192 protein-coding genes and 3 tRNA genes are annotated in these 225,405 nt (G+C 39.6%); 104 read left to right on the plus strand and 91 right to left on the minus strand.

Features of this window, described 5'->3' with window-relative positions; translation table 11 throughout:
- Positions 1-168 precede the first annotated feature (168 nt).
- The 5 genes from JYB62_RS18515 to JYB62_RS18535 all read left to right on the plus strand — a co-directional run bounded on the left by JYB62_RS18515 (position 169) and on the right by JYB62_RS18535 (position 5,317).
- Positions 169-1,203, plus strand: a complete 1,035-nt coding sequence (locus tag JYB62_RS18515; RefSeq protein WP_205646894.1) for a GntR family transcriptional regulator — start codon at positions 169-171, stop codon at positions 1,201-1,203.
- Between the two features lie 32 nt (positions 1,204-1,235).
- Positions 1,236-2,576, plus strand: coding sequence for an FGGY-family carbohydrate kinase (locus tag JYB62_RS18520; protein WP_205646895.1), 1,341 nt, complete (start codon positions 1,236-1,238; stop codon positions 2,574-2,576).
- 85 nt (positions 2,577-2,661) lie between these two features.
- On the plus strand, positions 2,662-3,405 hold the full coding sequence (locus JYB62_RS18525; protein ID WP_205646896.1) for a (Fe-S)-binding protein: 744 nt from the start codon (positions 2,662-2,664) through the stop codon (positions 3,403-3,405).
- Positions 3,402-4,760: a lactate utilization protein B gene (locus tag JYB62_RS18530; RefSeq protein ID WP_205646897.1), complete on the plus strand. Its 1,359-nt coding sequence runs from the start codon at positions 3,402-3,404 to the stop codon at positions 4,758-4,760. Before JYB62_RS18525 ends, JYB62_RS18530 begins: the two co-directional genes overlap by 4 nt.
- Complete coding sequence (locus JYB62_RS18535) at positions 4,757-5,317, plus strand: LutC/YkgG family protein (RefSeq protein WP_205646898.1); 561 nt, start codon at positions 4,757-4,759, stop codon at positions 5,315-5,317. Before JYB62_RS18530 ends, JYB62_RS18535 begins: the two co-directional genes overlap by 4 nt.
- 1 nt (position 5,318) lies before the next feature.
- On the opposite strand, the gene JYB62_RS18540 is transcribed toward JYB62_RS18535, so the two are convergent.
- From JYB62_RS18540 to JYB62_RS18550, 3 genes are all read right to left on the minus strand, one after another.
- A complete protein-coding gene (locus JYB62_RS18540; RefSeq protein WP_205646899.1) occupies positions 5,319-5,933 on the minus strand; it encodes an alpha-ketoglutarate-dependent dioxygenase AlkB family protein in 615 nt (204 codons plus the stop codon).
- An 82-nt stretch (positions 5,934-6,015) separates the two neighbouring features.
- Complete coding sequence (locus JYB62_RS18545) at positions 6,016-6,396, minus strand: VOC family protein (RefSeq protein WP_205646900.1); 381 nt, start codon at positions 6,394-6,396, stop codon at positions 6,016-6,018.
- 28 nt (positions 6,397-6,424) lie between these two features.
- On the minus strand, positions 6,425-7,468 hold the full coding sequence (locus JYB62_RS18550; RefSeq protein ID WP_205646901.1) for a twin-arginine translocation signal domain-containing protein: 1,044 nt from the start codon (positions 7,466-7,468) through the stop codon (positions 6,425-6,427).
- A gap of 85 nt (positions 7,469-7,553) precedes the next feature.
- On the opposite strand from JYB62_RS18550, the gene JYB62_RS18555 reads away from it, so the two are divergent.
- The 5 genes from JYB62_RS18555 (at position 7,554) to JYB62_RS18575 (ending at position 14,894) form a co-directional block, all read left to right on the plus strand.
- Positions 7,554-8,396 carry a sugar phosphate isomerase/epimerase family protein gene (locus JYB62_RS18555; RefSeq protein WP_205646902.1) on the plus strand — a complete coding sequence of 281 codons (843 nt, stop codon included), beginning with the start codon at positions 7,554-7,556 and terminating at the stop codon, positions 8,394-8,396.
- 117 nt (positions 8,397-8,513) lie between these two features.
- Entirely contained in the window at positions 8,514-9,116 is a 603-nt protein-coding gene (locus JYB62_RS18560; RefSeq protein ID WP_205646903.1) for a DUF2911 domain-containing protein, read from the plus strand.
- 366 nt (positions 9,117-9,482) lie between these two features.
- Positions 9,483-12,635 carry a PVC-type heme-binding CxxCH protein gene (locus JYB62_RS18565; protein WP_205646904.1) on the plus strand — a complete coding sequence of 1,051 codons (3,153 nt, stop codon included), beginning with the start codon at positions 9,483-9,485 and terminating at the stop codon, positions 12,633-12,635.
- A 260-nt stretch (positions 12,636-12,895) separates the two neighbouring features.
- Positions 12,896-14,029, plus strand: a complete 1,134-nt coding sequence (locus tag JYB62_RS18570) for an FG-GAP repeat domain-containing protein (protein ID WP_205646905.1) — start codon at positions 12,896-12,898, stop codon at positions 14,027-14,029.
- Between the two features lie 199 nt (positions 14,030-14,228).
- Positions 14,229-14,894 (plus strand): hypothetical protein, encoded by a 666-nt coding sequence (locus JYB62_RS18575; RefSeq protein WP_205646906.1) that lies wholly within the window; start codon positions 14,229-14,231, stop codon positions 14,892-14,894.
- 568 nt (positions 14,895-15,462) lie between these two features.
- On the opposite strand, the gene JYB62_RS18580 is transcribed toward JYB62_RS18575, so the two are convergent.
- Positions 15,463-16,179: a 3-ketoacyl-ACP reductase gene (locus JYB62_RS18580; protein WP_205646907.1), complete on the minus strand. Its 717-nt coding sequence runs from the start codon at positions 16,177-16,179 to the stop codon at positions 15,463-15,465.
- Between the two features lie 251 nt (positions 16,180-16,430).
- Between JYB62_RS18580 and JYB62_RS18585 the strand changes: the two genes are divergently transcribed.
- Together JYB62_RS18585 and JYB62_RS18590 are read left to right on the plus strand one after the other, a co-directional pair.
- Positions 16,431-16,991 (plus strand): YdeI/OmpD-associated family protein, encoded by a 561-nt coding sequence (locus JYB62_RS18585; RefSeq protein WP_205646908.1) that lies wholly within the window; start codon positions 16,431-16,433, stop codon positions 16,989-16,991.
- 82 nt (positions 16,992-17,073) lie between these two features.
- Entirely contained in the window at positions 17,074-18,387 is a 1,314-nt protein-coding gene (locus JYB62_RS18590; protein ID WP_205646909.1) for a sulfatase-like hydrolase/transferase, read from the plus strand.
- 27 nt (positions 18,388-18,414) lie between these two features.
- On the opposite strand, the gene JYB62_RS18595 is transcribed toward JYB62_RS18590, so the two are convergent.
- Positions 18,415-19,785, minus strand: a complete 1,371-nt coding sequence (locus JYB62_RS18595; protein ID WP_205646910.1) for a sulfatase family protein — start codon at positions 19,783-19,785, stop codon at positions 18,415-18,417.
- 161 nt (positions 19,786-19,946) lie between these two features.
- Between JYB62_RS18595 and JYB62_RS18600 the strand changes: the two genes are divergently transcribed.
- From JYB62_RS18600 to JYB62_RS18620, 5 genes are all read left to right on the plus strand, one after another.
- Positions 19,947-20,870: a toll/interleukin-1 receptor domain-containing protein gene (locus JYB62_RS18600; protein WP_205646911.1), complete on the plus strand. Its 924-nt coding sequence runs from the start codon at positions 19,947-19,949 to the stop codon at positions 20,868-20,870.
- Positions 20,871-21,061: 191 nt separating this feature from the next.
- Positions 21,062-24,268 (plus strand): DUF1553 domain-containing protein, encoded by a 3,207-nt coding sequence (locus tag JYB62_RS18605; protein ID WP_205646912.1) that lies wholly within the window; start codon positions 21,062-21,064, stop codon positions 24,266-24,268.
- A gap of 2 nt (positions 24,269-24,270) precedes the next feature.
- On the plus strand, positions 24,271-25,782 hold the full coding sequence (locus JYB62_RS18610; RefSeq protein WP_205646913.1) for a DUF1501 domain-containing protein: 1,512 nt from the start codon (positions 24,271-24,273) through the stop codon (positions 25,780-25,782).
- A gap of 142 nt (positions 25,783-25,924) precedes the next feature.
- Positions 25,925-27,088: a TIR domain-containing protein gene (locus tag JYB62_RS18615; RefSeq protein WP_205646914.1), complete on the plus strand. Its 1,164-nt coding sequence runs from the start codon at positions 25,925-25,927 to the stop codon at positions 27,086-27,088.
- Positions 27,089-27,962: 874 nt separating this feature from the next.
- Positions 27,963-28,340 carry a glyoxalase gene (locus JYB62_RS18620; protein ID WP_205646915.1) on the plus strand — a complete coding sequence of 126 codons (378 nt, stop codon included), beginning with the start codon at positions 27,963-27,965 and terminating at the stop codon, positions 28,338-28,340.
- A gap of 311 nt (positions 28,341-28,651) precedes the next feature.
- On the opposite strand, the gene JYB62_RS18625 is transcribed toward JYB62_RS18620, so the two are convergent.
- Positions 28,652-30,364, minus strand: a complete 1,713-nt coding sequence (locus tag JYB62_RS18625; RefSeq protein WP_205646916.1) for a hypothetical protein — start codon at positions 30,362-30,364, stop codon at positions 28,652-28,654.
- A gap of 295 nt (positions 30,365-30,659) precedes the next feature.
- Positions 30,660-32,723 carry a M28 family peptidase gene (locus JYB62_RS18630; RefSeq protein ID WP_205646917.1) on the minus strand — a complete coding sequence of 688 codons (2,064 nt, stop codon included), beginning with the start codon at positions 32,721-32,723 and terminating at the stop codon, positions 30,660-30,662.
- Between the two features lie 337 nt (positions 32,724-33,060).
- Between JYB62_RS18630 and JYB62_RS18635 the strand changes: the two genes are divergently transcribed.
- From JYB62_RS18635 to JYB62_RS18770, 28 genes are all read left to right on the plus strand, one after another.
- Positions 33,061-33,894, plus strand: a complete 834-nt coding sequence (locus JYB62_RS18635; protein WP_205646918.1) for a sugar phosphate isomerase/epimerase family protein — start codon at positions 33,061-33,063, stop codon at positions 33,892-33,894.
- Positions 33,895-34,090: 196 nt separating this feature from the next.
- Positions 34,091-34,942 carry an MBL fold metallo-hydrolase gene (locus JYB62_RS18640; protein ID WP_205646919.1) on the plus strand — a complete coding sequence of 284 codons (852 nt, stop codon included), beginning with the start codon at positions 34,091-34,093 and terminating at the stop codon, positions 34,940-34,942.
- 294 nt (positions 34,943-35,236) lie between these two features.
- Positions 35,237-35,956 carry a hypothetical protein gene (locus JYB62_RS18645; RefSeq protein ID WP_205646920.1) on the plus strand — a complete coding sequence of 240 codons (720 nt, stop codon included), beginning with the start codon at positions 35,237-35,239 and terminating at the stop codon, positions 35,954-35,956.
- 530 nt (positions 35,957-36,486) lie between these two features.
- Positions 36,487-37,203, plus strand: a complete 717-nt coding sequence (locus JYB62_RS18650; RefSeq protein WP_205646921.1) for a hypothetical protein — start codon at positions 36,487-36,489, stop codon at positions 37,201-37,203.
- 803 nt (positions 37,204-38,006) lie between these two features.
- Positions 38,007-38,771, plus strand: a complete 765-nt coding sequence (locus JYB62_RS18655) for a DUF6090 family protein (RefSeq protein WP_205646922.1) — start codon at positions 38,007-38,009, stop codon at positions 38,769-38,771.
- An 11-nt stretch (positions 38,772-38,782) separates the two neighbouring features.
- Positions 38,783-39,553 (plus strand): hypothetical protein, encoded by a 771-nt coding sequence (locus tag JYB62_RS18660; RefSeq protein ID WP_205646923.1) that lies wholly within the window; start codon positions 38,783-38,785, stop codon positions 39,551-39,553.
- Positions 39,554-40,077: 524 nt separating this feature from the next.
- On the plus strand, positions 40,078-41,802 hold the full coding sequence (locus JYB62_RS18665; RefSeq protein WP_205646924.1) for an amidohydrolase family protein: 1,725 nt from the start codon (positions 40,078-40,080) through the stop codon (positions 41,800-41,802).
- A gap of 15 nt (positions 41,803-41,817) precedes the next feature.
- Positions 41,818-43,470 (plus strand): amidohydrolase family protein, encoded by a 1,653-nt coding sequence (locus tag JYB62_RS18670; protein ID WP_205646925.1) that lies wholly within the window; start codon positions 41,818-41,820, stop codon positions 43,468-43,470.
- Between the two features lie 13 nt (positions 43,471-43,483).
- Positions 43,484-45,121, plus strand: coding sequence for an amidohydrolase family protein (locus tag JYB62_RS18675; RefSeq protein ID WP_205646926.1), 1,638 nt, complete (start codon positions 43,484-43,486; stop codon positions 45,119-45,121).
- 436 nt (positions 45,122-45,557) lie between these two features.
- Positions 45,558-48,170, plus strand: coding sequence for a LuxR C-terminal-related transcriptional regulator (locus tag JYB62_RS18680; protein WP_205646927.1), 2,613 nt, complete (start codon positions 45,558-45,560; stop codon positions 48,168-48,170).
- 572 nt (positions 48,171-48,742) lie between these two features.
- Positions 48,743-49,000 (plus strand): hypothetical protein, encoded by a 258-nt coding sequence (locus tag JYB62_RS18685; protein ID WP_205646928.1) that lies wholly within the window; start codon positions 48,743-48,745, stop codon positions 48,998-49,000.
- Between the two features lie 176 nt (positions 49,001-49,176).
- Complete coding sequence (locus JYB62_RS18690; RefSeq protein ID WP_205646929.1) at positions 49,177-50,541, plus strand: metal-dependent hydrolase family protein; 1,365 nt, start codon at positions 49,177-49,179, stop codon at positions 50,539-50,541.
- A 111-nt stretch (positions 50,542-50,652) separates the two neighbouring features.
- Complete coding sequence (locus tag JYB62_RS18695) at positions 50,653-52,197, plus strand: amidohydrolase family protein (protein ID WP_205646930.1); 1,545 nt, start codon at positions 50,653-50,655, stop codon at positions 52,195-52,197.
- Positions 52,198-52,227: 30 nt separating this feature from the next.
- Positions 52,228-53,187 carry a CobW family GTP-binding protein gene (locus JYB62_RS18700; RefSeq protein ID WP_205646931.1) on the plus strand — a complete coding sequence of 320 codons (960 nt, stop codon included), beginning with the start codon at positions 52,228-52,230 and terminating at the stop codon, positions 53,185-53,187.
- A gap of 13 nt (positions 53,188-53,200) precedes the next feature.
- Positions 53,201-54,472 (plus strand): serine hydrolase domain-containing protein, encoded by a 1,272-nt coding sequence (locus tag JYB62_RS18705; RefSeq protein WP_205646932.1) that lies wholly within the window; start codon positions 53,201-53,203, stop codon positions 54,470-54,472.
- Between the two features lie 13 nt (positions 54,473-54,485).
- Complete coding sequence (locus JYB62_RS18710; RefSeq protein ID WP_205646933.1) at positions 54,486-55,817, plus strand: serine hydrolase domain-containing protein; 1,332 nt, start codon at positions 54,486-54,488, stop codon at positions 55,815-55,817.
- Positions 55,818-55,996: 179 nt separating this feature from the next.
- On the plus strand, positions 55,997-57,157 hold the full coding sequence (locus tag JYB62_RS18715) for a serine hydrolase domain-containing protein (RefSeq protein ID WP_205646934.1): 1,161 nt from the start codon (positions 55,997-55,999) through the stop codon (positions 57,155-57,157).
- Between the two features lie 63 nt (positions 57,158-57,220).
- Positions 57,221-58,153 (plus strand): class A beta-lactamase, encoded by a 933-nt coding sequence (bla, locus tag JYB62_RS18720; protein WP_205646935.1) that lies wholly within the window; start codon positions 57,221-57,223, stop codon positions 58,151-58,153.
- 58 nt (positions 58,154-58,211) lie between these two features.
- Positions 58,212-59,645, plus strand: a complete 1,434-nt coding sequence (locus JYB62_RS18725) for a serine hydrolase domain-containing protein (RefSeq protein WP_205646936.1) — start codon at positions 58,212-58,214, stop codon at positions 59,643-59,645.
- A gap of 147 nt (positions 59,646-59,792) precedes the next feature.
- Entirely contained in the window at positions 59,793-61,301 is a 1,509-nt protein-coding gene (locus JYB62_RS18730) for a serine hydrolase domain-containing protein (protein WP_205646937.1), read from the plus strand.
- 222 nt (positions 61,302-61,523) lie between these two features.
- On the plus strand, positions 61,524-62,825 hold the full coding sequence (locus JYB62_RS18735) for a metal-dependent hydrolase family protein (RefSeq protein WP_205646938.1): 1,302 nt from the start codon (positions 61,524-61,526) through the stop codon (positions 62,823-62,825).
- Positions 62,826-62,853: 28 nt separating this feature from the next.
- Positions 62,854-64,518 carry a M81 family metallopeptidase gene (locus JYB62_RS18740; RefSeq protein WP_205646939.1) on the plus strand — a complete coding sequence of 555 codons (1,665 nt, stop codon included), beginning with the start codon at positions 62,854-62,856 and terminating at the stop codon, positions 64,516-64,518.
- Positions 64,519-64,564: 46 nt separating this feature from the next.
- Complete coding sequence (gene bla, locus JYB62_RS18745) at positions 64,565-65,551, plus strand: class A beta-lactamase (protein WP_205646940.1); 987 nt, start codon at positions 64,565-64,567, stop codon at positions 65,549-65,551.
- 971 nt (positions 65,552-66,522) lie between these two features.
- Entirely contained in the window at positions 66,523-67,770 is a 1,248-nt protein-coding gene (locus JYB62_RS18750; RefSeq protein ID WP_205646941.1) for a threonine/serine exporter family protein, read from the plus strand.
- Positions 67,771-67,944: 174 nt separating this feature from the next.
- Positions 67,945-68,847, plus strand: coding sequence for a hypothetical protein (locus tag JYB62_RS18755; RefSeq protein ID WP_205646942.1), 903 nt, complete (start codon positions 67,945-67,947; stop codon positions 68,845-68,847).
- A gap of 49 nt (positions 68,848-68,896) precedes the next feature.
- Positions 68,897-70,174, plus strand: coding sequence for a DcaP family trimeric outer membrane transporter (locus tag JYB62_RS18760; protein ID WP_205646943.1), 1,278 nt, complete (start codon positions 68,897-68,899; stop codon positions 70,172-70,174).
- Between the two features lie 84 nt (positions 70,175-70,258).
- Entirely contained in the window at positions 70,259-71,377 is a 1,119-nt protein-coding gene (locus JYB62_RS18765) for a BamA/TamA family outer membrane protein (RefSeq protein WP_205646944.1), read from the plus strand.
- A gap of 403 nt (positions 71,378-71,780) precedes the next feature.
- Positions 71,781-72,728, plus strand: a complete 948-nt coding sequence (locus JYB62_RS18770) for an ornithine cyclodeaminase family protein (protein ID WP_205646945.1) — start codon at positions 71,781-71,783, stop codon at positions 72,726-72,728.
- Positions 72,729-72,813: 85 nt separating this feature from the next.
- Here the strand turns inward: JYB62_RS18770 and JYB62_RS18775 are convergent, their stop codons facing one another.
- Together JYB62_RS18775 and JYB62_RS18780 are read right to left on the minus strand one after the other, a co-directional pair.
- Positions 72,814-73,560: a molybdopterin-dependent oxidoreductase gene (locus JYB62_RS18775; RefSeq protein WP_205646946.1), complete on the minus strand. Its 747-nt coding sequence runs from the start codon at positions 73,558-73,560 to the stop codon at positions 72,814-72,816.
- Positions 73,561-73,562: 2 nt separating this feature from the next.
- On the minus strand, positions 73,563-74,327 hold the full coding sequence (locus JYB62_RS18780) for a cytochrome b/b6 domain-containing protein (protein ID WP_205646947.1): 765 nt from the start codon (positions 74,325-74,327) through the stop codon (positions 73,563-73,565).
- Positions 74,328-74,551: 224 nt separating this feature from the next.
- Here JYB62_RS18780 and JYB62_RS18785 point away from each other — a divergent pair, with 224 nt between their 5' ends.
- A complete protein-coding gene (locus JYB62_RS18785; protein WP_205646948.1) occupies positions 74,552-75,559 on the plus strand; it encodes a metallophosphoesterase family protein in 1,008 nt (335 codons plus the stop codon).
- 19 nt (positions 75,560-75,578) lie between these two features.
- Here JYB62_RS18785 and JYB62_RS18790 read toward each other — a convergent pair whose 3' ends face one another.
- Positions 75,579-76,973 (minus strand): peptide MFS transporter, encoded by a 1,395-nt coding sequence (locus JYB62_RS18790; protein ID WP_205646949.1) that lies wholly within the window; start codon positions 76,971-76,973, stop codon positions 75,579-75,581.
- Positions 76,974-77,285: 312 nt separating this feature from the next.
- Here JYB62_RS18790 and JYB62_RS18795 point away from each other — a divergent pair, with 312 nt between their 5' ends.
- The 9 genes from JYB62_RS18795 to JYB62_RS18835 all read left to right on the plus strand — a co-directional run bounded on the left by JYB62_RS18795 (position 77,286) and on the right by JYB62_RS18835 (position 88,395).
- A complete protein-coding gene (locus JYB62_RS18795; RefSeq protein ID WP_205646950.1) occupies positions 77,286-78,620 on the plus strand; it encodes a toll/interleukin-1 receptor domain-containing protein in 1,335 nt (444 codons plus the stop codon).
- 4 nt (positions 78,621-78,624) lie between these two features.
- Complete coding sequence (locus JYB62_RS18800) at positions 78,625-80,733, plus strand: nSTAND1 domain-containing NTPase (RefSeq protein ID WP_205646951.1); 2,109 nt, start codon at positions 78,625-78,627, stop codon at positions 80,731-80,733.
- Between the two features lie 61 nt (positions 80,734-80,794).
- Positions 80,795-81,745, plus strand: a complete 951-nt coding sequence (locus JYB62_RS18805; RefSeq protein ID WP_205646952.1) for an FAD-dependent oxidoreductase — start codon at positions 80,795-80,797, stop codon at positions 81,743-81,745.
- A gap of 53 nt (positions 81,746-81,798) precedes the next feature.
- Entirely contained in the window at positions 81,799-83,478 is a 1,680-nt protein-coding gene (locus JYB62_RS18810) for an N-acyl-D-amino-acid deacylase family protein (protein WP_205646953.1), read from the plus strand.
- A gap of 105 nt (positions 83,479-83,583) precedes the next feature.
- Complete coding sequence (locus JYB62_RS18815; protein ID WP_205646954.1) at positions 83,584-83,913, plus strand: ArsR/SmtB family transcription factor; 330 nt, start codon at positions 83,584-83,586, stop codon at positions 83,911-83,913.
- 23 nt (positions 83,914-83,936) lie between these two features.
- Entirely contained in the window at positions 83,937-84,824 is an 888-nt protein-coding gene (locus JYB62_RS18820; protein ID WP_205646955.1) for an arsenite methyltransferase, read from the plus strand.
- A 24-nt stretch (positions 84,825-84,848) separates the two neighbouring features.
- Positions 84,849-86,153, plus strand: coding sequence for an MFS transporter (locus JYB62_RS18825; protein ID WP_205646956.1), 1,305 nt, complete (start codon positions 84,849-84,851; stop codon positions 86,151-86,153).
- Positions 86,154-86,349: 196 nt separating this feature from the next.
- Positions 86,350-87,660, plus strand: coding sequence for an alpha/beta hydrolase family protein (locus JYB62_RS18830; RefSeq protein ID WP_205646957.1), 1,311 nt, complete (start codon positions 86,350-86,352; stop codon positions 87,658-87,660).
- 72 nt (positions 87,661-87,732) lie between these two features.
- Positions 87,733-88,395, plus strand: a complete 663-nt coding sequence (locus JYB62_RS18835) for a DUF2461 domain-containing protein (protein WP_207758655.1) — start codon at positions 87,733-87,735, stop codon at positions 88,393-88,395.
- Between the two features lie 155 nt (positions 88,396-88,550).
- On the opposite strand, the gene JYB62_RS18840 is transcribed toward JYB62_RS18835, so the two are convergent.
- The 5 genes from JYB62_RS18840 to JYB62_RS18860 all read right to left on the minus strand — a co-directional run bounded on the left by JYB62_RS18840 (position 88,551) and on the right by JYB62_RS18860 (position 96,320).
- Positions 88,551-89,402, minus strand: coding sequence for a sugar phosphate isomerase/epimerase family protein (locus JYB62_RS18840; RefSeq protein WP_205646958.1), 852 nt, complete (start codon positions 89,400-89,402; stop codon positions 88,551-88,553).
- Positions 89,403-89,486: 84 nt separating this feature from the next.
- Positions 89,487-90,509, minus strand: a complete 1,023-nt coding sequence (locus tag JYB62_RS18845; protein ID WP_205646959.1) for a ThuA domain-containing protein — start codon at positions 90,507-90,509, stop codon at positions 89,487-89,489.
- A gap of 69 nt (positions 90,510-90,578) precedes the next feature.
- Positions 90,579-91,451, minus strand: a complete 873-nt coding sequence (locus JYB62_RS18850) for a phytanoyl-CoA dioxygenase family protein (protein WP_205647067.1) — start codon at positions 91,449-91,451, stop codon at positions 90,579-90,581.
- A gap of 249 nt (positions 91,452-91,700) precedes the next feature.
- Positions 91,701-93,203 (minus strand): RagB/SusD family nutrient uptake outer membrane protein, encoded by a 1,503-nt coding sequence (locus JYB62_RS18855; protein WP_205646960.1) that lies wholly within the window; start codon positions 93,201-93,203, stop codon positions 91,701-91,703.
- 18 nt (positions 93,204-93,221) lie between these two features.
- Positions 93,222-96,320, minus strand: coding sequence for a SusC/RagA family TonB-linked outer membrane protein (locus JYB62_RS18860; RefSeq protein WP_205646961.1), 3,099 nt, complete (start codon positions 96,318-96,320; stop codon positions 93,222-93,224).
- 476 nt (positions 96,321-96,796) lie between these two features.
- On the opposite strand from JYB62_RS18860, the gene JYB62_RS18865 reads away from it, so the two are divergent.
- Positions 96,797-98,209 (plus strand): Gfo/Idh/MocA family oxidoreductase, encoded by a 1,413-nt coding sequence (locus JYB62_RS18865; protein ID WP_205646962.1) that lies wholly within the window; start codon positions 96,797-96,799, stop codon positions 98,207-98,209.
- Between the two features lie 75 nt (positions 98,210-98,284).
- On the opposite strand, the gene JYB62_RS18870 is transcribed toward JYB62_RS18865, so the two are convergent.
- Positions 98,285-99,331 carry a PorP/SprF family type IX secretion system membrane protein gene (locus JYB62_RS18870; protein ID WP_394369702.1) on the minus strand — a complete coding sequence of 349 codons (1,047 nt, stop codon included), beginning with the start codon at positions 99,329-99,331 and terminating at the stop codon, positions 98,285-98,287.
- An 82-nt stretch (positions 99,332-99,413) separates the two neighbouring features.
- Here JYB62_RS18870 and JYB62_RS18875 point away from each other — a divergent pair, with 82 nt between their 5' ends.
- From JYB62_RS18875 to JYB62_RS18895, 5 genes are all read left to right on the plus strand, one after another.
- Complete coding sequence (locus tag JYB62_RS18875) at positions 99,414-104,921, plus strand: T9SS type B sorting domain-containing protein (RefSeq protein WP_205646963.1); 5,508 nt, start codon at positions 99,414-99,416, stop codon at positions 104,919-104,921.
- A 1-nt stretch (position 104,922) separates the two neighbouring features.
- The gene (gene yaaA, locus JYB62_RS18880) at positions 104,923-105,675 is read left to right on the plus strand and encodes a peroxide stress protein YaaA (protein ID WP_205646964.1); all 753 of its coding nucleotides are present in this window, start codon (positions 104,923-104,925) and stop codon (positions 105,673-105,675) included.
- A 107-nt stretch (positions 105,676-105,782) separates the two neighbouring features.
- Positions 105,783-109,283, plus strand: a complete 3,501-nt coding sequence (locus tag JYB62_RS18885; protein ID WP_205646965.1) for a gliding motility-associated C-terminal domain-containing protein — start codon at positions 105,783-105,785, stop codon at positions 109,281-109,283.
- Between the two features lie 121 nt (positions 109,284-109,404).
- A complete protein-coding gene (locus JYB62_RS18890) occupies positions 109,405-112,149 on the plus strand; it encodes a hypothetical protein (protein ID WP_205646966.1) in 2,745 nt (914 codons plus the stop codon).
- A 121-nt stretch (positions 112,150-112,270) separates the two neighbouring features.
- Positions 112,271-113,497, plus strand: a complete 1,227-nt coding sequence (locus JYB62_RS18895; protein WP_205646967.1) for an MFS transporter — start codon at positions 112,271-112,273, stop codon at positions 113,495-113,497.
- Between the two features lie 35 nt (positions 113,498-113,532).
- Here JYB62_RS18895 and JYB62_RS18900 read toward each other — a convergent pair whose 3' ends face one another.
- Both JYB62_RS18900 and JYB62_RS18905 read right to left on the minus strand, forming a co-directional pair.
- Entirely contained in the window at positions 113,533-113,781 is a 249-nt protein-coding gene (locus tag JYB62_RS18900) for a YgdI/YgdR family lipoprotein (protein ID WP_205646968.1), read from the minus strand.
- Between the two features lie 226 nt (positions 113,782-114,007).
- Positions 114,008-114,081, minus strand: a tRNA-Arg gene (locus tag JYB62_RS18905).
- A gap of 181 nt (positions 114,082-114,262) precedes the next feature.
- Here JYB62_RS18905 and JYB62_RS18910 point away from each other — a divergent pair.
- On the plus strand, positions 114,263-115,000 hold the full coding sequence (locus tag JYB62_RS18910; RefSeq protein WP_205646969.1) for a porin family protein: 738 nt from the start codon (positions 114,263-114,265) through the stop codon (positions 114,998-115,000).
- 83 nt (positions 115,001-115,083) lie between these two features.
- Here JYB62_RS18910 and JYB62_RS18915 read toward each other — a convergent pair whose 3' ends face one another.
- Together JYB62_RS18915 and rpoN are read right to left on the minus strand one after the other, a co-directional pair.
- Entirely contained in the window at positions 115,084-115,704 is a 621-nt protein-coding gene (locus tag JYB62_RS18915) for a PA-phosphatase (protein WP_205646970.1), read from the minus strand.
- Entirely contained in the window at positions 115,704-117,158 is a 1,455-nt protein-coding gene (gene rpoN / locus JYB62_RS18920) for an RNA polymerase factor sigma-54 (RefSeq protein WP_205646971.1), read from the minus strand. Before rpoN ends, JYB62_RS18915 begins: the two co-directional genes overlap by 1 nt.
- 177 nt (positions 117,159-117,335) lie before the next feature.
- Here rpoN and asnS point away from each other — a divergent pair, with 177 nt between their 5' ends.
- Positions 117,336-118,787, plus strand: a complete 1,452-nt coding sequence (asnS, locus tag JYB62_RS18925; protein WP_205646972.1) for an asparagine--tRNA ligase — start codon at positions 117,336-117,338, stop codon at positions 118,785-118,787.
- A 266-nt stretch (positions 118,788-119,053) separates the two neighbouring features.
- Here the strand turns inward: asnS and JYB62_RS18930 are convergent, their stop codons facing one another.
- From JYB62_RS18930 to JYB62_RS18960, 7 genes are all read right to left on the minus strand, one after another.
- Positions 119,054-120,241, minus strand: coding sequence for an MFS transporter (locus tag JYB62_RS18930; protein WP_205646973.1), 1,188 nt, complete (start codon positions 120,239-120,241; stop codon positions 119,054-119,056).
- 48 nt (positions 120,242-120,289) lie between these two features.
- Positions 120,290-121,759, minus strand: coding sequence for an NAD(P)H-hydrate dehydratase (locus JYB62_RS18935; RefSeq protein WP_205646974.1), 1,470 nt, complete (start codon positions 121,757-121,759; stop codon positions 120,290-120,292).
- Positions 121,760-121,770: 11 nt separating this feature from the next.
- Complete coding sequence (locus tag JYB62_RS18940) at positions 121,771-123,078, minus strand: MFS transporter (protein WP_205646975.1); 1,308 nt, start codon at positions 123,076-123,078, stop codon at positions 121,771-121,773.
- A gap of 63 nt (positions 123,079-123,141) precedes the next feature.
- Complete coding sequence (locus JYB62_RS18945; RefSeq protein ID WP_074226283.1) at positions 123,142-123,606, minus strand: ExbD/TolR family protein; 465 nt, start codon at positions 123,604-123,606, stop codon at positions 123,142-123,144.
- A gap of 1 nt (position 123,607) precedes the next feature.
- Entirely contained in the window at positions 123,608-124,243 is a 636-nt protein-coding gene (locus tag JYB62_RS18950) for an ExbD/TolR family protein (RefSeq protein ID WP_074226282.1), read from the minus strand.
- A 1-nt stretch (position 124,244) separates the two neighbouring features.
- On the minus strand, positions 124,245-124,574 hold the full coding sequence (locus JYB62_RS18955) for a hypothetical protein (protein WP_205646976.1): 330 nt from the start codon (positions 124,572-124,574) through the stop codon (positions 124,245-124,247).
- Between the two features lie 54 nt (positions 124,575-124,628).
- Entirely contained in the window at positions 124,629-125,438 is an 810-nt protein-coding gene (locus tag JYB62_RS18960; RefSeq protein WP_205646977.1) for a MotA/TolQ/ExbB proton channel family protein, read from the minus strand.
- 746 nt (positions 125,439-126,184) lie between these two features.
- On the opposite strand from JYB62_RS18960, the gene JYB62_RS18965 reads away from it, so the two are divergent.
- A complete protein-coding gene (locus tag JYB62_RS18965; protein WP_205646978.1) occupies positions 126,185-126,793 on the plus strand; it encodes a hypothetical protein in 609 nt (202 codons plus the stop codon).
- Here the strand turns inward: JYB62_RS18965 and JYB62_RS18970 are convergent.
- From JYB62_RS18970 to JYB62_RS19005, 8 genes are all read right to left on the minus strand, one after another.
- Positions 126,757-126,844, minus strand: a tRNA-Ser gene (locus tag JYB62_RS18970). The two genes, JYB62_RS18965 and JYB62_RS18970, sit on opposite strands and share 37 nt — an antisense overlap.
- 95 nt (positions 126,845-126,939) lie before the next feature.
- Positions 126,940-128,007, minus strand: coding sequence for an asparaginase (locus tag JYB62_RS18975; RefSeq protein WP_205646979.1), 1,068 nt, complete (start codon positions 128,005-128,007; stop codon positions 126,940-126,942).
- On the minus strand, positions 128,004-128,780 hold the full coding sequence (locus tag JYB62_RS18980; protein WP_205646980.1) for a TatD family hydrolase: 777 nt from the start codon (positions 128,778-128,780) through the stop codon (positions 128,004-128,006). Before JYB62_RS18980 ends, JYB62_RS18975 begins: the two co-directional genes overlap by 4 nt.
- Positions 128,777-129,763, minus strand: coding sequence for a glycosyltransferase (locus tag JYB62_RS18985; protein WP_205646981.1), 987 nt, complete (start codon positions 129,761-129,763; stop codon positions 128,777-128,779). The genes JYB62_RS18980 and JYB62_RS18985 overlap by 4 nt, the downstream gene beginning before the upstream one ends.
- 119 nt (positions 129,764-129,882) lie before the next feature.
- Positions 129,883-130,509 (minus strand): polysaccharide deacetylase family protein, encoded by a 627-nt coding sequence (locus tag JYB62_RS18990; protein WP_205646982.1) that lies wholly within the window; start codon positions 130,507-130,509, stop codon positions 129,883-129,885.
- A gap of 2 nt (positions 130,510-130,511) precedes the next feature.
- Complete coding sequence (locus JYB62_RS18995) at positions 130,512-131,723, minus strand: PP2C family protein-serine/threonine phosphatase (RefSeq protein WP_205646983.1); 1,212 nt, start codon at positions 131,721-131,723, stop codon at positions 130,512-130,514.
- Positions 131,724-131,725: 2 nt separating this feature from the next.
- Positions 131,726-131,977 carry a hypothetical protein gene (locus JYB62_RS19000; RefSeq protein WP_205646984.1) on the minus strand — a complete coding sequence of 84 codons (252 nt, stop codon included), beginning with the start codon at positions 131,975-131,977 and terminating at the stop codon, positions 131,726-131,728.
- Between the two features lie 19 nt (positions 131,978-131,996).
- Positions 131,997-133,109: a glycosyltransferase gene (locus JYB62_RS19005; protein ID WP_205646985.1), complete on the minus strand. Its 1,113-nt coding sequence runs from the start codon at positions 133,107-133,109 to the stop codon at positions 131,997-131,999.
- A 21-nt stretch (positions 133,110-133,130) separates the two neighbouring features.
- Here JYB62_RS19005 and ruvC point away from each other — a divergent pair, with 21 nt between their 5' ends.
- Entirely contained in the window at positions 133,131-133,706 is a 576-nt protein-coding gene (gene ruvC, locus JYB62_RS19010; protein ID WP_205646986.1) for a crossover junction endodeoxyribonuclease RuvC, read from the plus strand.
- A 30-nt stretch (positions 133,707-133,736) separates the two neighbouring features.
- Here the strand turns inward: ruvC and JYB62_RS19015 are convergent, their stop codons facing one another.
- Entirely contained in the window at positions 133,737-134,285 is a 549-nt protein-coding gene (locus JYB62_RS19015; RefSeq protein WP_205646987.1) for a porin family protein, read from the minus strand.
- Positions 134,286-134,398: 113 nt separating this feature from the next.
- On the minus strand, positions 134,399-134,950 hold the full coding sequence (locus tag JYB62_RS19020; protein ID WP_205646988.1) for an outer membrane beta-barrel protein: 552 nt from the start codon (positions 134,948-134,950) through the stop codon (positions 134,399-134,401).
- Between the two features lie 173 nt (positions 134,951-135,123).
- Between JYB62_RS19020 and JYB62_RS19025 the strand changes: the two genes are divergently transcribed.
- From JYB62_RS19025 to JYB62_RS19035, 3 genes are all read left to right on the plus strand, one after another.
- Complete coding sequence (locus JYB62_RS19025) at positions 135,124-135,687, plus strand: Crp/Fnr family transcriptional regulator (protein WP_205646989.1); 564 nt, start codon at positions 135,124-135,126, stop codon at positions 135,685-135,687.
- A gap of 79 nt (positions 135,688-135,766) precedes the next feature.
- Positions 135,767-137,059, plus strand: coding sequence for a parallel beta-helix domain-containing protein (locus JYB62_RS19030; RefSeq protein ID WP_205646990.1), 1,293 nt, complete (start codon positions 135,767-135,769; stop codon positions 137,057-137,059).
- Between the two features lie 2 nt (positions 137,060-137,061).
- Positions 137,062-138,150, plus strand: coding sequence for an SO2930 family diheme c-type cytochrome (locus JYB62_RS19035; protein ID WP_205646991.1), 1,089 nt, complete (start codon positions 137,062-137,064; stop codon positions 138,148-138,150).
- A gap of 46 nt (positions 138,151-138,196) precedes the next feature.
- Here JYB62_RS19035 and JYB62_RS19040 read toward each other — a convergent pair whose 3' ends face one another.
- From JYB62_RS19040 to JYB62_RS19080, 9 genes are all read right to left on the minus strand, one after another.
- Positions 138,197-138,787: a porin family protein gene (locus JYB62_RS19040; RefSeq protein ID WP_205646992.1), complete on the minus strand. Its 591-nt coding sequence runs from the start codon at positions 138,785-138,787 to the stop codon at positions 138,197-138,199.
- Positions 138,788-138,858: 71 nt separating this feature from the next.
- Positions 138,859-139,932: an alanine racemase gene (locus JYB62_RS19045; protein ID WP_205646993.1), complete on the minus strand. Its 1,074-nt coding sequence runs from the start codon at positions 139,930-139,932 to the stop codon at positions 138,859-138,861.
- On the minus strand, positions 139,933-140,373 hold the full coding sequence (locus tag JYB62_RS19050) for a GNAT family N-acetyltransferase (protein WP_205646994.1): 441 nt from the start codon (positions 140,371-140,373) through the stop codon (positions 139,933-139,935).
- A complete protein-coding gene (locus JYB62_RS19055) occupies positions 140,370-141,806 on the minus strand; it encodes a sodium:solute symporter family protein (protein ID WP_205646995.1) in 1,437 nt (478 codons plus the stop codon). Before JYB62_RS19055 ends, JYB62_RS19050 begins: the two co-directional genes overlap by 4 nt.
- A gap of 379 nt (positions 141,807-142,185) precedes the next feature.
- Positions 142,186-143,058: a DUF5694 domain-containing protein gene (locus JYB62_RS19060; protein WP_243431645.1), complete on the minus strand. Its 873-nt coding sequence runs from the start codon at positions 143,056-143,058 to the stop codon at positions 142,186-142,188.
- 174 nt (positions 143,059-143,232) lie between these two features.
- Complete coding sequence (locus tag JYB62_RS19065) at positions 143,233-144,006, minus strand: CPBP family intramembrane glutamic endopeptidase (protein WP_205646996.1); 774 nt, start codon at positions 144,004-144,006, stop codon at positions 143,233-143,235.
- Between the two features lie 316 nt (positions 144,007-144,322).
- A complete protein-coding gene (locus JYB62_RS19070) occupies positions 144,323-145,072 on the minus strand; it encodes a succinate dehydrogenase/fumarate reductase iron-sulfur subunit (protein ID WP_205646997.1) in 750 nt (249 codons plus the stop codon).
- Positions 145,073-145,097: 25 nt separating this feature from the next.
- On the minus strand, positions 145,098-147,032 hold the full coding sequence (locus tag JYB62_RS19075; protein ID WP_205646998.1) for a fumarate reductase/succinate dehydrogenase flavoprotein subunit: 1,935 nt from the start codon (positions 147,030-147,032) through the stop codon (positions 145,098-145,100).
- A gap of 13 nt (positions 147,033-147,045) precedes the next feature.
- On the minus strand, positions 147,046-147,729 hold the full coding sequence (locus JYB62_RS19080) for a succinate dehydrogenase cytochrome b subunit (RefSeq protein ID WP_205646999.1): 684 nt from the start codon (positions 147,727-147,729) through the stop codon (positions 147,046-147,048).
- A 316-nt stretch (positions 147,730-148,045) separates the two neighbouring features.
- Here JYB62_RS19080 and JYB62_RS19085 point away from each other — a divergent pair, with 316 nt between their 5' ends.
- Genes JYB62_RS19085 through fabD form a run of 3 tightly spaced genes read left to right on the plus strand, consistent with a single transcriptional unit; the run spans position 148,046 to position 152,192 of the window.
- Complete coding sequence (locus tag JYB62_RS19085; RefSeq protein ID WP_205647000.1) at positions 148,046-150,826, plus strand: T9SS type B sorting domain-containing protein; 2,781 nt, start codon at positions 148,046-148,048, stop codon at positions 150,824-150,826.
- The gene (locus tag JYB62_RS19090; RefSeq protein ID WP_205647001.1) at positions 150,823-151,263 is read left to right on the plus strand and encodes a thiol-disulfide oxidoreductase DCC family protein; all 441 of its coding nucleotides are present in this window, start codon (positions 150,823-150,825) and stop codon (positions 151,261-151,263) included. The genes JYB62_RS19085 and JYB62_RS19090 overlap by 4 nt, the downstream gene beginning before the upstream one ends.
- Before the next feature lie 53 nt (positions 151,264-151,316).
- Entirely contained in the window at positions 151,317-152,192 is an 876-nt protein-coding gene (gene fabD, locus JYB62_RS19095; RefSeq protein WP_205647002.1) for an ACP S-malonyltransferase, read from the plus strand.
- Between the two features lie 23 nt (positions 152,193-152,215).
- Here the strand turns inward: fabD and folK are convergent, their stop codons facing one another.
- Entirely contained in the window at positions 152,216-152,701 is a 486-nt protein-coding gene (folK, locus tag JYB62_RS19100; protein ID WP_205647003.1) for a 2-amino-4-hydroxy-6-hydroxymethyldihydropteridine diphosphokinase, read from the minus strand.
- Between the two features lie 71 nt (positions 152,702-152,772).
- Here folK and sppA point away from each other — a divergent pair, with 71 nt between their 5' ends.
- Positions 152,773-154,539, plus strand: a complete 1,767-nt coding sequence (gene sppA / locus JYB62_RS19105; RefSeq protein ID WP_205647004.1) for a signal peptide peptidase SppA — start codon at positions 152,773-152,775, stop codon at positions 154,537-154,539.
- 28 nt (positions 154,540-154,567) lie between these two features.
- On the opposite strand, the gene JYB62_RS19110 is transcribed toward sppA, so the two are convergent.
- A complete protein-coding gene (locus JYB62_RS19110) occupies positions 154,568-155,461 on the minus strand; it encodes a flavin reductase family protein (RefSeq protein WP_205647005.1) in 894 nt (297 codons plus the stop codon).
- A 63-nt stretch (positions 155,462-155,524) separates the two neighbouring features.
- On the opposite strand from JYB62_RS19110, the gene JYB62_RS19115 reads away from it, so the two are divergent.
- Positions 155,525-156,382, plus strand: coding sequence for an endonuclease/exonuclease/phosphatase family protein (locus JYB62_RS19115; RefSeq protein WP_205647006.1), 858 nt, complete (start codon positions 155,525-155,527; stop codon positions 156,380-156,382).
- Between the two features lie 77 nt (positions 156,383-156,459).
- Here the strand turns inward: JYB62_RS19115 and JYB62_RS19120 are convergent, their stop codons facing one another.
- From JYB62_RS19120 to JYB62_RS19175, 12 genes are all read right to left on the minus strand, one after another.
- The gene (locus JYB62_RS19120; RefSeq protein ID WP_205647007.1) at positions 156,460-157,659 is read right to left on the minus strand and encodes a phosphoglycerate kinase; all 1,200 of its coding nucleotides are present in this window, start codon (positions 157,657-157,659) and stop codon (positions 156,460-156,462) included.
- A gap of 132 nt (positions 157,660-157,791) precedes the next feature.
- On the minus strand, positions 157,792-158,757 hold the full coding sequence (locus tag JYB62_RS19125; protein ID WP_205647070.1) for an L-threonylcarbamoyladenylate synthase: 966 nt from the start codon (positions 158,755-158,757) through the stop codon (positions 157,792-157,794).
- A 1-nt stretch (position 158,758) separates the two neighbouring features.
- On the minus strand, positions 158,759-159,466 hold the full coding sequence (locus JYB62_RS19130) for a tetratricopeptide repeat protein (protein WP_317194687.1): 708 nt from the start codon (positions 159,464-159,466) through the stop codon (positions 158,759-158,761).
- A 47-nt stretch (positions 159,467-159,513) separates the two neighbouring features.
- Positions 159,514-159,945 (minus strand): acyl-CoA thioesterase, encoded by a 432-nt coding sequence (locus JYB62_RS19135; protein ID WP_205647008.1) that lies wholly within the window; start codon positions 159,943-159,945, stop codon positions 159,514-159,516.
- Entirely contained in the window at positions 159,945-160,496 is a 552-nt protein-coding gene (locus JYB62_RS19140) for an NUDIX hydrolase (protein ID WP_074226240.1), read from the minus strand. Before JYB62_RS19140 ends, JYB62_RS19135 begins: the two co-directional genes overlap by 1 nt.
- Positions 160,489-161,091 carry a hypothetical protein gene (locus tag JYB62_RS19145; protein ID WP_205647009.1) on the minus strand — a complete coding sequence of 201 codons (603 nt, stop codon included), beginning with the start codon at positions 161,089-161,091 and terminating at the stop codon, positions 160,489-160,491. Before JYB62_RS19145 ends, JYB62_RS19140 begins: the two co-directional genes overlap by 8 nt.
- Positions 161,084-163,006 (minus strand): RecQ family ATP-dependent DNA helicase, encoded by a 1,923-nt coding sequence (locus tag JYB62_RS19150; RefSeq protein WP_205647010.1) that lies wholly within the window; start codon positions 163,004-163,006, stop codon positions 161,084-161,086. Before JYB62_RS19150 ends, JYB62_RS19145 begins: the two co-directional genes overlap by 8 nt.
- Positions 163,007-163,783 carry an enoyl-CoA hydratase/isomerase family protein gene (locus tag JYB62_RS19155; protein WP_205647011.1) on the minus strand — a complete coding sequence of 259 codons (777 nt, stop codon included), beginning with the start codon at positions 163,781-163,783 and terminating at the stop codon, positions 163,007-163,009. It abuts the gene before it with no gap.
- A 63-nt stretch (positions 163,784-163,846) separates the two neighbouring features.
- The gene (locus JYB62_RS19160) at positions 163,847-165,778 is read right to left on the minus strand and encodes a ComEC/Rec2 family competence protein (protein WP_205647012.1); all 1,932 of its coding nucleotides are present in this window, start codon (positions 165,776-165,778) and stop codon (positions 163,847-163,849) included.
- Positions 165,779-165,866: 88 nt separating this feature from the next.
- The gene (locus JYB62_RS19165; protein WP_205647013.1) at positions 165,867-166,439 is read right to left on the minus strand and encodes a DUF3575 domain-containing protein; all 573 of its coding nucleotides are present in this window, start codon (positions 166,437-166,439) and stop codon (positions 165,867-165,869) included.
- A 30-nt stretch (positions 166,440-166,469) separates the two neighbouring features.
- Positions 166,470-166,910, minus strand: a complete 441-nt coding sequence (locus JYB62_RS19170; protein ID WP_205647014.1) for a GNAT family N-acetyltransferase — start codon at positions 166,908-166,910, stop codon at positions 166,470-166,472.
- A complete protein-coding gene (locus JYB62_RS19175; protein WP_205647015.1) occupies positions 166,879-167,868 on the minus strand; it encodes a PhoH family protein in 990 nt (329 codons plus the stop codon). Before JYB62_RS19175 ends, JYB62_RS19170 begins: the two co-directional genes overlap by 32 nt.
- Positions 167,869-167,970: 102 nt before the next feature.
- Between JYB62_RS19175 and JYB62_RS19180 the strand changes: the two genes are divergently transcribed.
- The 3 genes from JYB62_RS19180 (at position 167,971) to JYB62_RS19190 (ending at position 169,215) form a co-directional block, all read left to right on the plus strand.
- Positions 167,971-168,741, plus strand: a complete 771-nt coding sequence (locus tag JYB62_RS19180; RefSeq protein WP_205647016.1) for an SAM hydrolase/SAM-dependent halogenase family protein — start codon at positions 167,971-167,973, stop codon at positions 168,739-168,741.
- A gap of 4 nt (positions 168,742-168,745) precedes the next feature.
- Positions 168,746-169,045 carry a putative quinol monooxygenase gene (locus tag JYB62_RS19185; protein WP_205647017.1) on the plus strand — a complete coding sequence of 100 codons (300 nt, stop codon included), beginning with the start codon at positions 168,746-168,748 and terminating at the stop codon, positions 169,043-169,045.
- Between the two features lie 88 nt (positions 169,046-169,133).
- Positions 169,134-169,215, plus strand: a tRNA-Leu gene (locus JYB62_RS19190).
- Between the two features lie 112 nt (positions 169,216-169,327).
- Here JYB62_RS19190 and JYB62_RS19195 read toward each other — a convergent pair.
- Both JYB62_RS19195 and JYB62_RS19200 read right to left on the minus strand, forming a co-directional pair.
- Positions 169,328-171,850, minus strand: coding sequence for an ABC transporter permease (locus tag JYB62_RS19195; protein WP_205647018.1), 2,523 nt, complete (start codon positions 171,848-171,850; stop codon positions 169,328-169,330).
- The gene (locus JYB62_RS19200; RefSeq protein ID WP_074226230.1) at positions 171,843-172,520 is read right to left on the minus strand and encodes an ABC transporter ATP-binding protein; all 678 of its coding nucleotides are present in this window, start codon (positions 172,518-172,520) and stop codon (positions 171,843-171,845) included. Before JYB62_RS19200 ends, JYB62_RS19195 begins: the two co-directional genes overlap by 8 nt.
- Before the next feature lie 239 nt (positions 172,521-172,759).
- Here JYB62_RS19200 and JYB62_RS19205 point away from each other — a divergent pair, with 239 nt between their 5' ends.
- The 5 genes from JYB62_RS19205 to JYB62_RS19225 all read left to right on the plus strand — a co-directional run bounded on the left by JYB62_RS19205 (position 172,760) and on the right by JYB62_RS19225 (position 178,469).
- Positions 172,760-173,446, plus strand: a complete 687-nt coding sequence (locus JYB62_RS19205) for an arylesterase (RefSeq protein ID WP_205647019.1) — start codon at positions 172,760-172,762, stop codon at positions 173,444-173,446.
- Positions 173,447-173,574: 128 nt separating this feature from the next.
- Positions 173,575-175,317 (plus strand): GMC family oxidoreductase, encoded by a 1,743-nt coding sequence (locus tag JYB62_RS19210; RefSeq protein ID WP_205647020.1) that lies wholly within the window; start codon positions 173,575-173,577, stop codon positions 175,315-175,317.
- Between the two features lie 3 nt (positions 175,318-175,320).
- Positions 175,321-176,028 carry a gluconate 2-dehydrogenase subunit 3 family protein gene (locus tag JYB62_RS19215; protein ID WP_205647021.1) on the plus strand — a complete coding sequence of 236 codons (708 nt, stop codon included), beginning with the start codon at positions 175,321-175,323 and terminating at the stop codon, positions 176,026-176,028.
- 102 nt (positions 176,029-176,130) lie between these two features.
- Complete coding sequence (locus JYB62_RS19220; RefSeq protein ID WP_205647022.1) at positions 176,131-177,318, plus strand: hypothetical protein; 1,188 nt, start codon at positions 176,131-176,133, stop codon at positions 177,316-177,318.
- Positions 177,315-178,469 (plus strand): hypothetical protein, encoded by a 1,155-nt coding sequence (locus JYB62_RS19225; RefSeq protein ID WP_205647023.1) that lies wholly within the window; start codon positions 177,315-177,317, stop codon positions 178,467-178,469. Before JYB62_RS19220 ends, JYB62_RS19225 begins: the two co-directional genes overlap by 4 nt.
- A gap of 51 nt (positions 178,470-178,520) precedes the next feature.
- Here JYB62_RS19225 and JYB62_RS19230 read toward each other — a convergent pair whose 3' ends face one another.
- From JYB62_RS19230 to JYB62_RS19280, 11 genes are all read right to left on the minus strand, one after another.
- Complete coding sequence (locus JYB62_RS19230) at positions 178,521-179,114, minus strand: porin family protein (protein ID WP_205647024.1); 594 nt, start codon at positions 179,112-179,114, stop codon at positions 178,521-178,523.
- Positions 179,115-179,191: 77 nt separating this feature from the next.
- Positions 179,192-179,563 (minus strand): response regulator, encoded by a 372-nt coding sequence (locus tag JYB62_RS19235; RefSeq protein WP_205647025.1) that lies wholly within the window; start codon positions 179,561-179,563, stop codon positions 179,192-179,194.
- Positions 179,564-179,705: 142 nt separating this feature from the next.
- On the minus strand, positions 179,706-181,091 hold the full coding sequence (locus JYB62_RS19240) for a sodium-dependent transporter (protein ID WP_205647026.1): 1,386 nt from the start codon (positions 181,089-181,091) through the stop codon (positions 179,706-179,708).
- A 62-nt stretch (positions 181,092-181,153) separates the two neighbouring features.
- Positions 181,154-182,089: an SDR family oxidoreductase gene (locus JYB62_RS19245; RefSeq protein ID WP_205647027.1), complete on the minus strand. Its 936-nt coding sequence runs from the start codon at positions 182,087-182,089 to the stop codon at positions 181,154-181,156.
- Positions 182,061-182,909: a peptidylprolyl isomerase gene (locus tag JYB62_RS19250; protein ID WP_317194688.1), complete on the minus strand. Its 849-nt coding sequence runs from the start codon at positions 182,907-182,909 to the stop codon at positions 182,061-182,063. The genes JYB62_RS19245 and JYB62_RS19250 overlap by 29 nt, the downstream gene beginning before the upstream one ends.
- Positions 182,906-183,844, minus strand: a complete 939-nt coding sequence (gene hemC / locus JYB62_RS19255; RefSeq protein WP_205647028.1) for a hydroxymethylbilane synthase — start codon at positions 183,842-183,844, stop codon at positions 182,906-182,908. Before hemC ends, JYB62_RS19250 begins: the two co-directional genes overlap by 4 nt.
- Positions 183,841-184,752 (minus strand): 30S ribosomal protein S6--L-glutamate ligase, encoded by a 912-nt coding sequence (rimK, locus tag JYB62_RS19260; protein WP_205647029.1) that lies wholly within the window; start codon positions 184,750-184,752, stop codon positions 183,841-183,843. Before rimK ends, hemC begins: the two co-directional genes overlap by 4 nt.
- Positions 184,753-184,789: 37 nt before the next feature.
- Entirely contained in the window at positions 184,790-185,239 is a 450-nt protein-coding gene (locus JYB62_RS19265) for an ATP-dependent zinc protease family protein (RefSeq protein WP_205647030.1), read from the minus strand.
- A gap of 1 nt (position 185,240) precedes the next feature.
- The gene (locus tag JYB62_RS19270; protein WP_205647031.1) at positions 185,241-186,371 is read right to left on the minus strand and encodes a DNA polymerase III subunit; all 1,131 of its coding nucleotides are present in this window, start codon (positions 186,369-186,371) and stop codon (positions 185,241-185,243) included.
- A 12-nt stretch (positions 186,372-186,383) separates the two neighbouring features.
- The gene (locus tag JYB62_RS19275; protein WP_205647032.1) at positions 186,384-187,580 is read right to left on the minus strand and encodes a GlmU family protein; all 1,197 of its coding nucleotides are present in this window, start codon (positions 187,578-187,580) and stop codon (positions 186,384-186,386) included.
- A gap of 69 nt (positions 187,581-187,649) precedes the next feature.
- Positions 187,650-187,898, minus strand: a complete 249-nt coding sequence (locus tag JYB62_RS19280) for a type B 50S ribosomal protein L31 (RefSeq protein WP_074226215.1) — start codon at positions 187,896-187,898, stop codon at positions 187,650-187,652.
- Between the two features lie 181 nt (positions 187,899-188,079).
- Here JYB62_RS19280 and JYB62_RS19285 point away from each other — a divergent pair, with 181 nt between their 5' ends.
- The 4 genes from JYB62_RS19285 to JYB62_RS19300 all read left to right on the plus strand — a co-directional run bounded on the left by JYB62_RS19285 (position 188,080) and on the right by JYB62_RS19300 (position 194,004).
- Positions 188,080-189,780, plus strand: coding sequence for a hypothetical protein (locus tag JYB62_RS19285; protein ID WP_243431646.1), 1,701 nt, complete (start codon positions 188,080-188,082; stop codon positions 189,778-189,780).
- A 54-nt stretch (positions 189,781-189,834) separates the two neighbouring features.
- Entirely contained in the window at positions 189,835-191,667 is a 1,833-nt protein-coding gene (locus JYB62_RS19290) for an ABC transporter ATP-binding protein (RefSeq protein WP_205647033.1), read from the plus strand.
- Between the two features lie 26 nt (positions 191,668-191,693).
- Positions 191,694-192,059: a hypothetical protein gene (locus JYB62_RS19295; RefSeq protein WP_205647034.1), complete on the plus strand. Its 366-nt coding sequence runs from the start codon at positions 191,694-191,696 to the stop codon at positions 192,057-192,059.
- Positions 192,060-192,465: 406 nt separating this feature from the next.
- Positions 192,466-194,004 carry a YifB family Mg chelatase-like AAA ATPase gene (locus JYB62_RS19300; RefSeq protein ID WP_205647035.1) on the plus strand — a complete coding sequence of 513 codons (1,539 nt, stop codon included), beginning with the start codon at positions 192,466-192,468 and terminating at the stop codon, positions 194,002-194,004.
- A 1-nt stretch (position 194,005) separates the two neighbouring features.
- Here JYB62_RS19300 and JYB62_RS19305 read toward each other — a convergent pair whose 3' ends face one another.
- Entirely contained in the window at positions 194,006-194,851 is an 846-nt protein-coding gene (locus tag JYB62_RS19305) for an MBL fold metallo-hydrolase (RefSeq protein WP_205647036.1), read from the minus strand.
- Complete coding sequence (locus JYB62_RS19310) at positions 194,848-195,237, minus strand: PAS domain-containing protein (protein WP_317194689.1); 390 nt, start codon at positions 195,235-195,237, stop codon at positions 194,848-194,850. The genes JYB62_RS19305 and JYB62_RS19310 overlap by 4 nt, the downstream gene beginning before the upstream one ends.
- Positions 195,238-195,469: 232 nt before the next feature.
- Here JYB62_RS19310 and JYB62_RS19315 point away from each other — a divergent pair, with 232 nt between their 5' ends.
- Complete coding sequence (locus JYB62_RS19315; protein ID WP_205647037.1) at positions 195,470-196,210, plus strand: MBL fold metallo-hydrolase; 741 nt, start codon at positions 195,470-195,472, stop codon at positions 196,208-196,210.
- Positions 196,211-196,315: 105 nt separating this feature from the next.
- Positions 196,316-196,681, plus strand: a complete 366-nt coding sequence (locus tag JYB62_RS19320; protein ID WP_205647038.1) for a cupin domain-containing protein — start codon at positions 196,316-196,318, stop codon at positions 196,679-196,681.
- Between the two features lie 291 nt (positions 196,682-196,972).
- On the opposite strand, the gene JYB62_RS19325 is transcribed toward JYB62_RS19320, so the two are convergent.
- Both JYB62_RS19325 and JYB62_RS19330 read right to left on the minus strand, forming a co-directional pair.
- Positions 196,973-198,073 carry a trans-sulfuration enzyme family protein gene (locus JYB62_RS19325; RefSeq protein WP_205647039.1) on the minus strand — a complete coding sequence of 367 codons (1,101 nt, stop codon included), beginning with the start codon at positions 198,071-198,073 and terminating at the stop codon, positions 196,973-196,975.
- A 404-nt stretch (positions 198,074-198,477) separates the two neighbouring features.
- Positions 198,478-198,954, minus strand: a complete 477-nt coding sequence (locus JYB62_RS19330) for a DUF4293 domain-containing protein (protein WP_205647040.1) — start codon at positions 198,952-198,954, stop codon at positions 198,478-198,480.
- Between the two features lie 101 nt (positions 198,955-199,055).
- Here JYB62_RS19330 and truA point away from each other — a divergent pair, with 101 nt between their 5' ends.
- The 6 genes from truA (at position 199,056) to hemE (ending at position 204,505) form a co-directional block, all read left to right on the plus strand.
- Entirely contained in the window at positions 199,056-199,814 is a 759-nt protein-coding gene (truA, locus tag JYB62_RS19335; protein ID WP_205647041.1) for a tRNA pseudouridine(38-40) synthase TruA, read from the plus strand.
- 6 nt (positions 199,815-199,820) lie between these two features.
- Positions 199,821-201,593, plus strand: coding sequence for an ABC transporter ATP-binding protein (locus tag JYB62_RS19340; RefSeq protein ID WP_205647042.1), 1,773 nt, complete (start codon positions 199,821-199,823; stop codon positions 201,591-201,593).
- Between the two features lie 32 nt (positions 201,594-201,625).
- Positions 201,626-202,210 (plus strand): hypothetical protein, encoded by a 585-nt coding sequence (locus JYB62_RS19345; protein WP_205647043.1) that lies wholly within the window; start codon positions 201,626-201,628, stop codon positions 202,208-202,210.
- Positions 202,211-202,212: 2 nt separating this feature from the next.
- Complete coding sequence (locus JYB62_RS19350; RefSeq protein WP_205647044.1) at positions 202,213-202,737, plus strand: hypothetical protein; 525 nt, start codon at positions 202,213-202,215, stop codon at positions 202,735-202,737.
- Positions 202,738-202,832: 95 nt separating this feature from the next.
- Entirely contained in the window at positions 202,833-203,366 is a 534-nt protein-coding gene (locus JYB62_RS19355) for a hypothetical protein (RefSeq protein WP_205647045.1), read from the plus strand.
- Between the two features lie 113 nt (positions 203,367-203,479).
- Positions 203,480-204,505 (plus strand): uroporphyrinogen decarboxylase, encoded by a 1,026-nt coding sequence (hemE, locus tag JYB62_RS19360; protein ID WP_205647046.1) that lies wholly within the window; start codon positions 203,480-203,482, stop codon positions 204,503-204,505.
- Between the two features lie 53 nt (positions 204,506-204,558).
- Here the strand turns inward: hemE and JYB62_RS19365 are convergent, their stop codons facing one another.
- Positions 204,559-205,368 carry an MOSC domain-containing protein gene (locus tag JYB62_RS19365; RefSeq protein ID WP_205647047.1) on the minus strand — a complete coding sequence of 270 codons (810 nt, stop codon included), beginning with the start codon at positions 205,366-205,368 and terminating at the stop codon, positions 204,559-204,561.
- A gap of 36 nt (positions 205,369-205,404) precedes the next feature.
- Entirely contained in the window at positions 205,405-205,572 is a 168-nt protein-coding gene (locus tag JYB62_RS19370) for a hypothetical protein (protein ID WP_205647048.1), read from the minus strand.
- A 235-nt stretch (positions 205,573-205,807) separates the two neighbouring features.
- On the opposite strand from JYB62_RS19370, the gene dnaK reads away from it, so the two are divergent.
- Both dnaK and JYB62_RS19380 read left to right on the plus strand, forming a co-directional pair.
- On the plus strand, positions 205,808-207,727 hold the full coding sequence (dnaK, locus tag JYB62_RS19375) for a molecular chaperone DnaK (RefSeq protein WP_205647049.1): 1,920 nt from the start codon (positions 205,808-205,810) through the stop codon (positions 207,725-207,727).
- A 78-nt stretch (positions 207,728-207,805) separates the two neighbouring features.
- The gene (locus tag JYB62_RS19380; protein WP_074226194.1) at positions 207,806-208,180 is read left to right on the plus strand and encodes a co-chaperone GroES; all 375 of its coding nucleotides are present in this window, start codon (positions 207,806-207,808) and stop codon (positions 208,178-208,180) included.
- A 33-nt stretch (positions 208,181-208,213) separates the two neighbouring features.
- Here the strand turns inward: JYB62_RS19380 and JYB62_RS19385 are convergent, their stop codons facing one another.
- From JYB62_RS19385 to rocD, 6 genes are all read right to left on the minus strand, one after another.
- On the minus strand, positions 208,214-208,573 hold the full coding sequence (locus tag JYB62_RS19385; protein WP_205647050.1) for a hypothetical protein: 360 nt from the start codon (positions 208,571-208,573) through the stop codon (positions 208,214-208,216).
- A 300-nt stretch (positions 208,574-208,873) separates the two neighbouring features.
- A complete protein-coding gene (locus JYB62_RS19390; protein WP_205647051.1) occupies positions 208,874-210,061 on the minus strand; it encodes a porin in 1,188 nt (395 codons plus the stop codon).
- Between the two features lie 97 nt (positions 210,062-210,158).
- Positions 210,159-211,454 (minus strand): ammonium transporter, encoded by a 1,296-nt coding sequence (locus tag JYB62_RS19395; protein WP_205647075.1) that lies wholly within the window; start codon positions 211,452-211,454, stop codon positions 210,159-210,161.
- 524 nt (positions 211,455-211,978) lie between these two features.
- Positions 211,979-212,947 carry a porphobilinogen synthase gene (gene hemB / locus JYB62_RS19400; RefSeq protein WP_205647052.1) on the minus strand — a complete coding sequence of 323 codons (969 nt, stop codon included), beginning with the start codon at positions 212,945-212,947 and terminating at the stop codon, positions 211,979-211,981.
- A gap of 1 nt (position 212,948) precedes the next feature.
- The gene (locus JYB62_RS19405; protein ID WP_205647053.1) at positions 212,949-213,602 is read right to left on the minus strand and encodes an HAD family hydrolase; all 654 of its coding nucleotides are present in this window, start codon (positions 213,600-213,602) and stop codon (positions 212,949-212,951) included.
- A gap of 2 nt (positions 213,603-213,604) precedes the next feature.
- A complete protein-coding gene (gene rocD / locus JYB62_RS19410; RefSeq protein ID WP_205647054.1) occupies positions 213,605-214,840 on the minus strand; it encodes an ornithine--oxo-acid transaminase in 1,236 nt (411 codons plus the stop codon).
- 74 nt (positions 214,841-214,914) lie between these two features.
- Here rocD and JYB62_RS19415 point away from each other — a divergent pair, with 74 nt between their 5' ends.
- The 8 genes from JYB62_RS19415 (at position 214,915) to JYB62_RS19450 (ending at position 218,489) form a co-directional block, all read left to right on the plus strand.
- Complete coding sequence (locus tag JYB62_RS19415; protein WP_205647055.1) at positions 214,915-215,073, plus strand: DUF5522 domain-containing protein; 159 nt, start codon at positions 214,915-214,917, stop codon at positions 215,071-215,073.
- A gap of 102 nt (positions 215,074-215,175) precedes the next feature.
- Positions 215,176-215,418 (plus strand): 50S ribosomal protein L28, encoded by a 243-nt coding sequence (gene rpmB / locus JYB62_RS19420; protein ID WP_074226189.1) that lies wholly within the window; start codon positions 215,176-215,178, stop codon positions 215,416-215,418.
- Positions 215,419-215,449: 31 nt separating this feature from the next.
- Positions 215,450-215,632 carry a 50S ribosomal protein L33 gene (gene rpmG, locus JYB62_RS19425; RefSeq protein ID WP_014020702.1) on the plus strand — a complete coding sequence of 61 codons (183 nt, stop codon included), beginning with the start codon at positions 215,450-215,452 and terminating at the stop codon, positions 215,630-215,632.
- 36 nt (positions 215,633-215,668) lie between these two features.
- Positions 215,669-215,821 (plus strand): DUF4295 domain-containing protein, encoded by a 153-nt coding sequence (locus tag JYB62_RS19430; protein WP_074226188.1) that lies wholly within the window; start codon positions 215,669-215,671, stop codon positions 215,819-215,821.
- 89 nt (positions 215,822-215,910) lie between these two features.
- Positions 215,911-216,867, plus strand: a complete 957-nt coding sequence (gene ftsY / locus JYB62_RS19435; protein ID WP_207758656.1) for a signal recognition particle-docking protein FtsY — start codon at positions 215,911-215,913, stop codon at positions 216,865-216,867.
- 119 nt (positions 216,868-216,986) lie between these two features.
- A complete protein-coding gene (locus JYB62_RS19440; protein WP_205647056.1) occupies positions 216,987-217,835 on the plus strand; it encodes an SPFH domain-containing protein in 849 nt (282 codons plus the stop codon).
- A gap of 2 nt (positions 217,836-217,837) precedes the next feature.
- Positions 217,838-218,335: a hypothetical protein gene (locus JYB62_RS19445; RefSeq protein ID WP_205647057.1), complete on the plus strand. Its 498-nt coding sequence runs from the start codon at positions 217,838-217,840 to the stop codon at positions 218,333-218,335.
- The gene (locus JYB62_RS19450; RefSeq protein ID WP_205647058.1) at positions 218,328-218,489 is read left to right on the plus strand and encodes an Arc family DNA-binding protein; all 162 of its coding nucleotides are present in this window, start codon (positions 218,328-218,330) and stop codon (positions 218,487-218,489) included. Before JYB62_RS19445 ends, JYB62_RS19450 begins: the two co-directional genes overlap by 8 nt.
- A 1-nt stretch (position 218,490) precedes the next feature.
- Here the strand turns inward: JYB62_RS19450 and JYB62_RS19455 are convergent, their stop codons facing one another.
- The gene (locus JYB62_RS19455) at positions 218,491-219,981 is read right to left on the minus strand and encodes a TolC family protein (RefSeq protein ID WP_205647059.1); all 1,491 of its coding nucleotides are present in this window, start codon (positions 219,979-219,981) and stop codon (positions 218,491-218,493) included.
- A gap of 175 nt (positions 219,982-220,156) precedes the next feature.
- Here JYB62_RS19455 and JYB62_RS19460 point away from each other — a divergent pair, with 175 nt between their 5' ends.
- Positions 220,157-220,921, plus strand: coding sequence for a class I SAM-dependent methyltransferase (locus tag JYB62_RS19460; RefSeq protein ID WP_205647060.1), 765 nt, complete (start codon positions 220,157-220,159; stop codon positions 220,919-220,921).
- On the opposite strand, the gene JYB62_RS19465 is transcribed toward JYB62_RS19460, so the two are convergent.
- From JYB62_RS19465 to JYB62_RS19485, 5 genes are read right to left on the minus strand one after another with little or no spacing between them, the layout of a single operon-like run.
- Positions 220,918-221,880 carry a glycosyltransferase gene (locus tag JYB62_RS19465; RefSeq protein ID WP_205647061.1) on the minus strand — a complete coding sequence of 321 codons (963 nt, stop codon included), beginning with the start codon at positions 221,878-221,880 and terminating at the stop codon, positions 220,918-220,920. The two genes, JYB62_RS19460 and JYB62_RS19465, sit on opposite strands and share 4 nt — an antisense overlap.
- Positions 221,880-222,842 (minus strand): glycosyltransferase family 2 protein, encoded by a 963-nt coding sequence (locus tag JYB62_RS19470; protein WP_205647062.1) that lies wholly within the window; start codon positions 222,840-222,842, stop codon positions 221,880-221,882. Before JYB62_RS19470 ends, JYB62_RS19465 begins: the two co-directional genes overlap by 1 nt.
- A gap of 3 nt (positions 222,843-222,845) precedes the next feature.
- The gene (locus JYB62_RS19475) at positions 222,846-223,394 is read right to left on the minus strand and encodes a DUF4199 domain-containing protein (protein ID WP_205647063.1); all 549 of its coding nucleotides are present in this window, start codon (positions 223,392-223,394) and stop codon (positions 222,846-222,848) included.
- Positions 223,395-223,400: 6 nt separating this feature from the next.
- Complete coding sequence (locus JYB62_RS19480; protein WP_205647064.1) at positions 223,401-223,913, minus strand: DUF4199 domain-containing protein; 513 nt, start codon at positions 223,911-223,913, stop codon at positions 223,401-223,403.
- Positions 223,906-225,147 carry a dihydroorotase gene (locus JYB62_RS19485; protein WP_205647065.1) on the minus strand — a complete coding sequence of 414 codons (1,242 nt, stop codon included), beginning with the start codon at positions 225,145-225,147 and terminating at the stop codon, positions 223,906-223,908. Before JYB62_RS19485 ends, JYB62_RS19480 begins: the two co-directional genes overlap by 8 nt.
- Positions 225,148-225,405 lie beyond the last annotated feature (258 nt).

Raw genomic sequence — 225,405 nt, forward strand, 5'->3', positions numbered from 1 at the left:
TAAAAGAAGCCGTAAAAACCTCAGACATCGCGGATGCAGCTTTTGCTTTCGTTTCCGGAATGCTCAATAAATCAACTGGAAACATGATCAATGTGGACGGTGGATTGGCTCCAGCTTTCCCTAGATAGAGAACAATGAGTACCCAAACCCAACATAACCCAGAACACTATGCTTGTCGACAAATCGGAAAGAATCCTTACGGATTCAAGGACCCCTAAGTATTTACAAGTAGTGAATTTGATCCTCGATGAAATTGAAAAAGGAAAACTAAACATCGGGGATCGAATTCCTTCTATTAATGAAACTAGTTTTGACTTCTTACTCTCCCGAGATACTGTAGAGAAAGCTTATAATGAGCTAAAGGACCGCGGTATCATCACATCGGTGAGAGGCAAGGGCTTCTATGTCAGTTCAACGAATGTTGAGAACAAACTAAAAGTGCTCCTTTTGTTCAACAAATTAAGCTCTTACAAGAAAATCATCTACTATTCCATCATAGAGACTCTAGGAGATAATGCTACGGTTGATATGCATATTCACCATTATAATGTGAACCTGCTGGAAGATTTGCTGCATCAAAGCATGGGGAAATACAATTATTATGTTGTAGCCCCCCATTTCTTTGACAAAGAAACACACCCTGTGACTGGATACGAGCTTTTAAAGAAAATCCCAAAGGATAAGATGTTGATCATGGATAGAGCTGTAAAAGGTCATGAAAACGAATTCCCAGGGATTTTTCAGGATTTTGCAAAAGACATTTTCGCTGCACTAGAATCTGGGCTAAGCCATTTAAGGAAGTATAAAAGAATGATCTTGGTGTTTCCAAAAGGGGATATGTATCCAGTAGAAATTGTGGATGGCTTTAAGCGTTTTTGCTTCTTCCATGATTTTGAAAACCTGATCTTGGACGGGATTGATGATGAGCCACTTTATGAGGGTGATCTATTCTTGGTTTTGGCAGAGTCAGATTTGGTGAATATAATCAAGAAGTCCAGAGAACAAGGTTTGAATCTGGGACAGGATGTTGGTTTGATTTCATACAACGAAACTCCTTTGAAAGAAATTTTAGACAAAGGAATATCAACGATATCTACTGATTTCATCCATATGGGAAGGTCTATCGCCAACCAAATTTTAGGTACAGAAGATCGAATACCTATCAAAAATCCTTTTAGACTTATCGTCAGAAAATCACTCTAACAATTATTCAATTTAATGGGTCTTGAACATTCATGAATAAAATTTTAGTAACCGCTATTTTCGATATTGGGAAAACCAATAAAAAATTCTTTCTATTTGATCAAGACTTAGAAGTAGTTTATCAAACTTACCACCGACTGGAGCCAGGGGTAGACGAAGATGGTTTCCAGTCTGAACCATTAGACGAGCTGAAAAGCTGGATGATTGATACATTCAACAAAGCTCGACAAATGGAAGATTTTGAAATTACACGAATTAATTTCACAAGTTATGGAGCTACCCTAGTTCATACGAATGAAAATGGGCAGCCTGTAACTCCTTTATATGATTATTTAAAACCATTCCCCGAGGAACTACTAGATCGGTTTTACAGAGAACAAGGAGGCAAAATGGAATTTTGTACTACCACCGCCTCCCCTCCTTTGGCCATGCTGAATTCAGGTCTCCAGCTTTATTTCCTCAAGAATGAAAAGCCTGAACAATTCAAAAAAATCAAACATACGTTTCATTTACCTCAGTACCTGAGCTCCATCTTTACAGGGAAATTTGTTTCAGATTTTACCAGCATTGGATGTCATACGGGTCTTTGGGATTTTAAAAAACAAGCGTATCATAAATGGTTGACAGAAAATGGGGTTTTGGATTTGTTGCTACCTGCAATGAATAGCTCCTCTATTTTCAAAACATTACCAGAATTTGGAGAAATTCCCTCTGGCATAGGAGTTCATGATTCTTCCTCAGCACTTCTACCCTATTTGAAAAGGGAAAATGAGCCATTTATGCTTTTATCTACAGGAACTTGGGCGATTAGCATTAACCCATTCAACAAAAGCCCATTGACTGAATCGGAATTATTGAAAGATTGTCTTCAGTTCATTGGGATTACAGGTGATCCTATCAAAATCAGTCGATTATTTATCGGTGAAGAGCATAAATACCAGGTCGAAAAGATGTATGAGTTCTTTCAAAAACCAATGGGAACGTATAAAAAATTGCCTTTTGAAGAAGAACGATTTAATCAGGTTAAACTTAAACCCAATCGGGTTCGGTTTCACTACTTAAAGCCAGAGACCTATGGATTAACTCAGGCCGAATCCATGAATTTTGAGGAATTCGAGGATTTTGAAGACGCTTATTATAGCTTTATTCACGAGTTGACGGACCTCCAGATTGCAGCACTTAAATTAGTATGGGCTAATTCATCTGTCTCAAGAATGTTTATAGATGGAGGATTTAATGCCAATGAAATATTCGTAGGAATGTTAAGAAAAAAATTACCTGAATTGGAAATCCTGACCAGTGACTTTGCACTTGGCACCGCCTTAGGAGCAGCTTTACTTGTTCAGCCAGATTTCAAACCACCGGTAATTTAATTCTTCCCAAACCTTAAAAATACTCCTAACTTCATTCTTTACGATTCTTAAATTCCAAAATTGTTTGAATCTATTAATAAAATCCATGGAAGTTGCCCTTTTTATACCTTGTTACATTGACCAGTTTTATCCCCATGTAGGAAAGGCTACTTTAGAGCTATTGGAGAAATTAGGATGCAATGTCACCTACCCTATGGATCAAACTTGTTGCGGGCAGCCTATGGCCAACTCTGGATTTGAGAGGGATACCGAAGGTACAACGAGGCAGTTTTTAGAGACCTTTAAAGGATTTGATTACATCGTGGCCCCTTCTGGAAGCTGTGTGCTACATATCAAAGAACACCAACCAAAAATGGATGACTTAAGTGAAGTTCAAAAGGAGGTTCAATCCAAAATTTTTGAATTAAGTGAGTTTCTCACGGATGTATTGAAAGTTGGTACCATCAAAGGATCTTTCCCCCACCGAATAGGTTTTCATTCCTCTTGCCATGGGCAAAGAGGATTAAGGTTAAGTTCCTCCTCAGAATTGAATGAAACTCCATTTAGCAAAGCAATGGACCTATTTGCAGGAATTGAAGATCTGGAAGTAGTCAATCTTACCAGAAAAGATGAATGCTGTGGTTTTGGAGGAACTTTTGCCGTCTCCGAAGAAGCATTGTCCGTTCAAATGGGAAAAGACAGGCTTTCGGATCATTTGGAGCATCAAGTAGAAATCATCTGCGGAGGAGACACTTCTTGTTTGATGCATTTACAAGGAATCGCAGAAAGAACCAATAAACCTGTCAAGTTTATGCACTTGGCAGAAATTTTAAATCAAGCCATCTCATGAGCCATCCAAGTCAAGCCGCAAATTTCTTGAAGGACGAAAAAAGAGCCCATTGGCATGATGAAACTCTTTGGTTTGTCCGTGAGAAAAGAGATCTCGCAAGCAAAAATATCCCTGAATGGGAGGAGCTTAGAAACCTTGCTTCCGGGATCAAAAACCATGTTTTGTCCAAGTTAGATGTCTATTTGGAAGAACTGGAAGAAAAAGCTACTGCCAATGGCATCAAAGTTCATTGGGCTAAAGACGCTAAAGAACACAATGAGATTGTTTTGAGCATTTTGAAGGAAAAAAAATGCAAGGCAATCGTCAAAAGTAAATCCATATTAACCGAGGAATGCCACCTCAACCCCTTCTTGGAACAGCATGGAGTAGAAGTGGTGGATACCGACCTTGGAGAACGGATTGTTCAGTTTTTAAATCAACCTCCAAGCCATATTGTACTCCCGGCCATTCACTTAAAAAAGGGGGATATCTCTGAAATTTTCCATGAAAAACTCCATACACAGAAAGGAAATGAGGATCCTGTATATTTAACTCATGCAGCCAGGCAACATTTAAGAGACAAGTTTATGGCCGCTAAAGTGGCTGTCACCGGAGTTAATTTTGCCATTCCTGAAACTGGCGAGTTTGTAGTCTGTACCAATGAAGGAAATGCAGACATGGGAGTGCATTTAGCAGATGTGCATATTGCCTGTATGGGCATCGAAAAAATCATTCCACGAAGGGCCGATTTAGGTATTTTCTTGAGATTATTAGCCAGATCTGCTACTGGACAATCGATCACCAATTATAATTCTCACTTTAGAAGCCCGGCCCCAGGCAAGGAAATCCATTTGATCTTAGTGGATAATGGTAGAACCAATCAATTAGCCAGAGAGAAATTTAAAAACTCCTTAAAATGCATCCGTTGCGGTGCCTGTATGAATACCTGCCCTATTTATAGAAGAAGTGGGGGGTATAGTTACGGCAGTACTGTACCCGGTCCGATAGGTTCCATTCTTTCACCGGGAATTGATGTGAAAAAATACAGTACATTACCCTTTGCCTCCACCTTATGTGGTAGCTGTTCGGATGTCTGCCCAGTGAAAATCAACATTCATGAGCAATTGTATGAATGGAGGCAAGAGATCACCAAAGCACAGGGTTGGACTGCCAAAGGGATGTCCATGAAGATGGCCAATGGCATATTCAAAAGCCCATTGGCTTATAAAATATCAGGAAAACTCCTTCGATCAACTTTGAAAACACTTCCAAATTCGGTGATTTATAATCCCCTGAATACTTGGGGTAAAAACAGGGATTTACCTGCAGTCCCAAAGGAATCTTTTAAAGAATGGTATCAAAAAAACAGATCATGAGCAGCAAAGAATTGATACTATCCAGCATTAAAAAACTTTCGCAAGAAGAGCAGCCACTTCCTGCTGTCCCTTCATTTGATGAATCAGAAAATACGTTAGAGACTTTTCAGCAATCCGTAAAAAACAACAAAGGGACCATCATCTCCGAGTTGGAATTGGTGGATTTAGTTAATTCAGGAGCCTATCCAAAAGTCTATTCAGGCTCTAGATTAATACCTGATTTAAAAACTTTTGAGCTACCTGAAAAAGGTACAGATTTAAATGATTTGGATCTTGCAATTATTGATGGCCAACTGGGCGTTGCTGAAAATGCAGCAATTTGGCTGGAAGATGAAAACTTAGGATTGAGAGCGGTTCCATTTATCACCCAGCACTTAGTCATCGTATTGGAAAAATCTAAATTGGTGGGAAACATGCATGAGGCCTACTCTCTCATTGGATCACACTACTCAGGTTTCGGAGTATTTATCGCGGGGCCTTCCAAAACTGCTGATATTGAACAATCGCTGGTAATCGGTGCACATGGAGCAAAAAGCCTAAGGGTCGTTTTGGTCTAGATTAGGAGTTTTCTACAATGGTTCGAAAAGTCAGATTTATTCTTGCTTGAGATATCTTTTTGGTAGGTGGCAAACGATGAAGCCAATTGCTCTGCGTTTCACCTTTCATCACCAATAGGCTGCCATGCTCCAGCATCATCTCTACCTTTTGCTTGGTATCTTTGTGTTTGAAGGCAAACTTTCTTTCTGCCCCCAAACTCAGTGAACCGATCGCTCCATTTCTTTTTAAATCCTTTTCTCCATCACTGTGCCAAGCCATTCCTTCTGCTCCGTTATGATAGAGATTTAACAGACAGGAATTGAAAGTCTCTCCTGTTTCCTCCTCCACTTTATTTTTCAATTCCAATAATTCTTTTGTCCAAGGCAAAGCGGTCTTGGTACTATTGGAGTAGGTGTATTCGAATGGATTTTCTGCATACCAGGCTACTTTTCTTTTTGTAATGATCTTCTTACCAAAGATGATAGCCTCGTCATTCCTCCATTCAATCTCATTTAGTAAAGTCTGAAAACACCGATCTGCCTCTTGTTTATTCAATAACTTCCCATAATAATTGACCGTACCTCCTTCTGGAAGAAGATTCTTAGTTGGATCAAAATCTAAATCAAACAAACTCATTATTCTATCAATTGAACTTACCTTATTTTCTTACGGGCAAAATAAAACCCCTGACTTTAAAAAATCAGGGGTTTTTCAATTTTTAATTTCTAGAATGTATTGCAATCCTATTACCTTCAGAATCACTAAATACTCCCATGTAGCCAATGTCTGGAGCGATCATTCTTTTTGGTATCTGAACCTTTCCTCCAGCTGCCTCTACTTTTCCTAATTCGATATCACAATCCTCTGAGGAAAAATAAATCAGTGGACCAGCTAAATCGCTAATGGCGTAAAACTCCTTATGAAACACCAAACTGCCACCAGCTCCTTTTTCCATATCCTCCCATGGAAACCAGGCCATTTGAAAATCGCCCATGACTTGCTTATTCAACTTACAATCAAAAACTTTTTCATAAAATGAAATGGCTCTATCCATATCTGCAACAGGTATTTCAAACCAACCAACAGTTACATTTTTCATAGGAATTGGATCTAGAATTAAAGATATCTTACACTCTTGTCAATTTAATAGGATAGGTCTTACCAGCATTCCATTGGCATACATAGATATTTTCATCCTGATCAATGCATACATCATGACAATGCTTGAAAATGGGTTGAGACTGAACCATCAATTGTAATTTACCATCCCGGTATTCAGGTGCGGTACCTCCTGGATTTGAAACAACCTGATTATTTTTATTGAGAATGGTCACAAAACCTGAATCTGGAGTTTGCTCCAAATACCTCAACCTTGACCAACACACACCAGCATAGAGATTATCGCCATGTATCACAGGTCTACAAACAAAGGCCCCAGGCAAAAAAATAGTCTCTAGGTATTCTCCATCTAGACTGAATCTCTTAAATGAATTATGACCTCTTGAAGTACAAAGAAGTGTAGGCGTCTTCCCTCCGCGTTGGTCAACTGTTATTCCGTGGGCAGTACTGAACTGAGAATCTCCAGAACCTGGGCCACCAAATTTTCTTTTAAAAATCCCATCCTTATCGTATTGAAGAAAATATTGGGAGCCATAGCCATCTGCAATGTACAGATCTCCATTGGGGCCGATGGTCGTTTCCGTAGGCACCCAAGACATCTTTTCGGTATAAATCTCTTCTTTCACTGGGGAGACAATCTCACTGACCACCGTTCCATCCAAAGTGGTTTTGACCACTCTCCCTCCATTGTCACAAATCCATAAATATTCTGCATCTCCCTCATCCACTAAAGTCAATCCATGAGCCCGATCTAAGCCCAAGGTCCAAGTTTTTAAAAGCTTGCCGGTTTGATCATAAATGATCACATTATTTTTTGCTTCATCAGTCAACATGATCATTCTACCTTTTCGGTCCATGACCATCTCGTGGCAATTCACCACAGGCACTTTAGAGGGGTCTAACATGCCCCATTTTGCATCTACTTTATATTGAAAATCACCATGTCCGATAATTTCATCTGTATTGAATCCGAAAGAAAATGAAGGGGCAATACCCATGGCCAGTCCCGCAAGGGAGGTTTGTTTGACAAAGTCTCTTCGACTTGTTTTCATAGTTTTAGATTATTGTTTATTAATTAGAATCCGCATAAAGCCGAACATTCTTCGTAATTTACGAGAATCAATACATTAAACCCATATGAAAAAGCTTATTTACTCTATTGCCTTGATATTTTTTGGTTTCTTACCGCTTTCATCAAGCTATTCTCAGGAAATAGCCATTCAACTCTACTCCCTTCGAAACGAGATGAAGGAAGACCCGGTCAAATACCATCAATTAATCTCTGAATGGGGGATTGAAAACCTTGAAGGTGGTGGCAATTATGGAATGACAGACTTGGAATATGAGAAATTATTGGAGGACAATAATTTAAAGTTCATTGGGGTAGGTGCAGACTATAACCAACTAACTAAATCTTTAACACCAATTATACAGGAAGCTAAAAGATTTGGAGCAAAATACGTGACTTGCTACTGGATCCCTCATGCAGAAGGACCGATCACCTTGGACGAAATTAAAGTGGCTACTGCACTTTTTAACCAGACGGGTAAAGAATTGAAAAAAGAAGGACTGGTATTTTTATACCACCCACATGGTTATGAATTTGTGCCCAACCCAGAAGGAAAAGGAGTCATAATGGATTATATGTTGAAAAATGCGAAAAATTTTGACTTCAACATGGATGTTTATTGGGTGAAAATGGGAGGAGGAGATCCATTGAAAATCATGAAAAATTACAAAGGAAAATTCCCCATGCTACATTTGAAAGACCGTAAAATAGGAACTCCTGGATCTAATGATGGTCATGGAGATGTAGAAACCAATGTGGTGCTTGGAACAGGGGATGTAGATATAGCCGGAATCATTAAAGAGGCCAAGAAACAGGGCACCGAATATCTGACGATCGAGGATGAAAGCAGCAGGTCGGTGAGTCAGATCCCTTTGAGTATTGCTTTTATTAAATCACAATTAGAAAAATAAACAGATGGGATGTCCAAACCAGAAATACTTAAAAAACGAAGATTGAAACAATCCATCAAAAGCAAGGTTAATTTTCATCATTAATTATACATCAATTTTAAATCCAAAATCAATAACATGAACAACAAGTCCTATTTCTTAGCAATGATCTTATTTCTTTGCCTAGCATTTACCACCCAGTCTTTCGCTCAATTACAAGCCCCGGCTCCAAGTCCTGCAGCCCATGTTTCCCAAGTTGTAGGGTTTACAAAGATCAGTATTGAATACTCCTCCCCTGCAGTCAAAGGGAGAAAAGTTTTTGGAGACTTAGAAAAATTCGGAGTTACCTGGAGAGCTGGTGCCAATGGCCCTACCATTATCGAGTTTAGCACTCCGGTCAGTGTGGGAGGAAAAACCCTAAACGCTGGAAAATATTCATTATTTATTACTCCTATGGAATCTGGAGAATGGACAGTTCATTTGAATCCAAAAGCAAATGCGGTGTTCGCCTATATGAAGGATGGCAAAATTGATGAAGCGGCAGTAGCTGCTGATGATGCAGTTGCTTTAAAGGTTAAAACCATGACTACTCCTATGCCTCATGAAAGAATGATGTTTATGATTTCTGCGGAGGACAATAAAGTAGCAAGCATTCATTTTGTTTGGGATCAAACCATGTTTGCCTTCCCTGTAGACACCCAAGTAGACCAAAAAATAGAGGGCTTTAAAGGGGTTTTTTAATTTCAAAAAGCTTTCTTGACCTTTGAGGCTTAAGCCTCAAAGGTCTTTTCTTTTTTAATTAGTGATCGCTTGGGAACGATGCCCCAATTTTTCATTCTGACCTTGATCTGCCCCAAGAAGCTCCGAAGATTAAATTTCTATTTCCTAGTAGCCTTAATTGCTACTTTTTTTTGTCCTATTGAATTTTCACCACTGAAATTCAAGGTATATTTGAAATAGATACCCCCTAGTACAGGACAGGATTTCTCGTAGATTAACTACCTAGCAATACAATTTCCTTTAAAACCTAAAAAGTACCCAATTGACATTTTTAGCTTGTTTAACCTCTGAATTCTGGCTAAACTTATAATGGATGAATACACAATAATGAGAAAAATTAATTCTTTAGCTCCAGTGCTGGCAACAGCAATTGGACTTTTAGCTTTTAGCTGTACACCTGATCAAAAAATTGAAGTAAAAAAGGATAGTCACATCATGATGGTCGGAAATAACCTCGGCTCTAGAATGATGAATTTTGGCTATTTCGAAACAGAACTTTATAAAAGGTTCCCTGACAATCAACTCATCATTCGGAATATGTCAGACCCAGGCGATACCCCTGGATTCAGACCCAGATCCGCCACTAATGATCCTTGGGCTTTCCCAGGAGCTGAAGATTTTCAAGATGAATATGCCACGCCATCAGGAAGTATAGGCTTTTTTGAGAAACCTGATGAATGGCTGACCCGACTAAAAGCAGATGTAATCATCGGTTTTTTTGGTTACAATGAAAGCTTCCATGGAGAGGCTGGCTTAGAGAATTACAAAGCAGAACTGGACGCTTTTATTCGCCATACCCTTGCACAAACATATAATGACAGTACGGCTCCACAATTGGCGATCGTCTCCCCAATTGCTTTCGAGGACTTATCTGACCAATTAGATGTCCCTGATGGAAAAGAAGAAAATAAAAATTTATCGCTTTATTCCGAAGCCATGGAAGAAGTGGTAGCAAAGCATGAAAACGTGATATTCGTGGATGCTTTTGGACCCAGTGAGAAGTGGTATGCCTTGGAAAATGACCCTCTGACTATTGATGGCTCTCAATTGAACGACAAAGGTTACCGCTTGTTTTCTGAATTTTTAGCCGATGAAATTTTCGGTGGAAACCCAAAAGTTCCGGAGCATGAAGAGTTGATCCATGAAGCTGTCATGGAGAAAAATTGGATCTGGCACAATGATTATAAAATTCCAAACGGAGTACATGTTTTCGGTCGTAGATATGATCCATTCGGACCTGACAATTACCCATTTGAATTGGAAAAAATCCGTCAAATGACAGCAATTCGGGATACAGCCATTTGGATGGCTACCAAAGGGGAAAAGAAAGATTTGGCAGCAGCGGATGCATTGACCAGATCACTTCCAGAGGTGAAAACAAATTACAACCCTGATGCTAATGGAGACTTGGAATACAAATACGGAGAAGATGCGCTAAAAACGATTTCAGTTCCTAATGGGTATAAAATCGAATTATTTGCCTCAGAAGAAGAATTCCCTGAATTGGCCAATCCCGTGCAAATGTCTTTTGACAATAAGGGAAGACTTTGGGTAGCCGTAATGCCAAGTTACCCTCATTACAAGCCAGGTGACTCTAAACCAAATGATAAACTGCTGATATTTGAAGATACGGACAAAGACGGTAAAGCAGATGAAGTGAAAGTTTTTGCAGACGGATTATCTATTCCTGTTGGTTTTGAAATAGCACCTGAAGGAGTATATGTTTCTCAAGCACCAAATTTGGTTTTATTGAAAGATACAGATGGAGACGATAAAGCAGATGCAAAGGAAATCCTTCTAAGCGGATTTGATGACCACGATACCCACCATGCGATCTCTGCATTTACAACCGACGAAAGTGGGGCCATTCATATGGCAGAAGGTGTATTCTTACATACCAACGTAGAAACTTCCTATGGGCCTGTAAGAGGAACGAATGGAGGATTTTATCGGTATGAGCCCAAACGACATAAGTTGGAGCGAGTAAACCAAGTGAGTATTCCAAACCCTTGGGGGATTGCTTTTGATGAATGGGGACAGAACTTCTACGCGGAAACCTCAGGACCAAATGTTAACTGGATGCTTCCTGGCTCCGTGTATCCACGTTATGGAAACGCCAATTTCAAAGGCCCAAATTTGATTGAGCAGAAACACATGGTTCGTCCTACTTCAGGATTGGAGTTCATTTATAGCCGACATTTCCCAGAAGAAATGCAAGGAGACTTGATTATCAATAACACCATTGGTTTCTTGGGGACCAAGCAACATAAAGTACATGAAGACACGGTAGGGTTTACTACCAATTGGGCACAGGATTTAATCACCTCTACAGACGGAAACTTTAGGCCTGTAGATATGGAAATTGCACCTGATGGCTCATTGTATGTGGTAGATTGGCACAATATCCTAATTGGTCATATGCAGCACAATGCAAGGGATCCATTCCGTGACCATGTACATGGAAGAGTTTACAGAGTAACCTACCCTTCCCGACCTTTAGTAGAACCAGCAAAAATCGATGGAGCTAGCATTCCTGAATTATTAGAAAATTTAAAGCTTCCAGAATACAGGACTCGATATAGAACCAGAAGAGAGTTGAGAGGAAGAGATGTGGATGAAGTATATGAAGCAGTAAGTAAGTGGCTTGCTGAACTGGACCCTTCCGATCCAAGATATGAACACCATAGACTAGAAGCACTTTGGGTAACCTGGGGAATTAATAAAATCAACCAAGACTTATTAAGACAACTCTTAAAATCTGATGATTACCGAGTAAGGGCTGCCTCGGTAAGAGCATTAAGATATACAGGACACCAGGTAAAAGACCAGCCGGAATTATTAATGGCCGCAGTCAAAGATCCCCATGGTAGAGTAAGAATGGAAGCCATCGCGGCTGCTTCCTGGCTACCAAAAGAAATTGGTGTTCCGGTTTTAGCCGAGGCAGAGAAACAAGAAAAAGATAATACTTGGATTCCTAGAACCTTGGAAACTGCCATCGCACATATAAATGGGCTATCAGTATCTGAGAAAAAAGAAGAGGACATCAAATCATCTCTTACCGGATCTGACAGGGAATTATTCGTCTTGGGTAAAGAAATATATGCAAGGGAAGGATTCTGTCAAACTTGTCACCAAGAAAACGGCAGGGGTTTATCCGCATCCCAATTCCCTCCTTTGGCAGGAACGCCATGGGTTACTGGAAATGAGGAAAGATTAATCAAAATTGTCTTAAAAGGACTGCTGGGTCCAATCACCGTACTGGGTAAAGATTATCCTGGACAGGTTCCGATGACCCCTTTTGAAGGCATGTTGGATGATTCAGAAGTGGCTGCAGTTCTGACCTATGTAAGAAATTCCTTTGGCAACCAAGCTTCTCCCATATCTCCTGAATTAGTCAAAAAGGTAAGAGAAGAAATCAAGGATTATGAAGGTTTCTATAAGCCTTCAGAATTATTGCAAATGCATCCTTTGGAAAAGTAATCCAGAAGTCAGTGTTCAGTCCCGAAAGTTTTCGGGAACAGTGATCAGTTGAGTTTTAAATGATATCTGTCGCCCTGAGCTCCTGCCTGATGGTAGGCAGGGAGTGGAAAGGTACTTCGCCCCACTCGGACTGATACTTGTAGCAAAAAAATAAGTCGTCAAAGCGAAGTTAGGAAGGAAGCCGCGGCAATCTCGATATTTATACTAGTTCCCGGTCGGCTGTTATCGGTCGTCTGTGGACTTTACTAACCCCATAACTAATGAACCCAATCAAACATACGCTTTTCATGCTGTTAGCAACAATTCCAATGACTGTTGGGGCTCAAGAAATGACAGTCAAATTTCAAAAGCAGGTAATTGCCTTTGAAAGCACGGAATCGGTGGGTGTATTTGATGTAAATAATGATGGGGTTTTGGATTTAGTATCAGGTAGCTTTTGGTACAAAGGCCCTGAATTTATCGATCGATCCCTGATCGGGCAGGTGAAACGCTACGGGGAATATTATGAGGATTTTTCCACGATTCCCATGGATGTCAATGAGGATGGGAAAATGGATTTTGTAACGGGAGGATGGTTTGAAGGAACTTTGATCTGGAAAGAAAATCCTGGAAATGGGTCTGAATGGCCTGTTCATGAAATTGCCAAAACCGGTAATATCGAAACCACAAGGGGTTGGGATATCGATGGAGATGGTGTGTTGGAAATCTTCCCAAATACGCCCAGAAAACCGCTCGCTTTTTTTAAGAAAACCGGTCCTGATCAATTTGAAAAATATCCTGTTACGGACATGCACGGTCATGGATTGGGCCTAGGAGACATCAATGGAGATGGAAGGAAAGATTTGGTGATTTCAGAAGGATGGTTGGAAGCCCCAAGGGATCTCAAATCTGGAGAATGGATTTTACATGAAGACTTCAATTTAGGAGATGCAAGTATTCCTATGATCATTGCTGATGTGAATGGAGATGGATTACAAGATATCATCGTAGGACAAGCGCATACCTTTGGCTTGTTTTGGTTGGAGCAACAAAATACAGGAAATACCCTCAATTTTGTCAAGCATCAAATCGATCCATTTCAGTCCCAATACCATACCATGGAATGGGTAGACATAGATAATGATGGACAAAATGAACTAGTCACAGGAAAACGTCATCGAGCACATAATGGCAAAGACCCAGGAGGCAAGGATTATGTGGGATTATACTATTTCAAATGGAACGGAGAGTCTTTCAGCAAAACCATCATAAGCTATGGACCAGCAGGTGAAGGCAAAGGAAGTGGCCTGTATTTTTCAGTAGCAGACCTCAATAAGGATGGCTGGAAGGATATTGCTGTGGCGGGAAAAGATGGATTGGTGGTATTCCATAATTTGGGAAATGGGAAAAATTAAGGAGAAAATTCAAACCCAGTCATTCAATAAAGTCTCAATTAACCTCGCCTTCAAACTAATTTAAAATATTATAAAACTAATATTAAACATCATAAAAAATCATAGTTAATCTAGATTAATAAATACAATAACTTAAAATATTTAAATTTATTTTTGTTATATTGATATTTATTCTTTTAACACTTAAACATTTTTAACTATGAAAAATTTTTCAATAATTTTCTCTTGCTTATTTCTTTTAATCGTTTCAGGGTGTGAAATGTCCAATGAGGAAGGCCTTACGTCTGACCCTACGATGATGAAGAGTACCAACATTTTAAACACCGTTGATTTTGATGGAAACATCAAACAGGTTCCGATTCAACCTACCTCTCAAAGTAAAAAAGCATCTGGCATACAATCCAGAAGAGCTGAGGTGATGGTCAATGGACATATGGAGTATTTTGCAAATGATTCAGAAAACACCTGGAAAAAATCATTAAATGCCTCTGGTAACGCCACTTCCGGAAAAGGCCAGGTAGAAATCAAATCCAATTTCTGGGGTGATGTCCATGGTACAGTGTTATGCACCTATGCTGAAGGCAACGAAGTAGTAGTGGCTATGTTCATAACTGACTCAAAAGAAGACTTAAATGCATGGTACCAAGATAACACGGTCGTATGGTTCCGTCTTACCGATAATGGAGAAGGAAACGGTGCTACTCCAGACCAACATTACAACACCATTTGGTATTATCCAGGAGCTTTTGACACCATTGAAGATGCCCAGGATGTTATTGCAAATAACTTTACCTGCCAAGATCTATTTGGCTATGGCTGGGGAACTCCAGTAGATATTAAAGAAGGTAATTTCCAAATCAAATAAACTGATCCATTTCAATTGGAAGTAATTAAAAAAAGGTGCAGACTTTTCTGTACCTTTTTTTATACCCTAACCAAAGGACACTTTTTTGATCAGATGATTACATATTCAAACTTTTCAGCATTCTTAAGATGATCCATATAAGCCTACTTTCTATTATTTACCTTTTCTCTGTCCAGCTCCTTGGCCAAACTACTTCTGTTTCAAAACCACAAGTATTAACCAGTACCGACGTTGGTGACACCGAACCAGATGACAATCAGAGCTTGACACATCTCCTGATGTATTCAGATCTTTTTACCTGAAAGGATTGGACTCTTCTCCTTCTTAAAGAAATGGGAGTACTAAAGAAATCATTAGGATGATCAATCGTGATCAAAGAGACTTACCTCAATTGAAAAAACATAAACAAGGGTTTGCAGAACCAGCGTATCTAAGATCTATTATTATGCCGGGGATACAATATTTAAAGGAAGAAATGAAGTTCTTTCCGATTGGGCGGAGCGGTGGAGTTGGTTGAAATAAAATAGCAAGCGCAATTGTAAATAAATTGCACTTGCTATCTGTTGAATCAAGGGTTGGTAGAGAAAATCGAACCGTTGGCAATTAAAGCACGACGGTTCATTTTTAGAATATCTCTTACCCACTCCGCAAAATCTTCCGGCTGAAGTACTTTATCCGGATTCCCATCGGTCAATCCAGCTTGAATACTCATATCCGAAGCAATAGTACTTGGAGTCAATGTAATTACTCGGATATTTTGTTTTCTCCACTCAGCCATCATGGATTGCGAAAGAGAAATCACAGCCGCTTTTGAAGCCGCATAAGCAGACATATGCGCTCCACCTTTCAGCCCTGCAGTAGAGGCAACATTGACAATATCCCCCTCCTCTTTTTCTTTTAGGTATGGATATACGGCCATTGCTGCATAATATACTCCAAACAAATTTGTCTGGATTACCTGTTGCCAGTCCTCTGAGGACATTTCTTCCAAGGTTCCGATTTTACCGATCCCGGCATTGTTGATCAAAATATCCACCCCACCTAGCTCAGTTACCAAGGCATCGATTCCTTTCTTTACTTCAGCTTCACTGGACACATCAAAAGCAGCAAAAGCAGCTTTAACTCCAAAAGCCTTCACCTCTTCTGCAACAGTTTTTAATTTCCCCTCATTTCGGCCAGTAATGCCAATATTTACTCCTTCCTGTGCCAATTGCAAGGCTATGGCTTTACCTAGTCCACGACTTCCTCCCGTGATGATGGCTGTTTTACCTTTTAATGAAATCATATCTCTAAAATTTATACAAAATGAAAAATCAAAATTGATCTATAAAACCCTAAGTTTTCAAAGTCAGTTTCATCAGTTGAGTTTTTTTCCCAAAGACACAAAAAATCCATTTAGGTAAACTGTGTCTAGTATTAGGATATAGTTTTCTTCAGGATAGGCTTTGAACAAATTTTAGGCGCTATACTCACCCCTACTAATTCTTTGTAATCAGAAGGGGTATTTTTTAACTTAGCTCTTAAAAGGATTTCCCTATGACTAAAAATAATCAATGGAAAGAAGCCTTTAGCTTACTCAATGAAATAATTGCCAAGACTGAGTTGTTAGAAACCGTCAAATGGGGTATGCCTGTATTTACTATCAATGGTAAAAATGTGGTTGGTTATACTGGTTTTAAAACTCACTTTGGACTTTGGTTTTATAATGGTGTTTTTCTTTCAGATCCCTATCAAGTTTTGATCAATGCCCAGGAAGGTAAAACCAAAGCCATGCGTCAATGGCGGTTTGAATCCATAGAAGAAATTGATGAACCTAAAATCCTGGAATACCTGCAGGAGGCGATTCAAAATGAAAAAGAAGGAACGTCTTGGAAAGCCGAAAAAGGTGATGAAGTAGAGATCCCTGTACTTTTGAAAGAAAAACTTCAGTCTAATGTGGACTTAAAAGCATCATTTGAAAGGCTGACTCCCTTTAAACAAAAAGAGTATATCGAGTATATCACGGAAGCTAAAAGGGAAGCTACAAAAATGAATCGTTTGGAAAAGATCATCCCTATGATCATGGAAGGCAAAGGCTTAAATGACAAGTATCGATAGAATCCAATCAAATTTTGGTTTAGATTTTACACAGCCATCAAAAATAATGGCGGGATCAACCTATTTTTCATAGTTTTATTCCATGAATTCATCAACTCTTATTTCAAGGATTTCTATTTTCTTTTTTTGTTATATTTTAGTCATTCTATCGGCCTTTTCGCAAGACAAAAAGCCAAATATCATCCTGATCATGGCAGATGATCTGGGAGTAGAAACCATTAATTCTTACGGAGGAACCTCCTACTCCACTCCCTTTATCGATGCCATGGCGGCGCAAGGAGCAAAATTCGAATATGCCTTTGCCCAGCCATTATGCACTCCTTCTAGAGTCCAATTGATGACTGGTCAATACAATGTCAGAAACTATACAGTCTTTGGTCAACTCGACCGAAGTCAGACCACTTTTGCCAATTTGTTGAAAGAAGCAGGATATAAAACTGCGATCGCAGGAAAATGGCAGTTGGGAAAAGAGCAGGATTCTCCTCAGCATTTTGGTTTTGACGAATCATGTCTTTGGCAGCATATGCTGGGAGCAACCAACAAGGACGGGTATGACACGCGTTACTCCAACCCTGTTTTGGAAATCAATGGAGTACCCAAACACTTTGATGGAGGTCAATTTTCCACAGACATCACTAGTGACTTCCTGATTGACTTTATCGAAAAGAATCAGGATCAGCCCTTTTTCGCTTATTATCCCATGATCATTACCCATTGTCCTTTTGTGCCTACTCCAGATTCCAAAGATTGGGACCCTACTAGTCCCGGCTCTCCAACTTATAAAGGAGATCCTCAATATTTTGGAGACATGGTGGCATATATGGATAAAATCGTAGGTAAAATCATTACCAAAGTAGATGAATTGGGACTTAGTGAAGACACCATCATCATTTTCACAGGAGACAACGGAACGGACCAACCCGTAGTTTCCATGTATAGAGGAAAGGAATATCCTGGTGGCAAAAAATACACCACCGAAAATGGGACTCATGTTCCTTTAGTTGTCAAATGGAACAATCATATCAAACCGGGAACCCAAAGTGATGACTTAATCGACTTTAGTGATTTTCTTCCAACCCTAATGGAGGTTGCTGGAATCAAGATTCCAAAAGAAATTCCAGTAGACGGTGTCAGCTTCTTACCTCAATTATTGGGGAAAAAGGGTAAATCGAGAGATTGGGTTTATAGTTGGTATAGCCGAAATGGAGATATAGAAAACCTCAAAGAATTTGCCTTCGACAAAGAATTCAAACTTTACGGAACAGGGGAGTTTTACAACCTCCAAGAGGATTGGCTAGAAGAGACTCCGCTGATCTATAAAGATCTGGACAAAGAAGGAAAGAAAGCATTTAAAACACTCAACAAAGCTTTGGATAAATACGAGAACATTCGATAAACCCTTAGGCTCTGTTGACTTTCGAAACTAATCTATTTTGGCTTTGACATAAGCACTTGATTTCTTTTCCAATTGTTTCCTCATTTTCTTCAGAGTTCGCTGATGAACAGGGTCGGCGGCGAGATTATTTATCTCCATCGGGTCCACCGAAAGATCATATAATTCTTCGTGCGCTGGATCATTGAGATATCGGAAATATTTCCAACGGTCGGTACGGATCGCTTCACTCGGAGCGATGATGGCCACTTGCCATAGATGCTCAAAAAGGAAGTCTTTTCTTCCTTTCAATTGTGTAGATCTCAGGCTTACCCCTTGCCATAATTTAGGAGCTTTAATTCCGGCATAATCCAAAATTGTCGCGGGAACATCAATATTCAACGCATATTCAGATTTCCGAATACCCCCTTCTTCTCTTGGGTCAAATACAATCAATGGTACCCGAAGAGAATTATCATACATAAGCCATTTACCTGCAAGCTGCCTTTCTCCTAGAAAATAACCATTGTCTCCCATCAGGATAATCACAGTATTTTCAGCCAATCCTTTTTCCTCCAGCGTTTTTCTGATTTTTCCGATTTCCGAATCGACCTGAGAGATCATACGAAAATACCCTTTGACCGAATGTTGGTATTTTTCCGGTGTATCATATCTCCAATACCAGCGAGTTCGGTTTTCGCCACTTCGAACATATTCTGGTTGCTCAAGAAAATACTTATCACCACCAAGTTCAGGATCTGGAATTGTGATGTTTTGGTACATGGTATCGAATTCTTCAGACCAGAAATATTGCAATGGAGCGGGATCATGAGCATGGGGAGCAGAGAAGCTCAAAGAAAGCATAAAGGGCTGATCAGCAGGAGCTTCCTGAATAAAATCAATGGCTTGCTGACTGGTGTATCGAGTCAAGTGAACCGTATCCTGTCCGATGGTTTTATAAAAATAGCCTCTTCGATCTTTGAAATTCCCATTTCGATCATAACTTTCTCCTTTGTCAAATAAGGTTGAAAAACCAGGGTAACTCACACCAAACTTTCCATAAAAACCAGTGTGATATCCAGCTTCTCTTAATTTGACAGGATAAGATTGGTCCATGTACGGCTGCTTGATATCTCCTTGCCCAAAGGTATACCCATGAGTTCTTTCATAAAGCCCTGTCAAGAGGCTTGCCCGACTTGCCGCACAAATCGGGGTAGTGACAAATGCATTTTCAAAATATACTCCCTCCGCTGCCAGTCGATCCATTTCCGGAGTTTGGATAATTTCATTTCCGGCAAACCCCAAGGCATCCCATCGCTGATCATCCGTGAGAATGAAAATGATGTTAGGTTTGTCTTGTTGGGCAAAGAGTGGCAAAGCAAAAAGCAAAACAATAAAGAGAAGTGAAAAGTACTTTTTCATAGAAAGAATTTGATGGGTTTATCTGCAAGAAAAGGACATTTTATTTTTAACTATCCTGCTCGAACCTATTCCTGGAGACAAATAAATATCTCTCTTGTTCGCAATCATCCAATTGGCTAACTTAATTCAACACAAATTGACCTATAAAGTAAATCCAGCAAATGAAGGACTTTTTTATTAGCTATACTCGAAAAGATGCCGATTGGGCCATTTGGATCAGTAAAATCCTGGAGGAGGCAAACTATAGTACTGTTTTGCAAGCCAAAGACTTTCGTCCAGGATCTAACTTTGTGTTTGAAATGCTCAAAGCTGCTGAGGCCAATAAAACTATTGCTGTTTATTCTACTAACTATTTCGCTTCCATTTTTACAATACCTGAGTGGGCCGCAGCCTTCCAATCTGATCCAACTGGCGAAAAGCGCATTTTCATTCCTATCAAAGTAAAGCCATGTGAGCCCCCTAAATTAGTAAAGGCACTAGTTTTTGTGGATTTGGTAGGAAAGGATCGAGAAACCTGCAAACAATTGATTTTGGATGCAGTGGCAAAAGAAAACCCTTTTGATTTAAGCAAAGCTGCTTTTCCGGGAAGTTCCTCTTACCAAGAGGAATTACTTTCTCCCAGTCTTTCAAATAAAGATACTGCTGAAAGATTACTTGAAATCCTGGATACCGCTTGGACTACATTTCAAGCCCAGGCAAAAATTCGAAATAAGCTAGCCCAAAAAATCAAGGATAGGATTCCTAGCAGCAAGCGCCTTCAATACGAGGAATTTTTTCATGAATACTTTGATGAGATGACAAAAGATGAATTGATTCTTCATCAAACTATCCGTTCCTATACCAAAAATGTACTCAAAGAATACAACCAATCCGCCTTAGACCTGATCAAAAAGCATCGTGAACTCATTAAGGAAATTCCGAGACTGAAAGAGCTAAAATCACATCTTGAATTATGGTTGGCAAAGTTTGACGGGATTTTTGAGCATACACCTTCCAGTTGCTTGATCTATGTGGGCGTAGAAGAGAAAAAGGGATTCCCTATCGGGATAGAGGATGAGTTAAGGGACTATTTGGGGGATAAATAAGAAGTTTGAAATAAGAAGGACGATTGACGAAGTGCGAGAACCGACAACCACTACAACGTTTCTAACTTAATAAAACGAGATTGCCACTCCGCCTGTGTCGGATCGCAATGACGGACTATAGTTCAATTCATAAAAAACCATTTCCTATAATCCCCAAATTCCAGTAGTTTAAGAGATAGATTATTCCAGTAATGAATTCAAAGTTTCTTAATCTTTTATCTATTCTACTAATTTTTTATTCCTGCACTCCTGATCTACCAGAGGAGGTGCAAACAGCTTATGAGGAATTGCCGGAAGCGTTAGATTTTAATATCCACGTAAAACCCATCTTATCTGATAAATGCTTTGCCTGTCATGGCCCGGATCTAGCCGCTCAAAAAGCTGGTTTAAGTCTTCATTCCCCAGAAATGGCTTTTGTAGACTTGCCCAATTCTCCGGGGAAAAAGGCGATTACTCCCGGAAGTCTCCGAAAGAGCGAACTCTTTCACCGGATTATTTCTGAGGAAGATGACTTTAAAATGCCATCGCTGGAATCCAATCTAACTTTGTCTGCAAAGGAAAAAGCAATCCTGATCAAGTGGATCGAAGATGGCGCAGAATACAAGGAACATTGGGCATTTATCAAACCTGAAAAATACGCCCCTCCAACAGTCAAAAATGAATCCTGGGCCAAAAATCCCATTGACTTATTTGTGCTGAGCAAACTGGAAGAGGAAGTACTCACTCCTTCCCAGGAAGCCGACAAGGAAACTCTGCTTCGAAGACTAAGTCTGGACCTAATTGGATTGCCTCCAAGTAGCAAGGAAATAGCATCCTTCCTCGCTGACAAGTCTGAAAATGCCTACGAAAAGCAGGTGGATCGTCTGCTCAACTCCGATCATTACGGGGAGAAAATGGCCATGCATTGGATGGACATCGCCCGATTTGCAGATACGCATGGCTACACGGTGGATCGCTATCGAGATGCTTCCCCTTACCGGGATTGGGTGATCAATGCTTTCAATTCCAACCTTCCCTACGATCAATTTATCACCGATCAACTGGCGGGGGACCTGCTGCCCAATCCTACCAAGGACCAATTGATTGCTACGGCTTTCAACCGCATTCATCCCCAAAATATGGAGGGAGGAATCGTCGAGGAGGAATTTCGGGTGGAATATGTAGTAGATCGAACCAGCACCATGGCAACCGCTTTTCTGGCTTTGACTGTGGGTTGCGCAAGATGTCATGATCATAAATACGATCCCATCACTCAGAAAAACTTCTACGAACTCAGCAGCTTTTTCAACCGGGTTGAAGAAGCAGGTCAGATTTCCTGGGACAATGCCATGCCTGTTCCCACCATGCTGCTGACGGATGACAAAAAAGATCAGATGCTGGATTACCTACTTTCCCTGCAAAACAAAGAAGAAGAATCGCTTGAGAAAGTAATTGAAGCCGAGGAAAAAGCCTTCACAGATTGGTTGAATTCCAAAGCTTATCAGCGAGACGCAAATCTGGAATTTCCAGCCAGTCAAATCGCTTATTATACCTTTGAATCATCGATTCAAAATAAGCTCAACCCTGCCCAGAAAGGCTCTATGGAGAGCAGTGAGGTAAAAAACCAACCTCCCAACTATGTGGATGGAGTTCGGGGAAAAGGAGTTAAACTGAATGGGGATATGTGGCTGGAACTCGGAGGTCCCGGCGCATTTTCGAAATCAGAACCTTATTCTGTCAGTATCTGGGTGAATATTCCCAAAACTCTGACCACAGGGGCGATTTTTCATAGCGGTTCGGGAGCGGTGCTTTACAACTGGCGGGGATATCATCTCAGCCTAAAAGACAACAAACTGGAAGTCTTGATGGCGCACTCTGCTCCTTACAATGCCATCACTAAGCTCAGCGAAAGCGATATTCCCAGAGATCAATGGATCAATCTGACCCTCACATACGATGGTTCGGCCAAGGCAAAAGGCCTGAATGTTTTCCTGAATGGAAAACCTTTCTCTACCATCACTACACACGACAATCTCTACAAGGATATTCTTCTTGCAGGAAACCAGCCGGGTTTGCAAGTAGGAGCCGTATGGAGAGGGAAAGGCATTAAAGGGGCGATTGCAGATGAAGTCAGTATTTATGATCAGGAACTTTCCCAACCTGAAATTCTTCAGATCTACAATCAAGATCAATACAAAGCTTTGCTTAGTAAGGCTCCGGAAAATTTGAGTTCCGATGAAAAGGTTCAACTCAAATCCTTTTATCTCAACAACCATTCTATTCCCTATCAGAAAAAGCTGAAATCCTTGATTGCTTCCAGAAAAGCCTATGCAGATTCGGTAGAAAACATTCCTGAAATGATGATCATGCAGGATATGGAAGAGCCAAGACCTACCTACATTTTGACTCGAGGAGAATACAATAATCATGGGGAGGAGGTTTTTCCAAATACCCCGGAAAGCGTTCTTCCTATGCCGGAGAACTTGCCCAAAAACAGATTGGGTTTGGCGCAATGGACCACTTCGCCAGAGAATCCGCTTACGGCTCGGGTGGCAGTGAATCGCTTTTGGCAGAATTACTTCGGAAGGGGGCTAGTTGCCACCTCAGCGGATTTTGGGAATCAGGGACAATTGCCCTCGCATCCGGAATTGTTGGATTGGCTGGCAAATAAGTTTCTGGAATCGGGATGGGATGTGAAAGCCATGCAACGCCTGATCGTCACTTCTGCTACCTACCGTCAAGCCTCCCTAATGAGCAAGGAATTGGAGGAGAAAGATCCAGACAATGTCTTATTGGCGAGAGGTCCTGCAGTTCGACTGCCCGGCGAATTGATCCGTGACAATGCACTTTTTGCCTCGGGTTTATTAAATCCAAAAATCGGAGGAAAAAGCGTCTTTCCATATCAGCCAGAGGGATTGTGGCGAGTAAATTCTGCCACTTACGTGCAGGACAAAGGAGAAAACCTCTACCGCAGAAGTTTGTATACCATCTGGAAGCGATCGGTGCACAACCCTACCCTATCCATGTTTGATGCACCGGATCATAGCGAGTCCATCAGCAAACGACAGGAAACCAATACGCCCCTGCAAGCACTGGCTTTGCTCAATGACCCAACATTTCTGGAGGCCTCAAAAGTCTTAGGAGAACAGATGGCCGAGTATTCAGGGATTTCAGAAGCCATTCAGGAAACTTTTCAAAAGCTCACCGGAAGAAAACCCCTGCCTGCTGAACTGGAAATCCTGCTGGAATTACGGGAAAGCGAGTTTCAAAAATTCACCGAAGACAACCAAAAACTAAAAGGCTGGCTGAGTGCCGGAGAATATGAAATCAACCCCAAACTGGATCCAACACAGGTCGCTGCCAACGCAGTGGTCGCCTCGGTAATTATCAATTCAGATGCTGCTATAACCAAACGATAACCATGAGTCTACACCACCACGACGCGCCTTTACGATCGACCAATGCAGATCTTCAGGAAATAGAAAAGAAGATGGACAGAAGGAGATTTCTGACGAAGACTTCTTTGGGAATAGGCTCCATGGCTTTGGGTTCCCTGATGGGAATGGAGAAAATCTTCGGGCAAAACACCCCTCCTATTCCGCTAGCAACCAATCCTTCCATGGGACTGGGACATTTACCGCATTTTGTACCCAAAGCCAAGCGGGTGATTTATCTCTTTCAAGCCGGCGGCCCCTCGCAACTGGATTTATACGATTACAAACCAAAACTTCGGGACCTGCATGGTCAGGAACTTCCCGATTCGGTGCGTGATGGTCAGCGCCTCACAGGCATGAGTGCCGATCAAAGTTCCTTTCCCATGACTTCCTCCGCATTTAATTTTAAGCAATACGGAGAAAGCCGGGCTTGGGTGAGTGAGCTGATGCCACACACGGCCGAGGTGGTGGATGAGCTTTGCTTTATCAAAAGCATGCAAACCAGCCAGATCAATCACGATCCTGCCATTACTTTTTTCCAGACGGGGCACCAACTTCCCGGCAGGCCTTCCATGGGTTCCTGGCTGAGCTATGGCTTGGGTTCGGATAATCAAAACCTCCCCGCATTTATCGTGATGATTTCCAAAGATGCCGTGCGGGATCAACCCCTGTATGCCAAGCTTTGGGGCAATGGTTTTCTTCCTTCCCAGCACCAGGGAATTCAGTTCCGCTCCGGGAAAGACCCCGTGCTCTATCTGGGAAATCCTGAAAACTACGATGGAAACGACCGCAGGGAAATGCTCGATTACCTCAAATCCCTCAATGAAGTACAGCTTGACACCTATGGAGATCCGGAAATCAATGCCCGCATCGCACAGTATGAGATGGCTTTCCGCATGCAAACTTCCGTGCCCGAGGTGACCGATCTATCCAAGGAACCGGACTGGGTGTATGAGCTATACGGAGAAGAAAGCCGAGATCCGGGCACTTATGCGGCCAACTGTCTGATGGCTAGAAAACTGATCGAGAACGATGTGAAATTCGTGCAACTCTATCATCAGGGATGGGATCATCATGGCAGCCTGCCGAATGGAATCAGAAACCAATGCCAAAAAACAGATCAGGCCACCGCTGCTTTGATCAAAGACCTCAAACAACGAGGCTTGCTCGAAGATACCTTGGTGATATGGGGCGGAGAATTCGGCAGAACCGTGTACTCTCAGGGCACCCTCTCACCGGATAATTATGGTCGGGACCATCATCCGAGATGCTTTACCAAATGGATGGCAGGAGCTGGAGTCAAACCTGGTTTTAGTTATGGGGAAACCGATGATTTCGGCTATAATGTGGTCAAAGACCCGGTAAGCGTGCACGATTTACAAGCCACTATGCTACACCTTTTCGGGATCGACCACGAGCGACTCACCTTCAAGCACCTGGGTAGAAGATACCGACTGACGGATGTGGAAGGGGAAGTGGTAAAAGGGATTTTGAGTTGATTAGATAGATTTTTCAGAAAATATACCCAGTAGTGGGTATTGTTGACTGATGATTTTTACTGAAATTGAGTATATTAAATATATGATCAGTTAATTTTTAGTTTCTGTTTTTTTAAGGAAGTCTATTCAGAAGGAGGCTTACATGTTTAATGCATTTATTTCTTACTCCCATTCCTCAGACGACAAGTTTGCACCAGCACTTCAAGATGCATTGCATAAATTTGCAAAGCCTTGGTACAAAAAGCGTAACCTTGAAATTTTTAGAGATGAATCCAGTCTTTCTGCCTCCCCACATCTTTGGGAAAATATCAAAAAAGCCTTAGACCAATCTGAATACTTTATTCTCTTAGCATCCCCACTATCTGAAAACTCAAAGTGGGTGAATAAAGAGGTCAGTTATTGGATAGAGCATAAAAGTATTGACACTATTTTAATTGCACTTACTGGTGGAGAAATGTTGTGGGACAACCATAAAAATAGTTTTTCAGATCCTGATAATAATTCCCTTCCACCTGTCCTAGATGATAAATTTGAAAATGAGCCCTTTTATATAGATCTACGGCAGTCAAAAACTGAAAAAGACCTTTCTCTGGATAACCCTATTTTTCAAAAAGAAATTTTAAAACTTGCTGCAAAACTTCATGGGAAAGCTCCTAATGACCTTGCAAGTGAAGAGGTAAGTTTGCATAGAAAATGGATTTTGGTTAGAAACAGTTTCTTGAGCTTTCTTGGAATAATACTTATTACAGCAGTCGGACTTGCAATATTTGCAAATGAAAAACGGAAAGAAGCAGAAAAACAAACCGAAATAGCGAAACTAAAAACTCTAGAAGCAGAAAAAGAAAAGAACGAAAAAGAAAAATCGCTCGAAGAACTTAAAGAATTTGTAAGTAAAGGTATCGGAAAGGAATTTGAAGGAGGAATAATATTCAGCGTAGATGCAGAAAGAAAGAATGGATATATCGCAGCAAAGGAAGATTTGGAGGGTGAATTTGATTGGAAAAGTGCAGTTGAAGCATGTGAAAAATATTCTATTACAATTGATGGCAAGACGTATGATGACTGGTTTCTCCCTTCAAAAGAAATTTTAGAAGAGCTCTACACAAAAAAAGAAGAGGTCGGTAACTTTCATGAATCTTCAGACTGGTCAGATGAGTTTTATTGGAGCTCTACGCTGGAAAAAGGATATGAGGGGAATGCATGGGTTACTTATTTAGCAATGACTAAAATAAGAACAAGTACATATGGAATCAATTATCGTAGAGGCTTTGTTCGCCCCGTTCGGAAATTCTCCTCAACTAATTAAAATATGGTTCTGATAATATGTTTTAGAATTTAGAAATTGAGACTTTAATACAGAGGACTCCTACTTCTAAAATCCAGTCGTATTCTCTATTTTATCCAAAATTTCAACTCCTTCACTAGTTTATTTGGATAGATTTTTTTTTGGAATAGTCTTCGTTTTAGTATAATCATAAAGTTCATGCAACCCAGCTACTTATGCAGCTAGAGAATCAAGCAAACACAGAAAACTTGAAACAATAAATAGAACAGCGGAATTAGAACTTGCTTCTATTAATCCATTTATTGAAATTTTAGCTGAGGATAAAAAGCAGATTATTAAAGAAAAACTTGTCGATAAATATTTTGGAAACAACCATATAAACAACGGTACTGATTGTAAGGAAGAAGAAGTTTCTATTGTTGGATTTGAAAAAATTCTTAGGGCTATTTTGCCGCTATTAAAAAAGTAATGCCCCCTCTGGGTGTAGTCAGATCGTTTTCTAAGCGTAGTTTGCCTGCCCTACTCCCGACAATTGTCGTGGACTGGCCCAATGCTAAAACAATTCACTGAATTGTTTTTTAACGCCTTGTCCTGCTTTAATATCCTTACCATCCCGTACAGCTGTCGGGATGCAATTGGTTTATCAGAGCTAACTACCAATAGTCTACATCAATCAAACCTTTCATTCCTGAGTACCTGCCCGCCGTGGCGGGATTCCTAGCATTGGAATATAGAAAGTCTTCCGGCTTTTCTATAATTCCAGACCTAACAGGAGCTCATCTACAAAGGCCTTCAGGATACTTTCTTTAACATTTAAGGCGCATCAGGTGTTTGGTCTGTGGTTTAGTTCTTCAGCCAACACATAAACCGTTTTACTCAAGCAAAAAAGCAACCCATGACAAGTAGATTAGATTTAAGACCAATTATTAAAACAAAAGAGTTCGAGAAAAGCACAGATGAAGAAAAATTTCAGACTATCACCCTGCGCCCTATTCTAAAACTTCAAAATGACCTTTTTCTTGGGCTTTTCAAAAATCACATTACTGAATCTAAGGTCATGTATTATTCTTTATCACCTGAAAACAAGGTTCTCTTTATAGAAAACAGTTTACAGAAAAACATCGTGTTAAAGAACAAATTGATCGGAGTTACCCTTGGCATGCTCACTATTGAAGAATTAGCCGTCTACAGCGCAGATACCAACCTGTACAATAAAAGAATCATGAGCCTTTTAATAGAGCGAATCAGAAGCCAAATCAGCCTACTCGTCTGAGTGTAGTCATATAGTTCGTCTAAGGGTTTGCTCCCCGTCTGGGTGTAGTCAGATCGGTCTTGGGACTGGGTGTAGTTTGTAACTACACCCAAATATCCCTACCATCCCGTACAGCTGTCGGGATGCCATTGGTTTAACAGAGCCAATCACAAATAATTAACCCCCATTTGGGTGTAGTCAGATCGCCAATTAAGTTTTTTGCCCTACTCCCAACAATTGTCGTGTACAGGCTCAAGGAAAAAAATATCACTGGATTGTTTTCGGCTTGTCCTGAATTAATATTGTTAAGGATTTGTAATTCCAACTACCCCTCAAGAAATCCTGATCGTATGCTTAAAAGGCGTGAAACCCGTCAGGTAAACCGTAGGCGCAGACATCCGAGGCAAGCCTCCACGTAGTTGGACACCTTTGTGTTCTGCCAGTCCTGGGCCGAAGGTCAGCGTGTCGCCTTTTTGCGTATAAGTTCCTACTTCGTCTGTGTTAAGGAGATAGGAGTCATTTTCAGCATTTAAAATCACCACATTTTTGAATTCCCCTCCTTCTCGGAAAATAAGTTCTATCGAAACCGGAACGTTATCGGTACCCACGATTTCGATGTCACATTCTACTCCGTCGTTGTTTTCCCGAATTCGAGCTGTCGAGGTGAGGTACTGTATTTCACTTTGTTCTCGATTACTTTGGGGCATTTTTTCCCAATCGCCACCAGGGTCGATGGAGTCTTTGGGGTAGGGTTGATAATAGGATCCAGCAAGTTTCTGTTCCATGACATAATCCTTGCCTTCTTGCCGGATCTCGCCACCTTGAAATTGTCCTTTTCCAAAAAAGGAAGCTGAAAAGCGAATACCCTGCAACACAGCATTACCGGAATGAAAAGTCAGGAAAGTTGGATTTTGGGAAATAACAGTGGCATCCCAATTACCCCTCCGGATGCGAACCAGACCCGAGTACGGAAATGCTTTGGCGTAGCTCGTCGGCAAAGAATTGGGCTTGGGTAATTCCCGCCATAGGGATATATCTTCCAGAAAATAAGATAATTGGGAGACGGATTTCTCTAGTACTGTAGCCTCGATTTCTTTGCAGATTGCCGAAAAAATGCCATTCTGATCCTTTAAGGCCATAAAACGGTAGGGATAGTAATAGCCCTCCATCGTACCTACGGCGGCCTTATCCTGTCGGCCCGAAGCATCAGTGGCTATCTCCCCGTTGGGATGGATATAGTAGGTAGTCATCATCAGATTTCTACGCACAAACTCGTACAGTTCCGGCTTTTTTGCGCCCTTGGCGATGGTAATAAGTACTCGATCAGTAAGGGGCGAATAGATGAGGGTACTTTTCTCGTTGTACTGCCCGTCGGGATCCATGTCGATATGCTCGCCCAGCCATTCCTCGATGCGAGCTACGTAGCGCGGATTGGGCCACACCTCATTCAGCTTAGTCAATGCACCCGATACCACCCAGCGGTGATTGGGCGTATGAATACCCCCAACGATCAGGCATTCACCAGCCCTTTGCAAAAAGGTTTTTAGGAGTTCCAACTGAGTGGCGTATCTACTGTCGTCTTCCCTCAAGACAATGTTGTACACTGGGACCAGCCATTTGACTATAAATCCCGTGTCGGGCGTAGAGTGAAAATTGGTAGAAAGTAGGTCGATGGTACCATCGGAATGCTGAATTTTGAGAAGATAGTTTATTGCCTCTTCAAGTTCTTTGGCTACGGTTTCGGAGCGATAGTATCTGCTCTCAGAACTCGCTAGAGCGCAGCCCGCCGTTCGGATATATGCTACCGTAGAATGCGCATTGGGGATTTCCGCGCCGTCTAGGAAGCCTCCGTAAGCCGAACTTTTACTATCAGAAACACGGTATCCGCGTTGCCGATCAAGCTGATTATCATTGGCTTTGATTAATCTTTGCAGCCAGTCAGGCTTGGTTTCATTTTTTGTACGGGAGCGAAAAACCATCGAAGTTAACATCGGAGCGGCACAAAAAGCTACCGAACCATATTGGACAAACTCTCTTCGTTTCATAGATCGTAAAGCAAAAATGGTTTTGGGCTATTTCTTACCTAAACTTATGGATTAAAACGCCGGATATCAAAAGTCAAGATTGGTCTTTTTTCCACTGATTGAGTGTATTCAGATCATTCGTCTAAGCGTAGTTTGCCTGCCTTTTCCCTTTATCCAAAGCATCAAGCATATTGCCTGTCATAAGAAAATTGGAACTCAGAAAAATCTGAATGAAATTATTGCTTGATTTCCAGCCTTCAATAAGAAGGTCCTTTTTTACAAGTACTTCGGAATTTTGGGGTATAGGATTTCTACTTTATTTTTTCTCGATTTTGACAGGATTCTTGAAAATAACTTTGATGCTTTCCAAAGCTTCCAAATAAGATTGAACCAGAGAAAGTGGAACTGGACCAAATTCTGCTGAAAGAATGTTTCGGATGTCTGAGATGCTGTTTTTACCATTGACCAGATTCAAAGTTTCATAGGTGTATTCACTGCCAGTTCCCCGGATTCCTTTGTAAGTAAATAATTGAGGCCTTGGTTTTTCCTTGCCAAAATTATCCGTAAAATAATCGTATCCAAAGGCAAACATTCCACCCTTGATTTCTGGATTTCGATAATAAATCAAACTAGCGTTTGGTTCTGTAGTTTCAACTGGAGTGCCTGCTCCAACTACTCCTTTTAGCTGTTCTAAATAGCTTCGATAATCTTCCATCTGGCTTTCACTCAAAGAAACATAAGGTTCTAGGGATTGAAAAGCCTCCATTTCCTGTAGCCAGAAATAATATTTAACATTTTCCGCCTCTTCCACTGGAAGAGCATCTGCAAACTGCAACATCTGATAGGACCTGCTTAAGACCTGTTTCTTCATTAAGGAAGTAAGGAATTCGAGGTTTTCCGAACCGAAATCTGCCAAATAAACACCTGAAACCGCACCGATAAAACTTGATCTTTTTAATACTGTAGGGTCAATAAAAGCAGGGAGATCATAATTGGTGTGAATGTATCTGTCAGGATATTGATGCAAGTAAATGGAAGGAATCCGATAGGTGCCCTCTGTGAAAACTTCAAAATCGCTTCCCATATGGAAGTTCCCCAAAATGGCATGAAAGGGCTCTTTTCCACCTTCTTGGGAAACCATAGGATAATTGACAGCATCTCCACTGGTATAAGCAATACTGCTTTGGTTTAAAAACTCTCCAAATGCTTCTCCGATATCGTTGATGAAACTCGGCAAACTTTTAGGCCCTCTTGAAATCTGATAGATTCCTTTTGTTTCCAGTCCACCGCCAACCATATCCATGTGGATATTGAATTTTGTCTTTGCTGCAAGTTCAGGCTTGAAGCCTAATAGGGAATTGGTGCCTTCGATTTCTGGAGACCATAAAAAGCGAAGAGTACGTTTTGGACGCTCCAGCTTTCCTTCATCGATTAATTTTTTGATCGTTCGGGCAACTTCCAAGATAGCCACACAACCACTCGCATTGTCATTCGCACCTGGCCTCGGGTGATCTAAATGGCAGGTATATAGGATTTCTTCTCCCGAGAGACTAGGATCACTTCCTTCGATCACAGCTGTGAGTAACTGCCAATCTGTGGCCTCGGTATCTGCAATTACTTTTGCGTAAAGCTGAATCTTTTCTCCGGCTGCGAGTCTTTTTTGGAATGCTCGCGCTTGTTTCAGCGATACCATAAATCCAAAGGAATTGGTGTTATCGAAATATTCAAAATGCCCCCAGCGGATTAAATTTTCATTCTCTCCATGCCAAGCTGAAGGTTGATTTTGGGCATAACTGATTACTCCTGCTGCTCCGTATTTTTCTATAGCTAATGGAGCAACAGCCCCTGGTTGGGAGGAGGTAAGGACTAATTTGCCTTTTACATCTTTGTATTGATAAACAGATTCCGAAGTTCCAGCTCCAATATCCACTAATTCTGTCGATACTTCACCGCTTTTACTATCCTGTGCGAGAACCATTGGGATGGACTCCCAATCAGCTATTTTTTCATGATTAACCCACTGTCCGTTTTCGGGTTTTTGCTCCCATAACTCTGCAAATGACGCATTCCAGGCAGGCCTTGATTTTTCTGTCCCATACATCAATTGTCCATTAGCAGGGATTTTGATGATTTCGATCCCTTCTAGATTATACTCAGATAGTTTGGATAAAATAAAAGCAATCGCTTTGTTATAGTCATCCGAGCCTCTCATTCGATGCAATCTGCTGATGTATTCCAGGTTTCGTTTGGCAGATTCGCCAGATAATTCCTGATCTAGTAGAGCGACAAGTTTTTCCTGACCAAGAGGAACATGCTGTGAATAGGAAGTCGTTGTAGAAATGAAAAAGAAGACAATAGAATAACGCAAAATGTTTTTCATAAAAAAGGAATTAAGGTCTGCGATTCAAATTGTTTGGCAAATTGAACCTGATGAAGATACAGTAAAAATCTATTAATTGTCCGAGATACTTTCCTTGGAATGAAGATACCCACCTAGGTTTTGTCAGATCATTTTTGCCCCCTCTGGGTGTAGTCAGATATTTCTTGCCACAGGGGGTATTAATGTTCTGGTTTTCCTTCAATTTCAGCCCGAAATGAGAAGCCCTAAACTCATCCGTTCTAAAAAAGCAAACGATTCCGTAGTCTTGGTAAACCTCAGGACCTCTCTTTGCTTTGCATTTGTTAAATTGGCTCATTATAACTCCTAAAATAACACTATGAAATTATCCTTATTAACTCTTTTGTTTGCAATCTCCCTGATGGTTTGCAATGCGCAGGAAAACAGACCAGGACCACAGCTTCCTCCGGAAACTGGTGAAACATTTAAAGTAGGAATTGCGGGCTTTACCTTCGTGAGATTTGACCTCGATAAGACACTGGAAACATTGAAAGCATTGGATGTACATTACCTATGCATCAAAGATTTTCATTTGCCGATGACTAGCACTGATGCTGAAATTGCAGCTTTTCATGAAAAACTAAAAGCCCACGACGTCACAGGATATGCCGTCGGTCCTATCTATATGAAATCAGAAGAGCAAATAGATAAGGCATTTGAGTATGCAAAACGAGTTGGGGTAAAGCTGATCGTGGGCGTTCCCAATGTGGAATTGCTTCCCTATGTAGACAAAAAAGTGAAGGAGTATGATTTTAAATTTGCCATTCATTTGCACGGACCAGATATCAATATTTATCAGGATGCCGATGATGTTTGGAACCATACCAAAGATCTCGATCCGAGAATTGGAATGTGCCTGGACATTGGACATGACACGCGCAACGGGAAAGACCCTGTAGCGGATATGGAAAAATATCACACCCGCGTGTTTGACATGCACATTAAGGACGTGACAGGACCGTCAAAACAGGGTTATTCGCTCGAAGTTGGCCGTGGCATCATTGACTTCCCGGCAATGGTCAAAATGATCAGAAAAGTAGGCTACACCGGAGTATGTAGTCTGGAACATGAGCGGAATATGGATAATCCATTTATGGGGATTGCCGAATCCCTAGGATATTTTCGGGGCGTTATTGAAACGACCAAAGAATAGATTTCGAACTAATCTTACATCTACAAAGGCTGAATTCTAAAGAGTTCAGCCTTTTTAATTAATGATTTCAATCACCATCTGGACTTGGTCAGATCACCGTTAGATTCCTTTCCTTTGACGAGTGGCTATTCATATTGGTTTATTGGTTAAATTTCCCGAAGTCAACATCAAAAATATTTAAACAAGGAGATGCTTTATGAACCGAAAAACTTTCATTAAAAGTTTACTTTTCTTGGGGACATTCCCCTCTTTGCTGAGAGCAAAAAACACTCCTTTGAAGAGCTCATCAAGTATCAGGCTTTTGAGGCATGCTACACTGATTTTGGAGATGAATGGAAAAAAATTACTGATAGACCCCATGCTTTCAGAAAAGGATGCCATGGATCCAATCAGGAATTGTGGGAATGACATTAGAATTCCTATGGTCGAGTTGCCTATTCCAAGATCAGAGATAAACACCATGATTTCTGAAATGGATGCGATCGTTATCACCCACTTACATCGAGACCATTGGGACGCCCCTGCAAAAAATTTAATCCCTAATAACAAACTTATTTTTTGTTCCCCTAACGATGAAGAAAACTTAAGAAATCAAGGCTTCGAAAATGTCCAAAACATTGAGAATAATTTCAGCTGGCAAGGAATAGAAATTCATAGGACTAGTGGACAACATGGTACAGGTGATATTGGCAAAAGTATGGGCCCCGTTTCAGGATTTGTATTCAAGCACCAAAAAGATTCCATCTATTTAGCAGGAGATACCGTTTGGTGTGAGGAGGTGGAAAATACACTTACGAATCATCGTCCGAAAGTCACAATTCTAAATGCAGGAGGAGCAAAGTTCTTAACTGGTGATCCCATTACTATGACTTCCAGTGACATTGTAAAAGTTCATGAAAAACTTCCAGACACAAAGATCATCGCAGTTCACATGGACACCATTAACCATTGTTTTGTAACGCGGGAAATCCTATTTGAAGAATTGAAAGCCAAAGATTTAGACAACAAAATAAGTATCCCAAAAGACGGCGAATCAATAGAAGTTTAACATGTAAGTAGTCCTTGATTTTTAATGATTCAATTCTAGTTCAAGGTTTTCTTACCAAAACCCATACTGGTTTAATAACTATCAGTAATTGTCCTAAACAAAACCTAGCGAATTAATTGCACGATTTGATTTAGACTAAAATTCAATGCTATTTCCCCTTTGAATGGCTTATAAAAAATATCTTTAGAATAGAGTTTTGAGTAACTTAGTATACTTCTGAATATTTGGAAAATGACCAATCGATACCTGGAATTTTTTGGATTATTAAAGACAAATTGTCTTGTTCTATTTCTTTTGATTTCAACATTTTCATTTGCTCAAGGAAATGTTACTGTTTATGAAGGATTGCCCAGCGATTCAGAAAAACTGGAATTAATTCTCCCAAAAATTTACTGGTTTTCCAAATCAAAAATCACAGTCGGAAATTTTGGTGAAGCCACAATAAAAGAAGGCATAAGCTCAACAGAAACAACCAGAAAGAAGGGTGTTTCCTATTCTGAAACAAAACAAAAAATCTCAATTATTTTAAAGGGTTCCGATAATAAATCCTGCTATCTAGAGGCAAGAACAGTTCAAAAAGATGAATTTGTAATAAAATCAGATCCCATTTTCAATAGAATCTTGGATTTAGGGATTGAATCAGAAGAGATCCTTAGAATGGATATTTTTCCAAAAACATATCTGGGTAAAATCTCAACTGACACCAATGACCCAAAGCCTTGGGATTTTATTTTAACAACTGTCGAACAAGATTTTATTTCAAATTTAGAAGTAGGTATACTTACAACTGGTGATCGCACCATCTATGTAATTCAAACAACATTAGATCCTTTAAGAAAAATTAATGAAAATAGTGAAGGTCTTACTAATACTCTTTTTTACGAATTTATAGAAAATGGTATTTCTTTAGGTGCTGTCACCTATGACTCAGAAAATGCAATTTGGTTGAAACCTGGCCTAGACAAAACCACTAAATTAATCTTATGCACAGCCATGCTTTCAATTGCATATTAATTTCAATTGAAAACTTCTTCTAAGCGTAGTTTACATCCTTTACAGGCCGGCTCAAGGCTAAAACAATTCTCTTGATTGCTTTTTACCCCCTTGCCCTACTTTAATATGTTAATCAATTTGTAATTGGTTGTTAATAAAAAGAGAATTTCTTTCTTTTTCGAATTAGGATATGATTAGATAAACTTATCTCCACGGATAAGGCTTTTTATAAAATAAGCCCTGTATTGGGTATTGCCTTGGAATAAAATAGTTGAGCACTCTTTAAGATAGAAAAGTATAGTTACTCCCGTCAGTTGTCGCAGACTACACCTAGTACGAAAACAATTTAGAATGCTTATCAAAAGCGACTTTAATGAAATTAAACCGATTTTAATTTTCAGCAATCCATCATTCTATTTTTTTCATACGAAAGGAATACTTTCAATACAAATGTTTTTCGGTGTATTAAAAATTAAACCAAATTATATATTATTATTTTGTATATATCAAAATAAATTCGATAGATTAGTCTGGATAAACGAATCTCAGCGATGCAAACTCTCCAGGCAAAAAACACCTATCCCCTTACCGCTCTGTTTATAATCATTATCATCATTGGGGTGCAATGGGGCTTTTATGAGTCTTATACCAGCGAGTTTCCTAATTTCGAAAACTCCACTAACGTCATACATATTCACGGCGCCCTATTAATGGCCTGGTTGGGGTTATTGGTAGTACAACCTATGCTGATTTACTTCAAAAAGGTAAAACTGCATCGAAGCTTAGGCAAAGTCTCCTACCTATTAGGACCTTTGATTATCATCTCGATGTTCTTGGTAGGAAAAGGTTCCTACTGGCGCGGCGTGGATGTTTTTCCTGAAACTGAAAACTTAGGTTTTATGGCACTTGATATTCGTGGACTATTCACGTTCGCCATTTTCTGGGCTTTGGCAATGGGTTACCGTAAAACTCCATCTGCCCATATGCGCTATATGATCGCTACCGGTATTTTGGCTATAGGGCCAGGTGTAGGCCGTGGACTAATGTCAAGTTTTGATTTTTCCCCTTTTGCTGCTTTGACTATTACTGATGCACTCGATCTGGTAATTGTAGGTGTTTTGCTGGGTGTTGACTTGGCCAAGAAAAATAACTACAAACCTTATCTCGTGGTATTCTTGCTTTTACTGCTGGGTTCTGTGCTTTGGCAAATCAAAGACAGTAACTTCTGGCAAAACTTTGCAACTACCTACGTAGAACTCTTTTATTAACCCTGTCTGGTTGATGGACGTTACTGTATCTAAGCATAGTTTGTCCCGACAATTGTCGCAGACTACGCTTTACAGTCCTTCCCATCCCATACAGCTTTTGGGATGCAATTGGTTTAACCATGCAATTTTCCAATAATCACGCTCAATCCCCCCCTTTAATCCCGAATACCTGCCTGCCGTGGCTGGATTCCTAGTGTTTGGAATAAGGTAATCTTCTTGCTTTTCAACATTGCTAGATCATTTAGGATTTTGGTAAATGTACCCCTATTCATACCCCCTCCCCCCGGTCTATATACCCCCCATGGGGTGTAAAAAGAATCTCGCGAGATTCTTTTAGGTTCAAGCGAGAACCTTTTTGAATCTCCGGAGGTCCTTTTAATATCAAACGAGACTCTTTGAGTATCTCGCGAGGGCCTTTTTGGTTCAAAAGAGATTCTTTTCGTATTTCTCGACATTCTTTTTGAGTGTCGTTTGATTCTTTTTGGGTCTCACGAGATAGGATTTGAATCTCAGAAGGATCTATTAGGGTCTAAGGAGAATCTTTTTATATCTCCATTAAACCTAGAATTGGAGGTATTAAACGAGGCGCTAATGCTACCTAATCCATAATCATTTTAACAATTTCTGCGGCTGTTGAGCTTTCAAAAACTGTAAACTGATTAGGAGAACTTGATAAAATTGGGCATTTGGGATCATTCAAACCCTGAATGAATGGAAAATTCTATCAATTCTACCAAAAAGGACAAGTATATTAGGGAACAAAGTTCCGACAAACTAATTGTAAATCAGCCAGATATTTACCCATGATCAATTTTTTCAGAAAAATTCGTCAACATATGTTGGCTGAAAACAAGTTCACAAAATATCTACTCTATGCATTTGGGGAAATTATCCTGGTGGTGATTGGTATTTTAATTGCATTATCCATCAATAATTGGAATGAGGAGCGAAAAAACACACTGGAAGAAATCGCCATTCTTGAAAGTCTGGATAAAAATTTAATTCTGGCTAAAAAACAATCCGAAGCCTTAGTTTCTGCTGAAAGTGATTCAAAGAGCGTTCTGTTAGTGGTTTTAGGGCTGGATTCTATCCATTCAAATCTGGATAATCTTACGATTACAGATGAGATTTTCAAAGATGCCTTTTGGAATTTAGAAAATGACATTCCAGTCATCAATACCTATACCGACCTAAAAAACACCAATAAACTGGGACTTATCAAGAATCAAAAGATCAAAGAAAAATTCACCAGCTTGGAAGTAAATTTAAATGAACTGAGAGGTATGCTGGAAGACCGATTAAATGTGCAACAGATTCGTATAGATGATATTGCTGAAAATGAGATCAATTTTATTCCTCTTATCAAATCAGCCATTCCTTCAATCAATATTACAAATGAAACCCAAAATGATTACAAGGAAATCCTCTCCGATCAGCGCATCAGAAACCTTTTAGGCATTAAATTGAATATGACTCAAGATGTATTGGACTACCGAGTGAATTTAGACAAAGATATCAGTGAGTTGACGATGCTGATTGAATTAGAGTTACAAGAAATCAACGAGTGAAGCACCAAACCATGATCAACTTCTTTAGAAAACTCCGTCAAAAAATATTATCTGAAAACGTTTCCACCTTTCAGCCCGATAAATTTGTTAAGTATTTGATCTATGCTATCGGAGAAATTTTGCTGGTCGTCATCGGAATATTGATAGCACTTTATATCAATACCAGCCGTGAGGATTTTCTAAAAGACCAATACACCAAAAGTGTATTCGAGCAAATCCACAAGGATCTTCAAAATGACCGGGTAAAGCTGGTACTTGATATTGAGAATATCGAAACTACCAATCGATTTATTCTCGATATGCTGGGAAATAAAATTCCAGATTCCTTTTATGCCAGCATCGATGCAATTACATATGATGACCCCAAAATCAGACCCATCCGGAGTTTATGTACTGACTTTGTAGCTTTTCTCCCGAACACCAAAGGATACGATTTACTCAAACTGCTAAATAATAGGGATTTGGTTAATGACTCATTAACCAATGACATCATCAGCTATTATTCACAGTTGGGAACTGTTCTTCCAGAATACAACAAAGTTACCGTGGAGGTCTCCAAAAGAAACATTCAAGAATATAAGCAATACGATTGGTTTGAAAACTGGGCAATTGGCACGTATGACCCAGATTTTATTGAATATCTCAAGGAAAATAAAGACAACAAAAAGCGGATGGCTGAATTTTATTCCTACACTTCTGTCAACGAAACCTATTGGAAAGACCTAAAGCGAAACACTGATGAATTAATCAACAGGATCGAGAGAAAATTAAAAACTCCCTGAAGAATGCTAATCCATTAGAATAATACAGAAAAATGACCCCTATCCAGTCTGGATTTAATCATTTCAATGGCATGTGTAGAAGAAATTTTTAACTCAACCTAGTTTAGTTTTTAGCGTCAAAGGTCTAACTCTACATAAATTTGCACTAGGCACAAAATCTCCTTTTATACGCTGGAGAAACGGTCAAAAAAAACTCATACGCAATTATAGGCCACTTCCCCCTACCTTTTTGCTACTAAAGTCGGGGAAAAAGCTAAGTAATCTTAAGTAAATTTAGAAGAATAATCTATCCTTAAAAAGATAATTTTGCTAAACGACGAATGGATATTTTAACAAAAAACAAAGGTTTACTTTTAAAAAAAACTATCAACAAATAATTCTTAAAACTATCAAAGCGAAATCAAATCATCTCCTTTTCAAGTAATTAACACCAATTCCAAACAAAAACTTACTGGTCTATGGAGATTTGGCTAGAATATTCTATCAGTTCCAATTTTTGGAATAATTATTAAAACACTTGAAATATGAAGAAATTTATAAGTAAAAGCTCCATTCTTGCAATACTCTTTATTGCATTTTTAATCAGCAGCTTTCAACATAAAATTAATGCCCAAACACAAAGTACTCGTATAGAATATGACCTTGTCATTCTAAATGGCCGGGTCATGGATCCTGAAACCATGTTTGACGATGTCGCCAATGTGGGAATTAAGGAAGGGAAAATCATCACCATCACCAAATCCCCAATAGAAGGAAAAGAGACCATTGATGCCAAAGGGCATGTGGTAGCACCCGGTTTTATAGATACCCACTATCATGCCACAGACCTCTTTGCAAGCAAGATGGCACTCAGAGATGGTGTCACTACCGGTATGGACCTTGAAGCGGGTTCGTTTAATGTAAAGGATTGGTACGCCGAGAAAGAAAAAACTGGATGGCAAGTAAACTATGGTACTTCTGCAAGTTTATTATTTAACAGAATGGCTGTTCATGATCCTGATGCGGAACTTAGTGAACCGGTAGATTTTTCTGTAATTCCTACCTACGCAGCGAAAGCTATGAAAGATGGTGTCCAAGGCTGGGCAGAAACCAATTCCACTATCGAGGAAATGAATAAAGTGATGGCTTTAATGGATGAAGATCTGCGACAAGGAGCCATTGGTGTTGCTGTGCCCGGAGCATATATGGCCAAGGGAATGACCAGCTACGAACTTTTTGCAGCACAACGGGCCGGTGCTAACTATGGCCGTCTTACATCCGTTCATACCAGGTATCATCTTATATCAGAAACACCTACCGAAGCTCCTATAGCCTTCGACGAGGTGTTTACCAATGCAATGTTGTTAGACGCTCCCCTATTGATGGCCCATAACAATGATTATGGCTGGTGGGAAATTGAAGAAAAATTGCAATTGGCAAGAGAAAAAGGAATGAATATGTGGTCCGAATATTATCCCTATGCGGCCGGATCAACAGCGATCACAGCAGCTTTCCTAAGCCCTTCTGAATGGGTAAAAAAGCGTGGTTATAAATACGAAGAAACCATTTACGACCCTGTTGATGATCAATACCTTACCAACGAAACGTATGCCGCACTGATGAAAAAAGATCCCGGAAGATCGGTTGTGGTTGAATTTCCTTATCGAAAAGCCTGGATGAATCACTGGTTGGCAATTCCTCACATGACTATAGCGAGTGATGCGATGGCAGGCGTTGGCGCAGACGGTACTTTATTGCCATGGGATGCGGATTGGTCTGAATATAGAGGACATCCCAGAACTTCTGGCTCACGCGGTGCTGCATTCCGAATGGCCCGTGAACAGGGTGTACCATTGATGTTCACTATTGCGCAAGCGAGTTATTGGTCGGCCAAACATTTAGGAGATGCGGGGCTTGAAGCCATGAAGGAGCGTGGTCGCATTCAGGTTGGAAAAATTGCAGATATCACCATTTTTGATCCTTTTTCTATTACTGATAATTCAAGCTTCAAAGTAGGTGAACATGGAACACCTACTACAGGTATTCCTTATGTAATTGTAAATGGTGTTATCGTCGTAAAAAACAGTGAAGTATTGCCTGTAAAGCCAGGACAGGAAATTCGTTTCCCTGTAGAAGCTAAAGGAAGATTTGTTCCAATTGTTCAAGAAAAATGGCTAAATCAGCATACGATTGGTTTAAATCCAGAGCTTGTGGAGATGCATTTAGATGATGACTCTGGTGCTGGAAAAACGCTGAAGAAAAAAAACTAAAACGAGACTTATAAAATGAAAAAAACACTTTTAGCCCTCTTTATTTCGGCACTTATTTTCAGCAGCTGTAATCAGACAAGCACTGAAAAAGGGGCTGACCCCAATCAGGAATTTGACGTAGTTATTTTAAATGGGCGCGTCATGGATCCAGAAACCAATTTTGACGGTATTAGAAATGTGGGTATCAAAGATGGTAAAATAGCCATCATTACCGAAAGTGACCTAAAAGGTAAAGAAACCATTGATGCTACCAATCATGTGGTGGCGCCTGGTTTTATTGAAGGCCATCAACACGCAACAGATCAATTTAGCCGTAAGGTCAATTTACGTGATGGCTTGACCACCCAGATGGATTTTGAATCTGGAGCGGGAGATATTCAAAAATGGTATGCAGACGCCGAGGGAAAAACTCAAAGTAATTACGGGATGGTAGTTTTGGCTACTCTAGGTCGTGTAGCCGTTTTAGATGGTCCTGAAATAGCGGCTTTAGGCAATGATATGGGAGGCTTATTCTCTCACACCGTTCGAGCAGCAGCGGTAAAAGCACAACAAGAGGGTCGTAAACCAGGGTGGTCATCTACGCTTCCTAATAAGGAAGAAATGACAAAAATAATGGCTTATGTCGATGAGGGTCTTCGTCAAGGGGCTTTAGGCATAGGCGTTCCTGTTGGATATATGACTAAAGGTGTCACCCAATATGAATTGTATAAATATCAAGAATTAGCTGCAAAATATGGTCGTGTAACCAATGGACATGTGCGCTTTGCGGGTGTGAGGCCGCCAACAGAAGGGCAGTTGGGTGTTCAGGAAATGCTGGCCAATGCGTTGGTTTTGGACGCACCTTTCATGGCTTCACACCTTAACAGCAATATGGACTGGGAATACACTATTCCAATGATTAATGATGCAAGAGAAAATAGAGGTGCCAAGGTATGGGGTGAGGTGTATCCGTATGCTGCAGGTTCTACTATTGCTTCTGCAGATCTTCTAACTGAAGCTAGTATGGCGCAAATGGGGATTACCTATTCGAGTGTTTCTAACCTTGATGGTTCTCGTTGGGATAAAGCAATGTATGAAGATGTGAGAAAAAATGACCCTGGAAGAGCTATTGTTATTTACAATAACCCTATTGAAGATATTGCTAAATGGATTGCTCAACCTGGTATTGTAATCGTTTCTGATGGTATGGCTATTCAAGATGAGAATCTGGAATATTATGATTGGGAGGAGCCTTATGAAGGAAAATCTGTTCACCCTCGGAGCGCCGGTACAAGAGCAAAAGTACTTAGAATGGTTCGTGAAGATAAAATTATGCCGTTGATGGAAGCTATTTCTAAAATGAGTTATTTACATGCCAAGTATTTTGAAGAGTTGGCAGGTATTCCTCATTTTAAATATAAAGGTCGTATTCAAGAGGGTATGGATGCAGATATTGTAGTTTTCAATCCTGAAACAGTTAGAGATAATTCCACTTATGAGGTTGGAATGGGGGCCATTCCTTCGACAGGCATTCCCTATGTTTTGGTAAATGGGGTAATAGTTGTTAAAGATTCTGAAGTCCTAAAGGTTTTTCCAGGAAAGCCAATTCGATTCCCTGTTCAAGAAAAAGGGAAACTAGATGAAATAGAAATTGAACCAAGGGTGTTTGATCCAAATCAATCCAAGTAATATATTTGTTAATATGAAAAAAACACTTTTAACCCTCTTTATTTCTGCACTTATTTTCAGCAGTTGTAATGAGACAAGCACTGAAAAAGGGGCTGACCCCAATCAGGAATTTGACATAGTCATCCTTAATGGCCGCGTCATGGATCCTGAAACTAATTTTGATGCCGTACGAAATGTGGGTATCAAAGACGGTATAATCTCATTAATTACCGAAGATGAAATTAAAGGTAAAGAAACCATTGATGCCAAAGACCATGTGGTAGCACCTGGATTTATCGATGGTCATCAGCATACTATTGAGCCCTATATCTATCGTATCATGTTGCGTGATGGGCGTACAACTCTTTTAGATTTAGAGGTTGGAGGATTCGGTCCAGAAATTGACAAATTTTATGAACAAAGAGAAGGCAACGCTCCGGTCAATTACGGAGTAGCCGTTGCCCATGAATTGGCTCGTGGTGCCGTGCTAGATGAATTCAAAGATTGGAAACGATATTACACTTTGGATGCAGCTGGTGTACGATCCGGAAAAGAAGGATGGTCAAAGACCCGTCCAAATCTGGAGCAAGCCAATGAAATTCTCAAAATAATGGATGAAGGATTGCGTAAAGGAGGCTTAGGAATAGGTTCAACCGTTGGGTATATGCGAGAAGGGGTTTCCTCCAGAGAAATTTTTGAGCTTCAAAAACTTGCCGGAGCCTACGGTCGTCAAATAGGTATGCATTTTAGATTGACACCCGGATCAGATGTACAAGAAACCTTGGGTATTCAGGAAATGCTCGCTAATGCTTCGGCATTAGGCACCCCGGCCATTGCACTTCATTTTAATAATCCTGGTTATAACTTGGTATATGAACTATTGCTTAGAATGCAAGAAAAGGGCGAAAATGTATGGGGAGAAATATATCCGTATGCTGCAGGCTCAACAGCCTTAAATGCAGTCTTCTTGGAGCCAGAGGTTTGGGTAAAAACACTTGGCAATAAATATGAAGAAACGCTACAGGATGTTGAAACTGGAGAATTTTACACTCAAGAATCACGAGAAGAAATGTTAAAGAAAGAGCCAACCCGTTTAGTCCTTGTTTATAAAAGCAAAGAAGAATGGATAGTGAATTGGATGAAAATGAAAGGAGTGGCAATTGGTAGCGATGGTATGCCTTTCATACCAGATGATGGACTTACTTGGGAAACTCCCTACGAAGACTTTCCTAATACTCATCCAAGGCAAGCTGGTTCTTTCGCCAAAGTTTTACGATTAGCAAGAGAAAATAATATTCCTTTGATGCAGGCTGTTTCCATGACCAGTTATAACTACGCAAATCCTTTAGGCAAAATGGGTCTTAAAGCCATGCAAGTGAGAGGAAGATTACAAGAGGGTATGGTAGCTGATATTACCATTTTTAATCCTGAGACCGTAACTGATAACTCTACTTATGCCAAAGGTACCCTTCCATCAACAGGGATCCCCCATGTAATAGTAAATGGCATCATTGTAATGAGAGATTCAGAACCTATAAAACGCTTTGATGCGGGTCAACCCATTCGTTTTGAGGTTGAAGAAAAAGGACATTTTGAACCCTTATCTGTCGAAAATTGGGAAAAAGCTTTCTATGCCTCGCCTGCTGATTTCAGTGGGGCTGGCTTAAAATGATGCACCTTCAATAATTAAAGGAGTCCTATTCATGAGTCGTGTGTGGATTATTCTTTTATTATATGCACTGTCTTGATTACTTAGGTATTTACAGTAACCTTTAAAGAATAAAGTAAAATTTGAAAAAAAGACTGGGAGATGACTCCCAGTCTTTTTTTTAGTTCAGCGTAAATCTATTTTTTTCCAGAAAAACTTAGATTTTAAACAAAATGATGAATCGATAGTTAGAATTTAAGTTCTAAATTCACCCCCACTCCAAAAGCAGTGTTGGTTTAGACCCTAATTTTAAAACAACGTCTCTTTAAAATCATATTTTCGCCATTAAAATTTGAATTATTCCATTAAACCTTACTTCTGACACTTTTTCATTGTTCAAAAGTTTGATGTTTTCTTTTAATTTATTTTAAATTGAAATTCAATAATTGTGTATTGATTCATGCTTAACACTAAACTGAATAGACCAACTTTATCTAATGATCTTTTACATAGAACATATTTAGTAGAAAAGTTAGAAAAAAGTAGTCATTTGCCTCTGATCCTACTATCTGCTCCGGCTGGTTATGGAAAAAGCGTGCTGGTAAGTCAATGGCTCAATTACTACCAAAAAGATTATTCCTGGCTTTCTTTGGATGAAAGCATGAATGATACTTCTATTTTCATTTCCTATTTGATTGATACTTTAGAGCGGTCTGGAGATTCAAAAAAGATTCAAAAGATTTTTAAAAATAAACAAGAAATTTACTTCCTAACTTGGGATGCAATCATTAACAGAATCATCAATTCAGTTAACGAAATTCAGGAAAATTTAAGGTTAGTTCTGGATGATTATCACCTGATCAAAAATCTAGAAATCCACCAGTTAGTAAAAGCGTTAATCAAAGAGAATTTAGATAATTTACAGGTAGTTATTATCACCCGCTGGGATCCTCCATTTCAGTTGAAAGAACTAAGATTATATAATAGAATGTTGGAGCTCAGGATGCGAGAACTCAGATTTGAGAAATCTGAGATTTATCAGTTCTTATCTTCCGCTAAAGACATTAGATTTAGTGATTCTGAGATTGATTTATTTTTAGAAAATACTGAGGGTTGGATCTTGGCGATCAGAATGTATTTAATGGCAAAATCCTTTTCCAATTCTAATAATGAAAAGGAACTATTAAATCAGGATCTAGATCGCTTAATGTTTCATATTAGTGAAAATATTGACCAGAAATTTTTTAAGACAATGCAACTTTGTTCGCTCTTTGATCAATTTGACAAAGAGCTGATCAACGCAGTTTGTAGGTGTGCTTATCCTGATTCCTGTTCAGCTGAAACCTTCCTTTCCAAACTGATCGAATTGAACTTTTTCTTAATCCCCATAAGAGGTGCACATGAAAAATTCAGATTCCATCATTTGATTGGCAATATTTTAAAAAGACAGTTGGAAGGGACTGAACCTGCTTTAGTCAACTCAATTTACAATGACATGAGTGTATGGTTTTCAGATAATGGTTTTGCGGATGAAGCAATTCAATACTCAATCCAGGCTAAAAACTATACATTAACCTGCAAACTGATTAAAACCCATAGGGAAGTCTTTTTGGAAAAAGGAGAATGGTGGGTTTTACAACGCTGGATAAAAAACATCCCCCGGCAAATTCGCAATGCCCATATTGATATCTTGCTCACCGAATTAATTATATGTGAGGAAACATGGAACCTTGTTGACTTTTCTTCTATTCTGGAAGTGTTAGATGCACTTGGGATTGAGAATTCAAATCCGAAGAATCTTTCACAATATCTTCATCATTTGGGTTACTATTTCACCTTTGTCAGCCCAAATCCAAAAAAAGCAGCAGAATCGCTCGAACGATCTATTTCATTGTGCCATGATGAAAGTTACATGTTAAGCGGACGCAGTGAATTGATATTGGCCTGTAGTAAACAGATGCAAGGCTTAACTATCTTGGCATTGAAGTCTCTTGAAGATTTTCAAGGAAAATCAGAGCCTTTCTCAAAAACACATATTCGCGCTGTACATGGTAAAGTGTTTATTCACATACTTTCTGGAAATTTTGAGTCAGCAATTAATGAAGCAAAAAGGTTGCAGTTTCTTGTTCAAGATACCGGTTTACGATCACTAGAAGGTTGGAGTTTTTATTTTCAAGGCAATGTTGCTTTTCAATGTTACAATGAGCCTGAAGCTATGAGCGAATTAAAAGGAGCTGTAAAATTTAAGGGTTTATTTAATTTGAGGACCTATTTTGATGCACTGGCGGGCTTAATTATCTTAAGCTCTCTGAAAGGGAACGAAAAGGCTACTGAGTCATTTTTATTGGAAATGAGCCAAATGGCCATTAACATGATTGATCCTAAGTTTCAATACTACTTCGATTCCGTAAAAGCTAGATTAAGCTGGCATCATGGTCAAGGGGAAAAAGAGTTAGACTGGGCATTGCAAGATTGGGTAAAAGTACGCACAGGTAATTATTTATTTTTAATAGATGTTCCTGAACTAACAAAACTTCGAATCATAGTAAGTCACGGATCCATTCAATTGGTAACAGAAGCAATTGAGGTAATTGAAACTCTTGAAACCTCGCTAAATGAAATTTATAACAAGTACCACATTGTTGACATAACGCTATTGAAAGCGATAGCAGAGTATCGTATAGGTAATGCGGAGTCTGCAGAAAAGTTTTTGGAAAAAGCCTTATTACTTGCAGAAAGCGCTGAAATATCAAGACCCATATTTGAAGTGTACCAAGTTATGCCTGAATTATTTAATCTCGTCAATACTTCAAGCAAATCCTACCATGCACTTGTACGATTAGGCTTAATAAAATCCACAGCAAAGTATAATCCAGAAAATTTGAATTTAAAAGAATTGACAATACGTGAACAAGAAATCGTGAAGCTAATCGCTATTGGACTCAGAAATAAAGAGATAGCAGACCAACTACATATTTCTACGGTAACCGTGAAAAGTCACTTGACTAATATTTATCGAAAGCTTGACGTCTATAATCGAACCTCAATGCTTCGAATAATTCAAAATCAATAAATAGTATCTTCTATAACCCAAGAATCAATTCAGGCTTAACTTGGAGTAAAAATTCAATACTCTAATGATTACATCTCAGTTATCCCAGCTAAAGGGATCGTGTTTTGCCATTATTTTTAAATATTTTTTTAAAAAATTCATTAAACAATTAGGCACCATAATTTAATTCCCGAAAACACCTATAATGGAACTTTCGACGGATCGTCATCTGGAACAAAGCTGGAAATAGATGTAGTCATTTTCACCCCTATAGTTAAAAAAGTCACTCATCGAATAAAACATCTAGGGTGATTTGAATAGTTAATCCAGAATTTTTTAGCTAAAAAATCTCAGATCATCTATTTATAAAATCTGAGTTTAAAGAATTAGGTTACCCTTCTTCATTTTTCAATGATAACACTTGATTTTGAAAAGTAGAGCTAAACATTTTCTTAAGGAAAATCATTCAAGCCTATTTTTTACTATTCAATACACGAAACAGCATTGTTTTCATGGGTATAATCAATGTAATCCTACCTTTTTGCGACTTAAGTTGTAGGAATAGTCAAAACATCACTTTGTAAATTGAATGAATGATAAGGGACGAAATACTTGATTTTTGGAATATTTTGCCTGATAAATCCTCTGTTTATCAAATCAAGATTTCAGGTAAGGTCACATCGACACTTTTAGCCATTGTTGATGATATACAAATTCAACGACAACCTGGAAAAGATGAAATTAATCTTATCGGTTGCTTTCCGGATCAATCAGCTCTTCTGGGACTTCTTAATGCTCTGAATGAAATTCGTTACGAAATACTATCAGTTCGAATTTTAGATACTGACTAACAGACAGTTAAATAATATAACACATTGCTTATCAAAAATTACTGGCTACTTCATTACCAACAATCCGCATATTGGAATACTTGCAATCACCACTTGGATAGGTATCGGTTTCGCAATCGCGGCATGGTGAATATCGCCATCCGGGTAAAGCTAAAATCTTTTAAATAGCAAGTTCTATGAAATTAAAACAGCAGATCAACTACATGAAAAGATCATTCGTTTTCGCCATTATTTACATGCTTAGCCTAGGGCTTTTTGCTCAGGAACAAGCCAAGCAAATCACCTTGTTTACCAATGTTCAAGTCTTTGACGGAAGATCAGATCAACTACTCAAAGCGGATGTTTTGGTAGAAGGTAACCTGATCAAACAAATATCTAAAGGGCCGTTGATGGTGATGCAAACCGATAATGTAACCATTATTGATGGCGGTGGACGCACGCTAATGCCGGGACTTACCGATACGCACGTACATCTTTCTTACACCACTATAGATCAAATGAGCATGATAACGGGGCATGCTAGTTATGGTTATGTGCGTGCAACAGTAGATGCTGAAGATATGCTCATGCGTGGGGTCACTAGCGTCAGAGATATGGGGGGCAGCGTTTTTGGCCTAAAGAGAGCTATTGATGAAGGTCTTATTCCGGGTCCGAGAATTTACCCATCCGGTGCATTGATTTCTCAAACTGCCGGACACTTTGACTTCCGTTTTGGCAACGAGAATCCAATGCTGTATGGCGGCGGGCTTCCAGATTGGCAATATCAAGGTCATGCTTATCTGGCAGATGGCGTAGATCAAGTGCTCACAGCGGTTCGTGAAAACCTAAAAAGGGGTGCTTCTCAAATCAAAATAGCAGCAGGAGGTGGCTATGCTTCGCCAGCAGACCCATTATTGGGTAATCAATATACATTCGATGAAATTAAGGCAGCTGTACAAACCGCAGGAGATTGGGGAACCTATGTAACTGTTCATTCCTATCACCCTTCTGCCATCAATCGTGCTATTGATGCGGGGATTAAAGATGTTGGTCATGGACAACTTCTTGATAAGGCAACCTTGGAGCGTATGGCTAAAGAAGGCGTATTCCTGAGCACTCAGCCTTTTACGGTCTGTAACGAACCACAATTGGATGATTTTTCAAATGCCAAACTTGCCATAGTCTGTGAAGGTACAGAGCGCGTTTATAAAATGATTAAAGATATACCTACTCTTAAAGTTACTTATGGAACAGATATGTTCTTTCTTCCTCGAGAGGAAGCAGCCAAGCAAATACAGCAGATGGAACGTCTCTCGGCTTGGTTTAAGCCGGTGGAAATCCTTCGCATGGCCACAAGTACTGCTGGAGAATTATTTGCGTTGAGCGGAGAAATGCGAAATCCTTATCAAGAGGGCACTCTGGGAACGGTTTCAGAGGGTGGGTACGCTGATCTTCTTTTGGTCGAGGGAAATCCACTTGAAGATCTTGGTGCTGTAACCAATACTGATAACATCAAAATGATCATGAAAGACGGAAAGTTTTACAAGAACACGCTTCAATAACGAATTCAAGAGCTGGCATTCAGAAAATACCCATTAAATGAGACTTCTGTCTGAGTGACATCGGTAACCTAAAAATTAGAATTAAGAATTAAGAATTAAAAAAGAAATCAAATGGAAGAATCAAATGCAAGGAAAACAAAAGCTACAGATGTGGTTTATGATGTTGTCTTAACTAATGGTCGGGTAATCGATGCCGAAACCTATACCGACGGTATATTTAATGTTGGAGTAATCGGTGACAAAATTGCGGCAATTTCGACTGAGCCATTGAAGGGCAAGGAGGTTGTGGATGCGACTGGGAAAATAGTATGTCCCGGTTTTATTGATCTACATGCACATTCTCAAAATATTGGCAGCAATCGTATTCAAGCCTTTGATGGTTTGACTACAGCATTGGACTTAGAGTCTGGTGTATTACCAGTAAGCGAATTTTACGATAAATGCGCTAAAGAAGGGCGACCCATAAACTATGGAGCTTCTTCCGCTTGGGGTGGAGCACGAATTGTAACTTTTAGCCCACAAAAAGCTGTCAACGGAAAGCCCGTTCCTTCAGTCGAATGGTTTTTAGAATCTTTTGATGCCACCGAATGGGTTATGGCAGTTGCTGAAGGCGAAACCCTACAAAAGATCCTTGACATGACGGAAGAAGGCCTGAAAGAAGGAGGTATTGGCGTTGGTGTGCCATGGGGTTATGCGCCAGGTGCAGGGATGAAAGAACTATTAGGAATTTGGAAACTTGCCAAGAAATATAATGTGCCTACCTATACGCATATCCAAAACCTTTCGATGGTTGATCCTAATAGTGGCACAAAAAATATTGTGGAAATGATAGGTCTTGCGGCAAGTACCGGTGCTAAAACACACATTTGTCACCTTAATAGTGTGAGTTTACGAGATATTCCTTCCATTAGTCAATTGATAAAAACAGCACAATCTGCCGGAATACCAATTACTACTGAGGCCTATTCTTATGGAGCTGGAAACGGTCCAATAGGAGCTCACGAATTTGATCCGGAAGATGTTCAAGAGCGACTTGAAATTGATTGGAGTGATCTTACTGCTGTTAAAACCATGAAAGACTTCCAAACAAAAGAAGAAGTCGTTAAAGCCAGAAAAGAAGACCCTAACTTATCTACGATAATTCATTATTTGAGAGAAGATGACAATGCACATGACGCTTCTTTACTTGATATGTCGGTTCTATTTCCAGGCGGTGCAGTGGTTACAGATGGTCTGCCGTACACTACTACGGATGGAAAATTCTTCCATTCTGATGAATGGCCGTTACCAGAAGGTTTAAGCAACCACCCAAGGGCTGCAGGAAACTATTGCCGCTTTTTAAGGAAATGGGTGCGTGAACGTGGCGTAATCAGCTGGATGGATGCCATGCGATATACGTCTTTGAACGCTGCCAAGATTCTTGAAGATTCTATACCAGAAATGAAAAATAAGGCAAGAATACAAGTTGGTGCCGATGCCGATATCTTGGTTTTTGATCCTGAAACTGTTTCTGAACAGGCTGATTTCCGTAATCCTGCAAGGTTATCTAAAGGGATGCATCATGTGATTATTAATGGTACATTTTTAATTAGAGATGAAGAGTTAGATACCAATGCTTTACCTGGTAGGCCTATACGTGCTAAAATAACTGCTTAAGTAAACTCTTTAATGATAGCCTCCAAAAATATGAATACCAAAACTCCAATCCCGGTCACCATTTTAGCCGGGTTTTTGGGTGCGGGCAAAACCACACTTTTAAACCATATTCTTACCGAAGAACATGGCAGAAGAGTAGCAGTGATAGTGAATGATTTTGGTGCTATCAACATAGATGCGGACTTGGTTACCGATGTTACCGATGGGGTTATTAGTTTGGCCAATGGGTGCGTTTGCTGTGCCATACGTGCTGATCTGATCACTGCAGTATTAAAATTATCGGATTTAGAAGAGAGGCCTGATCAGATTATTATTGAATCCAGTGGGGTGGCGGACCCTGAGGGTATTTATAGATCCTTTCTACAGCGTGAGATAAGAAATGATGTGTTGGTTGATGGGGTTTTAACGGTGGTAGATGCTGAACAAGTACTGAATATTCCTGAGCAAGAAATGAAACTCGCTAAACTACAAATTGGTGGAGCAGATTTAATTATTCTTAATAAAATTGATTTAGTCAATAAAGAAAAGCTATCCGAAGTAGAAAACTGGATTGGTTCCCTTAATAAACGTGCACAAATTCTTCGTGCTGAAAAATGCAAGTTACCCATAGATGTGTTGTTAGGTGTTGAAGCAGGAAAAGCTTTACATAGAGTTAACCAAACGGAAAAGTTATCACATGATCATAATCATGAAGTTACATTTGAATCCTGGAGTTACGAAAGTACTAGTCCCTTTAAACTTTCACTTTTTAATCAATTATTGACTCATCTTCCTCCTGAACTTTTCAGAGCTAAAGGCTTCATCTATGCGAAGGAGAATCCTACAAAGCGATTGTTGCTGCAAATGGTAGGAAGGCGTACCGTTCTTTCTGAAGAAAGAAACTGGGGGGAAATTACCCCTGCGACTCGACTCGTTTTTATTGCACGAAAAGGAACTTGTAATATCGAAGGCATTAAAAAAGCTCTTGATAAGTGTTTGGATACAAATTAAAAATCAGAACAGAATGAGCAAACAAGACAGAATTAACGACATGCTGAACATGGAGACCCGCATGTCAAAATGGAAACAACCGCAACCACTCGACTTTGTATACGCTGCAACGAGTCGTTACAGCTTTGTGAACTGGCAAACAGGCAACGACGATTCGATATATTATAACTTAAATCTTCCGGCATTTTTCAAAACCCATGTCGTTATGCCTCCGGCTGAAACCAGCATACTGGAAAGGGACTATCATCCTGAACTATTGGACATCACCTTTGACAATCTGGATGGGAGTAAAAATCCAACCCTGGAGGAGTATCTTCATGGGCCAAAACAGGTGCAGGCCATGATAATGGCACACAAAGGAAAAATTGTTTTTGAAACATCACCAGGAATGAGAGAAGGTGCACCACACGTATGGATGTCTGCCTCCAAAACAACGGTAAGTTTAACTGCTACTATGCTATGGGAAGAAGGAAAATTGGATGTTGAAAAACCAATTACGCATTATGTCCCTGATCTTAAAGGTACTGCATGGGATGCCGTTTCAGTGAAGAACGCCCTGAATATGTCTTCAGGATTAGATATTGAAGAAACTTTTGAAAGTTTAACGAACCCTAAATCATTTATTGCCGGTTTTATGACACGGTCTTTTGAAAGTGGACATACCAGCTGGCGTGATTGGGCTAAATCGGCTCAACCAATACCAGGAGAAAAACCGGGAGATCGATTTAGATATTCTTCATGCATTACACTCATTTTAGTAGTAATGGTTGAAAATATCGCTCAAATGCCATGGCATGAGTACTGGGGTCAGCTAGTATGGTCTAAAATAGGTGCTAGAAATCAATTTAGTGTTGCCCTTGCACCAGATGGAACACCTGGAGCTGCAGGACTAAATATAACTACTATTGAAGATATGCTTCGCTACGCCCTGCTGTACACGCCAAGCTGGAACAAAGTGGCTAAGGAACAAGTGATTTCGGACAAGATGTTGAAATTCATTCAGGATTTTGGAAACCCTAAGGCGTATGTAGGCTGCGGAGAGGAAACTATGGGCAAAGGATGGTTTGGAGAAACACCTTATACCAATACCGCCCAGTGGGATCACGCCTTTAAAGATGGGGCTATGTTCAAACACGGCAATATGGGGCAGGGTATCTATGTAGATCCGGCCCGTGATTTTTGTGGATGTTATTTTGGATTAGCTACCAATGACGAATCCATTTCCGGAGTGGATCATTCACCAGGGTATTTAAGAACAGCAGCAAAATTGTTAGCGGGTAATTAAAATTCAATAAAAAATGGAAAATAAGAAACTGACAGACGATGAAAAATGGGCAAAAGCCCAAGCGGATATGGCTGTATTAAGTAAACAGCCTGGTTCTTTTGTTTCAGAAGCTTCAACACCTATTTCAAAATTAAAACAACCACTTTCAAAGGACGACTATTACAAAGTAAGTCAGCGTTTTGGTTTTTGGCCCATGCAACTAGCAGGTGATGATGCAGCTTATTATTACCTGCACATGCCACAATTCATGAATCAGCAAGTTATTATGCCTGCTGACGATGTTGCTAAACTGGAGCGAAATATCGATCCCAGGATTGAAAACCTTACGTTTAAAACAGCTGAAGGTAATCAGACGGAGAAACTAAAAGACTTTTTGTTTGGTAAGTCCAGAAAACAAGCCATCATGATGATGCATAAGGGGAAAGTGGTTTTTGAATCTTTCCCAGGTATGAATCCCAACGATTTACACATTTGGATGTCCGCAGGTAAGACTCCCCTATCTCTGGTGTTTACACAAATTGTTGCTGAAGGAAAAGTTGATATGCAGGAAATGTGCAGCAAATATGTACCCGAACTTCAGGATACCGTATGGGATGAAATTCCGGTGTGGACAGCAGCCACCATGTGTGTGGGACTGGATATTGAAGAAACATTCAAGTCCATATTAATGCCAGGATCGTGGATCAATAATTTTCATAGCACATTTTTAGGCCTGTACAATGTTCCTTATATGAAACAATTGCAAACGGCTAAAAAACTACCAAATGGTGAAAAACCTGGGGGGCCAAGTACGATGCGCTATTCATCAGCAGATACTTTAGTGCTTCAATACATCTGCGAGCAAGTAGAAAACAAACCATTTGGCACTATACTGCAAGAGCGTGTTTGGTCAAAAGTTGGTTTCCGTATGCCAGCCTTCTTATGTCTTGCCCCAGATGGCACAGGGGTAGGTTATGGTATGTTTAGCTCTACGGCAGAAGACATGCTGAAGTTTGCCATGTTATACACGCCAAGTTGGAACAAAGTAGCTAAAGAGCAAATTATTACCGAGGACATGTGGAAGGTTTTCCACGAAACCGGAAAGAATGAAGTTTATAAAGATACGGAAGAACAACATATGGCAACCCAATGGTATGGAGAAGCGCCACCAAAAAATGGAATTCAGTGGGATAATGTATTTGATGATGGTGCCATGTTTAAACACGGAAACAATGGTCAAGGGATTTATGTAGATCCAAAACGTGATTTCTGCGCCATAGGTTTTGGTGTTGCTGCCAATACATCGGGAACAGATTATGCACCTGGCTTTATGAGAACAGCTGCTAAATTATTAGCAGGCGAATAATGCTTAAATGTTTGATTTAAAAATAGGAGAATATGAAAAATCCAAAAGTAATAGAAGATGCTTTAAAAGTTGATGGAGCAAGAGTAACACTACCCGTTAGTGCAGCAATAACAAAAGAAGTTTTTACACCGGAATACGTAGACAAAGCACGTAAAAGCTGGAATAATTTTCACTTCCAAATGGGCGGAGATCATGCTTTATACTACGCCATGCACTTGCAGGAATTCATGTATGCATCTGAATCTGCTCCAAGTATGGAGTATAGACCTCTTGAGCGAAATATCAGACCGGAAATCCGCAATGTTAGACAGCAAACGAGCAAGGGTAATATTACTTTGGAAGAGTACATGAATGATCCCCTATATCGTGCACAGGGTATGATGATGATCCACAAAGGAAAGGTGGTTTATGAAAGCTATCCGGGTATGCGTCCAACAGACCGCCACTTAACTTCCTCTACGGGAAAGATTACCTGTGGACTTGTAATAGCGCAAATGATCAAAGAAGGTAAGATCGATGTCAATAAAAATATTGCTGATTATATTCCTGAATTAAAAAATACGGCTTGGGATGGAGTTACTGTTTATAGTGTGGCAAACATGTGTACAGCTCTGGACAACGAAGAAACCATCGAGCATATTCTACAGCCTGACTCAGCGGTTACACGTTTTCTTGCTGCCTGTGCAGGTACCCCAAGGGCCACAACCGGAAAACTGGAAACCTGGCTAGAGGTGGCTCAGGATCAACAAAAATTACCGGGTAATGAAAAGCAAGGCGAAGTCATGCGTTATGCATCTATCAATACTGCTATACTAACTAAGTTGGCTGAAAACGTAGAAAACAAGACTTGGGGATTGATTTTTGAAGAGCGTGTTTGGTCAAAAGTACATGCAAGAAGATCTGTATTGTTTCCATTGAGTCCAACCGGATTCGCGCTGCCACTTGGCTTTGTTGCTGTTACCCTGGAAGATTATACGCGATTTGCCACGATGTTTACACCAAGCTGGAATGCCGTTTCTTCTGAACGCATAGTTGATGAAGATCTATTGAAAGTTTTCTATGATAATATAGATAAAGATCGTTATGCCAAAGGTGCTAAAATTGAAACATCAAGAATAGACTTCAACGAAGCAGCAACAGGAAATACCTTACAATGGGATTACGTCTGGGAAGATGGTGCGATGGCCAAAAGTGGTAACCTATGTCAAATGATTTATGTAGATCCAAAGCGTGATTTTGCAAGTGTATTCTTCTCAATGACTCCATTTGTAGATGGCTACGGTGAGTTCAAGGCTGGTGCATTTCAACGTGCTGCTGCAAAAATGCTTAACGGAGAATAATAAAAAATAAACGAAAATCTTGGAAGACCAAAAAATTAAATTTTCAATTAAAACCAAAAAACCATGAAAGAAACACAAGCAGTATTTGCAGACAAAAGCATTTCTGAAAAAATTGAAAGAATTTCACAAGGACTAGTTGGTCGCATTGGTGTGGCCGCACAGGATCTTGACTCAGGGCTTAGGGTCACCTTAAATGGCGATGAAACGTTTGTAATGGCAAGTACCTATAAAGTGGCCATTGCAGTCACCGTACTTCGCCAAGTTGATGAAGGAAAGCTTAAACTGACGGATTTAATTGATTGCCCAGCAGAAAAGATGGTTGCAGGACCTAATCCGCTCGTTACTTATTTATTTCATCCCGGGGTTAAGTTATCTGTAGCAAATCTAATTGAGCCGATGATAACGGATAGCGACAATTCAGCAACAGATTTTTTACTTGAATTAGTTGGAGGTCCTGAAGTTGTAACACAGATGTTGCGCAGTCTAGGAATCACAGATTTTCGTGTTGATCGCTATGTATCCGAAATCTTAAGGGACTTTTATGGTTTAGAAGAGAGGCTCTTCCAACCTTTTGCTGAAGTAGCATATGCCAAACACCCAGAAGTCTTATCAAAGCTCGCAGATGTAAACCTTGATTATGAAAAGGACCCGCGTGACCACACCACACCAAATGCTATGTTGCAATTGCTTCTGGCTATCGACAATGGAACGGCCTTAAGTGAAAAAAGTCGAGAATTCCTTTTAAGTGTTATGTCCCGCACCACTACAGGTGTGAAAAGACTACATGGCCTTTTACCAAAAGGAACCCCGGTTGCAGACAAAACAGGAACCATTGGCGGTGTGGCTAATGACGTGGGCTTTATTACATTACCTGATGGAAGACGCTTTGCTATTGCGGTATTCACCAATAGCAGTACAACATCCGAAGCTGATCGAGAAAGAGCTATTGCTGAAGTAGCCCGTTCTTTGTATGACTTTTATTATTTAAAGTCTTAATTTTATTATTTAAAGTCTTAAGTCAAATGCAATTATTAATAGTAAAAAGCGAAAAATCATGAATAAAAGTCAACAAATCAAAATGACAAAAGAAGAGGGCAAAGCGACCTTCGATAGGGTTGTCGCTGAGGCGAAGAAAATCATGGAAGAAATGCACGTTCCGGGAATGGCTCTTGGCGTCATTCATGGAAGCAACTCTTTTAGTACAGGTATTGGAATTACCAAGGTAGGCACAAAAGAGGCCGTTACCCCAGATACGCTTTTCCAGATGTGTTCTGTGTCAAAAACCTTCCTTTCGACGGTGGCCATGCAGCAGTCCGAACAAGGTCTTCTGGATTTAAATGCACGCGTAGTCGAAATCCTGCCGTGGTGGAGGGTCGCAGATGCCGATGCAACGTCAAAAGCACGGGTCGTTGACCTATTTCACCATCGCGCTGGCTGGGATGGTGACCATGGGTTCCTTCCTGTTCCTCCGGGTGGGTCAATCAGCGAGAAGGTCACGCTCCAAGGGGCTTACCTCAAGCAGATCTATCCCTTCGGTCAAACCTGGATGTACAATAACTCCGCCATCACTTTCGCTGGCCATGTGGTGTCGCATGTCGGCGGAAAACCGATTGAGAACTTAGTAGAAGAGCATCTGCTGAAACCGCTGGGAATGGATTCATCATCTTACAACTATGACACCACCCCCCCGGCTGAAAACTACGCATGGGGTCATCCGCCGATCTACGGGGAAGGCAACATCAATGATCTTAAGCCGATCTTTATGCCGTTCCCAATTACATCCGGAGCATCAGGCGGTATACGATCTACGGTTACTGACATGTTGAAGTACGCCCGTTTCCAGTTAGATGGAAAGGACGCTTCCGGGAACCAACTTTTGTCCAAAAAGGCACTGGACTATGCCCATGCTCCTGCAGTCGAAGCTATGGCCGGCGACTTTACCGGACTAACATGGTTCGTCCACGACTACGACGGGGTAATCAGCCCTAACCACGGTGGGACCTGGGTCGGCACGCGTTCCTATCTGCAGCTGATCCCCGATCACGACTTTGCCCTGGTGATTTTGGTCAACAGCGATCGCGGAGCCGAGGCCTACAATAAAGTTGCGGACGTAATGGTCAAAGCCTTCACGAAACTCGAGGCCAAGCATCCGGTCGCAACGGGTGTTGATCCGTCTGTGCTAGACCCCTTCGTAGGCGTTTTCAAGGGCAATTCCCAGAATATCGAGATACGGAAAGAGGGCGACAAATATGTGTTTGTCCAGTTCTCCGCATTGACCAAGGGAAAGGATCCCGCGCCTGCTAATGTGGCCAATACGGCAGAGGGCTGGTTCATCATCACCGAGGGCCCGAACGAGGGAGCCGTTGGCGAATTGCTCGAAGATCCGTCTGGCGCACTCAACTACGTGCGATTCAACCACCGGATCTTTATTCGTGGAGAAGGAGCGGTCGACGAATTCTCACTTGCCGGATCGGTATTCGACAAATAACCTGTTCGGCTTAGGATCTATCAATTCACGCCTGAAAGAAGTCCATGCTCTTGAAGATTTCCCTGGTTTGTGGATCCCATGCTCGATAATTTAGTCATCCTCTTTTTGAGAGGATGACTATTTTTTTTATAATTTGAAAAAAAAAATATGAAACAAAATATGAAACTACTATTTACTGTAGTAATAGCTTCATTACTTGCAGTTCAACCGTCACATGCCCAGAAAAAGCAACCGTCTAAAAAAACAATGACAGAGAAGAAGGGCCAGAAGACCTTTGATGCGGTTCTCGCCGAAACTGCTGAACTGATCAAGGAAATGAAAATCCCGGGGCTTGCTGTCGGGGTCATCCATGGGCCTAACACCTACAGCGCCGGACTCGGTGTCACGAACGTAACTACCGGAGAACCCGTTACCCCCAATACGCAATTTCAAATTGGCTCTGTGACAAAAACCTTCCTTTCTACGGTAGCCATGCAGTTGTCCGAACAGGGCAAACTGGATTTGAACGCGCGTGTCGTCGACATTCTGCCGTGGTGGAGGGTCGCGGATCCCGAGGCAACCTCGAAAGCGCGGGTCGTTGACCTGTTCCACCATCGCGCTGGCTGGTATGGCGACCATGGGTTCCTTCCTGTTCCTCCAGGTGGGTCAATCAGCGAGAAGGTTATGCTCCAAGCGGCTTACGTCCAGCAGATCTATCCGTTCGATCAAACCTGGATGTACAACAACACCAGTATCACCTTCGCTACCCATGTGGTGTCGCATGTCGGCGGAAAGCCGATCGAGACCCTGATCGAAGAGCACTTGCTCGACCCGCTCGGCATGGATTCGTCATCCTTTAATTACGACACTACCCCTCCGGCTGAAAACTACGCATGGGGTCATCCGCCAATCTACGGGGAAGGCAGCATCAGTGATCTAAAGCCGTACTACATTCCAATGATAAGAGAGTCCGCAGCCTCCGGCGGAATCCGGTCTACAGTTACCGACATGCTGAAGTACGCCCGTTTCCAGTTAGATGGAAAGGATGCTTCAGGGAACCAACTAATGTCTAAAGAAGCACTGGACTATGTCCACGCTCCTGCAGTCGAGGCTGAGACCGGCGACTTTACCGGGCTGACATGGTTCGTCCACGACTACGACGGGGTCACCAGCCCCAGCCACGGGGGAAATTGGCCCGGCACACGTTCTTTTCTGCAGCTAATCCCGGATCACGACTTTGCCGTGGTGGTTTTGGTCCACAGCGATCGCGGAGCTGAGGCCTACAAAAAAATTGCGAACGCAATGGTCAAAGCCTTCACGAAAATCGAGGCCAAGTCGCCGGTTGCAGCGGGCGTTGATCCGTCTGTGCTCGACCCCTTCGTTGGCGTCTTCAAGGGCAATTCCCAAAACATCGAGATCCGGAAAGAGGGCGACAAATATGTGTTTGTCCAGTTCTCCGCATTGACCCAAGGAGCGGATCCAGCGCCTGCCAATGTGGCCAACACGGCCGAGGGCTATTTTATCATCACCGAAGGCCCGAACGAGGGAGCCCTTGGCGAATTGCTCAAAGATCCGTCTGGAGAACTCAACTACGTGCGATTCAACCACCGGATCTTCATTCGGGGCGAAGGGGCGGTCGACGAGTTCGATCTCTCCGGGTCAGTATTCGACAAATAACCTGTTCGGCAGAGGATATATCAATTCACGCCTGAAAGAATTTCATGTTCTTGAAGCAGTCTCTTGTTTGTAAATCCCGTGCATTGGGAATATAGCAATCCTGGCCAAGCTAAAATCATTGATTTAAATGACCTACTTAATTAATAATACATATAATGAAAAAATTAATTAAATAAATAGATTATGAATATTAAATGGTCACTTGCATTCGCCATAATTTACATGATTAGGCTTGGCCTTTTTGCTCAGGAACAACCAAAGCAAATCACCTTGTTTACAAATGTACAAGTCTTTGACGGAACATCAGATCAACTGATCAAGGCAGATGTATTGGTTGAGGGAAACCTCATTAAGCAAATATCAAAAGAACCATTGATGGTTGTGCAAACCGACAATGTTAGCATTATCGATGGGCAGGGCATGACCCTTATGCCTGGTCTCATCGACAACCATTGGCATACGGTATTTAATTTCTGGCCGGTAAGCAAACTATTAAATACAGATTTAGCGCACCTCGGCATCAATGCAGGCCACCATTCAGGAAAAACCCTGTTAAGAGGGTTTACTACGGTGAGAGATGTTGGGGGCAACTCTTTTGGTGTAAAAAAGGCTATAGATGAGGGCACCATTTTTGGTCCCAGGATATACCCTTCAGGACCCACGATTAGCCAAACTTCGGGGCATGGCGATTTTCTGGCGCCCAATGCAGTTCCTTCTAACCCGGATCAAGCATTAGATTACATTCAGAGAACAGGCCATACAATCATTGCGGATGGAGTGCCGGAAGTGACAAAAAGAACCCGTGAGGCACTTAGAATGGGTGCTACCCAAATCAAAGTGATGGCTGGCGGTGGAGTATCTTCTTTGTACGACCCGCTGGATGTTACCCAATATACCAAGGCTGAGGCCGAGGCTATGGTTGAGGTCGCCGCAAGTTGGAACACTTATGTCGCCATCCATGCCAATACCGATGATGCAATTCAAATGTGGGTAAGAGCTGGCGCAAAATCCGTCGAACATGCTTTTCTGATCACCGAAGAAACCGCTAAACTCATGGCCGAGAAAGGTGCATGGTTTAGCATGCAGCCCATCATAAACGATGAAGATGCCATTCGATTTGAAGACCCGATAAGCACAGCAAAATTTGTTGAAGTAACTGATGGTCTGGACAATGCGATTGCTTTAGCCAAAAAATATAAAGTGAAAACCGCATTCGGTACTGACATTCTCTTCGATGCCAAGTTGGGAGAAAAGCAAGGGAAATTACTCTCTAAACTGAAAAGATGGTACACTCCCTACGAAATCCTGAAAATGGCCACTTCCGACAATGCCGAATTGGTGAAACTCTGCGGCCCTCGCGACCCCTACCCACATCCTATTGGGGTTATCAAGGAAGGTGCCTATGCAGATATGCTTTTAGTTAATGGAAATCCCCTAGAAAACATAGATCTGGTTGCCGATCCCGATAAAAACTTCGCCATCATCATGAAGGACGGGAAGATTTATAAAAAAACTTTAAACTAAATCATGTTTTTAATAGAAATCGAAAGAAATGAAGAGAAGAAAATTCGTTTTTCTATCTACAGCCGCCAGTGCTGCTATAGCATCAGCACCTCTAGTTTCCTTTACTTTGAAAGAGGAAAATAAATTGAAAAAAAATAAAAAATTAAGAGTTTCCTATGTTGGCTTTTTCCATGAAACCAACACCTACCTCACCGAGGGCATGGGCGAAACCACGCTCGACAGAATGCGCACGTTCCGGGGCGATCAGATCAAAAATATGATGAAAGGAACTGCCATTGGTGGGGCAGTGGATGTGTGCGAAGAAGAAGGCTGGGACTTGCTGCCGGGTATTATGTACTATATAGACTGGTGCTTTAGCACGGTGAGCGATCAGGCTTGGAAAGATGCAAAAAAGGAGATCATGGACACGTTGAAATCACAGATGCCGATGGACATCGTTTACCTTGGTGTTCACGGTGCCGGCATGGTGAATAGTACGAATGATCTTGAAGGAGACTTGGCGGAGTCAGTTAGAAAATTAGTCGGAAAGAATACGATGATTGTCTGGAGTGGTGACCTACATGGCAAGATCACAGATAAAATGAAGGATAACATGAATTTCTTCAGTGCCTGCAAAGAATATCCTCATATGGATATGAATGCCTGCGCACGTGATGCAATGTATCGTGGTGCAGCCATACTGGCAGGAGAATCGCGTCCTACGCCTGCCTATCGCAAAGTGCCCCTGATGATGGGCATGAGTAATACCGAAGAGGAGGGAACTTTTGCCAATCGATTGAAAGAAAAGTGCATTGAAATAGAAAAGCGGCCCGGTGTTCTGAACTGCTCTGTTATGCATGGTTTCCCATATCAAGACAGCAATTTTTGTGGCGTGTACCCAATGGTCACTACCGAAAAAAACCGCAAGCTGGCAGAAGAACTGGTGGACGAACTGGCGCAGTGGATATGGGATCACCGGAAGGAGTCCATCCTCCCATTAGAAACTTTGGACAAAACGATGAGCACTGTGCTGGCCATGCTCGAAAAGGACGGCTACTATGTTCGTAAACTACCAACGAAAGGCGATATCATCGACCATACCCCGATCGTGATCGGGGACGCCGCGGATAATCCGGGTGGGGGAGCTGGGGGTGGGGGAACCCACCTACTAAAGGCTCTTATGGAGACCAAAGGCTTGGGGAAAGTCGCTTTCATGTCCATACACGATCCGGAAACTGCAAAGGCAGCAGTCGCTGCCGGTGTCGGAGCGACAATCGATGTGAGCCTCGGTGGCAAATTTGAGACATTGGCGGGCGAACCGATTAAGACCAAAGCCTATGTTAAATCCATTTCGGATGGGAATGAGACCGTTCGCGGGGGAACCGCTTTCAACGGCCCATTCCAGCTCGGCCCTACCGTCAGGCTGGTCATCGAAGCGGAGAATACGGTGGATGTCATCGTTATTTCCGGCTTATGCCAGACCTATGATGATACGCAGGGACGGCCACATGGTATTATCATTCAGGAATATGATGTGATAGGTGTCAAAAGCGGGATGCACTTTAGAGCATTCTATGAAAACTTCACCGATAAGTTACTGCTTGCTGATGTCCCTGGAACCACTAGCCGTGATATTACGCTTTTCGAGCATACCCAGCTCAAGTATCCTATCTACCCCCTAGACGAAAACGCAACTTTTAGTATGGGAAATTAATACAAATCGATTAAACGCAACGATTAATACTTAAAACAAAAGAAAAATGAAACATATCAAAACCATATTTTCAATTTTAATAGTCTCGGCATTTGTTGCAGTTCAACCGGCATTTCCTCAAAAACAAAATGGTGAAGTTATTTCTCAGAAGATCGAGAAACTCACAGAGAAGTTAGCAGGTCGCATCGGAGTGGCCGCACAGGAAATTGGCTCTAAGGAGACAATCACCATAAACGGCGATGAACAGTTTGTGATGGCGAGTACCTACAAGGTTGCAATTGCTGCTGCCGTGCTGGATCGTGTGGACAGGGGGGAGCTGCGGCTCGACCAGATGGTCGATGTCACACTCGATATGATGATGATCGGGGACGCTGCGCTTAATGGCAGATTCGTTCACCCTGGGCTCCAGTTGTCGATCGCGAACCTGATTGAAGTGATGATCACGGAGAGCGACAACACGGCGACCGACATCTCGATGGGGCTGGCCGGTGGCCCCGCGGCAGTGACCAAATATCTGCGCAGGATTGGGATCAGCGATTTCAGGGTCGATCGGTCGACAGGCGAGATCATCGGGGAGTTCTATGGTTTGCCGGGACCGGCCACGCATAAACTTGCCACAGAGGTCTTCAAGGCCCGGCCGGAGCTCTTGAAGATCCAGGGTGACCGCAATCTGGACTTCGAGGCAGATCCACGTGACCAAGCAACGCCCCTTGCGATGCTGCAGCTCCTGCTTGCCATTGACGGTGGCAAAGCGACGAGCTCCGAGAGCCGCGACTTCCTGATTAATGTCATGTCGCGCACGCGCACGGGCTCTGGCCGGCTCAAGGGGCTGCTGCCCAAGGGAACGCCCGTAGCGAACAAGACCGGAACCATAGGGGGAGTGGCCAACGACGTCGGCTATATCACACTACCCGATGGCAGACGTTTTGCGATTGTAGTATTCACTAAGAGTAGTACGACTTCCGAGGCAGATAGGGATAGAGCTATAGCCGAAGTTACCCGGACGTTATATGACTTTTATTATTTAAAGTAATTAAACGATCAACCTTCTTCATGCCTGAGATCTAATTGCAACGATGGTCAAAAGCGCCATTCGTTTCAACCAAGGTCTTAGGCATTTTTTATTAAGTTACTTTAATTAAAGGAATATAAAGAGACAAATCATGAATAAACCCTAATCATCATTACCTCTTAAGGAGAAAAATAATAAAACGCTACACCTATAAGATATTATTAAAAAAAGAAACATTTATCCAAAGTCTTCTTAAGTATAAGAACCTATATAATAGAAGAATACAAAGATCCATCTGCTTATATAAAATATATTTAACTGCAATAAAATAGTTTTTGTAGAAATAAATGTCAACACAGCAATCGATTCAATAAGAGACTTAATAAAAAAAAATTCACATTTTTTTCTTTGGAAATAAATAGAAAAAATATCTTCTCCTCTTTTTTACCATTGAATAGTTCAACCTTCCTTATCCAAGCCCGATTTATCGTTAAAACATTGAATAATAGGCCATCTTAACTTAATCTACAAACTAACAATACTTTTCCTGCGGTGTAGAATATATGCTTGAATTCCAAGAGGCGACTAACTACCCTTTTGATTTATTAAATCGAATTCAATTTGTGCCTAAGTATGAATTTTAATTAAAACGAGCTTTCACAAGTTATGACCTGATTTTTATTTAAAATACGACTTTAATACCTATAAATGCGACTTTAGTATGAGTTTATTGGTTTTTTGATTTCATATATTCACTTATAAACCAGCTAATTGTATTCTTACTATATATTAAAATCTTTAATAATAAGCCAAAAAAAAGAGATTCAGTAAATTTTGAGTAAACAAAATAGAGCCCACAACATGCTAAACATGGAGGCAAGTATGTCAAAATAGAAATAAACTCAAGAATGATTCATTTCAACCTTCTGCTGCAAAAATGCTTAACAGGGAATAAAAAGAAGTAAAATTCAATAAACAATAAGAGACAACGTATGACAGAAACAAGTTTCAACAATGGTTCGAAGGTTTCTTTTGACGATGCATGGCATTTCATCGTAAAGGTGGGCGTTGCCGCTCATAAATATGGCGCTACGTCAGGCAGATTAGAATCTTTGCTGACGAGCCTGTCAAAAAAAATGGGCTATCAGGGTGTATTCAAATCTACACCAGTAGAATTAACATTTGCAATGAAAAAATCTCAGGATTCTCCCCAGAGGATTGAAATTTTGTCTGTACCAGCTCCGGATATTGCATTGGATAAGTTGGCAAGATTGGGTGACGTCCTAAAGGAGGTTACATCCGGTGATTTATCATTAGCAGATGCCAATAATCGAATGGCTGCTATTGATGAAGCTCCTTTGCCATGGGGAAAGTTTCCGACTTTGTTAGGATACATATTTACTGGAGTAGGCCTTGCTCCACTTTTGGGCGCTGGAATGATAGATACCATTGCCGCAGCACTATTTAGTGCTTTAGTTTATGGTGTGGTTTCATTTTCTGTACGTATAGGAGGAGCTTTGGCGGCATGGGTACCCCTTACTACGGCACTAATTGTTAGTTTTTTGGCTACACTTCTAAAGTTATGGATAACAGATCTAAATATCTTATTAGTGATTATATCCGGCGTTGCAATTATACTTCCTGGATATTCCATCAGTCTTGGTGCTGGGGAACTAGTAGCGCAAAAAGTATTGTCGGGGATTTCTAATCTCATGAGAGGGTTAATTGTTCTTTTCATGCAGATTGCAGGAGCAGTGTTAGGAGGTGCTTTTGCGAGTCTTTTTGTTTCTGTAAGAATGGCCGGAGAGCAAAGCCCTTTAAGTCAATTTTGGACATTATCACTATTTCCCCTTCTTCTTGTAGGATTGGCTTTAGCATTTCAAACCTCAAAAAGAGATTTCCCCTGGGTTATTTTAGTTTCTGCCTTGGCTTACCTGGGAGTAATGTTTGGAAGTTCACTTTTGGATGGGAATTTGGGGAATTTGTTAGGCACAATAGTCGCAGTGGTGCTAGCTAATCTATGGGCAAGAAAAACTAGTCGCCCCACCTCCATTGTATTGATTCCAGCCATTGTGATGCTAGTAAGTGGTACTATTGGTTTTAGAGGTCTTGCCTCTATTGCGGTAGGAGATTTGGCGCTCGGTACGCAACAATTCTTTCAAATGTTCTTAGTGGCGATGACTGTGGTAGCTGGAATTATGATTGGCTATACGATAATACAACCAGAAGAAGGTCTATAGTGCAATGTCTAATTATTCAGAATGGTAAACTTAATTTCAAATAGTTCAAAATATCACAGTCTAAACCCTTCTTTTATGACTATACAAATTGATCTTTTACCGCTCTCAAGTTTTTATTCTCGACTAATTATAATTAAAAATTAATAAAATTCTTGATTCACAAAACATACAATTTTGAAACTTAACTATCCTAAAATAATTCTTGCAACCGTATTGTCATTGGCATCTTCATTGACGTTTGCACAAGAGGAAACTGAGCAAAATTCGGCAGAAATCGCTAAAGAATTGGCGAATCCCAACACCGTCCTGGGCACCATGAACTTTAACTTTGATTATATGCATTATAATGGCACTTTGCCTAATGCGAGAAGCCAAAACAGCTTTTCGATGAGTTTTCAACCTAGCCTTCCCATTCCTTTAAACAAGACTACTAATCTTTTTGTAAGACCAAATATTCCTGTTTATTTTTCACAGCCTGTTTATGGGCCGAATGGTTTCGAAAATGCAGGGGCCAACCTAGGAAATATTAGTGCTGATGTAGCGGTAGGAAAAACATTTCCATCTAAAACTATAGTTGTACTTGGTGGATTTGCCAGTTTCAGAACGGCAACAGACGACGCCTTAAAATCTCCCTATACTTTAATTGGTCCTGAATTAGCCGTGGGGCAGATTTTTAATTGGGGTGTTCTTGGAGCCATGGTAAATCACTCATGGAATGTAAATAAAATTGACCCAGCTTCTAATGACCGCTTTTCTAGTTTAGGTGACGATATATGGATAGTTTCGGAAGGGGGAGAATCTGCTAGTATTACTGCCGGTCAATATTTTTATGTAGTGACTTTACCAAACGCATGGCAAATCGCGGGGTCTCCAACCTGGTCTTATAATCACAAAGCCTCAAAAGGAAATAAATTAACATTTCCTATCGGGACTGGTATAAATAAAGTAACACATATTGGCAAATTACCTCTAAAATTGAGTATGCAATATTGGTATTATGCTGCGACTCCTGAAGCTTTTGGTCCTCAACACCAATTACGTTTTATTATATCTCCTGTAGTACCTTTACCATGGTAATAGCTGTGATAAAAATCCGATAGATTTATACTCGATTATTAATAACCCTATGAAACAAACTCTATTATTCACTTTAATTGCCTTGCTATTGACCCCAATTGCTTTGAAGGCTCAAGATTGGCATGCAGGCGACACGTTGAAAACAACAGTGCCTGAGGCAGACCGAATCAGTGATTTTCGGGAAAATATGATTGACTGGACTGGTCAAGATCTCATTGATGCCAATTTCCCAAAATCTTGGCCTCTTTTCGGAAGCAAGGCAAGAATGGCAATAGGCGGCTATGTGAAACTAGATTATATCCAAGATTTTAGTGGAGGCTATGACCGATACCAATACGAAATTCAAAATGTACCTGTCTCTGGTGATGGAAGAGTCCCGCAGAGTGGTTATATGAACCTTCATGCTAGGGAATCAAGATTTAATTTTGACATTAGAAGCATTACAGAGAGCGGTATGCCTTTACGGATTTTTATAGAATTAGACTTTTATAATATCACTGACCCTGAATTTAATCAAACACCGAGATTACGTCATATTTATGGTGTGATTGGCAGACTGCTTATTGGTAGGACATGGGGAACACATTCCGATCTTTTTGCTGTTCCTTCTACTATTGATTTTGCAGCTGGTGATGCTTTGACAGGAACACGTAGAGCTCAAATTCGATTTGAAGACAAAATAAGTGAGAAAATCAATTATGCATTTGCCTTGGAAATGCTTGAATACCCTGGAATTGATGGGAATAATTTTCCAGGAAAAGCAAGTCTCAGTCTTCCGTTAGCTGTCGGCAGATTAACAAAATTGACTTCCAAAAAAGGGCGTCTATTTTTTGGCCTTTCTGCATTCCAGTTGAGATATGATCGTCAGTCTACCGGTCCTAATACTTCTACTTTGGGTTGGGGAGCAAGCTTTAGCGGTCGAGAATATTTTTCCAGCAAACGACACTATTTCCGCTGGATGGCCTCATATGGAAATGGTTGGGGTAGTAATATTGTAGCAACACTTGGTTCTACTGCTTCAGCAGTTCTAAATCCTCAAGGAGAAATAGAAGCGATGCCGGCATGGAACCTTGGTACAGGAGTCGCTCTTAATTTATCGCCTGTTTTAGTTTCAAATTTCAATACCAATTGGTTTGGCCTGAATCCATCCGAATACCGATCTGAAGAAAAAATAAAACTCGGTGGATCTGGGCATCTAAATTTGATCTGGTCACCATTAAAATCATTAAACACGGGTGGGGAATTCATGATGCTCTATCGAGAAAATGGAGACGGTTCATCTGGCGTTGGAACTCGTTTACAGTTTATGGCCAAGTACATATTCTAAACGAAAAAATCCATTTTATTCTACATACTTACCCAATCGATGTTTTTCTTACGATCTTCCTATTTGTGTCTATTCCTTTGTTTAATGATGATAACGGGCTATTCAAATGCCCAATCAGATAGTACCAAAACAAAGAAGAAACTTAGTTTTAAAGACCCAGAAGATGGAGCTCTGGACTTGAGTCAGTTTCTTTTGGAAGCAAATGGGGTATTACCGGTAATTATCCCAATTACCGAACCCGCAGTTGGATATGGTGGTGGCGCCGCGATATTGTACTTTCATAAACGGAAAAAACAGTATTCAACCTATGTTCCCCCAAATGTCTCTGGTGTAATGGGGCTATATACTCAAAATAAAACATGGGGAGCAGGAGCATTTCATAGTCATATTTTTGGAGAAAATAGAGTGAGAACAATAACCGCTTTATTTAAACCAGATGTCCGGATCAAATATTATGGAAATGGAAGTGAATTTCTCTCAAAAAACCCGATTGGAATCAATTTGGACTCATGGGTTATCTTTCAAAAGGCCGAGTTAAGACTAGGTAAATCAAAGTTTTATGCAGGAGCATCCTATACTTATTTTAAAACAGATGTTTCTTTTGATACCATTCCCGGCAGACCTATTTTGAATGAAATAATTAAAAGACTGAATATAAATTCGACGGTAAGTTCGATAAAGCCGCACTTGACCTATGACAGTCGAAACAATGCTTTTACCCCTACAAAAGGAATAAAAGGTGAAGTAGCGGCAAATTTTAGCGCAGAATGGCTAGGATCCTCTGATAGCTTCAGTACAATGCACACCAACTTTTACGGATATCTTCCTATTTCTTCTCGCTTTAATTCTGCCTGGAGATTTGAGGGAAGCTATCTCCTAGGGGATGCGCCCTTTTATGCCTATCCTTTTTTGGATCTGCGAGGCATACCAGCCATGAGATACCAAGGGGATAATGTCATGCTAACAGAAACAGAGTGGACCTACAATGTCTACAAAAGGTGGTCTCTCATAGGATTTGTTGGAGGAGGTAAAGCTTTTTCTGAGTTCAGCGATTTTGCTGAGTCAGATTGGGCTTATACTTTTGGAACTGGTTTCAGATACAAGATAGCTCGACTTCTAGGGGTAAATATGGGAGCTGATTTTGCCTGGGGTAATGGAGAAGATTTTGCTTTTTACATAGTGTTTGGAAGTGCTTGGTTTTAATGAGATAGAAAAGGAATAGATTTTTTAGGCTATTCCTTTTCGCAATTCTTGGAAACTAAATCAGAGTTATTGTCAGCTTGATAAATTTATGCTCTCGCACTTTTCGAAAGAATAGTTATTTCTAAAAAAGGATTATCTTTTTAGAGTATGTAGATATTTTCCTTCGGAGGGCAGTTTAACAATTGAACTATTTTATCAAATCAAAGAAGATATTGATGAACTGATTGCGCTTATTGATAGTCAATTAAAGTAACATACAAACTTGTTTATCGAATACTTTTCCCAGTCTAACCAGTTTAATTTAAAGTCTGATTATTCCCGCCTCATTAACCTATTTCAATCCTTATAGCATTTCTCAAGAAATCCTCGAACTTTATCCATTCGACTAACCTAGATCACTATCATGCTTATCATTCCTGATGCGGAAATCATTCAATTGCTGGATTACAAAAAACTGATCGAAGCACTACGAGAAATTTTTCAGTCTGAATATACCATGCCTGTTCGGCATCATCATTTCTACCAAACTACAGAAGAGGATGAAAACACCTTGATCCTAATGCCTGTCTGGAACCAGAATTACCTAGGTATGAAGCAGGTCACCGTTGCTCCAGCGAATGCTTCCAAAAACATGCCTTCCATCTATGCCCAGTACATCTTGAGCGATGCCAAAACTGGCCGGCCCCTAGCGATGATGAATGCCACAGAGTTGACGGCACGAAGAACCGCTTGCACATCCGCTTTGGCTGCCTCTTTCTTGTGTAGAAAGGATGCGGAACATTTACTGATAGTAGGCGGAGGTAAAGTAGCCCAGCATCTGGTTCAATCCCATTCAGCGGTACGGGATTTTAAGAAAGTTAGCATTTGGATGCGAAACCCAGCTAAAATGGAAGCATTTGTAGCGAGTCTTAACCAACAAGGAATCCTTGCTGAAGGCGTGACCAACTTGGAAGAAGCTGCTCGCCAAGCAGATCTGATTTCATGCGCCACACCTGCAAAAACTCCCATCATTAAAGGTGAGTGGGTAAAACCAGGTACGCATTTGGATCTAATCGGCTCTTACAAACCGGACACCCGCGAAACGGATGATGATGCCATCCAGAAAAGCTCCATTTTCGTGGACTCAAGGGCTGGTGCCTTACATGAATCGGGTGAACTCGCCATCCCCATCGCCAATGGTATTATCACCAAAAATGATGTAAAAGCAGACATCGTAGAGCTGGTCAATGGTACCCATCCCGGGAGAATTTCCAAGGAGGAAATCACACTTTTCAAATCCGCAGGGTTAGCAATTGAAGATTTAGCTGCCGCATTATTGGTGTTTAAAAGTTATACCCCCTCCAATACTTAATCGAATAATTCTTGCAAGGATAAAAATCAATTATCAGCCCCAATTCAACACAAAGCCCGGTCTATTCAGATCGGGCTTTGGAATATTAAAACCCATTATACCAAGCCCATCCAATATCTCCGGGGTCAATGTATTCTTCGGAAACCACGATCTTCTCCAAGTACTTCATACTCTTAAATCCAATCTGTCTTTCCAATCTCAAACGAACAGGAGCACCATGGGGAATGGACAGATTTTTCCCATTCATCCCATAGGCCAAAATCGTCTGCGGATGAAATGCATCAATTAAGTCAATGCTATCCAACCAACCATCATAGGAATAAAAATTCACCCATCTTGCTTTAGGCATGATCCCGGCATGTTCCAATACCATGCGAAGTGGCACTCCAGTCCATTCTGCAATGGCGGTCCATCCTTCCTCACAGGTATGCCGAGTAATCTGTGTACGAGGCGAAAATCGCTTGAGTTGATTCAAGGAATAATTCCCGGGACGTGCAACTAATCCTTCCACCGGCAACTGCCAGTTCTCAAAGCCAGTTCGTAAGTGCTTATCGTAACTTTCACTAAAATATTCCTTGGAAGTGTCGGCAGGGTTGATAGTGCCTGTAGCAGGCATGGAAGAAATATCACTGAAGTTATATTCTTTGGCTAAGGATTTCTTGGAAAGCAAGGCCCGATGGGCAGCATAGGTAAAATTGTCGCCCATTCGAAGGATATTCCCATAGTTGGGAGGCATGGGTTGCTTGCATCCAGGAATCAATAATGCGCCCAATGCTGCCACCCCGGTTGTAAGGGCTGCTCGTCTCGTAATGATTTGTTGCCTCTTCTTCATAGCTATTTACCTAAAGTCATATATCTCAATTGGGCTTTAAAACCTGATAAAATAATCATCAGCACATGAACGATCAGAAATACCTCTAAAGACAAAGAGGAAAAAAAATGGATCGTTCGAGCAGATTGATATCCTCCGAAAATATCCAGCAAAAACGGATAGGCCGCCGTAATAGCGGGCGACATGGTAAAGCCAGTAATGATTGCCATGGGTAAACCAATGAAAATGATGCCCATGTACGAAAGCTTCTGTAAGAGGCCATAATGTGGACCACCGGTGGGAGGTGAAATTTTCAATCGGAAGTGATCTTTCAAATCCCTAAAGAACTGTGTTGGAGTCAACTCCTTCAGTTTAGGCCAAATATACTTTTGAAAGTGTCCACTAAACAAGCCAATTATCAGGTAAAAAAGCCCCGTTAAAACCAAGAACCAAGCCGCCAGGAAATGAAGGCTTCTTCCCCATCCATTTTGGTTAAACAATCTTTCTTCTCCTAGTCTTCCTGCGCTGATGGGAGAGTCTTGGACATCAAAAAAAGGTATCGATTCTTCCCAATCCGACCATTGGTAGTTTCTGCTGATGGGAAGTTCCAGAAAAGCTGGAGTCAAATCATTTCCCACTTCTCCCCAATACAATCTGGGATGAACCATCAGGATTTCAACACCAGTAAATACCAAAATCAAAAAACTTAAGGTAATTATCCAATGGGAGGTTTTAACCCATGGTTTGTGTTTTGCCTTTATTGAATTTTGCTCACTAGAAGTATTCATAAAATACAGCAATAATTTTTGAGTAGAACCCCTTGTATTTAAATGTACTATTTTATTTTAAAAACTCATGATTGTACAATTCCTTGAATAATTTCAAGTTTGAAATTCACTTTCGATCAAAATCTTAAATTCATATTCCGAAACTTTAAAAATGATTTTTTAGACTAAATTAGAGATTGTTGATTCAAGAAATTGAATTGAAAATACCATACCCCTATGCTATCATGAAACTTAAGCTTCGGTCTCTCCCACTTTTACTTTTCGCTTTAGCCTGCTCTTCACCTCCTGAAATCAAACCCCAGTTTGAGCATGACATCTCAAGTGGACCCACTCCATGGACCAGCGATTCCTTCGAACTGGAAGAAGAGGATTTCACCTTTGCAATCATTTCAGATCTTACCGGCGGAGAGCGTCCAAATATCTATGGAACTGCAGTGGGACAGTTAAATCGGCTAGATCCAACCTTCGTATTGAGTGTCGGTGATCTAATAGAAGGAGGCACAGAGGACACCCTGCAGCTCCAAAAAGAGAGGGATTCCTTTGATGGAAGAACCTCCAATCTGAATATGCCTTTTTTCCATTTGGGAGGAAATCATGACCTCACCAATCCTGTCATGCGGAAGTTTTGGGAAAATCGATTTGGGCGGAGATACTATCATTTTGTGTATGAAAACGTGCTGTTTCTAATGCTCGATTCTGAAGACTATGAGGAACAGCGAATGATAGAAATCTATGAAGCCAGGGCAAAAGCACTTCAGATCATCAATGGAGAAATCGAGGGAGTCTATGAGGAATCCGATTACTATAAGATGTCTGAGCGAAGTCTGGGAGGAATGAGTAATGATCAGTTTGAATACCATAAAGCTGTGCTTGAAAAATACCCGGATGTTAAATGGACTTTTCTCTTAATGCACAAACCGCTCTGGATGCATGAGGATGATAAAGGTTTGGAGAGATTGGAAGCTTTATTGGTAGATAGACCCTACACGGTATTCAACGGGCATTTTCATTCTTATTCACATCGTAAAAGATTAGGCAGGGATTACATTATGCTAGGAACTACAGGAGGTTCCCAAAACCCCAGAGACTCCATGGCTTTTGACGAAGTAACCTTGGTGAGAATGGATAAAGAACCAGTCATTACCACCTTAAAAATGGAAGGGATTTTGGATGAAACTGGGAAAGTTGCTGTGGTTTACGATAGTTTGAATCGGGAGAGAAAAGACTTCTAAAAAAGTCACTAATCTCAAGTTAGGTCAGAATGGTTTTGGCTGAAAGTATAGCATCCAGCTTTTTACTAAAAAGCAAGATTAAAACGCCTCCTACAGCCGCAATCGCAGCATGCATTAACCAGAACTCTGCCGGACTCATGCTTTCATAAATTCCTCCAAGCCATCCTACCACAAGATTTGCGACAAAAACTGATATATATATAATTCCCATCATGGTGGAGTTGAACCGAGCTGGAGCTCCCCTAGAAACAATTGCCAATAAGGTTGGCAACTGATACATAAAACCTACACCCATACCAAATGCGCAAAGGACTGGCCAGATCAGATGAACCTGTCCATCCCCTGCGAAGAAAATACCAAGCAAAAGTGCGGAATGACTGGCCACCGCGATCCATGCCCCAGTTCCAATTTTTTGTAATTCATTAGGTTCGCTGCCTCGAGAAGCCTGCCATTTCCAAATTATAAAAAGCAGTGGGACGGCTAGTACAGAAGCAATAGAATCTACTGACTGAAACCATGGAACGGGAATATTAAAACCTCCTACGCTCAAATCAACGTTTTCCTGAATCCAAATTTTAAAAACATTAAAAAGTTGATAATAGCTTGCCGATTGGAAAATGGTAATGATAATAACCACAAGGGATGCTATCACCTTTCGTTTTTCTTCAGGAGCCAAACTGGATTTATCCAGATTAGAATGAGAAACTTTGGCAGGAAGGTATCGATAGCCATAAAGATATGTCAACAAACCAATTACCATAAATACCCCAGCGATTCCAAAGCCATAATGCCAACCATAGGCTTGGGCAAGATAGCCGCATAATAATGGGCCGAAGATCGCACCAATATTTATAGCTGTGCTGAAAATGACAAAGCCTCGAGTTCGCCGAACTTCATCACCAGCAGGATATAAAGCACCTACCTGTGCTGCGATGTTTCCTTTGAGAAAACCAGATCCGATAATCAAAAGTAATAAGGCTAGAAGAAAGGTCTGATCAAAAGCCATGACGATATGACCTGCAGTCATTAATAGAGCCCCAATCACCACTGCATTTCTTTGACCTGTCCAGCGATCCGCGATCAGTCCTCCAAAAACCGGCGTGAAATAAACAAAGCCAGAATACAATCCAAAGATCAGAGAAGATATTGCAAGAGTTGAAAGTGGCCCAGTTATGGACTCAATAAGATTTCTAAATCCTTCAAAACCAGCGATATGCTCGACATGACCAGGTAAAAGTAATTGGTTGACCATGTAAAGCACCAACAAAGCCGTCATTCCATAAAATGAAAATCGTTCCCAAGCTTCCGTGAAAGCCAAGTAGAAAAGCCCTTTGGGATGGCCAAAAAAATTCTGCTCCGTAATGGAAGCAGTCTTACTGGTACCTTCTATAGGTTTGCCTTGATTTTCATTCATTACAATTTTTTACAGTTTAGCTAAAAGTAGCATTTAAAATGAAAAAAGTACTTTTCACCGGAAAGACACTCGAAAAGGAAATGTTTGAACCTAACATTAATCTTCTGATTTTATTCTCTTTAAAAACCTACCTTCTGACTATTGCCCGCTTCATCAAATTGGCTTATATTGAAGAAAATAGGATTAAAATAAGTTTACCCAATAAGTAATATTTAATTCCTCAAGATTTATTTGAATTCATTTTTGTAATTGAGAGACTTTTTCTCCCAATGACTTTTTCAGTAGCGTATCTTCAATTAATAAAAATTTTAGATGGATAAAGAATATATATCCCGTATAGTCAAGAAAATTGCTGAAGAAAAATGCCTGGTTATTTTAGGACCTGAGCTACTCTATGAAAACGGCGAGAGCACCAATAGTAAGCTGGGAAAAGAGCTTCATTCTACCCATGGAGATCAGGTAAAGTATTATCCCGACGATGAGATGTTTAAGTTTGACAACTCACTTCCCATTGTAGTGATTGAAGATGATATTCAGGATTTTTATAATCAATTAGAGCCCAATGAACTCTATAAAAAAATTGCAGATATCCCCTTTGCCACCATCATCAACACTGCTCCGGATAAAACACTAAACAAAGCCTTTGAAGCTAAAAATATCCCATTTGATTATGATTATTATCGTAAAGGTGAAGCGCAAAAGGAATATGAAAGAACTAACAAAACACTGATCTATAATATTTTTGGAGATTACTCAGACATCAATTCCCTCATATTGACTTTTGACGATCTGTTTGACTACCTCTTTAGTATTATGGGGGATTTTGAACTGAATATCAAAAGTGAGTTACGAAGAGCAACTTCCGTCCTTTTTATAGGATTTGATTTTGATAAATGGTATTTCAAATTATTGCTTCGGCTGATCAAAATCAATGAAAATAAGTTGCTCCACTCCCATGACATACATCAAGAGAATAGTAAGAATTTTTATTCAGAGGAGTTTAAGGTCACATTTTTTGGAAGTAATTCCGCAGAGGAAATTATCATCGAAATCCACAATCAGGCTTTAGAAAAAGGGCTAATCATTGCAAAACCAGAAATATTTGTATCCTATGCCTGGGGAGGAGAAAGCGAAGAGATTGTCGATAAATTGGATACCGTTCTTCAAAATAATAATCTAAAACTTACCAGAGATAAACGCGATCTAGCCTATCAGGAACGAATCAGTTTTTTTATGGATCAAATAGGAAAAGGAAAGGGAATTGTGGTGGTGATCAGCGAAAAGTATTTAAAGTCCCCCTATTGCATGTACGAACTCCTGGAAATCTATCAAAACAAAGACTTCGAATCGAGAATAATCCCAATCGTTCTTTCTGATTCTAAGATATACGAAACTGATTCCCTTTTGGCCTATCAGGAATTTTGGATTGAAGAGAAGAATAAATTAGATCAAAAAATAAAAGAAAACGGTGGTGATGCAATCGCTGTAATTGGAGAGGAATACAAGTTATTCAAACGGGTGGTAGACAACTGGGGGGATCTGATGACAATTCTAAAAGATATCAACTCACTTTCTACTGAAGAGCATCTTAAATCCGAATTCGCCGGAATAATAAAAACACTCAAGGAAAAGGTACAGCCTAATTAATCAAATGGAAAAGCATTACAGATACCCAGGTACCAGACCTTTCCAAGAAGATGACCGCAATTTATTTTTCGGTCGAAATGAGGATATAAAAAAACTGACAGAACTTATTGTGCTCGAAAAGATGGTCGTGCTTTTCAGCAAATCAGGTTTTGGAAAATCCTCTTTGCTCAATGCAGGGGTAATTCCAAGGCTGAAAGAAGTAGAAAATTTTCAAACCTTAAACATAAGATTCAATGATCCAGAACGAAATCCTGTAGAATTACTGAGTTTCCATCTTGAAAACAAAAAAGGGCAAAACACCTTTCTGGATTCAAAATTCAATATTCTGGATGAGCTGCCGGATGACATTTCGGCGAAACTCTGGTACTACGCAAAGTCTATCCAAATAGCCCAAAGAGATTCTATACCAATGGTCCTGATTTTCGATCAATTTGAGGAACTTTTTAATTATTCTCCCTCTCAGGTAAAAGACTTTGCCAGCGAGCTGGCCACATTGCTCAACCCAAATCTTCTTGTTTCTATCCGAAGCTTATTCAAACAAAAAATCGCTGCCTCCCGTGACTACTTTACCAAAGAGGAAACTGATCTTTTACTGGAGCCCCTCAATCTGAAAGTGGTTTTTTCCCTTCGAAGCGATCGAATCAGTCTTCTTAATCAACTGAAAGATTCCATACCGGCTGTTTTTAAGAAAACTTATGAACTTCAGTCACTAAATGAAGCTCAAGCTAGAGAAGCACTCTTGGAACCGGCAGGAAAAGCAGGGGATTATGCCTCGCCCCAATTCTACTTTTCTAAGGATGCCCAAGACCGTATTCTAAATAGCCTGATAGACAAAGAAAAAAAACGAATCGAGACCTTTCAACTTCAACTCATCTGTCAGCATGCGGAGGAAAAAATAATTCAGAAACAAAAGGACCATCCAAATTCCACCCATCTTGAATTGACTGCTGAGGAGCTGGGTAAACCAGAAGATCTTTTCGAGGAACATTATAATACAATCATTGGCAGTCTTCCTGAAGAATCCCAACATAAAGCCCGAATTCTGATTGAAGACAAATTAATCATAGGAGGCAATCGGGTTCCGCTTCCAGAATCTGTGATTATTACCGAGTACCAAATCCCAGAAGAGCTATTAAAGACCTTGGTCGATAAGCGATTGCTTCGATCAGAACCCAATACGGTGGGAGGAACCAGCTTTGAATTAAGTCATGATACTTTAGTCGATCCTATTCAGAAAACTGCAAAGATAAGAAGGGAAGAAGAAGCTAGAAAACAAGCTGAAATTGAAAGATTTGAAAAAGCAAAAATTAGAAGCAACCGTATAATTAAGGCTTTATTAGTAATTTCTATTTCCGGTCTTGTCTTAGCTGTATTTTTAGGGTATCAAGCTTTTTCCGCAAGTAATTTAGCTAATGCACAAAGAATTGAAGCGGAAACTCAAAGAATTGAAGCGGAAAAACAGAAAGAAATAGCCGAAGCTTCCAGAGAAGAGGCAATCCGAATCAAGCAGAGGGCAGATTTAAATAGGGAAATAGCAATTACCCAAAAAATGCTTGCAGATTCAGTAATTACTGAAACTAGAAGACAATTTGCCAATTACAAAGCTTTACTTCTAAAATCAACAGCGATAAATTTAATGGCAAAGAGTAAAAATACTGAGGCATTAAGAGTAGCAGAGGCAGCCTATGCTTCTGCTCTTCAAGCTAATCCTGAGATAAAGGAGGTTCTTTCAAATTTTTTACTTGCATCTTTTTTCTCTAACTACCTATCTCAGATTTTAAAATTTAATCAAAATACAGGGGACATCTTCTTAGCCTTCTCTTCAGATGGAAAATCTTTACTCGCCGGAAATGATGAAAATACAGAAATCCTTTGGAATCTGAATGGAAAGCAAAGCCAGACCCTTCAGGAACATGCTGACTCGGTTTCCTTTATCTCATTTACCTCTGACGGAACAGCTGTCCTTACCGGAAGTGGAGATAGGACCGCTATTTTCATGAAAACAGCTTCAGGGATTTATGATTGGCTTCAAAGCCCAGAATGTCAAATCCGACAACTCACTGAAAAAGAAAAAAAGGAATATTGGATAATTGTTGAAGAGGAAAAGAACTGAAAGGCAAATAAAAAATCTCCCTCTAACTAAAAAGTCAATCATAAAATCATTAGGAACTCACATGAAATCGGTCACCGTCATAGGTTCAGGTATTATTGGATTGACTTCGGCCATCGCCTTGCAGGAAGCAGAATTTCAGGTGAAAATCATCGCGAAAGAACCTTTTCAGAAAAGCCTTTCACATAAGGTAGGTGCGATCTGGTTTCCTTTTGAAATTGCTCCCAAAGAAAAAACGAATGCCTGGGCTACGAACTCCTATACCCGGTATTTGCAAGACCTGCCCTTTCCGTCAGGCGTTTCGATGATTCCATTTATCAATGCATACACCGAAGGTTCCAATACAGACTGGAAAGAACAATTACCAAAGGGAATTGTGCGGGAAGCAAAAAAAGAGGAATTACCCAATGGAATAGCTCAAGCTTTGCATGCGGAAGTACCTTTGGTAGAACCCGGAATCTATTTACCCTATCTTTTCAATCAATTCCTTGCGAATGGAGGGCAGTTTGAATTAAAGAAGATTTCTTCCTTGAAGGAACTAGCGGAATTAGGTCAACTCGTTGTGAATTGTACAGGATTGGGAGCTAGAGAACTATGTCACGATAAGGAGCTCTACCCGATTCGTGGGCAGATTCTTCGTTGCGAAAAACTAAATGCCATTTCTTTTGCAGACCCAACCAAGAAAGGTGCTTTGCGCTATGTCATCAATCGGAGTTCGGATACCATCATAGGAGGAACAGATTATGAGCATGATTGGAACCCAGAAGTAGACCCGGAGGATACCACTTTAATTCTTAACAGGTTAAAAGATTCTGGAATATCAGAAGCCCCTAAAATCCTCGATGAGTTGGTGGGTTTAAGACCCAAAAGAACAGCCGTTCGGTTTGAGTTTGACGCAGATCACCTTCACGTTTTTCATAATTATGGACATGGAGGAGCAGGATATACGGTGGCTTGGGGATGTGCGATAGAATTGTCGCAGGTTTTAAAAAGCAGCTACACTCCTAGTATTTAAAATCAAAGATGTTTTGCTAACTTAAAATTCACCTTTCCACTCAACCTTAAACCATGAAAACTATCCTCAGTTTATTGGCAGGAATTATATTTTTTTCTGCATGTTCTTCTCCTCAAACCTATGACGTCTTAATTAAAAACGGACAAATCATGGATGGCTCCGGCAGTTCATCCTATATAGGAGATGTAGGAATCAATGCCGATACCATTGCTGCCATAGGAGATCTCAAAGGAGCCAAAGGAGTCTTGGAAATCGATGCAACTGGTCTAGTGGTCGCTCCTGGTTTTATCAATATGCTGAGTTGGGCGGTGGAATCCCTGATCGAAGATGGGAGGTCTATCAGTGGCATCAAACAAGGGGTCACGCTAGAGGTCTTTGGGGAAGGAAACTCCATGGGCCCTTTGAATGAAACTATGAAGGAAGAAGAACTGAAGGCCCAAGGAGATATCAAGTTCCCTATCAGTTGGACGACTCTCAGTGAATACCTGGATTTTTTGGTGGAAAAAGGCGTTTCCACCAACGTGGCATCTTTTATCGGTGCTACGACGGTTAGAATCCATGAACTGGACTATCAGGACCGTGCTCCAAATCAGGAAGAATTAGAGGCCATGAAAAAATTGGTTCGACAAGCTATGGAAGAAGGCGCTATGGGAGTAGGATCTTCGTTGATTTATGCCCCGGCATTTTATGCCAGTACGGAAGAACTCATTGAATTATGCAAAGTGGCTTCAGAATACGATGGCATGTACATTTCCCATATGCGTAGTGAAGGGGGAAGATTGCTGGAAAGCTTGGATGAATTGATCCAGATTGCTGACGAGGCGGATATCCGGGCAGAAGTATACCACCTCAAAATGAGTGGTCAAGATAATTGGAACAAATTTGATGCAGTAGTAGCCAAGATTGATTCTGCTAGAGCAGCTGGGTTGGAAATCACCACCGACATGTACAACTACGTGGCGGGAGCCACAGGATTGGATGCTTCCATGCCCCCCTGGGTTCAGGAAGGAGGCTATGATAAATGGGCGGAACGTCTCCAAGACCCTGCCATTCGAAAACGCGTATTGAAAGAAATGACCACTCCAACCAATGAATGGGAAAGCCTGATGCAGGCGGTGGAAGGGCCTGATAAAATCATTTTAGTGGGTTTTAAGAACGATAGTCTAAAATACCTGACTGGAAAAACCCTGGCAGAAGTAGCGGCCATGCGAAATCTTTCTCCGGAAGAAACCGCCATGGATTTGGTAGTTCAGGATGGTAGCCGAGTGGGTACAATCTATTTCTTGATGTCGGAAGAAAATGTTAAAAAGCAGATCGCCCTTCCTTACATGAGTTTTGGTTCGGATGCAGGATCCTACTCCATCGAAGGAATATTTCTGAAGTCCAGCTATCATCCAAGGGCTTTTGGTAATTTCTCCAGATTACTAGGTAAGTATGTAAGAGAGGAGCAAGTAATTCCTTTGGAAGAAGCCATTCACAAATTGACCACTTTGCCTGCCAATAATTTAAAAATCAAAAAAAGGGGCGCATTAAAAGAGGGATTCTTTGCTGATCTGGCAATTTTTGACCCAAATGAAATCCAGGATCATGCGACTTTCGAGGAACCTATGCAGTATGCAACGGGGATGGTACACGTATTCGTCAATGGAAACCACGTGTTAAAAGACGGGGAGCATACAGGAGCTTTTCCAGGCCAGGTGGTGAAAGGACCAGGGTATCAAGGCAACAATTAAAAAAACTTTCTCTTTCAAGCATCTTTTTTCACTAAAACAGAACTTTCCAACCGAAATTCAAGTTCTAAACTTGATCGTATTATCACGATTAATTAGTTTTGAACCATGGGACTCGCAAAAACTGAAATATTCAACCAGCAACAAAATGAAATCGCTTCATTGGCCAAAGCACTAGGCCACCCCGCCAGAATCGCCATTCTGCAACATCTATTTAAAATCAACGCTTGTGTTTGCGGGGATTTAGTAGAGGAAATAGGATTGGCGCAGGCTACCATTTCCCAACATCTGAAAGAATTAAAACAAATCGGACTCATCAAAGGAAATGTAGAAGGCACCAGCGTTTGCTATTGTATTGACAAAGAGAAATGGTCAAAAATGAAAGGACTACTCTCAGAGTTTTTGAATCTAGACCTTCGTAATTCCACTTGTTGTTAAGAACCCTTTAAGCATTATATATCATGAACAAGGAACAAGAATTAAAAAACATCGTCAAAGAGCGATATGCAAAAATAGCAGAGCAAGGAAAAGCTGAAAATGCGGCTTCCTGCTGTGGTGCTACCACCCCATCCAATAAGATTTACAATATCATGATGGATGATTACTCTGAAACCGAAGGGTATTTAGAAGATGCGGATTTAGGCTTGGGCTGTGGCTTACCGACACAGTTTGCCAAGATTCAAAAAGGAGACACCGTGATTGATTTAGGTTCAGGTGCAGGAAATGACTGCTTTGTAGCGAGGCATGAGGCAGGTGTGGAAGGTAAAGTGATCGGAATTGATTTTACGCCTATCATGATCCAAAAAGCCAGAGCCAATGCAGAGAAACTGGGCTACAACAATGTGGAATTTAGAGAAGGAGATATTGATAATATGCCTGTCAACGATGCCGTAGCCGACGTAATTGTTAGCAACTGTGTTTTGAATCTAGTTCCAAATAAGCAAAAGGTAATTTCTGAAATCCACAGAGTTCTAAAACCAGGTGGACACTTTAGTATTTCTGATATTGTGTTGGTAGGTGATTTACCTGAAGCATTGAGAGAAGATGCGGAAATGTATGCAGGATGTGTGGCAGGAGCGATTCAAAAATCCGAATACTTACAGTTCATTCAAGAACAAGGATTCCAAAACATCACGATCCAGAAGGAAAAACCAATTGTGATTCCAGATGATATTTTAAGCAAATACCTATCTGAGGAAGAGGTGAATGAATTCAACAAAGGAGCAACAGGAATTTTTAGTATTTCAGTATATGCAGAAAAGGCTGGAGCTAAATCCTCTAAACCCAAGTTTAAGCTTTCAGAGTTGCAATCCGGTTCTTGTTGTGAGCCAAGTTCAGGATGTTGTTAATATTTATAGCCCATGGTTAAAACCATGGGCTATTTTTTTCTTTTTCAACTTGCTGGAATCAAAAATTTTCAGCTACTTTTCTACACTTTCAAAAGATTACTTGCTTCGGGTACTATAGAAAAGAGTCTTTTTTATCGCCAACTGAATTTGAAAAACCGGATCCTTTTACTGATCATCTATCTGGCATTTATCAGCCTTGGTTTACCGGATGCCCTGTTAGGCTCTGCTTGGCCAGCGATGTTTGAGTACTTAAAAGTACCTGTCTCATATGCAGGAATAATTTCCATGATCGTAGCTGGCGGAACTGTTATTTCCAGTCTGTTTAGTGGCCATTTGATTCAGAAATTCGGGGAGGCAAAAGTCACTACTTTCAGTGTTTTCCTTACAGCACTTGCCTTGATGGGCTTTGCCTATTCCCACCATTTTATGTTCCTCTGTTTGTTGGCAATCCCTTTAGGTTTGGGGGCAGGAAGTGTAGATGCCGCGCTTAACAATTATGTAGCCCTGCATTACCAAGCAAAGCATATGAACTGGCTACACAGCTTTTGGGGGGTTGGTGCTGCGATAGGACCAATGATCATGGCAAGTTATTTTGCAAAAGGAGGTCTTTGGACACAAGGTTACCATACAATTGCCTGGATTCAAATTGGCTTGGTCATCATTTTACTGCTTTCCTTGCCATTATGGGTTCGTTCGAAAGAGGATACTTCTGAAGAAAAAAAGGATTCAAAAAGCCTTTTCAGTTTGCTTAAAGCCATACCGGGATTGAAGCAAGCATTGCTGATCTTCTTTTGCTATTGTACCATTGAGGCAAGTTTTGGATTATGGGGAGCTAGTTTTTTAGTTTTTGAAAAAGGCTTTCCAGTCGAGAAAGCAGCGAGATTGGTCTCACTTTATTATATCGGAATTGCGGCAGGAAGATTTCTTTCCGGATTCTTAACCCACTATTTCACCAACCGCCAATTAGTCTTTGCTGGCCAGGGTATTATAGGGATAGGGATCATTTTATTACTGCTTCCTTTCGAATCAGTTTTATTACCTGGCTTTCTGCTCATAGGCTTTGGATGTGCCCCCATTTTCCCAAGTTTACTTCATGAAACTCCTGTGAATTTTGGTAAAAAACATTCTCAAAAAATCATGGGAATGCAAATGGCCAGCGCCTATGTTGGTATTACTCTGATGCCATTTGTTTTCGGCGAATTATCCACCTTTACCGGGTATTCATTTTTATTACCATTTCTGGGAGTGTTCCTGTTTGTAATGATAATTCTCACAAAAATGCTCCATCAAAAAACAGCTAAGATAAATTTGACTACTGAACATCATTAATCTTGCTGAATAGTTTCAAGCAGGATCTTGGAGAAACCATTCGGTTTAACCAACTAATTATTGCCATACAGCCGTCCAAAATTGAGACTACAATACCCTTTAAAAAATCTAATTTCTTCATTCTGACACTTATCACCCTGTGTTTTTTAATCTGAAGATTTGAAGATATCTTGGGAGGTAACCTTTCAAAGTATCTATGTTTAATAAACCCAAATTTTTGTCCCTGCTTATTTTTATCGTTTTGCTAGGGAATGTAACACCCAACTTTGCCCAAAAAGATTCTAACCAATTTATCTACGGAGACTTACTTCCTGATGCCCCAGTATTGGCTGCAAGAGGAAACTATGCTGTAGGCGTACAGACACTGGATTTGATCCATGAAAATCAACTGGACATCCTCAACTATGGGAAAGGCGGAGATTCATTATACAATCGACCTTTGAAAGTCGAAATTTGGTATCCATCGGAATCTAAGGAGGGATCCAATGAAATTATCTCTTATGAAGAAGTCATGGGACAGAACGGGTCTCCCTCGAGGCCAATCATTCCTTTTACTTTTTTGGGAAGAGCTACAAGAGATGCAAAACCTACCTATTCTGACTCTCCATTTCCACTGGTGATCGTATCGCATGGTTATACTGGGTCTCGTTATTTAATGACTTATCTGACCGAAAATCTAGCATCCAAAGGGTATGTAGTGGTAGCTATAGATCATACCGAAGCAACTTTTAGAGATGCAGGAGGCTTTCAAAGCACGCTACTAAACCGGTCCTTGGACGACTTGTTTGTTTTGAATGAAATGGCCAGATTAGGACAAGATCAAAGTTCATTTCTAAATGGTTTAGTGGACGCAAACAATACTGCTTTGATTGGCTACTCCATGGGAGGCTATGGCGCAGTGAATGTAGCAGGAGGCGGGTACAGCCCTCAGGCAGCTCAACTCTTTGGAGGAATGACAGGGGGAAGCAATGCTCTATTGAAGAGGACAGTAGGCAATCCCGAATTTGAGGCATCCATTGATCCAAGAATAAAAGTCATCGTAGCTTTTGCTCCCTGGGGAATGCAAAGAGGAGTTTGGAATGCAGAAGGGTTGGCAGGTATCAAAATTCCATCATTCTTTATTGCTGGAAGCAAAGATGATATCTCCGGATATGAAGATGGTACAAAAGCGATTTATGAAGGTGCGGTAAACTCTGAGAGATATTTACTGACTTTTAAGGAAGCCCGGCATAATACTGCCCCTAATCCGGCCCCTAAAGAATCTTTAAATCCAGGTTTGAATATTGACGAATACTTGAGATATGCTGATTCAGTTTGGGATTCAAGAAGAATGAATAATATCAACCAGCATTTTGTCTCGGCATTTTTGGGATATTATTTGAAAAATAAGGAGGACTATAAAGCTTATTTTCAGTTAGATCCTGATTCTAAAGAGAAGGAATGGCCTGGCTTTAAGCCTAGAACTACCGTAGGATTAGAATTGGAGCACCAAAGTCCAAGAAATTAACTTTTGCTGATACAGGAAATAAGACAGTCAAATAAATTATCCATCAGTTCATCGCATCGCTAGTATCTTATCATGAAAAGAGGTTTTGAATTTATCAAACTGCTCCAGGAAAACAACAATCGTGAATGGTTTAAAGAGCATAAACCTGAATATGATTTGATTAAGGAAGAGAATACAAAGTTTTTCAACCAGATCTATTCAGAACTCCAAAAACATGACAGTTTAAATAAAATCCATATCTCTAGAATCTACAGAGATATCCGCTTTTCAAAAGATAAAAGACCTTTCAAAACCAATTTCGGAGCAGGATTCTCTCGAGTCAAACCTTTGTTGAGAGGTGGCTATTATCTCCAGGTAGGCCTAGATAGCAGTTTTGTAGGAGGAGGTTTCTGGGCTCCAAATAAGGACGATTTATTCCGTATTCGAAAAGAATTCGAAATGAATCCAGAGGAAATCCAGCAGATCACTTCAGACAAAAATTTCTTGAAATACTTTGGAAAGCTTGAAGGGGAGGATGGGGTTAAAAATGCTCCAAAAGGCTTTGACAAAACACATCCCGCAATTGATTTGATTAAGAAAAAGCAATTTGTGGTAAGAAGAAGATTTACTGATCAGGAGGTTTTAGATGGGGATTTCCAGAAAGAGGTGCTTCTGACATTTTTGGCTATGCGACCATTTTTTGATTACATGAGCGAAGTGCTTACAACTGACCAAAATGGAGAGTCGATATTGTAATAAATGATCTTGAAGTTACAGACCATGCCTTAGATTTTCTACATAGCTGCTGAGATTTCTCCTTTCAGTCGAAATGACCTTAAAACAATTTCCCGTCCCTATTTGTATCTCCACAAACATAAAATAGCCCATGGTTTAAACCATGGGCTAGGAATTTACAATCCGTATTTCTCTCCCATTTCCCGAATCATCTTGTATCCATTCTCTGCCATATCCCAAGGTTCGGAGAAATTCCTCCACACCCCGATAGAATTCGCAAAAGCAGGATCATTTCGGGTAAATCCTTCGATAGTCAACCATCCCTTATATTTCACCTCAGCCAATGCTTGAAAAGTTTCATCGAAATTGACATGACCCGACCCTGGGGTTCCTCTGTCATTTTCAGAAATATGGAAGTGGCACAATTGAGGAGCAATAAACTTGATCGCATCTCCCAATTTCTTTTCCTCAATATTCGCATGGTGTGTATCAAACATGGCCTGCACATTCGGATGATCGACTTTCTTCAACAAATGAGAAAGTTGACCCATCGTATTACACAGATAACATTCAAATCGATTCAAGGCTTCCGGCGTCAATAATACTCCAGCATCTTTGGCATAATCCCCAACTCCATGTAGCACTTCAGCAGACCAGTTGTATTCATCCTCTATGGGTTCCCTCGAAGCAAAAACTGTAAATGCAGAATGGTATGGACCACATAATACCTGTGCATTCAAATCGACTGCCCGATCTATCACCCACTTTAACTGTTCGCTGGCAGCAGCACGGATTTTGGCATCTGGAGAAATCGGATTTTGTTCTGGCCCCATTACGGTCACAGCAGTTACTTCCAAACCGATATCTGCACAATGTTTACCGATCATTTTGAAGGATTCTTCCGGAGATCCTCCAATAAAAAATTCTGCCCCATCGTACCCGATTTTTTTTAATCGATCTAATACGGGCAATAAGTTCTCTGACATCTCCGCAGACCATGCCAGTACATTAAATCCTATTTTGTTCATCGCTTTAATCTTGTCAATAGACCGCAGTCTACGGTCGACAGCCGCACATAGGTGGACTGCGTTCAGTGGACTGTTGACCAAATCTTATTTAAAATCCTCTACTTTCATTCCTTTTCGGAAGCTATCAAAACCAAACATGGTAGGTTTATAGGACCCGACAATCGCTACATTTAATTCAGGAGTGATCACTTCAGGCATATCTAAAAGCCAGAAGGATGCGTTGACAATAAGTCTTCGCATATCCTCCACTTGGAAATCCAAAGAGGATCCCAAAGTACTTCCCAATACTTTACCAGTTTTCCCACCTTCCATTTTGTACTCTTTGGTCCAAGCAATAGGCATGATGGATTTATCCCACATCAAAGGAGCATCTGGAGTCATTCCTGCAGTTGACTGCCCATAAAGCAGTACATTGGCAGAAGCGGGAAGGTTTTTTATGGAATATACATCGGTAGGTGCCCAAATATCATCTACTCCACGAAGAATCGGATGATCAGCATCCCGGTCTACTCCATCGGCCAAGGCTCTTGTACCTTCGGATTTATGGATTCCATGATGTGCTACCCAAGTTTCACCAACGATCTGCTGTCCAAATCCTCCTTCCCATCCAGGGATTTTGCTATTCCAATTCCATTTGAAATAAGGAGAGTTTTGATCCTTTATCGCAAAAGGGTGTGTGGAAGTTCTCAGAGCAATAAAAGGCTTACCCGATTTAAAATAATCCTCCAACTGTTTCATTTGATCCATTGGAAGATCTCTAAATCGAATTAACATAATCACCAGATCAGCATCCTGAAGATGGTCCATTCCCGGAATATTTTTTTGATAGCTAGGTACAATATCTCCTGTCTCTGGATCAATTGGGAACAGCACAGTGGTATTGAAACCATAGGTCTCGGAAAGAATTTTGGCCATCATGGGCATGGATTCTTCAGATCGATATTCATCATCGCCTGAAATCAGCACCACGTGTTTACCTTTCCCAGGTCCAGTTTTCCCTTCAAATTGAAGAAAAGTTTTACCATTTTGGGCGCAAGCCACAGAAATTGAAAAAGAAAGTACCAGAGCAAAAACAGTTGCCCATTTACCATTAAAGAGGTTTTTCATAGATTTTTTGGGTTGAAATGGGAAGAAATAAAAATATTTCCCTCCCACCAAACAGATTATGTTTTACGGTTATTTTATTTCAAAAATTTTAGGGAAAAATTTACCTTCCATTTTTTCCCCTTTCGGAATAATAGGTACACCCTGCAATAATGGTTCATTGGTATCAGAAACTGTACCATCAGCAAATACATTCAATACAAATGCTCTTCTGGCATTCTCGGAATAATTCGCAAAACTTCCATGTACCATCAAGGGATGGTGAAAAGTAGCATATCCAGCTTTCAAGGGAGCAGCTACCGGTTTAAATTCTTTCAACTGCTCCTCATTGAGCATGGCCTTTAATCCATCCATTTCTCCTGCTAAAGCAGGTTTGTCCAGCAATCCCCAACGATGACTTCCGGGAATATAATTCAGGCATCCATTTGCCTCAGTAGCATCATCCAATCCACACCAGCAGGTCAGGTGTTGCATAGCAACAGTCCGGGTCCAATAAGAGTAATCCTGATGCCAGGCCACATTTCCTCCATGCTTAGCGGGTTTACAGAAAAGCTGATCATGCCAAAATCTCACTGATTTATTACCAAGCAACTGACTGGAAGCCATCAAGAAAGCTGGATTCCAAATTACATCATGAAAAGCCGGGTGTATCCTCCAATGCCCTAATGAATGAAACAATACCTGATTGGGGTCAGAAGACTCGTTGCTGTGAAACTCATGGAATAAGTGGTGCATGGGATGCTTTGGATTGGATACCTTTTCCAATGCTTCTTTTAAAACACGAATCTGATCTTCATCCAATAATTTGATTCCTGCCAAATACCCATTTTCATGGAAGAAGTCAACCTGATCTTGGCTTAGTCGATATTTCTCCCATTCAGCTTCTGTTTTGGGCTGTTCGAAAAGGTCCGTAATTGGATGAGAATAATCCGATAGATCTCTCATTTTTGGGTGCGTTAAGTTGACATGGAAGTTAACAAAATCCTGATTTTGATCTGTCATTACTTTCTGATTTTTCGCATAATTATTGAAATACATTGCACTTCAAATAGGTTTATTCAACTGATTTGCCCTGAAAATTCAAGAAGGCTTTGTCAGTTAAGACAAAACCTTCTTAGGAGGAAACATACATTTTTGATCAAGAACTATTAAAAAAAGTAATTAACCGCCCCCTTATTGGCACCCAAACCAATATTAGTAACCTGCGTTCTGAACAAGGTTTGAATTGTTTCTTATCTCCGCAGTAGGGATAGGAAATAGCAATTCTCTTTCTTTTAAAGTAGGACCATATATAAATTGGTGTCCCACATACTCTTCAAACTGACGGGTAGTCACATTGAACCCTTTCCTGATCCTCACCATATCAAACCAGGTTTTGTTCTCAAATGAAAGCTCAAAGAATTTTTCTTTCCATATCGCTTCCCTTAACTCCGTTTGTGACATTCCCGTCAGTGGATCCAATTCGGCTCTTTCTCTTATCAAATTTACCGCTTGATAGGCCTCATTTGTGGGGCCATTCGCCTCATTGGATGCTTCTGCATAAATCAACAAAACTTCTGCATACCGGATAATCGGCCAGTTCATATCACTGCTAGTGGTACTAGTTTGAGCCAATTCATCAAAATGTTTATAGATATAATAATCTCCCAATTCCAAAATCTGACTTCTATCATCCCTAAGTGAGTAGCTGGTATAATAAAACTCCTTTTCATCGGCTCGCTTATCACCAGATTCGTAGGATTTCACAAATTCCTCCTGGGCAAAAATCCCTCCTGTCTCTGCACTATAATTTGAAATTCCACGGTTATAAGGAATAATCGAAACTTGCCAGCTAGATGGCTGGATGTAAGCAGCAAATTGCGCCATAAAAATATTCTCCCCTAGGTTTTTCATACTAGGATCATGAAGTGCATCATAAGAATCAAACAGTGAAAATTCTTTGGAGTCAATCACTTCCTTCGCTTTCGCAGCTGCTAAGCTATAATATTCATTTCCTTTCTGTAATGGATATCCTGCCATGGTCAGGTAGACAGAAGACAGTAAGGATTTGATAGCCCCCATTGACACTCGCCCTGTTGCATCTCTCATAGGCAATCCAGAGTCTTCTGCTTCAGTCAAATCCATGACAATCTGATCATAAACCGCAGAAGGATCTGCAGGATTTGGATATAATTCTTCGGAAGTCAAGTCTACAGGATTGATTATCAAGGGAATATTTCCAAAAATCCTAACGAGGTTGAAGTAATAATATGCTCTCAAAAACCTGGCTTCTCCTAGAAGTTGTTGCTTTTGAGTTTCATCCATATTCATCTCAGGAATATTGGCAATTGCCAAATTGGCATTGGCTATCCCTCTATAATAATTGGTCCAAAAGGTTTGACCATAGCCATTGTCTGAATTATTCACCAGGTCTTTAACGAACAAGCTGTACTGAGCTTGTCCCAATTCCGTATCTGCCAAACCCGTAGCAAATTCCAACATCATCCAAGGTCCACCATTAAACCCACTACTCATAATTGGCTGCATACTTTGATAAATGGAATTCACCACACTGACAGCATGCTCCGGTTTTGTAAAGTAGTTGTCAAGGGTAAAATTTGATTTGTCGGTTTCATCTAGAAAGTCCGCACAGGATGTTGCGAAAAAGACAGCTGCAAGAACAAGGACTTTACTTATATATGTTTTTATACTTTTCATAATTTTCAGGGTTTTAGATTACAAACTGACGCTTAGACCAAGCATAAAAACTCTTGGTTTTGGGTAGGCATATAAATCAACTCCTTGATCAAATGCGGCTCCGGAAGTAGATACCTCAGGATCGTAACCTCCATATTTTGTAGAAAGGAAAAAGTTTTGAACTGAGAAGAAGGTCCTTAGATTTCTCACTTTAATTCTCTCCAATAATTCGGGGGCAAAATTATAGGACAACATCAGGTTTCTTCCTCTTACAAAAGATCCATCCTGAACCCTGTCAGAATCATTGTTGGTATTATACCCTGCAGTCAAAGGTCTAATCTGTGCTATATTGGTGTCCTGATTTTCTGGGGTCCAGGCATTCAAGACAGTTTTAAAGCTGTTGGCAATCCCTGTACGATCTTCGGCCGAATGCTTGCTTCTAAACAAAACATCATTGCCATAGCTAAACTGAATATCTACTAACAATTCAAAATTCTTGAACCGGAAGGTGTTGGCAAAGGTCCCAAATCCATCAGGTATCCCTTTTCCAATAATTACTCGATCTGCATCATTAATGACTCCATCTTCATTGACATCTTGATATTTGATGTCTCCAGGTCTTTTATTATATGTTGCTGCAAGAGATTCTTCATCTGTATTCCAAGTACCTTGGTGTACAAACCCGAAGAACGAACCTACTGACTCCCCTTCCCTCACAATGGTTGATCCTAAGAAAATATCAGCTCCCCCGGTTAATTCTTTGACCGTGTTTTTGTTGTAGGAGAAGTTAAAGTTGGTATTCCATGAGAAATTAGCCCGCTCAATATTGACTGTATTCAAACCAATTTCTATTCCTTTATTTTCCATACTTCCTACATTCTTACTGACTACAGTATATCCGCTACTGGAAGGAACCGGAGCACTCAACAGCATATCATCGGTAATCTTTCTATATAAGTCGACTTCAAACATGACTCTGTTTTGAGCAAATCCTATTTCCGCTCCAAAATCTACCTGGCTCGTTTTCTCCCATCTTAAATCTGGATTGGCCAGCCTGCTAATACCTATTCCGATTTCTCTTTGGTTATTGAAAACCACAGAGTAATTCCCCATACCTGCCAAAGACTGATAAGCAGTGATTTCTGAGTTACCAGTTTGACCGTAGCTGGCTCTTAATTTCAAATCAGAAATTGTAGCGCTATTTCTCAAGAATTCCTCGTCCGATGCCCTCCACGCAAATGCTGCAGAAGGGAAAAATGCAAATTGATTTGAGGAACCAAATTTGGAAGAACCATCCACCCTTCCAGTGAAGGTAAACAGGTATTTATCGTTAAGAGTATAATTAATTCTACTGAAATAGGAATTTAAACCATAGGCTACACTTCCAGATTGAGGTTGAACTGCATTGGCTCCAGCTCCTAGATTATTAAACATAAAATAGTCATCCTGGAAATTCTGTGATCTGGCCATCGCGTTAAAACGATCTACATGCTGCCAAGAAAGTCCAACCATCGCATTTAATCTATGAAGATCATTAAATTCCTTTAGGTAGGTCAAATAGTTTTCAAACTGCCAAGAGTTTAATCGGTCATTAAATATAGAGGCATCTCCTCCCTGATTTTTAGCAATGTAATTCAGCTCTCTGCCTCCATAGTAATCAACCCGTTGATTTACAATATTCGCAGAAATATTAGACCTAAGCTCTAGACCTTCAGCCAGATAAATATTAGCATAAACATTACCGATGATAGTCTGTGTATTGACTAAATACACTCTTTCTTTGGAGACTTGTAAGGGATTATTTCCTCCTTCCATTCCTGGATAATCAGCATTTCCAGCCCAACTTCCATCTGGATACCTCACAGGAATTATCGGAAGTGCTTCCAATACTTGCCTCATAGCTACAATTCCACCATTACCTAATGGGTCTACTTGACTTTCTTTTTGATCATTGTAGCTCAGGACACCTCCAACCTTGATCCAGTTTTTAAGCTTACTATCAAAAACAAAACGGGAAGAATACCTTTTCATCCACGAGTTTGCCATCAAGCCATCTTCATCTCGATAACCCAAGTAAACTCCAAAATTGTCATCGACATTTCCAGAAGTAAAGTTTAACTGATGGTTTTGAGTAAATGCAGGTTTAAAAGATTCTTCCTGCCAATCTGTATCATATAGTGGATTGCCATTTGCATCAAATAAGTTAGGATCAGTACGTTTTAAGGCCGGGTCCTTGTAAATTCCATTAGCCCATCCATTCGGGTCGTATTTTTGAGCATTTTGATAAGCTAAATCTTCAGTGGCTAAAAATTCTGCTGAATTAAGTAATGGGATTTTCTTCGGAAGAACACCTATACTATAGTTTCCTTCATAAGAAATAATTCCTCCAGATTGACTACCACGTTTCGTAGTAACCAGAATCACACCATTGGCTCCCCTTGCTCCATAAATAGCGGTTGCGGATGCATCCTTTAAAACTTCTACTGAGGAAATATCATTGGGGTTGATATAGTCTATGGGTGTACTCCCATTTGCCAATCCTGCTGCATGCATAATTACCCCATCGATCACATACAGTGGATCATTGGCTATACTCACTGAGGTATTTCCACGTATACGGATATTTGCTCTACCTCCAGGACGACCAGAGTTAATTGACACATTTACTCCTTGAATTTTTCCTGAAAGTGCATTGGATAAAGAAGCTGCGGGCCTTTCTTTTAAATCATCTTCACCTACAGATCCAACAGAGCCTGTTAAATCTGATTTCTTCTGAGTACCATATCCAATCACGACCACTTCGTCCAACTCAGATTCATCCATCTCCAGATTTACCATTATTTCTTGAGAAGGGTCAGTTATCACTACTTCCTTTGTAGTAAATCCAATGAAACTAATAACTAAAGTTTCATTTACACTTGCTTCTATGGAGAAGCTTCCATCATTTTCAGAAACTGTTCCTCTCTGGGTTCCTTTAACTACCACCAGTGCTCCAGGAACTGGTTCTTCCTGCTCCCCGGAAGTCACAACTCCTTTGATCAAAGAAGTTTGGCTTAGGGCAAGGTGACTTAGGAAAAAGAATGAGAAAAACACTCCCAGAACGATAGATTTCCAGGGGGTTGTAAAAATTTTCAGCATACATTAAGGGGTTTATTATTTTAGTAACTAACCCAAAGTATCTGAAGAACAAAGACTTAGTATCCTGCGGAGTCCTGATATAAATCATTGAAATACAACAGGATAGATCAGGATAACTAATTTATAAAAAGATTGATTTTATAGGTATTTCATAAAATAACTAAAACGTTTAATCACTTTTAAAACAACATTCATATAACTAAAAAAACCTTTTAAATAAAAATTCAAACAACTAGACACTTCAATATCTCACCCAAAAAACTCTTTCCTTAATAGGATTTATTTGAGATAAAAAGTCGAATGTTTTTTGAAATAAATTGAAAATATGCTCACCTGATTTTAACTCTTACTTCCCGCATGATCACGAAATCCATTCCGTTAGTTTTCGCTTTAGAAGCCTCTTTCTAAAAAATACTTAGGAAAGATTTTCTTATTTTTTCAGTCTAATTGATCCGATAATCCATAAATATCCTGATATGAAAAATAAAAGAAGAGATTTTATAAAAACCAGTGCTCTTGGAATGGCAGGAATTAGTTTTCTTCCATCCTCAGTATTTGGAAAATCATTAGGTCATATTGCCCCTAGTGATAAAGTAGACCTAGCTTGTTGTGGAATTGGAAATAGAGGAGCTCAAATCATCAAAGCCCTTCATGACACAGGCCTTTGTAACATCGTAGCTCTTTGCGATGTGGATATGGGGGCACCCCATACTTTGGAAATTATGAACAAGTTTCCAAATGCAAAACGTTTTCAGGATTTTAGGGAGCTATTTGATCAATTTGGCCATGGCTTTGAAGCCATCACGGTGGGTACACCGGATTTTTCTCATTTCCCTATCACTATGTTGGCTATGTCAGAAGGGAAGCATGTCTATGTAGAAAAACCAATGGCAAGAACATTCAATGAAATTACGTTGATGATGGATTGTGCAAATAGACATAATGTAGTGACCCAAATGGGGAATCAAGGTCATTCCGAAGGAAACTATTTTCAGTTTAAAGCATGGAAAGAAGCAGGTATCATTAAAGACGTCACCGCAGTTACTGCCCATATGAATAGCCCTAGAAGATGGCATGGATGGGATGTGAATATGCAAAGCTTTCCAAAAGCTGAACCTATCCCTTCCACCTTGGACTGGGACAATTGGCTAATGGCGAGAAGTCAACACGATTATAATAAGGACTTCATCAATGGACAATGGCGTTGTTGGTATGACTTTGGAATGGGAGCTCTAGGCGACTGGGGAGCACATACCATGGATACTGCTCACGAATTTTTGGAGTTAGGTCTTCCTTATGAAGTAGATCCAGTGATGTTGAAAGGACACAATAATTTCTTCTTCCCTATGTCGTCTACCTTGGAATTTAAGTTTCCTGAAAGAAATGGAATGCCTGCCTGTACGTTGACATGGTATGATGGAGTAGACAATATTCCGCCCGTACCTGAAAATTACGGTGTTTCAGAACTGAATGCGGATATTCCTGCAGCGAGTAATGGTCAGATCCAACCTGCTAAACTTAATCCAGGTAAAATCATTTATGGAAAAGATTTGACCTTTAAAGGAGGTTCGCATGGAAGTACTTTATCTATTATTGGAGAAGACAAAGCCAAAGAAATGGCAAGTAAACTTCCGGAAGTTCCAGAAAGCCCATCCAACCACTTTGCAAATTTCTTGAAAGCTTCAAAAGGTGAAGAAGAAACCAGATCTCCTTTTTCTGTTGCAGGCCCATTAAGCCAAGTTTTCTGTTTAGGTGTTTTGGCCCAGCAGCTGAATACCAAGTTAATTTTTGACAGAGAAACACATCGAATCACCAATAATCCACTTGCCAATCAATTATTGACTGGGGAAGCCCCAAGAAAAGGATGGGAAGAGTTTTATACCCTATAAAATTCCATTCGATTAAAAATGAAAAAGCTGAAAGGTCTACTTTCAGCTTTTTTTTATAACTAATCTAAAGCCTGCTTAGAATTTCGGACAAGGTAATATGGTATCCCTTCGATTAGGTTTACCCTCATATTTATTAGGCAATGTCCATGACAAACTCAATTCATGTGCACCTCCAGATTGAATTCCCAACTGAGAAACTGTATAGTCGAAACTATATCCAATATTCAATCCACTGAGTAGATTTACACCTACCATCATCACGATCGCATCCCGATTGCTTTGATTCTCTACCGGCTTGTAGGGTAATCCTCGGTACCAAAGTCCGAAAACAATAGGCTCTACATAGAAATAGGCTCCTACATCCAGCTGTTCAAATGGTCCTTGGCGTTTATAATTAATGGTTGGAGTTAAATAGCGTTGACGGCGCATATGAGTAAAATCTTGTCTCATCCCTCCTTCCCCAAGATTAAAGCGGTAACCACCATGTAAAGAGATTTTGGCCGGCAACTTACTAACTCCGTCCAGAAAAGATTGGTTAGGTTGATTCACATGGTGCGCCGAAACACCTATCCAAAAATCCTCTGTAAAGAACATTCCCCCTAAGGATAGAGATAACATACTTACAGGATCTCCCAAGCCTGGCAAGTCAGTCCCAGGCAATATTGGTCCAAAAGGATCATTGGGATTTATTTGGTTGGCAAAGACTAGATTTTCGTAAAAACCTATTTCTCGTCGAATATATGATGCCTGAAATCCAGGACGAAAATAAGCGTTATCACTAATTTTTAATTCGTAAGAATAAAGCGCAGAAATCGTAGTGGATCTTAATTTTGAAGCTCCCTCGGTATCTTGCATCACCATTACACCAATTCCTGAATTATAATTTGGCAGGTAGGTATCATAGTATGCTGAGAAGGTAGTAAACTGAGCATCAATGCTTGGCCACTGGTTGCGATAGTTGAATCCTATTCGTCCCGTTAACTCTCCCCCGGTCATTGCAGGGTTTAGGTAAAGGGGCGCTGCATAATATTGGCTATATTGGGGGTCCTGACCAAAGGCATTAATCTGTAGTCCTAGACAACAGATTGAAAAAAAAACAATAAGAGACAGAGACCGTAACAAGGATTTGTTCGTTTATTTGATTATTCAGTTGGCTTTTAAAACGTTTTACTAGTTTGGTTGTTTTAAAAGCGGTTCGAAAATTATGAAAAGCAACCCTAATTCCATAAGGATCAAGTATATTTTTACCTTTTCGCTTCTATTTGCCCTATTTGCGATAGAATCAAAAGTCCTATCTCAGGGATTTAATGAAAACGAGTGGATTTTTGGAAGTTGCGACACGGGAGAAAGCAATTACTTATCATTTGGTAAAGGCAATTCTCCTACGGTACAAACATTACCAAATACCGTGCTACTTGGCAAAAACAACAGTGCGATCGCCATTGATCCAATTACGGGACAACCACTTTTTCAAACAAATGGTGAATTGGTTTACGATTTCAGTCAATCTCCTATTGAGGGTTCAGCTCCTGGATTAAACGGCAACGTAGATGGTACTCAGCAAGTAGCTACAGGTTTTTTGGAATACGATCCGGAGGGAAATAAATTATTTTACATTTTTTACATTTCCCTATCCGGGGAACTCCAATATTCCTTGGTCGACATGAATGCACCTGGTCAAGCTATCGGGAATGAGAGACCTCTGGGTGAAGTTGTTTCCAAAGACAACAGTATGGGGAATGCTTCAGGAGCAATCCTTGTCGTAAAAAGTTCCTCTTCTCCCTCCTATTTAATCAGTTTTGACGGAGGAAACTTGATTTCCCAAAGATTAGATAATGGGGAAGGAAATTTCAGTACTACTGATAATCAAAATCTACCATTCACACCAGAACGGATCATTTTCAATGATGAGTCTGGTCAATTGATTTTACTTCCTGAGACGAGCTCTGATCCAATTCAAGTTCTTGATTTCGATACTGGAAGTGGAACATTTGGCAATCCCACTCCAATTTCATCGATTCCAGGCTCTGGAAATTATGGAGGGGCAGATTTTTCTCCAGATGGAAGCTTTATTTATTATTCTTTGGGAGATCAGTTGGTAAGAGTTCCATCAAATGACCTTTCTGCAACTCCAGAAACCATTCTGCTAGCAAATCCTTTAAATGCGATTTATGATGTTAAAGTAGGGCCTGATGGAAGCCTTTATTACATCTATGAGGAAACCGTAGGAGGTCCACAATTAATCGGTAAGGTTGAAAATCCAAATGAACCAGATCTTACCTTATTGACACTGGATGAAGATCCATTTATGGGTGCGGATTTTTGCGGAAGAATATTCCCAGTTTTTGCCCCCAACGCAGACATTTCACCTTCAGTAGATTTCACATGGGACCCTGAAATGCCCTGTTCCAATAATCCTGTTCAGCTAACCAGCACGATTACTCCAGAAAACTACAATCCTGCGACTTATACCTGGGAATTTTCTCCTCCATTGACTGATTCGGACGGTAATCCAATAGAGGCTGATTACAATCAGGAACATTTTTTAATCCCTGCTGACGCTGCTCAAGGCACTGACATTACGGTTACCTTGACAGTAGAGTATGAGGACGGAGAAACCCAATCCTCCACGCATTCTATTCCTTTGACCGAAAACAACCTAGAGGCTAACTTCAATCCATCTGACACCACGATCTGTAATACCTGTATTGACATTGGACCGCTATTGCAAGCCCAGGCTGCAGGTCAAGATGGAGAAGCTCCTGATACAGGAGGTGGTTCCAATTATCAATATTTCTGGTCCAATTACCGGGATGAAGGCTGGGGAACCAGACAGGAAAATGAAGTATGTCAACCAGGATTATATTGGGCTTTGGTAAAAGAAGAAGGTTCTTCTTGTTATGCTTATGCTGAAATCCGAGTAAAAATCTGGGATTTAGATGACCAAAGTAACAACATCTGGTATTTTGGAGATGGAGCAGGGTTAGATTTTAACCCAGATCCTGATGATCCAGACGCCCCCACTCCTAGGCCCATTGAAAGTCGACACCCTCAGGATATTCCTGCAGGGACTACAACAATATCCGATCAAACAGGCCAGGTTCTGTTTTATACCGATGGTGCATCTGTATGGGATCTCAATGGCGACTTAATGGAAAACGGGGATTTTATCGGAGGAGACAATTCTGCTAGTCAATCCGTTTTGGCAGTCCCTGTTCCTGAGGAACAAACCTTGTTCTATTTATTTACCACCCAACAATCCGCGAATGGTTCCAATCAAGTGAGCTATTCTTTGGTGGATATCAAGGCCGAAAATGAATCAGGAATTGGAAATGTAGTATCCAAAGATAACTTCCTATTTAGCCCATCTACAGAACATACGGCTGCCTTAAATGCGGGAGATACCACTTGGATGATGTTCCATGAATTGGGAAACAATACTTTTAGGGCCTATCCAGTATCGTCATTGGGTATTGGACCACCGGTACTAAGCTCAGTGGGAAGTAATCATGGATTTAATTCTGGAGTAGGTGCAATGAAATTCAACTCGGACGGAGATAAAGTAGCAGTCACTATTTCCGAGGGAGGGTGTAACAAACTGGAAATATTTGACTTTGACCAGGATACGGGAGAAATGACCGAATATGCCAGAATTGATCTTGGATGTGAAGGAGATGTATATGGATTGGAGTTTTCTGAAGATGGCGACCGGGTGTTGGTCTCTTACAGAAACGGAGGACCTGGAATCGAGGAATTCAACATTAAACCTGTGGAAAATGACGATCCAGATGCTGCGGTTTGCCCTACTTGTTTTGAAAATGCCAGTACCAGAGCTGAAATTGAAGCCTGTATTATAGATACCAAAAATGGCATTAGCCAAACCTCGGGACTTGATCTCGGCGCACTTCAAATCGGTCCAAATGGACAAGTTTATGTAGCCGTTGTTGGCGATAACCGAATTGGCCAAATCAATGTTGGGTCAGGTTGTAATTCTTCCAGTACATTCACGATGGATGGTGTTGAACCTATGCCCGGCACCTCAAATTTAGGTCTACCTTCATTTGTACAAAATTCAGGAAGTTCTATCCCTGAACCATCCCTTTCTGGTCCTCCAAGAATATGTTTGGACCCTGATGAAGGTGGTGGGGCGATGTTTGAAGGAGCTGGAGAACCTGATATTGACAGTTATTTTTATACGATTACCGATGAGAACGGAGTAGTAGTATTAGATAATTTTGGAGGTCCCGGAGATGAATTCCAGAGCTACGAACATAATTTTACGGAGCCAGGATTATATACTGTTGATTTAAGAGTAGACCGATGTGGAGACCCTACCTATTATGAAGCCAGCTTAGAAGTTCAGGTTGATGCGCCACCAGTTTTGACTTTGGAAGATGATGTCACCTTATGCTCCGGAGCTCCTGTCACTTTAACTGCTATTGACGGTTATGATCCAGCAGAAGGATTGTATGATTTCCAATGGACCAATGCAGCAGGCCAGGTATTTGGCGATGAAGATTCCAATGAAATTACTGTTGACGAGGAAAGCATTTACACTGTAACTGTAAGCTATAGATTACCTGATGGACTTTCAGATGATGAAGCCTTACTTTATGAAACATGTCCATCTACTGTGGAAGTATTTGTTGGTCCTGCCTTTGAATTTGAATTAACTCAAACTTCGGAGGAGGTATGTTATGAGGAGACGACAGTCACCTTTGCGCCAGACACCCCGATCACCGGAGAATGGTTCTATACGTTGGATGGAGATCCTAGCAGAACTTCTTTAGGAAGTTTCTTTGAGTTGGAATTATTCATCCCTAATCTTCCTGGTCCAGGTCAATATGAAATAATTTTTGTAACCCAAGACCCGATTTTGGAAGGCTGTACCGTAGAAAAGAAAGTGGATTTAATAGTTAATGAATTACCACTATTTATAGCCAACCAGACAAACCCAGCCACTGATTGTAACACAGCAGATGGGTCATTTGAAATCAACATGCAAAGTGATGCTGAATCAGTTACTATTTTAGAAACTGGTGAAGTATATAACAATGTATCTGAAGGCAATTCGATTCCTGTCATTGACCTGTTACCAGGTGTTTATACGATTGAAGCACAAAATAGCTTTGGGTGTATGTATACCGCAACCGTTACAGTTGTAAACAGCAATCCTCCAGTGGATTTTGAATATACCGTCACACCAACTGATGAACTATGTAGCAGTAATGGAGTGGAAAATGGGGTTCTGACTATTGATTTCACAAGCTCCCCACAAAACGGAAGTTATGTAATTACCAGGCAAGGTGATGGACAGGAATTTACGGGGAATTTCACCAATACCAATCAAGTTTTAGTGAATGTCCCTTATGGCGAATATGCCGTTGAGGTTTTTGATGCTACCAACTGTTCCGTTCCGGATGATATGCTTTATCCGATTGAGCAAAAATTGCAAGTGGTATTCTCAGTCCCTACTGATTTCACAGCTTGTGAAAGCTTCACCTTTACCCCAGATGCTTCAGATTCGTTTAGCTATACCTTGACATCCAGTACTGGGACAATTATCCCCCCTAATTCAGATGGAAGTTTTACCATAGACTCAAAAGACACCTATACTATCTTAGGAGAGGATCCAAATGGCATTAATTGTCCAAGAGAAATTGAAATGGTAGCCAATATTACTCAGCCTATCGATTTTGAAGTAAGTGAGCCAATTATAGATTGTCAAGTAGGGACTATATATGAAGCTATCCTGAATAACGCTGACCCTACCGATGTGATATTCCTTTGGAAAGATGAGGGTGGAATCATTGTAGGAAGATCTCAAAACTTTGCCCCTAATAGAGAAGGAAATTATACCTTGGAAGTACAACCTATTTCCGGTGGACTTTGCCCGGTAGACAAAAAGCCTTTTGAAGTGGAATTGGTGGATCAAAATCTTGAAGTGGAATTGGATGTGGTACCTTTTTGCATTGATCAAAGCAGTACGACCATCACAGTGATAGCTGACTTAAGTACAGTGACTGAAATTGAATGGTACTCTGTGCAGGGAACCATTAGAACCAGATTACCAGCTTTTGATAATCTTCCTATTATTGAAGTTTCACAGGAAGGAACCTATGAAGCATTATTGAGAAATGCTTCTGGGTGCGATTTGGGAAGAGCTTCAGGAGTGGTCGTAAAATCCACGATTATCCCCCCAGTATTACCTGAGTCCATCACGATTTGTGCTGCCGAAGGAGTCACAGAAAGTATTGCCCCTGGAGACTATGACAATTACTCATGGATATTAGAAGGGGAGGAAGTTTCTCAAGATTCAGAATTTACACCTACTTTACCGGGTACTTATACCTTAACAGTTTCCGATAACGTGGGCTGTGAATACATTGCCACGATGGAAGTTATCGAAGACTGCTCACTTAAAATATCTTTCCCTAATGGAGTAGTATTAGATGACCCTAACAGGAATTTTATTCTTTTCGCAAATGAGTACATTGACTTTGTGGAGGTTTACATTTATAATAGATGGGGAGAATTAATTTTCTATTGTGAGCATGAAAACTTAGAATCTGGCCAGCCATTTTGTCCTTGGGATGGGCAATTGAATGGAAAATATGTTCCAAATGGAACATATGCGGTCGTTGTGAAGTTGACTAGTGAAGACCAAAATATTACCCAAAAAATCACCAAAGCAATTACAGTCATTCAATAACATGTTAATTTTAATATCCCCCGCCAAAACCTTAGACTACAGTTTACCCGATTTCAAATCCCATACCTTACCGGAATTCCAATCCGACACACAGGCATTGGTAAGAATCATGAAGAAAAAATCTGCTGAAGAAATTTCCGGTTTGATGCACATCTCTGATTCCTTAGCTAATCTAAACGAGGAACGGTTCAAAACCTTCCAAAAAGAATTCAGTTTTGAAAACTCCAAGCAAGCATTATTGGCATTTAAAGGAGATGTATATACCAAGATTGAAGTAGAGGAATATAATGAGGAGGACTTTAATTTTGCACAGAATCATTTAAGAATTCTTTCTGGGTTGTATGGTTTATTAAAACCTCTGGATTTAATTCAACCCTACAGATTGGAAATGGGAACCAAATTGGAGAATAATAAGGGTAAAAACCTATATGAATTTTGGGATAAAAAAATTGCAAAAGCAATTAATAAAGTGGCCCAAGGAGCCCCAATTATCAACCTTGCATCACAAGAATATTTCAAAGCTGTAGACCAAAAAACGCTAAAGTCCCCAGTGATAACTATTCACTTTAAAGAATTCAAAAATGATAGCTATCAAGTAGTTGGTTTTTTTGCAAAACAAGCTAGAGGAATGATGACTAATTATGCGATCAAAAACAGAATAATGGATCCTGAGGAACTCAAAAAATTCAATCAAGACCGATATGAATATTCAGAAAATCTAAGCACTTCAAGTGATTGGATATTCGTCAGATAAAGACTTTTGCTTAAAAAATCCAGCATTCAATTTAAAAGCTGGATTTTTTTTGACCTAATAAATATGGTAGCTTAGAGGTCTGATTTCCATCGGTTTTCCTCAAAATTTTGAAGTTAGCATACGTAAAAAGACAACTATTATTCACCTTACTACTGACTCTGGTCAGTGGTTCGGTTTCTATTGCCGTATCAGATTTTTTTGGGGAAAACCTCAACTCAACTAATTTGGAGAAACCTAAAAATCAAGATCCCGAATTAATAGGCCCAGATAAACTTTGTAACGTATACGGAAGCGTAATAGGAGACTTTTTTGGAGCTGGAAATCCCTTTACCGATTTGTATTTCTGGAAAATATTTAATCCATCGGGTCAATTGGTTTTTGAAAGATCTGGAGGGGAAAGTTTTCAAACCATCAGTTATACTTTTGACCAAATCGGAGTCCATCGGGTAGAATTAATTGTAAAGCGACCAGGGTTTCCGGATTTTAACCAATCCCAAGAAGTAGAGCTGATCAAAGGTCCCACGATTAGTTTGCTTCCTACTTATGAGATTTGTGATACAAATGGGATCAGCATCTCAGCCATTGATGAAAATAGTTCTGGTTTCTCAGAATATAAATTTATTTGGGAAGACGGAGAAGGAAACATTATTGGGGACGCCAATTCCATCACAGTAGTGGATCCAGACCAGTACACAGTAACATTTTTCTTCGAGGATGAAGATGGAAACCAAGCCTGTGAAACAAGTCTATTCACAGAAATCAGTTTGTATACCGGATATGAAATAGAAAGTTCCACCCCATTCATTTGCCCCGACAATACTGTTACACTAACTACCTCTGAGGATTTGAATGGATCTTGGTATTTTAGAAAACTCCCTAATACTGGTGAGGTATTTCTAGATCAGGCTAAAACCATTGTGATCACTCCGATCCTTGATCTTGACATGCCCGGAGAATACGAAATCATTTTCAAACCAAACCCTATCAGTGGAAACAACTGCTTAATTGAAAAATCCTATCCATTAACCTATTACCCCTCACCAGACTATGAGGTAATAAATAGTCAAAGCTCATCCGACTGTTTGATTCCTGATGGAAGTATTACCATACGAGCCCTCACTCCTTTGGATAAAGTCTTTTTGGAGGAAAGTGGGGAAACATCCCCTCCATTAAACACTGGAGAAATTTATGAATTTACTAATCTTAAATCTGGAGCATATACCCTCACCGGTATCCTAGGAGGCTGCTTGAATTATTTAGGTTCGGTTGTCTCTCTTGCTTTCGAACCTGAGAGTTATAAGTATGAAATTCAGAATGTCACAGGAGAGGCATGTACAGTTGAAGGAAAAATAAATGGCTCAATTGACATCCTTTTTCCTAATGGTCCAGTCAGTGGCTCTTACCTATTGATTAATGAAAAAGGAACTTTGATCAGAGAAAATGAGGTCAAGGATCAAACCAATCTGAAAATCAGTATTCCTGGAGGTCAGTACTATTTTGAATTTTATGGAGAAGACGAATGTAGAATTCCTAGAGCAGATTTAATAGATGTACCAGGACTAGTAAAAACCGATTTCACTGTTCCGGAAATATTAACAGTTTGCCAGTCTTTCGAACTCATTCCAGAATCAAATCAGCTTTTGGATTATCAACTTCAACTACCTGACGGTACCTCAGAATATAAAAGCAATGGAGAGTCTTTTATCATCACCCAAGCAGGACCTTACAAAATTACAGGTTTGCTTCCTAATCAATCAGAAATCTGTCCATCAACCTTGGAATTTGAGGTTACCCTAGTAGACCCGGTAGACTTTACGCCTGTTTTAATCAAACAAGATTGTTTTGGGAATAGAACCTACTTCGCTGATATTTCAGGTGTAGATCCTTCTTCAGTAATTTTCTCCTGGTACAATGAAAATGATATTCTTGTAGGGACAGGTCAAACTATGTTCCCAACTTCTTTTGGAGAATTCAAATTGGATGTTCAACCTTCCAACAGTGCAGCTTGTCCAATTCCCCCTAAGACTTTTTTGATTGAGGAACCCATTTTAGAGGTGGATGTGATCATGGAAACCACCAAACTTTGTGAGCTTGGTCCTGGAGCTACAATTTCAATTGAAACAACATTTCCTAATGAGGTAACAGACATATTATGGAGAAGATATACTTCAGCTGGGGTAATAGAGGAGCTCGATCAATTTAAGGACCAAACCGAAATCACAGTTTTTCAAGATGGGACCTATGAAGCTTCTGTGTACAGTATTATCCCCTCAATAGAAAAAGATTGTGAGCTGGGCAGAAATTCAATTGACTTGACATTTAATACAGAAAAGGTAGAATTTTCAGTCCCCAATTCATTATCTATTTGTGAATCTTATGAACTTATTCCAGAAACTGATCAACCATTACAATTCATTTTGACTCTTCCAGACGGAAGCACCATTGAAAAAGATGCGAACAATTCATTTGAAATAACTCAAGAAGGAAATTATAGCCTTTATGGCTTCCATCCTGAAATAAGCTCCCCTGATTGCCCTGTGATTAAGGATTTCTTTGTAAAAGTCAATCAACCAATTCCATTTGAGCCAATACTATTTAGCGAGGACTGTAATGGTGAAAAAACATATCAAGCGAAGTTATCTGGCGCGTCAGTAGAGGATGTACTGATATTTTGGTTTGATAAGGACAATAACCTTTTAAGTACTGAAGAATTTTTTAGCATTGGCAATTCAGAATTTGGAAACTACTACTTAGAGGTCCAGCCTAGAAATAGTGAGCCTTGTGATCTCGAGCCTATCCCATTTGAGGTAAAGGAATCTGTTTTGACTCTTGAAGTGTCTTTGTTGGCGGCTCCCCTCTGTCCAGATGCCACGGAAGCAGCAATTTCAATTGAAGCAGATTTGGATTTAGTCAATTCAATAGAATGGTGGTTTACGGACTTAAATGGAAACCAGACCGAATTGACTAGTCTAAGGAATAGGACTGAAATATTAGCTTCTGAAGAAGGCACCTATGAGGCAAGGCTTTACAATAATGTCCCCTGCCTGTTAGGATCAGATTTAGTATTACTTACTAGAAGCATGGATCAGGTAAGACCTGAGGTAGATGAGCGATATCAAATCTGTCCTAGATATGAAATTGCACCCGTGATCAACCCTGGAAATTTTGCTTCATACGAATGGTACCACGAAGGAAATTTAGTTTCCACCAGCCCAACTTATAAACCTTTGTTGGTAGGGAGTTTTGAACTTGTAGTTTATAGTGAAGAAGGTTGTGTCTATACTACTACTTTTGAAACCATCGAGGAATGTGAACTCCGGGTAACCTACCCAAATGCCATTGAGCTTGATAATCCAGACAAAGGATTTTTGGTATATACCAATTACCTCATTGATGAATTAGAGGTCTTTATTTTTAATCAATGGGGCCAGATGATTTTTAATTGTAAACAAACGGACCTGATCAAGGAAGAATCAACTTGCTTTTGGGATGGAACCTACAATGGCAAAAAAATTCCGAATGGAACCTACTCCATCCGACTCAATTATGTAAACCTCGAAAGAGGATTAAATGAGTATCAAATTGGGTCAATATTAGTAATCAACTAAGAGTAAAATACCAAGTATTTAAGTGGAATAGAATTTGATATTTTTTGGCATGTGATTAGAAAGTTCAATTCTTTCTGAATCAGATCATGTAAATTTACAGACACTTAAATAAGTAAAAATTTTGCGAGCTAAAGACCAATTTCCTAGCTGGAAGATTGGAATCATATATGCCTTGATCAGTTTGTTGACTGTTTCATCCCCTTTAACCTCCAGAAGCGCCGTAAAAGATATTCACAGAATGCTCACTGACGATTTTGGAGTACTGGAACTAATTGGTCCAGAATACTTATGTATTGTTTTTGGAGGAGTTATAGGAACCTTTAGCGGCGGGGGTGATCCCGACACAGATGTCTACACATGGGTAGTCACCGACCAAAACGGGGAAGTCATATTCAACCAATCCGGTGGAGGAGTCCAGTATGAGACGGTTAAAATTTCCTTTAATGAAACTGGTAAATACCAAGTCAAGCTGAATGTAAGGAGAAATAATGAAAGTGATTTCTATGAAAAAACTATGGAAGTTACTGTTCAAAAAGGCCCTGAATTAGCATTAGAACCAGATTACCTACTTTGTAATGGGGGGTATGCCGAACTTACAGCGATCAATCCCGACAAAACTCCAAACATAAGTGAATACACTATTACCTGGAAAGACGTTTTGGATAATGAAATTGCTTCTGGCAATACCATTCAAGCTTATTATGAAGGTTATTATAAAGTAGAAATCTTTTTAACCAATTCTGAAGGTGGACAAGATTGTCTAATTACTGGTTCAACTTTCGTAGGCCCTCCTATAGATTTTAAAATAATCCGAAGTTCAGAGCAAATCTGCGAAGGAGAGAACATCACTTTCTCATTGGATACTCCTCTTTCTGGTGAATGGTTCATTAGAAAAGATACTGAGACCACCAAAATAAGCATTGGTGAAGGATATGAAAAGGTTATTCAACCTGAGGATATCGACGGTACAGGATATTTTGAAGTATACTTCAGTGCAGTAAATGAGGAATTCCCTAATTGTAGATCCGAGAGAAGAAAATTCTTTTTTGTAAATGAAGTCCCAAAAATACAACTAAGCATGACAAATCAGCCTGAAGACTGTTCTGACCCATCTGGAGGCTTTCAGGTAACTGCACAATCCGACATTGACTACCTATTTATTCCAGAGCTTGGTTTAACTGAACTAGGTGTTTCTATTGGTCAAACGCTTTCCTATTCTAATCTTAAACCTAAGGTATATACCGTTAAAGCCTATAAAAACGGGTGTGAAGTAACAGAATTGATAAAGCTGGAAGCCATGGATCCACCTCTGACAAATTCCCCTCCTTCTCAGGTAAATGTAAATATCACAAAAGAACCTGAAACCTGTAGTCCTACCGGAGTATCTCGAGGAAAATTGGCTTTTGAATTTGATGAGCCTGTCACAGGTTCCTTTAGGGTCTTGCAAGAAACCGAGGGAGAAATCACCTATGGGGAAATGGTCAATGAGACCAGCAAAACTGTCGATTTATTAGGGGGAAAATACGTGCTGGAGTTTATCATGGGAGGGTGTACTTACCCTATGGAAGAAGTAATAATTGAAACTGAAAAGCAGGTGGAATATTCTGTTCCTGAATCCATCAATATTTGTGAAACCTTTGATTTGATCCCAGAAACTGAAGGGGACTTAACATTTACCCTAACTTTCCCAGATGGACATGAGGAACAAATAGGGTCAAATGGTGCCTTTTCATTGACAGAACCAGGAGATTATGAAATATTAGGAATCTCTGATGATGCGAGTTTGGGACTATGTCCGAAGAGAAGACAATTCACCGCCTCCATCTCACAATCAATTTCATTTAATTATCAATTAATCGAACAGGACTGTTTTGGAAACAAAGTGTTTGAGGCCACTATTGAAGGGATAGAACCTGAAAATGCTAGTATTCGATGGCAAAATTCAGATGGAGAAATAGTAGGAAGAAGTCCTTTTTTCTACCCAACAGCTTATGGCACCTATTCTTTGATAGTGCAACCATTAGGAAGTGGCTATTGCCCTGTTGAAAAGATTTATTTCGAGGTAGTTGAACCGGTTTTTAGAGTTGATACTGAACTCGAAGCTACCAAGATTTGTCCACAACCTTATGAAGGAACCATTACTTTGACTACTGATGAAGAGGTCGTAGATCACATTGAATGGATCTTTTTTGACTTAAATGGAAATCGAGAGAATCTAACCGCATTGGACGATTGGATGGAGATTCCAGCAGTGGAAGTAGGAACCTATGAAGTAGTTGTCTACAGTGAGTTGGGCTGTGAATTGGGTAGAAACCAAATAGAAGTTGAAGAAAGCACTTTTACGACTCTTCCACAAGTAGAGGATTCTTATGCATTTTGCTCCATTGAGAATAATACGATTCCTGCTATAGATCCAGGGGATTTTGCAACTTATAATTGGTTCTTTGGAGATCAATTGGTATCTACCTCTCCCACCTATAAGCCAAAAGAAATTGGTGATTATGTCTTAGTTGTAACCACAGAAGATGGTTGTGAATTTACTGCAGAATTCAACACCTATGATGCTTGTAATTTCCAAGTAGTATATCCCAACGCTATGATCTTAAATCAACCTGATAAAGATTTTAGAGTTTTGTTAAGTGAAGGGGTTTCTGAGGCGGAGCTATTCATTTTAAACAGGCAAGGAACCTTAATCCATCATGATTTGACCAGTGAAATCCCGGTGGAGACACCTGTTTTACAGTGGGACGGAACAGTCAACGGAAAAAATATTCCAAGCGGGACTTATGTGGTCATTTTGTTGTTACGAAATAATGAATTTGGTTTTGAGGATAAGGTAACTAGCTCACTGTTAGTTATAGAGTAAATAATATCCAGATTCTTTAAAATTTTTATATAATCGGAAAAGCCTTAATCCGATATTTTTCCTATTTTCAAAGCCATTTCAAATTTTCTTTTAATGACCCAGTAACCAAAATACCTAGCTTATGACTCAAACCATCAACAAAAGTGCACTCTTCAATGCAAGTTGCTTCGCACTAATCACAACTGCCTTTACATTTGCTATTAGGGCAGGAATTTTACCCCAGTTAGGAGAACAATTCGGCCTAAATGGAGAACAATTGGGATTCATCAACTCTATGTGGTTCCTTGGGTTCCCTATTTCAATGATACTTGGAGGATTATTCTACCACGTTGTTGGACCCGCTAATATTATGCGGATCGCATTTGTAATGCACACTTTGGGGATTATTCTTACAATTTTCGCAGGCGGATACACAACTTTATTGTTATCGACACTATTTATTGGTTTTGGAAATGGATGTACTGAAGCTGCTTGTAATCCAATGATTGCAGATATGTATACCGGAGTCAAAATGAATAAAATGCTCAATAGATTTCATATGTGGTTTCCAGGTGGAATCGTAGTGGGAAGTTTGATTTCAAAGTTTATGACAGATTTCGGTGCCAGTTGGCAAATGCAAATGTGGATACTCATGATACCTACTATCATCTATGCAGTACTTTTCTTCGGCAAAACCTTCCCTAAGCCACATGAAGATGAAGCTATGTCTATTACTCAGAATCTAAAGGCAATGTTTTCACCAGTATTTATCTTCTTATTCATTGCAATGTCTCTAACTGCAATTTCAGAGTTTGGACCACAGCAATGGGTAGGATTAATTATGGGAGCTAGTGGAGCTAGTCCTATGTTGATACTGGCTTTAACCACAGGGGTAATGGCTGTCGCCAGATTCTTTGCAGGACCAGTAGTCAGCAAATTAGGCCAAACAGGAGTATTACTTGCAGGATCTATATTAGCTACTCTTGGTATTTATTTATTTAGTACAGTTACAGGGCCTTTAGCCTATGCTGCAGCTGTTATATTTGCTTTAGGAGTAGGCTATTTCTGGCCAGTAATGGTAGGCTCAGTAGCTCAAAGAGTTCCTTTAAGCGGTGCTTTAGGGATGTCAATCATTGGAGGTATAGGCATGTTTTCTACTGCAATATGGCAACCAGTAATTGGATCCTGGATTGATGGATCACTTGCTGAAAAATCAGCTGAAGGACTATCTGGTGAAGCCTTAGAATTAGCAGCAGGCCAAGCTACTCTTCAAAACATAATGTTATTCCCTGCGATATTAATTGTATTATTCACCATTTTCTATTTCTGGCAAAAAGGATCTAAACCAGTTACCGCAGTAGCACACTAAAATTTAAAGCAGCCTTCGGGCTGCTTTTTTTTGCTTTATTGGTTTCCGCATGAATAGGAAGTATATTCTTCTTTAAAAAGAGACCAAATCTTCCCCTCCTCATCTCGATAAGTAATACCTTCATACCTTTTTGACACTTCTATACCTCCTATGGTCTCAATCGTAGATCCATCTTTCAATGTGATCACACAAGGACCATCAAATTTTTGAATATCTACTAATTTAGTGTCTTCAAACAGGCTACAACCCATGAAAAGAAATAATAATGGGATAACTTTTTTCATTTATTCCTACAGAAATGCAAAGCTAAAATGATCAAAAAATAGTTCTTATAAAAACTGATTTCAATTTGGGAAATACATTAACTCCTCCTTCCACTGATTCAAGGATTTTCTTTTAGTAATTAAAATGAATTTACCAGGATTCACCACGATTACCATCGCGGACTGAAACCTCCTTTAACAGTTTTATTGGAAACAAAAAAAGCTCAACCGATATGGATGAGCTTTGTGACCTCGTCAGGATTCAAACCTGAAACCTCCTGAGCCGTAATCAGGTGCTCTATTCAGTTGAGCTACGAAGCCGAAATGGAATGCAAAGGTATTTATTTTTCTTTTTATTCCAAACAAGTACAAGGTAGAAAAAGATCTTTTTGTAAATTTAAACTTGATCACCACTTAAGAATAATTAAGACTAAAAACAGGGTAATTCCTAAAGGAATTCATATTTTTGCCCGCGATGAATTTGAAATTCAATCCTTATTTAATGAAAAAATTATACACTATTTTGTTCGCTTTGGTTTTATTCCAAACCGCTTTTGCTCAGGAAAAACCAAAAACTCCAATTGGAGGAAGACCAAATATTCCAAGCAACTTATCTTTTGAGTTCGGATTTAACCAATTAAACAACCGACCTGAGGACATGAGCCTGAACTTCTTTGGTTCCAGGACTTTCAATGTTTATTTCCAGCACCCGTTTAAAATATTTGGTGAAACTTCTGGATTTACATTCGATCCAGGTATTGGCTTTGGGACAGACAAATATGCTTTCAAAGATGGGAAAAACCTGTTTAACGATGAAACGAAAGGACCTGAATCCAGTGATCTAATTGAAGTAACAGAAGTATATGGAGAGAATATCCGTCTGGATAAAAACACCTTTGCGGCAAACTATATTGACTTTCCATTGGATTTAACATATCACTTCAATAAAACCAATCATTACAAAGGGTTCAGAGTTTCGATTGGAGCAAAGTTAGGTTTGCTTTATGAAGCACATTCTAAAATTAAATTCACTGATTCCGATGGTTTAGAAAGAAAAATCAAGGATTCACAGAACTATGGACTTGAGAAATTTAGATATGGATTGACCTTAAAAGCAGGATCGCCCGGTTTTTATGCCTGGATGTACTACGGATTGAATAAAACATTCCAAGAAGGAATGGGGCCGATTGGAACGGGAGCAACACAACTTAACTTTGGGGTTGCAGTCAATGTCTTCTAATCCAATTAATCATATCAAAAAAAGCCGGAAACTAAATCCGGCTTTTTTTATGCTATTTTTTTCGAGAAGGACCTCTTTAAAAATCAGGGGTAAATCAACTCAAACCCTAAAAAACAAATGATAAAGCCGTACAAAAAGCCTAAATAAATTTCCAGTGGTTTGTGTGCATTTAAATACAGTCTACAAGTAGCTACTAAGCCGGAGAGCACAATAACTCCCAATAATGGATATAATGCATCAAAGTTGGCAAATTTCAAGTTTAGCACAATAACTGTCGCCACTAAGCCCCCCAGTCCAGTCATATGCGCAGACATTTTCCAAAAAAATGTCACCAGCGTCAAACCTACAATTGAGACAGATATGATGCCTAATACCTGCCAAAGAATCGGATCCAATTCATTCTTATCATGTAGAAAATAAGTAGTCAATAAAAAATAGATGGTAGTCACAATAAATGGCACAATACGGTCCTTTATATCGACCATATGGATACTTTTTAAAGTACCACTCAGTCTTAAACCAAAAATAGTCACCATCGGTATGGCTAGGGTAGATAAGACAATTAAAAGGAAGATTCTGTTTTTAAAAACATCTGGAATACTGCTTGCCTCCGGCACTAAGTACAAGATCAATCCAAACACCAAAGTGGGGACTAGCAAAGGCTGAAAAACTACAGATACAAATAAAGCAATAAATCTAGGCACTAGAGTTCTTTTCTTAGTCTTGCAACCGGTATTTGAAGTTGTTCCCTATATTTTGCCACGGTCCTTCTCGCAATATTATACCCCTTTTTATTGAGCATCTTCACAAGCTTATCATCGGATAACGGCTTCTTCTTATCCTCCTGATCCACCATAGCCTGCAACACAGATTTCACTTCACGATTACTTACATCTTCCCCGCTATCTGTGGAAATTCCTTCCGAAAAGAAATATTTTAAAGGATATACTCCAAATTCTGTCTGAATAGCCTTACTGTTTGCTACACGAGATACGGTGGAAATATCCATATCTATTCTCTCTGCAATATCTTTTAGAATCATAGGACGAAGGTTAGTCTCATCTCCATCGATAAAAAATTCCTTTTGATAAGTAAGTATCGCTTCCATGGTCCTTAGCAAAGTGTTTTGTCGTTGCTTGATGGCATCAATAAACCATTTTGCTGCGTCTAATTTCTGCTTGACAAAAGAAACAGTCTCTTTGAGCTTCTTATCCTTCTTATCACTCTTGTCATACGCATCAAACATTTCAGAATAAGACCTTGAAATTCTAAGCTCGGGTGCATTTCTGGAATTTAGACTAATTTCCATTTTGCCGCCATTATTTGTCAGAATGAAATCAGGAATTATGTATTGGGTACGAACCAATCCATCCGCCACTCCTCCTGGCTTTGGGTTTAGTTTCGTAATAAGATTTACAGCTTCTTTCGTCTCCTCCTCAGTTAAATCACACTTCTTTTGAATTTTGGAGTAGTGCTTTTTTGTAAACTCATCAAAGCAGTCATGAATAATACGAAGAGCATGAATTACAGTAGGATCTTCTGGATGTTCTTTCCTTTCAAGCTGAAGAGTCAGACATTCCTGAAGATTTCTTGAAGCGATTCCAGCAGGGTCAAACCCTTGAATTTTTCTTAAAATCTCCTCCAGTTCATCGATATCTGTTTCAATATTTTGGCTAAATGCCAAGTCATTAATTATCGCATCTAAGTCTCTACGTATGTAGCCATCGTTTTCAATACTGCCAATCAATTGTTGCCCGATGATTCTTTGTCGATCATCCAACTTTAGAAAATTAAGCTGAGAAACTAATTGCTCATGCAAGGATGACTGACTGGAAATCGGGATTTCCCGATCTTCTTCATCAGGGCTATAATTCCCATCGCCTTGCATCTTATAACCTCCATATTCATCATCGAGGTAATCGTCAATGTTAACATCTCTATCATCCTGCACAGAATCTTCCTCGTAACTATCTTCAAAATCGTCTTGAGTACTATCTGAATCTTCATCCTTCCCTTCTTCCAGAGCAGGATTAATCTCCAACTCTTCCTCAATTCTAGTCTCCAATTCTGCAGTTGGCACCTGCAACAATTTGATAAATTGGATCTGTTGAGGAGAAAGTTTCTGTGAAAGTGACTGGCTAAGGTTTAGCTTTTGCATTAGAAATCAGATAAAACCAATATTTGGGTTCAAAAAAGGCCTTTTCAAGTGAAAAAGCCTCATACCCAAAGTTAGGAAAAACAAACAATTTTTTGATAAAAAGCTTATTTAATCGTTTTTTTGCATTCCACTTTACTATCATCGGAAATAGATATTTTCCTTAAATAAATTCTCCTAATGGCATTTAACAAACGGGTCAAAATCAAGACCATCCTGGATGAAAGTCCGATAGGTTCAGAAGTGACACTGATGGGCTGGGTACGCACTAAAAGAAGTAACAAGAATGTTTCATTCATCGCTCTTAATGATGGATCTACCATTACGAATTACCAAATAGTCGCAGACCCAAATGTGATCTCAGAAGACATCTTGAAAAACTGTGCTACAGGAGCTTGTCTTAAAGTTACCGGCAAGGTAGTGGAGTCCATGGGAGCTGGACAGGCTTCTGAATTGAATGCTAGTTCAATTGAAATATTGGGTAAGGCAGATCCTGAAAAATACCCTCTTCAGCCTAAAAAACATTCTCTTGAGTTTTTGAGAGAGATTGCACATCTGAGAATGAGAACCAATACCTTTGGCGCTGTTTTCAGAGTAAGACATGCCTTGGCTTTTGCGGTACATAAATATTTCAACGATAAAGGATTCTTCTATATCCATACACCAATCATCACCGCTTCGGATGCTGAAGGTGCCGGGGAAACTTTTAAAGTAACTACACTGGATCTCAAGAACCCTCCTTTAAACGAAGAAGGAGCGGTCGACTACTCGGAAGATTTCTTTGAAAGAGAGACCAACTTGACTGTTTCCGGTCAATTGGAAGGTGAATTAGCTGCTCTTGCTCTATCTGAGATTTATACCTTTGGACCTACTTTTAGAGCTGAAAATTCGAATACTGCCAGACACCTGGCTGAATTTTGGATGATCGAGCCTGAAATGGCATTCTATGACGCAGAAGACAACCAAGATCTCGCAGAAGACTTCTTAAAGTATGTCATCCAATATGCTTTGGATCATTGTGCGGAAGATCTCAAATTCTTGGATCAACGAGTTGCTGAAGAAGAAAAAGGAAAGCCTCAAGACCAAAGAAGTGAATTGGGATTACTTGATAAGTTGAAATTCGTGGTCGAAAATGACTTTGAAAGACTTACTTACACAGAGGCAATTAATATCCTTAGAAACTCCAAGCCCAACAAGAAAAAGAAATTCGCTTACCTTATTGATGAGTGGGGCGCAGATTTACAATCAGAGCACGAACGCTATTTAGTGGAAAAGCACTTTAAGAAGCCAGTAATATTGACGGATTATCCAAAGGAAATCAAATCCTTCTACATGCGTCAAAATGAGGACGGTAAAACTGTAGCAGCTATGGATATCCTATTCCCTGGAATTGGTGAAATTGTTGGAGGTTCTCAAAGAGAAGAAAGACTGGATGTACTAACTCAAAGAATGGAGGAAATGAATATTCCACAGGATGAAATGTGGTGGTATTTAGACACCAGAAGATTTGGTACTACCCCTCATGCAGGCTTTGGACTTGGATTTGAGCGAATGGTCTTGTTCGTAACAGGTATGAGCAATATCCGCGATGTGATTGCATTCCCTAGAACTCCTGGAAACGCAGAATTTTAATCATCACTCCCCGGCATATATGTCGGGGATTTTTTTGATTCCTTAAGTGACCATCTAGAAGGTCACCCAAAACAAAATGTACCTGTGAATGATAAAACTCGGGATGATAAACAACCCTAACAGGACACTTCTCCATATAGCACCTTTCAATTCTGTATTGCATCTTGCAAAACGTAAAGTGTTTTTTTCAATTCTTTTATTCGACAATCCCTTTATTGGGTAATCCTCTGAATTATTCTATTAATTCAAATTCCTCAAAACTTAGCTCAACTCACCACTTTTATCCTTCTGGCCAAAGGAATACAGAGTAAACTAAAGAAGATTGCTACATACCCCACTATATTGAAGTTGGTGAGTTCCCCAGCTGCGTTCTCCCCTATAATTACCCCTGCAATTAGCGACGCTAACCCAGTTGCCATTTGTTGGACTGCAGAATTAAAACTCAAAAAGCTACCCCTATTCTCAGGTTTCGCAGTTCCCGTAATCAAAGCTGCTGCAGGAACAAAACGACCATTGGAGGTCACAAAAAATAGTGTGGAAACCATTAAAACAAAAAAGATTGGAGTAACTCCCAAATGGGTAATAATTGCTATTGGAATTACATTCAAGGACATGAAAATGGTAAAAATCTTTAGTTTTCCATATTTATCTGAAAGTTTACCCACCCAAGGAGAAGTGAAAATAGTAAAGGCTCCCCCAGCCATATAAATGTAGGTCAATTGCATCTCGGTAAAGCCAATATTTGATACAGTATAGGGACTTAAGAAAGGGATAATCATAAACTGACCAAACATCATCATCACGGACAAGGAAATTGCCCTCATTTGATTGGAATCTCCTATAACCCGGGAAATTACCAACATGGGGTTGGGTCTCAAATATCCTTGATCTAAATGATCTCTGATCGATGGAATATACTTAAAAACCATCACCAGGCTCAACAAAGAAGTACCAGTAAGAATAAAAAATGGAGTATGCCAATTGGATAGACTTGCCAAAAACAAACCAAGTGGAACACCTAATACTGATGCTACAGAAAATGCAGCCATAACCAATCCCATGGCTCTCCCTCTTCTTTGATCAGGAATAACATCTCCTATAATTGCTAAAATCAAGGCGGAAGTAAGTCCACCGAAGAGTCCTGATAAAACTCTTGCAACTAATAATATAGAATAACTTGGAGATAATGCACAAGCTAATGTGGCCAAGGTAAAGCCCATATACACCCATAATAAGATCTTCTTTCTATCGAATCGATCGAGAAAAAACGCTCCAAAAAAACTTGAAATTCCTGCACTGAATGTGTAAGAAGAAACCAACAGACCAAATTCTCTTGGACTGATTTCAAATATTCTCATTAACTGTGGACCTAATGGCATCAAAATCATAAAATCCACGATATGGATAAAATTGATTAATGCTAAAGTCCAAAGAAGAAACTTTTCATTCTTCATAAAAGGGATGCATGAGGTAAATTATATAGACACAGAAAGCGTCTTATTCTAAGAGATATTTAGTTGGGCATAGGTCTCAGGAATTGCCTCAATCAAGTCAGAGGCAATTAGTCCCTTCCTCTTCTTGACTCCAGTAATTTCACCTGCCAACCCATGATGATACACCCCACAAATAGCAGCATTTTCAGGTTCATATCCCTGCCCCAAGTAGGAAGTAATCATTCCTGTCAACACATCTCCAGAACCACCAGTTGCCATATATTTGGTGCCGGAAGAATTAAAAATCTGTCTACCGTCTGGCAAAGAAATGACCGTATTAGCTCCTTTAAGAACGAGAATTAACTGGTGGGTAACCGAAAACTCTTTAGCCATTTCCAGTCGCTCCAAATGATCCTTTGCAGGACCTACTAGTCGGGAAAATTCACCTATATGTGGTGTTAAAATTGATTTCTTAGGAACAAGTTCAAGCAACTCCTTACTTCTTGCTAAAATATTCAAGCCATCCGCATCTATCACTACCGGACTTTTAAATTCCTTCAAAATCTGAGTCAATAAATGAACTCTTCCATCTTGCCCCCAACCTGGTCCTATCCCAACCGAATCGTAATATTCCAGATTTGCAATCAAGCCCCAAGAAGCCATGGCTTCAGGAACTGCTGTTTGGATGATATCTCTTTCTGAATCTTCGATATGGCAGGTAACAAGGCCAGTACCTGTTCTCAAAGCGCTTTTTGCACATAAAATCAATGCTCCCATTTTTCCAGGACTACCACCGGCAATTAAAATTTTCCCATAGTCACCTTTATAGGAAAACCGATGGAAAGATTTGTGAAGTGCAGGAATATCCTTTCTCTCTAAATAATAGAAGTTTGAATCAAAGCCTTTAGAGGTCCCTTCCTCAATCCCAATATCCACTAATACCAACTCTCCTACGTACTCAGCATTTTCAGGAAGTAGTAAAGACAATTTTGGAAAAGCAAAAGTAACGGTAAAGTCTGCTCTTACAGCTAAACCCTGGTGGATGGTTTCAGAGGGAAGACCACTTGGGAGATCTACCGAAACAACAGGGCCCGAGAACTCATTTATGTAATCAATGAATGGAATACTTGATTCCCTTAAAGACCCTGTAAGTCCGACTCCAAAATAACAATCAATCAGAACTAAATCACCTTTATACTTTAATTCCTTGAAATCGATTATTTGAATGGATTTAGGAAGCAATTCCCAATTGACTGACGCGTCGGGTGATAATTTACTTGGATCAGTAAAACAAAGAACCACAGACACTTGAACACCTTGATTTGTCAAAATCCTAGCGATTGCAAGTCCGTCTCCTCCATTATTTCCAGCTCCCACAAAAATCAACACCCCAAACTCTTTGAATTGATCTTGTGCTACATACCAATCCACAAACCCCAAGGCAGCCACTTCCATTAATTCTTGGCTAGACTGCCCGGATATTGAAATATGTTTAGCATCTAACTCTTTTACTTGAGCACCTTGAAGGATCTTTTTCATGGGAACAGAGATTAAGAAGCGTTTAATTGACTTTTAGGAATTGTAACTAATAGTAAGAAACCTAAACCTACGAGGAAAAAGATCCCTAAGGTCAAGGAACTGTTTCGCATACTTCCGGTAAGCTGTTCGATCACGCCATAAGAAAATGTCCCTAATACAATAGCCATTTTCTCGGTAACATCATAAAAGCTGAAATAAGAGGCGTGGTCCGTGGTAGATTCTGGAATCAATTTGGAAAAGGTAGACCTTGATAAAGATTGAATTCCTCCCATTACCAATCCTACGACAAAAGCCAAAGCAAAAAACTCATAAACTGTATACACATAATATGCTGCACCACAGATAAAGATCCAAATGATGACCATGATCACCAAACTGGATTTATTTCCATACTTCTTGGATAAAAAGGCAAAGAAATAACTTCCGATAATAGCCACAAACTGAATAATCAAAATGGTTAAGATCAATTGATCTCCAGGAAGCCCTAATTCCTTATCCCCAAAACTCGCTGCCAAATACATTACCGTTTGTACTCCCATCGAATAAAAGAAGAAAGAAGCGAGAAACTTATTCATGACTCCAATTTTCCTCACCTCAAAAAACACTTTACGGATTTCTTTATACCCCTTTGATAAAATCTCTCTTGTAACATTTTTCCCAAAAGGGTTTTTAGGCAACACATTAAAAGTAATCTGAGCAAATCCAGCCCACCAGACTCCAGTAATCAAAAAGGATAGTCGGGCAGCAATTCCACCATCAGGAATCATAAAGGCTTCAGGAAACTGAATCATCAATAAATTAAGAATCAGTAAAATCACCGACCCTATGTATCCCAATGCAAAGCCTTTTGCACTCAAAAAGTCATATTCTTTCTCCTCGGAAATTTCCGGTAAGTAGGCATTATAAAACACAATACTCCCAGCATATCCTATACTAGCAAGCACACTACATATGATTCCAAATTCAAGGTTACTCCCATCAAAGAAGAAAAGCCCTACGCAAGAGATAGCCCCTAAGTAGGCAAAGAATTTCATAAAGCTTAATTTCTTTCCAGTGGAATCAGCTATCCCTGACAATAATGGGGAGATCAAGGCAATGATTAGGAAGGAAAAGGAAATGGAATAAGAATACAGAACTGTATTGATCATTTCAAAACCAAAGAAATTCACTTTGTCACTACCATCGATTGCTTTGGTGACATTATTGTAATAAACCGGAAATATGGTAGAAGTGATTACCAGGCTATAAACAGAATTTGCCCAGTCATACATGGCCCAACCGTTTTGGACCTTCTTTTTATTTTGTAGTGTTGCTAGCATGGGGTAAACAAAAAAAGCTATCCCGGCATCGGGATAGCTTTAAATATACTGAATTGTTTCTATTTAGTCTTTTACAACTTTACCAACAGAAGCGTAAAGAACTCTTCTAGCATCCGCTTCTCTAAGTTCTGTTTGAACGTCAGAGATAGGACCCATTTTAACATCCTTATCCACTTTCATTGAAATTGTAATCCCTCCACGGTCCGCTTCAGGCAATGCATCTCTTTCTTGGTTCACCCACTGAACAATTTCGTCAGTTGACATCAAGGCATCGTTAGCTTGAACTCTTGGTTCAGTTCCGTACAATGATGTATTCTTAGGCTTACCAATGAAGATGTAAGAAATCAATGTTTTCTTTTGCAATTTCTGAAGCTGAGTAGCTTGAGGAATTTTTTGCTCAACCAATATCTCCTGATCTCTTAACACGGTAGTTACCATGAAGAAGAAAAGAAGCATGAAGATAATATCCGGCAACGCCGAGGTTGGGATATTCTCAGAGACTTTATTTTTCTTACCGAACTTTCCCATATTAATTGCTTCCTAGTTTATCTGGTTCTGCGATGGAAATTTGCATTGCAATGCCTTCTTTTCCTTTGTCTATAAGCGCTTGTTCTGCGTCATCTTTACCACTAAGAGCTCTATACTCGTCAGTTGACAAGTTTGCTCTAGTTGCATAGATATCGAAGTAAGCCTTTTTCACCAAATCCAATACTTCAAGATACTTTTCGTAGCTAGTACCTCTATTTGTTTTGATGGAAACAACAGCTTCACTTGGATAGTCAGAAGATTCAGGATTTCTAGCTGCCTCTGCTTGAAGAGAAGCTGGCAAAGAATTGTAAAGAGCAACTGCTTCTTCATCCGGCGCGCCGAAATTCAATACAAATGCTTTAACATCCTTATCAAGACCATCGGCACTTTCTCTGTATTCTCCTTCTACAAGAAGATCATCGTTCGCGTTGACAAGAATGGTGTAGATGTTACGCTCATTCTTTTGAATGTCTGGTGGCGGAACGTTAGGATCCACTTTTGGAGGGAGTACATTCAAGATACCCTTATCCGATGCAATAGTAGTAGTGACGAGAAAGAAGATCAGGAGCAAGAAAGCTATGTCAGCCATAGAACCTGCATTGACCTCCTGAGCCATTCTATTTTTCTTTCTAGCCATATTACTTTATCGCTTTGTTTAGTTCAGTTACTACGATTCCAGCTAATGCTGAGATCGCAAGTATGTACGTAGTGATAAGCATTCCTCCCACTAACTTAGATCCATCTGCGGTTAAGTTGAAAGGTTCTGCTTCAAATTTTGGAAGTACTTCGTCGCTAGAAACAGAGTAAGCGATGAAGAACAACACCAAGATGCCAACGATACCCACTATTGTCTTCAACAAACTCTTAGGATCATTCAAAGAGTTGATTAAAGGCATTACAATAGAAGCGAAAGCTCCAATCGCAATTAGCAAGTAACTACCGTATAATAAAATGTCATAAGTATCCATAATGTAGCTTTCTTCGGGGTTAACTTAAATAATTGAAACTCAAATTTTGACGGCTTACTTACCAGTCAATTTGTGCTTCACCAAGATGTCCACCAAAGTGATAGAAGCATCTTCCATATCGTTAACCAAAGAGTCAATTTTAGCGACACAGTAGTTGTAGAACAACTGAAGGATAATCGCTACGATCAAACCCGCTACTGTAGTCAAAAGGGCAATTTTAATACCACCTGCCACAAGAGATGGAGAGATATCACCAGCTGCCTCGATAGAGTCGAATGCACCGATCATACCAATTACAGTACCCATGAAACCCAACATTGGAGCAAGAGAGATGAAAAGAGAGATCCAAACTAGACCTTTTTCCAATCTACCCATTTCAACGGATCCATAAGCAATGATGGACTTCTCAACCATTTCGATACCCTCAGAGTATCTCATAAGTCCTTGAGTAAAGATTGAAGCTACAGGGCCTTTGGTGTTTCTAGTAACATCCTTAGCTGCTTCAACTCCACCTGAAGACAAAGCATCTTCAACTTTTGCCAACAATTTCTTGGTGTTGGTCGTAGAAAGGTTCAAAGTAATGATTCTTTCGATAGCTACAGCAAGACCTAAGATCAAACAGATCAATACTGGAGTCATATACAAAGGATCACCTTCGATAAACTTGTCTTTAACTACTTGGTGGAAGCTTTGCTCCTCAACGATGATCTCGTCATCAATGATTGTTGGTGATGCAGCAGGTTCTTCTGCTACAGGAGCCATTTCTTCTTGAGCTGCAGAATCAGCTGCTGCTTCTTGTGCGTTTGCGAAAACAGGAACAAACATGATACCTGCAAGCATGAACAAAGCGATTAACTTTCTCATAATTTGATTTTTAAATAGACTTTTGATAAAGGTTAAATGGTTTCTACACTAAAATCGAGTTTTAAAGTTATCATTTTTTAATTTCAAAAAACAATGGACTCTTTTAGATTTTTTGGAAAAATCCTGCTTTTAAAGCGGAATTGGGGCAATTATTACACGAGCGGAAAATATTCCTTTGAACTGTCATAGGCTTCTAATTCGCCATTTAAAGGTCAGAATAGTCCATTTTCAAGTGTTAATTCATTCCAAAACAATCTCTTAAGCCCTTTGCGTCAGTCAGATAGACAAAGAAAAATTTCTTTGAATATTTTTCCCTTTCCGACATAACTTAACTGATTTCGCAACTAAGTTACAAAAAATGCAATTCTATCCTTCCCATTATCAGACTTTCCTAAATCTTTTAACGTTAAATATTTTTAAAATAAACCAAGGAATAAAACTTTTCATTGCCATCTCTGTAACAATCCCGTCGAAAAATTAGACTAATAGCCTTTTCAAAGCAATTAACTATTGAATCAGGAATTTTTGAGATTCTCAGATAAATAGACTTCAATCCATGGCTCTAGAAAAATCAATTTCATTTTTGTTTACGATCAGAATGGCTTTGCTAATTAGCTCGTTTGATTATTTCTTAATTACACCAAGCCCCAGTTCCCCTCGCCAATCTCCTTGCAGTCGATTTCGAACCCGGTTTTTTAATTTATCGAGGGCTCTCATCCCTTCTTTATAATCTATTGCTAATTTTCATGGAAATAAAAAAAGCCAAACTATTGCTAGCTTGGCTTTGCAGAGCCAAAGGGATTGCTCATACCCGAAGCCATGCCGCACCTCCCTTCGCCAATCTCCTTGCAGTCGATTTCGAACCCGGTCTTTTAATTTATCGAGGGCTCTCATCCCTTCTTTATAATCTTTTGCTACTTTTCATGGAAATAAAAAAAGCCAAACTATTGCTAGCTTGGCTTTGCAGAGAGGAAGGGATTGCTCATACCCGAAGCCATGCCGCACCTCCCCTCGCCAATCTCCTTGCAGTCGATTTCGAACCCGGTCTTTTAATTTATCGAGGGCTCTCATCCCTTCTTTATAATCTTTTGCTACTTTTCATGGAAATAAAAAAAGCCAAACTATTGCTAGCTTGGCTTTGCAGAGAGGAAGGGATTGCTCATACCCGAAGCCATGCCGCACCTCCCCTCGCCAATCTCCTTGCAGTCGATTTCGAACCCGGTCTTTTAATTTATCGAGGGCTCTCATCCCTTCTTTATAATCTATTGCTACTTTTCATGGAAATAAAAAAAGCCAAACTATTGCTAGCTTGGCTTTGCAGAGAGGAAGGGATTCGAACCCTCGATACCCTTTAGGGGTATACACGCTTTCCAGGCGTGCTCCTTCAACCACTCGGACACCTCTCTAGATTGAATTTTGACTTGCTATTGCAAATCGGAGTGCAAAGAAAAATATTATTCCTCCGCTTTCCAAATCAAACTCTAAAATATCCTGAATTTCTCTAGGTAGTCATCTCTCCAGCGAGTGGAACCATCAACTGTTTCTTCACTTCCTCAGCTGAAGAATACTGTCCTAACAAGAACATTAATTTTGTAACTGCAGCTTCTGTGGTAATATCTGCCCCACTAATGACCCCTACATTCAAAAGTTCTTTACTAGTCTCATACCTTCCCTGAATTACTCTACCCCCATTGCACTGAGACACGTTTAAGAGGATTAATCCCTTTTTTACCGCCCTTGCCAAGGAATTCATAAACCATATTTCACTTGGAGAGTTTCCAGAACCATAGGTTTCTAAAACCACTCCTCGTAAACCTGGGATATCAAAACAAGCATCCATGATTTGGGAGGTGATCCCAGGGAATAGTTTTAATATCATGACTCGATTGTCCAACAGATTTTTATAAACCAGCTCCTTCTTGGGTTCATAAGGTCTAATGGAAGCCGTATTATAATCAATTACAATCCCAGCTTCCGCCAAGGATGGATAATTCTCTGATTCAAATGCGTCAAAGTGGACAGACTGTACCTTTTTGGAACGGTTTCCTCTCAATAACACATGATTAAAAAATATACAGACTTCTGGCACAATTGGATTCCCATTGATTTTCGCGGTCGCAATTTCCAATGAAGTCATCAAATTCTCCCGTGCATCTGAACGCATCGCCGAAATAGGCAATTGTGCTCCCGTAAAAATCACGGGTTTATTGAGCCCTTGAAGCATATAACTCATCATGGAAGCAGAATAGGCCATCGTATCAGTCCCATGAAGCACAACAAAACCATCGTAACTATCATAGTTCTCATAAATAATATATGCCATATCAGTCCAATGCTTCATAGAAACATTAGAAGAGTCAATGGGCTCTGGAAATGAAATTACCGTGATCGCAATATTCATATTGGAGAGAATAGGAATCTTTTCCAGAATCTTTCCAAAATTAAATGGTACTAAAGACCCTGAATCATCGTAAGCCATACCCAAGGTTCCACCAGTATATATAATCAACACTGATGATGTCTTACTGGTACGTAGGCCTGTATTTAGTCTTACTATTTTATAATTCATAGCTCAAACTCCCTGAATAGGTTCAATGCATTCTCTTTGGTTTTCTTAGCAACCTCCTCTTTAGAAATTGCTAAAAAGTCTCCAATTCTCTCTGCTATTATAGGTAAATAAACTGGAGAATTCCTTTTACCTCGATAAGGAACAGGCGCTAGATAAGGCGAATCAGTCTCTAAAACCAAATTCCCTAAATCTAAATGTGGAATTACTTGATCCAAACCTCCGTTTTTAAAAGTGGAAACCCCACCTATTCCCAAGAAAAATCCCAACTCAATAATATCTTGTGCTTGTTGCAAAGTACCCGTAAAACAATGAAAAACACCTGTCAAGCTACCATCTTGCTCGTGCCTGATGAGTTCGATCGTTTCATCCATGGATTCTCTACAGTGGATCACTACAGGCAGTTTCTTTTTCTTCGCCCAATCTACCTGGATTTTCAAAGCTTCTTTTTGTTGCTCGAAAAAAGTCTTATCCCAGTACAAGTCCAACCCTATTTCTCCAACCGCTGCAAATGGTCTCTTTTCCAACCATTCTTCCATCACATAAAGTTGTGTCTGAAAATCCTCCTTCACATCACAAGGATGTAGCCCCATCATCGGAATGCAAAGATCAGGGTATTTCTCCTCGCAGGCCAACATGGCATCAATGGTTTCAACATCAACATTGGGCATGTATACACGCTCAATTCCGGCTTCACGGATTTGATCCATTACCTCGTCTCGGTCAGAATCGAATTTGGAAGAGTAAATATGTGCGTGGGTTTCAATCAGGTTCATAAGTAATTTCTAGACTTCCAAGTGATTTTGGAAGGCCAAAAATAATAAAGAATAGTAAGGGAGGAGGCAAGCAGGTAATAAAAATCATAGATTGCCAGTATCATCCAAGAAAGTTTTCTGCCCGCTTTGTTGGAAACCACTATTAAAAAATAGGATTGTAAAAGGATTTTTAACCCCCAAATTCCAAATCCTAGGCTTACATTACTTGCTAAAATCCAAGCTATAGCCGGGAAAAAGAGCAGGTGAAAACCTAAGGACACCTTCCATTTCCAAGGCAAAGAAACAACCCCTTTGAGCCACCGTTTTCGTTGTTTCAACAATTCCGACCAGCTTCTTTCCGCTTTGGTCTTTAATAGCATGCCAGGACTGACTTGTTGATGTATCTGAAAACCTAGACGATTTATGGATCTGGAAATCTCTAAATCTTCGGTCCAGGAAAATTCCGTATTTTCAAACCCACCTGACTCCAGATAAGCTTTCCTTGAAATCACCATATTATTTCCCAACCCAGTGGTATGAGCTCCCATATCTGAGACGATTTTGGTGATCGCTAAAATATTCCACCAATCTATTTTTTGAAATTCTGCGAAAAGAGTATGAGATTCTAACTCAGTTACGCCATTCAAAAGACCTATTTTTTCCGAAAAGCTGTTAACTCCCTCTTTTACCCAGTTTTCACCCACCACACAATCTGCATCCGTAAAAAATAAAAATTCTCCATTTGCCTCTTTAGCCATGATGGCTAAGGCATTTGCTTTTCCATTGATTGGGTACTTCCTCAGTTGCTGTCCTTTAATAGGAAAAATCTTGCAATTAGTAGTTCTTTCCTTCCATTCTTTCAATATTCTGAGGGTATCATCTTCACTTTGGTCGTCCGCCATTAAAAATTCAAGTTGCTCAGAAGGATAGTCCAACCCATGAAGTGAAGCCAGTAAGTAAGGAAGATCTTTTTCCTCATTTCTAGAAGCTACCAAAACAGACACTTTGGGAAAGTAATTTGGGTTCGGTTTGCAAAAATCCATCCAAGAGAATATTGCCCGAAAGATGAGAACAAGGTATTGAACAAGCAGAATGCTTACTGCAAAAAATGCCAAATTTAAAATTATAGTGTTGCCGTTGTCCAACCTTTGTCTTGAAGTTTATCTAAGTAAGTTGGTAAAATTCTGGGTAAAACTGAACTGGTCTTTTGTTGATCATGAAATAGCACGATTGATCCTGGTCCTGTATTTTCAACAGACTTTCTCAGTACCTCTTTGTGATCTAGTTTTAGGTCATAATCTCCACTCAACATATTCCACATTACAATGGAATGCGTTTTCGAAATTTCCCTGGCTTCAGCTGAAGTCATCAGTCCATAAGGAGGACGAAATAATTTTGTCTGAACGCCCAGCTGATCCTCTATTATTTGATTACAAGCCAGAAAGTCTTGGAGGTATTTTTCTCTATTGGTTTTCCAGCCATTAAGATGATGAAAGGTATGGTTAGCTAATTGGTGTCCTTGAGAAAGCACCTCTTTGGCTAAAGAACTGTGCTTCCGAACATTATCCCCTACCATGAAAAACGTAGCTTTCATAGTTCGTTTAGAAAGTTCCTGAAGGACAAAGTCGGTCACTCCTGGTACTGGACCATCATCAAAGGTCAAAAAGACTTGGTTTCCTTCTGAATTTTTTGACCAAATTCTTTTCGGGAACAATCTCTGAATAAAGAATGGAACGGTATGAAATACCATGATTAACGGAACCTAAGACTCAATAATGTCAAATCATCTCTCAAAGGAATATCCTTAGAAAAATCATTCATTTCCTTAAAAAATTCTCTGTGAAAATCATCAGGATCTACACATAAGTGCTTTAATACAAAATCTTCCAATCTATCTTCACCGTATTCTTCCCCCTCTTCATTGGTTGCTTCAGTTACCCCATCTGTATAGAGATGGATTGTAAAGTCCTTCAGATTCTCTTTTTCATCAATTTCCAAAAAAGGAAGTTTTTCAAAAGCCCCTAATATGGTGGTCCCTGCATTTAACAATTCGATCTTCCCTGGAATATTCCCGCACAAGATGGGCGCATTATGTCCAGCATTTACATAATGAAACTTATTTGTTTTAAAATTATAGTAACCCAGAAAAAAAGTAATGAATCGCTCTCCTTTTGTGTTTTCAAAAAGTGTAAAATTCAGCTGGTTCACAATCATTTTCAGATCCGCATCACTCCTTAATAAAGTGCGAAGGGTTGCCTGAAAATTTGACATTAGTAACGCTGCCGCAAAGCCTTTGCCTGAAACATCCGCAATACAAAAGAACACTTCATCTTTCGACCGCTGAATCAGATCATAATAATCTCCCCCTACCATGCTATGTGGGAAATAAGTCACCTTAGCTTTCAGCTTATCAGTAAAAGGCAATTCCGCAGGAAACAACATTTGCTGAACCTGACTCGCGATGGCAATTTCCCTGTTCAACACCTCCTGCTGCAATTGTTTCCTAGCAAAACGTTTATTTTCCAGGGCTACTACCAAAATGTTGGTCAAGGCCTGCGTGAAATCCAGGTCTAAATCCTGAGACAGGTCTTTCCTTTTGAGGAATAAAATCGCAAGCATTTTATCCTTATGATAAACCGGCAAATAAGTCTCCAAATCCTGAAACGAATACCCATCTGGAAGTTCTATCCTGAGTTGATCAGAATCTTTTTCAGAGATAATATCATCTAAAGGAATCAGTTGGGGCACTTTTGATTTAACTCCATGTGCAATGATTTTTTCAAATGCTCCTTCTTTAGCCACATACAATACCATTGCTTTGATGTTTAAATGCACCAAGCAAGTAAACTTGAAGATATTTGCTAGAACCACCTCAGACTGATTTTCATTGATCGCCTGAGTGATTTCGAGCAATGCTTTTAGCTCTAATTCTTTACGTTGATATTTTATTGTCTCTGTAGTCAATGCTAAATCGTATTATGGGCCATTAGACCTTTTTTGGTAGCAAGGAAAAATAATTTCTCACCCTCCTCCAAAACATTCACAATATAAAAACACTCTTCATCAGGAGCAGTCAAACATTTGATAAAACCTTGTTTGTATAAAGAGTCCAAGGCGGTCAATATTTCTTTAGTCCCTAAATCAAGTGTCTCTTTTAAGTATTCAAATGACTGGACGAAATACAGTTCATCCATTACATCAAATTCTTCCTCACTCATAACTTATTAAATAGCTAAATTAATCAGATCTTTTGGTTACCCGGTCCTTCCAAACGTATTTCCCTCGAATCACTCCCAACACAACCAAAATAACATAAAAAGGATGGATGAAGGAAGTCCCCATCAAAACGGGCAATTTGAAAGGTTTTCCCAAACTTCTTAAAATTCTTACAAAGGCTACGATTTCCGCTAGGATTTTGAAGATCCAAATTGAACAAAAGCCCAAAAATTCGATCTTCCCCCAAAAAAGCATTACCAGACTTGAAAGCCAAATTACTTGGAACAGTGCTGGAATAGCTGCTACCAAGGAATGTAATAGAGAAGAGTGACTTTTCCACTTTCCCGCCCATCTAATTTTTTGATGGATCAATGCACTCCAACTGGATTCAGGAACTGTCTGAATAAGGGTTTCCTTAATAGGCAGGTATTTTACTGCAGTTTCCCCATATTCCCTTTTTATCTTTTTAAGCAAGAACTCATCATCTCCAGATGGATTAATTTCATTCCCTTCAAAACCATGTACCTGATGGAATGCAGACTTCCTAAACGCCATATTAGCAGCACTACATGTCAAGGCTTTTCCTATTGCAAAACTATAATTGGTCACCAGCAAGGTACTCACCCACTCCATTAATTGAAATCCTGTCAAAAAACCTGATCGGTTCTGGGGTAAAATCGGCCCAGTCACCAATTGAATTTGTGGGTTTTCAAAGGAAGTTAAGATTACCTCAGGCCATGTTTTCTCCCATACACAATCAGCATCGGAGGTAAGGACTATCTCTCCACTAGCTAACGATATGGCATGGTTAATTGCTGCTTTCTTCCCAATTCTCGGGCTAGCGACCACCTTCACAAGCTCAGAATTAAAAAACTGTTGCTCAAGTTTCAAGAAAGTCCCATCCTCACTATGATCGTCTACCAAAATCACCTCTTTCAAGGAAGATAAACTCCTTTTAATCGACAAAATCAAAGAAGGTAAATTCCTCGCTTCATTCCTTAAAGCAATCACCAAAGTAGCAGGTAATAGCTGGTTAGGATGTTTCACTTCTCCTCTTTCCTTTGGCCATGTCAAGCTCATTCTCCAAAGCAGGAAGAAGTAGAAGAGATTACAAATCAGGTAAAAACTTAGCATCTTTTGGGCTAACTTGCGAGGGTGAGTAAAGAAGTGAAAAATACGGCTAAGGAAAAAATCATTTTAGGCATAGATCCAGGGACTACGGTCATGGGTTATGGATTGATCAAAACGGAGGGCAAGAAATATGAATTGCTTCAATATGGAGTCATCCATTTGAAGAAATACAATTCTCACGAATTAAAACTCAAGAAAATTTTTGAAAGAATCACAGGGATCATTGAGGAGTATTTACCGGATAGTGTTGCACTGGAAGCCCCATTTTATGGAGTTAATGTACAATCTATGTTGAAATTAGGCAGAGCTCAAGGAGTGGCCATGGCTGCCGCACTGGCAAGGGAAATTCCAATCACGGAGTATTCTCCCAAAAAAGTGAAGCAGTCTGTAACCGGAAATGGAAATGCCTCCAAGGAACAAGTAGCAGCTATGCTACAGACACTTTTCAAATTGACAGAAATCCCCAAAATGCTAGATGCAACCGATGCATTAGCAGTGGCTTTATGTCATCATTTCCATGAGGGGAGGACGCAAACCAGAGGCAGAAGTCAAGGTTGGAAATCCTTTATTGAGGAAAACCCAAATCGAGTAAAAAAATAAACCCGGCCAAACCGGGTTTCAATTTTATTGTCAAAGGTCAATTCCAAGAGACAACTTGAGCAGTCTGTTCTTGACGTTAGTATCAAAATAATTCAAACTGGTCAATCCAAAATCATAACTCGCCTGAACATTAAATCCTAAAGGCAGATTGACTCCTACGCCTACTACACCTCCTATGTCATATCCTCTAATCACATCCGTACTAGTAGAGGTATTTCCTCCTAAGGAATATTTTCGGGAAGCTAAGATAGAAGCCTGAGGTCCAGCAAATACATTGACGATTGGAAGAAAATCAAACCTTACTAAGACCGGAACATCGATGTAATTTAATTTTTCATTGATCTTATTACCTGATGAACTTTCTACGCCTTCATATCCTTTTTGGGAATACTGAATACCCGGCTCCACTGCAAATACCCCTAAATCAAATTTATAATACCCTCCAACATGGAAAGCAATCTTGGCATCATAGTTTGTATTTGAGAAGTTAGCGGAACTTAACCCCGCTCTTAATCCAAATTGAGCCTGTGCGGCACCAATAAACCCTATGGTCAATATTAAAAACAAGATTTTTTTCATTTGATCAATTAAATAATTATTGGAAATTTTTCTGTTTACTAAAGGTTAGATTCTACAAATATTTGACCAAGGATGTTGAGATCAAAACTTAATAGACTTCTTACCTCAATCAATTAAAAGAAATCAAAGCCTAAAGAAAGCTTCAACCCTTTATTTTTTCTATTTGGATAATATTCTCCTAGGTCATTTTTTGCAATATCAAAGCTGGCTTGAACATTCAATCCATATGGCAAATGAATTCCTATACCTCCAACTCCACCAAATTCAGTCTTTGGAAATGTATCCATATTTGTATCCACGACTCCCTCCAGCTCATATTTTCTAGACATCAACCAGGACATCTGAGGCCCTAGGAACAAATGTATGTCTGGAAAAAAGTTGATTCTTATTAACAAAGGGGCATCCACATAATTGAATCGCTCGTAGATAATTTTTCCTGTATTTCTATCATTTCCCCGAAAGCCTTTTTGGGAAAATTGAACACCGGGCTCAATAGCAAAAAAGCCCAATTCAAGACGGTAATACACCCCTCCATGTGCGCCAAGCCTGGCATTGACATTGGAATTGGTAATATTGCTGGAACTTAACCCTGCTCTAACTCCTGCCTGTCCATGTACTAGACCTATTAGACCAAAAGATAAAAGGAGTAGAAAAAGAACCCTCATAAGTCGTTGATTAAATGTCTTTTTAAACAATTTTATTAATGAAGAAGAGAGTATTTTTAAATGTTTTCCAAAGAAAAATCGCTCATCTAATCTAGATTATTTAATTTACTTCCTAAAACTAGCAGAAGCTTTTCATTTTAAAATCAATCGATTAGACTTTTTCTACAGAATACATGGAAAAGATTCTTGGCATTTTTGACAAATTCCCATTTTTGAGCGACAGCGCAAAGACAGGTTTTTTGAGCAATCTCGAGGAGGTAGAGTTCAACAAGGGGGATTTGCTTGCTAAAGAAGGCGAAGTGAGCCAATACTTGTATTACTTTTCAGAAGGAGCTGCCAGAAGTTATTACAGTAGAAACAATAGAGACATTACTGTTTCTTTCACTCTGGCTGGTGAGTTTGTGACTGCGATGCATTCCTTTATCACTAGAAAGCCTTCGTATGAAAACATCGAAACCTTAGAAAAAAGTAAGGCTTATCGAATTTCACATGATACGCTTGAGAACATGTTTGTGAATTACCCTGAAACAGAACGGGCTTATCGGTTGATTTTAGAGGAATATTACATCGTACTGGAGGAGCGGCAAATATTTTCCAAATTCAAGACAGCAAAAGAAAGATATTTAGAACTCATGGAGTATCGCCCCAAAGTAATTCAGAAAGCTTCTGTTGGGCATATCGCATCCTATTTGGACATGAGTATTGAAACCCTGAGTAGGATCAGAAGTAAAATCTAATTAATTGATTTTTGTCAATAGTATTTTTTGCAAAGCATGTCAATCTTTGCAGAAGTATATTTATTTCAACCAAAACGCCATGAATCATTCTATTCAACTTCCAATCCTTGCACTTTTTTTGATCCTGGCAGCTTGTAGTAGCCGATCCAATGAGCAGACATTCGACTCTTCTAAATTACCTAGAGCCACAGAAACACAAGTGGAAAAATTGGTGGAAGATTTCATTTTGGTGGAAGATGGTGGCACCATTACTATAGAACCTCTTTTTTACGATCTGAAAACCCAGTTGATTTTAGATAATAAAAAGAATATCAAAATCATTGGAGCAGGAATGGATCAATCTGTCCTTTCATTCAGGAATTTGAAAACCGGAGGGGAAGGGGTCAAAATTGTAGGGGAGAACATTTTGTTGGAAAACTTCAGTGTCGAAGATGCTCCTGGAGATGGTATAAAATCCCAACACACCGATGGAATTACCTTTCGGAAATTGAATGTCACCTGGACGAACGGTGACAAATCAAAAAATGGGACATATGCCATTTATCCAGTACAATGTAAAAATGTAGTGATTGATGGCTGCATCGCCTCTCATTCCAAAGATGCTGGAATTTATGTGGGGCAATCTGAAAATATTATAGTCAAAAATTCACTTGCCTTTGGGAATGTTGCTGGTATAGAGATAGAAAATTGTGACAATGCCGAGGTATTTGACAATGTAGCCAGAGATAATTCCGGCGGTATATTGGTTTTCAACCTTCCTGGACTTCCAAAATCGGATGGCAGGGGAACCAAAATTTACAATAATGAAATCATTGACAACAACCATGAAAACTTTGCTACTCCCCTTGGAGATGGTCCCAATGGAAATACCGTCACCATGATCCCTCCAGGTTCGGGTATCATCTTATTGGCTGCAAAAGAAGTAGAGATTTTCAACAATAAGATCCACAGAAATAAAACTACTGGTCTGGCTATTGCCAGCTATCAGATTACTGGCTTTCCATCAGAAGCTCCAAATTGGTCTCCTTATTCCCATGATATTTATATTCACGACAATAGCTATAAGCGCACGCTTAAAATCCCTGATTTGACCCGGGAACTAGGACAATTGATTTCGGTGTATAATGCCCATGGAAAAGCAAAAACCCAAGATATCATATATGATGGAATCTGGGATACAGAAATAAGCGATAATATAGAAACCAACCCCATGCGGATTTGCTTGCAGGAAGAGGGAATGGATAAACTCCACTTTACCATGTTTTATCTAATGGATGGAGAAGACAATATTAAATCTTTCAAAGATTACGACCCATTTCAAGGATGCAATGTGAATGTATCTACAGACGTATCCAACTTGGCCTCTCTTTAATCATGCTAAAAAATACTTCTAGAATAATTGGACTGGTAGGTATCTGCTTGTTAATTTCTTGCAAAGAGTCTACGAAGGAAGTTCAGCCACTCCCACAAGAACCTCTTAAAGAAGAGCTTGCAGATGGAGATTATCCTTATCAAAGATTATCTACCTATGGGTTCTTCGAAGGAGAAATGAAAGAGCTCCAACCATCATCTTCTATTTTGCCTTATGAACCCGCATCCTCCCTTTTTACGGATTATGCCCTAAAAAGCAGATTTATTGCTATTCCTGCCTCCGAAAAAGTGAAGATTCAAGAAGGAGACTTCCTGTTTCCAACAGGTACAATTCTTATCAAAAACTTTTACTATCCTACTGATTTTAATAAGCCAGAAGAGAATAAGAAGATTATTGAAACCCGGTTATTGATCCATTCAGAAAAAGGGTGGGAAGCTTTCCCATATATCTGGAATGAGGAACAGACGGATGCAGTTTTGAAAGTCGTTGGGGGAGAAAAAGAGGTAAAATTCATTCATGAAAATGGTGAAGAGCAAGTGATTAATTATTTGATCCCAAACAAAAACCAATGCAAAACCTGCCATAACAGTTCAGAGCAATTAGCCCCAATTGGAGTAAAAATCAAACACCTGAATCATGAAATGAAAATAGGTCAAAAAATTCAAAACCAATTGACCTATTGGAAGGAGAAGGGAGTTCTTGAAGGATTCGATGGCCCTGACAACCATCCTTCCTTGGTAAATTACGCAGATGAGACGCAAGCCCTATCGGATCGAGCTATGGCTTACTTGGATATCAATTGCTCACACTGCCATCAATCCGAAGGTCCTGCTAGCACTTCTGGACTGTTTTTACAATTTGATCAAAAAGATCCTATGAAACTTGGTGTCATGAAAACCCCTGTAGCTGCTGGAAATGGAGCAGGTGCTTTTGATTATGACATAGTGCCAGGAAAAGCTGATGAATCAATTATTACCTACCGAATGAATTCCACGGAAGTTGGGATAGCTATGCCTGAATTGGGAAGGACGACCATCCATCAGGAAGGAGTGGCATTGATCCGGGAATGGATTAACTCTATGGATAAATAGAAAAAGAGGGGTTCGGTGATTCGGTCCCCTCTTTCTTATTTTATAATTAAAAGGTATACCCTAGGGAAACTTTAAATCCTCGATTATACACATCCGCATCACTGTTTTTAAAGATCGGAGTCATTCCATAATCGTAAGACCCCTGTACATTGAAGCCTTGCGGAAGATTATAGCCCACTCCAAAGACTAGGCCCAAATCAGTTTCTTTGGCATTATCTCCTTCAAAGTAAATGGTAGAGCCAAAGAAATCTCCTTCATATTTCGAGCTGGCTAGAAACGAAATCTGTGGACCAGCAAAGACATTCAATCCTTTGGAAGGATAAAGCCTGAACAATACAGGCACATCCACATAATTGAAGATGGCTCGACTATCCACTGCATCATTATTTTGGGTTCCTTTTACAGAGTAATAGATCCCTGGCTCTATGGCAAAACGATCGGTGGCAAACATCATCGTATAAATACCAGCATGAAATCCTACTCGGTTGGTATAGTCATTTTCTTCTCCATCCGAACCACCAAAATTGAATAGATTGGCACCCCCTCTAATTCCAAAACCTCCCAAGTTTTTTGTTTGGGCTTGAGTGGCTGAAATCCCAATAAATCCGAAGGCAATTACTAGCAATAACTTTTTCATTTGTTTTAATAGTTGGTTTCCCTTCTATTATCCCAGAGTTATGCCAAAGTGGAAATACAGATAAAACGCTATTAGCTGATGACTTTTTTATCTACATAATCGGAGTTCAACAAACCTAGTGCTCCCATGTACTTCAATTCAAAATTCAAGGTGTCCCCTACTTTATATTCTGCAGGGTTTTCTCCCAGGTTGATGATGATCATATCCGAACTTGCACCTAAGATTTCAAAGCTCTGGTCTTTTGGGATCAGGTATTTTGGATCCACATCCAAAAGCCCAATATCCAAGATTGCTCGGAAAGAGCTTTTCCCATAGAGTTCAGTATCAATCTCCGCCACCTCTCCCTGAGGGTTAGCTGCCAGATTCCCAACGGGTAACAAGGGCTTTTCCTGCATTTCAATAATCTCTGCATGCAGTTCAAACACATCTGCTTTCATCCCCTCAATTAGTTTTTCCTCGAATAAGTCCAAGCCAAAATAAAGGGTTTCTCCAACTCTGAAATGATTAATCCCCAATGGTAATTGATGGTTTAAAATCAAGGGAATAGTCACAGAAGTCCCTGCAGAAACCCAAGGGATTTTCTTATTGAATTTTAATTCGATGATTTGCTTGTAAAGCGAAAGTTGGATCAACTTATCAGTAGAAGGCATGACCCCATTTAAGCAATTTAAATTGGTGCCTAACCCGATCACTTCAATGTTGGGCAATTGAAAAATCTGGGAATAAAATTCCACTAATTGTTCACCCATTACTCCTTCACGAAGGTCTCCGGTCTCAACCATGATGATAATTTTGTGCTTCTTTTTTTGAAGCACTGCTTCTTCACTGATCCAGTGAATCGTATCTAGCTCACTGTTCAAACTCACATCAGCAAATTCCACCATCTTTCCCACATTCCTTTTGGAAACAGGTTTAATGTATACGGTTTGAACATCAGGATTAATAGTTTTAACCATGGCTAAATTGCTAATCCTGCTATCGTGAATTTCTCGTACGCCCAGATTGATTAGTTCCTCAAGAAAAGTTCTGTTTCCACAAAGAAGTTTGGAAACCACTCCCCAGGAAATGGATTTCTCATCAAAAAGTTTTTTGAGAAACTCAAAATTTGTCTTGAGCTTGGTCTTATTTAAAGTCAGATAAGCCATTTATTTTGTTAATCTCATTTCGAGATATTTGTTGGTAAAGCCTAGTCTTTCATACAGCTTTTTAGCTGGATTATCAGGTTCAACGTGGAGGGCAATGGCTCCATTGGCCATTTTAATTGCCATTTCCATCAATTTCCCCCCAATACCTTTTCCTCTTTGGGACTCGTCTACAGCTATATAAACTAATATATTCTCGGGAATATATCCAGACATTCCAGTTTTGTTCATTACTAGAGCCCCTAAAATTTTCCCTTTTTCTCTCGCCATTACGACAAATCCACCTGCATGGAGCCCTTGATCTAAAGCATAGTCAAGGCATTTCATGATATCATCTTTTGGATCTCCATACTTATCCAGATGATGGAATAGGAAATCTGCAATTTCATTTTTTTGCAGGAAAGTAGCGGAATCAATCGCTGAAAGTGTTTCTAGCTTGATCATATAGATTTTAACTTTGAACTATTTAGTTTTTGAAAATAAGTTACTGACAAAAATGCCAGCAATGAGATTAGGAGGCCAAATAAATTGGCATCCAAATCGAAAGGTAGAGCTACTTCTGCAATCGTCAGGCCAGCTGTAACCGACCCACCTGCAATCATAGAAACTACTGCAGCAGTCCCATTGTTTTGATTAAAAAACAATCCTCCAATGACCGGGATTAACAGGCCCGAAACCATAAATGCATAACTATATAACATCAGGCTAAGCACTTCTGTCATTTGCCATGCAATTAGAATAGCTACTCCACCAATGATTAAGGTAAGGATTTGACTCAAACGAATTTCTTGCTTGTGTGTCTTCCCTTTCATAAATCTACCCAATAAATCTGTGGTAAGATTACCCGATGCGGCCATCAAACAGGAATCTGCAGTAGAAAGCACCGCTGAGAAATAAGCGGACATCATTAATCCTAAAATCCCTGCCGGTAAGATCTGGCTCAATAAGACAGGTAATCCCATCTCTGGGTCCATCCCCAAACCAAAGCCTTCCAATACTCCCTGCTCTACCGCCACTCTGGAAAGTAGACCTAATGAAACTCCAAGGAAAGCCATGATCGGCCATTCAAATAAGCCTGCAATAAACCAGGCCTTTTTTGCGGATCGCACGTCCCTCGCTGCAAAGATCCGTTGATAGAGCGTCATACCTACAAACCAAATTGGGACAATAGTAATTCCCCAATTGGCTAAATCTTGCCAACTTAGGTTTGAAAAGGAAAAGAAAGATGCTGGAAGTGTGCTTGAAATTCCTTCCCATCCACCTACAAAATGATAAGCCATTGGTACGCCGATAAACATCAACCCTAGCATCAAAATGATCCATTGAATGGTGTCGGTATAGATCACTGCTTTTAATCCGCCCATCACGGTATATACAACTGCAATACCACCCATAATGAGTAAGGCATAATGTAAGTCTAATGCTTCAAATGTCCCTGAAGCCAATTTCGCTCCTGCCAACAATTGTGAAGAAGTAAATCCCAAGTAGCCCAAAAAACAGATGATTGCAGCGACTCTTGCTGCATTGGAATTATAGAGATGCCCTATAATCTGTGGAAATGTAAAAAAATTTGAAAAAGCAGGATCTGATTTAACTCTTGGTATCAATAAGACGGCTGCTAACCAAGCCCCCAATAATCCGGTGAAAAGCATCCAGGAGCCTGAAATCCCCATGGCAAAACCCAATCCGCCCAAACCTATTGAAAATCCTCCTCCTACATCAGTAGCTACGACGGAAAGTCCAATATGCCAGCTACCTATATTCCTCCCCCCTACGTAATAATCCTCCTGATCTGTGTTTTTCTTCATGTAAAAAAATCCCACACCTAGCATTGCCAGCATGTAGGCCAAAAAGATCCCCAGATCTATCCAACTCATACCCTATTTTGATTTGTAATAAATTCATTCTAAATTATAACTTTTCAAAGTTATGCTTTTATGCTCAATTAATCGAATTTTGAGCTTTTTAATATTGATTTTTTATTATTAGTATAATTAATTATTGGAATAGTTTAATTTTTAAGCTTTCAAGAAAATTGGCTTTTTATTCCTGAAAAAATGGTTGAAGTCTATTACTTTATGTTCCCCAACTAATTCCTTATGGGCAAGGAGCGCTAAAAATTCAATGAAGTCTTTAATTCTCTTTATACTATTTATAAAATAAAACAATGCTATCTATTTAATTAGCGCCATTCTATTTCTTTTTAGATTGGAGGTCTATGGTTTATCTAAAGATTTTTTTTGTAATCATACACGATCATTCAAAGCTGTCAAACTCTACAAAATCATATTCAGGGGAAGCCTCCAAAAGTTGTCGTAAAATTGGCACATGACCATTACCAAAAATGACAAGGATACGATCATTTTTACTTTCTGTTATTTTCTGAATATTTCGAAAAATTCGCATATTTCTGTTATACCACCACATTGAAACAATATCAGCGCCTCTATAATCATCAAGTTTAAAATCACCAACCAAATAAGCACCATATCCATAATTGTGAGATTCACGAGAGTTCATCCATTTAAATACATCTAGGAGATTCGTAGTTGAAATAAGTTTCTTTTCTTCTTCATACCAATCTCTCATATATTCATCGTATGGATCATTACTTTGAAAATCATAATCTTTGAATAACTCTTTGTAAGAAATAGAATCCTTTTTCTCCATATCATCTGCATAGCTCCAAGCATTTATTGCATAGATTGTGTCAAGATCAAGCTCAGTAGCTAGGCGAATTCCTAACTGAAAACTTTCACTACGTTCCTCACGAAATTCACCATTTTTATATCTACGAAGTTTGTCTGTAGCCTTCCATTTATCCGATGCTTCAATTGCAACCTTGTTAGGTTTAAATCTTTTTATGTACTCCACCAATTCTGTGACTTCAGATTTTTTGGGCTCAATCAAAACATCAATCTTTAACTTGTCTTCCGTTTTCAACACATCAAGACCTGGATAGTCAAAGTGGAAAGTCCCAACAACCAAGACTTGAGTTTTACTCTTGGGAAAGAACTCAGATGGTAGTTTCAATTGTGAATCTTTTGGAGTTTGTTGATCAGTGCATGATGAAAAAAGCAATAGAATCAAGCCTATAAGTAAATTACTAAAAGAGGGGAGAAGCTTCATGATTAAATAGTAGTGTTTCCTAGGTAGATGCTGTTTAGCTGCTAAAGGTTGCTTCCGGATTTCCGCTAACGATCTTGTATATGAAAAGTAGAGGATTTAAACTACCAACTTTTCAGTTTCACATTGACCTTTATTTTTTTGTGTTTATACTTTTTTGGATTACCATTTACACCGCTATTTTTTAATTACTTTGTTATAGCCTTTTACTAAATCTTTTCTTCTGACATAAAAAACAATCATCATCATAATTGACATATAGAGTATAAAAATCCAAAAGGTAATCATGCTTCCAGTAAACTCCGGTAAAATAAGGAGGTAATTAAAAGCTGCATTGGCACCGATATGAGCCAGTATAGATGTTAGTACGCTTTTTGTGTAGTAATAAATCCAACTAATAAAAAGTGTCCCCAGAATAACCCATAATAAAAAAACCATAAAGTTCATTTGTAATGGAACCCCTGCTCCAATCAGATATGCCGGAAAATGCCAGAAACCCCATATTAGACCAAGTATTATACTTGAATAGAACAGATTGAATTTATTCATCAATCTTGGAAGTAAAAATCCTCTCCAGCCATATTCCTCTCCAAGTGCTATTAATATGATAACAACAATTTGAGGCATCAGTTGATAAGTTCTTAAGCTAAACTTTGAAACATCAAAATTCAAGAATGTGAGCATCGCTAAAGAACCAACCAGAGGAATTCCTATCAAGGAAAGAATAAGCCATTTGATTCTCGTTTTCTTAATTGTTTGTTTAACAAATAATTCATAAACACCTTTCTTTCCTTTATTGATCGCTGTATATACAAGAGCAAGAATTGATGGTGTAAAAACAGATAATATGGATAAGTTGGAATTATTTGTTTCGTAAGAGATATAACAAATTAATGAACTTAAGCCTAAAGCAAATGTGGAGAATAGGATGATTTCCTTTTTTTCTTGCATACTCAAAGTTTATAATTTTGACAGATCTGAAAATAGTCTTCTTTTTTCTGTAATCTAATTTTATCTACTTATCAACTAACTCATTCAGTCTTTCAAAACAGGAAATAATCTTCTCAAAAAATCACACCTATCCCTGCTCCGAACCTAATCCCCTGAAAAATACTTAAATACTAACTCACACCCTCCAAAAAACCAAGAGTTGCGCATATATCCCAAAAAATGAATATATACGCAACTCTTACTTCATCTAATACAATCTACCCAAAACCAAAAAAAGCCGACTAATGTCGGCTTTTCTCAATGATTAAGTTGTTATTTAAACATTATCGCTACTGATGACTGCAGAGAAATACTCTCTATTCATTCTCGCAATGTTTGTCAAACTGATTTCTTTTGGACATTCTGCCGCACAAGCTCCGGTATTAGTACATGCTCCAAAACCTTCCGCATCCATTTGAGCGATCATTTTTTCTGCTCTGGTTTTTTTCTCTACCTGACCCTGTGGCAACAAAGCCAACTGAGAGATTTTGGCGGAAGTAAATAGCATCGCAGAAGCATTCTTACACGCCGCTACACAAGCTCCACATCCAATACAAGTCGCTGCGTCAAATGCTTCATCTGCAATGACCTTGGGAATTGGAATCTCATTTGCATCTGGAACACCACCTGTGTTGACGGAAACGTACCCTCCAGCCTGGATAATTCTATCGAATGCTGATCTGTCTACCACCAAATCTTTTACCACTGGAAATGCTTTCGCTCTCCAAGGTTCAATGGTAATGGTATCTCCATCTGAGAAAGATCTCATGTGTAGCTGACAAGTAGTAGTCTGCTGAGGTCCATGAGGCTTTCCATTGATGTACAAGGAACACATCCCGCAAATACCTTCACGGCAATCGTGGTCAAAGTGTACCGGGTCTTCTCCTTTTTCGGAAAGTTCCTCATTCAGTACATCCAACATTTCTAAAAAGGACATATCCTTGGAAATTCCATCCAATGGATAATTGACAAAACCTCCTTGATCAGAAGCGTTCTTTTGTCTCCATACTTTCAATGTCAATTTCATATAGCTATGAATTTTAGTCTAGCGATTATTTGTAAGATCTCTGGGTCAACTTCACGTTCTCAAACACAAGAGGCTCTTTGTTAAGCTCCTCTTCTTCCTCATCACCCATGTATTTCCAAGCGGCCACGTAAGCAAAGTTTTCATCGTCACGCAAAGCCTCTCCTTCCGGAGTTTGGTATTCCTCTCTGAAGTGTCCTCCACAAGATTCATTTCTATTCAATGCATCATCCACCATCAATTCTCCTAATTCCAAGAAATCTGCTACACGATGCGCTTTTTCCAATGACTGGTTCAATTCTTCATTGGCTCCCAACACTTTCACGTCCTTCCAGAATTCAGCTCTCAATTGCTTGATTTCAGCTTTTGCTTTAGTCAATCCTTCAGCAGTTCTGGCCATTCCACATTCATTCCACATGATTTTTCCCAGCTTCTTATGGAAATAATCTACGGTCTTGCTCCCATTAATAGAAAGTAATTTCTGGATTTTGGCTTTTACCTCTGCTTCAGCTTTGGCAAACTCAGGATGGCTCGTATCTACTTTCTTAGCTAGATTTTGTGCTAGATAGTCTCCTAATGTATAAGGGATGACAAAATAACCATCTGCCAATCCTTGCATCAAGGCAGAAGCCCCTAGTCTGTTGGCACCGTGATCTGAGAAGTTCGCTTCTCCCAAGGCATACAACCCTGGTACTGTAGTCATCAAATTATAATCTACCCAAAGTCCACCCATGGTGTAGTGAACAGCAGGATAAATCATCATCGGAGTTTGATATGGATTTTCTCCGGTGATCTGCTGATACATATCAAACAAGTTACCATATCTAGCTCGGATGGCATCTTCTCCATCTCTTATAATGGCATCTCTGAAATCCAAGAATACCGCTTCACCGGTTTCATTGACACCTCTTCCTTCATCACACACATATTTCGCATTTCTGGACGCCACGTCACGAGGAACGAGGTTACCGAAACTTGGATATTTTCTTTCTAAGTAATAATCTCTGTCCTCATCTTTGATTTCAGATGGTTTGATCTGGCCTTTTCTCAATTTTTCAGCCATTTCCACTGTCTTTGGCACCCATACTCTTCCGTCATTTCTAAGGGACTCAGACATCAAAGTCAATTTAGACTGATGATCTCCGGAAACAGGGATACAAGTTGGGTGAATCTGAGTATAGCAAGGATTCGCAAAATACGCTCCTTTCTTATGTGCTCTCCAAGCGGCAGTCACATTGGACCCCATGGCATTGGTAGAAAGGAAGAATACGTTACCATATCCGCCCGTACAAAGCAATACAGCGTGAGCTGCATGCGTTTCGATCGCTCCAGTGATTAAGTTTCTGGTCACAATTCCTCTAGCTTCCCCATCAATGGTCACCAAATCCATCATTTCCGTTCTTGGATACAGCTTTACTTTACCATTAGCAACCTGACGGCTCAAGGCAGAATAGGCACCTAACAATAACTGCTGTCCAGTTTGGCCCCGTGCATAGAAGGTTCTGGAAACCTGCGCACCACCAAAAGATCGGTTGGCAAGCAATCCACCATATTCACGGGCAAAAGGAACCCCTTGCGCCACGCATTGGTCAATAATATTGACAGAAACTTCGGCTAGTCTGTAAACATTGGACTCTCTTGCTCTATAGTCACCACCTTTGATGGTGTCATAAAACAATCTAAAAACGGAGTCACCGTCATTCTGGTAATTCTTGGCAGCATTGATCCCTCCTTGCGCAGCAATGGAGTGTGCTCTTCTCGGACTATCTTGAAAACAAAATGCTTTCACGTTGTATCCAAGTTCCGCCAAAGAGGCGGCTGCGGATGCACCAGCTAATCCGGTACCAACTACAATTACTTCGTATTTTCTTTTGTTTGCAGGGTTTACCAATTTGCTGGTAAACTTATGTTTGGTCCACTTTTCAGCTAAAGGGCCTGCAGGTGATTTTGAATCTAGTATCATACGGGACTATGGATTAGCTCTGTGTAAAATAGATGTACAGCGGCATACTTGCGAAAAGCGCAGGTACCACAATGCAATAAAGTTTGCCTAAGCCTTCGATGGCTGGCGTGTATTTTTTATGGTTCAAACCCAACGTCTGGAAGGCACTGGCGAATCCATGGGAAAGGTGAATACCCAAAAAGATCATCGCGATGACATAAAGTGCAACCATCCATTCAATCTGGAATGCAGCCTTCACAATGGTGTATAAATCCTTGTACTCTTCACCACCATAAGTGACAGTTGGGATTGAACCCCAATGCATCTGAGCCCAAAAGCTCTGCATATGCACCACAATAAATAATAGGATGATAGTTCCTAATACCCCCATGTTTCTGGAAGCAGCGCTTGAATTGGTAGACGCCTTAGAAACAGCATAACCAACAGGCCTTGCCGCTTTATTCTTGCTAGAAAGCATAATCGAATAAATGACATGTCCTATGATAGAGATGTAAGTCAAATATGACAACAACTTTACCGCAGGATTGGTAGTCATAAACTTAGCGTAAATATTAAATGCTTCGCCTCCGTCACTTTTAAATAAAAGTAAGTTTCCGGAAACGTGCCCTGTCAAAAACAGGATGAGGAAAAGTCCGGTCAATGCCATGATCAATTTCCTGCCTAGTGTGCTACTTAAGGTTTTGGTAACCCAGCTCATACAGTTAGTGCGATTAGATTAGAACGAATTCTTATAATTATTGGAGCCAAATTTACATTTGGATGACTTAGTAAACAATCCAAGTAAATAAGGATTGCTTATTTTAATCGTTTCTAAATAACTAAATTCATTTATGCTATTTTAGTATTTGATTTGGTACTGCAACACTTTGTTAAATTTTATTGTTTGATTTTAACTGGATTTTCTACTTTCTTCCGTTTATTTCGTATAGGTAGAAAATCATAGTTTTGAATTACCAACAAACCACGTTTTCTAGAAAAACGTATCTCAAATTGACCCGATCAAATTGACCAACATGAAACTGAAACTTTCCTTAGGATTTTTTTTACTATTCTTTCTCTTCGGTTTGTCCAATGCTTGGGCAACACACATCAGAGCAGGTGAAATCATTGCTGAAAGAATTTCCGTCCAAACTCTTACCTACAGGATTATTGTTGTTGGGTATACAGATACCCGATCCAGTGTAGTTTTCGGTCCTGGTAACATCAATTTTGGAGATGGACGCGACGAACAACTTAATACTGAAAGTGATTTTTCTTTGGTGGAAAGTTTAGGTGATCAAATTGAAAAAAACACGTTTGTCATCACCCACACCTACCAAGGCCCTGGAGTTTATAATATTCGTTTTCAGGAATTTAATAGAAATGACCGTACTCTAAATATGGACAATTCGGTCGACACTCCTTTTTATGTAGAAACTCAAATTACCATTGACCCATTTATCGGAGTCAACAATTCACCGGTTTTGACCATCCCACCTGTAGATAATGGAGCCATCAATTCCAGATATATCCATAATCCTGGTGCATATGACCCGGATGGGGACAGTTTGGCCTATGAAATGGATATCCCAAAACAGGCTTTTCAACGACCAGTAAATAACTATAGAAGCCCAGCTTCTTCAGAATTTAGCTTTAATCAGCAAGATGGAAGCACTCCAGCTTTCTTAACTTTAGACCCCATTTTTGGAGATTTAATATGGGATGCCCCGGGAACAGCGGGGCAGTTTAATGTGGCTTTTAAAATCAAGGAATTTCGGAAACTTGATGGAGAATGGGTGCAGATTGGCTATGTGATCCGCGATATGCAGATCATTATCGAGAATTCGGATAACCGAAGACCTGAATTAATATTACCTCCAGATATCTGTGTGGAAGCCGGAACTCTCATTGAAGAAATTATTCAAGGTTCCGATCCGGATGGGGACCCAATCAGAATTGATGTATATGGAGAACCTATAGAAATTACGACCTCACCAGCTACCTATTCTCCAGATGATGGCGATTACCAACCTAGCCCGGGCATTGTAAACTTCAGTTGGCAGACAGTCTGCAATCATGTAAGAGCAAGGGAATATGATGTACGTGTCCGCATTTCGGATCAGCCTGCTTCAGGGCCTAGTTTGGTAGATATCCAGACCTGGAGAATCAAAGTGATCGGTCCACCTCCTGTATTTGACGACATTGAACAACAAGCAGGCAGGACCGCCGAACTTACTTGGGATCCTTATACTTGCTCAAATTCTGCCAGTGAAATGCAGGTTTGGAGAAGAATTAATTCTGATCCATACGAACCAGACAGCTGTGAAACGGGCATACGTCCAGGCTATGAATTGGTAGGAATTACTGATATGTCTACCTTCAGCTTCACGGATCTTAATGGTTCTGAAGGGTTAGATCCGGGCAATACCTATTGTTACAGATTGGTTGCTGCATTCCCATCTCCTAGATCGGGAGAAAGTGTAGTGTCGGAAGAAATCTGTATCACGGTGGATGTGGATGTACCCATCATCACCAATGTCAGTGTAGAAAATACCGATCCTTCCGATGGAGAAATCTTTGTAAAATGGACACCGCCATATGACATAGACCGAACTGTCTATCCAGGACCATTCACCTATGAATTACTCAGAAACACAGGGTTTGACGGCGACCAAGATCAAATTTCTCTTGGAGTCACTTCCGATACCTTGTTTACTGACACAGGATTGAATACTGAAAACTTGGTCTATAACTACGAGGTAATCCTATTAGACCGTGACACCAAAATTGACACCTCCTCTAAAGCATCTTCTGTTTGGTTGCAGCCGACCATCATTAATCAGGCTATTGAATTGAACTGGGAATTCAAAGTTCCATGGAATAATGCAGTGCAGCAATACACGCATGAAGTGTATAGAAATAGAACGGACGCGGCTTCTCAAGATGAGGACACCTTTGTGAAAATAGCAGAAGTAGATGTCACTCAGGATGGTTTTACCTACTTGGATGATGGCAGCTTTAACGGCATTCCACTGGAAAGAGAAATTGAGTATTGCTACTATGTCATTACTAAAGGTTCTTATAATGTAGATGGTTTGGTATATCCATTAGAAAACAAGTCTCAAATCGTTTGTGCAAAACCTGATGACAACAGATTGCCATGTCCACCAGTATTGACTTTTGAGGGACCTCTCTGTGAGGAGTACTTGGCGGAGCAACCATGTAACACGTCCACTTTCTACCACGATTTGAGTTGGGAGCCTGACTTCGGTGGAGAATGCGACGACGAGTTGAGTGGATTTAGATTGTATTACACCTCAGATGGAGAGGACAGCGAATTTACCCTAATTAAAGAAATTTCGGCACTGGAATTACAAACTCGAATCAGCCAGTTGACTACCTACAGAGGTTGTTATTACATTACAGCGGTGGATCGATCTGGAAATGAAAGTGAGCCAAGTAATATCGTATGCGTAGAAAATTGTCCTTCTTATAATCTTCCAAATGCATTTACTCCGAATGGAGATGGTCTGAATGAGACCTTCATGGCATTTGATAATCCATTCTCAGAGTGTCCACGATTCGTGATTGGAGTGGAAATATTCATTGTCAACAGATGGGGTGCAGAGGTATTCTCTTACAACAGCCTTGAATCGAATGAAAATGACATTTTCATCAGATGGGACGGAAGAGACAAGAATGGAAATGAACTTCCAGCGGGTACTTACTATTATTCTGGTACAGTTACTTATGATGTATTAGACCCTAGCCAACAATCTGAAAGTTTAAAAGGAACAATACAACTAATACGATGAGTCAAAAGCGATCCATCATATTCTTTGATGGGGTATGCAACTTGTGTAATACTTCTATTGATTTTGTAATCCAAAGAGACAAAAAGGATCATTTCTTAGTGGGAGCTTTGCAAGATGAAACCAGTAAAAAGGTTCTTGAGGAGTTCGAGGTAGATAAAAACTACCTAGACTCTATTTTACTTCTCGAATCAAATCAAATCTATTATAAAAGTACTGCCGCCCTAAAAATCGCAAAAAATCTTTCAGGACTATGGCCTCTTTTACACCCTCTGATCATACTTCCAGAAAGTTTTAGAGATTTCTTTTATGACTGGATTGGTAAAAACAGATACAAGTGGTTTGGAAAAAAATCTACCTGTAGACTTCCCACCGAAAAGGAACGACAGAAATTCTTAACAGAAGAAAATCTTCCTGACTATCTCTCTGCAAAAGTCTAGACCATCTGCTGGTCGAAAAGCCTTATATTTGCCGAACAACAAAATCCAATTGAATGAAAGCATTTGTTTTTCCGGGCCAAGGCGCCCAATTTCCCGGAATGGGAAAAGCCCTTTACGAGGAAAATTCACAAGCAAAAGCATTGTTTGAGCAAGCCAATGAAATATTAGGCTTTAGAATAACAGACATCATGTTTAACGGAACAGCTGAAGAGCTCAAGCAAACAAAAGTCACCCAACCCGCTATTTTTCTTCACTCAGTAGTACTGGCCAAAACCACTCCTGATTTTGCTCCGGATATGGTAGCTGGACATTCCTTAGGAGAGTTTTCTGCCTTGGTTGCAAATGGGACCTTAGCATTTGAAGATGGCTTGAAATTGGTGTATCAAAGAGCATTGGCGATGCAGGAAGCCTGCGAGATCAATCCATCTACCATGGCTGCGATTTTGGGCTTGGCTGACGAAAAAGTAGAAGAAATCTGTGCAGGAATTACGGATGAAATCGTGGTGCCTGCCAACTATAACTGTCCTGGTCAATTAGTGATTTCTGGTTCCAACAAAGGGATTGAAATCGCTTGTGAGAAAATGAAAGAGGCGGGAGCAAAACGAGCATTACCACTACCGGTTGGTGGAGCTTTCCATTCTCCATTGATGGAGCCAGCTAGTGAAAAATTGAAAAAGGCAATTGAAGCAACTCAATTCAATACGCCGATCTGCCCTGTATACCAAAATGTATGTACTACAGCAGTCAGTGATGTTGCAGACATCAAAGCAAATCTAATTGCTCAACTTACTGCACCTGTTAAATGGACTCAATCTGTACAAAATATGGTGAAAGATGGAGCTACCGAATTTGTGGAATGTGGCCCAGGAAAAGTACTCCAAGGATTGGTCAAGAAAATTCATGCAGAAGCTGAGGTTTCCGGTCTCTAATAATAAACCCCGCTCAGGCGGGGTTATTTTTTATATAAGTAAACTATTGAATCATCTTCACAAAGACTCAATAATTCCCTCGATGTTTTTTTCCAAATCGGATGGACAAATTCTGGTAGAATTTCAGCCAGTGGCACCAACACGAACTTCCTTTGGGACATAAAAGGATGAGGTATTTTAAGTTCCGGAGTGTCTATGATCCGGTCGTTCCAAAATAACACATCAATATCCATGGTGCGGTCTCCCCAATGTTCGGCTCTCCTTCTTCCTAAATCAGTCTCAATTTTCTGAATGAAGCCTAAAAAAGTCATGGGATCAAAGGAGGATCTAACCTGAATCACCTGATTCAGAAAGGGACCTTCGGCAATTCCTCCCCATGCTTCCGTTTCATAAACAGAAGACTTCAACAAAAGTGTATTCCTCTCCGTTATAAATTTTACTGCTTCATTTAACAATAACTCCCGATCCCCTCTGTTTCCTCCTAAAATTAAAGTAACCTTTGACTTCATGTCATTCGTACGATTCTACTTATTATCATTCGCCAAAATAGGTTATTTTCGCATCTTAACTTAATCTAAATATGAGATTCTTAGGTAATGTACTCGCAGTAATTGTGGGTCTAATTATATTCAGTGTATTAAGCATTCTTGTTTGTTTCGGGATTATCGGCATGATTGCCGCCTCAGGAAATGACGAGGTGACAGTGAAAGAAAACACCATTCTCCATCTTAATCTCAACGGCAGGACCATTGTAGAGCGTACCAGTGAAGACGATTTAGATTTTCCGATTTTTGGATCTGTTTTTGGCCAACCTAATACGGCAGGTCTGATCAACCTAAAAAAGGCAATTGAAGAAGCTAAAACCAATCCAAACATTAAAGGAATTTACCTCAATACGGGATTTGTGCTGGCAGGTCAAGCCAACCTATTAGAACTTCGAGAAGCATTTGAAGATTTTAAAACTTCAGGTAAATTCATTTTAGCTTATGACGAGGTATATACAGAGGGAGGATATTACCTGGCATCTGTAGCAGATGAAATTTACCTAAACCCTATGGGAGAAATTGATTTTAATGGCTATTCCTCTGATGTTTTATTTTTTACGGGCTTATTTGAAAAAGTAGGGATTAAGCCTGAAGTATTTAGAGTGGGTGAATTCAAGAGTGCTGTGGAACCTTTCATATTGAAGAAAATGTCCGATGAAAACAGGCTCCAAACTCAGGCATTTTTGTCCGACATCAATGCGAATGCATTAAAAGGAATTGCAGAATCTCGAGGTATCAATTTGGATTCTTTGACCAAAACAAACAACCTCATGCTCGTTCGTGAGCCAGAGGACGCCGTTACTTATAACTTGGTCACTGATTTGGCATATGAAGATGAAATCCATACCAAATTAAAAGAGAAGCTTGGTTTGTCTGAGGATGATAATATTTCCACCATCAACGCCACCAAATTAAACACCACTGTAAAATCTAAAAATATCACTTCCAGAAATAGAATTGCGGTGATCCTAGCAGAAGGCGAGATTGTCAGCGGAGATGCAGAAGGAGTGATCAGCTCAGATAAATTTGCCAAGGAAATCCGAAAGGCAAGGAAAGATGACAATATCAAAGCCATCGTACTGAGAGTAAACTCACCTGGAGGTTCTGTGCTGGCTTCGGAGGTAATTTGGAGAGAAATGGTAGAGGCAAAAAGAGTGAAACCTGTCTATGTTTCTATGGGTGAGGTAGCTGCCTCAGGAGGCTATTACATTTCGGCTCCTGCCGATACCATTGTGGCTCAACCTAACACCATCACTGGTTCGATTGGTATTTTTGGTTTATGGTTCAACACCAAGGAGCTGCTAAATGACAAGCTTGGAATCACTACCGATGTGGTTGAAACCGGGGAGCTTTCTGACTTTATGAACCCTACTCGTGATCTGACTGAAGTAGAGCGGAAAATTGTTCAAACAAGTGTAGAAAAAGGATATGAGACTTTTATTTCTAAAGTTGCCGAAGGCAGAGGAATGAGTGCAGAAGACGTAAAGGAAGTCGCTTCGGGAAGAGTTTGGACAGGAAACCAAGCCATCGAAAGAGGGTTGGTGGATGTCTTAGGAGGCTTAGATGACACCATCGAATTAGCTGCACAGCGGATCAATGCAGGTGATGATTACCGAGTGGTCTATTATCCTCAAAAGAAACCTTGGTTTGAGCAATTGATGAGTGATTTTGGAGATAACGTGAAGCTAAAAATGCTAAAGTCCGAGTTGGGTGAAAACTTTACCTTGTATCAGCAAGCTCAAAAACTGAAAAATTACCAAGGGATTCAGGTAAGGATGCCTTTGGAATACATCATCAAATAAAGAAAGCGGCTTTTTCAAGCCGCTTTCTTTATCTCTTCTGAAGTAATATTTTCCAAGCTTCCTCCATTTCCCCTAGCCTCAACTTTTCCTGAGCCAATAAATGGATATGGTCTAGCCATGATTCTTCATCATTGACAAACCTAACCCGGATTTCCTGGATTTCAGGACGATAAGAATAGGCTTCCACCTCTTCTTGGGATGGTAAGTGCTCAACATTCCCTAATCTACCTAGGTTATTTCCTGTGAGGATAGAACTATTTTTTATTTCATCAGGGATTTGATCTATCCCAATTCCTTTAGTTCTCAATGGTTTTGGAATCTGAAATAAGGAATCCCCGCTTGCTCTGGAATACCAGTTCCCTCCTAATCTCGCCACAGCATCTAATTTATGAGGATCAATTCTTCCTGACTCATCCAGGATATCCTCTGAAATATGAGCGACCATCACTTCACAGATTACCAGGTTCCCCGATCCCCCTACTTCTCCCAATGGCTTCACCTCATTGACTTTACATTCAAAGGCAATTGGAGCCTCTTTTACCCGAGGTGGCCTTACCTTGGCAGAAGGCATCTCGGTCAAACCAGCCTTCACAAATTCATTCACACCCTTTTCATACTCTGTACTGGCTAGAGACATTTGCTCCACTAAATTAAACCCCACCACATGAATGACTACTTCTGGCACCTCCTTTACATTCTCCAGTGTATGTTTGGTTGTATTATCCCTTACCCTTCTTGAAGGGGAAAAAATCAAAATGGGAGGATTGGTGCTAAATAGGTTAAAGAAACTAAAGGGACTTAAGTTTACATTTCCTTTTAAATCTACAGTACTTACAAAAGCAATCGGCCTGGGAGCTATACTTCCTTGAAGAAGTGCATGAAATTCCACAGGTGCGAGGTCATTGGGATAGATGGTTTTCATATTCTTAAATTAGAACGCAATTTTAAAACTTAAATATTTTTCTAAAGATTAAGTTCACCTTTCATGAAATCAACCCTGTTTAAATTTACATTATTTGCCTTAGTACTGGTCAACTGCTCCTTTTTGATTCAAACTACAAGCCAGGCACAAACTCATAATTTTGCCACGTTTAATATCAGATATGCCAATCAAAATGATTTTGGAAATCTTTGGTCGGACCGATTACCTCCTATCAAAAGTCTCATCCAATTCCATCAAATCGGACTTGTAGGAATCCAAGAAGGGTTACATCATCAAGTTACAGATTTGGTAGAAAGTCTAGCTTTTTCATACATAGGAGTAGGCAGGGATGATGGAACCGAAAAAGGTGAATATGCAGCTATTTTGTATAACCCTGAAAAATTCAAACTGTTAGAAAATGGTACATTTTGGTTGTCTCCCACTCCAGAAAAACCAAGCAAAGGTTGGGATGCGGCACTCAACCGAATTTGTACCTGGGGAAAATTTGAAGACGAAACCGGAAAAGAATTCTACATTTTCAACATCCATTATGACCATATAGGGCAGCAGGCTAGAGAAGAAAGTAGTAAACTGGTGGTTTCCATGGTGGAAAAAATGAATACTGAAAATCTTCCAGTGATTTTAATGGGCGATTTTAATGTAACTCCAGAAAATGCTGCCTATACTACCATCACCAATAAAGAAGGCTGGAAAGATGCGCGATTAATTTCAAAGATTCCTTCCTACGGCCCAGCAGGGACATTCACTGGATTTGATTGGGAGAAAATGCCAGAAGGAATTATCGATCATATTTTTGTTAAAGGTAATCTCACGGTTCTTAGACATGGTATTTTATCAGATAATTATGGCAAAAAATATCCTTCAGACCATTTCCCGGTACTAGTTGAAGTGGAATTTTAAGGAATAAGGTATTACCTAAAAATAAAAAAGGGCCGCTTACTTGAGTAAACAGCCCTTTATCTTTCTAGTAGTATCTATTACGGTTCTAACGCAGCAACTCCAGGAAGAATCTTTCCTTCCATATGCTCAAGTAAAGCTCCTCCTCCTGTTGACACAAAAGACACCTCGTCTCCATAGCCGAATTTATTGACGGCAGCAGCAGAGTCACCTCCACCAATCAGAGAATAGGCACCTGCTTTAGTAGCTTCTACCACGGCTTCAGCAATTGCTTTGGTACCTTTATCGAATGAGTCCATTTCGAATACGCCCATAGGACCATTCCATAAAATAGTTTTGGAACCCATAATCACCTCTGCAAATAATTCTCTGGTTTTTGGACCAATATCCAAGCCCATCCATCCATCAGGTATTTCTCCACTTACTGCTAAACCTTGCTCTGCATCATTTGCAAATGCTTTGGAAATTACCGTATCCACAGGCAGGTAAAGATTCACGCCTTTAGCTTTGGCTTTATCCATCAATTCAAGAACAAAATCCATTTTATCAGGCTCCTGTAAGGAATCACCGATAGAACCACCTTGCGCTTTCGCAAAAGTATAGGACATGCCTCCACCAATAATCAGGTTATTTACTTTTTCTAAAAGCTGCTCAATGATCAAAATCTTATCTGCAATTTTGGCTCCTCCCATGATCGCAGTATAAGGTCTTTCAGGGTTACCCAATACTTTATCCGCGTTCTTCAACTCAGAAAGCATCAAGTATCCACATACCTTATCAGTAAAAAACTGCGCAATGATAGAAGTAGATGCATGCGCTCTATGGGCTGTTCCAAAAGCATCATTTACATAGATATCTCCAAGTCTAGCCAATTTTTTAGCAAAATCCGGATCGCCTTTTTCTTCCTCTTTATAGAATCTCAAATTCTCCAAAAGAAGGACCTCTCCAGGTTTCAAAGACTCAGAAAGTAATTCTGCTTCCTGACCTATACAATCTACCGCAAATTTCACGGGTCTACCCAAGGCCTTTTCCAAGGTGAGTACAATGTGTTTCAAAGAAAATCTATCCTCAGGACCAGACTTTGGTCTTCCTAAGTGGGACATTAGAATAGCAGATCCTCCATCGTTCAAAATCTTTTCGATGGTAGGTAGTGCCGCTTGAATTCTGGTATCATCAGACACATGAAAATGATCATCCAATGGCACATTAAAATCAACTCGAACAAGTGCTTTTTTTCCTTTAAAGCTAAGGTTATCTACATTTTTGATTCTAGGATTCATAAGTAGGTATATATAGGTATCTTGATTTTAAATAATCTATTATCTTCAAAAAGAAAGTGAATTTATTAAAGATTAGATCAAATACCGCCTTTCAGGGCATTTGAATTTAATTTGATAAAGAAAAAGTAATAATCAACCCTTTGCAGCAGCTCTTTTTAGACGATCGTTAATCGCATTTCCAAGTCCCTTAGCTGGCATTTCCTCAGCCAAGATCAGTTCCACATCCAACTCATCTAACTTTCTCATACTGGCAAACAGGCACTGGGCAGCTTCTTTTAAATCTCCCGACTCACTCAATTGAATCTGGTGCTCAGGCCTTAATTGCTCAATTTCTTGAGACAAACTCAGCACAGCAAATTCGACATTTTTGGCTTTATAGTGTGGCACTAAAGAAGTCAAGTCACCTAAAATAAAAGGTTTTCTTGGGGAATAATGGCTTTCTAAAAGTCCAGGAGCTTGAGGATTGGAGGTACTATGACTTTTGATAGATACTGGACCTACCACTTCCTCAATTTCGGCCACGTCCAAGCCTCCCAAACGGTACACGGTTACCTGATCTCCTTCCATCCCGACAATGGTACTTTCTAAACCTACGTAACAATTTCCACCATCCAATATATACGGAATCTTTGCTCCTAATTGAGCCTCCACATGCATGGCAGAAGTAGGTGAAATGTATCCAAAAGGATTGGCGCTAGGTGCAGCCAAGGGAAAATCTAATGACGCCAACAATTCTTGAGTCAAGGGATGCAGAGGCACTCTCACTGCCACTCTTTCCATACCAGAAGTAACCAGATCGGGAATCAGTGGTTTTCTCGGAAGCAATAAGGTCAGCGGTCCCGGCCAGAAAGTTTGAGCCAATTGATAAAGTGGCTTAGGAATAGACTCCACGAAATCACTTACTCTTTCCAAAGAAGAGGTGTGGATAATCAGAGGATCAAAACTTGGACGGTTTTTCGTTTCAAAAATCAAAGCTACCGCTGAAGCATTCAACGCATTACCCGCCAGACCATACACTGTTTCTGTAGGTATGGCAACCAACTCCCCTTTTTCAAGGAAGCTTTTTGCTTTAGCTATGTTCTGACCAATGATTGCCATTTTACTCGCAAAAATCGTCAATCCAGGTTTTAGCCTCAGTATATCCAAGGCTTAAAGCCATTTTCAAATCGGCACAACCTTCTTCTTTTTCACCGGTGGCACTCATACGAGTTACACCCAACAGATAAAATGCTGCTCCATTTCTTGGATCCAGGTTCACTGTATTTGTCAAAGACTCCATAGCCCCGGCAGGATCGTTATTACCAATTTGGGCTTTTGCTCGGTTGAAATACACCAAAGGCTGGTTTGGATTCACTTGCAATGCTGCGTCAAAATCCAGCAAAGCATCTTCATATTGCTCTAAACCTAATAAGGCAAGACCTCGGTTATAATAGATATCTGTTTGGGATTGGTCTAAGCCATTAGCCATGTTATAATCAGCCAAAGACTCTTTAAATTTACCTAGTTCGAAACTGGCATTAGCACGGTTGAACCAAGGTTTGTACAGGGAACTATCTGCTTCAATGGAAGCTGTAAATACAGGGATAGACTCTTCGTATTTGCCTTGCTGAAAAAGAGCCACACCTTTTGCATTCAAAGCCGATGCATTTTTAGGATTTTGCTCTAAGGTTCGGTCAAAATATTCAATCGCTTCTCCCCAAGCTTGTTGGTCCATTTTCTGAATACCAGCTTGAAACAATTCTTCTTCACTAGGACTACAACTAGCTATTCCAAATGCCAAAAGGCAAATACTTAAAATTCTTTTCACGGGTAAATTTTTCGGCAAAGATAGGAAATCTCTGGGTGGAAAGCTGCCTAGCTTTCAAGTTTACTTCGGTAGAAGGACGGGATTGGCACCGGTTTCATCGTTTTCATATCCACTGACACAAGGGTGCACTTACATTTGGAAAACACCACCTCTTGATTATCCGAAGTCATCCCAATTAAATATTGCACTAAATCAAAGGAAGTATTGCCAATTTTGACACACTTCACATAGGCTCTGATTTGATCACTCAAATGGATAGGACGAAAGTAATCAATCCCCACATGGGCGACTACAGTTCCTACCTCCATGATATTCCAACCGCAGGAATCCATCAAAAAAGCAGCTCTGGAATGTTCAAAGTAATTGAAATAAACCCCATTATTTACATGCTGATACCCATCAATATCAGAGAAACGAATTTGAATAGGAATGGAGAAATGAAATTCCCCAATAATGTCTGAAACTTCTACTTTAGACATTAAAGTACAATTTCAGATTTACTGGTTTTTTCCAACATTCTGAGGATAGAAGGGTTGTACCCAATCATATCAACTACAGAATCAAACGTAATCCATGCAAGGGAGATACTTTCATCACTGATCTGTAGAGGTTCATTGATATCTGCCTCCAAAATATACCGAACATCATAATGGAAATGTTCAGGAACATGGGGACGCTCGGGAATGATATGCTTATCCAAATCAAAAATAGTAGAATCAACAAGCTCCAGGGATTTCAATCCACTTTCTTCTTTAGCTTCTTTTAAGGCTACTTCTATTAAATTTTCATCTCCGTCTGCATGACCTCCCAATTGGAGCCATCTTCCCAGTTTTCGATGCAAAGTCAACAAGGTATGCGTTCTTCTTCTATTGACCACCCAAGCAGAGGCTGTGAAATGCCCTTCCAACCTTTCTCTCTTATAGGCCAAAGGATCCTCGGTCAATTCAATAAATGAATTGATGAATGCCGATTCCTCCTCATAAGGAGTTCTATACTTTTCCAGCTGACTTTTTAATAACGTTCTATCCATTGTAGTCTACCTCAAATAGTAAATCCAGAAATTGATCAAAAGGTTTTGGGTTTTTGTAAAGTCGATCTGAATAAATGGTCACCAAGAGCTTAATGAAACTTGGTGTATTGTCGATACTTATTTTTTCTAGGGTAATGTTACCAAATAACTGAGAGATTAACTCTCCATCATCCGATGATTTTAAAGGTGGTTTGAAATAAAACTTCTCTGTGATCTTCACTTGGTCTTTTATTTCTTCAAATTTCCGGTCTAAACTCACCCGCCGGTAACCCAAAGCTAAAACACGTTGGCTAAAAGCCAAGAAAAGCAGCGAAAAAGATTTTGTATCAAAAGGCAAATCATAGCTCACAGCAATTCCATTTGCATAAGGTGACTCCAATATATGAACTTGAGGATTCTTATTAATCTGAGCCTTTTTAAAATGGTAATTCTTATTGATTAACTCCATGAACTTCTTCCCATCCTCACGCTGAGACCATTCTAAAGCTTCTTGAAGTTCATTTTCCTTTATGCTGAAATTCTCTTTATGGTTAACCGGCATTTCTTCAGAAGACTGAAAAACCTTTTTTAACAAATCGTCGAAGAAATTACCCATAGTTTGAAATTACGTATTTACCTGAGGAAGTTGAAGAGATCTTTCCTGAATCTTCTAATTTTCGAATGATTGAAAACAATTCTTTGGAAGCAGGAAGCTGAAGCTTAGCCAATAACTGACTCTCACTTAACCCTCCGGACTCTATAATAGTTTCAATGACCTTTCTTTCTAGTTTCTCTTCATTAGAGGCTAAATCTTTTGATTTTCGATTTTTGATACACCAATCGCAGATTCCGCATTCCCGATCTGTGTGCTCTCCAAAATACTCCTGTATAAACTGGCTTCTACAAAGCGTCTCTTGGTGGGCATAGGCAATGATCTGTTGTGCATGATTCAAGGTCAACGCTCTTCTATCTTCAATACGTTTGATGTTTAGCGGTAACTTTCCAGCATCGTACCTAGGAGTCAAAAAAGTCAGTTGAGGTTTGTCCTTTCGCTGATCATAATCCATCACCTCCAATTCAGCCAATTTCCTTAAGCGACTGATGACATCAATTTCCCGTATTTCAAGCGTTTTAGCCAGTTTTGTCTCCTGAATAGACAGGTATTCCGAAAATAGATTCCCCCCATAAGTTCTGAGTAGCACCTTTACTACCGGATCCAAATTTGCATATGCTATTTGAACTTCATAAAGCCTGGCCGGATCTACCATGAAATGGATTCTGGAAGGGGCATAAAAACTTTCATTCAGGGAAATCAAGCCTTCCTCCTCTAATACTTTGAGTGCATAAAATGTCTCTAAAACACCCAAATCATAATTTTGGGCAAATTCATGGTAAACGAAATCAAAACTGCTGAACATATTGCTCCCTACCGCCAGCTTGTAATAATTTGCCAGACATTGGTAAACCCTTTTAATAAAATCTATGGGAGGATAGACTAAAGCCGCTCTATCCATAAGTGTTTCAAAATCCTGCTCATTACTTACCAATACTGCAAAAGATTTTTCTCCATCCCTTCCAGCTCTGCCTGCTTCCTGATAATAATTCTCAATATTTTCAGGGAGGTCAGTATGAATTACCACTCGAACATTAGGTTTATCAATTCCCATCCCAAAGGCATTTGTACTTACCATCACCCGTGTCTTGTCTGCCATCCAAGAAGCTTGTACAGCATTACGATCAGCCATGGTCATCCCAGCATGATAGGGTGATGCGGAAATGCCCATTTTTAATAATGAATTGGATATCTGATGTGTGGCCTGCCTATTTCTAACATACCAAATCGCCGATCCTGCTACTCGTTGGAGGACTTCAACCCCTTTTTCAAATTTATTTTCAACAAGGCGAACGCTAAAACTTAGATTTTCACGAGCAAAACTTTGATGAAATTCCTGCTCGTTTTTCATCAATAATTTGTCCTTGATATCCTCACACACTTTGGGCGTTGCCGATGCCGTCAAGGCTAAAATCGGAACCTCAGGATGATATTTCCTTATTTCTCCAATTTCCAGGTACTGGGGTCTGAAATCATAGCCCCATTGAGATATACAGTGCGCCTCATCTACGGCAATAAGATTGACTGGCATTTGCTTGAACCGCTCAATAAATAAATCCACCTTGAGCCGTTCCGGAGAAACATATAAAAATTTATAATCCCCATAAATGCAGTTATCCAAAGTAGTGTCAATCTCTCGGTAACTCATACCCGAAAATATTGCTGCTGCTTTGACACCTTTGGCTTTCAAGGCATCTACCTGATCTTTCATCAAAGCAATCAGAGGACTGATCACCAGACAAATCCCTTCATTTACTAAGCCAGGTATTTGATAACACAGGGATTTACCTCCCCCAGTTGGCAGTAAAGCCAAAGTATCATGTTGGGACAACACTGAATTGATAACGTCCTTCTGAACGGGTCGAAAATCTTCGAATCCAAAGATCTTGTGAAGTATTTCCTTGCTACGTTTTTCCAATTACCAGTCTGGGTTGTTCTTATTCAAAAAGGATGAAATCCCTTTGATGCAATCCTCATGGGATCTTGCTTTTGCATTGACTTCGGAGGCGTTTAACAAGGCTTTCTCTCGCTTATCCCGATTGATGGATCGGAGTAAGGTTTTGGTTGCAGCCATGGAAAAGCCCGAATTTTGGTCAATGAGTTTGTTGGCAAAATCCATCACTCCTTTTTGCAAAAATTCATCATGACAAACTTCCGTAATTAAACCCAATTCAGCTGCTTTTGCAGCCGAAATAAGTTCGCCGGAAAGCAAGAGCTCCTGGGTTTTAGCCATGCCAATCTGTTCAGCAAGAAATACCGAAACCAAAGCAGGAACGAAGCCTATTCTTACCTCTGTATAACCAAAAAGTGCATTGGGAACGGAAAAAGCAAAATCACATACGGTCACCAATCCACAACCACCTGCCAATGCATGCCCTTGGATATTGGCGATAACAATTTTTGGCATGGTATAAATCAAGGTCAGTAGTTCCTTTAAATGATTGCTATCCTCCAAGTTTTTCGCATAGGAATAGCTTTGCAAATCCTGAAGATAGGCTAAATCAGCTCCAGCGCAGAATGCTTTCCCCTCTGCTTCCAGAATTATTACTTTGACATCTTCCCGCTGATCCATCTCCACAAAGGCCTGATGCAAGCCAGAAATCAATTCAGGGCTTAATGCATTCCGCTTTTCGGGTCTATTAAGTTTTATAAAACCGATCCGATTCTCGACTCGGGTTAATACAGCATGGGTCATGTAGCAACTTGATTTAGGAGTAATCAATTTACTTTCATAAATAGTCTTTCCCAAAAATAAGGTCTAGAAAAGAACCCGAAATGCAGCACCTTCGAAGGAAATCTGATTGGATGAAGGCAATTCTACCCATTTATCATTCTCCCACTTTTGAATGGCTATGGAAAGGGGATCATTTAAATAGAGCTTTTTTTCTTGAGAGTCAATCTTGAATTTATTTGAAGGAAACCTTAGAACACCTCCTATTTCCTTTATGAAAAACAAAGAATCAGGGATAACATCCCAGTTTTTTTGTACTCGATAGGGATCAATCTGGTAGCTAATATCTTGAGGATTTATGCCTTCATTCCAGCTTTGCACCTTCCCTGAATAAGCGTAATCAAGCATCATCCCTTGCGTGGTATGATAGATTATAAGCTCCTCCTGGGGACTTTTGAAATAGGAATACACCTCAAACCCTGCCCAAGAAAAACACAATATCAAGGATAGCCAAACCAGCTTTCGTTTAGGGTAATAATCCCAGGATACCCAAATCAAGAGAGCCAACCAAACCCCAAGCAAGGTGTATAAAGAAATGGTCAATCTTGCAAAATTTGAAAAGGGCAACCCTTGAATGGAAACTACTAAAAAGTTTTGAATCGTAACTAATTTACCGACCAAATACCCCATCATATCGCCTAGTAATGGAATCCAACCAAAAAACAAAAGCGGCACCCCAATTTGTAAAATCAAAAAGGTAATCGGGATGATTAATAAATTTCCGATCAGGAAATAAGTAGGAAAGGAATGAAAATAAGAAATAGTCAATGGGAAAGTAGCAAGCTGAGCTGCCATACTGACTGTCAATAGTTGCCATAAGTATTCTTGCCATTGATGATCAGGCTGCCATAATCTGAGAAGTTTAGGTTGTAACAAAGCAATTCCTGCTACAGCCAGATAGGACAATTGAAACCCCACTTCAAAAATCACTTGGGGATTAAAGGTAATCATCAGCATGGCTGAAAAGGCCAGCACATTAAAAATGGAAGGCTTTCTTTCCCGCATTTGTCCCATAGTTAGCAAAGAAAACATAATCGCCGCCCTTACCACGGAAGGAGACATCCCTGTTAACACCGCATAAACCCAAATCAACACAATCACCCACCATAAATATGTTTTTAGTGCTACTTTCTTTAATCCGAATGGTTTGATGACTACCATCAATAATGCATAAATAATCCCTACATGTAACCCAGACACTGCTAATAAATGCATGACTCCTGTCTGACTATATGCCTGCTTAAGGTCCTTTTCTAAAAATTGTTTTTGCCCCAGCAAAATTGCTTGTGCAATTTGATTGGAAGCTCTGTCTGGGATTTTGGATTCCAAGAATTTACTTAGCCTATTTCTAAGATGTTTAAAAAAATAGAGGCTAAAGTAGGGGGAGCTATTATTTATAACAACAACTTCCTTCTTCAGAAATTGTCGATATAAAATCCCTCTTCTTTCCAAATAGCCGGAGTAATTAAACTCATAAGGATTAGAAGGAGATGGAATGGTTTCAGGATTGGACGGGATCCAAACCATATTTCCCGGCAGTAAAGGAATCTTCGACTGATGATAAATCACTACTTGTCCCGACTTATTTTCCCAGATTCCACCCTTAAGAATGGACTTGATTTTTAAGACATTTTCAAATGAATTAGGTTTCTCCTCATCATAATTAATCACTTCGGCCAAATATCCATCCACCCCATTCCAGTTTATCTTCTCGGAGGAATTGATTCCATTTTGAGATATCCAATTTCCAAAAAGGAATAACATCGAATATGCCAACACTGCATTTTTTAACTTCCTGAATTGATGCGGAGAGTATATCAATAAGCCTGCATAGAGGATCCAAGTACCGATTAAAGCAATCAGGATTACAGTTGGATCATTGGCCCAAGCTTTTCCCGTAAAAATCCCAGCGATAAAAAATGGGAGGTATCTCAAAAATGGAAAATCCGAAAACCGCATTTTTTAATTGAATTAATTATTAAGTTAATGATTTTCGGACAAAAAAAAGAGCCCTAATCAAGAGCTCTTCAGTTTATTGATAGGATTATTAAAAACGATAGCCTAGGTTAAATCCTGCATTAAATTCAATTCCTGTAAATCGATCTATTACATCGTCACTAAAATTTCTCCCAATGCTGGCATAAGGACCAAAAGCAAAGTGCTCAGAAACTTCCCATTTATATCCGGCTCCTGCCCCTAAAATAAAGGCTGTCATATCAGTCGTTTCTATGCCACCGGATTCGGAAGGTTCTTCAAAGTCTCCAAACCTGATTTTTGCCAAGGGAAAGAGATAAAAACGACCACTTCCATTACTATTCAGATAAAAATTCATAGCAGCTTGTAGGGAATTGGTCTTATATTTCTTCCCTTTCTTTTCATTATTAAATCCAAATCGGTCATTAAAAAACCCTTTGAACTCAAGGGAATGGTCTTCACTCAAATAACGTTCGTACGCTACTTCAAACGATCCAAACATGATTAGGGTGAGAAAGTTAACTTTTATTTCATTGTTGAAATCTCCATAATAATTACTTCCTGTGCTACTAGAAACGACTTCCTGTGCAGCTAATGATCCAATCACTCCGAAGATCAATGCAATGGTTACAATGGATTTTCTCATATTTTATTTTTTTAAATAGAATTACAATTCTTACGCCAACTGCATTTTATAGTGAAGAATATTACATTCCTCAAAAACATCTCCTACCTTCTCAAACTTAAATTTGGTATATAAAGGCACCGCATCCAATTGCGCATTTAAATATTTTACCTTGCCTTTTGACTTTGGATCTGACTGAATATCAAGCAAAACCGCTTTTACCATACTTTGACCAACTCCTTGTCCCCTGGCTTCTTTTAAAACTGCAAAACGCTCTAATTTGACTCCCTTTTCTGTAAACCTCCATCTTGCTGCACCAACCGGTTCGCCATCTAAGGTAGCCAAAAAGTGGGTAGAATTTTCCTCAAATTCATCGTATTCTGCTTCTGCTGGCACTTTTTGTTCGACCACGAAAACCTGTTTCCGTATAGCATAGACCTTCTTCAACCGCTCTTGGTCATCAGCTGCTACTTTTTCTACTACCAATTTCATTTTTCATTCGGTCTTTTTCAGCTTGATCTTTTTCGTAAGCCTCTATGATAGATTTGACTAGTTTATGTCGGATCACATCTTTTCCACTCAAATTCACCACTCCGATTCCTTTCACATTTTTAAGGATTTTCAATGCTTCAGAAAGACCAGATTTCTGACGAACAGGTAAATCTACCTGGGTTTGGTCCCCCGTGATAATCACCTTGGAATTTGGCCCCATACGAGTAAGGAACATTTTTATCTGTTCGTTGGTCGTGTTCTGGGCCTCATCCAATAATACAAAGGCATCATGTAGTGTTCTACCTCTCATATATGCCAAAGGTGCGATTTCTATGACTCTTGTCTCTTGATAAAACTTCAACTTTTCAGAAGGAACCATGTCAGAAAGGGCATCATAGATCGGCCTTAAATAGGGATCTAATTTCTCCTGAAGATCTCCAGGAAGAAATCCAAGATTTTCTCCTGCCTCCACAGCTGGACGGGTAATGATGATTCGTTTCACCTCACGGTTCTTAAGGGCTCTCACTGCCAGCGCCACTGCGATATAAGTCTTCCCTGTACCAGCTGGACCTAATGCAAAAACCAAATCATTATTCATCGCAGATTCGACCAATTTTCTTTGGTTTGGAGATTTAGGCTTGATCACCAAACCTTTATTACCAAAAACGATTACTTGATCTCTACTTGCTTCTTCGAAAGGGACTCCTTCCACATCTAAATAATCCTTGACATTTTCTGGTGTGAGATGACCAAAGCGCTCCAAATGTTCCAACAATAAATTGAGCACATCATTTATTCGCAAAATCTCTGGCGCTCCACCCTTGATTCGGATTTCATTTCCCCTGGATATAATCTTACTCTGAGGGAAAGCAAGTGCGATTTGCTTGATATTTTCATTGGCCTGACCTAAAAATTCGGCCAAAGGCACGTTTTCTAAAGTGATTACTTTTTCTACCAATCTGTTTTCTTTGATTAGATTATCCTTAGGCGAACAAATAAATTTCTATTTTTGTCCGCAGCTCCTCTAACAAAAGTACACAATTTTAATTGACATGCTCCTATGGCTTTGGTGACATTCCTCTCAGATTTTGGGGACAAAGATTATTACGTTCCTGCAGTAAAAGCCAAAATGCTTGCAGTGAACCCACAATTGAACATTATAGATATTTCACATTCTATAGACACGTTTGACTTAGCTCACGCGGCGTTTGTCTTACGTTCTACTTTTCGTGATTTCCCGAAGGGTACCGTGCATCTGGTGGCCATCAATAGCACTGGATCCTATACGCATGGTTACATAGGGATCAAACTGGAAGAACACATTTTCTTGGGTCCCAACAATGGTATTTTGAGTTTATTGGCAGATCATGACCCCGGCATCATGGTTCAGTTTGCAGACATCCATTTGAAAGACACTTCCTTTCCAGCCAAAGATATTTTAGCTCCCATCGCGGCAAAAGTAGCTAGTGGTGCCGCCATCCATGATTTTGGAGGACCATTGACCAATTTCCGGAAATTGATGGGCCGGCAAGCCAAGGCTACCCGTGAACAAATTCTCGGCCATGTAGTCCGTGTGGATCGATATGGTAATTTGATTACCAACATCCAGAAAGAGGTCTTTGAGAAACTAAACCCCGGAAAATTTACCATAGCATTCGGAAGAGAGGAAGTTACCCGACTGGATAAAGGTTATGATCAAGTGGAACCAGGGGATTGCTTTGCTTTTTTCAACAGCTTGAATTTATTGGAAATCGGTATTAACCATGGACATGGGGCAGATCTGTTGGGCTTGAAATATGATAGTGTTGTCTTCGTGAATTTCAACCCTTAAAGCCATGTTGATTCGGATTGTACGTATGACATTTCATGAAGAAAAAGTGGCTGCTTTTTTAGAGAATTTTGAGATTCATAAGAAATCCATCCGGAATTTTCCTGGTTGCCATCATTTAGAGCTTTGGCAGGATGAAAATGAAAAAAATATTTTCATGACATATAGCCATTGGGAAAGCGAAGAAGACCTGAATCAATATCGTGATTCTGAGCTATTTAAAAACGTCTGGGCTTATACGAAGACCTTGTTTTCAGAAAAACCCCAAGCTTTCAGTTCAAAAAAATTACAGAAAGTGGAAAAATGAGTTTGTAGAAAAAAAATTCTTTACTCATATTTGCATCCCGTTACGAAAGCAACGGACAGAGATTCTGAGAAATCAGAATTTACCAAAAGCCCAGGTGGCGGAATTGGTAGACGCGTTGGTCTCAAACACCAATGCCTTCGGGCGTGCCGGTTCGACTCCGGCCCTGGGTACAAAAGCTCGCTGAAAAGCGGGCTTTTTCTTTTTAGATCCAATAATAAACCTCAAAAACAAAGGCATGCATTCTTGCAGGCCTTTTATACTTCAAAATTCTTATTTCAGAGTTTAATTCCCTCTCAATATTTCCATTGGAGGCTGATTGATGATTTTCCTTCCATTCAACCATCCCAAGACGATGGTCAAAGCAGTTATCCCTAAATAAAGGATCAATGCCGAACCCCAAGCTCCACGGAATTGGATATTGAATACAAATTCACTCAGTAACCAGGTAGCTCCAAAGGACAATATGATTCCTGACAATGAGGCTAAACTTCCTAAAAAGAAATATTCCAAAGTGTTGATTTTACTCACTATGCCAGAATTGGCCCCTAAGGTTCTCAACAAAATACTTTCACGCATCCGCTGATACTTGGAAATAATCAAGGAACTGATCAACACCAAAATCCCTGTCGCAATACTAAAGAAGGCCATAAACTGAATCACAAAGCTGATTTTACTCAAAATTTCCTCCAAAGTCGCCACAATCGTCCCCAGATTAATAATGGAAATATTAGGGAATTGTCTTACGATATCCGCCTGCACCGAACCTGCCTCTCGATCATTCTTAGTTTTGGTAATCAGCACATGAAACTTAGGTGCTTGCTCTAATACTCCATTAGGAAATAGAACCAGAAAATTGGTAGAAACTTGATTAAACTTCACATCGCGGAAACTCCCAATATAGGTTTTGATTGGACGTCCCTGCACATTAAACTCAATCTCATCTCCTATTTTTAAGCGATTCCCTTCCGCAAATCCTTTTTCAAAACTGACAAAAATACTATCCCCACGAGCACCAACAGGAATTAACTCTCCCGAAGTCAAGGTCTCTGAGGAGATCAGGGTATCCCGATAAGTAACCCTAAATTCCCGATTATAAATCCAGCGGGAATAATCTTCCTCTTCTGGCAGTTCTTCATTTGCCTGCTTATCAATCCCATTGATCGCATCCAGTTGCATGGTTACGATGGGTACTTCTTGCATGATAGGCAAATCGTAAGATTTTATTTTATCCTTTACCTCCTGTAATTGGGCTGTTTGGATATCAAACATCAGCATATTGGGCTGATCTTCTTTATCCGCAAACCGCGCTTCTTCCAACAGTTGATTTTGTAAGAAAAAGAGGGTCGAAATCATCGCCGTACCTAATCCAATGGTCGCAATCAGTGAAACTGTTTGGTTGTTTGGACGGTACAAGTTGGCTAAAGACTGCCTTAAGGGATAGGAAAAAGAGATGGGTAGAAATTTTCTGACTGCCCAAATGATGGACTGCGCTATACCCCATAGAATCCCAAATGCAAAAACCACGAAAGCAGTAAAACCAAAGGCAAAATCCACCCGATCCAGTAGGTAAAAACTAAATGCCCATATAAACAATAATATCCCTGCAATTACCATCCATCGAAGTGGATCTTTCAACAAGGTAGTATCAGCCGTTTCAGGTCTTAATGTGGCCATTGGCGACACATTTCGAACCTTCAACAATGGCAATAAAGCAAACAATACTGAAACAAAGAGACCGGTGATGATTCCAAAACCAACAGAAAGCCAAGAAACGCCAAAACTCACCTCCACAGGTAAGAAATCTGCGAAGACCGCTGGGAGTACAAATTGCAACAAGGTGCCTAAAAAGGCTCCTAATAGTGCTCCCACTAAGCCCATGATCTTGATTTCTGCCAAATAGATCAAAAGAACATCTCTTGAAGAGACTCCCAAGCATCTTAGAACTGCCACAGAGGCAAGCTTTTCTTTCACAAATACATTCACCGCACTTGCCACGCCAACACAGCCTAATAGTAGGGCGATAAATGCCACCAAACTTAGAAAGTTAGACATATTGGAGAATGACCTTCCTGTGGATCGCTTTTGATCTTCTACAGTATCTGCATCCACACGGTCAATTTCCCATTGCTCATCATAAGGTTGAATCAGCTCATCTACATTGGTTCCGGGCTCGAACAAATAATACCGATTGTAATTTACCCGGCTTCCATATTGAACCAGCCCGGTTTCCTCTAGGTATTCCATGGGAATATAAACCGCAGGAGCTACTGTCGCAGTGATCCCTGTTTGACCTGGGACCGATTGTAACTCTCCAGAAACTACAAATTCCACATTCCCTACCTTGATCACATCTCCTACTTCAGCACCAAATTGAGCCATCAAAGTCTTTTCTACTAAGGCCTTTTTCCCTCCTGCTCTAAAATCGGCTTCCCCTGTAACAGGAATAGTTTCTAAAACACCATAAAAAGGGAAAGCTCCCTCCAACGCTCGAACTTGTGTAAGTCTACTGGCTCCAGTCCGAGGATAGGCTACCATGGAGGCAAAATTAACTTCAGCTGCAGTTTCAATAGCTAAAGAATCTACAGACTGATCCCCTAAAGGTTGATTGTTTTCCAATCTCAAATCTGCCCCCAAAAGCTCTTTGGCCTGGTTGTCAATATCTTTTGTCAGATTTTCACCAAAACTACTAATCGCGACCAAAGCAGCTATTCCTACTACAATGGAGCTGACAAATAATAAAAGTCTAGAGATGTTTTTTCGGAAATCCCGAAAAGCCATCTTCATAATCCATCTAAAATCAGGCATGGGCATCCTCCTGTATTTTACCACCTTTGATATGAATAATACGCTGGGTCTTTGCTGCTAAATCCAAATCATGAGTCACCAAAACCAAGGTGGTTCCTTGCTCTTTATTTAGATCGAAGATCAACTTTTCAATCATTTCTCCTGTTTCCGTATCTAGGTTACCTGTAGGTTCATCTGCAAATAAAATCTTAGGCTCATTTGCAAATGCCCTTGCAATGGAAACCCGCTGCTGTTCCCCTCCTGAAAGTTGTGTTGGGTAATGAGTCGCCCTATCTCCTAGTCCTACCTTTTCTAACAATTCCTGCGCCTTCACGCGGGCATCTTTCCTTTTTTTCAGTTCCAAAGGAACCATGACATTTTCCAAGGCAGTCAAAGTAGGTAAAAGCTGAAAATTTTGGAAGATGAACCCAACATGCTGATTTCTTACCGCTGCGCGTTGATCTTCATTCATAGTCTGAAGATTTTCTCCATTTAGGCTCACACTTCCTTTGGAAGCGGAGTCCAATCCGGCACAAAGTCCCAAAAGAGTGGTTTTCCCGCTACCTGAAGGACCTACAATGGATATAATCTCTCCAGACTCGATATCAAATGACACTTCATCCAGCACAGTAAGTTTTCTACTGCCACTTTGATAGACCTTGCTTAGGTCAGATACTGATAAAATATTCATGGGGTGGTAAAAGAAGTAGGTAAAAGGTTTGGCTATGACTTAACGATAAACCTTCAATTTAGTTTGTGGAAGATAGTAATCAAGCCATAAACCAACAAATTAGACCAGATCCACTAGGAAAAAGGGTTCAATTTCAACTCCATAGTCCCATTTTTCACAAGACTAATCAGAATAATCGAACCTTTTGGCACGAAATTCCTTTTGGGTATATAGTTTTACATGTTAAACTAATGAACTCTATGAACCTTCAATTCAAACTTCTTCCAATATTCCTTCTTAGCCTTGCTCTTAGTCTTTCCCTTGTCTCTTGCTCAGAGAAAAAAGAGGAGGTTATTCAAAATCAGACCAAAGAAGAAGTTATAGAAGAAAAAAGTAACGAGAAGATCATTTTGTTTTTTGGCAATAGCCTTACTGCTGGATATGGGATTGAGCAGGATCTCGCGTTCCCGGGTTTAGTCCAAGCACGGTTAGACAGTTTGGGAGAAAACTATAAAGTAATCAATGGTGGCCTAAGCGGAGAAACTACTGCTGGAGGCGTGGGAAGAATCGACTGGTTTCTGGAAGATGAACCTGCCATATTTGTCTTAGAACTTGGTGGCAATGATGGCTTGAGAGGAATCCAATTAAGTGAAACAAAAAAGAACCTTTTAACGATCATTGATAAGGTTCAAACCAAATATCCCGAAACAAAAATCATTTTGGCAGGAATGCAGATTCCACCTAATATGGGACCCGAATACTCCCAAGAATTCCAATCTATCTACCCTGAAGTAGCAAAAGAAAAGGGTGTAACCCTCATTCCATTTTTATTACAAAATGTCGGAGGTATTAAAGAACTCAACTTACCAGACGGAATCCATCCCACCGAAGAAGGTCATAAGCTAGTGTTTGAAAATGTATGGGAATACCTGAAGGAAGAAATTTAGTCGATCAGATTCTCCAAAAATTCTAACTTTTCCGCCATTTATTGAAAATATACCTACTCAGAGCTATTGTTAATTTCATTTTCGAAAAAATTGAAGTAATTTTTAAACTTCATTAAAAATTTTCAAAAATGAGTTTTCAGATAAAATCATCCGGAGACAGCTATGATGTAATCATTGTGGGATCTGGAGCTGGAGGCGGGATGGCCTCAAAAATCCTTTCTGAGGCCGGGTTGTCAGTTGCAGTAGTAGAAGCTGGTGGTGATTTTGACCCAGCAAAAGACGAAGATAGAACTCAGCTTCGTCCACCATGGGAATCACCAAGAAGAGGCGCAGGTACAAGAATTCGCCCATTTGGTGATTTTGATGCAGCTATAGGTGGCTGGGATATAGAAGGAGAGCCATATACCCGAGCCAATGGAACTAAATTTGATTGGTTCAGATCAAGAATGGTGGGCGGACGTACCAATCACTGGGGAAGAATTTCACTAAGATTCGGACCAAATGATTTTAAAAGAGCAAGTATTGACGGATTGGGTGATGATTGGCCTATTGGTTATGACGATCTGAAACCATATTACGATAAAGTAGATAAGTTAATCGGTGTATTTGGTTCAAAAGAAGGTATTTATAATGAACCAGATGGATTTTTCCTTCCTCCTCCAAAGCCAAGATTACACGAACTTTTCTTGAAAAAAGGAGCTGATAAAGCAGGAATGCCGATGATCCCGGGAAGACTTTCCATGTTGACCCGTCCGATCAATAATGAAAGAGGTGTTTGCTTCTTCTGTAGCCAGTGTAATAGAGCTTGTCAAGTATATGCCGATTTCTCTGCTGGTACCTGTTTGGTACATCCGGCTATGAAAAAGGGCAAAGTTGACTTGTACACACACTCCATGGTAAGGAAAGTGACCACGGATGATACCGGTAAAGCATCTGGGGTGTCTTTTGTAAGCAAAGTCGACATGAAAGAATACAAGCTAAAATCCAGAGTGGTAGTACTTGGTGCTTCCGCTTGTGAGTCAGCTCGTATCATGATGAACTCCAAATCCAAAACCCATCCGAATGGTATAGGTGGTGATTCTGGAGCCTTGGGACGTTACCTTCATGACTCTACCGGTGCAGATAGAATGGGAATTCTCCCTGATCTGATTGACAGAGATAGATACAATGAGGACGGTGTAGGCGGGATGCACATGTATACTCCTTGGTGGTTGGACAACAAAAAACTAGACTTTGCCAGAGGATACCACATTGAGTATTGGGGTGGAATGGGCCAACCTTCCTATGGAGCTGGCGGTGGCATGGATACCATGCGTAAATTCATCAAAGATGAGTTTGGTAACCCAAGCCCTAATGGAGGATATGGAGAAGGATTGAAAAAAGACGTGAGGAGAATCTACGGATCCACCCTCGGCATGTCAGGAAGAGGAGAAAGTATTCCTCGTTATGAAAACTACTGCGAAATCGATCCAAACACTGTAGATAAATATGGTATCCCTGTATTGAAGTTCAATTACAACTGGACTGATCAGGAGTTGAAGCAAGCCAAGCACATGCACGATACCTTTGAGGAAATATTAACCAATGCGGGAGCGATCCTATTGGGTGAAAAGCCAGGGCCAGAATCTCAGTATGGATTGCATGCTCCAGGTAGAATCATCCACGAAGTAGGCACTACCAGAATGGGAAATAGCCCTAAAGGTTCTGTGGTCAACTCAAATTGCCAGGCACATGATTGTGATAATTTGTTCGTGGTAGATGCAGGGCCTTTTGTATCTCAAGCAGATAAGAATCCAACTTGGACCATTTTAGCCCTAAGCTGGAGAACTTCAGAATATATTGTGGATCAACTGAAACAAAAAAATATCTAAGCCATGAACAGAAGAGAAAACCTAAAATTACTCTTTACCGGTTCGGTAGGAACAGGCTTATTATTAGCAGGATGTTCTCCTGAGGAGCAGGCACTTCCTAAACAAGCCCTACTTTCTGGAGGAACCATAGGAGGAAGAACCGAAGAAGAGAAATTAAGAGATCAAGAACTTCTTTCAGAAAACTTCTTTACAGAAGATGAAATGAAGAAACTCAATATCTTGGTGGATATTATCATCCCAAAGGATGCTGAATCTCCTTCTGCCACGGAAGTAAAAGTTCCAGAATTCATGGAATTCATCATGAAGGACATGCCCTATAATCAAACCCCAATGAGAGGTGGATTGATGTGGCTGGACTTTGAAGCTGATGAGAAATTCGGAAAGCCATTCTTGGAGCTAAGCCATGAACAAGTAATTGAAATCGTGGAATTGGTGGCATGGCCAGATAAGGCAACTCCTGAATATGAAGGAGCTGTCAAATGGTTTAACTTACTTAGAAATCTTACTTGTTCAGGTTATTTCTCTACCGAAGCGGGATGGAAATACATTGATTACAGAGGAAATCAACCTAATGTTTGGGATGGGGTACCTCAAGAAGTGATGGATAAACATGGCTTTACCTTACCTGAAAAATATGTACCGATTTATCTCAAACCGGAAGACCGTGGTACGGTAGCCCAATGGGATGACGAAGGAAATCTAATCGGTTAAACTTTAGACTTAAAGCCCCTGAAAACTAAATTTTCAGGGGCTTTTTTCTTTCAAATTTTTTCAACAAAATACTAATTAGTATTTTTCAAGAAACTAAACCACATGAAATCCTCACTTAAAATCTACCTCTATCTTTTGATTTTTTCTGCTTTATCTTGCTCCGAGAAATCAGAGTCAATCATCGAACCCACCATTTATACTTTGGAAATATTGGACTCATTAGACCTAACTATCCTAGGAGATCCTTTAATCGCTGATGTCAAATCTGATGGATCGAAATTTCTTTTTTATGATTTTGCGAGCTCAGAACTAATCGTCACGAATTCCGAAGGTGAGATTCAGAGTAAATTCTCAAAGACCGAGGATACCCCTGATGCTTACGGTTTCATGATGGAAGTTCCCGGTTTTTTTGGCCCAAATCAAATTGCTGTTGTGGGAATGAAGGGCATTTTTCTTTATGACTATGAGGGTAATTTGATTCAGAAAATGGATCATCCTGAATCTCTAGGCGGTGCAGGTTTTATGGCATTACCAGGGAAGCATACCGAATCCACTAAGATCAATGGGAATGACTATTTAATCACAAAGTCTGTCAGGTCAAGGGATAGTTTTAATGGCGAAATGAAATTCTATAATACTTACAAGGCATTGGAATTAATCAATCCCGAATCTGAAAGTTTCACTGAAATGGTTCCGTTTGAAGTGGGAAGTATGTTTTTAAACGGCACAGGTTATTATGAAAGCGACTATGCTCCAGCTTTTGAAGTAAAAGATGGAAGACTATATGTGGGTCTTGGAGCAGAACAAAAACTTCATGTTTACAGCATTTCCCCTAAAGGAGCCTCACTTGATACTACTATCTCCTTTTCTATTCCTGGCTTTGAAACATTAGAACCCAAAGATCTATCGGAGTTTTCTGAGGGTACTATTACAATCAGTGGAAGCACCCCTTCCATTCGGAATATCCATATTATTGACAACAAAATTTTATTGCATTACTACCCAGGTATAGATCCTCAAGAGTTGAAAGAAGCAGAACTCCTTTGGGAACAAGGCAAACAAGAAGAAGCTGGAGAATTATATGAAAAACTAGAAGCAGAACTAAACCAAGGACTTTTGGTTATTGATCAAAAATCTTTAAAACTTGAAGGAATTATCCCACTTCCAGACAACTTTAATAAAACTGGATTTACTTCTGCAAATGGATTTCTCTGGATGGAAAAAGTAGCAAATAAAGAACAAGAGGAAGATTTTTTGAGAGTATACAAAGTAAAGATTCTAGAAAAATGAAATTCAAATCCAACTTATTGATAGTCTCTTTAGCTATTTTCTCAATTTCTTGTTCGGAAGAAAAAGCGGCTGAACAGCCCTCTACTCCTCTCTCTTCTCAGGATTTAGAATTTGAAATATATGATTCACTAGTAGTGGCTCATTTAGGTAATTTGACTTTAATGGACATCAGTCCTGATGGAAGCACCTTTCTTTTACAAGACCAAGGCTCCAATGATATTATAGTTACCAATGCCCAAGGAGGAATCCTTTACCAATACAACAACTCAGAAGATGGCCCCAATTCCTATAAAAACAAAAGTGGAAAAGCCTTATTCATCAACAATGAGGAATACCTCATCCCAACCATGATGAACCTTGTCCAATACAACCTATCTGGAGAACTTCTCAAAACCTTTAAACCAGAATTTTCTGGCAGTGCCAATCTGATCGTTTCTTCTTCAAATTCGGTAGCCAAACAAGGCGAAAACTATTTCTTTAAAATTCAAGGCAGATATCCAAATCAAAATGATCTGGTTAACAGTAGAAATTTAGAAAAGGTAAATATGAATACTGGAGAATACCAGCCAATTATTCCAACTCCTAAGTCTTCTAAGTTTGCAAATCCAGAAGTTACTTTTGCTGGCTTTGATTATTATCCTGTTTTTGACGTGGATCAGGATTCTTTGTATTTCATATTTAGAAATGAGCCCAATCTTTATGTCTATTCCTTATCAAATTTAGATAGCTCTGCTTACACCAAGAAGATTCCATTTGAGGAATTCATAGAGCGCAACAGTAGTAAAGGATTAGAAAACGGAGGATTCAACATCAGGGATTTATTACTAGGATCAATTAATGGCCTAAAAAAAATAGAGAAAGGTGAGTATTTGATCTTTTATACTTCAGGATTGACAGACGAGGAAGCCAATGAGGCAATGTCTGATGTTACCGATGATTTCAATCAAATTTTTGAAAATGCAGATAAAGTTAATACGACGGGTTATGTGATTTTTGATGGACAGATGGTAAGTAGCCTCATCAAGAAAAATGAGCTACTATCCAATATGGCGAAATTTGTATCCAAAGATGAAATCTGGTTCAATCTGAATTTTTCAGAAGTAGAAAACGACTATTCTGTCATTTACAAAACACGGATTGTACAGAAATAAAAATAGCCTTTTGAATTTTTTTTCAAAAGGCTATTCAATCTCTTTTTCAGCTTAAAACAATCGGAATCCCAAAGATAGAATCCATTGATTCAGTCGATGGTCTGTTTCATATCCTCCCACCGTGTCGGAGATATTCCCCAATGAGCTTTCGTATTTGGCATCGATAATCAGGTTTCCTATATCTAGACCAAGTCCGGCCTGGTAACCTAGGGTGGATTTTTTAAAGTCTACATCCCGCACATCTTCTCCCGCATTTTTTAATTCCGAGTTGATATTAAAGCTTGCAATCGGTCCAGCTTGAAGTCTAAGCACCTTAAATAACTTGAACCCTACCATGACCGGTACATCCAGTCTATTGTAGCTAGACTCATATTCATTACTTGACTGAGACCCCATCTCCTCAAAGGAGAATCTTGCTTTGGTTTGGGTATATAGTAATTCGGGTTGGACAAAGAAACCACCTAACCCCACTCTTGCAAATAACCCTACATGATATCCAAACTTGGCATTCCCGGATTTTAAATACTCTTTTGAAAGATCTAATTTGGATTGACTGATTCCCACTTTGGGTCCGATGGTAAAATCCTGAGAGAATGCTGATAAAGCAAAGCTCAAAAAGGCGAACGTAAAAAGAAGTTTTTTCATGGCTGCTAAATTGGTTTAGTCACCTAATAACGAAGGTTTGTAAAAAAAATTTAGCAATGTTCTTGCCAAGCCAACAATCAATTGAGCTGAGCGTCCACTTTTAGTTTGGCTAAAGTGTACAAATCATTAAAATCCAAAGGTTTAGAAACCAGCGAATCGAAGGCTACAGAACTCTTTTTCCTGTAATATTCCACATCTCCTGCAGTAAAACCGATAACAGGAATTGTTTTAGAAAAATTCTGTTTTTTGAAATTCATTAAAAATTCAATTCCATCCATTTCTGGCATGACTATATCGGTAAGGATTACATGAAAACCATGATCGGTTTCCAAAACTTTCAAGGCTTCCAAACCATTATGCGCAGTGACCACCAAGTCATGTGACCTTTCGAAAATCTTTCGAAGAATCAATAAGTGAATCTCATCATCGTCGACTACTAATACACGCATAACTGGTAAGTCATTTCACAAAATACTTTTATAAGTATATGAAATTCATCCCATATCAGCATCAATTCCAAAAAGATATTTATTCAAAACAAAAAAAGGGAGCTTAAAAAAAGCCCCCTTGATTAATGATGTGGTATTGGTTTTATGCCGCTTGAGGGTCCCCAAATACTCCAACCATGTTTAATATCAATAAGATGATAACAATAGGACAAACCCATTTGATGAAGAACATCCATCCAGTTCTAAATAAACCTTTGAATCCTGGAGCTCCTGAAGCCAATTCATCTGCATAGTCTGAGATCTTTTGCCCCCAACCTGTATATAAACTTAACATCAGACAAATCACAATCACCGCGAATGTTCCGAATACAAAATCCATGATTCCGAAGAACCCTTCTAGTTGGTTACCGAAGAAATTCAAATGGAAAGAATGGAAAAAGTTACCAGGAATCTGGGACAAAGCAGAAGGCACAGATAGTAACATCGCTGCGATACCTACTGTCCAAGTTGCTCTTTTTCTTCCCCACTTTTTGTCATCAATCAAATAAGCGACTGGAACTTCCAACATAGAAATTGTAGAGGTCAAAGCTGCCACCATCAATAAGATAAAAAACAATCCCCCTATAATATTACCACCTGGCATGGCATCAAACACCTTTGGAAGTACATCAAAAACCAATGCTGGCCCTGCAGCAGGATCCTTGCCTGGTAATAATGCAAAAAGCGCCGGGAATACCATTAAACCACCCAGAAGGGCTACAGAAGTATCCATACCTGCAATCCAACCAGAAGACTGGATGATATTAGCACTTTTAGGCAAATAAGAGCCAAAAGTAATCATCAAGCCCCATCCCACAGACATGGAGAAGAATGCTTGACCAAGCGCCTGTAGGATCACAGTTGCATTAATCTTTGAGAAATCTGGAGTCAAGTAATACTCAATTCCAGCCTCAGCACCTTCTAGAGTAACTGATCTTCCAGCAATAAAAATGATGATAATGAATAATACAGGCATCAAAAACTTAGATGCTTTTTCAATTCCTCCGCTTACGCCTCCCAATACAATCAAGATAGTCATCATGATGAAAATGAAAGTCAATGGAATCACATACATTGGAGTTTCTACAAACACCTCAAAATCAATAGGAATATTGATGATTTCGGTAAAGATATACCCTACGGTCCATCCAGCGATTACTGAATAGTAGCTAAAAACAAAAAAGCAGACCATCACACAAAGTACGCCTGCTAGTTGCCAAAATTTATTCCCTCCTGTTTCGCGAATGGCTCCAATTGGGTTTTTACCTGATTTTCTACCTAAAGCAATTTCATTGAACAATAGAGGTAAAGCGATTAGGAGTACACAAATAATGTATACAAAAACAAAAGCGCCTCCTCCGTTTTCACCTACTAGATAGGGGAATCTCCAAATATTCCCCAGACCCACAGCCGAACCAGCTGCGGCCATGATAAATCCGAGGCTTGACCCCCACTGACCTCTTTCTTCGGTGTTTGGACTTGCTGCCATAAATTATTACTTAATTAAATTTGAGTGATACTAAAGTTAAATATTGGGTAAGACTAGCTGTTTTACGAGCTGGCTAAGATAATTTGTTTTGATAAAATAGCAATTGCCGTTCGGAAAGTTTTAGGCTCAAAATCAAGGACTTTTCTGGCTTTTTCAATAGAAAATCCTGTTTTGAGGGGTCTTTTTGCCGGCTGAGTAAATGTTTTTGAATCAACTCTAGCGATGAGGGATTTATCTAGCCCAAAATAGTCAGCCGTAGTAATAGCCATCTCATATGGGGTAAGAAAATCAGGCCCTGAAATATTAAATATTCCTTCTGCCCCTTTCTCAGCGATTAAAATACATCCTTCCGCAAGATCTTCCGCAAGGGTAGGCGTTCTATATTGATCATCGACTACTTGAATATTTTTTCCAGATTCCAAAGAGGATTTCACCCAGAGGATAATGTTGCTGCGACTCATGTCATGTGCAATTCCAAATACCAACACGGTTCTAGCAATTGCCCATTTAGTTGCGGAAGCTTGCACCAATTGCTCTGCCTCTAACTTTGTCTCCCCATAATAATTAACCGGAGAAGGAACTGCCGCTTCATCTAAAGGGCCCTCTTCTCCCGAAAAAATAAAATCAGTGGAAACAAAAATAAAGTGTGCTCCCACACTTTCTGCAGCCCGCAACAAATATTCTGTGGCCTTCACATTGACCTCATAAGCTACCTCTTGGTGAAGTTCACATTCATCCACATTGGTCATTGCCGCCCCATGAATAATGATATCTGGATGAATCCTTTCAATCTCTGACTGAACTTTTGATTCTTCAGTAATGTCAAGAGATACATATTCAAATTCCTGATTAGGAATTCGGCATACCCCTTTTCCAAAACCAATTACTTCGAAGGTTCCCCGATCGATTAATTGGCTTACTAGCTTTTGACCAAGCAATCCATTTACCCCAGTGATCGCTATTTTCTGCTTATTTATTTTTTGGGTAGACGAACCCATATTCTTTTTCAATTTTATCCTTTGACATTTTTTCCACAGTCACAGACATCCACACTGGGCTGGTAGGTTTATCTCGAAAATCTGTTGGTTCCTCTGCAATCCTATCTACCACATCCATTCCCTGAACCACTTGACCAAAAACAGTGTACTCTCCATCCAAATGAGGAGTTCCTCCTACCGTAGTATAGGCTTCAATTTGGGCAGGAGAAAAGTTTTTCGTCACGTTAATATTCAGCGACTCTTCGATTTCCTTGCTCTTAGATATTAGCAATGAAGTCAAACTGTCAAATTCCTGAGCCTCATATAACCTTACATATTCATTTTTCAACTCCTCCTGACTTCCCAATTGAATGTATTTCATAAATGCTGGCTGTAGTAAACTCAAATCCACCATTAACTCATCTTCAGAATATACTTTACCCAACACAATATAAAACTGGGATCCATTAGATCGTTTTTCTGGATTAATTCTATCAGGTTGGCGTGCTGCGGCAATCATCCCACGTTGATGAAAATGATTCGGGGTGATTTCGGCTGGTAAAGTAGGCCAGGTGGTTGGATCCAATCCTTCTTTTGTGAAGACATCCCCTCCTTGGGCCATGAAACCTTTCATCACACGGTGAAATTCTGTGGAATCAAATCTCCCATCTTCTGCAAGGGAAATAAAATTGGATTTATGAACTGGGGTATCTTCAAAAAATACAGCTACTATCTCTCCATACTCAGTATGAATCGTAGCCACATAATCCTGATCCCCTCCACAAGCAAAAGAGCTGATCAATAGAACAGCCCAAAGGACTAATTTAATTGGGTTCTTCACTTGTTCAATGTTGTTTTTATCTGATCTAAAATCTTTTTCCCTCCTCGTGCAAAAACTTCCTCTGCCAATTTCTCCCCCAATGCTTCCGGTTGATCTGCATTTCCGCTTACAGAAACACTAATTCTTTCCTTCCCATCTAAACTGACTATTCCACCTTTCAGAGTAATGGCATCTCCTTGAATATGGGCCAAAGCAAAGACCGGAATACTACACCCTCCTTCCAAGACTCTCAAGTAACCTCGCTCCGCCCTCAATTTGATTTCTGTTTCACGGTGATTACATGCTGAAATGATGAGTTCTTTTACAGTAGAATCTAAAGTATGGGAAACCTCAATGGCAACTGACCCTTGTCCTACAGCTGGAGTAAATTCCTCCAAGCTCAATTTTTCTACAATCATCTCATCATAGCCCATTCTATGCACTCCTGCGTAAGCAAGCAAAAGCGCATCACAAAGTCCCTCCTCCATTTTTCGAATTCTGGTTTGTAAGTTCCCTCTTACCTCCACCGTTTTGACATGTGGGTAAAAATGTTTGAGGGTTGCTACTCTTCTGGTGGAAGAAGTACCCAATACCAAGGGTTGGGAGCTATCAGAAAGAGAGATTCCTTTTTTATGAGAGGCAATCACATCATTTTCAGTTTCCCTCTCTGTAAATGCAATAATTTCAAAACCTTCCGGAAGGTTAGACTGCATATCCTTGGCACTGTGAACCGCTATGTCAATTCTACCATCCAGTAATTGGTCTTCCAGTTCTTGGGTAAAAACACCTTTGCTGCCAATTTTGGAAATGGATACATCCAAGACTTGGTCTCCCTTTGTATCAATGATGACAATTTTGGTTGCTAACCCGGACTTTTGAAGAAGTTGCTCTACATGGTAGGCTTGCCACAAGGCTAGTTTACTTCCTCTTGTTCCTATTTTGATCAATCTACTCATTGATTAGTGACTCTACTGGAGCTTCTTTTTCTCTTGACTCCGCCTTCAATAAATTTGATAATTTCACCTGCGATGTCTATGCCAGTAGCTTTTTCGATTCCCTCCAGTCCTGGTGAACTGTTTACTTCGAGAATTAAGGGGCCTCTCGCCGACTGCAACATATCAACACCAGCAACATCCAAACCTAAGGCCTTTGCTGCCCCTAAAGCAGCAGCTTTCTCAGCTCTCGAAAGTTTTATGACTGTAGCCATTCCTCCGCGGTGGAGATTAGACCTGAATTCGCCTTCAGCACCTTGTCGTTTCATGGCCCCTACTACCTTCCCATTGACAACGAAAGCGCGAATATCGGCTCCTTTTGCCTCTTTTATAAATTCTTGGACAATTATTCTTGCCTTTAATCCATGAAAGGCTTCAATTACTGATTGTCCTGCTTTTTTTGTTTCGGCCAAAACCACTCCTAATCCTTGGGTTCCTTCCAATAACTTGATGATCAGTGGAGCTCCACCTACCTGCTCGATCAATTGCTTCTCTCCACCTTTAGAAAAATTAGTAAAGGCAGTCTTAGGCATGCCCAAACCTGCTGTTGACAAAATCTGCAAGCTTCTCAGTTTATCCCTACTTCTCACAATCGCCTGGGAATTCACTACAGAAAAAGCACCCATTAATTCAAATTGTCTAACTACTGCTGTTCCGTAAAAAGTAACTGAAGCCCCAATCCTCGGAATAATGGCATCTACGTCAGTAATTTTTTCTCCTTTATAGATAATGGAAGGTCCTTCCTGCTCAATGATGATATCACAAATACTATGATTAATCACCATACCTTCGTGTCCTGCAGCATGAATCGCTTCCAAAAGCCTCTTGGTGGAATATAAATTTGGGTTCCTCGAAAGGATTGCAATTTTCATGGTTTTCATGATTTTCATGTTTTCAAAAAGAAACAGTCTATTTTCTTTCTGTTTTTTGGCGGTAAACTTTGGCTAGATTATAGTCCGATACGTCTACTAGGAACTTATCTTTTAAGATCTTTCTCCCCAGCAATATAGGATTCCTCATTTTGGATCGATCCGAAAGCGTAAATTCAGCAGGATATTCTTCCCCTGCAAGTTGAAAAGTCACTTGGATTAAATACCTGGTCTCTGCTTGTCCAAATGAATTTTTCACACTTTTCTCCCGAAACCGATCCACTTTTATTTCTTTACCAGTATACGATTTATGTCCGGGCATCAACACCTGAAAGGTAAGTACCTTTTTCCCATCCTCTTCTTTTACCTGAATATTTTCAGCATGGATACTGCTGGTATAAGCCCCTGTATCTACTTTCGCCCAAACCAAATAAAGATCAAACTCCGGTATGGAAACTTTCTCTTTTCTACCAATAACTTTCTTTTCCATCTTAATTGGTTTTTGCCATTGAAAGCAAAACTTTCATGGAAAGATCAGTAAAGATCATTTTGGCATTCCCATTTCGCTCTAAATGATAGTGGGCTTCATTGAAAGATTCGTACAACTCCATCACATGGGTTTCCTTAAGTACTCTTCCGGAAATTTTTTCAATAAAACCACGATCTTCTCCTGTTGTTCTCAACAGTTCCTCCAAACTAAAGTTCTTGAGCATAATTTCTCTTAGCACATTCAGTCCAGTCAGGATCATGGATTTCTGAGCTTCTTTGTCAATTTTATGGAAGTTGTCCGCCAAGTCAAACAAGTCCTTTAGCTTCTTACTGTAGCATAATAAAAACCACTCTCTTATTTTACTTACCTGTTCATCCTCCACCTCATTAACCAGTCGGTAGGCAGCCCGTAAGTCACCGTCGGCCAACATAGAAATTTGCTCTGCCAATTTACTTTCACATTGCCCGGATTCCACTAAATGATTTTTTACTTCTTCGTCAGAAAAGGCTCTTACCATAACTTTTTGAGTTCTGGAAAGGATCGTGGTCAGCAATTGGTCTGGTTGAGAAGTAACCAGCATAAACACAGTTTTAGCAGGCGGTTCCTCTATAATTTTCAATAAGGAATTGGCAGCTGAAGGGTGTAAATACTCTACTCCCCAGATTAACATCACTTTATATCCTCCTTCAAAAGACATCAAAGACAAAGACTGAATGATCTTTCTAGCTGCTCCTTTCGATATATTTAATTGTTTCTTCTCAAAGCCATTGAAGTAAATAAAGTCATGCATGTTGCCATAAGGCTGTTCCAAAGCAAAAGTTCTCCAATTAGCCAGCTCATTGTTTTTCTCATCCTCCTCTCCTTCTTTATCTTTGGAAATAGAAGGAAAAGCAAAGTTTAAGTCCGGAACAATTAATTTTTCCATTCTTTTGCAAAATGAGCATTCCCCACAGGAATCTTTTTCACCTGGATTCTGACAAAATAAATAAGTAGATAGCGCCAATGCCATGGTCAAGCTTGCAGAGCCTTCAGGCCCATGAAAAAGTAATGCATGTGCCAAATGATTATTTTTGACAGCATTGATCAGATTTTCTTTGGTCTCGGGTAAACCCGGAATATCAGCAAATAGCATGGTTTAATTTATTCAGGAAGAAGTCTCCCAAATTCTATAGGTTTTGGTTAATTCAAAAATCCAATGGAGAATTTCTTCATCTTTTTTTGTCCATTCTACCTTTCTTCTTGCCATCACAGCAATCGTAGTCTCTTTAAATTTATGGAACTGGTAAGTAGACATGCCCTCTCTTCCTCCCCATGAAAAGGAAGGGATAAAGTTTCTGGGATACCCTCCACCGAAAACATTGGCTCCAACCCCTACTACAGTTCCTGTGTTAAACATGGTGTTAATCCCAGATTTGGAATGATCCCCCATCATCAGCCCACAAAACTGCAAACCTGTATCGGAGAAGCTACCTTTGGTATAATCCCAAATCTTGACTGATGCATAATTATTTTTTAGGTTACTGGTATTGGTATCTGCTCCTAAATTACACCATTCTCCAATAACAGAATTACCTAAAAACCCTTCATGACCTTTATTACTGTAGCCAAAGATCACAGAATTAGAGATTTCACCTCCTACCTTAGAAAAGGGACCCACGGTAGTATCTCCTCTCAATTTTGCCCCCATATTTATTGTGGAACCTTCGCAAAGAGCAAACGGACCACGAATCAAAGAACCTTCCTGGATCTCTGTGTTTTTACCAATATAAATCGGACCATTTTCTGCATTTAAAACTGCAGCTCTTATTACTGCACCAGGTTCAATAAATATATTTTCAGGAGCATACACTTTAGTATGAGGGTCAGTAATCAAAGCTGATTCCCTCCCTTTGGTAATTAGCTTAAAATCCGAGACAATTTCTGCCCCATTCAACTGAAAGATATTACTGCTCTTCTGAATCAGGACAGGATCAAAATCCAGCTGGACCCCCTCTTTCCCCTTGGCTGAGTCTAGGTTCTTCTCAGTTTCACCGATATAAGACGCCAATAGAGTTTTCCCAAAGTACAACGCCTGATTTTCTTTCAATTGTTTCAAACAAGTTATCGCTTGCTCATTAGGGAGCCAAGCTCCATTAATGGCAAGTTTCGCTCCTGGCTTTCTTTGAAACCTGTCTTTAAGGTATTTCTGGGTAAGGTAAGATATCTCAGCATCTAAATAGATACTCCATTTTTCTGAGATTTTTAATATCCCCACTCGGATATCTGCCACCGGCCTGGTAAAAGTAAAAGGGAGTAGTGATCCCCGAATCGCCGGATCATCAAATAATAACAAGTTATCCATGGGGCAAAAATAAAAAAGTCTCCCGGAATCCATGCTCCGGAAGACTTTTTAGAATGTTTCGCAGGAGAATTACTTCTTCTGAGCGTATCTTCTGTTGAATTTCTCAACTCTACCAGCTGTATCAAGCATCATTTTCTTACCAGTATAGAAAGGATGAGACTGAGAACTCACTTCAATTTTATATACAGGGTATTCATTACCATCTTCCCAAACGATGGTTTCGTTAGTTTCGATAGTTGACTTGGTCAAAAACTTGAACTCGCTAGAAGTGTCGTAGAAAACCACGTCTCTGTAGTTTGGATGAATATCGGCTTTCATTGTATCGTTAGTTTTATTGTACCTTTTTCAAATGAGGCACAAAGTTACCCTTTTTCAGAAATTCCACAAAATCTTTCTCAAGTATTTCTAAATGAATTATTAAAAACTAGGATCTTTGGCTTCGAAATTCAAAAATACTCTCTTTATTTAAGAATCATCCGCTTTTTTTAGCTTTATACCAATGCAAAAAAAACTACTTAGATCGACTGGACTCCATTGGATTATCCTGATTTGTCTGATTTCATCTCCTTTTTTGGCATCTGCCCAAGGGTCTTACATCCCATTTGATCGAGATTATTATCATCTGATAGATCGGTATCAAATCCTTCAAGGCAAAAATAATGCATTCTTTCACACAGCTACCAAACCCTACCGAAGGGATGATGTTGCTAAATATTTGGATAGCATTGCAGATTCGGAGGTCATTCAATCCAGATCAGATAAATTTAATTTGGCCTACCTAAGTCAGGATAATTGGGAATTTGTAGATCGGGAAACCCCAGAGTCAAAAAAGCCTTTTCTGAAAAGTCTTTATAGAAGGCCTGGAGACTTTGCACATTATTATAGTGAAGACTTTGACATTCATGTCAGCCCAGTGATTTACTTAAATGGAGGATTCGAGCCTGACAACGATCAAAATCCGAACCGTCTTTCCAGAGGAGTGGTATTAAGAGGATCTATTGACAAAAAGGTAGGGTTCTATACTTATTTCACTTCTTCAGAAGCATTTTTCCCTACTTGGGTCAAAGGATATGCCCTTCACAATGGAGCCGTGCCGGGTGAAGGTTTTTGGAAACAATACAATACCAATGGCTATAGCTACTTCTCAGCATTAGGCCATGTCAGTTTCAATATTACCAAGCATATTGAAATAGAAGTCGGCCATGATCGCAACTTTATAGGAGAAGGCTATCGATCCTTTCTACTCTCGGACTTTTCCAATCCCTATATGTTTGTCAAGTTCAATACCAGAATATGGAAATTTCAGTTGACGAATATCTGGACGCAAATGACCGCTGATGTGGATTATGATAGAGGTAGACCTACAGACGGAAGATATCCCCAAAAATGGTTTTCATTCCACCGACTAGGATTCAACATCGGCAAAAATGCCAATCTAGGTTTTTTTGAATCCGTGATGACCGACCAAGCTGATTTCAATTATTTCAATCCAATTATCTTTTACCGTTGGGTAGAACAGTCGCTAGGCACTCCAGACAAAGTCATGTTAGGTTTGGATGGAAAATGGAATTTCTATCCAGGCATGCAGCTGTATGGTCAATTTGCTTTGGATGAATTCGTTTTCTCAGAGTTTTTTGGACAAGATGGAAAGGGTTCCAAACGAAATAAATATGGAATTCAGGCAGGTTTGAAATATTATGACTTACTGAAAATTTCAAACTTAGACCTTCAATTGGAATTCAACTCTGCTAGACCTTACACTTTCCAAGAGAAAAACGATTATCAGTCCTACAGTAATTGGCGGACTCCGTTGACGCATCCACGTGGAGCCAATTTTCGAGAAATGCTTGGAATCATCCGTTACCAACCCCTTCCTAAATTAAGTCTTACTTTTCAAAGCATGTACCAATTGTATGGAGCCGATCCCGATGAAGAAACCAATTGGGGTGGAGATGTGCTGAAAAACAGGTTAGAAGGTAGCCCAACGGGATTATTTGGGAATATAATTGGCCAAGGAATTGAAAATAAAGTGGTGCAAACTCATCTGAATGCCTCCTACATGTTGAAGCATAACTTCTTTATCGATGCTTCTCATACTTGGAGAAGAAGGACTGCTCAAGATTTGGATGCGCCAGCTACCCATAACTACCTTCAATTAGCATTTCGATGGAACTTCATTAGACCGGATTATAATTACTAAAGTATGCCGGAGGAAATTCCGTAACTTGCGAGCTTATTTTCAGGATTTACATACATGAAAACATACCTGCGGATATTGGCCTATGCCAAGCCTTATGGAAGGTTTGTTCCGATTTATATTATCTACGCATTTCTATCCATTGTTTTTGGATTACTCAATTTCACGCTACTAAAGCCTCTGTTTGATGTAATCTTTGAACAGGTGGATCCAGAAGTGTTATCTGCTTATCAACAAAAGCCGGATTTCAGTTTTTCAATTGAATATTTCACCCATTTATTCAACTACAACTTCTTGCAGGTAGCCGAGGAGTTTGGGAAACTGGGCACACTCTTTTATGTCTGTATCATTATTGTAGTATCGGTATTCTTATCCAATCTCTTTACTTATTTATCAGGAGTAGTGCTTGCTAAAGTAAGAGCCATCGTGATTAAAAAGATGAGAATGGATATATTCAACCACGTAGGTCAATTACATATCGGGTATTTCTCTAACGAGCGTAAAGGAGATTTGATGTCCAAGATGACCAATGATGTCCAAGAGGTGGAGAACACCATTGTCCAGTCATTAAGAGTGGTATTTAGAGAACCAGTGACCATCATTCTGTACTTCGGCGTCCTGTTTTTCATGTCTGCCAAGCTTACCTTTTTTACCATTTTAATCATTCCGATTACCGGGGCCATAATTGGAGGAATCACAAGGAGGTTAAAAAAGAAAGCTGTAGAAAGTCAACAATCATTAGGTAGACTGGTCAATATTTTGGACGAGTCACTAGGTGGCATGCGAGTGATCAAAGCATTTAATGCGGAGAACTTCATGGAAAGGAAATTTGACCGAGAAACAGAATACTACTCTGTTGTCAATGTAAACATGGCCCGTAAAAATGAATTGGCCTCTCCTATTTCTCAATTCTTAGGTGTCACAGTAGTTGCCGGCATTTTGGTGTATGGAGGAAGCTTGGTTTTGAGTGGGGATTCTCAATTGGGAGCCAGTGATTTTATTACATATATCATCATTTTCACCCAAGTGCTCAATCCTGCCAAAGAAATTTCCAGAGCAGTCAGCAGTATTCAAAGAGGTATTGCTTCTGCCGAAAGAATTTTTGAAGTAGTGGATACCCCTCCTCAGATAAATTCTGCCGATCCAGCCCTGACTTTAAACTCCTTTGAAAAAGAAATTTCTTTCCAGAAGGTAAGCTTTGCCTACCAAGATCAATTGGTTCTCAAGAATATTAATTTCAATTTAGAAAGGGGAAAAACCATTGCCCTAGTAGGTCCATCAGGAGGAGGAAAATCAACAATTGCAGATCTGGTGCCGCGATTTTATGATCCAAGCGAAGGACAAATATTATTAGATGGCAATGATCTTAAAAAGTTTAAGCTAGAAGACCTCCGGGCTTTGATGGGAATCGTCACGCAGGAATCTATTCTCTTCAATGACACCGTTTACAATAACATTGCGTTTGGGATTGAAAATACCACTGAAGAGCAAGTAATAAATGCTGCAAAAATTGCCAACGCCCATCAGTTTATTTCCCAATTGGAAAAAGGCTATCAGACTTCGATTGGGGAACGAGGATCCAAGCTTTCAGGAGGTCAACGTCAACGCGTCAGCATTGCAAGAGCCGTATTGAAGAATCCTCCGATCTTGATTTTGGATGAGGCCACTTCTGCTTTGGACTCGGAGTCGGAGTTATTAGTACAGGAGGCACTTACCAAATTAATGTCTAACAGAACGACATTGGTAATTGCCCATCGACTCAGCACCATTCAACATGCGGACGAAATTCTGGTGATTGAAAAAGGGGAAATTGTCCAAAGAGGAACTCACCTTGAACTTATTGAGAAAGAAGGGCTTTACCAGAAACTTTCCAGTATACAGTCGGTTTAGTATATTCGTAAAAAATATTAGTTGAAATGAAAAAATTCCATCAAATTGCCCAAATAATACTGCTGATCTTTTTCGTGGCATACATCATCTTTTTTATGGCATTCAATACCCTAGGGGGCATGTTTGGAATGGATGAGATCACTTCTGATGGCCTTGTCAAAATATTTCTAGCAGGGTTAGTATTGGTGCTTCTAGCCTGGGCGGGAGCTTATTTCGCACTGAAAAGTCTGTCTGATCAGCTTTCAAAAAAGGAAGTGGAAATGAACAAGCTGAAAGCAAAGCTTTATGACTTAGAACATCCGGACACTCCGAGTACTACTAAAGGTAAAGAACCAAAACCAACGGATCCTGATAGCTCAGGAATTAAACCAAGACAAAATTTCACAGAGTAGTACGCAGCTCTCATAAAAAATCATAAAATAAAGGAAGCCAATTAGGTTTCCTTTTTTTGTGACAGTCCATATTTCTTAGTAAGTCAAACTTGCTGTTTTCCAACTAGAAAATTGCGTTTGAATTTAAGTTGAAAATTGGACAAGATTTTCCCCTAATCCTAACATCTGCCTGCATTTGATCAAGCTCGCAAAATCTAAATTTTTTGTTTTTTCGAGATTGAAAATGAAACCATTCTATTATTCAAGATATTTAGAGGCATCACTGAGAACTAAGCGTCTTTGGTATCCATGGATTAAACGCAACCCTAGTTCTGCTTAAACCTAAATCAGTGAAATTCCTGTAAAAACAAGGATTTAATTCAACTAAAGATGTATATTAAATAAAAGAACCTTTTCTTTTTTAATTATGGTAGCAAAAACTTTTGGAAGTGCAGTCTCAGGCGTAGATGCAAACCTGATTACGATCGAAGTAAATGTGGGACAAGGGACCAGTTTTTACATGGTAGGGTTACCTGATTCTGCAGTCAAAGAATCCCAGCAACGTGTAGAATCTGCTCTTAAATATTTTGGATACAGAATGCCCCGACAAAAGGTAGTCATTAATTTAGCTCCAGCAGACATTAGAAAAGAGGGCTCTTCCTATGATTTGCCCATTGCGATGGGGATTCTACAAGCATCAGAGCAAGTAGAGTTTCCCGAACTAGAGCAGTACATCATCATGGGAGAATTAGCACTGGACGGTAAGCTGAGGCCGATCAAGGGAGTATTGCCGATTGCTATAGAAGCTCGTAAAAAGGGATTTAAGGGATTTATACTCCCCTCAGAAAATGCACAAGAGGCATCCATTGTCAATAATCTGGATATCATTCCAGTCAAAACTCTGGAAGAAGCGTCGCAATTTTTACAAGGTGATTTAAAAATAGATCCCTTGATTACTGATACCAGGGATATTTTCTACCACTCTTTAAATGAAAGCGAATTTGATTTTGCCGATGTTCAAGGGCAGGAAAATATCAAACGCGCCATGGAGATAGCAGCTGCAGGTGGTCATAATGTGATCATGATTGGCCCTCCTGGAGCAGGAAAAACCATGTTGGCCAAAAGACTTCCATCCATTTTACCTCCTTTGACCTTACAGGAAGCATTGGAATCCACTAAAATACATTCTGTAGCGGGAAAATTAGACAAGAATGGAAGTTTGCTTGCACAAAGACCATTTCGAAGTCCTCATCATACGATCTCAGATGTAGCGCTCGTAGGTGGTGGCGGAAATCCTCAACCAGGAGAGATTTCGCTTGCTCATAATGGGGTTTTGTTTTTAGATGAACTACCTGAATTCAAAAGAACGGTGTTGGAGGTAATGCGACAGCCTTTGGAAGAACGTAAAGTGACTATTTCAAGAGCAAAGGTATCAGTGGATTACCCTGCAAATTTCATGTTGATCGCCAGCATGAACCCCTGCCCCTGTGGTTATTATAATCACCCGGATAAAGAATGCGTATGTGGTCCAGGAATAGTCCAGCGGTACTTAAACAAAGTTTCAGGCCCACTTCTGGATCGAATTGATTTACATGTAGAAGTCACTCCTGTAAAGTTTGAAGAAATGACTTCTACCCGCAAAAGCGAGTCAAGTCAAAAAATTCGAGAACGGGTCATCACAGGTCGAGAGCGTCAAAAAGAACGTTTTAAAGATAATCCAGAAGTATTTTGCAATGCCATGATGCCCTCCCATCAGGTGAAAGAAGTCTGTGCAATCAATGATGCAGGCAAAGTTCTTTTGAAAACAGCGATGGAAAGACTTGGACTTTCAGCGAGAGCTTATGACAGAATTTTAAAAGTAGCTAGAACCATAGCTGATATTTCTGAATCTGAACAAATAAAGGTGGAACATATCGCCGAAGCCATACAATATAGAAGTCTGGATCGAGAGGGATGGGCTGGTTAATTTATTCTCCACCACCTAAATTATAAACACTGCCTTCCTTACAGAGCTCGACAATAAATTGAGGATTTTTAAACTCCATACTTTGTTTAAAAATTTCTTCCAATTTCTCATCTGAATTTAAAGGGTCATGATGAAAAATCCCCATTTTTCGAACACCACAAAGCCGACCAAAGTCGATGGCTCCATCAATTGAGCTATGCCCCCATCCAATTTTACTTTTATATTCTTCTTCGGTGTATTCTCCATCATGCAGCAATAAATCCGCATTTCTAGCCAACTCAAACCCACTTGTCCACTCGGGGTCATAAGGAAAATTAGCCGAGCCCAAAAATGGTTCGTGGTCTGGCAAATAAGTAAATACACATTCCCCATCATCAATCCTAAATCCTAAAGTTGGGCCAGGGTGACAAATATATTCAGACTTGATTTTAAGTTCCCCAATCATAAATTCAGAATTATCAATCTCATGAATCACTGGATGGTTCGGAAGTTCATTCATCCTTACAGGAAATAAGGGTGGAGAAAAATACCTTCTGAGTCTATGCAATAACGGTTCGACTGTGGTAGAAGGCCCCCAAATATGGACTGTTATGTCAGGGTGGTATAAAGGTTGAAAAAAGCCCAACCCCATGGTATGATCTATGTGCAAATGAGTCAAAAGAATGTGGACTTCTTTAAAATTAGGGTTTAAAAACTTCCCCAGCCTTTGAATTCCAGAGCCTCCATCCAAGATCACACAGGTATCCTTATACAACACCTGAACACAAGAGGTATTCCCTCCATAAATAATATTTTCAGGCCCCGGAGACGGTAAAGATCCCCTACAGCCCCAAACTTTTATAATCATGAGAAATTAGAATTCCAGAATAATGCTATAGCTCCTAAAAACCTATTAGGCCTCCCTTCCAGTGGAATTGAGGTCACCGTAATAAGATGGCGCTCTCCTTTTAAATTTTTAATATAAAATGAACCGTGAGCCGGTCTTCGATTCGTTAAAGTCTGAACCAATGGAAGTCCTTCTGGTGGTAAGGGGTTCCCATCCATATCCGTAGGGGTAAAAACCGTAGACCATTCCTCTACAGGCATACTTCCGGTTTCACCAAACCTTAACCCAAGAATAGCTTCAGCAGGTTCGTTATAAAAAACAAGTGTCCCTTCTGTGTCAACTAAAAATACCGGCATGCTCATGCTATCTGCAAATTGCCTACCTAAAATCATTTCTATTGGTTGCACTGATCTTATGATTTAGTTAAAATGCGAAAAGTGATAGAATATAGCAATTATTTTATAAAAATACCTGCACAACTTGTCAATAATCCAAATCTGTTTTCCGAATCAGGGCACTGATAACAAAACCCCTGGGAAACAGTTATGTAGGATCAGTTTTCCAGAGCGGATTCATCTGGATAAATTTCAAATTTTCAACAAGTTATGTAACTTAAAATAAGCATTAAAACCACTTAGTATGAAACACATTTTATTTTCACTAATCTTTTTACCGATCACATTATTTGGACAAGATTTGATCTCTACCAATTCGGGAGACATCAAAATCACTCCAATTTTACATGGAACCCTTGTTTTAGAATATCAAGGAAAAACAATCTATGTAGATCCTTATGGAGGAGCTTCTGCATTTGATGGCCAAAACACTCCAGATATTGTGTTGATCACCGATATTCATGGGGACCATCTTAACCAAGAGACCTTGGGTGGACTGGACTTGAGCAAAGCAACTATAGTAGCTCCAAAGGCAGTGGCTGACCAGTTAGATGGATCCAAATCAAAGTCAATATTAGTGATGGGTAATGGCCAAAGCCAAAAAGTATCGGAAATTCTTATCTCCGCTATCCCTATGTACAATCTACCAGAAACAGATGATAGCAGGCATCCCAAAGGAAGAGGAAATGGCTATATATTAAGTATGGGGGGTAAAAAAATTTACTTATCTGGAGATACAGAAGACATTCCTGAAATGCGAAATTTAAAAGAAATCGACGTAGCATTTGTGTGCATGAACTTACCTTACACAATGGATGTAGATCAAGCTGCAGATGCTGTTGCAGAATTTAAACCTTCTATCGTCTATCCTTATCACTATAGGGGTACTGATGGCCTTGCTGATGTTGAGAAATTCAAATCTTTGGTCAATACCCAAGCGCCTGAAGTTGAAGTAAGACTTAAAAACTGGTATCCAAGAAACTAAAAAAATAGGCAATTAATCTTGCCTATTTTTTTTGCTCAAACTTATTGTCATTAAAAGGACATAAGCTATGAAAAGACAAGATTACGTTCTAAAACAAAATTAAAAATGAACATAGATAAGGTCTCTATCCCATCTAAACTAGCTCAATTTTCAGATTATTGGAATCCTCGAATAGTGGGCGAACTAAATCAGCAACATGTAAAACTGGTTAAATTTAAAGGGGAGTTCATTTGGCACCACCATGTACATGAAGATGAGCTTTTCTTAGTCCTTGAGGGAGAGTTTGATATGGAATTCAGAGATAAAACGATTCATTTAATCAAAAACGATTTCTTAATTGTCCCAAAAGGAGTTGAGCACAGGCCTGTCGCTTCACAAGAAGTCTCTGTTCTTTTATTTGAACCTGCTACCACCTTAAATACAGGTAACACGATTGGGGATTTAACTCAGTCAAATTTGAAAAGACTTTAAAATCCATATGACTTTACTTAGGATCATTTAAATTAATAAGATTGAAAAATTATACTGCACATCAAAAAAGTAATAAATAGAAGACCATTGAAAAGTGATTTTAAGTTCCTACCTGCCTATTTTCTTTAAATCATTCTATTTTTCCAGAAAAAAATAAAAACATTTCTTAAAACGTAGTTCATATTCAAAAAAAAGTATTTAATTTAATATCAAATCAAATGAGTAAAAGTTGATTGAATCACCACCTTAAGTTCCCTTAAGAAATGAGGCTGCATTTTTTGCGGCCTTTTTTTAGCTTAATGCCCTATCTAAATCCTCCAATAAATCATCTAAATGCTCTAAGCCCACTGAGAGTCTAATTAAATTTTCTGGAGTTTTAGTATCCGGTCCCTCGGAAGCTGCCCTTCTTTCTATTAAGCTTTCCACCCCTCCTAGGCTCGTGGCATTTGTATAATACTTTAACTTTGAAATCAGCAAATCTGCTGCTGAGGCATCACCTTTTACCTGAAAAGAAAGTATTCCTCCAAAACCTGTCATCTGGCCAGAAGCAATTTCATGACCTGGATGCCCCTTTAAGCCAGGATAATACACTTTTTCAATATTAGGATGTTGAGATAAATAATTCGCCAATACCATTGCATGTTCGGCATGCCCTTTCATTCTATAAGGAAGTGTTTTAATACTTCTACATAGATAGTAACAATCCATTGGGGAAGGAACTGCTCCTCCAGTGGTCTGTACATTTTTTATTTTATCCCAGAATTCATTTTTTTCTTTTGTTACCAAGGCCCCACCTAAAATATCAGAATGTCCACCAAAATATTTGGTACTGGAATGCATGACTATATCAGCACCTAATAATAAAGGATTTTGAAAAACAGGAGTAGCAAACGTATTATCACAGGCAAGTAGAACACCTTTCGATCTAGCCAATTTTGAAATAGCCTCCACATCGGAAATTTTCAACAATGGATTAGAAGGAGTTTCCACCCAGACCAATTTAGTATTTTCCTGAAAAGCTGTCTCCACTTGGGTTAAATCGGTCATATCCACAAATGAAGCTTCCAGTACTCCATCAAATAAAGTCAAAATTCCTTTTTTCAACCCATGGTACATATCATCTGGTGCAATAATATGGGAACCAGGCTCCAAAGCTTGAAAAACAGCGATTCCAGCAGCATTCCCTGAACTAAAGGCAGCTGCATCTTCTCCTCTCTCCAAACTTGCTAGTAGCTTTTCCAATGAAGCTCTATTGGGGTTGTTGGCCCGAGAATAGATCATGGAGTTTTCCTGATGAATAAAAGTAGTACTCAAAGTGATCGGCTGGATTACTGGTTTTTCAGAATCCATGACGAAATTCCCTCCATGAATTGCTATTGTTTCAAATCTCATATTCTTGATTATTTATGTCTTGGTAATCAGAAATGGAAATTAGCAGAATTATCCCCAGAAAGGAAGAAGCTTTACACCAATATCTATTCCGTCTGTAAAGATCATGATTTTCTGTAAACCAGAAGTTTCTAATACTCTGCCTTTGCTAAAGACCCAAATCAAATATCCTTACTTTAAAGAGAATCCTTTAAACTTTAAGTAAGGCTATTTGAGAAAACAAACAGATATTTTCTGTAATCACCATGCAGGCATTTTTCAATCGAAAACTCAACAAAAATATTTCTATTCAAGTAGAGGTGATCAGTACAGAAAACTTCAAGATTTATTATCCTACCGTTGGAATTAGGTTTTGGTAACAAAAAAAAGCCAGCTGATGCTGGCTTTTTCAATTTTATCAGAAGGATTTACCTGATTCTATCTACTGATCTCACCAAAGCTTCATCTTTTCTAATGAATCGGTTGGCAAGCATATTACAAACCATGGCAGCAAGAACGACCCAAAAACCTATCTTGTAATCCCCGCTTTGAGATAAAGAAAGTTCAGAATTAATTCCATTAGTAGTAATGAAAATGGTAGCAACCAAGCCTACCATGACCAATGAATTGACCATATTCAACATCATTTGCCTACCTCTATTTCTAAATTGGAAAATCGAAATAATTGCCAAAAACCCTACAAATGAGGCCAATGCAGCGATATACCACTTTGATTCTGAAAGCAGTTCTTCCCCCGAAGAATCATATTTTTCCAAAAAGAGCGCTGTTAAAGAAAAACTTTCTCCAGAATCCGGAATCACTTGATGCCAAATTTCCATACTTAAGGTTATCCCCATAGCGACTGCCACTAAAAACAGGAATATTGTTTGAACTCGTTGAATCATTAGATTTGAAATTTTTTGCAAATTAACAGGCTTATCAGATCAATCACAAGGATTGAAGGTTTCTCTACCTCTTTTGAGTTGGAATAGTATCTTTGCACCCGATGAACCAAACCAAACGATATTTTCTTGAATTAAGCTATAAAGGGACTCCCTTTCATGGCTGGCAAAAGCAAAATAATGCTTTTACCGTTCAGGAATGCCTTGAATCAGCTCTTTCCACCTACTTCAGAAGTGAAATTTCTATTATGGGTAGCGGCAGAACTGATACTGGCGTACATGCCTCCATGCAGGTATGTCATTTTGATTGGGAGCAGGAAATTGATCAATTCAGATTCTTGAAAGCAATCAATGGTATTTTACCAAAGGAAATAGCGATTCATAGAATCCGTGAAGTAAAAAAAGAAGCCCATGCCCGTTTTGATGCGGACGAGAGGTCTTATTTCTACAGAATCATATTCCGAAAGGATCCATTCCTGGAAGATTTAGCTTGGCTAAGTTATTTCCAACCTGATGTATCAAAAATGAACCAAGCCATAGAAGCTTTGTTAATTCAGGAGGATTTCGAGTGTTTCAGCAAAGTAAATACCGAAGTAAACCATTTCCGATGCAAAATATTTTCTGCCCATTGGGAACAAAACGACAATGAATTGGTATTTCATATAACCGCAAACCGTTTTTTACGTGGAATGGTGAGAGCAATTGTCGGTACTTTAATGGAAATTGGACTTGGTAAAAGAAGTCCAGAGGACATGGAAAAAATTATTTTGTCAAAAGACCGAACGAAAGCGGGGAAATCAGCTCCTGCAAAAGGGCTTTTTTTAAGCCGGATTAAATACCCAGAACTAATTTATTTAGACTAAGAAATTTTGAGCCTAGAAAAAGAAAAGCAATCATCCGGTGAAATTGTAGACACCCAAGTACTCAAGCAGCTTTACAGTCATGTCAAGCCGTATCGAGCCCAATTTTATTTCCTGGTGTTTTTGACCATTGCTATGGCGGCCTTAGCACCGACCAGACCTTATTTCATTCAGGTTGCTATCGATGATTACGTGGCCAAAGGAGACGCTCCTGGTTTATTGAAGATCATCTATATTTTGGTAGGATTAATGATCCTTCAGGCGTTGGTCCAATGGGCTCACACTTTTTATTCGGGATGGATAGGCCAAGTGATTATCAAAGACATTCGGATCAATCTCTATAAGCATTTATTGAAATTACGCCTAAAGTTTTTTGATAATACTCCCATTGGAAGATTGGTAACACGAAATGTTTCGGATATAGAAACCTTAGCAGATGTTTTTAGCGAAGGCTTGGCAGCAATTATTGGTGACCTACTTCAACTCGTGACCATACTTGGCGTGATGTTTTATATTGACTGGAAGTTGACCCTGGTCAGTTTATGTACACTTCCATTGATGATTATCTCCACCTATATATTTAAGGAGAAAATCAAAGTCACATTCAATGATGTACGTAATGCAGTTTCCAACCTCAATTCCTTTCTGCAGGAACACATCACAGGAATGAATATCGTTCAGATCTTTAATAGGGAAGATCATGAGTTTGAAAAATTCAAGGAAATCAACAAAGAGCATCGGACTGCACACATCAAATCGGTCCTTTATTATTCCATCTATTTCCCTGTAGCAGAAATTATTCAGGCAATAGGAATTGGATTGGTTGTTTGGTATGGAGCAGTGGGCGTTCTAGGAATGGATTTACAAGTGGGGATTTTAATTTCCTTCATTATGTACTTGCAACTTTTTTTCCGCCCCATTCGAATGATCGCTGACCGTTTTAATACCCTTCAAATGGGCGTGGTAAGTTCTTCCAGGATTTTCAAATTATTGGAGAGTGATGAACATATTGCGAATGAAGGAGAATTTAAACCCGAGTCGGTAAAAGGAAATATCAGTCTGGAGCATGTATGGTTTGCCTACAACAATGATGAGTATGTTTTAAAAGACATCAATTTTGAAGTTAAAAGTGGGCAAACAGTTGCATTGGTTGGTGCAACTGGAGCTGGCAAATCCTCAATAATTAACCTGATTTCTCGTTTTTATGAAATCAATGAAGGAGTTATTTCCATTGATGGGATGGATATCCGTGACTTTGACTTAGGGATTTTACGAAAGCACATCGGAGTGGTATTACAAGATGTATTTCTGTTTTCTGACACCATCTATTATAATATCACCTTAGGTAACCCTTCCATTTCTAGAGAACAAGTCTTAGATGCGGCAGAGCAAGTGGGCGCACGAAAATTCATTGAGCGACTTCCTGGTGGATTAGATTACAATGTAATGGAAAGAGGAGCCACTTTATCAGTAGGGCAAAGACAATTAATATCCTTTGTCCGTGCAATGGTATATAACCCAGAAATCATCATTCTTGATGAAGCTACTTCCTCTGTAGACACCGAAACGGAGGAATTGATTCAGGAGTCGATCGACAAGATGATGAAAGGAAGAACTTCTATAGTCATCGCCCACCGCCTTTCCACTATTCAAAAAGCCGATAAAATTATTGTCTTAAACAAAGGCGAAATCGTAGAAACTGGCACCCATACAGAATTACTTGAACTGGGAGGCCACTATACACAGCTTCACCAGATGCAATTGAAAACAATGGCTATTTAAGCCGAACACTAAACCAATAAAAAGATTACCCTGTGAAATTAAAAGTTTTAGCACTCATTCTATTTATCCCATTCTTCAGTTTTGCTCAGGAAAGAGGAGTAGGAATTCGACTTGGAGAACCTTTATCCATCACCTATAAAGACTTTATCAGCGATTACATTTCCATTGAAGGAATGATAGGTAGCGCTGGAGTCAACGGAGCCAGTTATTATCAAAAGGATTTTGAAAGTAACCCTCCTGCATCCAATGCATTTTACATCGGCCATTCCGTTTCGAAAGGCGTTTCTTTCAATGTAAGATCTGCCTATCATGAGGATTTCACAGACAGTTTTGGGATCACTCAGGGCTATTTATTGGCCTATGGTGGTGCTGGAATTCAACTGAGAACCACCAAGGTGAATTACAGCTATGAGGTCAATCAGGTTTCCAATGGAAATCTTAGAACTGAAAACCGAACCAATGTAGACTTTGGACCGGAAGCATTTATTGGGTCTGAATATTATTTCTCAGACCTACCCATGAATGTCTTTGCGGAATTTGGGCTTTTTCTGGAGTTATTAGACAGAGTTGGACATATGAAAGCGCAAGGCGGGATCGGAGTCCGTTACCTATTCTAAACATGATCAAGAAAATTGGCATAGGAGCCATTGCATTAATTACTATTATTATTGCAGGCTATTGGGGTTTTGATCAATTAGGAGGGAATACTCCTATCGAAATTGTTGTGATTGAAAACCATCCTCCAACTTTAGTGGGTATTCATTACCGTGGAACTCCACAGGATCCTGTGTTGGAAAGAGCTTTTAAAAGTGTAGAAGCCCAAAAAGGTTTGCATCCGGGAAGCTCTTTGCATACCATCTATTACAGTGAACCTGCAGGAAAGCTAGATACCATGGAAGTGTTTATTGGGATTGATCAAAAATTACCCATTGAAGACTTTAAGGTAATGGATTTCAAAGAAACTAGTTTCTTGCTGGCCTCTATTAAAAGCAACAAATGGGTGATGCCCAACCCCACTACGGTACAGGAAAAACTGAAAGAATATGCCCTGCAACATGACATTCAATTAACAGGGATTTTCATTGATAAAATCGTTTCGAAATCAGAAGTTCAGGTACTGGCTCCCATCCAGGGAATCAACTAATTAGGTTTTTTTAACAAAGGCAGTTGAAAAATTATACCAACCCAAGCACAGTTATTGCCGTGAAAAGAACTATGTCAAAATTAAACCAAGCTAATATGAGAAAAATTACCGCCCTATTTGGACTAATTGGTCTAATAATATTTCAAGCGTGTGAAGGTCCTCAAGGACCTCCTGGATTAGATGGTTTGGATGGACAAGATGGTGTGAACATTGTGTCTGAAGTTTTTGAAGTTGAAGTTGATTTTACTGAAAACAATAACTATCAAGAGATTTTCACTTTTGACCCTCCTATTTTTGATAGCGATGTGGTTCTTTCATTTATCCAATGGGAGTCAGACAACGGTACTCCGATCTGGAGAGCATTACCTCAAACTGTTTTCTTTGAAGATGGTGTATTGATGTACAATTATGACTTTACCAGTAGTGATTTTAGTCTATTTCTTGATGGCCCGCTTGATTACAGTTTATTAGGACCTGAATGGACTAGAGATCAGTTATTCAGAGTTGTGGTAGTTCCAGGAGAATTTGCTTCTGCCCGAGTGGACCTTACTGACTATGAAGCCGTAACCAAATATTTAGGATTGACAGACGAGGATTTCAAAAGAATTGAATTGAAAAACAAGCATTAAAATATACTAAACCAACAGATTACCACAGACAGGATTTATGTTTTACAGAGATCCTGTTTTTTTATGTCAACATTTTTCGATGCCAAATTTAAATTGGCTGTTATCTTTGCGACATGCAATTACAAAATGATCTTTTGCTACGCGCTGCCAAAGGGGAACCAGTTGAAAGAACACCCGTTTGGTTGATGCGCCAGGCGGGTAGAATACTACCGGAATATAGAGCTGTCAGAGAAAGTGTCAGCGGGTTTATTGAATTAGCACAAACACCTGAATTGGCTGCTGAAGTGACCATTCAGCCCGTGGACCATTTAGGGGTAGATGCTGCCATTATTTTTTCAGATATCTTAGTGATCCCTGAAGCAATGGGGCTTCCTTATGAAATGGTGGAAAAACGAGGTCCTTGGTTTCCCAACACGGTCAATAGCAGCGCAGATCTAAAGAAATTAAGGATTGCAGATGGCGCCAATGATTTGAGTTACGTGATCAAAGCAATTGAAATCACCAAGAAAAACCTCAATGGCCGAGTTCCTTTGATTGGATTTGCAGGAGCTCCATGGACTATTTTTGCCTATATGGTCGAAGGTAGTGGTAGCAAGACATTTTCTAAAGCAAGACAAATGCTCTATACCCAACCTTCATTTTCGCATGAACTTTTGCAAATGATTACGGACAGCACCATCAATTATCTTCAAGCTCAAGTAAAAGCAGGAGCAGATTTAATTCAAGTGTTTGACAGTTGGGCCGGAATCTTAGGGCCTAAACAATATGCAGAATTTTCCCATCGCTACATCTCTCAGATTTGCGATGCCATTACTGAGGTTCCAGTTACCGTATTTGCGAAAGGCGCATTCTTCGCAAGGGAAGAAATGGGTAACTTAAATTGCGAGACGATTGGTCTCGACTGGAATATGGGGATTGAGGAGTCTAGAAAATTAATAGGAGAGAATAAAACCCTTCAAGGCAACCTAGACCCTGCCGCTTTATATGGAAACCCGGAGCAAGTAAGAGCTGCTACTTTGGATATGATGGAACAGTTCCGTGGATCGAGACACATTGCTAATTTAGGACATGGAGTATATCCGGATATAGACCCAGAAATGGTCAAAGTCTTTATCCAGGCTGTAAAAGATTTTAAATAAACAGATCTAACTAATGAAAGCCCAATTCAAAAAATGAGTTGGGCTTTTTCATGTTATTCAATTACAATAAGAGAATCTCCCACTTTTACTTTGCCCAAACTAAGCGCCACCATATTTTGACCAAACAACACTTTATTGTTTTTTGTACGAAAGCTTGCTAAAGTAGCTAGTGGTTCCTTCCCTTTTTTCCCAGTCTCCTGGTCCACAGTAGTCAGCACACATCTAGCGCAAGGCTTGACAATCCCAAACTCCACCTCTCCGATCCGGATAGAATTCATTTCATCTTCGGAAAAAGCCCTTCCCCCAGAAAAAACAATATTGGGCCTGAATCGATCCATGGGTACAGGATCAGCTAATTTGGAATTCAGTTCCTGTAAAGAAGACTGACCAATCAGCAAGTAAGGCATCCCGTCTGCAAAGCTGACAATTTCTCCATTTTTGGCATACTTAGGGTCTACTTTTCTTTGGGTAGTGTGAGGCATTTTCACCAAAAACACCTTCATCCCTAATTTCTTCTGAAACCATTTATCAAATTCAGTCCCTACTCTTTCGGCAAACATGACGTCATCCCAGACTGTTACTTCGATTTGTTGGGAAGTGGTTTTATCGAAAGGGATTCTAATCTGGCTTCCCCTGTCATTTTTATCGAAAACCAGTAAAGCCTCTTTTGCCAATACTACCTGGAGTAGGGCTAATTGGGGGTGCTCTCTTTGAGTAACAAAGGTTCCATCTTGGTCTACGAGCATCCACCTTCTATCATGAAGAAAACCTCTTTCCTCTACCCATGCTTCTTCTACACGAACCCCTCCCAAGGATTTAATTGGATAAATATAAATATCCTGAATTGCGAGATTTAATTGCATCCTTAAAAATAAGGGAGTTCTCTAGGAAAGAACAGTTTATCCCAAATATTTTCCAATAGAATAGACAGAAATATTGGACTTAAAAAACTCCCAGCAAATGAGTATGATATCAAACTGGGCATTCAATTGAATGAATCCTGTCCCAATCAAAAACACCAAGATCCATTTAAATCGCTCGCTATTTCCTTTAAAAAAGTCCTTCATTCTAACTAGGTAGATGCAGAATGAAAGAAGAAGGTTGCAAAAGGAATTCATAAAAATCAAGAATCTGTCATAATTGGAAGATTTCCCCATTCAGAGTGACACTTCTGTAAAAAATCAGAATGGGCACTGCCAACATTTCTGACAAACTGACACAAATACCTTAGTTTTTTGCAATGGCACATCCCTTGAAGAAAGGTGCTTGTAATCATTTGAAAAAACTTAAATAGATATAATTATGGGAAAAATTATCGGCATTGACTTGGGTACCACCAACTCCTGCGTAGCCGTAATGGAGGGTAATGAGCCTGTAGTCATCCAAAACAGCGAAGGGAGAAGAACCACTCCTTCAATAGTGGCTTTTCTTGACAATGGAAATGGAGAACGCAAAGTAGGTGATCCTGCAAAACGTCAAGCAATCACCAACCCTGCAAATACGATTTCATCAGTAAAAAGATTTATGGGTAAAAAGTTCTCTGAAGTCTCTGAAGAGAAAAAACATGCCTCTTATAAAGTAGAAAAGGGATCAAATGACACCATTGTAGTTAAAATCGGTGACAGATCTTATACTCCTCAGGAGCTTTCCGCAATGATTCTTCAAAAAATGAAGACCACTGCAGAGGACTTTTTGGGACAAGAAGTAACAGAAGCAGTTATTACTGTTCCTGCTTACTTTAATGACTCTGAGCGTCAAGCTACGAAAGAAGCTGGACAGATCGCAGGCCTTGAAGTTAAAAGAATTATCAATGAGCCTACTGCTGCGGCATTGGCTTATGGTATGGATAAAAAGAATCAGGACATGAAAATTGCAGTGTATGACCTAGGTGGTGGTACATTTGATATTTCAGTCTTGGAACTTGGTGACGGTGTTTTCGAAGTGAAGTCTACCAACGGTGACGTTCATTTAGGAGGAGACGACTTCGACCAAGTAATTATCAACTGGTTAGCAGATGAATTTAAAAGCGAAGAGCAAATTGATCTAAGACAAGATCCAATGGCCCTTCAGAGATTGAAAGAAGCTGCTGAAAAAGCTAAAATCGAACTTTCAAGTTCTTCTTCTACAGAGATTAACTTACCATACATCACAGCAACTCAAACCGGTCCAAAGCACTTGGTAAGAACTCTTAGCAGAGCAAAGTTTGAGCAACTTTCAGAAGATCTTGTAAGAAGATCAATGGAGCCTTGTAAAAAAGCATTGGATGATGCTGGATTAAGTCCTTCCGACATTGATGAAGTAATCTTGGTTGGTGGATCTACCAGAATCCCTAAAATCCAAGAAGAAGTTGAGAAGTTCTTTGGCAAGAAGCCATCTAAAGGAGTAAACCCTGATGAGGTAGTAGCAATTGGAGCTGCAATCCAAGGTGGTGTATTGACTGGTGAAGTAAAAGATGTGTTACTACTTGATGTGACTCCTCTTTCTCTAGGTATCGAAACAATGGGTGGAGTATTCACCAAATTGATTGAATCTAACACCACAATTCCAACAAAGAAATCAGAGGTATTCTCTACAGCTGCTGATAACCAGCCTGCGGTAGATATCCACGTCCTTCAAGGTGAAAGGCCAATGGCGAAAGACAACAGAACAATTGGTAGATTCCAACTTACTGATATTCCGCCAGCTCAAAGAGGTGTTCCACAAATCGAAGTAACCTTTGATATTGATGCCAATGGTATTCTAAATGTATCTGCAAAAGATAAAGGAACTGGTAAAGAGCAAAAAATTAAGATTGAAGCATCTTCAGGACTTTCTCAAGAGGAAATCGACAGAATGAAAAATGAAGCTGAAGCAAATGCTGCTGCGGATAAAGCTGAAAAAGAGAAGATAGAAAAATTAAATCAAGCTGATAGCTTAATCTTCCAGACTGAAAAGCAATTGAAAGAATACGGTGACAAGCTTTCTGAAGGAAACAAAACTGCAATTAATTCAGCACTTGAAACATTGAAGACTGCTCATCAGTCTCAAAACGTAGAGGGTCTAGAGCCTGCTATGGAAGGGTTGAATAAAGCATGGGAAGCTGCTTCACAAGAAATGTATAATGCTGCCGGTGCGGAAGGCGCTCAAGCAGGTCCTGATGCAACATCGGGTGCAGATGAAGGAACTTCTGGAGATGGAGTTTCTGATGTAGATTACGAAGAAGTTAGCGAAGACAAAAAATAATTTTCGTCTAAACCAACTAAATGCGGCATCTGTTATAGCTAACAGGTGCCGTTATTTGTTTATTCTAGATTTTAAGAAATGGAACTGACAGCTGACAATAAATTAAAAAACCTGATCGTCGTTGGGGACAGAGTTTTGATAAAGCTAAAGAAGCCAAATGAAAAAACCGGTTCAGGCTTATATCTTCCTCCCGGTGTTCAGGAAAAAGAAAAAGTCCAACAAGGATACATCATCAAAACAGGCCCAGGATACCCTATCCCTATGCCCACAGAAGATCCTGAACCGTGGATGGATAAAGAAGAACCAATTAAGTATGTTCCGCTTCAAGCAAAGGAGGGGGATTTAGCAATTTTCCTATTAAATGGATCTTTTGAGGTGATTTATGGAGGTGAAAAATATCATGTAGTCCCCCAAAGTTCAATTCTAATGCTAGAAAGAGAGCAAGAACTATAAAAAAAGCCCGGCAAAACCGGGCTTTTATTTTTATTAATGCCACCAAAACTTTTTAGGCCGCATGGATTTTGGTAAAATGTAACTTGCTTTCGAACCTGTAACAGATAATTCTGGATCTTCCCATACTTTTCTGTTTTTAGCTTTTAAACCCTTCGGATTTTCAACATTACTTCTGGTATAAATCATCGATTGAGTTCCAGACCTTTCCCAAACTTTAGCATTTTTGGCAGCCGGACCTTTTAAAGTTTCTGGTTGCTCATAGTACGCTACTTGTATTGCATTTTTGGTCCTATCTGATACTTTCGCATTTTTTGCTTTAGGGCCAGTAACACTCTGTGAATAAGATGCAACAGCAATAAACATGGCCGCTATAATTATAAACGGTCTTTTCATCGATCTACTTTGGTTGATTTTGAATAATATACTCAAAACCAATCTTTTTGTTTCAATAAAACAATATATATTCAATGAAATTGGTAAAAATCAGAAATTATATTTTAATACCTGATACCAATATCGTTAGACTCTTTTATTATATTTCGTTTTAAAAATAACGAACTTTTAATCTTTTGAAGAAATACCTTATACATGAAGGCATTATTTTACCCTATATCACTGCTACTTTATCTCCAAAATAAAAAAACCGGAGTGAAAATCACCCCGGCTTTATTGACAATAGACCCTGTTTATTTTTTAGAAAGCAAATACTGCTGCCAAGAGAAATGAAGACAAACTCTTACTTCCTGCTAGATCTTTATTAAGGAAATAATCTTCCTCGCTCATCGTATCCAATCTAATTTCCGGGATCAAGGTTAAGTTATTTCCAATCTTCGCATTACCTGAAAGCGTAAATGCAAATACATTCCCATCTCCATTTGGACCAGTTCCTACAACTCCCTCTAAACCACTATTAAAGACACTAAAATACTCACCTCTAAGACCTATTGCAAAATTCTCTGAAGTGGAAGCTTGCAGATATCCTGCAAAACCGTAGAACCCTGCATTATTATCTTCTAGTGAAAATATATCTGCCCCATCAAACTCTTCCCCACCACTCGTGGAGTTATAGGTAGTATTTACTCCAAGATACCAAACGTCTGATAAATCAAAACCTGTTGTGAGATCCACCTGAAAAGTATTTCCATAGGAAACTTGACCTGGGATAAGATCTCCATTGTTGATTAATTTACCATCATTATCTCCATAGACAAAATTCAGAAAGGTACTTCCCGAGCCTGTGCTATAACCTAGTTGAGCTCCAAAAGTATAAGTACCAAAAGGATTAAACTCTGTAATATCCGTCGGGTTCATCACTGAAGCCATTAAAGACCACTTTTCAGATATAGCGAAATCAGCTTTCAAACCAGTATGAGAAAATGGACCATAAGAGAACATGTAAGAAGTAGAATAGTTGAAATTCCCTGTTGGAGAAATCACCTCATACCCTAAGAATGTATTGAAGTTACCAAAAGTCAAGGTGACTGCGTCGGTCACATTCCAATACACATATAATTGATTTATGATTTGAGAACTTCCAGCCATTCCTCCAGCATATAAAGGAGAACCAAAAACCGCGTCTTCTCCCCTAGGTCCAAATACCAAATCAGCAACCGCCCCTACTTTTTCTCCCTCGTACGTCGCAATAATATTGGCCATACCTAGAGAAAATCCAGGTAAGTTACCAAAAGAACTAGCAGGAGCTTGATAATTTTCACCCTTATTCGGTGCACCAAAATTCGATCTGAAATAAGCATCCACGGAACCTGAAAAAGTAAATTTGGATGGTTCCTTTTCTTCTTCCACAATAATTGCCTCTTGTCCAAAACTTATTGTAGAGACAAAGAACATCCCTACGAATATTAGTAGATTAATATTTTTCATTTTAATTTTAAATGTTGGTTAATAAATAGATAGTTGACCATTTAAGCCTTCGAAACCGGAAAGAGAGTCGCGTTTTTTTCCGATCGAAGGCTTTTTTTTATTCGTCGTATACAATAGTATATCCACGGATACCATGCTCATGAGAATCAAGACCACTTTTCTCATGCTCTTCAGAAACTCTGATACCTACGGTCACTTTTAGTACGTAGAAGATGATGAAAGCAGAAATAAATGCAGTTGCACCGCAAATCAATACACCCATCAATTGAGTAATAAATGAATGCTCTGGATTTGTAGAAAAAATGCCTACTGCTAAAGTACCCCATACACCGCAAGTCAAGTGAACAGACACTGCACCAACCACATCATCGAGTTTAAGGCTATCTAACAATACAGCAGAAAGTACTACCAAAATCCCCGCGATAAACCCTACAATAACCGCAGAACCAGGGTTGATTACATCAGCTCCTGCAGTTATGCCGACTAGACCGGCAAGCACTCCATTCAACACCATTCCGAGATCCAATCTTTTGAAAACAAAGTATCCAGCCAAGAAACCACCCATTCCACCAGCACAAGCGGCGAGACTAGTAGTTACCAGTACAAAGGAAACTAAAGCAGGGTCTGCAGAAAGGACGGAACCGCCATTAAATCCAAACCATCCTAACCAAAGAAGAAAAACACCAATTACTGCCAATGGAACAGAAGCTCCAGGCTTATCTACTGTTTTTCCATTTACATATTTACCGATTCTTGGTCCAACAAGGATTACACCTGCCAAAGCACCCCAGCCTCCAACGGAGTGAACCAAAGTACTACCTGCAAAATCATAGAAACCCATTGCATCAAGAGCTCCTCCACCCCATTTCCAACTTCCGATGATCGGATAAACAATTCCCACAAAGAATAAGGTGAAAATCAAATAAGACCAAAGCTTCACACGCTCAGCAATAGCTCCAGATACAATGGTAGCCGCTGTAGCAGCAAACATTGCTTGGAATAAAAAATCCGTCCAGTAAGTATAGCCGGCATCAGCATAGTCTGCAGTTACATCAGCATCACCTGGAGAGAACCAAAACATGCTCCAGCCAGAGGCATCAAACCCAAACCATCCTGGAGTTTCAAATCCTGGATACATTAAATAGAACCCAGCTATTGCATAGGTTAAAATTCCAAGAATCGGAGTAATCGTGTTCTTGAAAAGAATGTTTACTGTGTTTTTGGCTTGACCAAAACCAGCTTCAACGCCTGCGAAGCCCAAGTGCATAATAAACACGAGCGCTGTAGAAAGCATCATCCAAACATTGTTGGTGGTGAGGATGTTTTGCGTCAATGCCGCAGAAACATCCATTGTCGCGGCCGCATCTTGGGCCAACAGGGGTGCGAAATACATCATAGGTTTTATAGAAATTTTGAATTGATTTTCAGAATTTAATATAGGTTTGAAGAGAATTCTCAAATCGAATGTAAATAGTTTATTACCAATAAAACAAATAGGCATTTTCAAAAAATCACATATTTACTAAGATAGTTGGTTATTTTTTAAGCCATTTTTTAACGATTTTGCAAAAAATACCATGATTTCAATGATTTTTATACCCAACATATAGAAAGAATAATATTTGGTAAAAATCCTCTTTATTCTTCGGAAACGATTTCTAAAACAGGCTTTTAGAATAAAATTAATTTTAAAGCATCTAAAACAGTATTTTATTTTAAAAAAATAAAAAAAACAAGATTTTAGTATTTTTATCTCGTTTTACAAAAAATATAAAAATTCACTTTCTACATTTTTTTTTAACCGATCAACCACAAAAACTACCGTTTCTTTCAAGAATAGAGTAAAATAAAGACTCTATTTCACAAAAAAACCGGAAAAAATCCGGTTTATACTAAAATTTGAAACTGCAAGTTATTTTATCGCCCGAGTTGTGCATATTCTTTTGCAAAATAGGTTAAAATGATCTTAGCTCCTGACCTTTTAATACTGGTCAAAATCTCTAACATAGCCCTTTCCCCATCTAGCCATCCCCTCTCGGCCGCAGCTTTCACCATACTATACTCACCAGAAACATTATAGGCGGCTATAGGCAATGGGTAATTATCACTTAATAGCTTAATGATATCCAAATAGGACAGCGCGGGTTTTACCATTAAAAAGTCCGCTCCTTCCTCCATATCCAAATCTGCTTCAATCAAAGCCTCTTTAGAATTGGCACAATCCATTTGGTAGGTCTTTTTATCTCCGAATTTGGGAGCGGAATCAAGAGCATCTCTAAAAGGCCCGTAAAATGCACTGGCGTATTTAGCGGTATAAGACATGATAGAAGTATCTGTGTAACCATGTCCGTCTAAAAGATCCCTTATATACCCTACTCTACCATCCATCATGTCGGAAGGACCCAAAATATCCACCCCGGCATCAGCTTGTGCCAAAGACATTCTCCCCAGCACTTCTAAAGTCTCGTCATTCAGTACTTTCCCATCCTTAACTATTCCATCATGTCCATCACTACTATATGGATCCATAGCTACATCAGACATCAAGCAAACTTCAGGAAACTGCTTTTTAATTTCCTTCAAAGCCTTCAAATAAAAAGTTTCGGGATTGAAACTTTCAGTAGCCTTTGCATCTTTCAACTCTTCAGGGTAAGCCGGAAAAACATCAAAGGATGTTATTCCAAGATTTAAACAAGATTCGATCTCTGAAAGCATGGTATCTATGGAGAACCTGTAAATCCCTGGCATGGAATCCACTGCCACTCTTTTCCCTGTTCCGGAAACAAGAAACAAAGGAAGGATCAAATCCTTAACTGAAACAGAGGTTTCTTCAACTAAACTTCGAACCACCTCTGATTTTCTATTTCTTCTTGGTCTTCTTTGCATATTATTTAAATAATTCCTTTAAATGTGCTAAATCCAGCCCCAAATAATTCTCTATATAATAGTGACATGCTGGAAGCTCCTCTTTAGAATGGCTTGACAACACACCTACTACTTTCATTCCGGCATTTAATCCAGCACTTGCTCCCGAGAAGGAGTCCTCAAATACCAAACATTCTGAAGGAGTAATACCTAAATTATCAGCGGACTTCAAATACACTTCTGGGTCAGGCTTATGTTTTATAACATCTTCTGAAGCCAATTGAGAATTCATTAAATTTGAAATTTCCAGGGTATTAATAATTAATTCTAGATTCGCTCTAGGAGCTGAAGTGGCTACCGCAGTAGGCAAACTTGATTTTTTTAAATTTTGGAAGAATGGCATAAAGCCGGGAATCGGATCTACTTCTGTTTTGTAGATCTCCCAGAACAAACTCTCCTTTTCATCTTCTAAAATGGCCAACTCTTCCCCATCAATCTTTCTACCTAAGAAATGGCTCAATATGTAACCATTATTTTTCCCATACATATGCTCTTGATATTCTTCCTCAGAAGGATTCAAATTTCTCTTGGCGAAGAATTGCTGAAAAGCGACAGAATGATATGGATTGGTATGACAAATGACTCCATCCATATCGAATATCACTGCTTTAAGCATAGTTATTTCTTGAAATCGGTAATTGTTTTCTCGATGATGTCACAACATTCATGAATCTGCTCTTCCGTCATTACTAATGGAGGTGCAAAACGAATAATATTTCCATGAGTAGGTTTTGCCAATAGTCCATTATTCTTTAGTGCAATGCAAATATCCCATGCAGTAGAGCTTTCTTCAGTATCATTGATTACTACCGCATTCAACAAACCCTTTCCTCTAACAAGTTTCACTAAATCTGATTTTTCAACCAGTTTTTGCATTCTATTACGGAAAACTATACCGAGTTTCTCCGCATTTTCAGCCAACCTTTCATCTTTCACCACATCTAAAGCCGCCATAGCCACTTTAGTTCCTAAAGGATTGCCTCCATAGGTGGAGCCGTGCTGCCCCGGCTTGATGACATTCATGACTTCATCATCGGCCAATACTGCCGAAACAGGATAAAATCCACCAGAAATCGCTTTCCCTAAAATAACCATGTCGGGACGAACATTTTCATGATCTACAGCCAGCATCTTACCTGTTCTTGCAACTCCAGTTTGAATTTCATCTGCTATAAATAAAACCTGCTTATCCGCACAAGCATCTTTGGCGTTTCTCAGGTATCCAGCAGAAGGCACGTATACCCCGGCCTCTCCTTGAATTGGCTCCACTAAAAAAGCAACCACATCAGGATCCTGAAGTGCTGCTTTTAATGCATCAATATCATCATAAGGGACTTTAATAAAACCTGGAGTGTATGGCCCAAAGTTTTTTCTTGCCGTTTCATCGTTTGAAAATGAAATAATCGTGGTCGTTCTACCATGAAAGTTATTCTCTGCCACAATGATTTTAGCTTGCTGCTCATTCACCCCTTTGCGCTCATAACCCCATTTTCTAGCGATTTTAATGGCAGTCTCCACTCCTTCTGCTCCCGTGTTCATCGGTAACACCTTGTCATACCCAAAAAACTCCGTAAGGTATTTTTCAAATGGACCCAAGACATCATTATGAAATGCCCTGGAAGTAAGAGTCAAAATCCCTGCTTGTTCAATCATCGCATTTTTAATTCTTGGATGACAATGCCCTTGGTTAACGGCTGAATAAGCAGAAAGAAAATCATAATATTTTTTTCCTTCCACATCCCAAAGGAAAACACCTTCGCCTTTGGCCAAAACAACAGGTAATGGATGATAATTATGAGCACCATATTTCTCTTCTAATTCAATTGCCTGAGAGCTAGATGTGATTGTCTGCATGTTTTTCTTATTTTTGTATTCTGAATTGTGAACTCTTATCAGCAAAAATAGGATAATTGGCTGTACCTCTAGGCATGAAACCAGAAAAGAACACTCAAAACACCCCTACTTTAACTTCAAAAGATTATTATTTCAATGAAGAAGGCTTGATGGTATTCACAAAACACTATCACTTGAAAAGAGGATACTGCTGCGGAAATGGGTGTAAACACTGCCCTTATACAAAAGGTTGAATTAAAAGGGAATAATTTTAAATCCCTTTGTTGTTAATTCCCAAAAAGTTCCGATATTTGCAGACTCATTACAGAAACGCATACAAATTACGATACTATATCATGGCAAAAGTTTGTGACATTACCGGAAAAAGACCTCGCGTAGGAAACAACGTGTCCCATGCAAACAACAAAACGAAGCGTAGATTTTATCCAAATCTTCACAAGAAGACTTTCTACGTTCCAGAAGAAGACGCATGGATCACACTTAAAGTGTGCACTAAGGCATTGAAGACTATCAACAAAAAAGGTATCTCTGCAGTTTTGAAAGAAGCTCAGGATTCTGGCATGATCGTAATCAGATAATCAAAGTCACGACCTTAAAATTAACACGAAGATGGCTAAGAAAGGAAACAGAGTACAAGTGATTTTGGAATGCACGGAGCATAAGACTTCAGGCATGCCAGGTACTTCAAGATACATCACTACCAAGAACAGAAAGAATACTACTGAAAGATTGGAGTTGAAAAAATTCAACCCAATTCTGAAGAAGGTTACTGTTCATAAAGAAATTAAGTAAATCAGCTCAGGATTATTCCTGTAAAACGAAAAAGATATGGCTAAGAAAGTAGTAGCAACCCTGAAGAAAAAAGACGGTGTAACATACGCTAAGGTCATCAGAGCTGTAAAGTCTGATAAGACTGGTGCTTATACATTCAGAGAAGAAATGGTTCCTTCCACCTCGGTACAGGAAACTTTAAGCAAATAATTGCCTAGTGCATCTTCATGCATTTAAGTCCCTCTGGTCAAAGGTCAGCAGGGACTTTTTCGTTATATTCCGTTTTTAAAACAATCACTATGGGAATTTTTGGTTTCTTTTCTAAAGACAAGAAAGAAAGCCTGGATCAAGGCTTACAGAAATCTAGCGAAAACATCTTTTCCAAACTCAGCAAAGCAGTAGTTGGAAAGTCAAAAGTAGATGAGGAGATTTTAGATGAATTGGAAGAAATCCTCATTACCTCTGATGTCGGAGTCGACACCACTATCAAAGTTATTCGAAGAATTGAAGAGCGAGTAGCTAGGGATAAATACGTCAATACAGAGGAACTCGATAAGATTCTTAAGGAAGAAATTTCTGGCCTGCTAGAAGAAAACAACACGCAAGATTTATTGGATTTCGAAATTCCTGAAGGAAAGAAACCCTATGTGATCATGGTAGTTGGAGTCAATGGAGTCGGAAAGACCACAACCATTGGTAAGCTCGCCAACCTTTTTAAATCAGCTGGGAAATCCGTGGTTCTTGGTGCCGCAGATACTTTTAGAGCTGCAGCAGTTGATCAATTGATGTTATGGGGTGAACGAGTGGGTGTACCTGTCATTTCACATGGAATGAATACAGATCCTGCCTCAGTAGCTTTTGATGCAGTAAAAAAAGGAGTAGACAGTCAAGCAGATGTAGTAATTATTGACACCGCTGGCAGACTACATACCAAAGTCAATTTGATGAATGAATTGGGAAAGATTAAGCGTGTAATGCAAAAGTTTATTCCGGATGCACCTCACGAGATTTTATTGGTATTGGATGGCTCCACCGGACAAAATGCCTTTATTCAAGCTAAAGAATTCACCAAAGTTACTGAGATTACTTCCCTGGCGGTCACAAAACTGGATGGTACCGCAAAAGGAGGAGTCGTAATTGGTATTTCTGACCAATTTAAAATCCCAGTAAAATACATCGGAGTAGGAGAAAAAATGACCGATTTACAATTGTTCAACAGAAAAGAATTTGTCGATTCACTCTTTACAAAAAAATAGCATCCCCATCCTTATCTCATTCAACCTCAGAACTATCTGAGGTTTTTTTTGTTCCAACTATAACCATTTTAATAATTTTATCGTAATTTAATATGATATCATTTTAACATCATAATGAAATGGAAATAACTAAAAAACCTTCGTCTGGATATATATTTATCCTATTGGATCTGGCCTTAATTGCAGGCTCAATAATATCTTTTATCAATTACCTTCCAATCCCGGGAGTGATCGCAACTTTTCTTGCCATTATGATCATACCTGGGTATTTCATCGTGGAACCAAATAAAGCTATGGTTTTACTCCTATTTGGAGAGTACAAGGGAACTGTCAAAGCAAATGGATTTTTCTGGGTCAACCCATTCATGACTAAAAAGAAAATTTCTTTGAGAGTACGAAACTTTGAAAACAAGCCCCTCAAGGTAAATGACAAGATTGGTAATCCTGTTATGATCGGAACGATCGTAGTATGGCAAGTGGAAGACACCTTTAAGGCTACATTTGATGTGGACGACTATGAGAATTTTGTTCACCTTCAAACAGATGCTGCTGTCAGAAAGATGGCAGGTCTTTACCCCTATGATAATTTTGAGGATGAAGAAGCTGAGGTTACGTTGCGCTCTGGAGTAGAAGAGGTAAATCATTCGCTGGAAGCTGAAATCATAGAACGGTTGAACCATGCAGGAATAAAAGTGATTGAAGCCAGAATATCCCATTTGGCGTATTCCTCCGAAATTGCCTCAGCCATGCTTCAAAGACAACAAGCCACTGCCATTGTAGCTGCTAGACAAAAAATAGTAGAAGGTGCAGTAGGAATGGTTGAAATGGCATTGGAAGATTTAAAAATCAAAGACATCATTGAATTTGATGAGGAGAAAAAGGCTGTAATGGTTTCCAATTTGATGGTAGTACTTTGCTCCGATAAGAGCGCTAGCCCAGTCCTAAATGTTGGCACCTTGAATCAATAACCATGAGTTACCAGATTTTCAAAGAGACACAATCCTATAGAGGAAGTTGGGTCATGTATTTGATCCTCCTTACAGAAGTACCTACATTAATTTTAATGTTGGTACTTTTCTTCACTTCAGAGGATCGTCAGGAAGCAGGGATAGCACTTGCTGTGGTATTTATAGTAATCGCACTCAGTTTTGCCTTATTGCTCAATATATCTTTAGAAACCAGAATTGATCATACAGGAATACATTATAGATATTTTCCTTTTATCCAACAATGGAGGTCAATCCCAAAAAATCAGATTTCTTCCGTCAAGGTCATCACATTCAACCCACTTTTTGATTATGGCGGTTGGGGAATAAAAGGAAATAAGTCCACTAAACTCTATAATATCCTCGGAGACGAAGGACTATTAATCGATGCTGGTGAGAGCAAAAAGATATTACTTGGAACCTCCAAACGGAAAGAACTGGAGGTATTTCTAGAAAACTGGAGGGAGGGAGAACATGCCTAAGAAAAAACCATTTGCCTTACGCTTAGATGAAAACATGATGAAAGCTGTAGAAAAATGGGCTACCGATGAGTTCAGAAGTACCAATGGCCAACTTGAATGGATTATCCGAGAGGCTTTAAAAAAAGCGGGGCGTCTACCCAAAGATAAAGAGTAGACTAAAGCTCTGGCTGGTAAAGCAGTTGTTCATTTTCAAAGTCATATAAGGTTAAGGCTCGAAGTTCATAATAGGCTATCCAAAAATCCTTCAAAGAACTGAAGAACGCCCTTTTATTGGTGTCTTTTTCATTTTGGGCAATATTCAAATCAGATATAGTCACATTCCCCGTTTGATACCTATTTAAGGCAATTTGGTATCTTTTTTCGGCTACTTCATCTGATTTTTTGGTTACTTCAATCCGATCTCGAATCATCAAAAAATTCCTGACTTTTGTGAAAATCTCTTGTTCAAAATTAATCCTCTCCTGCTCCACTTCATATTCGGTCAATTGTTGATTTGCCAATGCTTGTGACATCCTTGCCTTATTTCTACCCCAATCCAATATAGGAACTGAAATCCCTAAATTGACCAATGCCTGCGTATTGGGATTTTCGTAAATCCCTCCCCAAGTCAATGCCGCATTATTGTATCCGTAACTCGCATTCAAATTCATACCCAATCTTTGACCTTTGGCATTGGCAACATCCGCCTCCGATTCAAGCATTCTCCTTTCAAACCCCAAGGCTTCAGACCGATGCTGAAAAGCATAATTGATCGCCTCATCAATATCTACATTAAAATCCGGGATCTCATTGGGAGAAAGCAACTTAATCTTTGCATTTTGATTCAATCCTATGTAAGAATTCACTGCCAATGAAGATCGCTCTAGGTCTAATTGAGCCTGAGCCAAATCCTGTTTCGCTTGTAAGGTTTGTAACTCAACTTGCAATAATTTATCCTCGAAAGTGGCTCCTATTTCATACCGCTTTTTCTCGATGGAATATATGTTTTCGGTGTTGGACAGATTTTTAGATGCAATATCAAAATTCACTTGAGCGATTAAATAATCAAAAAACAATTCCGTGACCATCATCGAAATCCTTTCAGCCTCTTCTACGAATTCTCTCTTACTTTCTTCAAATAATAAAGGTTGAATCTTTTTATCCCACTTATAAGGATTATAAGCGAAAATTGGCTGCGATAAATTTACATTTAAAGGAATCCCAGACCAACTCGTTTGAACCTCATTGTCTCCTGCTAAAAAGTTATCAAATCGATTGGTAGAAGTATTCACCGAGACAGTTCCTCCTGTAGGCCCAATTACTTGTTGTAAACCTAAACCAACATCAATAAAGTTTTGATTTACCTCTCTAAACTGGATGGACCCATCAGGTTGCTCCACATTGTTAAAAGCTTGAGAATAAGAAGGGATATTTCCATTAAGCCTAAGTTGTGGATTATAATTTGACTTAAAATATCTATATCCCCAATACCTGTTTTCTCTCCTAGTTTTAGCCCTTAAAGAAGCAGGTGACTGATCTTTGGCCCTTTGGACCATTTCCTCCAATGAATAAGAAATTGAATCCTGAGCATTGGATGGAATGGAGATTAAGAAGGTCAATGCAGAAAAAGTAAAGACGATTAATTTTGAGGAAAAGGGAAAGTCCATAGCTAAGTTTTAAAGAATCAGGTTTTAAGAGCGCTCAACTAAAATAATGATAGTTTGATGGGAAGCAAAAGACATTTTGGGTTCAAATGCTAAAACTTCCTAAAGAGTTAAAAGAAAAGTTAGATCTGGGCTACTACCACAACATTGAGTAACTTGCGGCCTTAATACGAATAGAATGAAGCCCATCATCAGTTTTGTCATCCGGTATATCCCAAGACCTATTTTACAAAAAGTAAGTCCTTTGGTCATGAAGTTTTTCACCCAACTCAATAAGGGAACGGATGTTAATTGTCCTGTATGTAATCATAGCTATAAAAAATTCTTGCCTTATGGAAGAGTGGCCAGGGAAAATGCTTTATGCCCTAACTGCTTAGCTTTAGAAAGACACCGCTTGATGTGGTTATTCCTTCAAAACAAGACAAATTTCTTTTCTGCTCCTTTGAAAGTCCTTCATATTGCGCCCGAACATTGTTTCATTAATCGATTCGAAGCTTTGCCAAACCTGGAATATATTACTGGCGATATTGAATCTCCACTTGCAAAAGTCAAAATGGACGTTCATCAAATTCCTTTTGAGGACAACTCCATTGATGTGGTATTTTGTAATCATGTGATGGAACATGTGAAAGATGACATAAAGGCTTGTTCCGAAATTAATAGAGTACTGAAAAATGAGGGATGGGGAATCATTCAATCCCCAGTTTACGATTTACCTGAAACTATCGAAGATGCCGGTATCACTGACCCTGCTGAAAGAGAACGTGTTTTTGGTCAGCGGGACCATGTCAGAAAATATGGGAATGATTATGCAATAAGACTAAGAAAATCAGGATTAGTTATTGAAGAAAACAACTATGTAAAAGAGCTCTCCGAAGGAATTATCAAAAAAAATGCGTTGCCGGAAAAAGAGATCATTTTCGTCTGTAAAAAAGGCCACTAACCCTTAATTCGTTTTTTAACCCATTCAACTAGTAGGCCTGCACCATAGGAACATAATTGAATAATCGAGGTAATTAAACTAAGCCCACCTACTGAGAAGGACTTATAACGAATACTTGATTCTATCAGTACAGCTAAGGACCATCCGACCAGCAACAGCAATTGAATATGAAAAACAGGTAATTCGAACAGCCCAGTGAATACCATACTGGTCAAAAAAATTAAAAAAAGACTCGGTAGCCAATGAACCAATTTGATAGCATCTGGGTGAAACCTTGAGACGTTCACTCTATTTCGGCCAAATGAAAATGCTTGTTTAGAAAAGGAAACTAAGGTGTTTTTCCTTTTATGGTATACAAAAGCCTCTTCCACCAATTCCAATCGAAACCCTTCCTTTTTAATTCGGATACTCCATTCTATATCCTCTCCTTGATTTGGATCCAAAAAACCCTTGGTAGATTCGAAAACAGTACGAGATACCCCCATGTTAAATCCTCTCGCTTGATACTTTGTAGGGTCCTTTAATTTTCCTCTGATTCCTCCGGTAGTCCAAAAAGAGGTCATAGCAAAATCCATTGCTTTCTGTAAGGAATTGAAATCCCTATCAGCTGCATCAGGACCTCCAAAAGCATCTAAACCCCTAACTTGAATCGCCTTTTTGAGTAACTCTAAGTAGTTTTTTGGCAATAGGACATCAGAATCCAGAATCACAAAAAAATCTCCTTTCGCCAAACGCATCCCGTCATTTCTGGCAAATCCTTGCCCTCGATTTTCTCCAAAATGATAATGGATATCAAGTTTATTCTGGTACTGATCGATTACACTTTTTGAAGTAATAGAAGAACCATCTTCCATGACAATCACTTCAAATTCCTGTTCTGTCTGTTGAACTAAACTTGATAATAGATCGGCAAGTTCTTCAGGACGGTTATACACCGGTATGACAACCGAGAAAAACATCAGTAATCAAAATTAAGCTCTTCGTCTATTTTATATTCGGCTTCTTTGGACTGATTAGAAGTCATCAACTCTGCAATAAATCCAGTCACAAACAATTGAACTCCTATAATTAATGCAACCAATGCTAAGAAAAACAGGGGTTGTTCGGTAATTTCACGTACCTCAAACCCTTTACTTAGTCCATAGACCTTTTGAAATATAAGCCAGCAGGTAATTACAAAGCCTGAGAAAAATGATAAAGAGCCTAATAACCCAAAAAAGTGCATGGGCTTCTTTTTGTATCGATGTACAAAAGAAACTGAAATTAAATCTAGAAACCCATTGAGAAAGCGCTCAATACCAAACTTGGAATACCCATATTTTCTAGCCTGGTGTTGAACAATCTTTTCTCCGATCTTGGGATAGCCATTCCATTTTGCGAGCAGAGGAATGTATCGATGCATTTCACCATAGATATGAATATTCTTCACGACCTTTAGTCGATAGGCTTTAAGCCCACAATTAAAGTCATGCAATTTAATTCCTGATATCCATCTTGTGACAGCATTAAAAAACCTAGAAGGTATCGTTTTGGTAATCGGATCATGCCTTTCTTTTTTCCAGCCGGAAACTACATCAAAACCACCTTCTTTGATCAAGGTATATAATCCTGGGATTTCATCTGGACTATCTTGCAGGTCCGCATCCATTGTAATTACCACCTCACCGGACACTTTTTGAAATCCTGCATCCAAGGCCGCGGACTTACCATAATTCCTAGTGAAATTTAAGCCCTTTACAAATTCATTCTTTTCAGATAATCGATTAATGACAGACCAAGAGTCATCCGTACTTCCATCGTTGATAAAGAGTATCTCATAAGAAAAGCCGTGGTCATCCATCACACGGCTAATCCATTGAGTTAATTCATTGAGAGATTCCTCTTCGTTAAATACAGGAACGACTATGGAAATTTGAGGCATATTTTAATAATCCAGAGACTTATCTCTTTTTTTGAGAATAGCAGCTAAAATTAATGCAATAATAGCGTAGATAATAATCCCTATCCCAAAACTGGTCAATTGACCTTTAAGGGTAAATTGATTGGTAGTATTTTCTCTTATTTCTTCCAGTTGACCTGGAGGAAGTGAGTCAGGAGAAGCTCCAAAATTCTCCATCATTTTTAAACTATTTTCAAATGCAAGGTCACCCAAAACGCCTGGTAAGGATGGGTCTATTACATGAAAAAGCAAAATCTGTCCAATAAGACTTATGATACCGGAAATAAGAATGGCTATAAAGCTAAAATTAAAGGCAGTCCCAAAAGTCATAAAACCACCAATTTCAGTCCTGTACTGTCTACCAAAATAGATGATCAATCCAAAAAAGACTACCAAAGCGATTAAACCAAACCAAGCGGAACCTAATAACGTGGCATCAATAAAGTAAGCAATAAAAGTCAATGCAAGCGATATCAAGCCAATCGTTAATCCTGGTTGAATAGCCGCTTTAAAAGGAGATTGTTGCTCTTCCATAATTTTCTAATTAGGGTTTTTTCTCAAAATAATTGAAATAATAATAGTAAAAAAAAGACCCGGTACGATTTTCCAAATAGCATCATTTAGAGCGACATCAGAAATCTTCATTGCCTTTACGCTTTCAAGTGTTGCTTTGTAGGAATTATCTCCTACCTGAGAAACGATCGTTTCTTTACTTGTTACTAAAGTATCAATTTTAGAAGACTTTATTAGCTCAAAAAGAGTAGGGTCGAAAGATAAAATCAGGTAAATCCCAATAAAAGAAAGAATTGCGATAATCATATACGCAACAAAGCCTACGCTCATTCCTTCTGCAAAAGATATATAACCATGGTTGGAGTAATCCTTAAAATACCGTAAAGCCAAATAAATAGAAATAGGCACAATTACATACCCAAAAATTAAATTTAAGGTAGTGGGATCTTCATTGAAAAAGGAAAGAGTAATAAAGGAAATAACACCTAAAACCCCTCCTAGCACACCAAATAGGTAAGCAGATTTGAAATACCTATTCATCGACTTTGATTAACTCTCCTTTCTGAATCACATATTTAACTTTTCCTGTAAGCTCTTTACCGAACCACGGGGAATTAAAAGAATTGGATTTATTGGATTTCCTATCAAACAACCATTTTTCATTTGGATCAAAGATCGTCCATGCTTTATTCTCTTCATCAATGATAGAAAGTGGACCAGTTGTCATTTTTTCAATCAATAATGGCCATGTCAGTTCGTCTTGTAGTTTCACCAACGCAGGTAAAAATGTTTGTAGGCCCACCATCCCAAAAGATGCCAAGTCAAATTCCATAAACTTGGAATCGAAATCTTGAGGACGGTGATTAGAAACCAGTGCGTCAATGGTTCCATCTTTTAAACCTTCTATTAATGCTTGTCTATCTGATTCACCTCTAAAAGGAGGTCTAACTTTGTAATTAGCATCAAAAGTCATCAGGTCTTTATCTGTAAAGAGCAATTGGTATATGGATACATCACAGGAAATGTTTAATCCCTGAGCCTTGCCTTTTCTAATTAAGTCCACACCCTTAGCTGTACTGACAGTCTGGAAGTGAACCTTCCCTCCAGTGTAATTCAATATTTCCAAATTTCTTTGAATGGCAACGTCTTCTGCTAAGCTTGGGATTCCTTTCATCCCCAGCATGGTAGAGTTTTCACCCTCATGCATTTGACCAAAAATAGCCAATAAAGGATCATACGCATGGTCAAAAAGAACTCCGTTAAATTTCTGTAGATACTGAAGGATTTTCATGTATCGATCACCATTAGCCAGTGTTTTGGTACCTTCACCAAATATGGTCACACCAGATTGATGATACATGTCTAATATTTCGGTCAGATCTTCTCCTTCATTATTCTTCGTCACTGCTCCTTGCACCAAAATATTCAATGGATATTTTTTTGCCTTGTTTAGTACAAAATCTACTTCATTTTTACTTTGAATTACAGGATTGGTATTAGGTAACAACACGGCAGAAGAAAACCCACTGCTCATCAACGTCTCACAAAGAGATTCCACCGTTTCTTTGTATTCAAAACCTGGATCTCCTACCATACATCTTAGATCTACCCAACCTTGGGACACCATCATTGCAGAAGCATCTATTACTTCTGTGGGTTGTATGTTATTTTGATCTGATGCGGGAAGGAGTTCACCGTCGTGAAAAATAAAATCCTGGGCTTTTTGAACTCCTGAAGGAGTTATCAATTTTAATCCTTGAAATAGAATTGACATGAACTTTTTTCTTTGCTACAAAACTGCAACAATATTCTAAAAATGAAAAATAGAAATTGAATTGTATTAAACAAAAACTTCTGCGTTGAGCGGAGTCACTACCCGTATTTAGTTAGAAGCTAGCTATACAAGGTTCGAGACATGAGAATCCTGAGGACTAGAAGAGAAGAGTAACAACAAAAAAAGCCAGCTGGATAGCTGGCTAGGTAAAAGGGAAGGGATGGGTTTTGCTCCCTGTGGGGCTGAAAACACAAAAGC

It is taken from the genome of Algoriphagus lutimaris, assembly GCF_017051705.1.
GTDB classification, from domain to species: domain Bacteria; phylum Bacteroidota; class Bacteroidia; order Cytophagales; family Cyclobacteriaceae; genus Algoriphagus; species Algoriphagus lutimaris.

What these genes read in the sequence shown, in the direction of transcription:
- JYB62_RS19085 (WP_205647000.1), top strand. Translation starts at nt 148,046, where the DNA reads ATGAAACTGAAACTTTCCTTAGGATTTTTTTTACTATTCTTTCTCTTC.
- JYB62_RS19110 (WP_205647005.1), bottom strand. Translation starts at nt 155,461, where the DNA reads ATGAAAACCATCTATCCCAATGACCTCGCACCTGTGGAATTTCATGCA.
- JYB62_RS18795 (WP_205646950.1), top strand. Translation starts at nt 77,286, where the DNA reads ATGGATAAAGAATATATATCCCGTATAGTCAAGAAAATTGCTGAAGAA.
- JYB62_RS18855 (WP_205646960.1), bottom strand. Translation starts at nt 93,203, where the DNA reads ATGAAAAGTATAAAAACATATATAAGTAAAGTCCTTGTTCTTGCAGCT.
- JYB62_RS19355 (WP_205647045.1), top strand. Translation starts at nt 202,833, where the DNA reads ATGAGAAAAATTACCGCCCTATTTGGACTAATTGGTCTAATAATATTT.
- JYB62_RS18695 (WP_205646930.1), top strand. Translation starts at nt 50,653, where the DNA reads ATGGAAGAATCAAATGCAAGGAAAACAAAAGCTACAGATGTGGTTTAT.
- JYB62_RS18790 (WP_205646949.1), bottom strand. Translation starts at nt 76,973, where the DNA reads ATGAATGAAAATCAAGGCAAACCTATAGAAGGTACCAGTAAGACTGCT.
- JYB62_RS19390 (WP_205647051.1), bottom strand. Translation starts at nt 210,061, where the DNA reads ATGAAAAATATTAATCTACTAATATTCGTAGGGATGTTCTTTGTCTCT.
- JYB62_RS18740 (WP_205646939.1), top strand. Translation starts at nt 62,854, where the DNA reads ATGAAGAGAAGAAAATTCGTTTTTCTATCTACAGCCGCCAGTGCTGCT.
- JYB62_RS18610 (WP_205646913.1), top strand. Translation starts at nt 24,271, where the DNA reads ATGAGTCTACACCACCACGACGCGCCTTTACGATCGACCAATGCAGAT.
- JYB62_RS19070 (WP_205646997.1), bottom strand. Translation starts at nt 145,072, where the DNA reads ATGAAATTGACATTGAAAGTATGGAGACAAAAGAACGCTTCTGATCAA.
- JYB62_RS19370 (WP_205647048.1), bottom strand. Translation starts at nt 205,572, where the DNA reads ATGAAGGACTTTTTTAAAGGAAATAGCGAGCGATTTAAATGGATCTTG.
- JYB62_RS18710 (WP_205646933.1), top strand. Translation starts at nt 54,486, where the DNA reads ATGGAAAATAAGAAACTGACAGACGATGAAAAATGGGCAAAAGCCCAA.
- JYB62_RS19045 (WP_205646993.1), bottom strand. Translation starts at nt 139,932, where the DNA reads ATGGCTTATCTGACTTTAAATAAGACCAAGCTCAAGACAAATTTTGAG.
- truA (WP_205647041.1), top strand. Translation starts at nt 199,056, where the DNA reads ATGAACCAAACCAAACGATATTTTCTTGAATTAAGCTATAAAGGGACT.
- JYB62_RS18550 (WP_205646901.1), bottom strand. Translation starts at nt 7,468, where the DNA reads ATGAAAACAAGTCGAAGAGACTTTGTCAAACAAACCTCCCTTGCGGGA.
- folK (WP_205647003.1), bottom strand. Translation starts at nt 152,701, where the DNA reads ATGAAGTCAAAGGTTACTTTAATTTTAGGAGGAAACAGAGGGGATCGG.
- JYB62_RS18910 (WP_205646969.1), top strand. Translation starts at nt 114,263, where the DNA reads ATGAAAAAATTATACACTATTTTGTTCGCTTTGGTTTTATTCCAAACC.
- JYB62_RS18525 (WP_205646896.1), top strand. Translation starts at nt 2,662, where the DNA reads ATGGAAGTTGCCCTTTTTATACCTTGTTACATTGACCAGTTTTATCCC.
- JYB62_RS19220 (WP_205647022.1), top strand. Translation starts at nt 176,131, where the DNA reads ATGAAATCCTCACTTAAAATCTACCTCTATCTTTTGATTTTTTCTGCT.
- JYB62_RS19380 (WP_074226194.1), top strand. Translation starts at nt 207,806, where the DNA reads ATGGAACTGACAGCTGACAATAAATTAAAAAACCTGATCGTCGTTGGG.
- JYB62_RS19225 (WP_205647023.1), top strand. Translation starts at nt 177,315, where the DNA reads ATGAAATTCAAATCCAACTTATTGATAGTCTCTTTAGCTATTTTCTCA.
- JYB62_RS19160 (WP_205647012.1), bottom strand. Translation starts at nt 165,778, where the DNA reads ATGCGGTTTTCGGATTTTCCATTTTTGAGATACCTCCCATTTTTTATC.
- JYB62_RS18775 (WP_205646946.1), bottom strand. Translation starts at nt 73,560, where the DNA reads ATGAAGAAGAGGCAACAAATCATTACGAGACGAGCAGCCCTTACAACC.
- JYB62_RS19265 (WP_205647030.1), bottom strand. Translation starts at nt 185,239, where the DNA reads ATGGAAAAGAAAGTTATTGGTAGAAAAGAGAAAGTTTCCATACCGGAG.
- JYB62_RS18825 (WP_205646956.1), top strand. Translation starts at nt 84,849, where the DNA reads ATGGGCTATTTTTTTCTTTTTCAACTTGCTGGAATCAAAAATTTTCAG.
- ftsY (WP_207758656.1), top strand. Translation starts at nt 215,911, where the DNA reads ATGGGAATTTTTGGTTTCTTTTCTAAAGACAAGAAAGAAAGCCTGGAT.
- fabD (WP_205647002.1), top strand. Translation starts at nt 151,317, where the DNA reads ATGAAAGCATTTGTTTTTCCGGGCCAAGGCGCCCAATTTCCCGGAATG.
- JYB62_RS19215 (WP_205647021.1), top strand. Translation starts at nt 175,321, where the DNA reads ATGAACAGAAGAGAAAACCTAAAATTACTCTTTACCGGTTCGGTAGGA.
- hemE (WP_205647046.1), top strand. Translation starts at nt 203,480, where the DNA reads ATGCAATTACAAAATGATCTTTTGCTACGCGCTGCCAAAGGGGAACCA.
- JYB62_RS19210 (WP_205647020.1), top strand. Translation starts at nt 173,575, where the DNA reads ATGAGTTTTCAGATAAAATCATCCGGAGACAGCTATGATGTAATCATT.
- JYB62_RS19325 (WP_205647039.1), bottom strand. Translation starts at nt 198,073, where the DNA reads ATGAGATTTGAAACAATAGCAATTCATGGAGGGAATTTCGTCATGGAT.
- JYB62_RS19305 (WP_205647036.1), bottom strand. Translation starts at nt 194,851, where the DNA reads ATGATTATAAAAGTTTGGGGCTGTAGGGGATCTTTACCGTCTCCGGGG.
- JYB62_RS18900 (WP_205646968.1), bottom strand. Translation starts at nt 113,781, where the DNA reads ATGAAAAAAGTTATCCCATTATTATTTCTTTTCATGGGTTGTAGCCTG.
- JYB62_RS18850 (WP_205647067.1), bottom strand. Translation starts at nt 91,451, where the DNA reads ATGAGAGATCTATCGGATTATTCTCATCCAATTACGGACCTTTTCGAA.
- JYB62_RS19445 (WP_205647057.1), top strand. Translation starts at nt 217,838, where the DNA reads ATGAGTTACCAGATTTTCAAAGAGACACAATCCTATAGAGGAAGTTGG.
- JYB62_RS18990 (WP_205646982.1), bottom strand. Translation starts at nt 130,509, where the DNA reads ATGGTATTTCATACCGTTCCATTCTTTATTCAGAGATTGTTCCCGAAA.
- bla (WP_205646940.1), top strand. Translation starts at nt 64,565, where the DNA reads ATGAAACATATCAAAACCATATTTTCAATTTTAATAGTCTCGGCATTT.
- JYB62_RS18620 (WP_205646915.1), top strand. Translation starts at nt 27,963, where the DNA reads ATGACAAGTAGATTAGATTTAAGACCAATTATTAAAACAAAAGAGTTC.
- JYB62_RS19115 (WP_205647006.1), top strand. Translation starts at nt 155,525, where the DNA reads ATGAAATCAACCCTGTTTAAATTTACATTATTTGCCTTAGTACTGGTC.
- JYB62_RS18980 (WP_205646980.1), bottom strand. Translation starts at nt 128,780, where the DNA reads ATGAACCTGATTGAAACCCACGCACATATTTACTCTTCCAAATTCGAT.
- JYB62_RS18545 (WP_205646900.1), bottom strand. Translation starts at nt 6,396, where the DNA reads ATGAAAAATGTAACTGTTGGTTGGTTTGAAATACCTGTTGCAGATATG.
- JYB62_RS18830 (WP_205646957.1), top strand. Translation starts at nt 86,350, where the DNA reads ATGTTTAATAAACCCAAATTTTTGTCCCTGCTTATTTTTATCGTTTTG.
- yaaA (WP_205646964.1), top strand. Translation starts at nt 104,923, where the DNA reads ATGTTAATTTTAATATCCCCCGCCAAAACCTTAGACTACAGTTTACCC.
- JYB62_RS19440 (WP_205647056.1), top strand. Translation starts at nt 216,987, where the DNA reads ATGGAAATAACTAAAAAACCTTCGTCTGGATATATATTTATCCTATTG.
- JYB62_RS18765 (WP_205646944.1), top strand. Translation starts at nt 70,259, where the DNA reads ATGATGATAACGGGCTATTCAAATGCCCAATCAGATAGTACCAAAACA.
- JYB62_RS19200 (WP_074226230.1), bottom strand. Translation starts at nt 172,520, where the DNA reads ATGAATATTTTATCAGTATCTGACCTAAGCAAGGTCTATCAAAGTGGC.
- JYB62_RS19040 (WP_205646992.1), bottom strand. Translation starts at nt 138,787, where the DNA reads ATGAAAAAGTTATTGCTAGTAATTGCCTTCGGATTTATTGGGATTTCA.
- hemB (WP_205647052.1), bottom strand. Translation starts at nt 212,947, where the DNA reads ATGCAAAGAAGACCAAGAAGAAATAGAAAATCAGAGGTGGTTCGAAGT.
- JYB62_RS18955 (WP_205646976.1), bottom strand. Translation starts at nt 124,574, where the DNA reads ATGGATACTTATGACATTTTATTATACGGTAGTTACTTGCTAATTGCG.
- JYB62_RS19385 (WP_205647050.1), bottom strand. Translation starts at nt 208,573, where the DNA reads ATGAAAAGACCGTTTATAATTATAGCGGCCATGTTTATTGCTGTTGCA.
- JYB62_RS18670 (WP_205646925.1), top strand. Translation starts at nt 41,818, where the DNA reads ATGAAAAAAACACTTTTAGCCCTCTTTATTTCGGCACTTATTTTCAGC.
- JYB62_RS18815 (WP_205646954.1), top strand. Translation starts at nt 83,584, where the DNA reads ATGGGACTCGCAAAAACTGAAATATTCAACCAGCAACAAAATGAAATC.
- JYB62_RS19005 (WP_205646985.1), bottom strand. Translation starts at nt 133,109, where the DNA reads ATGCTAAGTTTTTACCTGATTTGTAATCTCTTCTACTTCTTCCTGCTT.
- JYB62_RS18680 (WP_205646927.1), top strand. Translation starts at nt 45,558, where the DNA reads ATGCTTAACACTAAACTGAATAGACCAACTTTATCTAATGATCTTTTA.
- JYB62_RS19185 (WP_205647017.1), top strand. Translation starts at nt 168,746, where the DNA reads ATGTTGATTCGGATTGTACGTATGACATTTCATGAAGAAAAAGTGGCT.
- JYB62_RS18750 (WP_205646941.1), top strand. Translation starts at nt 66,523, where the DNA reads ATGACAGAAACAAGTTTCAACAATGGTTCGAAGGTTTCTTTTGACGAT.
- JYB62_RS18760 (WP_205646943.1), top strand. Translation starts at nt 68,897, where the DNA reads ATGAAACAAACTCTATTATTCACTTTAATTGCCTTGCTATTGACCCCA.
- JYB62_RS18615 (WP_205646914.1), top strand. Translation starts at nt 25,925, where the DNA reads ATGTTTAATGCATTTATTTCTTACTCCCATTCCTCAGACGACAAGTTT.
- JYB62_RS19180 (WP_205647016.1), top strand. Translation starts at nt 167,971, where the DNA reads ATGGCTTTGGTGACATTCCTCTCAGATTTTGGGGACAAAGATTATTAC.
- rpmB (WP_074226189.1), top strand. Translation starts at nt 215,176, where the DNA reads ATGGCAAAAGTTTGTGACATTACCGGAAAAAGACCTCGCGTAGGAAAC.
- JYB62_RS18580 (WP_205646907.1), bottom strand. Translation starts at nt 16,179, where the DNA reads ATGATTTCATTAAAAGGTAAAACAGCCATCATCACGGGAGGAAGTCGT.
- JYB62_RS18555 (WP_205646902.1), top strand. Translation starts at nt 7,554, where the DNA reads ATGAAAAAGCTTATTTACTCTATTGCCTTGATATTTTTTGGTTTCTTA.
- JYB62_RS18640 (WP_205646919.1), top strand. Translation starts at nt 34,091, where the DNA reads ATGAACCGAAAAACTTTCATTAAAAGTTTACTTTTCTTGGGGACATTC.
- JYB62_RS19230 (WP_205647024.1), bottom strand. Translation starts at nt 179,114, where the DNA reads ATGAAAAAACTTCTTTTTACGTTCGCCTTTTTGAGCTTTGCTTTATCA.
- JYB62_RS19450 (WP_205647058.1), top strand. Translation starts at nt 218,328, where the DNA reads ATGCCTAAGAAAAAACCATTTGCCTTACGCTTAGATGAAAACATGATG.
- JYB62_RS19155 (WP_205647011.1), bottom strand. Translation starts at nt 163,783, where the DNA reads ATGACCCATGCTGTATTAACCCGAGTCGAGAATCGGATCGGTTTTATA.
- JYB62_RS19170 (WP_205647014.1), bottom strand. Translation starts at nt 166,910, where the DNA reads ATGAAATTGGTAGTAGAAAAAGTAGCAGCTGATGACCAAGAGCGGTTG.
- JYB62_RS18560 (WP_205646903.1), top strand. Translation starts at nt 8,514, where the DNA reads ATGAACAACAAGTCCTATTTCTTAGCAATGATCTTATTTCTTTGCCTA.
- JYB62_RS18735 (WP_205646938.1), top strand. Translation starts at nt 61,524, where the DNA reads ATGATTAGGCTTGGCCTTTTTGCTCAGGAACAACCAAAGCAAATCACC.
- JYB62_RS19290 (WP_205647033.1), top strand. Translation starts at nt 189,835, where the DNA reads ATGAAAACATACCTGCGGATATTGGCCTATGCCAAGCCTTATGGAAGG.
- JYB62_RS18840 (WP_205646958.1), bottom strand. Translation starts at nt 89,402, where the DNA reads ATGAACAAAATAGGATTTAATGTACTGGCATGGTCTGCGGAGATGTCA.
- JYB62_RS19065 (WP_205646996.1), bottom strand. Translation starts at nt 144,006, where the DNA reads ATGCAAGAAAAAAAGGAAATCATCCTATTCTCCACATTTGCTTTAGGC.
- rpmG (WP_014020702.1), top strand. Translation starts at nt 215,450, where the DNA reads ATGGCTAAGAAAGGAAACAGAGTACAAGTGATTTTGGAATGCACGGAG.
- JYB62_RS18770 (WP_205646945.1), top strand. Translation starts at nt 71,781, where the DNA reads ATGCTTATCATTCCTGATGCGGAAATCATTCAATTGCTGGATTACAAA.
- JYB62_RS18845 (WP_205646959.1), bottom strand. Translation starts at nt 90,509, where the DNA reads ATGAAAAACCTCTTTAATGGTAAATGGGCAACTGTTTTTGCTCTGGTA.
- JYB62_RS19140 (WP_074226240.1), bottom strand. Translation starts at nt 160,496, where the DNA reads ATGGATAGAACGTTATTAAAAAGTCAGCTGGAAAAGTATAGAACTCCT.
- JYB62_RS18960 (WP_205646977.1), bottom strand. Translation starts at nt 125,438, where the DNA reads ATGAGAAAGTTAATCGCTTTGTTCATGCTTGCAGGTATCATGTTTGTT.
- JYB62_RS18570 (WP_205646905.1), top strand. Translation starts at nt 12,896, where the DNA reads ATGAACCCAATCAAACATACGCTTTTCATGCTGTTAGCAACAATTCCA.
- JYB62_RS19455 (WP_205647059.1), bottom strand. Translation starts at nt 219,981, where the DNA reads ATGGACTTTCCCTTTTCCTCAAAATTAATCGTCTTTACTTTTTCTGCA.
- JYB62_RS19270 (WP_205647031.1), bottom strand. Translation starts at nt 186,371, where the DNA reads ATGCTATTTGCTGATATTCCGGGTTTACCCGAGACCAAAGAAAATCTG.
- rpoN (WP_205646971.1), bottom strand. Translation starts at nt 117,158, where the DNA reads ATGCAAAAGCTAAACCTTAGCCAGTCACTTTCACAGAAACTTTCTCCT.
- JYB62_RS18630 (WP_205646917.1), bottom strand. Translation starts at nt 32,723, where the DNA reads ATGAAAAACATTTTGCGTTATTCTATTGTCTTCTTTTTCATTTCTACA.
- JYB62_RS19050 (WP_205646994.1), bottom strand. Translation starts at nt 140,373, where the DNA reads ATGATCAAGCTAGAAACACTTTCAGCGATTGATTCCGCTACTTTCCTG.
- JYB62_RS19055 (WP_205646995.1), bottom strand. Translation starts at nt 141,806, where the DNA reads ATGAGTTGGATAGATCTGGGGATCTTTTTGGCCTACATGCTGGCAATG.
- JYB62_RS19205 (WP_205647019.1), top strand. Translation starts at nt 172,760, where the DNA reads ATGAACCTTCAATTCAAACTTCTTCCAATATTCCTTCTTAGCCTTGCT.
- JYB62_RS19000 (WP_205646984.1), bottom strand. Translation starts at nt 131,977, where the DNA reads ATGAGTGAGGAAGAATTTGATGTAATGGATGAACTGTATTTCGTCCAG.
- JYB62_RS18600 (WP_205646911.1), top strand. Translation starts at nt 19,947, where the DNA reads ATGAAGGACTTTTTTATTAGCTATACTCGAAAAGATGCCGATTGGGCC.
- JYB62_RS18635 (WP_205646918.1), top strand. Translation starts at nt 33,061, where the DNA reads ATGAAATTATCCTTATTAACTCTTTTGTTTGCAATCTCCCTGATGGTT.
- JYB62_RS19015 (WP_205646987.1), bottom strand. Translation starts at nt 134,285, where the DNA reads ATGAAAAAAATCTTGTTTTTAATATTGACCATAGGGTTTATTGGTGCC.
- JYB62_RS19470 (WP_205647062.1), bottom strand. Translation starts at nt 222,842, where the DNA reads ATGCCTCAAATTTCCATAGTCGTTCCTGTATTTAACGAAGAGGAATCT.
- JYB62_RS18675 (WP_205646926.1), top strand. Translation starts at nt 43,484, where the DNA reads ATGAAAAAAACACTTTTAACCCTCTTTATTTCTGCACTTATTTTCAGC.
- JYB62_RS18875 (WP_205646963.1), top strand. Translation starts at nt 99,414, where the DNA reads ATGAAAAGCAACCCTAATTCCATAAGGATCAAGTATATTTTTACCTTT.
- JYB62_RS19075 (WP_205646998.1), bottom strand. Translation starts at nt 147,032, where the DNA reads ATGATACTAGATTCAAAATCACCTGCAGGCCCTTTAGCTGAAAAGTGG.
- JYB62_RS18950 (WP_074226282.1), bottom strand. Translation starts at nt 124,243, where the DNA reads ATGGCTAGAAAGAAAAATAGAATGGCTCAGGAGGTCAATGCAGGTTCT.
- JYB62_RS19135 (WP_205647008.1), bottom strand. Translation starts at nt 159,945, where the DNA reads ATGTCTAAAGTAGAAGTTTCAGACATTATTGGGGAATTTCATTTCTCC.
- JYB62_RS19275 (WP_205647032.1), bottom strand. Translation starts at nt 187,580, where the DNA reads ATGGATAACTTGTTATTATTTGATGATCCGGCGATTCGGGGATCACTA.
- JYB62_RS18650 (WP_205646921.1), top strand. Translation starts at nt 36,487, where the DNA reads ATGCAAACTCTCCAGGCAAAAAACACCTATCCCCTTACCGCTCTGTTT.
- JYB62_RS19060 (WP_243431645.1), bottom strand. Translation starts at nt 143,058, where the DNA reads ATGAAGCTTCTCCCCTCTTTTAGTAATTTACTTATAGGCTTGATTCTA.
- JYB62_RS19035 (WP_205646991.1), top strand. Translation starts at nt 137,062, where the DNA reads ATGCTAAAAAATACTTCTAGAATAATTGGACTGGTAGGTATCTGCTTG.
- JYB62_RS19315 (WP_205647037.1), top strand. Translation starts at nt 195,470, where the DNA reads ATGAAACACATTTTATTTTCACTAATCTTTTTACCGATCACATTATTT.
- JYB62_RS18715 (WP_205646934.1), top strand. Translation starts at nt 55,997, where the DNA reads ATGGGCGGAGATCATGCTTTATACTACGCCATGCACTTGCAGGAATTC.
- JYB62_RS18800 (WP_205646951.1), top strand. Translation starts at nt 78,625, where the DNA reads ATGGAAAAGCATTACAGATACCCAGGTACCAGACCTTTCCAAGAAGAT.
- JYB62_RS19395 (WP_205647075.1), bottom strand. Translation starts at nt 211,454, where the DNA reads ATGTATTTCGCACCCCTGTTGGCCCAAGATGCGGCCGCGACAATGGAT.
- JYB62_RS19195 (WP_205647018.1), bottom strand. Translation starts at nt 171,850, where the DNA reads ATGCCTGATTTTAGATGGATTATGAAGATGGCTTTTCGGGATTTCCGA.
- JYB62_RS18705 (WP_205646932.1), top strand. Translation starts at nt 53,201, where the DNA reads ATGAGCAAACAAGACAGAATTAACGACATGCTGAACATGGAGACCCGC.
- JYB62_RS18535 (WP_205646898.1), top strand. Translation starts at nt 4,757, where the DNA reads ATGAGCAGCAAAGAATTGATACTATCCAGCATTAAAAAACTTTCGCAA.
- dnaK (WP_205647049.1), top strand. Translation starts at nt 205,808, where the DNA reads ATGGGAAAAATTATCGGCATTGACTTGGGTACCACCAACTCCTGCGTA.
- JYB62_RS18690 (WP_205646929.1), top strand. Translation starts at nt 49,177, where the DNA reads ATGAAATTAAAACAGCAGATCAACTACATGAAAAGATCATTCGTTTTC.
- JYB62_RS18590 (WP_205646909.1), top strand. Translation starts at nt 17,074, where the DNA reads ATGAATTCATCAACTCTTATTTCAAGGATTTCTATTTTCTTTTTTTGT.
- JYB62_RS18565 (WP_205646904.1), top strand. Translation starts at nt 9,483, where the DNA reads ATGAGAAAAATTAATTCTTTAGCTCCAGTGCTGGCAACAGCAATTGGA.
- JYB62_RS18530 (WP_205646897.1), top strand. Translation starts at nt 3,402, where the DNA reads ATGAGCCATCCAAGTCAAGCCGCAAATTTCTTGAAGGACGAAAAAAGA.
- asnS (WP_205646972.1), top strand. Translation starts at nt 117,336, where the DNA reads ATGGCATTTAACAAACGGGTCAAAATCAAGACCATCCTGGATGAAAGT.
- JYB62_RS18700 (WP_205646931.1), top strand. Translation starts at nt 52,228, where the DNA reads ATGAATACCAAAACTCCAATCCCGGTCACCATTTTAGCCGGGTTTTTG.
- JYB62_RS19285 (WP_243431646.1), top strand. Translation starts at nt 188,080, where the DNA reads ATGCAAAAAAAACTACTTAGATCGACTGGACTCCATTGGATTATCCTG.
- JYB62_RS19120 (WP_205647007.1), bottom strand. Translation starts at nt 157,659, where the DNA reads ATGAATCCTAGAATCAAAAATGTAGATAACCTTAGCTTTAAAGGAAAA.
- JYB62_RS18725 (WP_205646936.1), top strand. Translation starts at nt 58,212, where the DNA reads ATGAATAAAAGTCAACAAATCAAAATGACAAAAGAAGAGGGCAAAGCG.
- JYB62_RS19025 (WP_205646989.1), top strand. Translation starts at nt 135,124, where the DNA reads ATGGAAAAGATTCTTGGCATTTTTGACAAATTCCCATTTTTGAGCGAC.
- JYB62_RS19090 (WP_205647001.1), top strand. Translation starts at nt 150,823, where the DNA reads ATGAGTCAAAAGCGATCCATCATATTCTTTGATGGGGTATGCAACTTG.
- JYB62_RS18730 (WP_205646937.1), top strand. Translation starts at nt 59,793, where the DNA reads ATGAAACAAAATATGAAACTACTATTTACTGTAGTAATAGCTTCATTA.
- JYB62_RS18965 (WP_205646978.1), top strand. Translation starts at nt 126,185, where the DNA reads ATGGAAATAAAAAAAGCCAAACTATTGCTAGCTTGGCTTTGCAGAGCC.
- JYB62_RS18595 (WP_205646910.1), bottom strand. Translation starts at nt 19,785, where the DNA reads ATGAAAAAGTACTTTTCACTTCTCTTTATTGTTTTGCTTTTTGCTTTG.
- rocD (WP_205647054.1), bottom strand. Translation starts at nt 214,840, where the DNA reads ATGCAGACAATCACATCTAGCTCTCAGGCAATTGAATTAGAAGAGAAA.
- JYB62_RS19480 (WP_205647064.1), bottom strand. Translation starts at nt 223,913, where the DNA reads ATGAATAGGTATTTCAAATCTGCTTACCTATTTGGTGTGCTAGGAGGG.
- JYB62_RS18805 (WP_205646952.1), top strand. Translation starts at nt 80,795, where the DNA reads ATGAAATCGGTCACCGTCATAGGTTCAGGTATTATTGGATTGACTTCG.
- JYB62_RS18895 (WP_205646967.1), top strand. Translation starts at nt 112,271, where the DNA reads ATGACTCAAACCATCAACAAAAGTGCACTCTTCAATGCAAGTTGCTTC.
- JYB62_RS18575 (WP_205646906.1), top strand. Translation starts at nt 14,229, where the DNA reads ATGAAAAATTTTTCAATAATTTTCTCTTGCTTATTTCTTTTAATCGTT.
- JYB62_RS18605 (WP_205646912.1), top strand. Translation starts at nt 21,062, where the DNA reads ATGAATTCAAAGTTTCTTAATCTTTTATCTATTCTACTAATTTTTTAT.
- JYB62_RS18975 (WP_205646979.1), bottom strand. Translation starts at nt 128,007, where the DNA reads ATGAATTATAAAATAGTAAGACTAAATACAGGCCTACGTACCAGTAAG.
- JYB62_RS19320 (WP_205647038.1), top strand. Translation starts at nt 196,316, where the DNA reads ATGAACATAGATAAGGTCTCTATCCCATCTAAACTAGCTCAATTTTCA.
- JYB62_RS18515 (WP_205646894.1), top strand. Translation starts at nt 169, where the DNA reads ATGCTTGTCGACAAATCGGAAAGAATCCTTACGGATTCAAGGACCCCT.
- JYB62_RS18940 (WP_205646975.1), bottom strand. Translation starts at nt 123,078, where the DNA reads ATGCTAGCAACACTACAAAATAAAAAGAAGGTCCAAAACGGTTGGGCC.
- JYB62_RS19300 (WP_205647035.1), top strand. Translation starts at nt 192,466, where the DNA reads ATGGTAGCAAAAACTTTTGGAAGTGCAGTCTCAGGCGTAGATGCAAAC.
- JYB62_RS18860 (WP_205646961.1), bottom strand. Translation starts at nt 96,320, where the DNA reads ATGCTGAAAATTTTTACAACCCCCTGGAAATCTATCGTTCTGGGAGTG.
- JYB62_RS19415 (WP_205647055.1), top strand. Translation starts at nt 214,915, where the DNA reads ATGAAACCAGAAAAGAACACTCAAAACACCCCTACTTTAACTTCAAAA.
- JYB62_RS19240 (WP_205647026.1), bottom strand. Translation starts at nt 181,091, where the DNA reads ATGGCAGCAAGTCCAAACACCGAAGAAAGAGGTCAGTGGGGGTCAAGC.
- JYB62_RS18810 (WP_205646953.1), top strand. Translation starts at nt 81,799, where the DNA reads ATGAAAACTATCCTCAGTTTATTGGCAGGAATTATATTTTTTTCTGCA.
- JYB62_RS18865 (WP_205646962.1), top strand. Translation starts at nt 96,797, where the DNA reads ATGAAAAATAAAAGAAGAGATTTTATAAAAACCAGTGCTCTTGGAATG.
- JYB62_RS19165 (WP_205647013.1), bottom strand. Translation starts at nt 166,439, where the DNA reads ATGAGAAAATCCATTGTAACCATTGCATTGATCTTCGGAGTGATTGGA.
- JYB62_RS19405 (WP_205647053.1), bottom strand. Translation starts at nt 213,602, where the DNA reads ATGCTTAAAGCAGTGATATTCGATATGGATGGAGTCATTTGTCATACC.
- JYB62_RS19465 (WP_205647061.1), bottom strand. Translation starts at nt 221,880, where the DNA reads ATGTTTTTCTCGGTTGTCATACCGGTGTATAACCGTCCTGAAGAACTT.
- JYB62_RS19485 (WP_205647065.1), bottom strand. Translation starts at nt 225,147, where the DNA reads ATGTCAATTCTATTTCAAGGATTAAAATTGATAACTCCTTCAGGAGTT.
- JYB62_RS19475 (WP_205647063.1), bottom strand. Translation starts at nt 223,394, where the DNA reads ATGGAAGAGCAACAATCTCCTTTTAAAGCGGCTATTCAACCAGGATTA.
- JYB62_RS19145 (WP_205647009.1), bottom strand. Translation starts at nt 161,091, where the DNA reads ATGGGTAATTTCTTCGACGATTTGTTAAAAAAGGTTTTTCAGTCTTCT.
- JYB62_RS18585 (WP_205646908.1), top strand. Translation starts at nt 16,431, where the DNA reads ATGACTAAAAATAATCAATGGAAAGAAGCCTTTAGCTTACTCAATGAA.
- JYB62_RS19030 (WP_205646990.1), top strand. Translation starts at nt 135,767, where the DNA reads ATGAATCATTCTATTCAACTTCCAATCCTTGCACTTTTTTTGATCCTG.
- JYB62_RS18780 (WP_205646947.1), bottom strand. Translation starts at nt 74,327, where the DNA reads ATGAATACTTCTAGTGAGCAAAATTCAATAAAGGCAAAACACAAACCA.
- JYB62_RS19280 (WP_074226215.1), bottom strand. Translation starts at nt 187,898, where the DNA reads ATGAAAGCCGATATTCATCCAAACTACAGAGACGTGGTTTTCTACGAC.
- JYB62_RS18625 (WP_205646916.1), bottom strand. Translation starts at nt 30,364, where the DNA reads ATGAAACGAAGAGAGTTTGTCCAATATGGTTCGGTAGCTTTTTGTGCC.
- JYB62_RS19080 (WP_205646999.1), bottom strand. Translation starts at nt 147,729, where the DNA reads ATGAGCTGGGTTACCAAAACCTTAAGTAGCACACTAGGCAGGAAATTG.
- JYB62_RS19020 (WP_205646988.1), bottom strand. Translation starts at nt 134,950, where the DNA reads ATGAGGGTTCTTTTTCTACTCCTTTTATCTTTTGGTCTAATAGGTCTA.
- hemC (WP_205647028.1), bottom strand. Translation starts at nt 183,844, where the DNA reads ATGAGTAGATTGATCAAAATAGGAACAAGAGGAAGTAAACTAGCCTTG.
- JYB62_RS19295 (WP_205647034.1), top strand. Translation starts at nt 191,694, where the DNA reads ATGAAAAAATTCCATCAAATTGCCCAAATAATACTGCTGATCTTTTTC.
- JYB62_RS18785 (WP_205646948.1), top strand. Translation starts at nt 74,552, where the DNA reads ATGAAACTTAAGCTTCGGTCTCTCCCACTTTTACTTTTCGCTTTAGCC.
- JYB62_RS18835 (WP_207758655.1), top strand. Translation starts at nt 87,733, where the DNA reads ATGAAAAGAGGTTTTGAATTTATCAAACTGCTCCAGGAAAACAACAAT.
- JYB62_RS19330 (WP_205647040.1), bottom strand. Translation starts at nt 198,954, where the DNA reads ATGATTCAACGAGTTCAAACAATATTCCTGTTTTTAGTGGCAGTCGCT.
- JYB62_RS19245 (WP_205647027.1), bottom strand. Translation starts at nt 182,089, where the DNA reads ATGGGTTCGTCTACCCAAAAAATAAATAAGCAGAAAATAGCGATCACT.
- JYB62_RS19125 (WP_205647070.1), bottom strand. Translation starts at nt 158,757, where the DNA reads ATGGCAATCATTGGTCAGAACATAGCTAAAGCAAAAAGCTTCCTTGAA.
- JYB62_RS18655 (WP_205646922.1), top strand. Translation starts at nt 38,007, where the DNA reads ATGATCAATTTTTTCAGAAAAATTCGTCAACATATGTTGGCTGAAAAC.
- JYB62_RS19350 (WP_205647044.1), top strand. Translation starts at nt 202,213, where the DNA reads ATGATCAAGAAAATTGGCATAGGAGCCATTGCATTAATTACTATTATT.
- JYB62_RS19460 (WP_205647060.1), top strand. Translation starts at nt 220,157, where the DNA reads ATGAAGCCCATCATCAGTTTTGTCATCCGGTATATCCCAAGACCTATT.
- JYB62_RS19430 (WP_074226188.1), top strand. Translation starts at nt 215,669, where the DNA reads ATGGCTAAGAAAGTAGTAGCAACCCTGAAGAAAAAAGACGGTGTAACA.
- bla (WP_205646935.1), top strand. Translation starts at nt 57,221, where the DNA reads ATGAAAGAAACACAAGCAGTATTTGCAGACAAAAGCATTTCTGAAAAA.
- JYB62_RS18665 (WP_205646924.1), top strand. Translation starts at nt 40,078, where the DNA reads ATGAAGAAATTTATAAGTAAAAGCTCCATTCTTGCAATACTCTTTATT.
- JYB62_RS18520 (WP_205646895.1), top strand. Translation starts at nt 1,236, where the DNA reads ATGAATAAAATTTTAGTAACCGCTATTTTCGATATTGGGAAAACCAAT.
- sppA (WP_205647004.1), top strand. Translation starts at nt 152,773, where the DNA reads ATGAGATTCTTAGGTAATGTACTCGCAGTAATTGTGGGTCTAATTATA.
- JYB62_RS18685 (WP_205646928.1), top strand. Translation starts at nt 48,743, where the DNA reads ATGATAAGGGACGAAATACTTGATTTTTGGAATATTTTGCCTGATAAA.
- rimK (WP_205647029.1), bottom strand. Translation starts at nt 184,752, where the DNA reads ATGAAAATTGCAATCCTTTCGAGGAACCCAAATTTATATTCCACCAAG.
- JYB62_RS18935 (WP_205646974.1), bottom strand. Translation starts at nt 121,759, where the DNA reads ATGAAAAAGATCCTTCAAGGTGCTCAAGTAAAAGAGTTAGATGCTAAA.
- JYB62_RS18945 (WP_074226283.1), bottom strand. Translation starts at nt 123,606, where the DNA reads ATGGGAAAGTTCGGTAAGAAAAATAAAGTCTCTGAGAATATCCCAACC.
- JYB62_RS18930 (WP_205646973.1), bottom strand. Translation starts at nt 120,241, where the DNA reads ATGAAGAATGAAAAGTTTCTTCTTTGGACTTTAGCATTAATCAATTTT.
- JYB62_RS19235 (WP_205647025.1), bottom strand. Translation starts at nt 179,563, where the DNA reads ATGCGTGTATTAGTAGTCGACGATGATGAGATTCACTTATTGATTCTT.
- JYB62_RS18820 (WP_205646955.1), top strand. Translation starts at nt 83,937, where the DNA reads ATGAACAAGGAACAAGAATTAAAAAACATCGTCAAAGAGCGATATGCA.
- JYB62_RS18660 (WP_205646923.1), top strand. Translation starts at nt 38,783, where the DNA reads ATGATCAACTTCTTTAGAAAACTCCGTCAAAAAATATTATCTGAAAAC.
- JYB62_RS19365 (WP_205647047.1), bottom strand. Translation starts at nt 205,368, where the DNA reads ATGCAATTAAATCTCGCAATTCAGGATATTTATATTTATCCAATTAAA.
- JYB62_RS18540 (WP_205646899.1), bottom strand. Translation starts at nt 5,933, where the DNA reads ATGAGTTTGTTTGATTTAGATTTTGATCCAACTAAGAATCTTCTTCCA.